This window comes from Streptomyces sp. GSL17-111 (assembly GCF_037911585.1).
Classification (GTDB): Bacteria; Actinomycetota; Actinomycetes; order Streptomycetales; family Streptomycetaceae; genus Streptomyces.
This window is the reverse complement of record NZ_JBAJNS010000001.1, coordinates 4,135,172-4,362,744: the sequence shown is the minus strand read 5'-3', so window position 1 is coordinate 4,362,744 and position 227,573 is coordinate 4,135,172. Positions and strand designations below refer to the sequence as shown.

Here is a 227,573-nt window from a genome sequence, read left to right as displayed (position 1 = left end):
CAGGACACGGTGTGGACGTTCGCGCCGACGCCGCGCATCTCGACCTACATCACCGCGCTGATCGTCGGCCCCTACCACAGCGTGCACAGCACCTGGGAGGGCGAGGGGCGCAGCGTGCCGCTGGGCCTGTACTGCCGGCCGTCGCTCGCTGAGCACCTGGACGCCGAGGCGATCTTCGAGGTCACGCGGCAGGGCTTCGACTGGTTCCAGGAGAAGTTCGACTACCCGTACCCGTTCGAGAAGTACGACCAGCTCTTCGTCCCGGAGTTCAACGCGGGCGCCATGGAGAACGCCGGTGCCGTCACCATCCGGGACCAGTACGTCTTCCGCTCGAAGGTGACGGACGCGGCGTACGAGACCCGCGCCGAGACCATCCTGCACGAGCTGGCGCACATGTGGTTCGGCGACCTGGTCACCATGGAGTGGTGGAACGACCTGTGGCTGAACGAGTCGTTCGCCACGTACACCTCCATCGCCTGCCAGGCGCACGCCCCGGGCAGCCGCTGGCCGCACGCCTGGACGTCGTTCGCCAACCAGATGAAGACCTGGGCCTACCGCCAGGACCAGCTGCCCTCCACGCACCCGATCATGGCCGAGATCCGGGACCTGGACGACGTCCTGGTCAACTTCGACGGCATCACCTACGCCAAGGGCGCCTCCGTGCTCAAGCAGCTGGTGGCGTACGTCGGCACGGACGCGTTCTTCCGCGGCGTGCAGACGTACTTCAAGCGGCACGAGTGGGGCAACACCCGGCTCTCGGACCTGCTGGGCGCGCTGGAGGAGACCTCCGGGCGCGACCTGACGGCCTGGTCGAAGGCGTGGCTCCAGACCGCCGGCATCAACGTCCTGCGGCCGGAGATCAACGTCGACGCCGACGGCACGATCCTCGACTTCGCCGTCCGACAGGAGGCGCCGGCGCTGCCGGAGGGCGCGGTGGGCGAGCCCACGCTGCGTCCGCACCGCATCGCCGTCGGCCTGTACGAGCTGGAGGACGGCGCCCTGGTGCGCAACGAGCGCATCGAGCTGGACGTCGACGGGGACGTCACCGAGGTCCCGGAGCTGGCCGGACGGGCGCGGCCCGCCGTCATCCTGCTCAACGACGACGACCTGTCCTACGCGAAGGTCCGCCTGGACGCGCAGTCCCTGGCCACCGTCACCGCGCACCTGGGCGACTTCACCGAGTCGCTGCCGCGCGCCCTGTGCTGGGCCTCGGCCTGGGACATGACCCGCGACGGCGAGCTGGCCGCGCGCGACTACCTGGAGCTGGTGCTGGCGGGCATCGGCAAGGAGTCGGACATCGGCGTCGTCCAGTCGCTGCACCGGCAGGTCAAGCTCGCGCTCGACCTGTACGCGGCGCCCGAGTGGCGCGAGGAGGGGCTGGGCCGCTGGTCGCAGGCGGCGCTGGAGCAGCTCCGGGCCGCCGAGCCGGGCAGCGACCACCAGCTCGCCTGGGCCCGCGCCCTGGCCGCCACCGCCCGCACCGACGAGCAGCTCGGCCTGCTCGCCGGGCTGCTGGACGGCAGTGAGAGCGTCGAGGGCCTCGCCGTCGACGCCGACCTGCGCTGGGCCCTGCTGCTGCGACTGGCCGCCACCGGCCGGGCGGACGAGGACGCCATCGCGGCGGAGCTGAAGCGGGACGCGACCTCGGCCGGCGAGCGGCACGCCGCGACCGCCCGCGCGGCCCGGCCCACGGCCGAGGCGAAGGCCGCCGCGTGGGCGGAGGTCGTGGAGTCGGACCGGCTGCCCAACGCGGTGCAGGAGGCCGTGATCGCCGGTTTCGTGCAGACCGACCAGCGCGAGCTGCTGGCGCCCTACACCGAGCGGTACTTCGCGGTACTCGCCGACGTGTGGCGCTCCCGCAGCCACGAGATGGCGCAGCAGATCGCGCTCGGGCTCTACCCGACGCTCCAGGTCTCGCAGGAGACGCTGGACGCGACGGACGCCTGGCTGGCCTCGGCCGGTGACGCCAGCGCGGCGCTGCGCCGGCTGGTGAACGAGAACCGGGCGGGTGTGGACCGCGCGCTGCGGGCGCAGGCCGCCGACCGCGCCACCGTCTGACGCCCCCGAGGGGCGGGGCCCGCAGGGCCCCGCCCCTCGGGCGCCCCCTGCCACCCGGGCCGTGGCGGGCACGGCCCGGGGCTCGGGGTGCGGACATGCGTGAGGGCGCCCCGGGCGGGTCGGCCCGGGGCGCCCTCGACGGGATCGGGAGGGTCAGCTCTCCTTGCGGGTCTTGTCGCCCACCATGACGAGACCGCAGATCAGCAGGAACAGCAGCAGCGGTGCGCCCACGTAGAGGCCCAGCGTCTCGGCGACGCTCAGCCCCTTCGTGCCGGGGTCGTCACCGTCGTCCCGCGTGAGCGCGAAGGCGGGGGACGACGTCAGCAGCATCAGCGTCGTGACGGCGCCGACGAGTCCGGCGCGCGCAGCATAGTTCTTGACCACGGTCTCAACGTAGCGAACGACTCCGCGCCGCGCTCACCCGGGGTCGGCTAGCGCGCCTCCCGAGCCACGGACCTGGGCGCTGCCATGGCGGCGTCCAGGTCCGTCAGGAGGGCGTGCAGGCGGGGGGAGGCCAGCAGCTCCTCCAGCGTGCTGGGACGCCCCGCACCGTCGGCCAGGGGCAGCCGCCAGTTGGGGTACTCCAGGGACGTCCCCGGGACGTTCTGCGGGCGCCGGTCGCCGACGCCGTCCGGCAGCCACACGCCCACCAGCCACGCCGGGGTGGCGGCGAGGAACCGGTAGACGGCCCGCACGCGGGCCTCCTCGTCGCCGTGGCCGCCCGGCAGCAGGCCGAGCCGGGCGAAGAGGGCGAGCCACTCGGCGCGCTCGGCGGCGTCCGCCCTGCGGGCGGTGCGCAGCGGCTCACCCAGCAGGCCGAGCCGGTGGTGCAGCTGGACGTGGTCGCCGCCGAGCCGGGCGGCGGTGCTGGGCAGGTCGTGTGTGGTGGCCGTCGCCAGGCAGGCGTCGCGCCAGCCGGCGGGCGGGAGCGGCTTCCCGTCCCCCGCGTAGTCGCGCTCGAACCACAGCACCGAGGTGCCGAGCACGCCGCGTCCGGCCAGCTCCTCGCGCACGCCGTCCTCGACGGTGCCCAGGTCCTCACCGATCACCATGGCGTCGGCGCGGTGGGCCTCCAGGGTGAGTACCCCGAGCATCGCCCCCGCGTCGTAGCGGACGTAGGTGCCGTGCGCGGGCGGCGCGCCCTCGGGCACCCACCACTGCCGGAACTGCCCCATGACGTGGTCCACCCGCAGGGCTCCGGCGTGCGCCAGGAGGCCGCGCAGCAGGTCGCGGTAGGGGCGGTATCCGGAGGCGGCCAGCGCGTCGGGCCGCCAGGGCGGCAGGCCCCAGCACTGCCCGGCGGCGTTGAAGGCGTCGGGCGGAGCGCCGATCGACATCCCGGCGGCCAGGGCGTCCTGCTGGGCCCAGGCGTCGGAGCCGGAGGGGTGCACGCCCACGGCCAGGTCGTGCACGAGGCCGACGGCCATGCCGGCGTCCGTGGCGGCCCGCTGGGCCCGGGCGAGCTGGCCGTCGGTGAGCCAGGCGAGCCAGCAGTGGAAGTCCACCCGGTCCAGGTGCTGGGTGCGGGCGCGGGCCGTGCGGGCGGAGCGGGGGTCCGTCAGGCCGGTGGGCCAGGAGCGCCAGTCGGGTCCGTGCAGCTCGGCGAGGGCGCACCACAGGGCGTGGTCCTCCAGGGCCTGGCCGCCCCGTGCCAGGTAGGCGCAGTAGTCGGCGCGGCGGCCGGGGCCGAGCGGGACAGCGCGGAGCAGTTCCAGCGCGTCGCGCTTCAGGGCCCACACGGCGTCCCGGTCGATGTGGGCGTCCTTGCGCAGGACACCGTCGCGCAGCCGGGCGGCCCGCTCGGTGAGCCGCTCCATGCGGCTGCGGGCGGGCCCGGTGAGGTAGGCGTACTCGGGGACGTCCTCGATGCGCAGGTGGACGGGGTCGGCGAAGCGCCGGGAGGAGGGCCGGTAGGGCGAGGGGTCGGTGGCCGCGTCACCGGTGGCGGGCACGGCCACGTGCAGGGGGTTGAGCTGGACGAACCCGGCGCCGGTGGTCCGGCCGGCCCAGGCGGCGAGTTCGGCGAGGTCCGCCAGGTCGCCCATGCCCCAGGAGCGGGAGGAGAGCAGGGAGTACAGCTGCACCATCAGGCCGTGCGAGCGGCCGTCGGGCAGGGCTAACCGCCGGGGGGCGACGATGAGGGCGGAGCGGGCGGAGCGGCCGTCGGGGGCGTGTGCCCGGAGGGTGTGCACGCCGAGCGGCAGGTCGGGGCCCGGGTCGCAGCGACCGCCGTCCTCCGTGTCGACCCGCAGTGCGGTCCCGGGAGGCAGCGGCGGCAGAGAGGCGGCCGGGTCGTCCTGGCCGGAACGCAGCACGACGGTGGGGGGCAGCAGGCGAGCGGAGGCCTGCTGCCCGTGTGCGTCGAGGGCCTGGCGGACGGCTTCGGGGGTGGAGGCGTCGACACCGAGCGCGGCGAGGACGGCGACGACCGTTTCCTGCGGCACGTCGACCGTCCGGCCGGGGCCGGGCGCGTAGGAGGTCGCGACGCCGTGTGCTGCGGCAAGCCGGGCCAGGCGGCCCATCAGATCTCCGAGTACTCCGCGCCGAAGCCGGCGCCGGTCGGCTCGCTGGTCAGCGGCAACTCGGCGGCGATGGGGGGCTCGCTCGTCAGCGGGGCGACGTCGGCGAGCGGGGGCTCACTGGTCAGCGGCGCCTCGAAGCAGCCGCAGGTGCAGGAGCCGTCGAGACCGGAGTCCGGGTGGGACAGCGCGGCCAGGATGCGTTTGGAAGGATCACCCTCGTCCGCCCGGTCCTGTTTGGGCAGGGGGATGAGGGTGGTGAGAAGTTCGGCGGACGCGGCCACAGGGGCCTCCGTTCGTGGACGACAAGCTGGACACCCGGTGCCATACCCACTGCGGGCGCGGGCATCCGCGTTCGTCACCGAAACGTGTCTTAGGTCACGTCGCGAGAGCACCGGTGATTTTGTCGGTGAGGCCGGGCTGTCAACGCACAGCACACGGCTCAGCGGTCAGGACACACCAGATTTTACGGCAGCGAACGCCCCTGGCGCGCGCCGGGCCCCTCCGCGCGTCCGCTCCGCCGGGGCCGCCGTCCGGCACCGGGTGCCGGACGGCGGCCCCGGCGGCCTGCCGCCGGATGCTCCCGTCACCGCCCTCAGGGGCGGAATCCGGCGTCCCCGCCGACGTTGTGGATCATGCGGTGGAGGAGCCGGACGACGGTGACGTACTCCGCGTCGGACATCCCCGCGCGGATCTGCGCGAGGGTGGGCGGCAGCACCTCCTGCCAGAGGTGGTCGACGAGCGTGTCGCCCGCCGCGGTGAGGTGGAGCCTGCCCCCGTCCCCAGTGGCGAGCAGGCCGCGCTCCACCAGCTCGTCGACGGCCGTCCCCAGGTCGGAGACGTCCACGTAGGGGCGGCTCGCGCCGACGACCTCGACCACCTCGTCGCGGGTGAGCCCCTGCGGGGCTTCGCGGACCCGGTTCAGCGTCCACCAGTGCGGCTGGCGGACCCCGCCGCGGGCGAGGTTGTCGTTGATGAACCCGACGATCGCCTCACTCGCGGCACCCGTCCAGTAGCCGAGCGGCTGCCGGAGGACCTCCTCGTCAGTGAACTCGGGCGGTGCGGCGGCCGGGGCCCTCCCCGGCGTCGGCGAGGTGAAGCGGGTGGCGTTCGGCGAGCGAGGGGCGGCGTCGGTGGTGGGTGCGCCGGAGGACCGTGCGGTGGAGTGCGTCATGCCCCGAACGGTAGAAGTTGAAGTCGACTTCAGGTCAAACGAGCGCGGGGACGAGTTGCCACAGGCCCTTGGCGAGGGTCACCAGACCGCCGCCGAGGGCCAGGGCGAGGATCACCCGGCGGGCCCGGCCCTCCGGCGTCCGGGCGGCGACGAGGTGCCCGGCCACGAGACCGGCCGCCAGGGTGGCGCCGGTCACCAGCCACGCTCCGCCGCTCAGCGCGGGCGGCCCCTTGGCGGCGATCGAGAAGACGTTCACCACCAGCCCGTAGAACTGGGCGTTCGGCACGAACTCGCGGGCCGACCACCCGGCGTTCACGGCGTACAGCGAGACGGCCGGGCCGCCCAGGCCGGCGGAGGAGTTCATGAACCCGCTGGCCGCCCCCGCCGTGACGGCCCCCGCCGTGCCGCGCAGCGCGGGCAGCCGCACACCGCGGACCATGAGCAGCACCAGCAGGCTGAGCAGGGCGCCCATGGCCGTCAGCAGCACCGGTTCCGGCAGCCCCCGGGCGACCAGCGCGCCGAGCGGCACGGTGACGGCGGCCGCCGCGACCAGCGGCACCATCGACCGCAGCCGGACGCCGCGCCAGGTCGCGAGGAGGCCCAGGCCGCTGATGGCGATGCCCGCGCAGTTCGCCGTCGACACTCCGTCCATCGGGCCGACGAGCAACACGAGGAAGGGGGCGGCGACCAGGCCGAACCCGATACCGGCAAGCCGCTGCACGGCGGCGCCGAAGAACACGACGCCGCCCATGAGCAGGAGGAACGCCCAGCCGGTCAGCACGGGGTGAGGCTATGCCCCGGCCCGGGCGCCCGGCTCAGCCGCCCCGGGTGTCGGCGAACCGCCGCCGCAGCGCGGCGTGGGCCTCCGGTGCGGCGCCGGCCGCGTCCAGCGCCAGCAGGGCCGCTCCGAGGACGGGCGGCACCGACAGCACCGTGACCGTCGCCTGCGGCGCCTCCCGGGCGAGCCGACGCAGCACGCGGCCGTGCAGCCGGGGGTGCCGGGCCGCCGCGACGCCGCCGCCGAGCAGGACGGGCGTCGGCTCCCCGAGCAGGCCGAGGCGGTCGAGCGTGACGCGGACCAGCGCGACGATCTCGTCCGCCTGACGGTCCACGAGCCGCCCCGCGACCTCGTCGCCGTCGCCCTCGCCGTCCCCGGCGACGGCGAAGAGGACCGGCGTCAGCTCGTGCCGTCGTTCGGGCGGCAGCTCCCCCAGGTGCAGGGCCTCGATCAGCTCGGGCATACCGGGGAGTCCGAAGTGCGCGGGCAGGGCCCGGGCGAGCAGGGTGGGGGCACCGCGTCCGTCCGCCGCCCGGGCGGCGTGCCACAGGGCGGCGTCGGCCAGTCCCCCGCCGCCGCCCCAGTCGCCGGAGAGCGCGCCGAGCGCCGGGAAGCGGTGCACCCGGCCGTCGGGGGCCCGGCCCACGCAGTTGATCCCGGCACCGCAGACGAGCGCGACGCCGTGCCGCAGGGAGCCGTCGTCGGGCAGGCCCGCCCGCAGCACGGCGAAGGTGTCGTTGACGACCTGCGAGGACGCCGCCCACCCCCGGCTCGCGACGGACGCGGCCAGGGCGCGCTCCTCACGCGGCAGATCGGCGTTCGCCAGGCAGGCGGCGAGGTGGTGGACGGCGGCGCCGGGACGCGCCGGGGGCGCGGCGGCCAGCGCCGCCCGGACCGTCCCGGCCAGCGTGTCGACGGCCCGCTCCGCCGCGTCCGCCGCGCCCGTCGCGGGCCGGAAGCCCGGGCCCCGCGCGGTGCCGAGCACCCGGCCGCCGGTGTCGGCGAGCAGCACGTCCGTCTTGCTGTTCCCGGCGTCCACCGCGAGGACGCGGCGCGTGGCGTCCTCGCCGCTCAGGCCCACGGCAGGTGGTCCCGGTTGTGCGCCAGCAGCCGGTCGGTGAGCGCCTCGGCCCGGTCGTACTGGCCGACCAGGGGGTGTGCCAGGAGGGCGGCGAAGACGCGGTCCCGCCCCCCGCGCAGGGCCGCGTCCAGAGCGAGCGTCTCGTAGCCGGTGACATGGGCGACCAGTCCGGCGAAGAGCGGGTCGAGGGTGGGGGCGGGCAGCGGTTCGGCGCCCCGCGCCGTCACGCGGGCGGGGACCTCCACCACCGCGTCGTCGGGCAGGAACGGCAGCGTCCCGGCGTTGCGCACGTTGACGGCCTGCACGGAGGGCCCCGGCGCGGTGCCCGGTGCGCCCCGGCCGAGCAGGGCGGCGGCCAGGGCGACGGCGGCCTCGGAGTAGAAGGCGCCGCCGCGCGAGGCGAGCAGCTCCGGCTTGGTGTCCAGGGCGGGGTCGGCGTACATCTCCAGGAGCCGCTCCTCCATCGCCGCGACCTCGGCGGCCCGGGCGGGCTGTTCCCGCAGTTCCGCCACCACCTCGTCGTGGGCGTAGAAGTAGCGCAGGTAGTAGGAGGGGACGGCGCCGAGACGGGCGAGCAGCGCGGGCGGCAGCTTCAGTCGCTCGGCGATGCGCGCACCGTGGTCGGCGACGAGCCGGGGCAGCAGGTCGGGCCCGTCGGGGCCGCCGTGCCGCACGGCGAGTTCCCAGGTCAGGTGGTTGAGCCCGTAGTGGTCGAGGTGGAGCGAGTCCGGGGGCAGGTCCAGCAGTTCGGCGAAGGTGCGCTGGAGGCCGATGGCGACGTTGCACAGGCCGACGGCGCGGTGGCCGGCGTCCAGCAGGGCGCGGGTGACGATGCCGACGGGGTTGGTGAAGTCGATGATCCACGCGTCGGGGGCGACCCGGCGCACGGTCTCGGCGATGTCCAGGACGACGGGCACGGTGCGCAGGGCCTTCGCCAGGCCGCCGGCTCCGGTCGTCTCCTGGCCGACGCAGCCGCACTCCAGCGGCCAGGTCTCGTCCCGCAGCCGCGCCGCCTGCCCGCCGACGCGGAGCTGGACGAGGACGGCGTCGGCGCCCTCGGCACCGGCCGCGAGGTCGTCGGTGAGCGTGACGCGGCCGGGGTGGCCCTGCCGGGCGAAGATGCGGCGGGCGAGTCCGCCGACGCGCTCCAGCCGTACCGCGTCCGGGTCGATGAGGACGAGTTCGCCGACCGGCAGGCTGTCCCGCAGCCGGGCGAATCCGTCGATGAGTTCCGGGGTGTAGGTGGAGCCACCGCCCACCACTGCGAGCTTCACCACTCGGACGATAGGACTAGACCACTCGCGGGGTCAACGGTGCGGCGGAGCGGAAGCGGAGCGGTGCGGTGGCCCCGCGCGGCACGGCGCCTCACCCCTGGTGGGGCACGCCCTTCTCCAGGGACAGCCCGGCGTCGTCGACGATGCGGATGCCCGCCGCGTCCAGGGCCTGCTTGACCCGCCAGCGCAGCTCCCGCGCGGCGGGCGGCGCCTCGCCCGGCATCGTGCGGACCGAGACCCGCACCGTCATGGACTCCATCGTCACCGCGTCCAGGCCCAGCACCTCCACCGGGCCCCAGAGCTTCTCGTCCCAGGGCGCGCTGCCCGCCATGGCCCGGCCCGCGTCGGTGATGACCCGCCGGACGGCGTCCAGATCCTCGTCCGACCGCACCTGTACGTCCACCGCCGCCGTGGCCCAGCCCTGGCTCAGGTTGCCGACGCGCTTGATCTCCCCGTTGCGCACGTACCAGATCTCCCCGTCGTCACCGCGCAGCTTGGTGACCCGCAGGCCGATCTCCAACACCGTGCCGACGGCCTCCCCGGCGTCGACGCGGTCACCGACGCCGTACTGGTCCTCCAGCAGGATGAACATGCCGGTCAGCACGTCGGTGACGAGGTTGCGCGCGCCGAAGCCGATCGCGACGCCCGCCACACCGGCGCTCGCGAGCAGCGGCCCGAGGTTGATGCTGAACACCGACAGCACGGTCAGCGCGGCGGTACCGAGGATGAGGAACGAGGCGACGCTGCGCAGCACCGACCCGATGGCCTCCGAGCGCTGCCGCCGCCGCTCGGCGTTGATGAGCAGGCTGCCGAGTCCGCCGCCCGCCCCGTCCCCCTCCTCACCCGGGCGGTTCATCCGGGCGACCAGGCGGGTGATGGTGCGGCGCACCACCGCCCGCAGGACGAGGGCGATGACCACGATGAGGACGATGCGCAGCCCCGCGCCGAGCCAGTTCTCCCAGTTGCTCTGCAGCCAGCCCGCCGCCTCGTCGGCGCGGCGGCCGGCGTCCTTCACGGTGTCGTCCACGGCGCACAGCCTAAGCGGCACCGGCGGCGGGAGGGCAGGCGCACATGTCGTCCTCGGCGCCGCCCGTCGCACCCCCACGCGCCCCCGCGCGCCCCCGCTGCGCCCGGGGCGCAGGCGCCGACGTGGGATGTGGCGCAGAACACGGGCACCGCGTTACGTGATCGTGGTGGCGCGCCGACCCCCCGCCGGGACACACTGAGGGGAGATCGTCCCGGCACGAGCCACGTGCCGCAGACGTAGAGGAGGCACCGTGCCGCATGTCCTGGTCCTCAACGCGTCGTACGAGCCACTCGGTGTCGTACCGCTCCGCCGCGCGCTCATCCTCGTCCTCAACGGCAAGGCCGTCAGCCTTGAGGACTCGGGCGCCCTGATGCACAGCGCGACCCAGGCCGTGCCCGCCCCCAGCGTGGTGCGGCTCAAGCGGTTCGTGCGGGTGCCCTACCGGGGCCCGGTGCCGCTGACCCGGCGCGCGCTGTTCGCCCGGGACGGCGGGCGCTGCGCCTACTGCGGACAGACGGCGACGAGCGTCGACCACGTCGTCCCGCGCAGCCGCGGCGGACAGCACGCGTGGGACAACGTCGTCGCGGCCTGCCGTCGCTGCAACCACGTCAAGGCGGACCGGCACATCACCGAGCTGGGTTGGCGGCTGCGCCACCAGCCGGCCCCGCCGACGGGCCTCGCGTGGCGCATCATCGGCACCGGGCACCGCGATCCGCGCTGGCTGCCGTACCTGCAACCGTACGGCGCGGACGACGCACTGGCCCGGATCGACGGCAGAGCCTCTGCCTGACGCCGGGCCTTCGCGTTCCCCGTCCACCGCTCCCCCGAGCGCCGTTACCCGGTAGGGGGCCGTGCAACCGTGTCGTCACGATCGGCGCCCGCAGCCCGGACGGGTCGTGCGGCACGGGCGGTCACGCGTCATACTGCACCGGGTAACCGGGGAGGGTTCGATGAGTGACCGAGGGGGAGGTCCCACACCGTGACGCAGCCGCCGACCGTGCAGCCGGCCCCGGCGGGCCCGGCTGCGCCGCCGGGCCCGCCGGGGCCGCCCGGCGCGGCGGTGCCGCCCGAGCCGTCCGGCCGCGCGCTGCGGGCCGAGGCCCTGCGCCGGGTGAAGGCCGCCGCGACGACCGAGCCGGGGCGCCTGCGGATCATCGGCGCCGTGCTCGTCGTCCTGCTGCTCGCCTTCGGCGCCGTGACCGCCTCCCAGGTGGCGACGCGCTCCTCGGCGGCGGACGACGTCATCGGCAGCAGCCAGCCGCTCAGCGCCGACGCCGCCGAGATCCACCGGCTGCTCGCCGACGCCAACACCACGGCGGCCAGCGGCTTCCTGGCGGGCGGCGAGGAGAGCCGGGAGGTCGGCGACCGCTACGACGACGACATCCGGCAGGCCGCCGAGCTGATCACCGAGGCGGCGGCCGGCGGGGAGGGCTCGCGGACGGCCCGCAGCCGGCTGAGCGTCCTCAACCGCCAACTACCCGTCTACACCGGTCTTGTGGAGGCGGCCCGGGCCAACAACCGGCAGGGGCTGCCGATCGGCGGCGCCTACCTGCGCTACGCCGACGAGCAGATGCGCGACGTGCTGCTGCCCGCGGCCCGCACCCTCTACGAGACCGAGGCGGCCCGCTACCAGCGCGACCACGAGGAGGCGACGTCCTGGCCCTGGCAGGCGCTCCTGCTCGGAGTGGTCTGTCTGGGAGTGCTGGGCTGGGCTCAGCGCCGTCACTTCCTGCGCACCAACCGGGTCTTCAACCGGGGGCTCCTCGCCGCGAGCGCGGCGACGCTCCTCCTGCTCGGCTGGCTCACCGTCGGGCACGCCCTCGCGTGGTCCGGACTGGACGACGCCCGGACGAACGGCGCCCGCTCCCTGGACGCCCTCAACGCGTCGCGGGTGGCCGCGCTGGAGGCCCGGGGCGACGAGGGCATGACGCTCGTCGCGCGCGGTGCGGGCGCGGAGTACGAGAAGACCTACCGGGAGAGCATGGAGGAGCTGCTCGGCTCCGGGAGCGAGCCCTCCGGTGCCGGGCTGTTGCGCGAGGCCGTGCGCCTCGCGGACGGCCCCGCAGGCCGCGCGGCCGTCGACGAGGCCTGGGAGCAGACCCGGGAGTGGGACGAACGCCACACCGAGGTACGCGAGTTGGACAACTCGGGCGAGTACGCTGCGGCGGTGGCCAAGGTGATCGGCCCCGAGGACAGCACCGGCGAGGCGTTCGACCGGGTGGACGCCGCGCTGCGCGAGGCCATCGCCCACGAGCAGGACCAGTTCGACGCCGCCGCCGGTGCGGGCCGCTCGGCGCTCACGGGGCTGGCGCTCGGGGCGGGCGTCCTGGCCCTGGCCGCCGGGGCCGGAGCCGTGGCGGGTATCGGACGTCGGCTGGCGGAGTACCGGTGAGCGGGGAGGACGGGACGATGAGCGCCAGGCGGACGGCGGCCGGGACCGCCGGGGAAGCGGAACCGGCGACGTCGCGCGCGGACGGCGGGGCGGCGCCCTCGGAGAGCGCCCGGCCAGCGGGGCGGCGCGGCGGGCGGCGCCGGACGCTGATCACCTTCGCCGCCCTCGCCCCCGTACTGGCCGCCGTGCTGACGGCGGCGCTGCTCTCCCCGGGCAACGCCCCGGACGACGCCCCGGCGGACGTCCCGGGGAACAGCGCGGGGAACAGCGCGGGGGACGGCACGGGGACCGCCGGGCGGGCGCACGTCCGCCCGCAGACGGTCGCGCCCACCGCTGCGGCGGCGCCGGAGCGGTGCGACGACGGCACCCCGGCGGCGGCGAGTCTGCGTCCGTCGGACGAGGCGGGCGCGGCGGTGGAACGCATCCGGGAGCGCGGTCAGCTCGTCGTCGGTGTCGACCAGAACAACTACCTGTGGGGCTACCGCAACCCGCACACCGGATCCATCGACGGCTTCGACATCGACCTGGTGCAGGCCGTCGGCCGCGATCTCCTCGGCGACGACCCGCATATCGTCTACCGCACCATCCCCACCGACCAGCGCATTCCGGCCATCCGGGAACGGGAGGTCGACATGGTGGTGCGCACCATGACCGTCAACTGCGAGCGCCGGGCCGAAGTGGCCTTCTCCACGGCGTACTTCACCGCCGGGCAGCAGATCCTCGCCCCTCGCTCCTCCGAGGTCACCGGGCACGACGACTCGCTCCGGGGCCTGCGCACCTGTTCGGCCAGGGGCTCGACGGCGGCAGCGGCCATGGAGCGGGAGGACTTCGGCTCCTCCCAACTGCTCGTGCCGAACCAACTCGACTGCCTGGTGCGGTTGCAGCTCGGAGAGGTGGACGCGGTCGTGACGGACAGCGCCCTGGCCGCCGGACTGGCCGCGCAGGACCCGACGGTGGAGCTGGTCGGCGAACCGTTCACCACGGAGCCGTACGGAATCGCGATGAACCTGGCGGACGAGGACCTGGTCCGCCGCGTCAACCAGGTGCTGGACGACTTCCGCTCCGGCGGTGACGACAGCGCGTGGCGGGCGTCCTACGACCGCTGGCTCGCCGACGTCATGCCGGACCGGACGCCCGAACCGCCGACCCCGCAGTACCGGGACTGAGCGCGTACGGCGGGCGACGGTGGCGGGTATGAGGATGGTGCAGTCCGGACGAGAGCAGCGAGGTGGTCGATGGGGTCCGCGGAATCCTCCGGAACGGTGCCGGACCGGGAAGAGGTGGACCGGACGCTGGCCCGGCTCGGCGCGGAGCACGAGGCGATCGAGTCCTCGCTGCTCGCCCTCCAGGACCACGCCGGGCGCAGGCTGCTGGAAGGCGCCGACCTGACGGGCACCACCAAGCACCGCTGGGCCGCGGCCGAGGCCGCCATCAGCGTGCTGTGGAACCAGTTCGAGCGCTACACCGACGCCCTCGCCACCGCCCGGGAGATCCGCGGCAGGCGCCGCTGGCCCGCGCGGGAGGACCTCGCCGCCCTGTCCGAGCTGCTGCGCGGGGAGGGCGTCACCCTGGGCGGGGAGACGGGCGCGCGCGGCGGACGGCTGGCCGAGCGGCTGAGCCTGTCGGAGCTGGTCGACCGGATGAACGCCGGGTACGCCCGCGCGCTGGACGTCGTGGTGGCCGCCGACGCCGTCTGGTCGGTGCTGCCCGCACGCATCGACCTCCTCGCAGCCGAGCTGAGCCGCATCCGCTCGCTGGCCCACTCCGTCGGCGTCCGCCAGGGCGAACACCCGGCCGGTGACGACCTGGAGGAGATCACGGCCGAACTGGCCGCGCTGCGGCGGGAGGTCATCACCGACCCGCTCGCCTTCTGGCAGGCGGAGGGCGGCAGCAGCGCGCCCGGCGGCGGACGTCCCGACACCGCCCGGTACGACCGGGCGGCACGGGCCCTGGAGGACGTGCGCCGGGAGATCGACGCCGTGCTCGGCGTGCGGCAGGACGCCGAGCAGCGGCTCATGCGGGTGCGCGACGTCCTCTCCCGCGCCGACCGGACGCTCGCCGAGGCGCGCACCGCGCGCGGCGAGGTGCTGGCGAAGATCGCGGCGTCCGAGGTACCGGCCGTGAGCGGCCCGGCGACGGCGCTGCACGAGCAGCTCGGCACCGCGGCCGAACACCGCAGGCAGGCCCGGTGGAACCGGCTGTCGCCCCTGCTGGACGGCCTGGAGCAGCGCGCGGACGAGGAGTTGGAGCGGGCGCGGGACCAGCTGGCGGCGGTGACGGCGCCGCTCGCCGTCCGGGCCGAGCTGCGCGGGCGGCTGGACGCGTACCGGGCCAAGGTCGCCCGGCACGGACTGGCCGAGGAGCCCCTGCTGACCGAACGGTACGACGCCGCCCGGCGTCTGCTGTGGAGCGCGCCCTGCGACCTGCGCACGGCCGAACGCGCGGTGCTGCGCTACCAGCGCTTCGCGGCGGAGCTGCTGGCCCCGCCCGCCACGGGCGCGGAGGAGAACGACGTGACGGGGGGAGGCGGACGATGAGCGCGCAGCGGCGGACGTGCCAGCAGCGGGGCTGCGAGGGGGTGTACGAGGACGTCGGCGGGGGCGAGCTGTACTGCGACACGTGCGGGCTCTCCCCCGTCGTGGCGCCCCCGCCGCCCCGGGCCGAGGCGCCCTCCGGATCGGTGCCGTCGGGCAGGGGAGCCCCGGGCTCGGCGGGTTCCGGCACGGGTGGTTCCGGCGCCGGGGGTGCGGTGCCGACGCCTCGGTCGGGGGCGTCCTCGGGGCGCTCGTCCGCGCGTTCGCAGTCCTCCCGCCGGTCGGTCTCCGGGCGGCTGTCCCGTTCGGTGACCGGAGCGCTGCGGGCCCGCTCGCTGTCGGTGCGCAGCTCACGGGCGTCGGGCTCGGCCGGGACCTCCCGGCACCGGCTCGGCGCCGGGCTGGTCACCGTGCCGGAGGTGCCGCGCGCGGACCCGGCGTCCGCCGTGCTGGAGAACGCCGAGGTCCCCGAGCGCAAGCGGTTCTGCGGCAACGCGGACTGCGGCGGCCCCGTCGGCCGGTCCCGGGCCGGACGGCCGGGCCGTACGGAGGGTTTCTGCACCACGTGCGGACAGCCGTACTCGTTCGTCCCCAAGCTGAACCCGGGGGACGTCGTGCACGGCCAGTACGAGGTGGCGGGCTGCCTGGCCCACGGCGGTCTCGGCTGGATCTACCTCGCGGTGGACCGCGCCGTCTCCGATCGCTGGGTCGTGCTGAAGGGCCTGCTGGACACCGGTGACCAGGACGCGATGGCCGCGGCGATCTCCGAGCGCCGCTTCCTCGCGGAGATCGAGCACGCCGGCATCGTGCGCATCTACAACTTCGTCGAGCACCTCGACCAGCGCACGGGCAGCCTCGACGGCTACATCGTGATGGAGTACGTGGGCGGCAAGTCGCTCAAGCAGCTCGCCGAGGAGCGGCGCGGTCCGGACGGCCGCCGCGACCCGATGCCCGTCGAGCAGGCGTGCGCGTTCGGCATCGAGGCGCTGGAGGCGATCGGCCACCTGCACGGCAGGAACCTGCTGTACTGCGACTTCAAGGTCGACAACGCCATCCAGCAGCACGACCAGCTCAAGCTCATCGACCTGGGCGCCGTGCGCCGCATGGACGACCACGAGAGCGCGGTGTACGGGACGGTCGGATACCAGGCGCCCGAAGTCGCCGAGCGGGGGCCCTCGGTGGCCTCCGACCTCTACACCGTGGCCCGCACGCTCGCCGTGCTGACGTTCGACTTCCGCGGCTACACGAACATGTACGTCGACAGCCTGCCCGACCCGGAGAGCGTCGAGGTCTTCACGCGGTACGAGTCGTTCTACCGCTTCCTGGTGCGCGCCACCGACCCGGACCCGGAACGGCGGTTCGGCTCGGCGGCCGAGATGGCGGAGCAGCTCACGGGAGTGCTGCGGGAGGTGGTGGCCGTCCGCAGCGGGCAGCCGCGACCGGCGGTCTCCACCCTCTTCGGACCGGAACTACGGGTGGTGAGCACCGAGTTGCTGCCCCGGAGCGACGAGGACGTGTCTCTGCTCGGGGCCCGTCCGACGGCGCGCGGCGGCGGACGGGCCCCGGTGCGGGCCGCCCCGGCGGGCGTCGGGCCGGTGACGGTCACTCCGCTGGAGCCGAGAGCGGCGGCGCTGGCCCTGCCGGTGCCCGCCGTGGACCCGGAGGACCCGAACGCCGGGTTCCTCGCCGGACTCACCGGCGCCACCCCGGCGGACCTGCACGTCGCCCTGCGCTCGGCGCCGGCCGACTCCGTGGAGCTGCGGCTGCGCTTCCTGCGGGCGCAGCTGGAGCTGGCACCGGTGGCGCCGGCGCAGCCGGTGGGAGCGGCCGACCTGGCCCACCTCTCCGAGCGGTACGCGGAGGACTGGCGGGTGGTCTGGTACCGGGGCGTGGCCGGTCTGGTCAACGGCGACCTGGAGACGGCCGCGCTCGCCTTCGACGCGGTCTACGACGCCTTCCCCGGCGAGTGCGCGCCGAAGCTGGCCCTAGCGGTGAGCGCCGAGCTGCTGGGCCAGTGGGACAACGCGGAGGAGTTCTACCGGCTGGTGTGGTCCACCGACCCGAACCACGTCAGCGCCGCCTTCGGCCTGGCCAGGGTGCGGCTGGCCGGCGGCGACCGGGCGGGTGCGGTGACGGCGCTGGAGTCGGTGCCCGAATCCTCCATCCACTACGTGGCGGCACGGGTCGCGGCGATCTCCGCCCGGCTGCGGCAACGCGGCCCCCACGAGCCCGTCCTGCCCGACGTGGAGGCCGCCGCGCGGGAGTTGGAACGGCTCCGGACGCTCGGGCTCGACGCCCGGCGCCGGGAACGGCTGGCCACCGAGGTGCTGGGCAGGGCCCTGGACTGGGTGCTGGCCGGACGTCCGACGGCCCCCGGCGCACCCGCCGGAGCCGGTCCGCTGCTCGGCAGCGAACCGACCGAGAGCGGACTGCGTCTGGGACTGGAGGGCTCCTGCCGACGGCTGGCGCGGCTGGCGCAGAGCGGGAGCGAGAGGATCTCATGGGTGGAGCGGGCCAACCGTCTCCGCCCCAGGACTTGGGTGTGAGGATGCCGCAGCTCGACCGATACTCCACCTGCCCCGGGTGTGCCGAACCGCTGGAGGAGGGCGACCTCTACTGCGGTGGCTGCGGCCGCAGCCTGACGGCCCCGGCCCCGCACGCCCCCGCCGCGCCGCCGACGGGCGCAGCCCCGGCCACGCCGCCACCACCCGCCGCGCCACCCGCCGCGCCACCACCGCCCGACAGGCCACCGCGTCCGGCCGTGCCGCCCGGCGCCCCGGCCCGGCGGCAGGCCGTGCCGGAACCCGCGCGGACCGCCGCGTCCGCCGTGCGCACCCCCACCGTCCCGGACTTCACGCTGGCGCCGCCCGACCCCGGCGCGGTGCCGACCGAGCCCGCGGCGGCCCCGGGACGCCCCCGGCCGGAGGGCGCCGACCCCGCGCCCGCGATCCCGCCGCCCGCCGGGCCGGCCCCCGGCGCACCCGATCCGCGCACCGGCGGCGCCGAACCGTCCGCCGGTGCCGCGCCGGGCGCGGGCCGCACGGGAACGTGCACCGGGTGCGGCACCGGCGGCTTCGACGCGGACGGCTACTGCGAGCTGTGCGGCCACGCGCGACCGCGCGGACGCGACCACCTCGAACAGGAGGTGCCCGGCGTGGCCGCCGCGAGCGACCGCGGTCTGCGGCACCACCGCAACGAGGACGCCTTCGCGATCACCACCGCCCCCCGGCCCGGCGCGGGCCCGGCGGTGGTGGCCATCGTCTGCGACGGCGTCTCGTCCTCCAGTCGCCCCGACGAGGCGTCGGCCGCCGCCGCGAGCGCGGCCCGCGACGCGATGCTCGACACCCTGCCGCGCGGCGTCCAGCCCCCGCACGCCCTGCACGAGGCCCTCGGCGTCGCGGCCCGGGCCGTGGCCGCGCTGGCGGACGCCCGGGTGGACGGCGGCCACAACGCCCCGGCCTGCACCATCGTCGGATCGGTCGTGGCCGAGGACGTCCTGACCGTCGGCTGGGTCGGCGACAGCCGCGCGTACTGGGTGCCCGAGGACCGCTCCGCCCCGGCCGCCCGGCTCACCGAGGACGACTCCTGGGCCGCGCAGATGGTGGCCGCCGGGCTGATGAGCGAGGCCGAGGCCTTCGCCGACCCGCGCGCCCACGCCATCACCGGCTGGCTGGGCGCGGACGCCGAGGAGGTCGAACCGCACACCGCGTCCTTCCGTCCGGAGCACCCCGGTGTGGTGGTGGTGTGCACCGACGGCCTGTGGAACTACGCCGAGTCGGCCCGGGACATGGCCGACGCCGTGCCCGGAGACGCCCGGTCCCGGCCGCTCCCGGCCGCCCGGCAGCTGGTCGATCACGCCCTCAAGGGCGGCGGGCACGACAACGTAACAGTGGCCGTCATCCCGTTCCCGGCGACGGCGCCGCGGGCAGGATCGGCCTGACGTGCAACTCCGGGGGGAGAAGCGATAGATGGCCAACTTCGCCAAGTCCAACGTGCCGCGGTTCTCGGTCGACGTGTACCAGAACCCCTACCTGCCCGAGCACGGGCAGGAGGTCAACGCGATCGTCACGGTGACGGCGACGGGCGGCGGCACGACGGGCGGGCTGCCGCTGCCGGGCCCCCCGCACGGCCCCGAGGGGGACGCGCCCCGCGACCGGTCGCCCGACGCGCCGCCGGCCGCCGTCGTCCTGATGGTGGACTGCTCCGGCTCGATGGACTACCCGCCCGCGAAGATGCGCAACGCCCGGGAGGCGACGCGTGCCGCCGTCGACGCCGTGCGCGACGGCGTGGCCTTCGCCGTCGTCGCCGGGACCCACACGGCGAAGGAGATCTACCCCGGCGGCGGCCGGCTCGCCGTCGCGGACGCCGCGACGCGCGCCTCCGCCAAGGAGGCGGTGCGGCGGCTGACGCCGGGCGGCGGCACCGCCATCGGGACCTGGCTGCGGCTCGCGGACGCTCTCCTCGCCTCCTCCGACGCGGCCGTCCGGCACGGCATCCTCCTCACCGACGGACGCAACGAGCACGAGGACCCCGAGACGCTCCGGGAGACCCTGAACGCCTGCGCCGGGCGGTTCACCTGTGACGCGCGCGGCGTGGGCACGGACTGGGAGGTGAAGGAGGTCACCGGCATCGCCACGGCCCTGCTGGGCACGGCGGACATCGTCGCCGACCCCGCCGGACTGGCCACCGACTTCACCGGCATGATGGCCGCCGCCATGGGCAAGGAGATCGGCGACGTGGCGCTGCGGCTGTGGACGCCGCAGGGCGCGGAGATCGCCTTCGTCAAGCAGGTGGCGCCGACGGTGGTGGACCTCACCGGCCGCCGGGCGCAGGCCGGTCCGCGCGCCGGGGACTATCCGACGGGTTCATGGGGCGACGAGTCCCGCGACTACCACGTGTGCGTGCGGGTACCGCCTGCGGCGGTGGGCCGGGAGATGCTGGCGGCGCGGGTCTCGCTGATCCGCCCCCGGCCCGGTGACGCTCCCGAGGTGCTGGGCCAGGGGCTGGTCCGGGCCCTGTGGACGGACGACAGCGCCGCGTCCACGGCCATCAACCCGCAGGTGGCCCACTACACCGGCCAGGCGGAACTGGCCCGCGTCATCCAGCAGGGCCTGGACGCGCGCAGGGCCGGGGACGAGGGTGGGGCGACGGCGAAACTGGGTCGGGCGGTGCAGCTCGCCGCCGCCTCCGGCAACGGTGAGACCGCCAAGCTCCTGGCGAAGGTGGTGGACGTCGTCGACGTGGCGGCGGGTACTGTTCGACTCAAGGCGAAGGTCGCCGAGGCCGACGAGATGACGCTCGAAACCCGCTCCACGAAGACGGTGCGCGTCAAGAAGGCCGCCAACTGACCGCGCTGCGGCGCCGCACGGAGGGGGAAGCCCGACATGCCGACTTGTCCGAACGGCCACCGGTCGGCGGCCGACGACTGGTGCGAGGTGTGCGGACACCGCATGACGGCACCCGGGGCGCCCGGCGCCGTTCCCCCGCCCCCGCCGGCGCCTCCGGCTCCCGCGCCGGACGGCTACGGGTACGGGTACCCGGCTCCCCCGCCGCCCCCGCCGTACGACGGACCCGGCGGTCACGACGGCCTCGCGGGCCACGGCGGCCACCCGGGCCACGGCGGGCAGGGCGGCAGCGGCGGCTACGGCTACCCCGGTGAGCAGGCGCCGCCGCCCGGCCCCGGTATGCCGCAGCAGCCCGGCGGCGGCATACCCGACCGGCCCGGACCGGCCGCGCCCATGCCGTCCGGACCGACCCAGCACACCGAGCTGTGCCCGCAGTGCCGCACGCCGCGTGAGCCGCACGCTCCGTTCTGCGAGGAGTGCCGCTACAACTTCCACACCCAGTCGCCGACGGCCTACGCGCCGCCCGCGCCACCGCCCGGCTTCCTCCAGCAGGGTCCGCCGCCGGTGTACGAGCGGTCCCGGCCCTCGCAGATGAACCGGCCGGCCGAGCCGCTGTCGCAGCAGCCCCGGCAGCCCGCGCACTCCGCCCCCGAACAGGGCGACTGGAACATCGCTCCGCCCTCGACGCCGTCCGGGGAGCCCCACGGGCAGGGTGGCTACGGCTACCCGGGCCCCGGAGCGGGGACGCAGGCGCGGGGGACGGGGTGGATGGTCACCGTCGGCCCCGACCGCGAGTACTTCACCGCGATGATGCAGCGCAGCGGCCCCGAGGGCGCGACGCTCAACCTCCCCGCCTACTCCCCCGAGCAGCAGGTGCCGCTCAGCGGGCAGCAGGTCTCGATCGGCCGCAGGCGGCAGTCGACCGGTGAGGCCCCCGACATCGACCTCTCCCGGCCGCCCGAGGACCCGGGCGTCTCGCACCAGCACGCGCTGCTCGTGCAACAGCCCGACGGTGGCTGGGCGGTCGTCGACCAGGACTCCACCAACGGCACGACGATCAACGGCGGCGAGGACCCGATCCAGCCGTTCGTGCCGGTGCCCCTGCACGAGGGCGACCGCGTCCACGTCGGCGCCTGGACGACCCTGACCGTGCGTCGGGCCTGACGGTTCCGGGCCCGGCCGGTTCCGGGACGCGAACGAGCTCGGGTGAGAAGGTGGCCGAGAGTGATCGACGCCCTATAGCGTCAGGAGCATGACCACTGACGCTGCGATCACAGTCGAAGGACTGCGCCAGCGGTACGGGGATGTTCAAGCGGTCGACGGGGTTTCCTTCGAGGTCTCCTACGGCGAGTTCTACGGCATTCTGGGACCGAACGGCGCGGGCAAGACGACCACACTCGAGATCGTCGAAGGGCTCCGCCGGCCCGACGAGGGGCGGGCGACCCTCCTCGGCGAGCCCTCCTGGCCGCGCAACAAGAAACTGCTCGCCCGGATCGGCGTCCAGCTCCAGGCGTCGTCCTTCTTCGAACGGCTCACCGCACGCGAGCAGATCCACACCTTCGGGGAGCTCTACGGCATCTCCCGCAAGCGGGCCGACGCCATGCTCGACCGCGTCGGGCTGACGGACAAGGCCGACGTGCGGCAGGACAAGCTCTCCGGCGGCCAGGAGCAGCGGCTGTCGATCGCCTGCGCGCTGGTGCACGATCCGGAGCTGGTCTTCCTCGACGAACCCACGACCGGGCTCGACCCGCAGGCCCGGCGCAACCTCTGGGACCTGCTGCGCGGCATCCAGGCCGAGGGGCGCACCGTGGTGCTCACCACGCACTACATGGACGAGGCCGAGACCCTGTGCGACCGCGTCGCCGTGATGGACCACGGCCGCGTCCTGCGCGTCGGGCCGCCCGCCGAGCTGATCGGTGAACTGGGCGTGGCCTCCCTGGAGGACGTCTTCCTCCAACTCACCGGACGGGAGTACCGCGAATGACGGCGCAGGACGGTCCGGACACCCGGGAGGTCGGCCGGGGCACGGCACACGGCGACGGGCCCGCGCCCACTGCCTCGGGCCGGCCCACCTCGCTGCGCACGCTCTCGCGGGCCATGGCCCTCGGCCTGCTGCGCGACCGGGCGGCCGTCTTCTTCATGCTCCTCTTCCCCCTGATGTTCCTCGTGCTCTTCGGGGCGCTGGTGAAGGACTCCGGCGCCTCCGAGTCGGAGATCGTGCAGGTCGGCGAGGTCGCCGTACTGGACGAGCTGCCCGACGAGCGGCGGGCCGAGCTGCGCGGGGTACTGGAGATCGAGAAGACCGACGGCTCCGAAGAGGCCCTGGACGAAGCGCTGGAGGACGTCCGCAAGGGCGACGTCGACGCGGTGGTGTTCCAGCGCGCCGACGAGGTGGAGCTGCGCTTCTCCGCCGCCGACTCCGTCCGGGCCGGTACCGTCCGCTCCCTGGTCAACTCCATCGTCCAGCAGGCCAACCAGGCGGCGACGGGCCAGCCACCCGCCCACACGCTCGCCGCGCAGCAGGTCGAGGACGAGTCGATCAAGCCGATCCAGTACCTCACGCCGGGCCTGCTGGGCTGGGCGGTGGCCATGGGGGCCGTCTTCGGGCCCGCGTTCAACCTGGTGTCGTGGCGCAAGAAGCGCATCCTGCGACGGCTGTGGCTGGCGCCGGTCGACGCCTCCTCGGTCATCGGCGCCCGCGTCGGCGTCAACGTCGTGCTGGCCCTGACCCAGTTGGCGATCTTCCTCGGCGTCGCGACGCTGCCCTACTACGGCCTTCGGCTGACGGGCGACTGGTGGTTGTCCGTCCCGCTCGTCCTCGCGGGGACCCTGGCGTTCATGTCCCTCGGTCTGCTGGCGGGTGCCTGGGCCAAGACGGAGGAGGCGGCCAACGGCCTGGCACAGATGATCGTGCTGCCGATGGCCTTCCTGTCCGGGGCGTTCTTCCCGCTGGACGGCGCGCCGCAGTGGCTCCGGACGGTCTCGGAGTTCCTGCCGCTCACCTATCTCAACGACTCCATGATGGGGGTGCTCTCGCGGGGGGAGAGCTGGGGCGACGTCCTGCCCGTGATCGGCGGCCTGCTGCTGTTCGGCGCCGTCTTCACGGCGATCTCCTGGCGGGTCTTCCGCTGGGACGACGCCTGACGTCCCAGCGCCGTGCGGTGATCGGAGCGGGCCGGCCGGGCCGGACCGCTCCGCGATCTGCGACCATGGGGGACGTGATGGAGATTCCGCGAGGCACCGTGCAGACGCAGACGTTCTTCGAGCAGGTCGGCGGCGAGGAGACGTTCCGACGGCTGGCGAAGCGCTTCTACGAAGGCGTCGCCGGTGACGAACTCCTCCGTCCCATGTACCCCGAGGAGGACCTGGGCCCGGCCGAGGAGCGCCTCGCGCTGTTCCTCATGCAGTACTGGGGCGGACCCCGCACCTACAGCGACCACCGCGGCCACCCGCGGCTGCGCATGCGACACGCTCCGTTCCGCGTCGACCAGGCCGCCCACGACGCGTGGCTGCGGCACATGCGGGACGCCGTGGACTCCCTGGAGTTGCCCGCCGACCTGGAGAAGCAGCTCTGGGACTACCTGGTCTACGCCGCCAACTCCATGATCAACACGCCTGGCTGATCGTCGGATCCACGCCGCCGGGGCCGCCACCGGCGGCCCCGGACGTCACGCCGGGCTGACGGACAGGCCCTCCGCGCGACCGGTGCGGACGGCGACCGAGCCCTGCGAGGTGGCCAGGCGCAACCACGGGCCCGCCGACAGCAGGCCCAGCGGCTCGGGGCCGCCGAGGAAGCCCAGCGCGTGCGCGGCGTGCGCGGCCCGCAGCGGAAGCCCGGTCCGGCCCAGCGGCCGGGACCAGATCTCGTCCGCCAGCCCGTCCAGCTCCGCGCGGGTGCGCTGCTGCGGCGTCAGCGCCTCGGCACGGCGGCGGAACTCCGCGACGGCCGCCGCGGCCACCGAGCGGACGGCGTCCGACGGCAGCTCCCCCAGCCGCTGCCAGCCGCTGCGGGGCGGCAGCACACCGGCCCAGGGCGGCCCGGTGACGGCGGCGGGCACGGCGAGGACGCGCGCGCGCTCGTCCAGCAGCTCCAGCAGTTCGCCCGCCGCGACCGTGGTGTCGAAGGTACGGGCCGGCTCGCCCAGCCGCGCCGTGCGGACGGCGAGGACCTCGAAGCGGGCCGGGCGCGCGAAGAGCGCGACGACACCGCCGCCCGCCTGGATGCGGACGGCGGCCGTCTTCTCCCAGCGCACCAACCGTTGCAGGAAGGCGGCCGTCGCGGCCGCCTCCCCGGCGTCAGCGAGCGTCAGGCGAGGCGGGGACATGGCAGGTGTCATCGAGGTAGGGCTCCAGGAAGGTCCGCTCCGCCGCACTGAGTCGGCGCGGCCTTCCGAGGTCCAGGTCGTAGGGCACGACGACGGTGGCGGCGCGTGCGTAGACCGTCGTCGTGTCCTTGATCTCGTAGCCGACCGTGATCGAGGCGGTGCTGATCTTCGTCAGCCAGGTCTCGATCTCCACCGGTTCGTGCCGGTGCACCAGCGGCCGGAGGTAGTCGATCTCGTGCCGGGCCACCACGGCGCCGCTGGTGAAGGCGTCGGGTGCCGCCTCCCGCGCGAGCCGGAACATGAAGTCGACGCGGGCCTCTTCCAGGTACCGCAGGAACACGACGTTGTTGACGTGCCCGAAGGAGTCCATGTCCGACCAGCGCAGGGGGCAGCTGTAGTGATGGCGCACGTGCGTCAGCCCCGGGTCAGCTTCTTGTAGGTGGCGCGGTGCGGACGGGCCGCCTCCGGGCCGAGCCGCTCGATCTTGTTCTTCTCGTACGACTCGAAGTTGCCCTCGAACCAGAACCACTTGCTCTCACCCTCGTAGGCGAGGATGTGCGTCGCGATGCGGTCGAGGAACCAGCGGTCGTGGGAGACGACCACGGCGCAGCCGGGGAAGTCGAGCAGGGCGTTCTCCAGGGAAGAGAGCGTCTCCACGTCGAGGTCGTTGGTCGGCTCGTCGAGGAGGAGGAGGTTGCCGCCCTGCTTGAGGGTGAGCGCGAGGTTGAGCCGGTTGCGCTCACCACCGGAGAGCACGCCCGCGGGCTTCTGCTGGTCCGGGCCCTTGAAGCCGAAGGCGCTCACGTAGGCACGCGAGGGCATCTCGACCTGGCCGACGTTGATGTAGTCGAGCTCGTCGGAGACGACGGCCCACAGCGTCTTCTTGGGGTCGATGTTCGCGCGCGACTGGTCGACGTAGGAGATCTTGACGGTGTCGCCGACCTTGATCGCGCCGGAGTCCGGCTCCTCCATGCCCTGGATCATCTTGAACAGGGTCGTCTTGCCCGCGCCGTTGGGGCCGATGACACCGACGATCCCGTTGCGCGGCAGGGTGAAGGACAGGTCGTCGATGAGGACCTTGTCACCGAAGGCCTTGGAGAGGTTCGCCACCTCGACGACGACGTTGCCCAGGCGCGGACCCGGCGGAATCTGGATCTCCTCGAAGTCCAGCTTGCGGGTCTTCTCCGCCTCGGCGGCCATCTCCTCGTAGCGGGCGAGCCTCGCCTTGGACTTGGCCTGCCGTCCCTTGGCGTTGGAGCGGACCCACTCCAGCTCCTCCTTGAGGCGCTTGGAGCGCTTGGCGTCCTTCTGCCCCTCGACCTTCAGCCGCGCCTGCTTGGTCTCCAGGTACTTGGAGTAGTTGCCCTCGTAGGGGTAGGCCCGGCCGCGGTCGAGCTCCAGGATCCACTCGGCGACGTTGTCCAGGAAGTACCGGTCGTGGGTGATGGCCACGACGGTGCCCGGGTACTTGGCCAGGTGCTGCTCCAGCCACTGCACCGACTCGGCGTCGAGGTGGTTGGTGGGCTCGTCCAGCAGCAGCAGGTCGGGCGCTTCGAGGAGCAGCTTGCACAGTGCGACGCGGCGCTTCTCACCACCGGAGAGGTTGGTGACGGGCCAGTCCCCGGGCGGGCAGCCGAGGGCGTCCATCGCCTGCTCGAGCTGGGCGTCGAGGTCCCAGGCGTTCGCGTGGTCGAGCTGCTCCTGGAGCTTGCCCATCTCCTCCATGAGCTCGTCGGTGTACTCGGTCGCCATCTGCTCGGCGATCTCGTTGAACCGGTCGAGCTTGCCCTTGGTGTCCGCGACACCGTCCTGGACGTTCTCCAGGACGGTCTTGGACTCGTCCAGCGGCGGTTCCTGCAGGAGGATGCCGACGCTGTAGCCCGGCGAGATGAAGGCGTCGCCGTTGGAGGGCTGCTCCAGACCGGCCATGATCTTCAGCACGGTCGACTTGCCGGCGCCGTTGGGGCCCACGACACCGATCTTCGCGCCGGGCAGGAAGTTCAGGGTGACGTCGTCGAGGATCACCTTGTCGCCGTGCGCCTTGCGCGCCTTGCGCATGGTGTAGATGAACTCAGCCAAGAGAAACCGTCCGGCAGTCTGGTAGGTGTGAAGATGCGGGCGTCCCGCGCAGGGGGTGGTTCTCCATCCTGCCGTACGGGACGCCCCGGGCGGAAACCGGCCGTCACCCCGGACGGGGCCCCGGCCGGGGGGTGACCTCCGGGTCACCCCGTGTGGCCGCGCCCGCCGCCGTCGCCGTCGGTGGCTTCGGCACCGTCCGGATCCGCGCCACCACCCTTGCCGCGCCGCACCATGAGGAAGGCGAGGCCGCCGAGGGTGAGGAAACCGACGGCCACGCCGATCAGCAGCGGCATGGCGGTGCTGCTGCCGGTCTCCGCCAGGTTCGGGTCGCCGTCACCACCGACGCCGCCGACGGTGACGGGCTCGCTGTGGGCGGTGAGCCCGTCCTCGTCCTCCTCCTCGGGCGCGGCGGCGATGGTCCGGCAGTCCAGCACCCCGGAGAACGTCTGCTCGAAGGTGCCGGGGCCGGGCACGGTGAGCCCGTACCGCTGGTCCTCCCCCACCGGCACGGTGATCGTCTCGCCGGAGTCCGCCGGTATCGCGTGGTCCTCCTCGCCGAGCGTGAAGGTGAACGGAGTGTCGCCCCGGTTGACGACGGTCACGCCCACGCCGCCCGCCGCGCAGTCCCGGCCGGCGAGGACGGCCGGGGCAGCGCCCTCGGCGGCCCAGACCGCCGTGGCCGTGGCGGTGACCGAGGCGTCACTGGAGCCGGCCACGACGAGGGCCTGGCTCGCGGCGTGCGTGCCCGTCCCGGCGAGCGTGCGGCCCACCGGCACCGAGGTCGTCGCCTGGACCGTGAGGGCGCCGCCCCCGTCCTCGGCGTCCTCCGGTACGTCGAACCACAGCCGCGTGCCGTCCCCGGCCGAGGTGATCTCCTCCCCCTCCTCGTCGACGACGCGCACGCCGTGCCGGGCCGCTTCCGGGCCGGGCGTGACGCTGACGTTCCGGGCGGGCGTGCGCACGGTCACCGGGCCGAGCAGCTCACCGGGCCGGCCGGCCGTGGCGGGCCGCTCCAGGTGCAGCGACGGCGCCGGCTCCCGCAGGGTGCGCGCCTCCCGCTCCAGGTGGTCGGCCAGCTTCTCGGCGTCCGGATCGACCGCCCTCACGTCGGGGCGCTCGCCGGAGGCGGAGCGCTCCGAGTAGCGCCAGATGGCCACCTGGGTACCGGCGGCGGCGCTCTGCGGGGTGAGCCGCTTCGCCCCCGCCGCCTCGGCCAGCGCCGCCAGGTCGTCCACCTGCGGGTAGGAGTGCTCCACGATCCAGCGGATGCGGCCCGCTTCCGGGTTCTCCCCCAACGAGGAGGACCGCCAGGGGACCTCCGCGTACTGGGCGTCCTGCTGGGTGGAGCCGTACATGTCGATGCCGTAGGTCAGCAGGCTTCCCCCGCCGGCGACGGACATCTCGAACAGACCGGCCCCCGTCTCGATCTCCGCGCCGTCGTACCGGATGACGGCTTCCCCGCGAACCTTCAGACCGTCCAGCGTGGCCGTCGCACCCTCGTACTGCGGGCCCTCGACGCCGGATTCCCCCGCCGCCGCCGTGCCGGCCCCCAGCAGCGTCGCCGCCGCAGCCAGCAGTCCCGTGAGCAGTGCGGCCGTCGCGCGACGGGTGGCAGCCCGTCCGCGTGTCGCTCTCATTGCCGTCCCCTCGTCAACCCCGTGGTCTGCGGCATCGTATGGATCAAGCCGAACACCATCCCCGATTTTCACAGTTGCTACGCGCAACGCAGCGGAATCGTTATCGCGGAATGCCGCGAACGCGGACACAACGCCGAACGGCCCCCGCCCCCGCCCCCGGGTACGTCGACCGACCGGCACCCACTCGCGCCCCTCCGCACCCCGACACGCAACCCGCCGTCATCCGGGCGGACTTGACCGATCACCACCGGCACCGTCGTCCCGTTCACGCCGACCCACCTCCCCGCTCCGTCCGGCCGGGCCCCTCCGCCGAACCCGACACCGCCCATGCTGCCGCGAAGGGCAAATCTCGCCAGCGAGGCCCCCGGACCTGTGGACTACTCCCCGGTTGTGGGCAACTCCGTCACCCTCCGGTGTCACCGACTCCCCGTCAGAACCGCCCGCACCTCCGGTTTCACGGTGGCCGGGCCCCCGGGCCCCTGGAGGCACGGCCCTGGCACCTGGGAGGGCCACCACCCGCCGTCGACGTGTGGTGGCCCTCCCGAACGGCGACCGGACCGGCCGCGTCAGTCCCCCGACGGCCCCCCGGCGGCGATGACGTACTGGCCGCGTACCTCGCGGTAGCGCATCAGTTCCGCGGCCACGGGTTCCAGGACCCTGGCCTGCCCGCACCCCGCCGCCAGCCGCCGGAGGCGCTGCTCCTGCGCCTGCCCGTACGCCTGCGCCGGCGCCCGCGCGGCCAGCCGGCACCCCCAGGCCAGCAGCGGGGAGAGAAGCGCACCCCCTGCCAGCAGCCCCGCCGGTACCCACGGGTGAACACCGAAGACGCCGAGCAGCGTGCCCAGCAGCCAGCCGAGGCCCACGCACTGGACGGCCAGCAGCGCCGCCTGTCCCGCCGAGGCGGCCGTCCACCAGCGCGGGCGGGGCGGCCGCTGCGGCAGCGAGGCGTTCGCCACCGCGTCGTCGAGCGCCGCGGGCAGCCCCTCGGCCCCGCGCCAGGCGGCCTCCCGCACCGTGCGGGCCCACGGCTCCGGCAGCCCGCGTGCGGCGTCGGCGGCCAGCGTCCGCACCGCCTGCGCGACGACGGGCCGGGCCGCCGGATGGCCGGGTTCGGTGGCCTCCTCGGCGGCCGGGCCGTCGAACGGTTCCCCACGGCGCTCCGCGCGGCGGACGGCGTACCAGTGCACAAGCCCGGCCCAGGGGGTGCCGCAGGTGCGGTCGGCGTGCCGCAGCCAGGTCCGTTCGGCGGTCCGGCCGACGGCCGCCGCTCCCGCCGCCGTGCCCAGCCGCTCCTCGAACTCCGCACGCACCCGGTCGGTCAGGCCCTGCGGCGGCAGTACGCCGTCCGTCACGTAGACGGGCCGCAACCCGCTCATGGCCAGGTCCACGTCGGCGGTCAGCCGGCGTGCCGCGGCCGACCGCGAGGCGACGAGTTCGGCCAGCACGGCGCGCAGTTCGGGGACGCCCTGGCCGGTGAGCGCGGAGAGCGCGAGCACGCCGGCGCCCGGTTCGCCGTGTTCGCCGAGCGCCATGCCGTCCTCGTCGAGCACGCGGCGGACGTCGCCGAGGACTTCGTCGGCGGCGTCACCGGCCAGCCGGTCCGTCTGGTTGAGCACCACGACGGTCACCTCGGCGTGGGCCGCGTACGCCTTCAGGTAGCGCTCGTGGAGCATCGCGTCGGCGTACTTCTCCGGGTCGACGACCCAGACCACGGCGTCGACCAGTCGCAGCAGCCGGTCGACCTGCTCGCGGTGCCCGGGCACGGCGGAGTCGTGGTCGGGGAGGTCGAGCAGGACCAGTCCGCGCAGCGCCAGGTGGGAGGCGTCGCGCAGGTGGGCGCGGCGGCGGGCCCGCGTGGGCACGCCGAGACGTTCCAGCAGACCCTCCGCACCGGTGCGGTCGGTGACGGTCTCCCATACGCAGGCCACGGGGGTCGACGTCGTCGGACGGCGCACCCCCGCCTCGGCGAGCTGAGCCCCCGCGAGGGCGTTGAACAGGGTGGACTTGCCGCTTCCGGTGGGTCCCGCGATGGCCACGGTGGTGTACTCGCGGGACAGCCGGCCCCGGGCGTCGGCCTCGTCCAGGATGCGGCCGGCCTCGGCGAGCGCGTCCGGTTCCAGCCGCGTCCGGGACAGGCCGACCAGTTCGCGCAGCGCGGTCAGCCGCTCGCCCAGGCCCGCCTCCCGGCCGCCGCGCCGGGCGGTCGCGGACGGGCTCTGCTCGGCCTGCGGTCGGCGGGCGGGGCCCGGGTCGTGCCCGACGAACCGGGACGCGCCGCCCTGGTCCGGGCCGGGGCCGTGTGGCGCGGGGCCGGTCCGGGTGAGGTGCGGCGGCAGCGGCTCCGGCCACCCGGTGTCCGGCTCGCCCTCCGGTGGTTCGGGTGCGGGCGACCGGGGCGCGACGGGCGTCACCGGTACCGGTTCCGGCGTCAGCGGGAGGGGGTCGTCCGTCGGCGGTGACGCCGCCGCGACCGGGGGCGGAACGGGGCCGTGCGCAAGTCCTTCCAGGGGGCCCTCCAGGGGTCCGTACGACGGCGCGGCGCCCTGCCCGGCGTCCGGGTCCGGCGGCCCGGCGGTCGGGGCGTGCGGCGGCTCCGCCTCCGATCCCGCCCGGGGCGGGGTCGGAGGCGGAGCGGCAGCGCCACCGGGCCCGGGTCCGGGGTCCGGTGGCGGTGTCGGATCGGACGGCGGCGCGGGACGGGCGCGCCGGTCGACGTAGCCACCCTCGTACCCCCCGTCGAGCACGGGCACGGGATGCGGCCGGGCGCGGCGGGCGATGAGGCCGTCGTCCCACCGTTGCGGCTCCGTCTCGGCCGGGGGCGTGCTCGTGCCGTCCTCGCGGGTCTCACCCGGCGATCCCGTCACGGGGCTCACCTCTCCTTCTGCTCCTTCTGGAGTACGGACAGTGCGGCGATCAGCTCGACCTGCTGCTCGGGCCCGGCGTCCAGTTCCTCCAGGGGAGCCAGCCGCCGTTCGCGCTCGCCGCGCAGCGCGCGGTGGACGGAGGTCTCCAGGAGCCGGGCGCCGCGCTCCCGGAGCCGGATGGTGCCGGGGACTCCGATGATCTTGTGCAACGCCTCCTCGGCGGCCTGGGCGCGGGCCCCGCCCAGCAGGGCGGCGGCGAGCAGGGCGGCGACCTCCTCCACCGTGCAGGAGCCGCCGCCCGCCGCCCGGAACGCCTCGTCGGCCAGTTCCTCCAGGCAGCGCCGCCAGTGCCGGACGACCAGCCCCGTGCGGTCGGCGGCGGTGGCGCCGCCCTCGGTGACGGCGACGGGGACGCCGCCGGCTCCCGGCTCGGCGCGCCAGGCGCGGGCGATCTGCTCCTCGGCCCCGCCGACCGCCCCGGCCAGCAGCGCGGACAGCCCCTCGGCACAGGCGTCGAGCAGTTCGTCACCGCTGCTGTCCGTGGGGAAGCCCCGCCAGTGGGCGACGGCGTCGCCCGCCAGCAGCTCGCCCCGCGTGAGCTGACGCCGTACCCGTTCCCCGGCCGCGTCGTAGGCGTCCTCGACGTGCTGGGCGAGCCGCACGGCGGCGGCGTGCTGGGCGGCGGAGGCGGCGGCCAGCTCGGGGACGCGGGTGCGCAGCGAGTCCAGGGCGCCCCAGGCCGTGCGGTAGGCCGCCCGGCCGCGCGCGGAGGCGTCCTGCGCACGGTGGGCCAGCCAGGCCCGGAGCGGCTCGACGGCGGTGGCCGGCAGCAGTCCGCGCCCGCCCCCGGCCGACTCGGGCAGCTCGGGGATCGTGAAGCGCGGGACGTCTCCGAGGCCGGCCCGCTCCAGGAGCGCCGCGTACTGCCGCGCGACGTCGACGGCGATCTGGTGCGGCACCCGGTCGAGCACGGTGGCGAGGGTGACGTCGTACTCCTTGGCCGCGCGCAGCAGGTGCCAGGGGACGGCGTCGGCGTAGCGGGTGGCCGTGGTGACCAGGATCCACACGTCGGCCGCGCAGAGGAGTTCGGCGGCGAGGTCGCGGTTGGCGGCGACGAGCGAGTCGACGTCCGGGGCGTCGAGCAGGGCCAGCCCGGCGGGCAGGGAGCGGCTGCACTCGAGCAGCAGCGTCCCGGCCTCGGCGGGCGGCTCGTCGCCGTCCTGGGGGGCCGCCGCCCGGGCCATCCCGGGCAGCACGCGCGCGTCGGCGAACCACGCGCGGTCGTCGGGGTGGCAGACGAGGACCGGGGTCCGGGTGGTCGGCCGCAGGACGCCCGCCTCGCTGACGCGGCGTCCGATGAGGGAGTTGACCAGCGTCGACTTGCCCACGCCGGTCGACCCGCCGACGACCGCGAGCAGCGGTGCCTCGGGCGCGCGCAGCCTCGGCACCAGGTAGTCGTCGAGCTGGGCCAGCAGTTCGGCCCGGGACTGACGCGCCCGCTCGGCCCCGGGCAGCGGCAGCGCCAGGCGTACGGCGGCCACCCGCTCGCGAAGCATCACGAGCGCGTCAAGCAGTTCGGTCCGTGCTTCCAAGATCGCCACAAGACGAAGAATGCCCAAATGCGACAGTTTTTTGAAGCCTATTTGAAGGGTAATGACCCATATTGACCCATGCGGAACGAGCCGGACGTCCGCCCCGAGGCATAACGAGTGCACAACACCCGCCGCACCCGCCGCACAAACCGATGCACGAATCGCACCCGCCTGCGATTATCGGAGCGCTTCACGGAACCTCCACACCGTGGCGCGCGCGTGAAGCATCCAGGAGCCGCCAAGGGCACCCCTATCCTTGTGCGAGCAAGGTCCCGGGGGCTCCACCCGACGCGTGACCATGACGAGCCCCCGTAGCTCAGTGGATAGAGCAGGTGCCTTCTAAGCACTTGGCCGTAGGTTCGAGTCCTACCGGGGGCACAAACACCTTTTGACCTGGCACTACTCGGTGTCGGCCCTGAGGGCCCAACGAGTACAGCGTTTATCGGCCACGTGCCTCCCGCCCCCCTCAGCGAGGCAACGCAACGGATCAACCGCTGGGCCGGTGGTCGGAGGGGGCGGGGCTGACGGAGACCGTCCGGCGGAGTGGCCCGTGGCAGCGGCGGGGGCTGGGGTTACGGCCTCTCAGGGCACACCACGCCCGCCCTCGGGCACGTCAGCAACGTCCGCACGACGAGCCGCCCGGGAGCCGCGTAGTACCCGACGTAGACGTCCGCCCGACGCTCCAGGCAGTCGCACGCGTGCGCCAGGTGCGCCGACACGGGCAGCCCGCCGGGCGTCTCCGTGAACGGCGTCACCTCGTCGGCGAGCCACCGGTAGGCCGTGTCGACGTCGACGAACACCCCGTGGTACAAGGACGCCGGCTTGCGGAACCAGTCGTTCAAGTCGTTCGGCATGACAGCGGCGTTGACGTCACGGGTCTCGCTGTCCGGGGGCCGCTCGTGTCCGGTCCACGCGTACGCGTGCCAGTGGATGTCTGCCATGGGTCCTCCACGAGAGAGCCCGGCACCCCTCGTCTCCAGGGTGCCGGGCACAGTGCTACTTACGGCACGCGGTCATTGACGGCCGCAACCGTCGCCCCCTCCGCAGTCAGGGTTCTCCGGGGGCGGCGTGGGAGCGTCGGTGTCGGGACTCGGGTCGGTGGGGTCATACTGCACGGGCATGCACTCGTCCTCTCTCCGTTGAGTGGCGGTGTGGTGCTCAGCCCGGGGAGGACGTGAGGGCCTAATCTCCAGTCCTCCCCGGGCCGCTGACGCGCGGCATCGGCCCGCGCCAGGTCATGCCCCTGCCCCGTCCTCACAGCGGTCGTCGGCGCCGTGCCGGGGCGGAGGGGCGGGAGGCAGGCCCGCTCCCCGTATGGGTTGCCGACCTCACAGCGGGAAGCGGGCGCTCAGTGGTGACGGCGACGCCGGGGGCGCCCGGATCTCCGCGTTGAGATCGGTCACGGCGCTGGGGTCTCCGCAGCATCGCGCGGTGTTCAGCCGGGGTGCGAGAGTCCGCACACGTCGCGGTCCTCGTCGGCCGGCTCCGGGGCGTCGCCGGGGAAAGCCAGGTGTGGCGGCGGGAACAGCACTCTCACGGCTGCTTCCCGTGGGTGCCGCAGATGGAGCACGGGAAGCGGCACGGTACGACCTCGTGGCAGAGGACGAGGTACGCGCCCAGGGGTGGCAGCCGTTCCGGGTCCGCTACCAACGCGGGCGGCGCGGCCGACTCGTCGAGCGGCGCGGGTGTCTGATCCATGCGGAGCCCTTCCCAGTGGGACGTCGTCCTATCGACTTCTCAGGACGGTAAGGAGGGCGGATACACATGGTCTACGAAATTCTATGGAATTCCACGCTGTCACCCGAGTGAGTCAATGGCACCGGTGATCAGCGCGCGGGCGGGCGGGCCGTAGACCGCCATGCGCGACAGCTCCGCGAACCCCTTCGCGTACTGACTGATCTCCGTCGGGGCCGTGATGGTCAGCGCGGCCGTCAGCAGCTCCACCCCGACTTGCCGGTCGTCGAACATGGTGAACGTCTCTTGCGGCCACATCGAGCGCGTTGTGCGGGCGGGGACGACACCGAGCGACACAGCGGGGAACGCCATCACGGCAAGCAAGTAGCCGAGCTGACCGGCCATGACGTCCGGGCCGCCCATGACGTGGTGGAGTACCGCCTCCTCCACCACGAAGGCGAACCGTCTGCCCGGGGCGCGGATGATCTGGTTACGCGATATTCGTGCCTCGACGGCGTCCGCCACGTCGTCAGGCGTGTCGTCAAACCGTCTGACGCTGCCGAGTAGGGCCGTCGCGTACTCGTGTGTCTGGAGAAACCCGGGGACCACGGAGGAGCAGTAGATCCGGAACTGCTGTGTCTGTTCGTAGAGCGGTACGCGGGACTGCTGGAGCTGTCGGAGCCCGCTCCGTTGACGGCGCCTCCACTCCACGTACAGGGACTCAGCGGTGCGGGACGCAGCGATCAGGTCCGGGGCCTGGTCCTCCGCGCCGCACGCCTGGCACCATACCCGGATGTCCTCGTCAGCCGGCGGCGTGCGGCCGTTCTCCAGCCGGGACACCTTCGACGGTTGCCACCCCGTCGACGCCGCCACCTGGCGTCCCGTCATCCCGGCGTCCAGCCGCAGATCCCGAAGGCGCGCGGCGACGGCGTCACGAGCGGCCTGAGCACTGGGAGACGGGACGAAGGACATGCGCCTACGGTGTGTAGTCCGCGTGCGGTACGGCGCGCTCCCAGACGGCGCGGAACGCCTCCGCGTGGCGCTTGACGACGTCAAGGTCGTCTACGAGGGATTGCCCTACCAGCTCCCCGTCGCCACTGAACCAGGCGAACCGAATCAGGCGGTCGTCGAAGATCCACAGGTCGTTACCCGGAAGCAGGAGGTCCGACGCGTTCGAACGGGGCAGCCACCGGACGTCTTCACCTGCCTCCACGTTCTGGTACGTGCACGCGTGCTCGTAGCGGATGTACTCGCTCAACGGTGCCGAGACGACTCGGGCCCGGCGAACGGCCACACCCCGGCTGACGGCGTCGGCAACCGCATCGTGGAAGGCGTTCCACCATGCGCCCCGAGGCACCCTACGCGGGTCTTCACCAGCCCTCCACGCGCGGAACTCCTCGCCCTCCCCCGGGATGGCGTACACGTCTCGCGTCTCCAGGTGGACGGCTGACCGCTCGCATGCCTTCAGCAGCTCAGCGAACGGCGGTACCGTCTGCGACGTCACACGCCCTCCTCAGTGCGTCGACCATGCGTGCGGGGAGCCGCACGACGCCCTCGGTGTCCGGGATGGAGCCGACCCGCTCGCACTCCTCCACGGTGGAGGCGTCGGGCCACCACCCTTGCACGACGATGTCGTTCGTCGACTCGTCCACCCACACCGACGGACACTGGTCCTCTCGGCTTTCCGGGTCCTTCGCGATGAACCGTAGCGCCATGGCCCCTCCCGGAGCTTGAGTTGCGCAATGTTCCACGACCATCCCGCCGATGAAGCACGGAGTCAAGGGGCGGGAAGACGGGGCGCTGAGGTGCTCCCCGCCTCAACCCGTGGGCGCAACGATGCGCGCCCGCGCCCACAGACCGTGTCCGATGTGAGGCCGCTCCCATGAAGGTGAGAGCGGGCGTCTTGGGGTCGGCTGCACGGGGAGACCGCCGCCGCGGGGTTCGCCGCAGTACGGAAGGCGGGCCAGCCGGTGCGGTGTCGGAAAGATCGGAGCACTCGGAGCACTCGGAGAACTTCGTCGCGATTTCTGTTATCCGTGCCTCCGGGGTGCGGTCTCCCCTGTGTCGGATGATTCAGTCGGCGAGCCGGCGAACGGACACGGGTTCAGGAAGCGGGTCGGGTGTGGGCAGGGAATGCGACGTCGCGGTGGTCAGGGCGGCTCAGAAGGGTGATCCGAAGGCGCAGGACGAACTCGTCGCCGCGTACCTGCCGCTCGTCTACAACATCGTGGGGCGTGCGCTGAACGGGCACGCGGACGTGGACGACGTGGTCCAGGAGACGTTCGTGCGCGCGTTGCAGGGCCTGGGTTCCCTGCGGGAGCCGGAGAGCTTCCGGTCGTGGCTCGTGGCCATAGCGACCAACCGGATCCGCGACCTGCGGCAGGTCCGCCGGAGCGCGCCCGACGAGGGCGGGCTGCGGGACGCGTGGGACGTCGCCGACCCCGGCGCGGACTTCGTCGACCTGACGATCATCCGGCTGGGCCTGTCCGGGCAGCGCCAGGAGGTGGCGGAGGCCACCCGGTGGCTGGACCCGGACGACCGCGCGCTGTTGGCCCTGTGGTGGCTGGAGGCCGCCGAGGAGCTGACGCGCGAGGAGGTGGCGCGGGCGATGGAGCTCACCCCGCAGCACACGGCCGTGCGGGTGCAGCGGATGAAGGCGCAACTGGAGACGGCCCGGGTGGTCGTGCGGGCGCTGGCGGCGGTGCCGCGCTGCGTCCTGCTCCAGGACGTGGTGGCCGGGTGGGACGGGCGGCCCTCGGCGCTGTGGCGGAAGCGGCTGGCCCGGCACGCCCGGGGGTGCACGGTGTGCTCCGGGCACCAGGCGGGGCTGGTGCCCGCCGAGCGGCTGCTCGTGGCGCTGGGTCTGGTGCCGGTGAGTGCGGGGCTGCTCGCGGTCGTCGGGCCGGACGCGACGGACTCCTTCGTGCTCGCCGCCCACGACGCGGAGGTCCCCGACGCGGGCTCCCTCGGCGCGGACGTTTCCGGCGGCGCGGGCTCCCCCGGCGCGGACGTGTCCGGCGGCGGGGGCGGGGCGCACCGGGTGGGCGGGACACGTCGGGCGGGCCGGCCGGGGGCGCGGCGGCGGCCGGGAGGACGCCGCAGGACGGTGGTGGCCTCGGCGGTGGCCGTCCTCGTGGCCGGGGGCACGATCGGCGTCGTCGTCCTGACGCCGGGGGGCGGGCCCGAGCCGTCCGGACCGAAGCCGCCGGTGGAGGCGGAGGGGCCGGTGCTGAAGGGGTCGCTCTCGTCCGCCCCCGCGTCACCGCCGCCGTCGGCGTCACCCTCCGGCAGCCCCAGCGCGTCCCCCTCCCCGAGCCGGACCGCGCCGAGCCCGCCGACCCCGCCGCCGACGCCCACCAAGACGCCGGAGCGGCCGGAGCCGCCGGCCACGCCGCAGCCGCCGGCTCCGGGCCCGCCGGGCGGCGGACAGGTGGTGGACCTGGTCAACGCCGAGCGGGCGCGGGCCGGTTGTGGTCCGGTGCGGCACAACGACCGGCTGGAGACGGCCGCCGCCCGGCACTCGGCCGACATGGCCGCCCGTGACTACTTCGACCACACCGACCCGGACGGCGGCGATCCGGGCGACCGCATGTCGGCGGCCGGCTACAGCTGGAGCACCTACGGCGAGAACATCGCGCGCGGCCAGCAGAGCGCGTCGGACGTCGTGGGGGCGTGGATGGACAGCCCGGGGCACCGTGCCAACATCCTCAACTGCTCCTTCGAGGAGATGGGCGTCGGCAAGCACACCGCGCCGGGCGGCCCCTGGTGGACCCAGGTCTTCGGAACCCAGCGCTGACCCTTGCCGTTTTCCATGGTCTGGACCAAGCTCCGGTCATGGAGCTGGAGCTGCGTCATCTGAGGACGATCCGGGCCATCGCGGAGGCGGGCAGCCTGACGAAGGCCGCCGCCGCACTGGGGCTGGCCCAGCCCGCGCTGAGCGCACAGCTCAAGCGCGTGGAACGGATGCTGGGCGGGCGGCTCTTCGAGCGCTCCCGGCACGGGGTGCGGCCGACGGCACTGGGCGAGCTCGTCCTGCACCGCACCCGCGTGGTGCTGCCGGCCGTCTCCGAACTCCAGGAGGAGGCCGTGCGGTTCGCGCACGGACGCCGGCCCGTGCCCGGCTTCCGGCTCGGCGGCACCCACGGCCCCCTGCTGGGTGGGCTCGTGGACCGGCTCGCGACCGCGCATCCCGGCGTGCCCGTCACCACGCAGGCGTCGTGGTCGGAGCGGGAGATCGCGGAGTGCGTCGGAAAGGGACGGCTGGACTTCGCGTTGATCGGCACCTGCGGCGAGAGTCAGCCGCCCGCCGCCGACCGGCTGGCCTGGCGGGAGGTGGGCACGGACCCGGTGTTCGTGATGCTCGTCCACGACCACCCCCTCGCGGCCCGGCAGGAGGTGGCGCTCGCCGACCTGGCGCACGCGTCCTGGGTGGACGTCCCCGGCGACGGCTGCTTCGCCGACTGCTTCGCCGCCGCCTGCGCCCGGGCCGGTTTCACCCCCGCGTCCGTGTACGAGACGGACACGGCGTCGTGCGTGCACCTCGTGCAGGTCGGCCGGGCGGTCGGGCTGTGCCGGGCGACGTTCCCGCCCACTCCCGGCATCGTGACGCGGCCCCTGGCGGGGGCGCCGCTGCGCTGGCGGCACCTCCTCGGGTGGCACCCGGACGCCCAGGACCAGGAGGCGGCCCAGGCCGTGCTCGGCCACGCCCGCGCCGCCTACGCCGAGGCGGCCGCCCGGGCCGCTTCGGCCGTCCCCTCGGCCGTCCCCTCGGCCGTCCCCTCGGCAGCCAACCCGGTCAAGGGAGCGGCCACGCCCCACCCATAACGCCGGGACAGGGGGTGAGCTGAGCTCTCCTTAGCTTGTCGTGCCCACGCCTACGGTTTCGGGCACCCCCCCGAAACCGAGGAGAGACTCATGCTCCACAGAACCCTCAAGGGCGTCTGCGCGGCCGTGTTCACGGCCGGCGCCCTTGTCGCGGCCGGGCAACCGGGCATAGCGGCGGCCGAACCCGCCCCGGTCAGGCCCCCGTCCGCCCCCGTCGCCGATCCCGGGCTGCTCAAGGCGCTCCAGCGCGACCTCGGGCTCAGCGAGGGCCAGGCCGAGCAGCGCCTGGCCGCCGAGAGCCGGGCCACCGCGGACGCGGCCGCCCTGCGCAGTGCGCTCGGTGACAGCTTCGCCGGTGCCTGGGTCAGCGGGAACGACGCCCGGCTGACCGTGGCCACCAGCGACGCGGCCGAGGCCGACCGGATCGCCGCCGAGGGCGCCCGGGCCGAGGTCGTCAGCCACACCCTGGCCGAGCTGGACGCCGTCAAGGCGCAGCTGGACCGGGCCGCCGTCAAGAAGGCACCCGAGGCGGCGCCCGTCTGGTTCGTCGACGTCACCTCCAACGCGGTCGTCGTCCACTCGCCGAAGCCCGCCCAGGCACGGGACTTCGTGGCCGCCAGCGGCGCCGACACCGACCTGGTCAAGGTCGTGCGGTCCGACGAGCAGCCCCGGGCGCTCTACGACCTGCGCGGCGGCGACGCCTACTACATGGGGGGCAGCGGGCGCTGCTCGGTCGGTTTCCCGGTGACGCGCGGCTCGCAGCAGGGCTTCGCCACGGCCGGCCACTGCGGCCGGACCGGCACGACCACCTCCGGCTACAACCAGGTCTCCCAGGGCACCTTCCAGGGCTCGTCCTTCCCCGGTAACGACTACGCCTGGGTCGCGACCAACTCCAACTGGACGGCCACCCCGTACGTGAAGGGCTCCGGCGGCGCGAACATCCAGGTGACCGGCTCCACGCAGGCCCCGGTCGGCGCCTCGATCTGCCGCTCCGGCTCCACCACCGGCTGGCACTGCGGCACGATCCAGCAGCACAACACCTCCGTCACCTACCCCGAGGGGACGATCACCGGCGTCACCCGCACCTCCGTGTGCGCCGAGCCCGGCGACTCCGGCGGCTCCTACATCTCGGGCAGCCAGGCCCAGGGCGTGACCTCCGGCGGCTCCGGCAACTGCCGTACGGGCGGGACGACCTACCACCAGCCCATCAACGAGATCCTGCAGGCCTACGGCCTCACCCTGAAGACGACCACCGACCCGGGCGACCCGGGTGACCCCGGAGACCCCGGTGACCCGGGCGGCACGTGGTCGGCCGGCACCAACTACACCGCCGGCGACACGGTCACCTACGGTTCCGCCACCTACCGGTGCCTCCAGGGCCACCGCTCGATGACCGGCTGGGAGCCCCCGAACGTCCCCGCCCTCTGGCAGCGCCTGTGACCCCTTCCGAAGGGGCGTGAACGGCCGGGTCGCATGTGGGGATGCGGCCCGGCCGTTCCGCGTTCTCCCGCGTCCGTCCCCCGGCTGCTCCGGCCGGGGGACGGACGCGCTGTTGGGCCGTTGTTCACGCACCCGTCGGCCGGGGCCGGTCCCGCGGTCACCCTGCGGACGGGGCGGCCCGGGCACGCTGACCGGTATGACGCTCAGCGAACGGGACGACGGCCCGGCGCGGCAGGTGGCCGACGCCGAGCGGGTGCTGCGCGACACGCCCCTCGGCGGGCCGACCGTGGGGCGGCTGGCGCGGGCGCTGCGCACGCTGGCCCACGCCGGCGAACCGCGACGCGCCGTGACGCGGTGCGCGGAGCTCCAGGACCTCGCCGCCCGGCGCGGCGTGCCCGGCTGGGTCGCCGTCTTCGGCACGCTCCACGCCGAACTCCTGCTCCGGCAGGGCGAGGTGCGCGACGCCGAGCGCCCGGCACTGGCGGCTCTGGCCTGCCTCCCCGGCGACGGGGACGACGCCTTCGTCCTCGCCCCGACGGCCGCCCTCGTGCTGGCCCGCACCGGGATGGGCCGGCACGCGGCCGCCGCGCGACTGCTGGCCCGGCCGGTGCGCCCGAACCTGCTGGGCTCCGTGCCGGGCACGGCCTACCTGCGGGCCCGGGGCCGGCACGCCCTCGCGACCGGTCAGCCGCACGCGGCGCTGACCGACTTCCTGGAGGCCGGACGGCTCGCCCGGCTGCGCGGCGCCGACCGCCCCTCGGTGCTGCCCTGGCGCTCGGACGCCGCGCTGGCGCTCGCGCGGATCGGGGAGCCGGTGCAGGCCGAGCAGTTGGCGCGGCAGCAGCTGGCGGGCCCGGAGGGGTGTCTGCCGTGGGTGCGTGGGGTGGCCCTGCGGGCGTGGGCGGGAAGTGTGGAGCCGCGCCGCCGCATCGGGCTCCTGGAGCAGTCCGCCGACGCCCTCGGGCGGTCCGGGGACCGGCTGGAGCTGGCCCGGACGCTGGTGGACCTCGCCGGCGCCCTCCGGGCGCAGGGGGTGTCGGGCCGCGCGGGCGCCCTGGCCCGGCGGGCCTGGGGCCTGGCCCAGGGGTGTGGCGCGGAGGCGCTGTGCGCGGAGATCGACCCGGGGGCGGCCGGCCACCGCGCGCCGCACCCGCGCGCGGTCGGCGTCCGCACCGGAACGCACCCGGACCCGGGCCGCACCGCGACGGGCAGCGGCACCGGCGGGACGGACGCGGGCGCGCGGGCGGCGGCCCTGCTGAGCGCGTCCGAGCGGCGGGTCGCGGCGCTGGCGGCGCACGGCTACACCAACCGGGAGATCGCCTCCCGGCTGTACGTCACCGTCAGCACGGTGGAGCAGCACCTGACCCGCGTGTACCGCAAGCTGGACATCTCCCGCCGCCAGGAGCTCCCGCTGGACCTGCGGCCGGAGTCAGACCTGGAGCTCACCGTCCGCTGACGCGGGCACGATCACCCGGGGCACGTTCCTCGGATGCCGGGGGCGCCGCCACTCGCGCGGGTAGCCGACGGACACCTCCTCGAACGGCACCCCGTCGTACCGCGTGCTGCGCGGGATGTGCAGGTGGCCGTAGACCATCGTGTGGGTGCGGAACCGTCGGTGCCAGTCGGCGGTCAGGTCGGTGCCGCACCACTGCGCGAACTGCGGGAAGTGCAGGATGTCCGTCGGCTGGCGCACGAGCGGCCAGTGGTTGACGAGCACGAGGGGCGTTTCGGGGTCGCACGCGGCCAGCCGCTCCTCCGTCGCGGCGACGCGGGCGCGGCACCAGGCGTCCCGCGTCGGATAGGGGTCGGGGTGCAGCAGGAACTCGTCACTGCACACCACGCCGACGTCGTACGCCTCCTTGAGCGCCTGCTCCTTGGTCCGCGCCGTGGGCGTGCGCCAGCTGTAGTCGTAGAGGAGGAACAGCGGGGCGACGACGACCGGGCCGCCCCGCCCCGTCCACACCGGGTAGGGGTCCTCCGGGGTGAGGATCCCCATGGAGCGGCACAGTGCGACCAGGTGCAGGTAGCGCGCCTCGCCGCGCAGTTGCACCGGATCCTGCTTGGGCGTCCACAGCTCGTGGTTGCCCGGCGCCCAGATCACCCGGGCCCAGTGGCGGCGCAGGAGGTCGAGCGCCCAGCTGATGTCGGCCATCATCTCCCCGACGTCCCCGGCCACGATCAGCCAGTCGTCGTCGGACTCCGGGCGCAGCCGCTCGACGATCCTGCGGTTGTCCTCGTAGGCGACGTGCAGGTCACTGATCGCCCAGAGCTTTCCGTCCGGCATGCCCCCGAACCTACGTGGTCGACACCGCCCGCGTCACCCCGGCCCCGCCTCGGCCCGGACGCCCAACCTCACACGCCCAGAACGAGGTTGGCGGTGACGAAGTAGATGACGAGCCCGGTGGCGTCGACGAGCGTGGTGACCATGGGGGCCGAGACGACGGCCGGGTCGATGCGCAGCCGTTTGGCGAGGAGGGGCATCGTCCCGCCGATCGTGGCGGCCCAGGCGCAGATCAGCACCAGCGTCACGCCGACGACGACGGCGACCTTGGCGCCGACGAAGGCGACCGCCACGCCCACGCCGAGGACGGCCAGCAGGGCCCCCAGCACCACCCCGACGCGGCACTCACGCCATATGACCTTCAGCAGGTCCGAGCCGCGCACCTCGCCCACGGCCATGGCGCGCACGCAGGCGGTGGCCGCCTGGGCGCCCGCGTTCCCCCCGGCACCGATGAGCATGGGGATGAACATGGCCAGCGCGGCGACCTGTTCGAGGGTGCCCTCGAAGGCGCGCGTCACGCTGACCGTGAGCGTGGCGGCGACCAGCAGCAGGGAGAGCCACAGGGCGCGGTAGCGGGCGAGCTGCCACACCCCGGCGGCCATGTAGTGGCCGGCCCAGGGCGCGGAGCCGGACTGCCGGGCCATGTCCTCGGTGTCGGCCGCCTCGATCAGCTCGTCGGCGTCGTCGAAGGTGAGGAGGCCGACGAGCCGGTCCTCGCTGTCGACGACGGGCAGGTTGAGGTCGTTGGTCTCCCGCATGAGACGGGCGGCCTGCTCGGCGGAGTCGGCGGCGCGGGCGAACGTCGGCCGGGTGACGACGAGGTCGGAGACCATCGCGTCCGGGGGGCTCAGCACCAGCTCCCGCAGTTCGACGATGCCGGTGAGGCGGCGGCTGCCGTCCACGACGGGGAGGGTGTACACCGTCTCCGCGTGCGCGCCCTTCTCCCGGACGGTGCGCAGGGCCTGCTCCACGGTGAGGTCCTGGGACAGGGCCACCACCTCGGGCGTCATGTAGCGGCCGACCGCGCCCTCGGGGTATCCGAGGAGGGCCGCCGTCATGCGCCGTTCGTGCGTGCTGAGCCCGGCCAGGACGCGCTTGGCCACCTTGGCGGGCGCCTCGCGCAGCATCCGCGCACGGTCGTCCGGGTCCATGCCCTCGACGAGGTCCCGGAAGGTGTGGTCCCGCAGCCCCTCCAGGATGGCCTGCTGGTCGACGGGCTCCAGCTCCTCGAAGACGGTGAGCGCCCGGTCCTTGTCCAGCAGCCGGAAGGCGATGCCGGCGGTCACGTTGTCCATGCGCGCCAGCTCGTCCGCGATGACGTGCGGCGGGTGGGTCTCCAGCCACTCCAGCGCGGTGTGCAGGTGCTGGTTCTCCACTATGTCCTGGAGCGATTCGGGCAGCTCCGGGTGGAGGTCGTCGGCGACGGGGCTCTGCGGCATGGGAACGTCCTCAGCACTGCGGTGTGGTCGGGGTCGGGCACCGGGGGCCTACCGCGGGCACCGCCCACTGTCGCACTGCCGTGCTAGAGGAGGTCGGCGCCGCGCGGTGACCGACTGGGAGGTTCGCCGCACTTCCGCATGATCATGGGCGCCATCTCCTTCTCGTGCACCGCGTACCACTCCGGGGACGCCGTTGCAGGATACCGCCGCATCCCGCACGCGGAGGCGAGGGGTCCGGTGGCCGGTACGGCGGGTCCGGTGGCCGGTGAGCGGGCGGCACGGGACGGTGCCGCGGCGGTGACGGCGCGGGCGGGTGGCGCGAAAATTTGCCACGGGCGGGACGCGTACGTCCTGTTCAGGCCAACCCTCAGAGGTCTGGACCACCGGGCGTTCCCGCAGCCTCTTTACGCCGGTCTACGCGCGTGCAGTAATCGTGGCGTGCTCATGGCGAAAGCCAACGGCGCGCGCGCTGAACGTCCGCACCATCCCGGCCCACCCCCACATCGCGCCAGGAGGCAGTCATGCCCGCGAACAGTTCACCCTCCCCCCACCGGCGCAGAGCCCGGTCGAGGGCCGCCGCCCGCGCGGCCGCGCTCGGCGGCACGCTCACCGCCGTCTTCGCGCTCGTCCTCACCCTCGCCGTCCCCGCCTCCGCCGCCCAGCCGCCCGGCCCCGGGGAGCGGATCGAGCCCGGCGACGCCTACATGGGCGTCGGCACCCGCATCGAACAGGGCTCCCCTCCCGGCGGCTCCGACCGGGACGGCGGCACCCTCACGCCCGCCGACACCAGCGGCGTCCAGGGCATCGACGTCTCCCACTGGCAGGGCTCCATCAACTGGAGCTCCGTGAAGGCCTCGGGCATCGACTTCGCCTACATCAAGGCCACCGAGGGGACGAGCTTCAAGGACTCGCGCTTCGGAGCCAACTACACCGGCGCGTACTACGCCGGCCTGATCCGCGGCGCCTACCACTTCGCGCGGCCCAACTACTCGAACGGTGCCACGCAGGCGAACTTCTTCGCGAGCAACGGCGGCGCCTGGTCCCGCGACAACCAGACGCTGCCCGGCGTCCTCGACATCGAGCACAACCCCTCCGGGTCGATGTGCTACGGCCTCTCCACCACGCAGATGCGCACCTGGATCAACGACTTCTACACCACCTACAAGGCGCGCACGGGCCGCGACATGGTCATCTACACGACGGCAAGCTGGTGGAACACCTGCACCGGGCGGTGGACCGGCATGTACAACAAGGCCCCGCTGTGGATCGCCCACTGGGGTGTCAGCAGCCCCACCATTCCCAGCGGCTTCCCCACCTGGACGATCTGGCAGTACACCGCGACGGGCCGGGTCGGCGGTGTCGCCGGCGACGTGGACCGCAACAAGTTCAACGGCTCGATGAGCCGCCTGCTCGCCCTGGCCAACAACACGGCCTGACCGCCGGACCGTTCAGCGCGCGCTCGGTGCGGGCCGGTACCGCCACGGCCCGCACCGGCGTGCGTCACCCGAGGGAGGCTCCATGCACCACCCGCACCTGAGCCGACGCGGCCTGCTGATCGCCGGGGCGACGGGGCTGGCCGCCGCCGGTCTGCCGGCCGCCGGGGCCGCCGCCGCGGCACCGGCCGTCGTCGAACCGGACATCGACGGGACGCAGGAGTGGAACGCCCGCCCGCCGAACGGGACGGTCCGCGTGCTCTCCAAGCGCCCCGACAAGATCATCGTCCACCACACCGTGAGCGCGAACACCTCCGACTTCTCCCGTGCCCAGGCGCACGCCCACGCCCGCTGGGTCCAGGACCTCCATCTGGACCGCAACGGCTGGCTCGACACCGGCTACCACTTCCTCAACAGCCGCGGCGGCTGGATCACCGAGGGACGGCACCGCAGCCTGAGCACCCTCCAGGCGGGCTGGGGCCTGGTCATGGCGGCACACACCTCCGGGCAGAACGACCGGGCCGTCGGCATCGCCAACGAGGGCTCCTACCACGACGGAGCCGTACCGCCCGCCGCGCAGTGGGAGGTCCTCGTCACCCTGTGCGCCTACGTGTGCGAGCAGTACGGCGTCGCGCCGCACCGCATCTACGGCCACCAGGACTTCGGCGACACGCTCTGCCCGGGCGTCCTCCAGGACATGCTGCCCCAGCTGCGGCAGGAGGTGGCCGACAAGCTCCCCTGACCCGCCGCCACCGCCCCCCGACGCACTCCCCACGCCCGGAAGGAACCCGTACATGCACGGCAGGCAGCAGCCAGCAGGCCACCGATTCCGCAGATCGCTCACGGCCGTGGCAGCCGCCGGCGCCCTGCTCCTCAGCGCAGCGCCCGCCCTCGCCGGTGACGAGGGCGGGCGGGGCGGGGGCACGGGCGGCGGCTGGGTCGACCAGCAGCTCGCCCGGATGTCGCTGGAGGAGAAGGTCGGCCAGCTCTTCGTCACCTACGCCTACGGGGAGACGGCGGACACCACCGACCCCGACGACGTGGCCCGCAACCGGCAGTGGCTCGGCGTCGACAACGGCCGCCAGGCCGTGGAGGAGTACCACCTCGGCGGCGTCATCTACTTCGCCTGGTCGGACAACCTGCGCGAGCCCGCCCAGGTCGCCGGGCTGTCCAACGGGCTGCAGGAGGCGGCCCTGGACGGTGACGGGGCACGGGTGCCGCTGCTGATCTCCACCGACCAGGAGCACGGCGTCGTGAGCCGGCTCGGGCCGCCCGCGACGCAGTTCCCCGGCAACATGGCGCTCGGCGCGTCCGGCCGCGCGGCCGACGCCCGGAAGGCGGCGAAGATCGCCGGCCGCGAACTGCGCGCCGTCGGGGTCAACCAGAACTACGCGCCCGTCGCCGACGTCAACGTCAACCCGGCGAACCCCGTCATCGGCGTGCGCTCCTTCAGCGGCGACCCGCACCTCGCGGCGCGGCTGACGGCGGCACAGGTCAGGGGTTACCAGTCCGGCCGCACCGGGGTCGTGGCGACGGCCAAGCACTTCCCCGGCCACGGCGACACGGACGTCGACAGCCACACGGACCTGCCCGTCATCCACCACACCCTGGAGGAGTGGCGCAGCGTGGACGCCCCGCCCTTCCGTGAGGCCGTGCGGGCGGACGTCGGCGCGATCATGACCGCCCACATCCAGTTCCCCGAGCTGGACCCGTCGGGCGCCCCGGCGACCCTGTCGGAGCCGATCATGACGGGGCTGCTGCGCGAGGAACTGGGCTACGACGGCGTCGTCGTCACCGACTCGCTGTCCATGGCCGGCGTCCGCGAGACCTACCCCGACGCCGAGGTTCCCGTCCGGGCCCTGCGCGCCGGCGTGGACCTGCTGCTCATGCCGCCGGACCTGCCGACGGCCTACGACGCGGTCCTGGACGCCGTCACCACCGGCGAACTCACCGAGGAGCGCATCGACCGCTCGGTACGGCGCGTCCTGGAGCTGAAGCACGAACAGGGCATCGTGGCACGGCCCTTCGCCGACGTCGACGAGGTGGCCGAACGCGTCGGGCCGCCCCGCCACCTGGCCGCCGCCCAGCGGATCAGCGACCGCACGACGACGCTGGTGAAGAACGACGACGGGCTGCTCCCCCTGGCCGACGACGGCGGCAGCGTCCTGGTCACCGGCTGGGGTGCCTCGACCACCGCGCAACTCGCCGAGCGCATCGACGCCCGGGCCGGATCGGCCACGGCGCACTGGGCCGGCAGCAACCCCACCCCGGAGGCCGTCGACCGGGCGGTGGCGGCGGCCGAGGGCCACGACGCCGTCGTCGTCACCACCAGCGGCGCGGCCACGGCGCCGGGCCAGGCGCGGCTCGTCCGCGCGCTGCTGGCCACGGGGAAGCCGGTGGTGACCGTCGCCGTCGGCAGGCCCTACGACATCGCCCACTACCCGCAGGCGACGACGCACCTGGCGACGTACTCCTACGGCGCCGTCGCCCTGGAGTCCGCGACACGCGTGCTCTTCGGGGAGGTCGCCCCGCGCGGCACCCTGCCGGTGATGATCCCCACGGCGGACGATCCCGGGGAGCCGCTGTTCCCCTTCGGCCACGGGCTCGGGTACCGGCGATGAGCGAGAAGGAGGACCGGGGGATGCGACGCAGGAGTCTGCTCACGGGGTCGGCGGTCCTGGCCGCCCCCGTGGTGGCGGCCGGTGCCATGGGGACACCGGCCGCCGCAACACCGTCCGCCGCCCCCGGCCAGCGTCCGCAGGGCCGGGTGCGGACCGGGTTCGACGCCCTGCGGCGCAGCGGGTACGCGTCGCTGGCCGGGCAGCGCGTCGGCGTCATCTCCAACCCCACGGGCGTGGACGCGGGGCTGCGGCACGTCGTGGACGTCATGACCGACGACGGCCAGGTCGACCTGATCGCCGTGCTCGGGCCCGAGCACGGCTTCCGCGGCACCTCGCAGGCCGGGCAGGGCGAGGACTTCTTCGTCGACGAGAAGACCGGCCTGCCCGTGTACAACGCCTACAACAGCGCCGCCACCCTCCGCGAGCTGTTCACCGAACTGCGGCTGGACACCGTGGTGTTCGACATCCAGGACGTCGGCGCCCGCTTCTACACCTACATCTGGACCATGTACCTGGCCATCGAGGCCGCGGCCGCACTCGGCCTGCGCTTCGTCGTGCTGGACCGGCCCAACCCGCTGTCCGGCCGTGCGGCGCACGGCCCCGTCCTGCACCCGGAGAACGCGTCGTTCGTCGGGCTGAAGCCCATCGCCCAGCAGCACGGCATGACGGTCGGGGAGCTCGCCGGGCTGTTCAACGACGTGTACGTGCCGGAGGCCACCGGCGGACGGCGGGCCGACCTGCACGTCGAACGGCTGACCGGGTGGCGGCGGCGCGACCGGTACGACGCCACCGGGCTGCCCTGGGTCGCCCCCTCCCCCAACATGCCCACCACCGCCACCGCCCAGCTCTACGTCGGCACCTGCTACCTGGAGGCGACGGCGCTCTCGGAGGGGCGCGGTACGACGCTGCCCTTCCACCTCCTCGGCGCCCCGGACCTCGACCACCGCTGGCAGGAGGCCCTGACGGCCCGCTCGCTGCCCGGCGCGGCGTTCCGCGAGGCGTACTTCAAGCCGACGTTCTCGAAGTGGGCGGGAAGGACCTGCGGCGGCGTCGAGGTACAGGTCACGGACCCGGACGTGTTCGACCCGATCCGCACCGCACTGGCCCTGATCATCGACCAACGGCGTCTCTTCCCCGCCTACGGCTGGCGCGACCAGGACGGCGGCGGCAGCTTCTGGCTGGACAGGCTGAGCGGCAACAGGGAGGTGCGGCTCGCCGTCGAGCAGGGCGCCGACGTGGACGACGTCACCGCCCTGTGGCAGGACGACCTGCGCGCGTTCCGCCGACTGCGCCGCTCCTACCTCCTCTACCGCTGACGCCACGCCCCGGCGCCCTTCGAAAGGCTCATCCGACCATGAAACGCAGGCAGTTCCTGTACGGCGTCGGTGCGGCGGGAGCCGCTGGCGCGCTCGGCGCGGTGCCCGCGCACGCCCGCCCGCCCGCCACGCCCCCGGCCGCGCGGCCACTCGGCTCCCCGCCCACCGTCACCCCCGCCGACATCCGGTTCCCGTCCGTCTCCCGGCCCCTGCGGTACGGCACGCCCCGGCAGGTCGGGCTCCTGCCCGAACACGTCGAACGCATCGCGGCGGAGGCCGAGTCGTTCCTGGCGCCCGGCCCGGGGCGGCCGACCCCGTCGTTCCCCGGCTGCACGCTCATCGCCGTGCGGGACGGCGTGATCGTCAGCCACGAGGCGCGGGGCCACGCCCTGCGCTACGCCGGCTGGGACGAGCAGCGCGGTGAGCCCGTCGAGCTGCCGCCCGACCAGTGGGTGCCCATGGCGAAGGACACGCTCTTCGACATGGCGTCCGTGACGAAGCTCTTCACCTCCACCGTCGCCGCGCAACTCGCCGAGCAGGGCGTCATCGACCTCGACGCCCCCGTCGCCCGCTACCTGCCCCCCTTCGCCGCGTCGGACCCGGCCAAGGCGGCCATCACCGTCCGTCAGCTCCTCATCCACCGCTCGGGCCTGGTGCCCTGGCTCAACCTCTACGAGCTGCCCGACGACCCCGACGAACCGGACAACGCAGCCCGCATGGCGGCCATCTACACCTCCGCCCTGCAACGCCCGCCGGGGACCGGCTACGCCTACTCGGACCTCAACATGATCACCCTCGCCGTGCTGATGGAGGAGGTGACGGGCTCCCCGCTGGACGCCCTCGTCGCCGACCGGATCACCGGCCCCCTCGGGCTGCGCGACACGCTGTTCAACCCGCCGCCCGCGCTGCACGACCGCGTTGCCGCCACCGAGGGCCAGCCCTGGACCGGTCGCGGCATGATCCGGGGCAGCGTCCACGATGAGAACGCCTGGGCGCTCGGTGGCGTCGCCGGGCACGCGGGCCTCTTCTCCACCGCCCGCGACATGGCCGTCTTCGCCCAGATGCTCGCCGACGGCGGACGCTACGGACGCACCCGCGTCCTGTCCGAGGACACCGTCCGCGCGGTGCTCACCGACTACAACGCCGACATCGGCGCCTCGCCGCGCGGCCTCGGATGGCAGGTGGACCAGCGCTTCTACATGGACGCCCTCACGACGCCCGTGACCGCCGGACACACCGGCTACACCGGCACCAGCGTCACCGTCGACCCGCTCCAGCGCATGGTGTTCGTGCTGCTGACGAACCGGGTCCACCCCACCCGTGAACGCGGTACCGACAGCGTCTACCGGCGCCGTCCCGTCCGCGCCTTCGCACGCGCCGTGCCCGTCCGCCCGACGACCGGCCGCACGGCCTGGCGCGCCCACCCCGCGAGCGGCGACGCGGCCCACCTGACCGCGCCCCTGCGCCCCCACTCCGGGCGGGCGAGCGCCACCTTCGACCTGTGGTACGACACCGAACCCCGCTACGACGTCGGCACCTTCGCCGCCTCGACGGACGACGGCACCTCCTGGGCGCCCGTCCCCCTCACCCTGCGGACCCGCGAGGCGGCGGACGTCCACCGCTGGAGTACCGACGGCACCTTCCACGGCTACTCCGGACGCCGCTGGCTCACCGCCTCCGCCGACCTGCCCCCGGGCACGACGCACGTCCGCTGGTCGTACGCGGTCGACGGCGGCTACGAGGGCCGGGGCGTCCACGTGGACCGGCTGCGCGTGACGTCCGGCGGCCGGCCCGTCTTCGACGACACCCGCCCCGCCGACGCCGCCCGCCTGCACGCCGACGCCTGGTCCCCCACCCGCACCTGACGGCCGCCTCGTCGCGGGCGCACCACGGTGCGGCGGGTGTCGGCGGCAGCGCTTAGCATCCGGTGCATAGCGTCCAGCTCGCCGGGGGGAACACGTTGTCCACTGCCGCCACGTCCGATCGGCCCGCCTGGCGGGTGCTGCTGGAGTACGTCCGCCCGCATCGCGGGGCCCTGCTGCTGGGTGCCCTGCTCTCGCTGATGACCGGGGCGACGGGCCTGGCGCTGCCGCTGGTCGCCAAGGGACTCATCGACGACCTCTCCGACGACCGCTCGATCGGCGGGGCGCTGCTCCTGATGTCGGTGCTGGTCGTCGCGAACGCGGGCATCGGGGCGCTGGGCGGCTACGTCCTCCAACGCACGGCGGAGTCGGTGGTGCTCGCGGCGCGGCGGGCGCTGACGTCGTACCTGCTGCGGCTGCGCATAGCGGCCCTGGACCGCACCGAGCCGGGCGACCTGATGGCCCGCGTCACCTCCGACACGACGCTGCTGCGGGAGGTGACGACGGACTCCCTGGTCGGGCTGGGGACCGGCGGCCTGACGCTCGTCGCCACGCTCGTGATGATGGGGCTGGTCGATCCGGCGCTGCTGGCCGTGACGTTGGCGGTGGTCGTCGGTGCGGGATGCGTCATCGGCCTGATCGTGCCGCGCATCAACCGGGCCAGCAAGCAGGCCCAGGAGTCGGTCGGGCTGATGGGGGCCGCCCTGGAACGGGTGCTGGGCGCGCTGCGCACGGTGAAGGCCTCGGGCGCGGAGGGCCGCGAGGAGCGGGCGGTGCACGCGGCGGCCGAGGAGTCGTGGCGGCAGAGCGTCCGTGCGGCGAAGTGGTCCGCGCTCGCCGGGAACACGGCCGGTCTGTCGATGCAGGTCGCGTTCATCACCGTGCTGGCGTTCGGCGGGGCCCGGGTGGCGACCGGGGCGATCGACGTGGGGACGCTCGTCGCGTTCCTGCTCTACGTGTTCTACCTGATGTCGCCGATCCAGCAGGTCGTGGGGGCGGTCACGCAGTACCAGGTGGGCGCGGCGGCCATCGCCCGGATCGAGGAGACGCGGGCGCTGCCCGCCGAACCGCGGGCGGACGTGCCGCTGCCGGTGCCGGCGGCCGGGCCGGCCTCCGTGACGTTCGAGGAGGTGCGGTTCGGCTACGCCGACGACCTGCCGCAGGTGCACCACGGGGTGAGTTTCACGGTGCCGCCGCAGGGGATGACGGCGTTCGTGGGCCCGTCCGGAGCGGGCAAGACGACCGTGTTCTCCCTCATCGAGCGGTTCTACGAACCGTCGAAGGGGCGCATCCTGCTGGACGGTGTGGACGTGCGGGAGTGGCCCCTGCCGGAGCTGCGCGCGGCGATCGGGTACGTGGAGCAGGACGCGCCGGTGCTGTCGGGCACGCTGCGGGAGAACCTGCTGTTCGGCGCGTCGGAGGCCACGGAGGCCGAGCTGCGGGACGTGCTGCGGACGACGCGGCTCGCCTCCCTCGTCGACCGGCTGCCGGAGGGGCTGGACACGCTGGTCGGCCACCGGGGGGCGAAGCTGTCCGGCGGCGAACGCCAACGCGTCGCCATCGCCCGCGCCCTCCTGCGTCGGCCCCGGCTGCTGCTGCTCGACGAGGCGACGTCGCAGCTCGACGCCGTCAACGAGGCCGCGCTGCGGGACACGGTGGCGGACGCGGCGCGCGGCACGACGGTGCTCGTGGTGGCGCACCGGCTCTCGACGGTCACCCGCGCCGAGCGGATCGTCGTCATGGACGCCGGGCGGGTGCGGGCGGTGGGCACGCACCGCGAGCTGCTGGCGGCGGACCCGCTCTACGCCGAGTTGGCCACCACGCAGTTCCTGACCTCGGCGGCCTGACGCCTTCAGTCCGTGAGCGGGGCGAGCAGGTGGCGGCCGCGGGTGGTGAGCAGAACGCGCACGTGCTGCCCGCGGCGCTCCCGCCGGACGAGGCCGGCCCGTTCGAGCAGTCCGCAGTGATGGGTGACGGCGCTGGGCGCGCACACGAGCAGGGCGCTGAGCCGTCCCATCGTGGGGTTGTGGCGGGCGTGCCGCAGGAGTTGGGCGCGCTTGGCCTCCACTCCGCTCACGGTTCGGCCGCCCGGTAAACGGATCGCCCTCCGCTCGCTGTTACCGGGGTGACGACGTACGTGACCGCGACGCGAGGACGCGACGGATCGGAGGGCTGGGTGATGCTGGAACAGCTGATGGTGACCGTGGGGGTGGGAGCCGGCGCGGCGGGGGTAAGAGTCCTGGTGCACTGGCTCGCCGTCCGGGAGCGGGAGCGTGTCTTCTCCCGCGCCCTGCGCTCGCGCGGACGCGAGGTGACCGTGGAGTACCGGGACGCCAGACTGGCGGTCCGTACCGGCCGAGGAGGGGACGGCGATGAGCGACGCGTTGAGCGCTGAGGGCACCTCCCGGTGCGGCCGGGCGGAGCCGTTCGAGGCGTTCTTCACCAGGACGTTCACCGGCATGTTCGCCCGGGCGCTGCTGTTGTGCGGGCACCGGCAGGACGCCGAGGACGCGGTGCAGGAGGCCTACGCGCAGGCGTACCGGCGGTGGGAACGGCTGAGCGGCTACGACGCCCCGGACGCCTGGGTGTACCGCGTGGTGCGGCAGCGCCTGTGGGCGACGCGGCGGCGCAACGCCCGTACCCACAGCGCGGGTGCGGGCCCGGCGGGATTGGAGTCACCCGCCGCGACCGGGGTGGAGGAGACGGCGGAGGCCCGCTCCGTGCTGGCGGCGCTGGCGCTGCTGCCGCGCAGGCAGCGCACGGTGCTGGTGCTGCACTGTCTGCACGGCCTGTCCCAGGAGGCCGTCGCCGAGGAGCTGGGGCTCAGCCGCGGCGGCGTCGCGGCGAGTCTGTTCAAGGCCCGCAGGAGGCTGGAGAAGATGCTGGACCTGCGGGAGCGGACCTCGGTCGGACCGCGCGGCGGCCGGGACGGGCTGGTGGCCTCCGGCACGCGGGGGCCACGAGTGGTGCTGGCGGGTCCGGCCACGCGGGCCGAGCCCTCCGGTCGCGGCCGGGTGGGTGCGGCCTTGGCGGTGGCGGAGGAGTGGCTGCGCCGGTGCGTGGCCGCCGAGCCCCGCGTCGCGGCGCGGGTGCGGGACGCCCTGGCGGCCGGGGCGGGGCAAGGCGGCGACGGGCGAGGCGGCCCGGAGTGACGGCGGCGTGGCGGGGCGCGCTGGCACTGGCCCTGGTGACGGGCTTCTACGCGCTGTCCTGGCTGCTGGTGCTCGGCTACGGCGCTCTCACGCTCGGGGTCGTGTGGTGGACGGTGGACGGTCCCGGTCCGCTGACGTCGCCGATGCCGCTGTTCGCGGTGGCGTTCGGGCTGCCGGGCGTGCTGGCGGTGGTGCGCGGGCTGCTGGCCGGGGGGCGGGCCCCGGAGCCGGAGCCGGGCACCGTGCGCCTGTCCCCCGCCCAGGCACCGGGGCTGTGGGATGCGGTGACCGAGCTCGCCGGGCGGGTGGGCGCGCCGGAGCCGACGGAGATCCGGCTGACGCCCGACGTGGGCGCCTCCGTCAGCGAGGACACGCGCTTCGGTCTGCGGGTGTCCGCACGGCGGCTGGAGATCGGGCTGCCGCTGCTGGCCGGGTTGCGCGCCGACGAGGTGCGGGCGGTGCTCTGCCACGAGCTCGGGCACTACGCGCGGCGGCACACACGGTTCGGGGCCACCGTCTACCGGGGTTCGGTGGCACTGCACACGGCCCGGTCGGGGATCGTGGCGGCGGCGGCCCGCAACCCGCTGGTCGCGATGTACTGCGGGCTTCAGTACCGCGTGCTGGGGGCCTACGGGTGGCTGTACGACGCCGTCTCGCTGGCCGTGCGGCGGCGGCAGGAGTTCGAGGCGGACGCGGCGGCCGCCGCCGTGGCGGGTCCGGCGGCGATGGCCTCGGCGCTGACCACCGTTCCCGTGCTGGAGGCGGCGTGGGCGGACTTCCGGCAGCGTTTTCTGGACCCGATGGCCGCGCGCGGGCGGGTTCCGGACGATCCCGTGCGGGCGTTCACGGCGATGCTCACGGACCCCGAGTACGGCGAGGCGCTGGAGGAGTGGCGGCGCGAGCAGCCGGAACGCGACCGGTCCCGGCTGGACTCGCACCCGCCCACCCAGGCCCGGCTGCGGGCCCTGCGGCTGCGGCCGGGGGCCGGGCCCGGCGCGGTGGCGGACCCGCGTCCGGGCCGGGTGCTGCTGGAGGGCGGTGCTCTGGAGGGCGGACTGTCGGACGCCGTCCGGCGTGCGCTGCCGACTCCGGCGGGCCGCCGTGCGGTGGTGCAGCCGTGGGAGGAGTGGCTGGACGACGCCGTGGAGGTGCAGGCCATCGGTGCCGTGGAGGACCTGCGCGGGGCGCTGGCACTCCTCGGCTCGGCACCGCTCCCGACGGTGGACGGCGTCCTCGGCCTGCTGGAGGCGGGGCGCGGGGAGGAGTTGGCCGGGGCGCTGTCGGCGACGGACTGGGGCACGGCCCGGTGGGGCGCACCGGGCTCCTCGCAGCGGGCGGTGGCCGTGCTGGTGGGGCAGGCGCTGGTGACGGCGGGCCGGGCGGCGTGGAGTGTGCGCTGGGCGTCGCCCGGCGTGCTGGTCCCCTTCGACGAGGAGGCCCGGGAGGCCCACGCGTTGGCGGCCGCGGCGGTCACCGACCGGGCGGCGGCGGCGCGCCTGCGCTTCCTGCTCGTGGTGTGCGGGGTCAACACCGGCGTGGCGCTGACCCGTACCGGTGAGGTCTCGCGGCTGCGGGTCCCGCGCCCGGCGCGGGAGCGCGGACGCCGTCCGGCGCGGGAGGTGAGGCGCCGGGTGAACGTGGGCGGCATCGTCGTCGCGCTCGCCCTGCTGGGGGTGTTCGGCTGGAGTCAGCTGGGGCCGGAGCGCGATCCCGTCCGGCCGCTGCCCGCCACCTCGGTGGACCCGTTCCGCCCCGAGCGCGGCACGTCGCCCCTGCCCGTGCCGAGCGGCCTCCGGCCGCACCCGACGGTCCCGGTGCCGGGCGTCTCGCGGGCCCCGGAGTGCGGGGTGCGGGAACTGCCGGTGGGCGGCCGGTGCCTGCCGTACGACGTGGTCCTCCCCTCCGCACAGGTCACGCCGATCGTCACGCCTCCGCCCGCGCCGTGAGCCGGCGGGCCTTGACCTCCTCCCAGCGGCGGCGCTGCTCGCCGGTCAGGCGGCCGCGGATCTCGGCGAGCTTGAGGAGGTTGGCCTCGGCGCCGGAGGTGAGGGTCTGCGCCTCGGCCTGGTAGTGGTCGTCGAGCAGCGCCTCCAGTTCGGCGGTGTTCATGACGGGTGCGAGGCGCTCGGCGAGCTTGTTCGTGTTGCGGTAGGAGCCCTGGAGGCGGAAGGGTGGTTCGGTGCGGGTGGCGTCGTCCTGTCCGGCGGAGGCGATGTAGGCGGCGTTGACGGCCAGGACCGTGCGCTGGACGTGCAGCAGGTTGCGCAGGACGCCGAGGATCTCCTCCAGTTCGCCCGGTGCGTAGGGGTGGCTCAGCCGGTCGGGCCGGGCACCGGCCTCGCCGGCGGCCAGCCGCACCAGGAGGTCGACGTCGGCGCGCTCGCGGCCCGCCAGGGGGGCCAGGACGGGGTGGGAGGTGAGGGCGTTCTCGGTGTGGCTGAGGGCGAACAGGTGCTCCCGGCCGCTGAGGACGTCGCCGAGGTTCCACACGTCGGCGCGGTTGGCCAGCATGTCGGGGACGCGGAAGCGGCTGCCGGACTCGGTGAACGGGTTCCCGGCCATGGCGACGGCGAAGCGCTTGCCGCGCAGGTCGTACGCGCGGGGCAGGCCGTCGGTCGTGGAGACGCCGTCGACGCGGCGCTGGGCGTCGCACAGCGGGATGAACTTCTGGAGCAGTTCGGCGGAGAGGTGCTGGATGTCGTCGAGGTAGAGGCAGACGTTGTTGCCCATGTCCAGCGCGAAGTTGATCTTCTCGACCTCGCGGCGGGCGGCGGCGTCGGGGGCCGCGGCCGGGTCCAGCGACGTCGTGCCGTGCCCCAGCGCCGGGCCGTCCACCTTGACGAACACCAGGCCCAGGCGGGCGGCGACGTACTCCATGAGCGTCGTCTTGCCGTAGCCGGGCGGGGAGAGGAGCAGCAGCACGCCCTGGCTGTCCGTGCGGCGCTCGGCCCCCGCCGCACCGAGCTGCTTGGCCAGGTTGTCGCCGATGAGCGGCAGGTAGACCTCGTCGATGAGCCGGTTGCGGACGAAGGACGCCATGACGCGCGGCCGCAGGTCGGCCAGGCGCAGCCGGTCGCGTTCGGCGGCCAGCAGGGCGTTGCGCCGCCGGGTGTACGCCCGGTGGGCGGGCACGTGCCGGGTGCGGAAGGCGGTGGTGCGGACGAGGAACTCATCGAGCCGCAGCGGCAGTTCTCCGTCCCGCAGCCGGGGGTGGGCGCCCAGCAGACCGGGCACCGTGGCCGTCAGCGCGGCCGTCACCTCGCGGCGCTCGACGGCGGAGCCGCACAGTTCGACGGCGACGGCTTCGGGCAGGTCGGCCGCGTCGAGTCGCCGGGCGGTGGTGAAGGCGGCGAGCCATGCCCCGGTGAGTTGGTGCCGGGCGGTGAGGTCGTCACCGAGGCTGCGCAGGTCCTCGGCGAACTCCTTGGCCTCCGTGGAGCCCTCGCCGCCCAGCGCCGCGCGGAAGCCGTCCAGCAGGGCCCGCGCGGCGGACCCGGTGGCGAAGCGGGGGCCGCCGAGGGCCAGTTCCTCGACGAGGTAGGCGCCCGCCGTGGCCGCGGCGGGTTCCGTGGGACCGTCGGCGTCGGCCGTCCCGGTGTCGGTGCGCAGCCCGTGCCGGTGGGTGAAGTCCCGCACAGCACGGTCCAGTTCGTCCGCGAGTTCCCGCACCGCCGGTCCCGGGCCGAAGGCGGCACGGGCGCGGGCGAGGGACTGCGCGCGCGTGGTCCACGCGGCGCGGGCACCCGCGTCGGTGCCGTACGCCCAGAACAGCTGGGCGGCGGCCCGGGCGGCGGGCGGGAAGCGCAGCAGGTCCGCCTCCGCGCGCAGGCCGAGGACGGCACCGAGGATCGCGGCGGCGTCGTGGTCGTGGACGCCCCGGTCGTAGCCCTCGTCGTAGGCCGTCTCCGCCACCGCCCGGACGGCGTCGAGCAGGCCGCTCTCCCGCCGCGCGGCCCGGTGCAGTTCCTCCACCCCGGTCTCCGTGAGCACCCGCGCGGCCAGGTGCTCCGCCCGGTACACCTCGGGTGACTCCGAGGGCAGCGGGAGGTCCCAGAACGCCCGCGTCGCGGCGAACTCCTCGTCGCGGACGGGGGCGCGGTAGTCGGTGCCGGTGACGGCGAAGACGAGGGCGCCGTCCTGCGGGACGAGCGTGAGGTCCACGGGCTGGGTGTTGACGCCGAAGCGGTGGCGGCCGAGGCGCACGGTGCCCTCGGCGTCGTAGAGGTCCGCGCGGTCGCGCAGGGACCTGGCGGCCTCCTGCCGGGTGGCCTTGAGACGTCCCTCCAGCTCCTCGGCCCGTACGGGGTCGCCGGCCCGCCGCAGCTCCTCGGCCGTGGTGCGCACCTTGGCGACGAGCGGGTCGGCGGCGAAGTACGCGGCCACCTCCTCCTGGGTGGCCAGGGCGGCGGAGCGGCGGGCGACGGTGGCCAGGACGCGCGTGGCGGAGTCGGCGAGGCGCTCGGCGTGCCGGGCCCGCTCGTCCAGGGCGGCCTGCTTGCGGGCGGAGAAGGTCTCGTAGACCTCCTCGCGGCGCTCGCCGAGCCGGGCCAGGAAGTCGTCGAAGACCCCGAAACGGGACTCCAGGTCCTCCAGCCGCAGCAGCAGGCGGCCCAGTTGCTCGTCGCACTCCTCGGGGGTTCCCGAGGCGGCCAGCCCGGCGGCCACGGCCTGCCCGAGCAGGGCGAACTCGGCGGCGAACTCGGCCCGTCCCTCCCGCTCCAGCAGCTCGCGGCGGCGGCCGGTGAGGACGGCGCGGGCCCGGTTGACGGCGCCGAGCACCTCCCCGATCCGCTCCATCAGCCCGGTCCGCACGGTGGCGTCGGCGATCTCCAGCGAACCGACCACGTCGGTGACGGCACCGAGCCGCTCCGCCTGTTCGGCGATCCGGTCGGCGAGGACGTCCGCGTCGGCGACGCTCGCCGCCCCGCCCGCCTCGTCCGCGAGCCGGTCGACGGCGGCTCGGGTCCCGTCGAAGGCGTCGGGGCGGGAGAGGTCGGCCACCGCGCGGCGGCCGGTGGCGGCCAGCGACGCGGCGAGCTCGTCGGCGAGCTCCGACACCCGGTCCTGGTCGGCGTGGCGCAGTTCGCGCAGCGGCTCCACGCCGCCCTGGGCGCGGCGCAGTTCGGTCAGCAGGGTCACCCAGCCGCTCGCCCCGTCGGGCATCTCGCCCCGGGCCCGGCGCACCAGCGCGGTGACGGCGGCGGCCTTCTCCGCGACGGCGGCGCGGGCCCGCTCCCGCAGCTCCTCGACGCGCTCGAACTCGGTGATGACCTGCGCCGCCGCTCCGCCCAGCTCGGCCAGCGGCTCGTGCAGCCCCTCCAGCCCCTCGGCGTCCAGCCAGAGGAAGGCGTCGGCGACGCGGGCGCAGGAGGCGGCGACGGCCTCGAAGACGGCGGCGGCCGGGTCCAGCTCGTCGGCCATGCGGGCGACGGACAGGGTCTCGGCGATGCCGCGCACCAGCTCCGCGTTGCCGATCCGGCCGAGCGGTCCCCCGACGGGGGGCGCGGCGGCGGCGTGCGCCTCGGAGACGTAGGGGGTGCGCCACACCTGTACGGGGTGCGCCTGGGACGGCTCGGCCTCGCGGGTGCGCAGCACCGTCAGGGTGCCGTCCTCGAACAGGGCGTACCCACGGGCCGGGATCGGTGCGACGACCTCCTTGCGGATGACGTGGTAGGGCAGCAGCAGGGAGCGGCCCTCGGCCCGGGCGTGGAAGACGTAGAGGACGTCCTCGCCACCGGGCGCGCGCAGGACGCTCTCGTACTCCAGGCCCGTGGTGTCGGTGTCGAAGGTGCGGGCGGCCGAGCCGGCCGGGGCGGTGGCGAGGTAGGAGCCGCCGGGGAAGACGATGCCGTCGTCGTCGGGCAGCCTGCGGCAGGAGAGTCCGATGGCGTCGAGCCGGACGGCCTCGCCCGTCCGCTCGTTGAAGACGAGGTAGCGGTCGGCGTCCTCGTTGTAGGGGCGGACGCGGAGCAGGAGCAGCGGGCCGACGCGGGCGTGGGCCACGTCGGCGTCGGCGAGCGCCTGGAGCGGTTCCTCCACGGGCTCGGAGTAGAACCCCTCGCCCGTCTCGGTGTCGTTCTCGGCCTTGAGGGTGAGGGCGCCCCCGACGGTCGAGACGTACAGGGCGCCGCCGTCGACGGCGAGGTGCGGGTGGCGGCCGGGGACGTGGTCCTCGCGCCGGGCCGGTACCCAGGTCACGTCGTGGGCGGGTGGAAGTACGTGGTCGCGCTCGCCCTTGGCGTCGACGTACTCGGGCGTGCCGCCCGGCTCCACGCGCCAGCGCAGGACGCGGATGTCGGCCGGCCGGTCCCCGGTGCGGAACACCGCGAGCAGCAGGTCGCCGGTGCGGCGCAGTTGGAGGAGGCGGGCCTGCCGGTAGTAGCGGTGCAGCTCGGCGAAGTCGCGCCGGAAGCGTTCGCCGTCCAGGAGGCCGGGCAGGGCGCCCGGGCCCGCCTCGGTGAAGTCGCCGTCCGCGACACGGTAGAGCGCGAAGACGTCGGCGACCTCGGTCTCCCGCACCTGGGCGGCGGGGGTGTGGAACCCGGCCAGGAGCAGCCCGCCGACCTGCGCGAGGTCGCAGGGCACGCGCGGCTGCCCGGTGCGCAGGGTGCTGTTGCGGCCCAGCTCCACCCCTCCGGCGCCGAAGGTCTCGGCACGGCGGGTGTTGAGGGCCTGCGCCCGCGTGCGGAGGTCCCGCGCCGCAGCGGTCATGCGGGCCCGCAGCACGTCGTAGGTGGCGGTGTCCAACGTCCGGGCTGCGCCGGTCATCTCGGTGCTCCTCGTCATGGGTGCGGCGTGGGGAGGGGGCGGGTGCTCCCCGCCCCCTCCCCGGCCCGGGGGCGTTCCCCGGGGGCTGCGGCCTCTCAGGCGGTGGGCCGGCCGTTGCCGGCGGCCAGCTTCGTCAGCAGTCCGGCTGCGGACAGGTCGCGCAGTCCGTCGGCGCCGAGGCCGTTCAGCATGGCCTTGACGTCCGCCGGGAACGTCGTGCCCTCCTTCGCCAGCCAGTCGCCGGCGAGCGTCTGCACGGTCTCGCTGCTGTCGACGAAGGCGTCGACACCGCGACCGGCCGAGATCGCCCCGACCAGCCGGTCGAAGAAGACGGACTCGCCGCCGACGATGTCGATCTTGGCGTTCTCCAACCCCGCGCCGACCAGCGTGGCCTGGGCCTCGGCGATCTTCCGGTGCACCTCGATCCCGGCGACCCGGATCTCCTTCTCGGCCTCCAGCCGCAGGCGGTACTCCTCGTGCTCGCGGCTCGCGTCGTCCAGCGCGGCCATCGCGGCGGCCTTGTCGGTGAGGCCCTCGGCCTCCGCCTTCAGCTTCTCCCGCAGGGCGTCGGCCTCCGCGAGGCCCATCTCCTTGGCGGCTTCGGCCTCGGCGCGACGGGTCTTGGCGAGGGCGTCGGCCATCCGCTCCTGGACCTCCGCCTCCGCGAGGCCGCCCGCGGCCTGGTCGGCGCGCTTGCCCTCGGCCAGCCGCAGGGTGGCCTCGGCGTCGAGGTCGGCGGCCTTGCGCCGGGCCTCGGCGAGGGTGACCTCCTCGGCAGCGCGGTGCAGGGCCGCCTGCTCGGCGGCCTCGGCCGCCTTGATGTCCGTGACCAGGCGCTCCTGCGCCTGGGCCTCCGCCGCGATGATGAGGGCCTGGCGCTCCCGCTCGGCCTCCTCGACGGTGCGGAGCTTCTTGATCTCCTCCTCCTGCTGGGCGACGGTCTTCTCGACGGCGATGCGCTCGCGGATGACGTCGGCGATGTCCCGCTTCTCCGCCTCGACCTCCTTGTTGGCGGCGATGCGGCGCAGCTCGGTCTCCCGGTCGCGGGCGATGACCTCCAGCAGCCGGTCCTTCTCGATCCGCTCCCGCTCGACGGCCTCGACCCGCTCGCGGTTGAGCTTGGCGACGGAGACCTCGCGCTCGCGGTTCTCGTTCTGGATGCCGAGGGCCTCCTCGGTCTTGAGGTGCGCGGAGTGGGAGCGCAGCCGCTCCTCGGCCTGGACGCGGGCGGTCTCGGCCTCCTCGCGGGCCCGCACGGTCTCGATCTCGCGCTGCTGGCGGATCTCGGCGTCGGCCTGGCGGCGCTCGAGTTCGAGCACCGCCTCACGGGCGTCGACGTTCTGCCGGGTGATCTCCTTCTCCTCGTTGCGCTCGTACTCGTTGGTGCGCACGTGCTCGGCGGCGGTCAGCTCGGTGATCTTGCGGATGCCCTGCGCGTCGAGGATGTTGTGCCGGTCGAGGCTGGCCAGCGGCGTCTGCTCGAGGTAGTCGATGGCGGCGTCCTCAAGGCTGTAGCCGTTGAGGTCGGTGCCGATGAGGGCGATGATGCGGTCGCGGAACTCGTCCCGCTTGGTGTAGAGGTCGGAGAAGTCGAGCTGCTTGCCGACGGTCTTGAGCGCCTCGGAGAACTTGGCGTTGAACAGCTCCTGGAGGGTCGCGCGGTCGCTGGCCCGCTCGGTGCCGATGGCCTGGGCGACCTTGACGACGTCCTCCCGCGTCTTGTTGACCCGTACGAAGAACGAGATGCGGATGTCGGCGCGGATGTTGTCCTGGCAGATGAGCCCCTCGTTGCCGGTGCGGCCGATCTCGATCGTCTTCACCGAGATGTCCATGACCTCGGCCTTGTGCAGCACCGGCAGCACCACCATGCCGGTGAAGGTCACGTCGACCGTGCGCATCTTGGAGACGATGAGGGCCTTGCCCTGGGGCACCTTGCGGAAGAGGCGGCCGACCATGAGGAGCAGGACGAGGGCGATGAGCAGGATCACGGCGATGAGCACGCCGAATCCCGTGGTGATGGCATCCATAGCGGTGGGTCCCTTGTGCGTGAGAGGCGGGAGCGGAACGGACGCGGCGTCAGTGGCCGGGTTCCGGCTCCGGTGCGAGGTCGAAGGGGGCGACGCGGAAGAACTCGCCCTCGGCGTCGTAGTCGTAGATCAGCGCCGTACTGCCGAGCATGAGCCGGGCGGCGTCGGTGGCCTCGGCCCGTACCTGGACGACGGCGGTGGCGCCGTCCTCGGCGGCCACCTCGGCCTGGCCGAAGCCCGGGGCCACGCGGCCGGTGCGGATGGTGCACACCCGGCCGACGAAGTCGCCGCGGTTCACGCCCTGTTCGCCGGGTGCGAGGTGGCGCAGCGGCACCACGAGCAGGCGGGTGCCGGCCCAGGCGGCGAGCAGGGCGACGGGGAGGACGAGGACGCGCTGCCAGCTCGCGGTGAAGAGCGCGGTACCGCTCAATGACACGAACCAGGCAATCGCGATGAGGAGGGAGAGCACCACGGTGACGGGCGCGCCGCCGAGTCCGAGGACGGCGAGGCCGCTCGCGAAGCCGGTGCCGTGACCGGTGTCCCCGGAGCCGACGCCCTCCCCTCCCTCAGCGGCATCGGCCCCGGGTACACCTGCTCCCCCGAGCAACACCGCAAGCCAGTAGCCGACTACGACGACGAGCGCGAAGCCGAACAGGACGGCGGGGAACGCCAGTGCGGCGTCCAGGAACCCTGCGGAACCAGCCATCGTCCTGCCCCCTCCCGGCTGCGGTGTGCCCTCATGGTGGCACTCGACGCGTCCACGCCGCATTGCCCGATCCCGGCAATGTTTCCGTGCGCACGTGTGCCGGAACGGAGTGCAACCGATCAGGGTGGCGCCCTGAGTGGGGCTCAGAACTCCTCGTCGGGCCAGCCGAGCAGGCGGGCGCCCATCGCGGCCGTCTCCAGGGTGTAGCGCTGCAACGCGTTCCCCGGGTCGTATCCGGTCAGGGCGTGGATGCGGGCCAGCCGGTAGGTGAGCGTGCGGACGCCGACGCCGAGCCGGCGGGCCGCCTCGGCGTTCACGTAACCGGACTGGGCACAGGCCAGCAGCGTCCGCACCAGGGGCTCGGCGCCGCCCCGTGCCTGGGTCAGCGGACCCAGCACGGTGGTCACCAGGTCGGCGATGGCGCTGCGGTCCCGCAGGAGGACGGGGAAGACCAGCAGCTCGGACGCGGTGAGCCGGACGGTCGTCAGCCCGAGCCTGTCGGCCACATGGAGGGCGTCCAGTGCCTCCTCGTAGCTCAGCACGACGCCGCCGGGCCCGGTGTGCTCGCGTCCCAGCGCCACCCGGCGGGCCGCGACGTAGCCGGGGCCGGGCCGTTCGGCCAGCACCGCGAAGGCGTCCAGCACCGCGCGGTCGTCGCCGCTGGCGGCGATGCACACCAGGCGGCCGTCCTTGGTCGTCAGCAGGGCGTCGCGGTCGCCGAAGCGGGCCACCAGTTCCCGCTCGATGCGGCGCACGGTCGGGTGGACGTCGTCGTACTGCTCGTGCCCCTCGCAGACGGCGACGGCGTGGGTGTGCGTCAGCCGGAGCCCGAACCTCTGGGCCCGCTCGGCCAGCCGGCCGAGGTCGCTGCGGCCGTGCAGGAGGTCGTCGATGAACTCGCGCCGCTCGGCCTCCTCCTGGCGCACGGCCAGGCGCCGGGCCTGCTCGTGCCCCTCGCCCAGCGCGCCGACGGCCGCCTCCAGGGCGGCGAGGATGGCGTCGCCGGTGCGGGCCCGCTCGGCCGGCCCGGCGGCACGCTTCACACCCGGAAGGGTGCCCCACAGCGCCCGCGTCTCGCCGACGATGAGGGAGACGACCTCGCGGAGCCGGTGGCCGTCCTCCGCGGCACGCTCCCCGAGGACGCGCAGGGCGTCCAGCTCCTCCCGGCGGGGCAGCCGGCCGGTCACGGAGACCTCGGCGAGCAGTTCCGGGTAGGCTCCCAGGTAGCTGCTGGACATCCCCGACCGCCGCACGGACACCTCCCCGAGGGCCGACCGTCGGCCCCTTCGCACGAAGGCCACCCTAGCCAGGACCGGACCAGCGCCCCATGACCGGGCGTGACCACCCCTTCCCCCGGCCCCGCCGTACTTACGGGTAGTGCGGCGGAGGTCACATCTCCGCTTGCGGTAAAGCCGTGACGTGCGGGTACGGTGAGGCCGTAGGAGCAGCGTCAACAGCGTTTCAAGGTGTGCCGGGAAGTCTGGTCGGCAGCGCGACATGTCGTGCTTTGTACTCTCAGTGACCACCTGTGCCCGGAGGCCGATCGATGACGTCCACGCAGCAGACACCGAACCGCCGCCTGTTCGCCCGACCAGGGCTCAAGGAACGACGGCTGCTCGCCGACGCGCTGCGGACGGAGACGGTCGGCGGCCTGATGCTGCTGGGTGCCGCGATCGTGGCGCTGGTCCTCGCGAACACCCCGCTCAGCGACTTCTACGAGCGCGTCAGCGACGCCCACTTCGGCATCGCGGCTCTCGACCTGGACCTGTCCGTGGCGCACTGGGCCTCGGACGGCCTGCTGACCATCTTCTTCTTCGTCGCCGGTATCGAGCTGAAGCGCGAGCTGGTCGTCGGCGAGCTGCGCAACCCGGCCGCCGCCGCGCTGCCGGTGGTGGCCGCGGTCTGCGGCATGGTGGTGCCCGCCCTGTTCTACGTCGCCGCGAACGCCGGTACCGGTGGCGACATGAACGGCTGGGCCGTGCCCATGGCCACCGACATCGCCTTCGCCCTCGGCGTGCTGGCGGTGATCGGGACCAACCTGCCCTCGGGCATCCGGGCCTTCCTGCTGACGCTCGCGATCGTGGACGACCTCGGCGCGATCATGGTCATCGCCCTCTTCTACACCTCCAAGCTCAACCTGTGGGCCCTGGCGGGCGCCATCGTCGGGTTGGCCGTGTTCTGGGCGCTGCACCAGAAGCTCAACGTGCGCGGCTGGTACATCTACGTGCCGCTCGCCCTGGTGATCTGGGGCCTGATGCACGGCAGCGGCATCCACGCGACGATCGCCGGTGTGGCGATGGGCATGCTGCTGCGCGTCAAGACGCGGCCGGGCGAGAAGGACTCCCCGGCGGAGCACATCGAGCACCAGGTGCGTCCCATCTCGGCCGGGTTCGCCGTGCCCGTCTTCGCCGTCTTCGCGGCGGGCGTCAGCGTCTCGCTGGGCGACCTGGGCGAGGCGGCCGGTGAGCCGGAGGCCGTGGGCGTGGTGCTCGGCCTGTTCCTCGGCAAGATCATCGGCATCACCGGCGGTACCTATCTCGCCGCCCGCTTCACCAAGGCCGAACTCAGCGACGACCTGTCGTGGTCGGACGTGGCGGGCATCTCGATGCTGGCCGGCATCGGCTTCACCGTCTCGCTGCTCGTGACCGAGCTGGCGTTCGACGACGCCGAGACCACGGAGCACGTCAAGGCCGCCGTGCTGATCGCCTCCTTCCTCTCGGCGATCGTCGCCGCCGTCCTGCTGAAGATCCGCGACAAGCACTACCGCCGGATCTGGGAGGAGGAGAACCGCGACGAGGACGGCGACGGGATCCCGGACATCGACCAGCGTGAGGAGGCCGAGCTCGCCGCCCGGGCCGCCCGCGAGGCCGCCGCGCGCGAGGGTTCCGCCGGCCCGGAGGACGACGGGGGTGTCAGCGGGAAGCGCTGAGCTCCAGCCGCACGAACCGCGGCCGGTACAGCTCCACGTCGCGCTGGACGGCCGCGGTCGACTGCGTCACGTTGACGTCGTAGCTGAGCAGCAGGTCCGCCCCGGCGGGCAGCGCCCGGCCGCCGCGCGGCCCGCCGCCGCTGAACGCCGGGTGGGCCTGCGGGTTGTACACCACCGCCCCGGCCTCCCGCCCGCCGTCCGGCAGCGGCGGCGTCAGGGCGTCCGACGGGCCGTGCCAGGGCCCCTGCGCTGAGCAGGCCCAGTACGACGTCACGGTCGTCATGCCCCGGCCGTCCGGACCGCCCGCGTCCGTGGTGAGCAGCAACCAGGTGCCGCCGCGCCGGGTGACGGTGTAGGTGTTGCTCGCGCCGCGCCCGGGGTCGTCGCCCGGCGCCGCGCCGACGGGCAGGGGCGCCGCCGCGCCGGGATCGGCGTTCCAGTCCCGGCCGTCCCAGTACCGCCAGGCGGTGCGGTCGGCCAGCGAGCCGTCGGGCACCCGCGCCACGTGGGCCCGGGACGAGCGGCCCTGCGCGGTGCGCTCGTCCGCGCCGAAGACGTACGTCCAGCCGTCCTCCCGCACCGCGGACGTCCCGTACAGCACGCGCCGCGCCGGGTCCGTCGCCGCCGGGACGTCGATCGGCTCGACGGACTCGACCGCCAGGTCCGGCAGGCTGAGGGTCGCCACCTCGGTCGCGCGCGGAACGCCGAAGAACCACGGGTCGCTGCCCTCCTCGCGCTGCCACAGCAGCACCCGCACCACCCGCTCCGTCGAGCCGGGGCGACGCGGCTCGACGACGCCCTGCGCGGGCCAGCGCCACACCTCACGGCCGTCCGCGGCGGCCAGGCCGGGGAAGAGGGCGCCGGGGCCGGGCCCCAGCAGCGTCCGCTCCAGGCGGCCGTCCGGCGCCATCACGACGCCCGCGTTGCGCACCCACACCGGCGACGGGTCGCGGGACGGGCCGCCCAGCGCGGTCTCGGCGTGCACCCGGTCGAGGAAGGTGTCGGCGGAGAGCCACAGCGTGCGTCCGTCGGGCAGCCGCACCGAGCGGCTGCCGTCGCCGCCGGTCCAGTCGTCGGTCCGCGTGTTGTCGTTGCCGTACCGGGCGAACTCACCGGTCATCCCAGCGTCGGGGCGCCAGCCGGTGACGGTGAGCGGCGCGCAGGCGTCGCGCGCCCGGTCCTCCCCCGCGTCGTCACCGCCCGGGCGGGCGAGCACGAGGACGGCGACCAGCGCGAGGAGCGGGCTCAGCAGCAGGCCGGTACGGACGAGGCGTCGTTTCCGGATGCGGTCCATAGGGCGGCCCAGGATAGGGCCCCGCGCGGGCCCCTCGCTGCGACGCCGGTCACCGCCGGCCCGGACGCACGGCGTCGGCCAGCTCCTCCAGCGCCTCCACCGTCAACTCGGCCGCGCGCAGGGCGACACCGTCGGGATGGACGGGGTGGCGCTGCCACGCGGCGAGCGCCTCCCGCACCGGCGTCCAGTCCGTGGCCGCGCCCGCCCTGAGCGCCGCGTCGGCCCGCTCCGCCGCGTCCCGCAACGCGCGGGCGAACGCGGCGGCCCCGGGGTCCGGCGCGGCCTGTGGCGGCGGAAGGTGCGCCTCCGCCAGCATCGCCGAACGTCCCACCGTCGTCAGGGCCTGCTGCGCGTCGGCCGCCCGGCGCCGGGGCAGGCCGCGGTGGCGTACGGGTTCGCTGTCGGCCCGCGCGACCGCCTGGTCCCACTCCAGCAGGGCGGCCCGGGTGTCCAGCAGGGCCTCCCGCACCTGGCGCCCACGCCGTCCGGGCCGCCCGAAGCCCTCCTGCACCGCCGCCGCGTAGCCGGTGACGGCCGTCAGCCAGTCCGCGAGGCGCTCGCGCAGCCGGGGCGTCTCCCAGGCGGGGAAGACCACGTAGGACAGCAGTGCCAGCACGCCGCCGAGCAGCGTGAGCACGATGCGTTCCGGCACGGTCTGCGCCCAGCCCTCACCCGCCACCCCGAGCAGGAAGACGACGTAGGCACCGATGCACAGGGAGATCACCATGTACCCGGTGCGCATGAGCGTGTAGAGCAGGAAGACGCTGCCGACGGCGTAGGCCGCGGCCAGGTTCGTCCCCGGGCCGGTGGCCGCGATGACGGCCCCGGCGATCGCCACACCCGTGACGGTGCCCACCAGCCGGGCCGCGCCGCGCGCCACCGTGCCGGAGAAGTCCGGGCGCAGGATCATCACGACGGTCAGCCCGACCCAGTAGCCGTGCCGGCTGGGCAGCACCTCGCCGACCGCGTACCCGACCGGGACCACGGCCGTCAGGCGCACGGCGTGCCGGAACACCGGTGAGGACGCGCGCAGCTCGCGGCGCAGCGCCCGCAGGAGGACCGGGAGCTGGCCGGGCACGCCGGGGCGCCGCAGGTAGGGGCGATGGCCGGGGCCGGTCACCTCGACCGGCTCCTGCGCGGCCTCCACCAGCTCCTCGCTCAGGGCGATGAGCCGCAGCGCCGCCTTGCGGGCCGGGCCGGGCGGCAGCACCGGGCCGTCCGCCGGCACCCGCAGCACGTCGAGGGCCTCGCCGGGCAGGCGCACCGGCTCCACGCGGCGGATCGAGCGGGCCACCGCGTCCAGGACCGTCGCGGCGGCGTCCAGCAGGTCGCGGACGCGTTCGCGGGGCGGCCCCTCGGGGGCGCCGCCGACCACCGGGTCGGCCAGCGAGGCCAGGACGGGCCGGAACCGGTCGGCGAGCAGCCGGTAGCCCTGCAACTGGCGCGGGCGGTGCCGGGCCTGCCGGGGCGTGACGGCCGCCGCCCGGCGGGCCTGCATCAGGGCCTCCGGCTCGAAGGGCGCCGTGGGGTCCTCGCGCAGCCGGCGGGCGTAGACGGCGACGGAGACGAGGGCGTCGGCCAGGGCCTCCCGGCGCTCGCCCCAGCGGCGGATCGGGAAGGCGACGATCAGCGCGGCCTGCACGACGCCCCCGAGCGCGATGATCGCGGCGTGCTGGGCCGCCTCCGGCACGCTCGCGGGCAGCGTCACGACGACGAGCATCATCGCCACGGTGAACGCGCTGACGACGCCCGAGACCGCCCCGGCCGCCCACGTCATGCCCGCCCCGAAGGACCACAGCCCCAGCATCAGCGCGAACGCCCAGGGCGTGCCGGCCAGGACGTAGCCGAGGAAGGCGCTCACCGACAGCCCGGCCGCGGCGGCGAGTGCCAGCTCGGGGCGCGGACGCCAGCTGCGTTGGAAGGTGGCGATACCGGAGGCGAACGCGCCGAAGGCCGAGGAGACCGCCAGTGCGGGCGAACCCAGCCAGAGCGTGAGGGCCAGGATCACGGCGACCCCGCACGTCCCGCGCAGCGCGAGCAGCGGCGTGAGCGCCGCCCGCTCGACCCGCAGCCCGGAGCGCGCGGTGATCCTCAGGGCTGCCGCCCACCGGGCCGTGGCCCTTCCACCCATGATCACGAGCATACGGCGCCCCGCCCGCCGGGGCCCGGGTGCACCGGTCGGCCCGCCACCACCCCGCCGGGCGCGGCGCGGATATCGCGTGGTGGGCCCGGAGGCGCCGGTTCTAGAGTCACGGGCATGTCTGTGCGTCTTCGTATGCGTGAAGCACTGCCGGAAGCCATACGCGCCCGTGACCGGGCGGCGGTGAGCGCCCTGCGGACGACGCTCGCGGCCCTGGACAACGCCGAGGCGGTGCCCATGGACGACGCCGGACCGTACGCCGCGGCCCTTGAGGACACGCCCGTGGGGGTCGGCTCCACCGAGGCGGTGCGGCACGCGCTGAGCGAGCGCGGTGTGGTGGAGATCGTCCGGGCCGAGGCCGGTGAGCGGCTGGCGGCAGCGGCGCGGCTGACCGCGCCCGCGCACGCCGAGCGCGCGGCGCGGCTACGCGCGGAGGCAGCGGTACTGCTCCGCTTCCTCGACGGCCCGGGCACGGCGGGGGACACGGCCGCGCAGCGCCCCTGAGCGGGCGCGGCGCAAACCCGTCGGGCGCGGAGGGCATCCGTACGGGTGACGGACGGTCGCGCTGTGCGGCGAGCAGTTCGTCACGGGTGTCACCGTTACGCGGGTGGGCGGTCACGAACAGCGCACAGGACGGTGTCGTGGTCACGGTGCGTCGCGCCTTCCGCACAGGGTGAAGCGCATCAGCCGTCACACCTGTGGAGGTCCCGAGACATGGCCGACCGTCGTCTGTGGTCGTACAAGGAGATCGCCGCGCACATCCGGGTGCAGCCCGACACCGTCCGGTCGTACCGCAAGCACGGGCTGCTGCCGACGCCCGACGTCGTGGAGGGCGGCCGACCGTTCTGGTACGCGGACACCATCCGCGACTGGGTCACCCGAAGGCCGGGGGCCGGAGGCCGCCGGGGGTAGTCCGGCCGGCCCGGAATGGATACGGGCGGGGGGTATAGGATGAAGCCGCACGACGTCACTGCGACAGCTGGAGGACTCCATGAGCGGGACCACGATCACGTACCGGGTCAGCGGGATGACCTGCGGGCACTGCGAGAAGGCCGTCACCGACGAGGTGTCGGCCCTGCACGGCGTGACGGAGGTGAAGGCGGTCGCGTCCACCGGCCTGGTCACCGTCACGGCCGCCGCCGAGCCCGACGACGCGGCCGTCCGGGCAGCGGTGGACGAGGCGGGCTACGAGCTCGTCGGCCGGAGCTGAAGACAGCCGGAAGACCGACGGAAGGCCGACGGAAGGCCGACGGCCGAAGGGCGGAGAAAAAGGAGAACGCCCCCTCGCGAGTCCCCCCACGGGCTCGCGATCGGGGCGTTCCCTCCTCCCGGTTCCGATTCCCCCCACGGGATCGGACCGGGCGTACTTGCGGGCTGCGCGTGGACCGGAGGGCCGCTCAAAGCTCCCGGACACGTCAGCCCGTGACCGCAACTCCGCCGGGTGTCGCAGTCACCCGGTTCGACCCGGGGGACCCCCGAAGGGTTGTAACCCCGTTGCTGTGATGTGGATCACAGCACGACGACGGCCCCGGCTCCGGGAAGGAGCCGGGGCCGTCGTGGGCCGTTCGGGGGTGTTCAGCGCTGCTCGACCGGGACGTAGTCGCGCTGGACCACGCCGGTGTAGATCTGCCGCGGACGGCCGATGCGGGAGCCCGGCTCCTTGATCATCTCGTGCCACTGGGCGATCCAGCCCGGCAGCCGGCCGAGCGCGAACAGCACGGTGAACATGCTGGTCGGGAAGCCCATGGCGCGGTAGATGAGGCCGGTGTAGAAGTCCACGTTCGGGTAGAGGTTGCGCGAGACGAAGTAGTCGTCGCTGAGCGCGTGCTCCTCCAGCTTGAGCGCGATGTCCAGCAGCTCGTCGGACTTGCCGAGGGCCGACAGCACGTCGTGCGCCGCCGCCTTGATGATCTTCGCGCGCGGGTCGAAGCTCTTGTAGACGCGGTGCCCGAAGCCCATGAGCCGGACGCCGTCCTCCTTGTTCTTCACCTTGCGGATGAAGGACTGGACGTCGCCGCCGTCGCGCTTGATCTTCTCCAGCATCTCCAGCACGGACTGGTTGGCGCCGCCGTGCAGCGGGCCCCACAGCGCGCTGATGCCCGCCGAGATGGAGGCGAACATGTTGGCCTGCGAGGAGCCGACCAGGCGCACGGTGGACGTCGAGCAGTTCTGCTCGTGGTCGGCGTGCAGGATCAGCAGCTTGTCGAGCGCGCTGACCACGACCGGGTTCAGCTCGTACTCCTCGGCCGGCACCGAGAACGTCATGCGCAGGAAGTTCTCGACGTAGCCCAGGTCGTTCAGGGGGTAGACCACCGGGTGGCCCACGGCCTTCTTGTACGCGTAGGCCGCGATCGTCGGCAGCTTGGCCAGCAGCCGGATCGTGGAGATGTGGCGCTGCTGCTCGTCGAACGGGTTGTGGCTGTCCTGGTAGAACGTGGACAGCGCGCTGACGACGGAGGACAGCATCGCCATCGGGTGCGCGTCGCGCGGGAAACCGTCGTAGAAGCGTTTGACGTCCTCGTGCAGCAGGGTGTGCTGCGTGATCTCGCCCCGGAAGGCGGCCAGCTCGTCGACGGTCGGCAGCTCGCCGTGGATCAGCAGGTACGCCGTCTCCAGGAACGTGCCGCGCTCGGCGAGCTGCTCGATCGGATATCCCCGGTAGCGCAGGATGCCCTGCTCACCGTCGAGGAACGTGATCGCGGACCGCACGCCCGCCGTGTTGCCGTAACCGGAGTCCAACGTGACCAGACCGGACTGGGCACGCAGCTTGCTGATGTCGAAGCCGGAGTCCCCGACGGTGCTCTCCACCACAGGGTAGCTGTACTCGCTGTCCCCGTGCCGCAGTACTACGGACTTCTCAACGTTGCCGCTGTCGCTCACGTCATCCCTCACCGACGTCGTGCCTCTTGTTGAATCGTCCCGAAGATCGTTCGGGACTCAGAGGTGGAACCGGAGTGCCCTGACCGGTCCACTGTGTCCACTGTCGCTCAATAACTGCCGGACGGTGCACTCGGGGTCGGCCGAAGGGCGCCTGAGTGGCACGGAGTGCCGCACGAACGCTACGCTTCGGCGCCCATCGCGCGCAATCGATGATCGAGCATCGTGTGGCGCCGCCCCGCCGAGACCGTGCGCACCGCCTGACCGAGCGCCCGACGGGAGCCGACCAGCACGACAAGCCTTTTCGCCCTGGTGACGGCCGTGTAGAGCAGATTGCGCTGGAGCATCATCCACGCGCCCATGGTGACGGGGATCACCACCGCCGGGTACTCGCTGCCCTGCGAGCGGTGGATCGTGACGGCGTAGGCGTGGGCCAGCTCGTCCAGCTCGTCGAAGTCGTAACCGACCTCCTCGTCCTCGTCCGTACGGACGGTGAGCGTCTGCTCCTCCTGGCTCAGCGCGGTGACGACGCCGACCGTGCCGTTGAAGACGCCCGCCACGCCCTTGTCGTAGTTGTTGCGGATCTGCGTCACCTTGTCCCCCACCCGGAACACCCGGCCGCCGAAGCGCTTCTCCGGCACGGAGGGGCGGCCGGGGGTGATCTCCTGCTGGAGGAGGCCGTTCAGCGCCCCGGCCCCGGCGGGCCCCCGGTGCATGGGGGCGAGCACCTGGACGTCCCGGCGGGGGTCCAGCCCGAACTTCGCGGGGACGCGCCGGGCCGCGACGTCGACCGTGAGCCAGCCCGCCGCCTCGGTGTCCTCCTCGGCGAAGAGGAAGAAGTCGGGCAGCCCCCGGGTGAGCGGCGGCGCTCCCGCGTTGATCCGGTGGGCGTTGGTGACGACGCCGGACTGCTGCGCCTGGCGGAAGATGCGGGTCAGCCGAACGGCCGGGACGGGCCCGCCCTCGGCCAGCAGGTCCCGCAGCACCTCCCCCGCGCCGACGGAGGGCAGCTGGTCCACGTCCCCCACCAGGAGCAGGTGTGCGCCGGGCGCGACGGCCTTGACCAGCTTGTTGGCCAGCAGCAGATCCAGCATGGACGCCTCGTCGACGACGACCAGGTCCGCGTCCAGAGGCCGCTCGCGGTCGTAGGCTGCGTCACCGCCGGGCTTGAGCTCCAGCAGCCGGTGCACGGTGGACGCCTCCGCACCCGTCAGCTCCGCCAGCCGCTTCGCCGCCCGGCCCGTGGGGGCGGCGAGCAGCACCGTGGCACCCTTGGCCCGGGCGAGCTCCACCACCGAGCGGACCGTGAAGGACTTGCCGCACCCCGGCCCGCCCGTGAGGACGGCGACCTTGCGGGTGAGGGCCAGGCGCACGGCGTCCCGCTGCTCGGGGGCGAGGTCGGCGCCGGTGCGCCGGGCCAGCCAGCCGAGCGCCTTCTCCCAGTCCACGTCGGCGAAGGCGGACAGCCGGTCCTCCCGGGTGTGCAGCAGGCGGCGCAGCTGCCCGGCCAGTGACTGCTCCGCGCGGTGGAAGGGCGGCAGGTAGACGGCGGTCAGCCGCTCCTCGTCGTCGTCCGGGTGCGGCACCCGCTCCCGGACGACGCCCTCCACCTCGGCCGCCAGCTCGTCCAGGCACGCGATGACGAGCCCGGTGTCCACCTGGAGGAGTTTGACGGCGTCCGCGATGAGCCGCTCCTCGGGCAGGAAGCAGTGCCCCTGGTCGGCCGACTGGGACAGCGCGTACCGCAGCCCCGCCTTCACCCGCTCCGGGCTGTCGTGCGGGATGCCCACGGCCTGCGCGATGCGGTCGGCGGTGAGGAAGCCGATCCCCCACACGTCGGCGGCGAGCCGGTAGGGGTGGTCCCGCACGACGCCGATCGAGCCGTCCCCGTACTTCTTGTAGATGCGCACGGCGATGGAGGTGGAGACGCCGACCCCCTGAAGGAAGATCATCACCTCCTTGATGGCCTTCTGCTCCTCCCAGGCCGCGACGATCCTGCGGGTGCGCTTCGGCCCGAGCCCGGGCACCTCGATCAGCCGGGCCGCGTCGGCCTCGATCACCTCCAGCGTCTCCGTGCCGAAGTGGTCGACGATGCGCTCGGCGATGCGCGGCCCGATGCCCTTGATCAGCCCGGAGCCGAGATACCGGCGGATGCCCTGCACGGTGGCCGGAAGGACCGTCGTGTAGTTCTCCACGGTGAACTGCCGGCCGTACTGCGGGTGCGAGCCCCAGCGGCCCTCCATCCGCAGCGACTCGCCCGGCTGCGCGCCCAGCAGCGACCCGACGACCGTGAGGAGGTCGCCGTCGTGCCCCGCGTCCCTGCGCCGCAGCGGGGCGACCCGGGCCACGGTGTAGCCGGTCTCCTCGTTGGCGAAGGTCACGCGCTCGAGGACGCCTTCGAGCACGGCGGGCTGAAACGACATGTGACCGACCGTAACGCCCACCGCCGACACCGGGCGAGGGGGCGGTCGCTTCCTCTCGCGCGCCGGGCGCCGCACGCCGGGCGCGCGGCACGGAGTGAGCGCCGGGTGACCGTACGGGACGACGCCGGCGGTGGGCCCGGGCCCACCGCTTCCCCGACTTGCCCCGCGGTGGCGTCATCGTCTTCAATCCTCCATGTAATCGTTTCCATGAACTCCCCACGACGAGAGGGTTGTTGACGTGGCGGGCACACCGGTCACACCCGGCACTCCGGGCAGCGGGGGCGTCGCGGGCATCAAGGACGTCGCGGCCAGGGCGCGGGTCTCCGTGGCGACGGTGTCACGCGTGCTGAACGGGAACCCGGCCGTGCGCCCCGACACGCGGGACCGCGTCCACCGGGCCATCGCCGCGCTCGGCTACCGGCCCAACGGCGTCGCCCGCTCCCTGCGGACGGACCAGACGCGCACGCTGGGTCTCGTCATCAGCGACGTGCTCAACCCGTTCTTCACCGCCCTGGCCCGTGCCGTCGAGGACGAGGCACGGGCCCACGGCTACAGCGTCGTGTTCGGCAACGCCGACGAGCAGCCGGCGCTGGAGGACCACCACGTGCGGACGCTGCTGGAGCGGCGCGTCGACGGCCTGCTGCTCAGCCCCACCGACGACAGCGCGTCCCAGGTCGCCGAAGTGGCCCGGTCCGGCGTGCCGATGGTGTTCGTGGACCGCTGGATACCGGGCTGCCCGGACGTGCCCGTGGTCCGCACCGACGGGCGGGCCGCCATCGCCACGCTCGTCGGCCACCTGCACGCGCTCGGCCACCGCAGACTCGCCATCATCACCGGTCCGTCGACCACCACCACCGGCAACGAGCGGCTCGACGCCTTCCTCGACGCCCTGCACGCCCACGGGCTGCCCACCCCCGGGCACTACCGGCAGGAGGGCGACTTCCGGGCCGAGAGCGGACGTCTCGCCACCGCCCGCTTCCTGGATCTCCCCGATCCGCCCGACGCCGTGTTCGCCACCGACAACCTCATGGCCCTCGGGGCGATGGACGAGATCCGCTCGCGGGGCCTGCGCGTGCCGGACGACATCGCGCTCGCCGCCTTCGACGACATCCCCTGGTTCCTCCACACCGACCCGCCGCTGACCGCCATCGCCCAGCCCACCGAGGAGCTCGGACACAGCGCGGTGCGCGCCCTCATCAGCCTCATCGAGGGGCGTCCGGCCCGGTCCGTCACCCTCACCGCCGACCTCGTCCCCCGCCGGTCATGCGGCGAGTAGCCGAGCGGCCCAGCACGCCACCGCAGGAAAGGGGTCAGCCGTTGACCAAGGACGCCGTCGCCGAAGCCGCCCCGCCGGGCCCGCCGCTGCTGCGCACCGAAGGCGTCTCCAAGGCCTTCCCGGGCGTCGTCGCGCTCGCCGGGGTCGACTTCGCGGTGCGCGCGGGCGAGGTGCACGTACTGCTCGGGGAGAACGGCGCGGGGAAGAGCACGCTCATCAAGGTGCTCTCCGGAGCCCAACGCCCGGACGGGGGCCGCGTCCTGATGGCGGGCCGCCCGGTGCGGCTGCACGGCGCGCAGGACGCCGAGCGCCTCGGCGTCGCCACGATCCACCAGGAGTTCAACCTGGTGCCGGACCTCACCGTGGCCGAGAACATCTTCCTGGGGCGCCAGCCCCGCCGCTTCGGCCTCGTCGACCGGGCCCGGATGGAGGCGGACGCCGCCGCGCTGCTGGCCCGGGTCGGCGTCGACGTCCCGCCCACGGCGCGGCTGCGCGACCTCGGCGTCGCCCGGATGCAGATGGTGGAGATCGCGAAGGCGCTGAGCATCGACGCGCGCGTGCTCATCATGGACGAACCCACCGCCGTGCTGACCAACGAGGAGGTGGACCGGCTCTTCCGCATCGTGCGGCGGCTGCGCGACGAGGGAGTCGCCGTCGTCTTCATCACGCACAAGCTGGAGGAGGTCGCGGCGCTGGGCGACCGGGTGACCGTCCTGCGGGACGGGCGCAGCGTGGCCGAGGTCCCGGCCGACACCGGTCGCGACGACCTGGTGCGGCTCATGGTCGGCCGCAGCATCGAGCAGCAGTACCCGAGGGAGCCGGGCCCGGTGCGGCCCGGCGGTGTGCCGCTGCTGCGGGTGTCCGGGCTGGGGCGGGCGGGTGCCTTCCGCGACGTGGGCTTCGAGGTGCGCGGCGGCGAAGTGGTCGGTCTGGCGGGTCTGGTGGGCGCCGGGCGGACGGAGGTCGCGCGGGCCGTCTTCGGTGCCGACGCCTACGACCACGGCGCCGTGGAGGTGGACGGCCGCCGGCTGGTCCGGCACGACGTGAACGCCGCGATGGCCGCCGGGATCGGCTTCGTCCCGGAGGACCGCAAGGGTCAGGGGCTGCTGCTGGACGCCTCCGTCGGGGAGAACCTGGGCCTGGTGACCCTGCGCCGGGCCACCCGGGCCGGCTTGGTGGACCGGGCGGGCCAGCGGCGGGCGGCCGCGTCGATGGCCGCCCGCCTCGGCGTGCGCATGGCCGGGCTCGACCAGCACGCGCGTACGCTCTCCGGCGGCAACCAGCAGAAGGTGGCCATCGGCAAGTGGCTGCTCGCCGACAGCAGGGTGCTGATCCTGGACGAGCCCACGCGCGGCGTCGACGTGGGGGCGAAGGTGGAGATCTACCGGCTGGTCAACGAACTCACCGCCGCCGGGCACGGCGTGCTGATGATCTCCAGCGACCTGCCGGAGGTGCTGGGCATGAGCGACCGCATCGTCGTCATGGCCCAGGGCCGCGTCGCCGGGGAGCTGGGTCGGGCGGAGGCGACGCAGGACGCCGTGATGGCCCTGGCCGTCGGCGCGCCCTGACCGGACCGTGCGCGAACACGATGTCAGCAGCACGTACCCGCTACGTACACACACCATGGACAGGGGAGGCACCTCGGTGACCACCGATGTGAAGAGAACCGGGCCGGACGGCGGTCCGGGCGGGCCGGCCGGCGGGAAGTCCTCCGGCGGCGTGCCGCCGGTGCTGCTGCGGGTGTTCCGGGACAACGGCGCGCTGACGGCCCTGATCGCCCTGGTCGCCGTCATGTCGCTGATGTCCCCGGACTTCCTCAACACCGGCAACCTGCTCAACGTCGGCGGGCAGGCCGCGGTGACGGCCGTCCTGGCGTTCGGCGTCACCTTCGTCATCGTCTCGGCGGGCATCGACCTGTCGGTGGGCTCGGTGGCGGCCCTGTCCGCCATGGTGCTGGCCTGGACGGCGACGACGCAGGGCCTGCCGGTGTGGCTGGCCGTGCTGTTCGCGCTGGGCACCGGGTTGGCGTGCGGGCTGGTGAACGGGCTGATGGTGGCCTACGGACGGCTGCCGTCGTTCATCGCGACCCTCGCCATGCTCTCGGTCGCCCGGGGGCTCGCCCTCGTCGTCTCCCAGGGCAGCCCGATCGCCTTCCCCGACCCGGTCTCGACGCTGGGGCGGACGCTCGGCGGCTGGCTCCCGGTGCCCGTTCTGGTGATGGCGGGCATGGCCGTCGTCGCCGCCGTCGTCCTCAACCTCACCTACAGCGGCCGGTCGATGTACGCGATCGGCGGGAACGAGGAGGCCGCCCGGCTGTCGGGCATCCGGGTGCCCCGGCAGAAGCTGGTGATCTACGGGCTGTCCGGCACGTTCGCCGCCGTCGCGGGCATCGTGCTGGCCTCCCGGCTGGCGTCCGCCCAGCCGCAGGCGGCGGCCGGGTACGAACTGGACGCCATCGCGGCGTGCGTCATCGGCGGCGCGAGCCTGTCCGGCGGGGTGGGGCGCGCGTCGGGGACGCTGATCGGCGCGCTCATCCTCGCGGTGCTGCGCAACGGCCTCAACCTCCTCAGCGTGTCGGCGTTTTGGCAACAGGTTGTCATCGGGGCGGTTATTGCGCTGGCAGCACTAGTCGATACACTCCGTCGCCGTACATGATCGATCCGTACCGACAGCACGTGCACTACCTCCCTTTGTTAGCCGCCGATAGCAAGGAAACTGAGGCAAGTAGCCATGCGTACCACCAGACTCCCCCTCGCCGCCGTCGCCGCCGTCCTGGCCCTGACGGCCACCGCGTGCGGTGACGGCTCCGCAGCCGACGACGGGAGCGCCCCGATCGAGATCGGGATGTCGATATCGACGCTCAACAACCCGTTCTTCGTGGAGTTGCAGAAGGGTGCCGAGGCCCAGGCCAAGGACTCCGAGATCGACCTGACCATCACGGACGCCCAGAACGACTCGGCCACGCAGGCCAACCAGATCCAGAACTTCACCAGTCAGAACATGAGCACCATCATCATCAACCCGGTGGACTCCGACGCCGCCGGTCCCTCCGTGAAGGCCGCCGGGAACGCCGACATCCCCGTCGTCGCGGCCGACCGCGCCGTCAACGGCGCCGAGGTGAACACGACGGTGGCCTCCGACAACGTGCAGGGCGGTGAACTGGCCGCGGAGAAGCTCGCCGAGGAGATGGGCGAGGAGGGCAAGGTCGTCGTCCTGCGCGGCATCGCCGGCACCTCCGCCTCGCGCGAGCGCGGCGAGGGCTTCGAGAAGGGCATCGCGCGGTTCCCGGACATCGAGGTCGTCGCGCAGCAGCCGGCCGACTTCGACCGGGCCAAGGGCCTGGACGTCATGACCAACCTCCTCCAGGCGAACCCGGACGTGACCGGCGTCTTCGCGGAGAACGACGAGATGGCGCTCGGCGCCGTGAAGGCCCTGGGCGAGCGGGCCGGCTCCACCGTGACCGTGGTCGGGTTCGACGGCACGGCCGACGGGCTGAAGGCCGTCAAGGCCGGCACGATGGCGGCGACGGTCGCCCAGCAGCCGGACGAGCTGGGCCGGATGGCCGTCCGCAACGCCGCGCGGCTGGCCCGCGACGAGGACGTGGACGAGGAGATCAAGGTGCCGGTGAAGATCGTCACCGAGGAGAACGTGGAGTCGTTCCTCTGACCGGCACGGCGCACACGACGGACGCCCCGCGCCGCCCGCTCGACGTCCTGGTCGTCGGCTCGGCCAACGCCGATCTGGTCACCGTCGTCGAGCGGCATCCGGCACCCGGTGAGACCGTGCTCGGCTCCGACCTCGCCGTCCACCCGGGCGGCAAGGGGGCCAACCAGGCGGTCGCCGCCGCCAGGTTGGGCGCGCGGGCGGGGCTGCTGGCCCGGGTCGGCGACGACGCGCACGGGCGGCTGCTCACCGCGTCCCTGGCGGACGCCGGGGTCGAGACCGGCGCTGTGCTGACGGGCGGGGCGCCCACCGGCGTCGCGCTCATCGCGGTGGACGGGCGGGGCGACAACACCATCGTCGTCTCCCCCGGTGCGAACGGCCGGCTCACGCCCGCCGACGTGGCCGCCGCCCACGAGGTGCTGTCCGCCGCCGCCGTCGTCTCGCTCCAGCTGGAGATCCCGCCCGAGTCGGTGGCCGCCGCCGTCCGGGCGGCCGTGGCCGCCGGCACACGGGTGGTGCTGAACCCCTCACCGCCCGCTCCGCTGCCGCCGGACGTGCTGGCCGCGTGCGATCCGCTGGTCGTCAACGAGCACGAGGCGCGGGCGCTGTTGCGCTCCCCGACCGGGGACGCACCGGCCGCCGACCCGTCCGACGCGGCCGGCCGGGCGGAGGCGCTGCGGCGACGCGGCCCGCGCGGCGTCGTCGTGACGCTCGGGGCGGCGGGCGCCCTGGTCTGCGACCCGCAGGGAACCGAGCACGTCCCGGCCCCCGCCGTCGAGGCGGTGGACGCCACGGGTGCGGGTGACGCGTTCACCGGTGCCCTCGCCTGGCGCCTCGCGCTCGGCGAGGACCTGGCGACGGCCGTGCGGTTCGCCGTGCGGGTCGGGGCCGCGTCCGTCACCCGCCGCGGGGCGCAGACCTCCTACCCGGCGGCCGACGCCCTCCCGTGAGCCCGGCTCCGGACACACGCCGGCCCCGGCGCGCTGCTCGCGTGCCGGGGCCGGGGTGTGGTGCGGGCGGGGCGCACGCCGTGCGACCCGCCCGCCGGGGTCACGGCAGGCCGATCGGCGTCCGCTCCACCATCGGACGGTCGAGCTTCGCGTCGTAGGGGGCCAGCGGTGCGGCGTCGCCGCCCGCCGAACGGGCCGACGGACGGCTTTCGTCCGCCACTCCGGCCCAGCGCAGCACGGCCTCGGTGGCCACGGCGCGCTCGTCCTCGGTCAGCGCGGCGATGTTGGCGCCGTGGTTGGCGCCCGGGGCGGTGAAGACGTAGGAGTCGTCGGCGCGCGGGCCGACGCGGAACGGCTCCGCGCCCCACGGGTCGTTCTCACCGTTGACGAACAGCATCTCCGAGGACCGCCAGCGGACCCAGCGGTCGATGTCCTTCATCGCGTGCCGGTCGAACCGGGGCATGGGGATGTCGTCGGGCACCGCGTTGCTCGGGTGGTAGACGTCCGGGTAGCGCAGCAGGCCCCGCAGGTGCGAGGGGGTGCGCAGCGTCGGATAGCCCAGCTCGGTGGCCGCCTGGTAGTAGTACGGCGTGTACGGCAGCATCCCCTGGTCGGTGTAGAACGCGAAGCCGGAGATCTGGTCGATGTAGTCGTACAGCTCGTCCGTCGTGGCGTCCGTCGTCGGGGCGTCCAGGCAGTCGGCCGCGTCCTGGTACTGGAAGTAGGCCCACACGAAGTCGAGCACGACGACCTCGAAGGCCCGGTCCGTCGTCTCGTACAGCTCGAAGGTGTAGCCCCCCTCCTCGGCCCACTTCTCGTAGCGGTTGACCATCTCGTCGCGCCGCAGGAACGCCTCGCGCTGGATGCCGTTCAGCCGCTCGCGGCACTCCTCGGTGGCGACGTTGCGGAAGAACCGGTCGTAGGCGGTGTTGTTGCGGACGTTGGTGTTGTTGGGCGCGACGTAGGCGACCGTGCCGTCCATGTCCTGCGGGTAGAAACGGCGGTAGTAGGTGGCCGTCATGCCGCCCTTGCTGCCGCCGGTGGAGATCCAGTTCCGGTCGTAGATGTCGTCCAGCGCGTTGTGTATGCGGTGCTGGTCGGTGGCCGCCTGCCAGATGTCGAGCTTGGACCAGTCGGCCGGCTCGGGGCGGGAGGGCGTGAAGAACCGGTACTCCATGGAGACCTGGTTCGCGTCCGCGATCCGCGTCGGCTCGCTGCGGGCCGGGTTGGTGTTCAGGCCGTAGCCGGAGGTGAAGAAGACGGTGGGGCGGTCCTCGGACTTGTGCAGGAGCGAGATCCGCTGCTCGAACGTCCCCTTCCAGGGCCGACGGTGGTCCACCGGCTGCTGGTACCCGAGGACGAAGAACCGGTACCCGCTGACCGGCTTCTCCTCGATGAGCCGCATCCCGTCGATGTCGAGGATGCGGTCCTTGACGTCGGGAACGCCGGGTTCTGCCGTGGTGACGGCCCCCGCCGACGCGGTACCGGTACTCACCGTGCCGATCAGCACGGCGAGAGCCAGCACCCATCTGAGCGCTGCGCGCATGTACAACTCCCCATGGGGTGTGGGTAGGTAGGGTCGCCGCGAACCTATCCGCCGATCGGCGCGATCACCACCCCCCGCCGGGCGGCGCCGTCGTTGGTGTCGGCGGCGGTGTCGGCGGCCGGGCATAGGGTCACGGCATGAATGACATGGGTGACGTGGAGGACGCGCTGGCCACCGGGCCGCGGAACATGCGGCTGCTCCGGTTCGACCCGCTGGAGGAGGGTGCGCGGGACGCGGACTACGTCCTGGTGGCGCTGTGGCACGGGGAGGCACTGCTGCTGGTGAAGGTACGGGAGCGGGCGTGCTGGGAGCTGCCCGGCGGCAAGGTCGAATCGGGCGAGAGCGCCCGTCAGGCGGCGGTGCGCGAGCTGCTGGAGGAGACGGGGCAGCGACCTCCGGCCCGGACACTGCGGTTCGCCGGGTACGCGACGACGGCGATCGGCCCGGCCCAGACCGTGCTGTGCGGTGCGGTGTTCACCGCGCGCACCGAGCGCCCGGAGGCGTTCACCCCGACCGACGAGATCGCCGCGACGCACTGGTGGGACGGTGTGGCGGAGCTGCCCGACGGCGCGTTGCAGACCGTGGACACGTACCTGGCCGAGCTGGTGCGGCCGGGTACGTGATCCGGGCGCCTCAGCCCTCGTAGGTGAGGTTGTCCCCGGAGTTCGGGTCGAAGAGGACGAGGCGGTCCGGGTCGAACCACACGTTCAGCTCGGCGTTCTCCCGGGCGTCGGAGGTGGCCGAGAGCCGGGTGACGAGCTGTGCGGTGCCGCCGGTGGCCAGGTCGGCGGAGCCGGTGACGTCGGCGAGGTCCTGGAGCTGCTGGGCGCGCACCCCTTCCGTCTCCAGGGCGAAGTGCGCGTACTTCTCCGAGCCGAGGGACTCCAGCACGTCGACGGTCGCGGTGAAGGTGCGGCCCTCCTCGCGGGCGTGCTCCTCCACCAGCGCCGCGTCCTCGAAGTGCTCGGGACGCAGGCCCACGATGAGTTCGCGCGGCGCGTCCGCGGCCTCCAGGTGCCGCCGCACCCGGTCGGTGAGGGGCACGTCCCCGAGCGGCGTCGAGAGGTGCCCGTCCTCGACGACGGCGGTCAGGAAGTTCATCGACGGCGAGCCGATGAACCCGGCGACGAACAGGTTCGAGGGCTGGTCGTAGAGGTGCTGCGGTGAGCCGATCTGCTGGACGTGCCCGGCCTGGAGGACGACGATGCGGTCGCCGAGCGTCATCGCCTCCGTCTGGTCGTGGGTGACGTAGACGGTCGTGGTGCCCAGCTGCTTCTGCAACCGGGAGAGGGAGGTGCGCATCTGGCCGCGCAGCTTGGCGTCGAGGTTGGACAGCGGCTCGTCCATGAGGAACGCCTTGGGCTCGCGGACGATCGCGCGTCCCATGGCGACGCGCTGCCGCTGGCCGCCGGAGAGGTTGGCGGGGCGACGGTCCAGGTGCTCGGTCAGGTCGAGGATGCGGGCGGCCTCCTCGACCCGGCGCCGGACCTCCTCCTGCGGCGCCCTGGCCAGCCGCAGCGGGAAGGCCATGTTCTCCCGCACGCTCATGTGCGGGTACAGGGCGTAGGACTGGAAGACCATCGCGATGTCCCGGTCCTTCGGCGCGCGCTCGTTCATCCGCTCGCCGTCGATGCGCAGTTCGCCCGTGGTGATGTCCTCCAGACCCGCCACCATGTTGAGCGTGGTCGACTTGCCGCAGCCCGAGGGCCCGACGAGGATCACGAACTCGCCGTCGCCGACCGTCAGATCGATGTCGGACACCGCGAGCGCGCCGTCCGGGTACCGCTTGGAAACCTTGTCGAGAACGATCTCAGCCATGTTGCTACCCCTTGACGGCGCCGGAGGTCAGCCCAGCGACGATGCGGCGCTGGAAGAAGAGCACGAACAGGACGATCGGCACGGTGATCACCACGGCCGCGGCCGAGATGGTGCCCGTCGGGTCCTCGAACTGGGAGGAGCCGGTGAAGAACGACAGGGCCGCCGGGACCGTACGGGACGCCTCCGACGAGGTCAGCGAGATCGCGAACAGGAAGTCGTTCCAGCAGAAGATGAACACCAGGATCGCGCTGGTGAACACCCCCGGCGCGGCCAGCGGCGCGATCACCCGACGGAAGGCCTGGGCGGGCGTGGCGCCGTCCATCTTCGCCGCCTTCTCCAGCTCCCAGGGGATCTCCCGGAAGAAGGCCGACAGCGTGTAGATGGCCAGCGGCAGCGAGAAGGTGATGTAGGGCAGGATCAGGCCGGGCCAGGTGTCGAACAGGCCCAGTTCCCGCTCGATGTTGAACAGCGGGGTGACGAGCGAGATCTGCGGGAACATCGCGATGAGCAGCGACACCCCGACCAGCGCCCGCTTGCCCGGGAACTCCAGCCGGGCGACGGCGTAGGCCGCCATCGTCGCCAGGGCGACGGCGATGAACGTGGCGATGAGCGCGATCCCGATGGAGTTGATCAGCGCCCGCACGAACTCGTCCGTTTGGAAGATGTCCCCGTAGTTGGCGAGCGTCCAGTCGCGGGGAAAGAGGTTCCCGTCGGTGACCGTCTCCTTGGTCTTGAAGGAGAGCGAGGCGATCCACAGCACCGGCAGCAGCGCGTAGACGATCACCACCACGTTGACGAAGGTCCACCAGGTCTTGCGCCGACCGGGCGACGCGGTCTCCACGGGCATCAGCGCCCACCTCCCTGTGCGCTGCTCCCGGGCGCCGCCGTGCCGAACAGCTTGACGAAGACGAACGCGATGATCGCCACCGCGATGAAGATGAGCACCGACATCGTCGAGCCGATGCCCAGGTTCAGCCCCTGGATGAGATTGCTGTAGGTGATCATCGAGACGGACGAGGTGTCGTTGGCGCCGGACGTCAGGATGAAGATGTTGTCGAAGACGCGGAACGCGTCGAGTGTGCGGAAGAGCAGCGCCACCAGGATGGCCGGCTTCATGACCGGCAGCGTCACCTTCACGAACCGCTGCCACACCCCGGCGCCGTCCATGGCCGCCGCGCGCAGCAGGTCGTCGGGGACGAGGGCGAGCCCGGCCAGCAGCAGCAGCGCCATGAACGGCGTCGTCTTCCACACCTCGGCGAGGATGATGATGGCCAGCGACGCCGCCCGTTCGGTCAGCGGTGCCGAGCCCGGGGTGACGGCCTCGGCGAGATAGCCGGTGTTCGGCGTCCAGGCGTAGAACCAGGAGAACGCGGCGACGACGGTGACGATGCCGTACGGGATCAGGGTCACCGTCCGCACCAGACCGCGCGCGAGCAGGGTGCGGTGCATCGTGATGGCCAGGGCCATGCCCAGCACGAGCTCGATCGTCACCGAGACGACGGTGATGAACAGCGTCACGCCGAACGCCGTCCACCAGTAGGAGTTGGTGAGGACGACGGCGTAGTTCTCCAGGCCGATGAACTCCTGCTGCCCGGGGAAGCGCAGGTCGTAGCGGTGCAGGGAGAGGTAGACCGAGTACACGATGGGCCAGCCGGTGACGGCGACCATGACCAGGGCGGCCGGCGCGCACAGCATCCAGGCCAGGCGCCGCTCGGACTTCTTCCCCTCGCTGTGGGCGCCGCGCAGGACGCGGGTGGACGTCACGGGAGCACCCCCTGCGACTTCAGCGCGGCGTCGAGCTCCTCGCGCAGCGTGTCGGCCGTCTGCTCGGGATCGATGGCCGAGGGCGGGGAGAGGATCTTGGCCGTCACGATGGAGAGGTTCTGGTAGACGGGGGTGAGCGGTCGCACGGCGGCGTCCTCCAGGGCGGCACGGATGGTGTCCTTGGGCGGGTACGCCATGTCCATGGTCGGGTTCGTCTCCGGGTCGGCCGGCTCCGAGGGATCGAGCGGCGTCTCGTCCTCGTACACGCTCTCCAGACTCGGCGGGAGCCCGGAGCGCAGGGCCTGGAACTTCTGGCTCCGGGCGCTGCGCAGGCAGAGCGTGGCGTCGAAGGCCTCGTCCCGGTGGCGCGAGTAGGTGCTCACCGCCAGGTTGTAGCCGCCGACGGTGACGCGGCTCTCCCCGCCCTCCTCGAAGGACGGGTAGCGGGCCCATTGGAAGTGCTCCACCTCCTCCGGCTTCTCGGCCGCGTAGGAGGCGTAGACGAACGGCCAGTTGAACTCGAAGGCGCCCTGCCCGGCTTGGAAGGCCAGCCGCACCTGGTCCTCCTGCATGTTCGTCAGGGACGGGCTGGTGACGCCGGAGGTGGTGATCTCCTTCAGCAGGCGCAGCGCCTCCACCACGCCCTCGTCGACGACGGCCTCCGTGCCCTCCTCGTTGAGCAGCTGCCCGCCAGCGGAGGCGACGAGGCTGTTGAAGAACACCACCAGGCCCTCGTACTGGGCGCCGGTGAACAGCAGGCGGTAGGGCTCCCCCTCGTCCTTGAGCCGCTGCGCCGTCGCGAGCGTCTCCTCCCACGTCCGCGGCGGCTCGGGAGTGATGCGGTCGTCGTACCAGAGGAGCTGGACGTTGGTGTTCTTCGGCGCGGCGTAGACCGCGTCCTGCCAGAGCACCGTGCGCAGCGGCCCCGGGAGCACCCCCTCGGTCGCCTGCTCGCGGCGCTCCCCCGTCCACTCCACGATCCAGCCCGCCTCGGCGAACTCCGGCACCCAGGTGACGTCGAGCCCGAGGATGTCCAGGCCCTTGTCCTCGGCCGCCAGCCGCCGGACCATCTGCTCACGCTGCCCGTCCGCCTCGCGCGGGAGCTGGTTGTAGACGATGCGGTAGCGGCCGTCCGCCTCCTCGTTGCACCGGTCCACGACCTGCTGGAGGTTCTCCTCGGGCGCGGTGTAGAAGTTCAGCACCGTTCCGCCGTCCTCCGAGCCGCAGCCGGCGAGCAGGCTCGCCGCGAGCAGCGCCGCTCCCCCTACGCGGCCGACGCGCCCCGGCGGGCGGGGCCCCACCCGTCCCCGGGCCGCCGGACCGTTCGGGGGCGGGTGAAGCTGCGCCCTCCCGGTCGCTCCCCACGCCTTCACCATCCCGGGCCTCCTCGCCCGCGCCAGCAGACGCGACACGCTCGCGGTGTGCCGGCCGGATGCGCGGCACGCTGCCCCTGTCTGTGCCACGTGTCACGGGACCTACACCCTGAGTAGGGCTCATTCGGCCCGTATGCGCCGTGCGGTCACCGGGCGCCGGTGCGGGAGGCGTCAGACGCGGGAGGGCGCCGGGGCGCCGGTGAACGTGCGCCACAGCGCCGCGTAGCGCCCGTCCGCGGCGAGGAGCTCCGCGTGCGTGCCGTCCTCGACGACCCGTCCGTGGTCCAGGACGATCACCCGGTCGGCCCGCTGCGCGGTGGTGAGCCGGTGGGCGACGACGAGGGTGGTGCGACGCCCGGCGAGCCGGTCGGTGGCCTGGTTGACCAGCGCCTCGGTGGCCAGGTCCAGCGCGGCCGTCGCCTCGTCGAGCAGCAGGATCGCCGGGTCGACCAGCTCGGCGCGGGCGAGCGCGATGAGCTGGCGCTGGCCGGCCGACAGGTTGCGGCCGCGCTCCCCCACGGCGTGGAGGTAGCCGCCGGGCAGGGAGGCGATCATGTCGTGCGCGCCGACCGCCCGGGCGGCGGCCTCCACCTCGGCGTCGGTGGCCTCCGGCCGGCCGTAGGCGATGGCGTCCCGCACGGTGCCGGGGAAGAGGAACGGCTCCTGCGGGACGACCCCCAGGTGGCTGCGGTAGGCCGTCAGGTCCAGGTCCCGGACGTCGGCGCCGTCGACGAGGACCCGGCCCCCGGTCACGTCGTAGTACCGGGCCACCAGCTTGACCAGGGTGGACTTCCCGGCGCCCGTCTCGCCGACGAAGGCCACCGTCTGGCCCGCCGGGATGGTGAGGTCGAGCCCTTCCAGGGCCGCCTCGGCCAGCGGGGTGCCGTCGGCCGAGCGGTAGTGGAAGCGGACGTCGTCGAAGGTGATCTCCCCGCGCGGCCGACCGGGCTCCACCGGCTCGGCGGCGGCCGGGGTGCTCGTGCGCTCGCGGAGCAGCTCACGGATGCGGCCCAGCGAGACGACGGCCTGCTGGTAGCCGTCGAAGACCTGGGAGAGCTGCTGCACCGGGGCGAAGAACAGCTCGATGTAGAGCAGGTAGGCGACGAGCGCGCCCGCCGTGAGGGTGCCGGCCGCGACGCGGTCGGCACCCACGATGAGGACGGCCGCCGTGGCCAGCGCCGCGAGGAGCTGGACGAAGGGGAAGTACACCGAGACCAGCCACTGCCCGCGCACCCGGGCCCGGCGGTAGCCGTCGCTGCGGCGGGCGAAGCGGTCGGTGCCCAGGTGCTCGCGGCGGAACGCCTGCACCATGCGCAGCCCGGCCACCGACTCCTGGAGGTCGGCGTTGACGACGCTGACCCGCTCCCGGGCCAGCTCGTACGCCTTGACCGACTGCCGCCGGAAGAACACCGTGCCCACCACGAGCGGCGGCAGCGTCGCGAAGACGACCAGGGCGAGCTGCAGGTCGATGACGAGCAGGACGCCCAGGATGCCGAAGAAGCTGATGATCGAGACGAAGGCGGTGACCAGGCCCGTCTGGAGGAACGTGGACAGGGCGTCGACGTCGGTCGTCATCCGGGTCATGACCGCGCCGCCGAGGTGACGCTCGTAGTAGTCGAGGCCGAGGCGCTGCAACTGGGCGAAGATCTTCAGCCGCAGGGCGTAGAGCACCCGCTCGCCGGTGCGGCCGGTGAAGCGGATGGCGGCGTACTGCGAGGCCCACTGCCCGACGACGACCAGGAGCGCGAAGACCGCCGCCGTCCACACGGCCGCCAGGGCCGAGCGGTTCACGCCCTCGTCGATGCCGTGCCGGATCAGGACGGGGAGCGCCAGCATGGCCACGGCGTCCAGGGCGACGAAGACCAGCGCGAAGGCGAGCGGGCGGCCGAAACCGGCCAGCAGGTGGCGCAGCCCGTAGCCGCCCTCGCCCTGCGGTCCGCTCCGCTCGGCGCCCTCCTCGTCGACCTCGGGGACGTCCGTGGCGGGCGGCAGGGCGGCGACCTTGGCCAGCAGCTCGGGGCTGCCGGGTGAGGCCGCCAGCTCGGCGCCCCAGGAGCCGGGCCGCCCGCTCTGCGCGGCCAGGGTGCCCGTGCCCGCCGCCCCGGCCGCGTCCGCGTCGCCGGACCCCTCCGGGCGCGCCCACAGCTCGGGCGTGATGCCGTCCACCGTGCGGTGGCCGTCGTGCGCCGCCTGCCCGGCCGGGTCGCGCGCGATGTCGCCCAGCTCGTCGGGGTCGGTGAGGAGCCGACGGTAGAGCGGGCAGCGCGCGGTCAGCTCCTGGTGGGTGCCGGCGTCCACGAGCCGACCCCGGTCGAGCACCGCGATCCGGTCGGCGAGCGCGAGGGTGGACTGCCGGTGGGCGATGAGCAGGGTCGTCCGGCCGCGCATGACGCTGCGCAGGGCCTCGTGGATCTCGTGCTCGATGCGGGCGTCCACGGCGGAGGTGGCGTCGTCGAGGATCAGCAGCCGGGGGTCGGTGAGGATCGCCCGGGCCAGGGCGATGCGCTGGCGCTGCCCGCCGGAGAGGGTCAGGCCCTGCTCGCCGACGACGGTGTCGTAGCCCTCGGCCAGCTCCTCGATGAAGCCGTCGGCCTGGGCGGCGCGGGCGGCGGCGCGTATCTGCGCGTCCGTGGCGTCGGGAGCGCCGAAGGCGATGTTCTCCCGGACGGAGGAGGAGAACAGGAAGCTGTTCTCGGGCACCAGGCCGATCGCCGAGCGCAGGGAGGCCAGCGTCAGGTCCCGCACGTCGTGCCCGCCGACGCGGACGGCGCCGCCGGTGACGTCGTAGTAGCGCGGCAGCAGCATCGACACCGTCGACTTGCCGCTGCCGCTGGTGCCCACCACGGCGAGGGTCTCGCCCGGCCGCACCCGGAGGCTGACGCCGTCCAGCACGGGGTGGTCCGGGTCGTAGCCGAAGGTGACGCGGTCGAACTCGACGGACGCCGGGGCGTCGGCGGGCAGCTCGTGGGCGTCGGGCCGCTCGGTCATCTGCGGCTCGGTGTCGATGAGGTCGTAGACGCGCTCCACGCCGGCGCGGGCCTGCTGCCCGATCGTCAGCATGGCCGCGAGCATCCGGACGGGGCCGACCAGCTGCGCGAGGTAGGTGGAGAACGCGACGAAGGTGCCCAGCGTGATCGAGCCGTTCACCGCCATCCAGCCGCCCAGCGCCAGCATGGCGACCTGGCCCAGGGAGGGCAGGGACTGCAGGGCCGGGGTGTAGCGGGCGTGGAAGCGCAGGGTGCGCAGCCGCGCCGCGTACAGCACCCGGCTGACGGCGCGCAGCTTGGCCTTCTCCTGGCCCTCCTGCCCGAAACCCTTCACGACACGGACGCCGGTGATCGCGCCGTCCACCACCGAGGCCACCGCACCGGCCTGCTGCTGCGCGTACCAGGTCGCCGGGAAGAGCCGGGCCCGGCTGAGGGAGGCGATCCACCACAGCAGCGGGAAGACGGCGAGGGAGACGAGGGTGAGCAGCGGGGAGAGGGCCACCATGACGACGAGCGCGACGGCGAACAGCAGCACGTTGCCGATCATCATGGGGACCATGAAGAGCAGGCTCTGCACGAGCTGGAGGTCGCTGGTGCCCCGGCCGACGACCTGCCCGGTGGACAGCTCGTCCTGACGGCGGCCGTCGAGCCGCACGAGGGCCCGGTACATGTCCGTGCGCAGGTCGTGCTGGACGTCCAGGGCGAGCCGGCCGCCGTAGTAGCGGCGCACGAAGGTCAGCGCGTAGACGACGACGGCGGCGCCGATCAGCAGGGTGATCCACCGCGGCATGTCCGCCGTACGACCTGCGGCGACGTCGTCGATGACGGCCTTGGTGATCAGGGGGACGAGAGCCAAGACGCCCATGCCGGCGAGCGAGGCGCCGAGGGCCAGCAGGACGTTGCGCCGGTAGTGCCAGCACTGCCGCGTCAGCCGCCGCGCCCAGCCGGGTGCCGCCGCCCCGGTCCCGGCCGCGCGCCCGTGCTCGGCCCCGGTTCCGGCCTCTTCGCCGGTTCCGGTCTCCGATGGTGCCGTCCCCGTCGTCACGTGGCCCCGCCCTTCCGGTCGTCCTGTCCCGCCGGAAAGCCCCAACGTCCCGGGGCCCGGTTTCATTCCACCTGGTCAGGTCGGTGGTGTCGGGACGGGCGGGTCCGATCGGGTGGTGGCGGGGCGGGCGGCGACGCGGACCGGTCAGAAGCGCGGACGGCCGTCGCTCGGCCGCAGGCCCATGGTGTCCAGCCAGGTGGGGCGGCCACCGCAGAGGATCTCGGACAGGAGGAGGAGCCGGGTCAGCCCGTCCCACTCGGCCTCGTCCTGGAGGTCGGCGACGCACTCGATGCCGTCGGGGGCGATGACGGCGGCGGTGTGGTCGGCGGGCTCGACGGTGTCGGTGTCGGCGGGGGCCGAGAAACGGGCCCACACGGCCTTGCCGCTGGCGCCGGGGGTCGTCCACCCCCAGTCGTCGGAGAGGTGGTCGACGATCTGGAGGCCGCGCCCGCCCTCGGCGAGGTCGTCCGCGTCGCGCACGGCCGGCGCGGTGGTGCCGGGGTCGATGACGGCGCACAGGACGGTGCCGCCCTGCCGGAGCAGGCTCAGCATCACGGGCTGGGCCGTGGGCGGGTCCCACGGCTCGGCGCTGTGGCACAGCGCGTTCGTGACCATCTCCGACACGGATATCGCTATGTCGTCGGTCAGCTCCTCCAGGCCCCAGCCGCGCAGCGCGGCGCGGGCGTAGGCGCGGGCCTGGCCGGGCGAGCGGGGCCCGCACTCCAGCGTCCAGGCGGCGAAGGCCGATGTGTCGACGGGCGCGACGGGCGCGACAGGGGCGGCGGGGGGCGCGGGCCGGACGGAGGGCTTCGTCAGGGACCAGGGGCCGGGCCCGGCCGGGCTGTCGGCGCCGCCTGGTCCGCAGGGGTTCCGGGAACTGTACGAGAGGCCGCCGGACGTGTCGGGGGCAGCGGTAGCCGCCCACCTAGCCGGTTGAGTCATCGTCCAACCCCGCAGCCGTTGTCTCCGTGGCGCTCACGTCGCTGGGAACACTCTTGCGTGTTCCATCCTGTGGCAACTGTACTTACGGCTGCAAGTGCGGATGCAAGTACAGATGCAATTACGGGGGTTCCTGAGGCAGTATTCAGCCAGAGATCATGGTGGTACTGAAGTGACAAAAGAGGCAGAAGTGGCAGGTATGACAGGCACGGCACTCCCCACGACGGCGGCGTACGGCACCGACACCCCCGAGGACGGCACCGGCGCCAACGGCGTGCCGGCCGACCGGCTGCTCGGCGTCAGATGGCGCAAGAGCCGACGCAGCAACCCCAGCGGCAACTGCGTGGAGGTGGCCGAACTGCCGGGCGGCCGCGTCGCCGTACGCAACTCCCGGTTCCCCACCGGGCCGGCGCTGATCTACACCGAGGCGGAGATCACCGCCTTCATCCTGGGCGCCAAGGACGGCGAGTTCGACGACCTCGTGACCGGCCGCTGACCCGTTGTACAGTCCGCTCCCGTAATGGGAGACTTGGCGGCCGTCCCCTTACCACCAGCACCACAGAGCCCGCAGGAGCAGGCGTGATGTCAGCCCAACCCGAGTACGACTCCTCGGTCCGTCGGCTCCTGGCCCAGCCGCGCGGCGGGCCGACGGTGCTGCGCATCGTGCTCGGCACCCACCTGCGGCGGATGCGGGAGGCCAGCGGCATCACCCGGGAGGCCGCCGGGGACGCGATCCGCGGCTCGCACGCCAAGATCAGCCGGCTCGAGCTCGGCCGCGTCGGCTACAAGGAGCGGGACGTCGCGGACCTGCTCACGCTCTACGGCGTGCACGACCCCGAGCAGCGCGAGGAGTTCCTCACCCTCGCCCGGCACGCGAACAACCCGGGATGGTGGCACCAGTACGGGGACGTGCTGCCCGGGTGGCTGGAAACGCTCCTCGGTCTGGAGGAGGCCGCCTCCCTGATCCGGACGTACGAGGTCCAGTTCGTGCCCGGCCTCCTCCAGACGGCCGCGTACGCCAGGGCCGTCACCCTGCTCGGCCACGGCCGGGCCGGGGACGCCGAGATCGAACGCCGGGTACGGCTGCGGATGCGCCGCCAGGAGTGCCTGACGCGGGAGCACGGCCCCCGGCTGTGGGCGGTCATCGACGAGGCCGCCCTGCGGCGCCCGCTCGGCGGCCCCGAGGTGATGCGCGGGCAGATCAGGCACCTGCTCGACGTCGCCGAACGGCCGAACGTCACCCTCCAGGTGGCGCCCTTCAGCATCGGCGGCCTGGCGGCGGCCGGAGGCCCGGTGACGCTGCTGCGGTTCACCGAGCCGGACCTCCCCGACATCGTCTACCTGGAGCAGCTCACCAGCGCCCTCTACCTCGACAAGCGGGCCGAGGTGGAGACGTACATGGTCGTGATGGACCGCCTGTGCGCGGCCGCCGACACCCACGCGCGCACGACGGAGTTCCTGCGCCGGCTGCTCACGGAGCTGTGAGGCCCGTGCGCAGCCGGGCCCGGCTCAGATGAGGCCCTGGGCGAGCATCGCGTCGGCCACCCGCTCGAAGCCGGCGGCGTTGGCGCCGAGCACGTAGTCGCCCGGCGCCCCGTACCGTTCGGCGGTCTCGTGGCAGGTGGCGTGGATGTCGCGCATGATGCCCGTCAGCGCCTCCTCCACCTCCTCGTGCGTCCACGGCGTTCGGGCGGCGTTCTGGCGCATCTCCAGAGCGCTGGTGGCCACCCCGCCCGCGTTGGCGGCCTTGCCGGGGCCGAAGGCCACGCCCGCCTCCGTGAACGCCGTGACGGCCTCGGGCGTGCAGGGCATGTTGGCGCCTTCCGAGACGGCCTTCACGCCCGCCTGGACGAGCGCGGCGGCGGCCCGGCCGTCCAGTTCGTTCTGCGTGGCGCAGGGCAGGGCCACGTCCGCCGGGACGTCCCAGACGCTGCCGCCGGACACGTGGCGGGCCGAGGAGCCGCGCCGCTCGACGTAGTCGCTGAGCCGGCCCCGCTCGACCTCCTTGACCTGCCGCAGCAGCTCGACGTCGACACCCTTCTCGTCCACCACGTAACCGCCCGAGTCGGAGCAGGTCAGGACGTGGGCGCCGAGGGCCTGGGCCTTCTCGACGGCGTAGATCGCGACGTTCCCGGAGCCGGAGACGGTGACCTGCTGGCCGTCCAGCTCCTCGCCGCGCACCCGCAGCATCTCGGCGGCGAAGAGCACGGCGCCGTAGCCGGTGGCCTCCTTACGGGCCAGGGAGCCGCCCCAGCCGGGCGCCTTGCCGGTGAGCGCGCCGGCCTCCCAGCGGTTGGTGACGCGGCGGTACTGGCCGAAGAGGTAGCCGATCTCGCGACTGCCGACGCCGATGTCGCCGGCCGGGACGTCCGTGTGCTCGCCCAGGTGGCGGTACAGCTCGGTCATGAAGGACTGGCAGAAGCGCATGACCTCGGCGTCGGACCGGCCGCGCGGGTCGAAGTCGCTGCCGCCCTTGCCGCCGCCGATGCCGAGCCCGGTGAGCGCGTTCTTGAAGATCTGCTCGAAGCCGAGGAACTTCACGATGCCGAGGTTGACGGAGGGGTGGAAGCGCAGCCCGCCCTTGTACGGGCCGAGCGCGCTGTTGAACTCGACGCGGAAGCCCCGGTGGACCTGGATCCGACCGGCGTCGTCCTGCCACGGCACGCGGAACATCAGCTGCCGCTCCGGCTCGCAGATCCGCTCGACGATCCGCGCCTCCACCAGTTCGGGACGGGCCCGCAGCACCGGGCCGAGGGTGTCCAGCACCTCGTGGACCGCCTGGTGGAACTCGGGCTCACCCGGGTTGCGCCGCAGGATCTCGTCGTACAGCTCGTCGCGCATCGCGTGGCATCCTCTCCCTCGGCCTCCGTCTCCGCCGACCGTAGAGGCCTCGGAGGGACGTCGGGCCAAACTGTCGCACACCCCACAAGGGCGTCGGGAGGGCGGGCACCGGGTCGGGGGACGGGCGGGGCGGCCGGGACGTCGCGGCGGAAAAGGGAACGGCCCCGGAGAGTCAGGCCTCTCTCCAGGACCGTTCCGGCGGGGCGTCGCGCTGGTGGCACTTGACGGGCCAGCACCCCCCACAGGGCCAGCACCGCCGCCTAGCGTCTTCGACACCCCGTCCCGCGGGATTACGTGAGGGAGTCTGGTCGATAATCACCACGGTTTGCACATCGACCGAACAGAATCAGTAACGTTGTGTGTTAAATGAGTGGCAGGAAGTAATACACCTACCAGTTGGTAACCGAACGCTCGCAAGCTCCCTACCAGCGGTAATGTGCCAGACGCTGGGCACGATGCCCAACAGGACCTGTCAACGGCGGCTTACAGGCCGCCGGGAACACGGCCGAAACACGTCGGTCACCCTGCCGAAATCATGGCCTTCCAGTGCACCGTGCACATGCGCGCGGCCCATGCGGCCGTCCGACGGCCTCAGCACCGGACGGCGTCACCGTCGGAGCCCTCCGTCAGCGGCCCGCCGCGATCTGCCGGGACATGATCGTCGTCAGCTCGTACGCCGTGTGGGACGCCGCGACGGAGGTGATCTCGGCGTGGTCGTACGCCGGCGCCACCTCCACCAGGTCGGCGGAGACCAGATGGCACCCGGCGAGGCCGCGCAGGATCTCCAGCAGCTCGCGCGAGGTGAGGCCGCCCGCCTCGGGCGTGCCCGTACCCGGCGCGTGGGCGGGGTCCAGCACGTCGATGTCGATCGAGATGTACAGCGGGCGGTCCCCGATGCGCTGGCGCAGCTGGTCGGTGACCTCGTCGACGCCGCGCCGCATGACGTCGGCGGAGGTGACGATGCCGAAGCCCATCTTCTCGTCGTCGTCCAGGTCCTTCTTCCCGTACAGCGGGCCCCGGGTGCCCACGTGGGACAGCGCCGAGGTGTCGAGGACGCCCTCCTCCACCGCGCGGCGGAACGGCGTGCCGTGGGTGTACTCGGCGCCGAAGTAGGTGTCCCAGGTGTCCAGGTGGGCGTCGAAGTGCAGCAGGGCCACCGGCCCGTGCCTGCGGGCCACCGAGCGCAGCAGCGGCAGCGCGATGGTGTGGTCGCCGCCCAGTGTCATCATGCGGGCGCCGCTGTCCAGGATCTCGTCGGCGGCGGCCTGCACCGTCTCGACGGCCTCGTCGATGTTGAACGGGTTCACCGCGATGTCGCCGGCGTCCGCCACCTGGGCCAGGGCGAAGGGGGAGGCGTCCTGGGCCGGGTTGTAGGGGCGGAGCAACCGGGAGGCCTCGCGGATCGCGTTGCCGCCGAAGCGGGCGCCGGGCCGGTAGGACACGCCCGAGTCGAAGGGGACGCCGACCACCGCGACGTCCGCGCCGCCGACCTCGTCCAGCCGCGGCAGCCGGGCGAAGGTGGCCGGGCCGGCGTAGCGCGGGACGCGGGAGGAGTCGACGGGACCGACGGGACGGCCGGAGGGGTGGGGGCTCGTCTCACTGCTCATACGCGCGAGGGTAGGTGGCGCGCGGGCGTCCCTGACATGGACGTTTCTGAGCGGAGAGGTGCCGGGTTTTGGACACATGGTCCATCGACCGCACGTACGGGCGACAATGGCGGCATGCCCGCACCCATGGAACCGCCCGTCGGCCCCCCGCCCCCGCAGCCCCCCGTGCCCACCCGCGCGGAGCTGGTCGAGCACCTGCGGCACACCCGCATCGCCGGGGACGTCGCGACACCGCGCGAGAACAACCTGGCGCACTTCCGGGCGCTGGCCAACGGGGACCGCTACTACTGGTTCGGGCTCGAACTGGGCGACCGCTGGACCGACGAGCAGGACGTGCTGGCCGTCATGGCGGAGCGGGTGGGGGTCGTCGACGACCCGGAGCACCGCGCCGGACAGGACACCATCGACCCGGACCTCACCGTGGACGCCCTGGAGCGGGCCGCCGTGCGGCTGCGCAAGGCCGCCGACGCGGGTGAGCGGGTCCTCTTCGCCACCGGCCACCCGGGCGGGCTGCTCGACGTGCACCGCAGCGTGGCCGCCGCGCTCCGCGTCGCCGGGTGCCACGTCGTCCGGGTGCCGCTGGGCCTGGTGGCCGACGAGGGCGTCGTCGTCCAGCTCGCCGACGTCGCCATGCACGAGCGCGGGGCGACCCTGTGGCACACCCACTCCCCCGAGCCGATGCGGGCCATCCTCGACGCCCTGCCCCGGCACGGCGAGCCGCTGCCCGACCTCGTCCTCGCCGACCACGGATGGGCCGGGTACGCCGGGCAGCAGGGGCTCGACACGGTCGGCTTCGCCGACTGCAACGACCCGGCGCTCTTCCTCGCCGAGGCCGAGGGCACCCTCGCGGTGGCGGTACCGCTCGACGACCACGTGGTGAACCCGCGCTTCTACGAGCCCATGACCGCCTACCTGCTGGCCGCCGCCGGGCTCGCGCTCTGACGTCCGCCGGGCCGACAAGGGGTCCAGGGGGGCCAGGGGTCCAGGAGGGTGTCAGCGCGAGCGGGGGACGCGGACGGCGCCCTCCTGGATGACGGAGGCCACCAGGCGCCCGTCCGCCGTGTAGATGCTGCCCTTGCCGAGCCCCCGGCCGCCCTGCGCGGTGGGGCTCTCCTGGTCGTACAGCAGCCACTCGTCGGCCCGGAAGGGGCGGTGGAACCACATCGCGTGGTCGAGGCTGGCCCCGACGACGTCCCCGACCGTCCAGCCGCCCCGGCCGTGCGCGAGCAGGACCGAGTCCAGCAGCGTCATGTCCGAGACGTAGGTGGCCAGGCAGATGTGCAGCATCGGCTGGTCACGCTCGCCGTCCAGCTTGCCGTTGGTGCGGAACCACACCTGTGAGCGCGGCTCGGCCGGGCCCCTCCCGGCGGCGGCGTACGGCGGCTCGTTGACGTAGCGCAGGTCGACGGCCGCGCGGGCCTCCGCCAGCCGCTCGGCGACGCTGGGGTCGGAGAACAGGTGCGCGTGCCGGGGCAGCAGCTCGGCGGCCGTCGGCAGCGACTCCGGGTCGGGCGCGTCGGGCATCGGCGCCTGGTGCTCCAGCCCCTCCTCGCGCACCTGGAAGGACGCGGAGAGGTGGAAGATCGGCTGCCCGTGCTGGACGGCGACCACCCGCCGCGTGGTGTAGGAACGCCCGTCGCGGATGCGGTCGACGTTGTAGACGATGGGCGCGCCGGGATCCCCCATCCGCAGGAAGTAGGCGTGCAGCGAGTGCGCGGGGCGCTCGGCGGGCACGGTGCGCCCTGCGGCCACCAGGGCCTGCGCGGCCACCTGCCCGCCGAACACCCGCGGGATGATCGCGGAGCGGCTGGCGCCTCGGAAGATGTCCTGCTCGATCCGCTCCAGGTCGAGCAGATCGAGCAGGGACGCCAGAGCCTCGCTCACCGCTGGTTCACAGCCCCATCGACTTCGCGACGATCGAGCGCATGACCTCGCTCGTCCCGCCGTAGATGCGCGTCACGCGGGTGTCCGCGTACAGCCGGGCGATCGGGTACTCGCGCATGTAGCCGTAACCGCCGTGCAGCTGGAGGCAGCGGTCGATGACCTTGGCGGCCAGCTCGGTGGTGAACAGCTTGGCGGAGGCGGCGTCGGCGGCGGTCAGCTCACCGGCGTCGTGCGCGTCCAGCGCCCGGTCGACGACGGCCTGCATGGCGTCGACGTCGGCCTTGCAGTCGGCCAGGACGAACTTGGTGTTCTGGAAGGACGCGACGGTCTTACCGAAGACGGTCCGGTCGGTGACGTAAGCCTGCGCGAAGCGCACGGCCGCGTCGGCCTGGGCGTAGGCACCGACGGCGATGCCCAGCCGCTCCTGCGGCAGGTTGTGGGCCAGGTAGGAGAAGCCCTTGCCCTCCTCGCCGAGCAGGTCCTCCACCGGCACCTTGACGTCGGTGAAGCTCAGCTCGGCGGTGTCGGAGGTCTTCAGGCCCAGCTTGTCGAGCGTGCGGCCCACCTCGTAGCCCTCGCTGTGCGCGTCGACGACGAGGATGGAGATGCCGCTGCGCCGGTCCTCCGGCGTGGGCGGGGCGGTGCGGGCGCACACCAGCACGCGGTCGGCCTGGACGCCGCCGGTGATGAAGGTCTTGGCACCGTTGAGGACGTAGTGCGTGCCGTCCTCGGAGAGCTTGGCGGTGGTCTTCATGCCCGCGAGGTCCGAGCCGGTGCCCGGCTCCGTCATCGCGATCGCGGTCATCATCCCGCCCGAGACGAAGCCCGGCATCCAGCGGCGCAGCTGCTCCTCGGTGCCGTACTTGAGCAGGTAGGGCAGGCAGAGGGCGGTGTGGACGCTGGAGCCGCCGAAGCTGACCCCGGCGCGCGCGCACTCCTCGCTGATGACGGCGCTGAACTTGAAGCTGCTCTCGCCGGCGCCGCCGTACTCCTCGGGCACCTCGATGCCGAAGACGCCCAGCTCGCCGAGCTTCTTGTAGAGGTCGCGGGGCACCATGCCGTCCTGTTCCCACTGGGGGTAGTACGGGGCGACCTCGTTGGCGACGAACTCCCGGACGGTCTGCCGGAACGCCTCATGGTCCTCGTTGAACACCGTGCGACGCATGGACGCGCCTCCCTCGGGTAGCTGTCGAACGCCTGTCTAAGCGCTTGCTCAGTCGAAGTTACCCAGCGGTCCCACCCGCTGTCCAGAGTCGCACGCCCCCGGCCCGCCCGGTGCTGCGCCCGGCCGTCGGCACCGCCGCCCGGCCCCCCTGCTACCGTCCGCCGACATGGACGACGACGGGGTGTACGTGGGCAGCGCGGGCCGGGACGCCGCACTGGACCGGGGCTGGCTTCTGGGCCACTTCAAGGAGGCCGGCGACCCGCGCCACAGCGAGGCCGTGGAGATCAAGTGGGGGGTGCACCCCGTGGGCGACCGGCGGACGCAGTGGGTGACCGGCGAGACCCGCACCGCCCTCCTCGTCCTCATCAGCGGGCGGTTCCGGCTGGAGTTCCCGGGCCGCAGCGTGACCCTGGCCGAGCAGGGCGACTACGTCGTCTGGGCGAAGGGGGTGGACCACTCCTGGTACGCGGAGGAGGAGTCCGTGGTGCTGACCGTCCGCTGGCCCTCCGTCCCCGGCTACCGCGCTGCGGGCTGACCGCCTGCGGCAGACCGCCCGCAGCGGAACACCCCCCGGCCGGACCCGAGCTGACGGCGCCTCGGCACCGGCCGGTCGGCACCGGCCGTCCGGCGCTGCGTCCGGCCCCGGACACGACGAAGGCCCCTGCCTGGTCTCCCAGCACAGGGGCCTCGCCCTCAAGGGTGAACGACGGGACTTGAACCCGCGACATCCTGGACCACAACCAGGTGCTCTACCAGCTGAGCTACGCCCACCACGTCCGGTCATGCGACCGGCTTCCGCCGACCGCCTGCTGCGGGGCTTCCCGCACCGGCCGGATACGAGTGTACAGGGTCGGGGCGGGTGCTCGCGCACGCCTTTTCGGGGGCGCCCCCGGTGGCTCAGGCCCCGCCCGCGTGGCGGGCGGCGATGGCCTTGGCGGCGTCGGAGTCCGGGCCGGGGGGCGGCACGAAGACCGCCTCCCGGTAGTAGCGCAGCTCGGCGATGGACTCGCGGATGTCCGTGAGCGCCCGGTGGGTGCCGCCCTTCTCGGGGCTGTTGAAGTACGCCTTCGGGTACCAGCGGCGGGCCAGCTCCTTGATCGACGAGACGTCGACGAGCCGGTAGTGCAGGTGGGCGTCGAGCGCCGGCATGTCCCGACTGAGGAAGCCGCGGTCGGTCGCGATGGAGTTGCCGCACAGCGGCGCCCTCCCCGCCTCCGGCACGTGCTCCTGCACATACGCCAGGACCCGGGCCTCGGCGTCGGCGAGTGTGGTGCCGCCGTCGAGGGCGTCCAGGAGCCCCGAGCTCGTGTGCATCGTCCGCACGACGTCCGGCATGGACGCCAGTGCCTCGGCGGGGGGACGGATCACGATGTCCACCCCCTCGCCGAGGATGTTGAGCTCGGCGTCGGTGACCAGCGCGGCCACCTCGATGAGCGCGTCGTCGGTCAGCGAGAGGCCGGTCATCTCGCAGTCGATCCACACCATCCGATCGTTCATGCGGGTAACCCTACGTTGACGGACGCGACGCGCGCCCTCAGCCCGCCCCGTGGCCCCGCTGGCCCGGCACTCTGGCCGCGTACGCCTCGGCGCGCGGCCTGCCGTGCGCCCCTCCCCCGGCCCCCGCGGCGACCAGCGCGGCGTCCGGGAAGCCGGGCGCCCCATGGGCTTCGGAGCGGGCGGGCGGCATCCGGAAGGGGACCGAGGATGGTCCCCCCTCCGGACCGTCCAGCCCGCCCGCGTCGGGGGCCGCCGGGCGGCGGGCCCGGTAGGCGGCGCGGTACGTCGCCGGCGAGGCGCCGAGCTGCCGCCGGAAGTGCCCGCGCAGGGCGACGGGTGAACGGAAGCCGCAGCGCGCCGCGACCTCGTCCACGGAGAACTCGGAGTTCTCCAACAGCCGCTGTGCCTGGAGCACCCGCTGGGTGATCAGCCACTGCAGCGGCGCGCTGCCGGTGAGCGCGCGGAACCGCCGGTCGAAGGTGCGCCTGCTCATGTACGCGCGGGCGGCCAGCGCCTCCACGTCGAACTGCTCGTGGAGGTGCTCCAGCGCCCAGGCGACGACCTCGGCCAGCGGGTCGGTCCCGATCTCCTCGGGTAAAGACCTGTCCAGCCGGTGCAGCTGGCCCACTTCGGCGGCGTTGCCCCGGCGGGGCGGCACGACGAGCCGTCGGGCGAGCGCGCCGGCGGCCTCGGCCCCGTGGTCGCTGCGCACCACGTGCAGGCACAGGTCGATGCCGGCGGCGGTGCCGGCCGAGGTGAGGATGTCGCCGTCGTCCACGAAGAGTTCCCGTGGATCGACGTGGACGGCCGGGTAGCGCTTGGCGAGCGTCGGCGCGTACATCCAGTGCGTCGTCGCCGGACGGCCGTCCAGCAGGCCCGCGGCGGCGAGGACGAACGCGCCCGTGCACAGGCCCATGACGCGGGCGCCCTCCTGGTGGGCGCGGCGCAGCGCCTCCAGAGCGGCCGCCGGTGGTGGTTGGGTGATCGAGCGCCAGGCCGGGACAACGACGGTCCCCGCCCGCGCGATGGCGTCTATGCCATGAGGAGCTGTCAGTTCGAGGCCGCCCGTGGTGCGTAGGGGGCCTTCTTCACCGGCGCATACCAGCAACCGGTACCTGGGTACTCCCGCATCCTGCCGGTCGACGCCGAATACGGAGAGCGGGATCGAGCTCTCGAATATCGGCCCACCGCCGAACAGCAGCACCGCCACGATCTCGCGACGCCGCCGGGCGGTCAGTTTCCGGACGGGCGCGGGGCCGTGCGATGGGTCCTGGCTCATGTGGTCAAGCCCCCCTCAGTGGTCGCTTTCCTCTCGGTGTTGCACGGTTTCCCCCGCCGTGGTTCTCCAAGATCGAATCTACTGTGTCGTAGGCATCCGCAGTGACAAGTTCATCACTCAGTGCTTTGTCGACAACACAACGTGGCGTGAAGCATTCGATCACGTTGCGTTGCATCCGTCGACGCCCCGTGGGGGAGCGGGAGGCGCCCCGGCGGTGCTGCGTATGGTGCGTTCACGGGTTGCACTCCTTTCACTCCTGGTAGGGCGGCCAGCGTCCACGATTCTGCCAAGGTGTGTACCACGTTCGGAAGTTGGCCGAAAAGAGCGCCTGACAGGGGCTTCCGGCTCCGTGAACGAGCGTACGGCCGGTGCACGGGGCGGCCCGGTGGCGCACGACGGCACGACACCCGCCCGGCACCGCCGCGCAGGCGCTCCCAGGCGTTCCCGCACCGGCCCCCGACGCTGCGAGGCACCCGGACCCGCGCCGGATCCGCCGCCGGTGACCAGCGACGACGCACCCGTGGCGCACGGTCGACGGCCCGGCGCGACACCCCTCTCGCCGAGGCCCGACACCCCCACCACGCCGCGACGACGACTCGACCCGCCCTCCGCCGCCCTTCAGCCACCCCACCGGCGGCGCACCAGGGGCGCACGGAGGCACGGATCGGCAATCCGGCGGCGCATCCCTGCCGTTCCACGATGCGGACGGCGGCCACGAGGGAGGGCCGGCCCGCCCCGCACGGCCGCCGAGGAGGCCGCGCAGGGCCCCCGGGACGCCGTCACCGCGCGCGAGACGGCATTGCGCGGGGGCGCGCACTCGGGCATGCTTCGGCCTCGATCCCCGGACCGATCGAGACCCTGGGCACGGCGCGTGTAGGGCCGTACCCTGGGGGTAGGGGGATGAAAAGGCAGTTCCCAGACTTTATTGAGCCCGCAACCATCCGTTAGCCCCTCATCCCGAGGACTTCTTCGCCGAGACAGCCATGGCCGGACACGAGATCCCCGAACCTGCGGACCGCAAGCCGGTCGCCGACGCTCCGGCGCTGCCCGACGCGGTGCCGGACGGCACACCGGCCCCTCACCCGTGTGACCCGGCGTTCCAGCACGGCGTGGTCGTCGGCTTCGACGGCTCGTTGTCCAGCGAGCGGGCCCTCGCGTACGGCATCGGCATGGCCCGCCGCTCCGCCTCCGGGCTGATCATCGTCCACGTCGCCAACCGGCTGCCGACCACGGTGTGGGCCGGGTGCGAGCCCCCCGTCTTCGTCGACGTCCCCGACCACCGCACCGAGGTGCTGGGGCTGGAACTGGCCTGCGCGGACCACCTCGCCGAGGTGCCGTGGATCCTCGTCGAGCGCGGCGGCGACATCTGCCACGAACTGGAGGAGGTCGGCCGCGAGTACGAGGCCGACGCGATCGTGGTCGGCTCCACGCACGGGATCGTGGGGCGCATCTTCGGCTCCGTCGCCGGCCGGCTCGCCCGCCGTGCGCAGCGCCCCGTCGTCGTCATCCCCTGACGGCTCCCCCCGCGCGGCTCTCCGTACGTCCCTCCCGCCGCCGTGCAGCACGTCGAAGGGCGGCTCCGGGAGCGTGCCACCATACGCACCCGGAGCCGCCCTGCCGGCTCGGCGTCGCCCATTACGCCGAGCCCAGCCGCCGTACCGGAGACCGTCACTTCCCCGTCGGCGGCACGTTGCGGTGTGTATGCCCGTCACCGGCACCACCTGCACGTGCTACGGACGAGTAGTTTGTCCCAACTCCGTTGCCCGCCCCCCACGTACAACCGCCACCGTCCCCGCGCAGAGGGCCTCCCTCCTGGTCGGCCGTGGCTTCCTGATCCCTGCGGAAGGCGTCAGGGGAAGGGGGAAGGAGCCGGCGCGGTGGGGGACGTCGCGGCGAACTCCTCGCGGGAGACGAAGCGGTCCGGGCCCCGGCGTGGGGTCACTCGACGGTGACGGACTTGGCGAGGTTGCGGGGCTTGTCGATGTCCCGGCCCAGGGCCAGCGCCGTGTGGTAGGCGAGGAGCTGGAGCGGGATGCCCATGAGGATCGGGTCCAGCTCCGGCTCGTTGCGCGGGACGACGACCGTGTGGTCGGCCTTCTCCTGCTCGGCGTGGGCTACGGCGAGGATGCGCCCGCTGCGGGCCTTGATCTCCTCCAGCGTCGCGCGGTTCTTGTCCACCAGGTCGTCGTCGGGGACGATCGCGACCGTCGGGACGGCGGGCTCGATCAGCGCCAGCGGGCCGTGCTTCAGCTCGGAGGCCGGGTACGCCTCGGCGTGGATGTAGGAGATCTCCTTGAGCTTCAGCGACGCCTCCAGCGCCACCGGGTAACCCCGCACGCGGCCCACGAACATCATCGACTTGGCCTGGGCGTAGTCCGCCGCGAGCGCGGCGATCCGGTCCTCGTTCGCGACGATCTCGGCGATCTGCGCGGGGAGTGCGCGCAGGCCCTCGATGACGCGCTTGCCGTCGGCGACGGACAGGTCGCGGATGCGTCCCAGGTGCAGCGCCAGCAGCGCGAACGCCACGGCGGTGTTGGTGAAGCACTTGGTCGAGACGACGCAGACCTCCGGCCCGGCGTGCACGTAGACGCCGCCGTCCGTCTCGCGGGCGATGGCCGAGCCGACGACGTTGACGACGCCGAGGACGCGGGCGCCCTTGCGCTTGAGCTCCTGCACGGCGGCGAGGGTGTCGTACGTCTCGCCGGACTGGCTGACGGCGATGTAGAGCGTGTCCGGGTCCACGACGGCGTTGCGGTACCGGAACTCGCTGGCCGGTTCGGCGTCGGCGGGGATGCGGGCCAGCTCCTCGATGAGCTGGGCTCCGATGAGACCGGCGTGGTACGCCGAACCGCAGCCGAGGATCTTGACGCGGCGCACGGCGCGGGCCTCGCGGGCGTCCATGTTGAGGCCGCCGAGCCGGACGGTGGCGAACCGGTCGTCGATCCGGCCGCGCAGGACGCGGTCGACGGCGTCGGCCTGCTCGGCGATCTCCTTGTGCATGAACGTGTCGTGGCCGCCCATGTCGTAGGACTCGGCGGCCCACTCCACCGTCTCCGGCGTGGCGGACGTCCGCGAGCCCTCGGTGGTGTAGGTACGGTAGTCGTCGGCCTTGAGGGTGGCCATCTCGCCGTCGTCCAGGGTGACGACCTGGCGGGTGTGGGAGACGAGCGCCGCGACGTCGGAGGCGACGAGCATCTCGTGCTCGCCGATGCCGAGCAGGACGGGGGAGCCGTTGCGGGCGACGACGATGCGGTCGGGGAAGTCGGCGTGCAGGACGGCGATGCCGTAGGTGCCCTCGATGACGGCCACCGCCTCGCGGACCTTCTCCTCCAGCGTGGCGCCCTGCGCGCGGCCCACGAGGTGGGAGATGACCTCGGTGTCGGTCTCGGAGACGAAGGTGACGCCGTCGGCGGTGAGCTTGGCACGCAGCTCGGCGGCGTTGTCGACAATGCCGTTGTGGACGACGGCGACCTTGCCCTCGGCGTCCAGGTGCGGGTGGGCGTTCTCGTCGCTGGGCGCGCCGTGGGTGGCCCAGCGGGTGTGCGCGATGCCGGTGGAGCCCGCGAACCGCTTGGGCAGCCGGGCCTCCAGCTCACGGACGCGGCCCTTGGCCTTGGCGGTCTTCAGGCCCGCACTCCTGCCCGTACCGCTGCTGTGGATGGCGATGCCGGCCGAGTCGTAGCCCCGGTACTCCAGCCGCTGCAGACCTTCCAGCAGCAGGGGCGTGGCGTCCCGCTTGCCGATGTACCCCACGATTCCGCACATGGGCCTCTCCTCGTCCGTCGTCGCACTCGTCGCTCAGCCGTAGACGATGCGGCGCAGCTGCCGGAGGCTGAGCTCGGGCGGCGCGACCGCCCGGTACGGCAGTTCCGCTTGGATGCGCTCGAAGATCGCCGGGTTCCGCAGCCCAGAGGACTGCAGCTCCCGGTGCCGGCGGCGCACGTAGTCCTCGGCGGTCTCGTCGAAGTACGCGAGCACGTCGAGGACGACCCGCGCGGCCTCCCCGCGCGGCAGCGCGGTGGTGCGGGTCAGGTGGTCCACGAGGTCGTCGTGGACCGGCGTCCGGCGTTCGAGCACGGACCGATACTGGGGCCCCGGAGGCGTCCACGCAAATTTCCTGCCCGATTCCGGGCACGTTCTCACCCTTCCAGCCCCGGAACCCGGCCGTCCACGTCGTCCAGGGCCTCGGCCGCCCTGCCCAGCAGGTGGCCGCCAACGGCGTCTCCCCCGCCGGTGAACAGTGGAAACCCTCTCGGTCGATCACGCGGATCGGTTGGTCGGGCGAGGGGGTGAGTGCGGTCCCAGGCCATCGTGCGGGCACTCGGAAGCACCTCGCGACCCACCCGCACGTCCCTCGTGGTGGTCGTTAGCCTGTATGACCATGATGCGCGCCTGGATCCTGCCGATGCTGTTCGTGCTCAGCGGCTCAGCCATCGCGACGGGGCAGATCCTCAAGGGGAGCCCCGGCACGGCCGCAGGGCTCCTGCTGGCGTTCCTGGCGCTCGCCGGCGTGAACTCACCCCTGATCTTCCCGAGGACGATCAGTGCGGAGGAGGCGCAACGCCGCAGCGCGGTCGACGGGCGACCGGTCGTCCTCTGGCGGCCGGGCTGCACGTACTGCATGCGGCTACGCATCCGACTCGGCCGCAGCGCGCGCCTGCTGCATTGGGTCAACATCTGGCGCGACCCGGCAGGAGCCGCAGCGGTGAGAGCAGCCAACGACGGCAACGAGACCGTGCCCACCGTCGTCGTGGCGGGCCGGCCACACACCAATCCCGATCCCGAGTGGGTGCGCGAACAGCTCTCCCCTTCCGCGTGACCGGGCGCCACACGGGGGACTTTCGGCGAGGTGGCGGCGTGACTGCGTGGGTCGTGACGGGGCAGGGACGACCATGAGGACGTAGCGCGGCGCCGACCCCCTGGAGGAACACGTGAGAAGTGAGGACGGCACTCCGGTGGCCAGCGGGGTCACCCCTGAACGCCTCGCCGGGCTCCGGGCATGGAACCTGGGGCTGACGCTGCTGCACCTGGCCCAGGCCGTGGCGATCGTGCTCCTCGCCGGGAGCTTCTCGATCACCGTCACCTCCTCCGTACCGGAGGGCCCCCCGGGGACGGAGGCGCCCACTCCCGAGGCGCTGTTCGACGTACCGATCGGCTGGGCCGTCGCCGTCTTCCTCGGCCTCGCGGCGCTGGACCACCTGCTGACGGCGACGGTGTTCCGTTCCACCTACGAACACGACCTCAGGCGGGGCATCAATCGGTTCCGGTGGGTGGAGTACGCGCTGAGCGCGACGCTGATGGTGCTGCTCATCGGCTTCTACTCGGGCATCACCGGCATCAACGCCGTCATCGCTGTGGTCGGAGCCAACGTCGGAATGATTCTCTTCGGCTGGCTCGAAGAGCTGATGAACCCGCCGGGGCGGGCGAGGACGACGATGCTGCCGTTCTGGTTCGGCACCCTGGTGGGCCTGGCGCCGTGGGCGGCGATCGTCTACAACGTCGTCGCGGCCGAGACGGTCCCGGGCTTCGTGTACGGAATCGTGGTCGTGCAAGCCGTCCTCTTCTTCAGCTTCGGCCTCAACCAGTGGCTTCAGTACCGGGGGGTCGGCCGGTGGTCGGACTACGCGTACGGGGAGAAGGGCTACCTGGTCCTCAGCCTGGTGGCGAAATCCCTGCTGGCCTGGCAGATCTTCGGCGGCTCCCTGGCCGACTGAGGCGTCACACCGCCCGTGTGCCGTGCAGCGTGCGCGACCGCTCGTGGAGCTCCCGGGCACCGGGGTGGCCCAGATGCGGCCGGAGCAGCGCCCGCATGTCCCGCACCCGGTCGTCGCACCGGCCGGACTGGACGAGGGGGTAGTCGTCCAACGCGCGGTGCCAGGTCACACATGCCTCCTCCAGCCTGCCCACCCGCAGCTGGCGCTCGGCGCACAGGGCGACCTGCCGGACCCGCGTCCGCCGTTCGATCGGCGAACGGAGCCGCTCGGCCTCCGTCAGGGCGATGATCGATGCCTCGACCTCCCCCAGCTCGTAACGCACCTGGCCGAAGTGATAGTTCAGCGCGGCCGGGTCGTAGGCACCGAACGTCTTCTCCCGTGCTTCGGCCCGGTCCATCGCCCGCTCGGCCTCGTTCATGAAGCGCAGAGCGCCGCCCCGGTCACCGATTTGGGCGTAGGCGTGGGCCTGCTGCCCGGCCAGGAAGGCCCGCATACGCGGCCCGGCCTGCGGGGAGGCGGCAGCGGCGGCGTCCGCGAGGCGCTGGGCCTGCGGGCCATGCCCGAGGTCCACCGCCTGCACGCTCATGCCGCGAAGGGTCGTGCAGTACGTGAGGTGGTCCTCGGCCTGCCCCGCCAGTTCCAGGGCTCGGAGGTAGTACTTCTGCGCCAGTCCGTGCGCCCCCTCGTCAGCCGCCATGTAGCCGGCGAGGTAGCAGAGGTCGGAGGCGGCGGAGAGCATGCCCTTCCGGACGTCCTCCGGGGCGTCGGCCGCCAGGTAGGGAGCCACGGTGTTGACCAGGAAGGACGCGGCCATGGGACGCGCGTGACGCCCGCCGAACTGATCGTCCAGGTCGCTGATGCGCTCGGTCATGGCGGTGACCATCTCGACGTCGTTCCACCCGATCCGGGCCGCCCGCCCCGTCTGGACGGCCTCGACCCGCCCGACGAGGTCCTGCCAGTCCGGGATCGTCAGGGCGACGGAGAACAGACCCGCCCCCAGCACGCCCCGCCGCGAAGGGTCCATGTCCAACCTCTCCAGGTCGACCAGGTTTTCCACGGTACTCGCGTGGGAGGCTGATGTATCCACGGCAAAACCGATCTCGGCGAACGTGACCGGCCTGCGGCAGCGCCTGGCCAGAGCTTCTCGCACCAGGGGCCGGACGGGCTCCCTGGGCATGGTGCCGTCCAGCCAGTGACTCACTGCCGAATTGTCATACCGCAGTTGCATGCCGCACTCACGCCCCAGGCGATTGACCGCCTGGGCGAGTTGGGTCTGCGACCAGTCGGCCTCGCCCAGAACCCGGCGCAGCCCCTCGTTCGGACACTTGGCCCCCATGGCACCAAATCCTCTTTTCCAAAAGCCCTTTCAGGGCTTTCAGATCCGCCCCGCTCTTCCACCGTACCGCCGCCTGTAATCACGCGGTTACGTTTGCGACAACGCAGGTGACCGACCTCAACCCGCGAGGAGAATGCATGCCCGCGACGGCGGCTTGCGGTTCCGCAGACGAATCGGACCCGGTGTTCCCACGGAAAAGGCCCTGTGCGAGCACGGCCGGACGGACTCCCTCACACTCCGTCGACATCCCGGCCTACAGCGCGACATGGCCCTGCGAGCCACGGACCGCCGGGCTGGCGCGCGGCCTCGTCAGAGCCGCCCTGCACACCTGGGAGCTCGACGGTCTGGTGGACCGGGCGACCCTCATCACGTCCGAACTGGTGAGCAACTCCGTGCAGCACAGCGGAGGCCGCCTGCTCCGCGTCGGCATCGCCCTCCCGGAGCGGGAGGTCGTGCGCCTCTCCGTCTCCGACAGGTCGACCGCGCACCCGGTGCCGTGCCCGCCGGACCTCCGCTCGGAGCACGGCCGCGGTCTCCTCCTGGTGGAGGCGTTGGCCGACTCCTGGGAGACCGACATCCGCGCCTGGGGGAAAGTCATCCGGGCCGAACTGCGCACGAGGAACACGCGTGCATGACCGTCGGCGCTTTCCCCTGCCCGGCGCGGTGCTCTGCACGGAGGATTCCCGGCCACGCCCCGCGCGGGCCGAGCCCGGCGACGACCGCTGGACCATCGGATGGTGCTGGCTCTACTGCCGCCGGGCCGACGTACCGGTCATCTGGATCGGCCCGGCGGCCTTCAACGGCATGCACGCGCCGATGCACGCCTGCGAAAGATGCCTTTCCGAACTCGAATACCTGATCTGGCACCGCGCCACCGGATAGCAACGACCCTCAAGGAGGACATGAGGTTCGACCACTCGGAGCGCACGGAGACCGTCGCAGAAACCCCGTGGGCGCTGCGCCGCTTGGCTCCGCTGCGCAACGGCTCCCCCTCATCGTGGCGGTACGACGGTGCCATGACGCCGACCGAACTCGGCAAGCACGGTACGAGCGTGAACATGGTGGTTTCTGGAGTGCAACCCCAACGGCCAGTGGGCCTGGCTCGAAGAGGCGGCCGGACTGCCGATCACCGCCGCGCTCGCCGACCTGTTGGAGAACGGAGCTGGTGAGCATGAGTGACACGCAGCAGTCGGAGCGGCTACGGGCGGATCTGGTGCGGCGCCTGCGTGCCAGTGGCACTCTGTGCGGCCCGGCGTGGGAACGAGCCGTCATGTCGGTGCCCCGTGAAGCGTTCCTCGCGCGTGGGTGGTTCGAGTACGAGGAGGGCGGCTGGTTCCGGCCCACGACCGCGGACTCCGCGGAAGGGCTCGCGCGGATCTACGAGGACGACAGTCTCGTGACGCAGGTGGCCGGGAGCGTCTTCCCAGAGCAGGTCGAGGGACGCATCGCCGCCGCCCCCTCGTCGTCGTCCACCCTGCCCGGCCTGGTCGTGCGGATGCTGGAGGAGCTGCGGGTGACCGAGGGGGTGCGCGTTCTGGAGATCGGCACGGGAACGGGCTACTCCACAGCGCTGCTGTGCCATGTCGTCGGTGAGGACGACGTGACCACGGTCGAGGTCGACGCCGAGGTGTCCGCCCGCGCCGGAATGGCCCTGGCGGGGGCCGGATACCGGCCCGCCCGCGTGGTCGGTGACGGACTGGCTGGCTACGCGGAGGGCGGCCCGTACGACCGTGTGATCGCCACGTGCGGCGTGCACACCGTGCCGGCCGAATGGCTCGCGCAGACCAGGCCCGGCGGTGACATCCTGGTCACGGTCGGCGGGTGGTTGCACGCGTCCGAGCTCGTCCGCCTCACGGTCGCCGACGACGGCACGGCCAGTGGCCCGGTTCTCGGCGGTCAGGTCTCGTTCATGCTGGCCCGGCCCCACCTTCCGCCTCCGCTGGGCGTCCTGCCGAACCTCGGCGAGGGGGATGCCGTCCCCACGGAGCTGGGGGCGGACGCGCTCGACGAGTGGACCGCCCGGTTCGTCGCGGGGTTCGCCGCGCCGCGCGCACAGCGGCTCACCCTGGATCGGGACGGCCGGACGGAACACGTCGTGGTCGACGTGGCGTCCGGGTCATGGGCCGCCGTCTTCCACGAGGACGGACGGTGGATGGTCCGGCAGGGTGGCACGGCGCGGCTGTGGGACGGGATCACCGAACGTGTCACCCGGTGGCAGGCCGACGGGCGCCCGCCCACTACCCGTATGCGGCTGCACGTCGGCCGCGACGGACAGCGCCTCACCTGGACGTGACCGGCGGGCCACCGTCCCACCGGCCGTGCGCACGACGGGCCGTCAGCGGGGGGACGGCGGAAGCCTCCGCGGCCGGCGTCTGGGCTGCGGAGGCTTCCGGCGGGGGGCGGAGGGGGAGGCGGGTCAGGCGGCCTCGACGCCGAGTTCGCGGGCGATCAGCATGCGCTGGACCTCGCTCGTGCCCTCGCCGATCTCCAGGATCTTGGAGTCGCGCCACATGCGGGCGACCGGGTACTCGTTCATGAAGCCGTAGCCGCCGTGGATCTGGGTGGCCTCGCGGGCGTTGGTGACGGCGATCTCGGACGAGTACAGCTTCGCGATGGCGGCCTCCTTCTTGAACGTCTCCCCCGCGACCATCCGGGAGGCGGCGTCGCGCCAGGCGAGGCGGGCGGTGTGGGCGCGCATCTCCATGTCGGCCAGCTTGAACTGGATGGCCTGGTTGGTGCCGATCGGACGGCCGAACGCCTCCCGCTCGCGGGCGTAGCGCACGGACTCGTCGACGCAGCCCTGGGCGAGGCCGGTGGCGAGGGCGGCGATGGCGATGCGGCCCTCGTCGAGGATGCGCAGGAACTGGGCGTAGCCCCGGCCCTCCTCGCCGATCAGGTTGGCGACGGGGACGCGGACGTCGGCGAACGACAGCTCCCGGGTGTCGGAGGCGTTCCAGCCGACCTTGGAGTACGGCGCGGCCACGGTGAAGCCGGGGGTGCCGGAGGGCACGAGGATCGAGGAGATCAGCGGCGAGCCGTCGTCCTTGCGGCCGGTGACGGCGGTGACGGTGACCAGGCCCGTGATGTCGGTGCCGGAGTTGGTGATGAAGGACTTGGTGCCGTTGATGACCCACTCGTCGCCGTCCCGGACCGCCGTGGTGCGGGTGCCCCCGGCGTCCGAGCCGCACTCGGGTTCGGTGAGGCCGAAGGCGCCGAGCATCTCCCCGGAGCAGAGCCGGGGCAGCCACTCGCGCTTCTGCTCCTCGGTGCCGAAGCGGTAGACGGGCATCGCGCCGAGGGAGACCCCGGCCTCCAGCGTGATGGCCACCGAGGAGTCGACGCGGGCCAGCTCCTCCAGGGCGATGCCGAGGGCCAGGTAGTCCCCGCCCATGCCGCCGTACTCCTCGGGGAACGGCAGCCCGAACAGGCCCATGCGGCCCATCTCGCGGACGATCTCGTAGGGGAACTCGTGCCGCTCGTAGAAGTCGCCGATCTTCGGCGCGACCACGTCATGGGCGAACGCCTCGACGGTCCGGCGCAGTTCCTCGTGTTCGGGGGTGAGGCGGTGGTCCAGGGACATGGGGTCACTGCTCCTTGTGGGAGAGGGCACGAACGGTGCGGGAGGGGCTGGGGCGGCCCAGCCGGTCGGCCATCCACGCGCTTGTGGCGGTGAGGCGGCCGAGGTCGACGCCGGTCTCGATGCCCAGGCCGTGCAGCATCCAGACGAGGTCTTCGGTGGCGAGGTTGCCCGTGGCGCTCTTGGCGTAGGGGCAGCCTCCGAGCCCGCCGGCGGAGGCGTCGACGGTGGTGACGCCGTGCTGGAGGGCGGCCAGGGTGTTGGACAGCGCCTGGCCGTAGGTGTCGTGGAAGTGGACGCCCAGCCGGTCGACGGGGAGCCCGCCGTCGGTGAGCGCGGTGAGGAGGGCGGCGACGTGGCCGGGGGTGGCGACGCCGATGGTGTCGCCGAGGCTCAGCTCGTCGCAGCCCAGGTCGGCCAGGGCGCGGCAGACGCGGACGACGTCGTCCAGGGCGACGGGCCCCTCCCAGGGGTCGCCGAAGCACATGGACAGGTAGCCGCGCACGTGCGCGCCGGCGTCCTTGGCCCGGCCGACGACGGGTTCGAACATGGCCAGCGCCTCGGCGACCGTCCGGTTGAGGTTGGCCTTGGCGAAGGACTCGGTGGCGCTGGCGAACACCGCGACGTCGCGGGCGCCCAGGGCCAGGGCGCGGTCGAGGCCGCGCTCGTTGGGCACGAGGACCGGTAGGCGCACCTCCGGGGCGAGGCCGCTGACCTCGGGGAACAGCTGCTCGGCGTCGGCGAGCTGCGGCACCCACCTCGGGTGGACGAAGCTGGTCGCCTCCACCGTGCCGAGCCCGGCGGCCGCCAGGCGGCGGATGAACTCGGCCTTCACGTCCACGGGGACGACGGCCTGCTCGTTCTGCAGCCCGTCGCGCGGCCCGACCTCGTGGATGCGGACGCGGGCCGGGAGCCCGGTCGCCGGTACGCGCATGGGCAGCCCGTCGGTCATGCGTCCTCACCTCCCGTCTCGTGCGGGTCCACCACAGCCAGGATCTGGTCCATGGCGACGGTGCTGCCCGCTGTGACGTCCAGTTCGGTGACGGTCCCGGCGTGCGGGGCGGAGATGACGTGCTCCATCTTCATGGCCTCGACGATGACCAGGGCCTGGCCCGCCTCGACGACATCGCCCACGGCCGCCTTCACGACGGTGACCGTGCCGGGCATGGGGGCCGTCAGGGCGTCGGCGCCCGCCGCCCCGGCGCCACCGCGCAGGGCCGCCGCGACCGGGTCGTGGGCGTGCACGGCCCAGCCGGCGCCGTCGCGGCCGAGCCAGTGCCGGCCGCCGTCCCCGGCGTGGTGGAAGCGGTGCGTGACGCCCGCCCAGGCGAGCTGGACGCGGCCGGACTCCACCGCGGCGAGGCGGGCGTCGACGGGTTCGGCGTCCCCGACGCGCACCCGCGCCGCGTCTCCCGCCGCCCGCACGCGGACGGTCACCGGGTCGTGGCCGGGCGCCTTGAGGTGGTGGACGGTCCAGGCGGGCTCGCCGCCCAGCCGGAAGCCGGAGGGCACGGCGAACGGGTCCGTCCAGCCGCCGGCGTCGGGGCGCGGGACGAGGGCCGCCTGCCGCAGCAGGGCCGCCGCCGCGTAGACCTCGTCGGGCACACCGGCGGGCACGAGGGAGGCGGCGTCCCGGTCGACGAGGCCGGTGTCGAGGTCACCGGCGACGACGGCGGGGTGGGCCAGCAGCGCGCGCAGGAAGGCGGTGTTGGTGTCGACGCCGAGGACGGTGGTGTCGGCCAGGGCGGAGCGCAGGCGGCGCAGCGCGGTGGCCCGGTCCGGACCGTGCGCGATGACCTTGGCGAGCATCGGGTCGTAGGTGGTGCCGACCTCGGTGCCCTCGGTGAGCCCGGAGTCGGTGCGCACCCCGTCCCCCGCCGGCTCGCGCAGCAGCCGCACGGTACCGGCCGAGGGTAGGAAGTCCACCCGCTCGCCGGTGACGCGGGCGGTCTCGGCGCAGATGCGGGCCTCGACGGCGTGCCCGGTGAGGGTGACGTCGTCCTGGGCGAGGGGCAGCGCCTCCCCGGCGGCGACGCGCACCTGCCACTCCACCAGGTCCAGCCCGGTGATCAGCTCGGTGACGGGGTGCTCGACCTGGAGGCGGGTGTTCATCTCCATGAAGCAGTACGCGCCCGGGTCCCCGCCCGGCACGATGAACTCCACCGTGCCCGCGCCCCGGTAGCCGCAGGCCCGCGCGGCGTCCGCCGCCGCGGCGCCCATCGCGGCGCGGGTGGCCGCGTCCAGCAGCGGGCTGGGGGCCTCCTCGATGATCTTCTGGTGGCGGCGCTGGAGGGAGCACTCGCGCTCGCCGAGGTGCAGGACGGTGCCGTGGCCGTCGGCGAGGACCTGGATCTCGATGTGCCGGGGGCCGTCGATGAAGCGCTCCACGAGGAGCGTGTCGTCGCCGAAGGAGGCGCGGGCCTCGCGGCGGGCGGCGGCGATCTCGTCCTCCAGTACGGCGGCGTCCCGCACGAGCCGCATGCCCTTGCCGCCGCCGCCCGCCGAGGGCTTGAGCAGCACGGGCATGCCGATGCCGCGCGCGGCCTCGGCGAGCTGGGCGTCGGTGAGGCCGGAGCCGGAGGAGCCGGGGACGACGGGCACCCCGGCGGCCTGCACCGTCTCCTTGGCCCGGATCTTGTCGCCCATGAGCTCGATGGCGTCGGCGGGCGGCCCGATGAACACCAGCCCGGCGTCGGTGACGGCGCGGGCGAAGGCGGCGTTCTCGGCGAGGAAGCCGTAGCCGGGGTGGACGGCCTGGGCGCCGGTGGCGCGGGCGGCGTCGAGCAGCCGCTCCACGTGCAGGTAGCTCTCGCTCGCGGCGGCCGGGCCGATGCGCACGGCGGTGTCGGCCTCGCGGACGTGCCGGGCGTCGGCGTCGGCGTCGCTGTGCACGGCCACCGAGCGGATGCCCATGGCACGCAGGGAGCGGATCACGCGGACGGCGATCTCGCCCCGGTTGGCGATCAGGACGGTGTCGAACATGCGCGGGGCCGCGCCGGAAGTCGTCCTCGGTGTCATCTGTGCTCCCCTCACATCCGGAAGACGCCGAAGCCGCCGTCGCCCAGGGGCGCGTTGGCACAGGCGGTCAGGGCCAGGCCGAGGACCGTGCGGGTCTCCAGCGGGTCGATCACGCCGTCGTCCCACAGGCGGGCGGTGGCGTAGTAGGCGTTGCCCTGCGTCTCGTACTGGGCGCGGACGGGGGCCTTGAATGCCTCCTCGTCCTCGGCGCTCCACTCCTCGCCGCGCCCCTCCAGCTGGTCCCGCTTGACGGTGGCCAGGACGGAGGCGGCCTGCTCGCCGCCCATGACGGAGATCTTGGCGTTGGGCCACATCCACAGGAAGCGGGGGCCGTAGGCGCGGCCGCACATCGAGTAGTTGCCCGCGCCGTAGGAGCCGCCGACGACGACGGTCAGCTTGGGCACCCGCGTGGTGGCCACGGCGGTGACCATCTTCGCGCCGTGCTTGGCGATGCCGCCCGCCTCGTAGCTGCGGCCGACCATGAAGCCGGAGATGTTCTGGAGGAACAGCAGCGGGATGCCGCGCTGGTCGCACAGCTCGATGAAGTGCGCGCCCTTCTGGGCGGACTCGGAGAACAGGATGCCGTTGTTGGCGACGATGCCCACGGGGTGGCCGTGGATGCGCGCGAAGCCGGTGACCAGCGTCGTCCCGTACTCGGCCTTGAACTCCTGGAAGCGCGAGCCGTCCGTGACGCGGGCGATGACCTCCCGGACGTCGTAGGGCGTGCGGGAGTCGACGGGGACGGCGCCGTACAGCCCGGCGGGGTCGACGGCGGGCTCCTCGACGGGCTCGACCGTCCACGGCGGCGCGCCGCGCGCGGGCAGGGTGGCGACGATGTTGCGGACGATGCGCAGGGCGTGCGCGTCGTCCTCCGCGAGGTGGTCGGTGACGCCGGAGGTGCGCGAGTGCACCTCGCCGCCGCCCAGCTCCTCGGCCGTGACGACCTCGCCGGTGGCGGCCTTCACCAGCGGCGGACCGCCGAGGAAGATCGTGCCCTGGTTCCGCACGATCACGGCCTCGTCGCTCATCGCCGGGACGTAGGCGCCACCGGCCGTGCAGGAGCCCAGGACGGCGGCGATCTGCGGGATGCCCCGGGCGGACATGCGGGCCTGGTTGTAGAAGATGCGCCCGAAGTGCTCGCGGTCGGGGAAGACGTCGTCCTGCATCGGCAGGAAGGCGCCCCCGGAGTCCACGAGGTAGAGGCAGGGCAGCTCGTTCTCCAGCGCCACCTCCTGCGCCCGCAGGTGCTTCTTCACCGTCATCGGGTAGTACGTGCCGCCCTTGACGGTGGCGTCGTTCGCGACGATGACGGCCTCGCGCCCGCTGACGCGGCCGATCCCGGCGATGACGCCCGCCGCCGGGGCCTGCCCGTCGTACATCCCGTCGGCGGCCAGCGGGGCCAGCTCCAGGAAGGGGGAGCCGGGGTCGAGCAGTCCGTCGACCCGGTCCCGGGGCAGCAGCTTGCCGCGCGCGGTGTGCCGGGCGCGGGCCCGCTCCCCTCCGCCCAGCCGGGCGGCGGCCAGCTTCTCGCGAAGCTCTGCGGCCAGCTCCCGGTGGGCGGCCTCGTTCGTACGCCAGGCCGGCGACGCCGGGTCCACGGCGCCGGCCAGCGGCGGTGCCTGCTGCATGCCCTGAGCCCCCTTGCTCACGGTTGCGGTCCTGCGGTTAATGTTCGTTAACCTCGCTCCTCAGGTTAACGTCCGCTAACCGGGCTGTCTAGAATTGCCTCCATGAGCACCGAGACCCCCGCGGAGCCCCACGGCGCGGCCTCCCCCGCGCCGAGCCCCTCCGGGGCGCTCAGCCGACGTGACCAGATCCTGCGCGAAGCGGCTCGACTCTTCGCCGAGCGCGGCTTCCACGGCGTGGGGGTGGACGAGATAGGGGCGGCGGTCGGCATCAGCGGCCCCGGGCTCTACCGGCACTTCGCCGGGAAGGACGCCATGCTCGCCGAACTGCTCGTCGGCATCAGCGAGCGCCTGCACGAGGGCGGCCGGATGCGGCTCGCCGAGGCCGTCGCCGCCGACGCCCCGGCCGCCGAGGCACTGGACGCCCTGATCGCCGGGCACATCGACTTCGCCCTCAACGACCGCGCGCTGATCACCCTGCACGACCGCGAGCTGGACCGGCTGCGCGACGCCGACCGCAAGCGCGTCCGGCGCCTCCAGCGCGAGTACGTGGAGCTGTGGGTGTCGGTCGTCCGTGAGGTCCACCCGGAGCTCGACGAGGCCGAGGCCCGCACCGCCGTGCACGCCGTCTTCGGCCTCCTCAACTCCACCCCCCGCCTCAGCCGTCCCGCCGCCCTGCCCGACCAGGCCGTGACGGCCGCCCTGCTCCACCGCCTCGCCCGGGGCGCCTTCGCGGCGGGCGCCACCCGGAACGGCACCCGCCCGGACGACTCTCACGCGGGCTGAGGTGGGCGCCGGCCGGACGCCCCGGCCGGGACGGGCGCTCGGCGGCGACGGTCACTCGGCCGGGACGGGGTCGGACGCGGGGACTACGCCTCGGCGCCGTACGTCCCGTACTCGGGGCGGCCGGTCGTCTCGTAGACGTGGATCGCCAGGTCGCCGGGCGTCGTGGAGTTGCTCAGGAGCCGCAGACCGGCCGGGGTGCCGCCGTCCGGGAAGAGGCGGCGCCCGCTACCCACGACCACCGGGGCGGTGACGAGCCGCAGCTCGTCGATGAGGCCGGCGGCCAGCAGGGACTGGGCCAGCCGTCCGCAGCCGTGGATCTGCAGCTCGCGGCCGGGCTGCCGCTTCACCTCGGCGACCTGGGCGGGGACGTCGCCGGACAGGATCGTGGTCGGGTCCCAGTCGGCCCGCGTCAGGCTGTGGGAGGCGACGTACTTGGGCAGGCCGTTCAAGAGGTGGGCGAACGGGTGCTCGGTCATCTTCGGCCAGTCCCGCGCGAAGTTCTCGTAGGTGCGGCGGCCGAAGAGGAAGGCGTCGGCAGTGCCGAGCCAGGTCCCGACCTGCCGTTCGAACTCCTCGTCCATGTGCGGCACCAGCCAGCCGCCCCGGGTGAATCCGTCGCTGGTGTCCTCGTCCGGCGAGCCCGGTCCCTGGTAGACGCCGTCCAGGGACAGGAAGGTCTGGAGTACGAGCCTCATCGCGCACCACTCTCTCTTCGGCGGGTTGTGTCCGTCTCTCTAGGGTTGGACGGTGGGCGGAGCGAGAACTCATCGCCGAGCGCCGCAGATCGACCCCAGCACGTGACTCACATCATGCCGTCGTCGCCTCAGTAGTAGGGGGTGGACGCGACGAACGTGCTCATGGCATCCGCGAGGTGCGGTCCGTTCGGGAACGCCTCAGCGGGGTGGCCCCCCTGCCGACGTCGGTGGCGGCCGGCGGTGTCGGCCTCCGGGGGCCCCGTGGCGTGCAGGGACAACCGGCCCTCGGCGGCGAGCGTCTGGACCCGCCCGAGCAGTGCCCGGAGGTCCAGGCCCAGCTCCCCGGCGACGAACTGCAGGTCGACCCCCGACTGCCAGCTCCACACCAGTACGGAATCCATGGACGACGACCACGCCTCCGCGTCCTGCGCCGCCTCCGAACGCCCCGGCCCGAACGTGGGTGACGTGACGTGCTGCGCCTCGGGTACGGCGAAACCCGCCGTGGCCCCGTGCGCGGCCCCGGAGCCGCTCCCCGGCGACGCGACGGCCTCCGCCACCCCCGGAACCGGAGGCGGCACGCTTCCCCTGCGCTGATGCGGCAACTGGATCTCGTCGGCGGCCGCTGCTCCCTGCGGCGTGTTGCCGACATCGGCCTGCCACGCAGCGGGCGGCGGCGCCTCCTCCTCCCCGGGCCGTCGTGTCGACTCCAGAGGCGGCGCCAACAGCCCGGCGGCCATGGTCCGCGCGTCGTCCTTGCCGACGGTGCGACGCGCGACGCGTACCTCGCGCTCGTGCAGCCCCATCAGATGAGCCACGGACGAGTCGTTGCCCAGGGTCACGGCGAACGCGGCCAGCGTCCTGGTCCGTTCCGCCTGCGCCTCGTCCAGGACGGACTGCGCCTCACGTACCCGGTCGTTGCTGGCGCAGAAGGCCTCGGCCAGCACGGTGTTCCTGTCCCACAGTTCACGCGGCTCCACGCAGCCAAGAACGCTCCTCATGCGCGGAGGAGACGCACTTGCCCCTACAACCACCCGGAGGGCCCCATATGCAGTAAACCGGTCAGTCATCCCGACCACCCGACTGGTTCAGCGCGGTGGGCGCACCCGAGCGGGATCGGCGCGCGCCGGGCGGCAGGGCGGCGCTTGCCGTGCCTACAGGATGTTGACGCCGTGGTCCGCGAGGTACGCGACGGGGTCGACGTCACTGCCGTACTCGCGGGTGGTGCGCACCTCGAAGTGCAGGTGCGGGCCGGTGACGCGGCCGGTGGCGCCGCTCCGGGCGATGAGGTCGCCGCCCGAGACCCGTTCGCCGGGGCGCACGTCCAACCGGGAGAGGTGCGCGTACAGGGCGAAATGACCGTCCGCCATCCGCAGGACGATCATGTCGCCGTAGTCACCGCCGTCCCCGGCGACGTCGACGGTGCCGGTGCCCACCGAGTACACCGGCGTTCCGCTGCCGACGGCGTAGTCGATGCCGGTGTGGTGGCCGGCCGCCCAGTCGCCGGGGATGCCGTAGTGCGCGGAGACCCGGTGGCGGCCGTTCAGTGGCCGGGAGTAGCGGGCGCCCGCCGCGCGGGGGCGCGCGCGTGCGCCGTCCTCCCCGGCGGAGGCCAGGTGTGCGACGCCCAGCACCGGTACGCACCCCAGCGCCGTGAGCGTGCCGCCGCGCAGCAGCCCCCGCCGGGAGAGGGGTTCGGGGACCTGCGTGCTACGGGTGTGCGACATGGAATCGCCTCCTCGCCTCGACGTCTGTCACTGCGAGGATGACCAGGGCGACCCCCGCACGCACCTTCTGCCGCGCCGGGACCGACCGAACGGCGTAGTGACGCGGCCGCCAGCCCGGGACGTCGTCCGTCGGGCCGTCAGACGGCGACACTGCCGTCGACGTTCAGCGTGCCGCCGTGACGCACCGCCTCTCCGGGCCCGCCGGGTGGACGACGGTCGCGGCCACGTCCTCGCCTCGGGCGCGACGGCTCCTCGGCGCCCGCACGGCACGGCGGAGGCGGCCGTGACGGGCGGGTCGTCGGGGGAGCGGAGGGCACAGTCACGTCACATGCCTTGACACGTTCGCCGTCCTCCGGAAATCTCTTCGGCACATCACTCTTGAGAGCGCTCTCAAGCAAGCAGCACCCCTCTTCACCTTCACGTCCCGTACGTTCGGGAGAAAGCGACGGCGCGCATGGCCACGAACGGCACAGCCCGCAGAACCACCAGACGTCCTACCCGGCTCGCCGCGATCGGCGTGTCCGCCCTGGTGACCGGTTCGCTCCTGGCCGGGTGCGCCGACGACGGCAGCTCGGACTCGGACGGCGGCCGGGCCTCGGACGGCGACATCACGCTCAACGTCGGCCTGTTCGGCACTTTCGGGTTCCAGGAGGCCGGGCTCTACGAGGAGTACGAGAAGCTCAACCCCGGCATCAGGATCGAGCAGAGCGTCGTCGAGCGCAACGAGAACTACTACCCGCAGCTCCTCACCCGGCTCGCGAGCAACAGCGGCCTCGCGGACGTCCAGGCCGTGGAGGTGGCGAACATCGCGGAGGTGACCGCCACCCAGGCCGACAAGTTCGTCGACCTCGGCGGGCAGGACGGCGTCAACCAGGACGACTGGTTCGACTGGAAGTGGCAGCAGGGCACCACGGCCGACGGCAAGACGATCGCGCTCGGCACCGACATCGGCCCCATGGCCATCTGCTACCGCAAGGACCACTTCGAGGCCGCCGGGCTGCCCACCGAGCGCGAGGAGGTGTCGAAGCTGTGGGCCGGTGACTGGGAGAAGTACCTGGAGACCGGTGAGGCGTTCATGGCCGACGGGCCCGACGACGTGGCCTGGGTGGACTCCGCATCCGGCCTCTACAGCGCCGCGATCTCCTCCTCCGAGAGCCGGTACTACAACGAGGACGGCGAGGTCATCTACAAGGACAACCCCGACGTGCGGGCCGCGTGGGACGTGGCCACGGCCGCCGCCGAGGCGGGGATGACCGACAAGCACGAGCAGTTCACCCCGCCGTGGGACAAGGCGATGAACAACGGCACGTTCGCCACGCTGTCGTGCCCGGCCTGGATGCTCGGCTACATCCAGGACAAGGGCGGCGACAAGAGCGCGGACCTGTGGGACGTCGCCGACGCCCCGCGCCCCGGCAACTGGGGCGGCTCCTTCCTCGGCGTGCCGGAGACGGCGAAGAACAAGGAGGAGGCCGCCAAGTTCGTGGCCTGGCTGACGGCCCCCGAGCAGCAGGCCAAGCTCTTCGAGGAGCGCGGCAGCTTCCCGAGCGCCCCCGCCTCCTACGAGACGTCCGCGGTCGCCGACGCCACGCACGAGTACTTCGGCGACGCCCCCATCGGTGAGATCTTCGCCCGCGCCGCGCAGGACATCCCGACGCAGATCATCGGCCCGAAGGACCAGATCATCGCCGAGAACATCGGCCGCAGCGGCGTCCGCCAGGTCGAGCAGAAGGGCCTCTCCCCCGAGGACGCCTGGCAGGAGGCGGTCAAGGCCGTCGACAACGCGCTCGACGAGTGAGGAACGGCATGACCACCACCGGTACCCCGGCCGCGCCGCCCCGCTCCGGCGGCGGCGCGGCCCCGCCGGAGGAACGGCCCACGGCCCAGGAGCGGCGGCGGGCCCGCCGCAGCCGCCGCTACCAGCGTGACGTGCGGTGGAGCCCGTACGCGTTCGTGGCGCCGTTCTTCCTCTTCTTCGGTGCCTTCGGCCTCTTCCCGCTGCTCTACACCGGCTGGGCGTCGCTGCACCGGGTGTCCCTGACGGCGCCCACCGAGATGGAGTGGGCCGGCCTGCACAACTTCACCCGGCTGCTGGAGGACGAGTTCTTCTGGAACGCCCTGCGCAACACCTTCACCATCGGGGTGCTGTCCACCGTCCCGCAGCTCCTCATGGCGCTGGGGCTGGCCCACGTCCTCAACTACCGGCTGCGCGGCAGCACGTTCTTCCGGGTCGTCATGCTCGCGCCGTACGCGACGTCCGTGGCGGCGGCGACGCTGGTCTTCGTCATGCTCTACGGGCGCGACTACGGCATGATCAACTGGGCGCTGAGCTTCGTCGGGATCGACGCGGTCGACTGGCAGAACGGCACCTGGACCTCGCAGTTCGCCATCTCCACCATCGTGATCTGGCGCTGGACGGGGTACAACACGCTGATCTACCTCGCCGCGATGCAGGCCGTGCCCAAGGACCTGTACGAGTCGGCGGCGCTGGACGGCGCCTCGCGCTGGCAGCAGTTCCTGCACGTGACGGTGCCGTCGCTGCGTCCGACGATCCTGTTCACCGTCGTCGTCTCGACGATCGGGGCGACGCAGCTCTTCGGCGAGGTGCTGCTGTTCAGCTCCGGCGGCGGAGCGGCGGGCGGTATCAACAACCAGTACCAGACGCTCGGGCTGTACCTGTACGAACAGGGCTGGGTGAACCTGCACCTGGGGCGGGCCTCCGCCATCGCCTGGATGATGTTCCTGATCCTGCTGCTCATCGCGCTGGTCAACCTGCTGGTCGCGCGACGGCTGCGGAAGAGCCAGTGAGGAGCCGGTCATGACGTTGCTCAAGGACGCCCCGTCGCGCCCGGCACCGGCCGGTGACCGACCGAAGGCCGGGCGTCGTCCCCGGGCGAAGGGGGCGGGCGGCCAGTTCCACGCGGGCCGGCTCGCCTACGCGCTGATCGCCCTCGTCACGGCGGTGTCGCTGTTCCCGCTGGTGTGGACGGCGATCGCCGCCTCCCGCGACAACACGCGGCTGGCGGAGTCGCCGCCGCCGTTCTGGTTCGGCTCCAACCTGCCGAAGAACCTGGACATCGCCTGGCACGACGCCAACCTGGGCCTCGCGCTGCTCAACACGGCCTTCGTGGCCGGGTCGATCGCGCTGGGCACGGTGCTGTTCGGCACGATCGCCGGGTTCGCCTTCGCCCGGCTGCGGTTCCGGTTCCGCACCGGGCTGCTCATGCTGACGATCGGCACGATGATGGTGCCGCCTCAGCTCAGCGTCGTGCCGCTGTTCATGGCCATCGCCGAGCTGGAGTGGACCAACCAGCTCCAGGCCGTCATCCTGCCGACCTTCGTCAGCGCGTTCGGGGTGTTCTTCATGCGCCAGTACCTGGCGCAGGCCCTACCGGGCGAGCTGGTGGAGGCGGCCCGGGTGGACGGGGCGCACAGTCTGCGCATCGTCTGGCACGTGGTCTTCCCCGTGGCCCGCCCGGCGATGGCCGTCCTCGGCATGCTGACGTTCGTCATGGCGTGGAACGACTTCTTCTGGCCGATCATCGCCCTCACCCAGCAGAACCCGACCGTGCAGGTCGCACTGACCGGGCTGGGGCGCGGCTACATCCCCGACCAGTCGGTGATCATGGCCGGTGCGCTGCTGGGGACCCTGCCCCTGCTGCTCGTGCTGGCCCTGTTCGGCAAGCAGATCGTCGGCGGCATCATGCAGGGGGCCGTGAAGGGCTGAGGGCGGGACCGTCCCGCCCCCGGCCCGCCCCCCCCCCCCCCCCCCCCCCCCCCCCCCCCGACCCGCGCCGATCCCCCGAGACCGACACCCCGACCTCCTCACACCTAGCTTTGGGAGCGCTCTCAGTTGACCACCCATCCCGCCCCCGCCCCCCGTGGCTTCCCCGGCGGCTTCCTCTTCGGGTCCGCCACCTCCGCCTACCAGATCGAGGGTGCCGCCGCGACCGACGGCCGGACGCCGTCCATCTGGGACACCTTCGCCCACACGCCCGGCCGGGTGCTCGGCGGCGACACCGGTGACGTCGCCGTCGACCACTACCACCGCTGGAGCGACGACCTGGACCTGATGGCCGGGCTCGGCCTCCAGGCCTACCGGTTCTCCGTCTCCTGGTCCCGCGTGCAGCCGCACGGCACCGGACCCGCCGACCAGCGCGGCCTGGACTTCTACCGCGCGCTGGTCGACGGCCTCCTGGAGCGCGGCATCACCCCCTGGATCACCCTCTACCACTGGGACCTGCCGCAGGAGCTGGAGGACGCCGGCGGCTGGCCCGAACGCGACACGGCCGAGCGGTTCGCCGCGTACGCGGAGCTCATGGCCGACGCGCTCGGCGACCGCGTCGAGCACTGGACCACGCTCAACGAGCCGTGGTGCAGCGCCTTCCTGGGCTACGCCTCGGGCGTCCACGCGCCGGGCCGGACGGAACCGGCCGCCGCACTGCGCGCCGCCCACCACCTCAACCTGGGCCACGGCCTGGCCGTCCAGGCACTGCGCCGTGCCCTCCCGGAGGGCACGAAGGTCGGGGTGAGCCTCAACCCGGCCGTGCCGCGTGCCCGCACCGACCGGGAGGCGGACGTCGCCGCGCGGGACCGCATCATGGCCCTGGCCAACGGCGTCTTCGAGGGGCCGATGCTGCACGGCGCCTACCCGCAGGTGCTGCTGGACACGACGGCCGGCATCACGGACTGGTCCTTCGTCCGCGACGGCGACCTGAGCACCGCGCACCAGCCGCTGGACGCGCTGGGCGTCAACTACTACTCCCCGCTGCTGGTGTCGGCCGCCGACGGGCCCGGGGACGTCGAGCGGCGCGACGGGCACGGGGCGAGCGCGCACACGCCCTGGCCCGGTGCGGACGACGTCGCCTTCCACCGGCCGGAGGGGCTGCCCGTCACCCAGATGGGCTGGCCCGTCGACCCGAGCGGGCTGTCCGACCTGCTGCTGCGGCTCAGCCGTGAGGCGCCGGGGCTGCCGCTCTACATCACCGAGAACGGCATGGCCGCCGACGACAAGCCCGCCGACGACGGCACGGTCGACGACCCGGAACGCGTCGCCTACCTGCACGGCCACCTGTCGGCCGTGCTGCGGTCGATGGAGCAGGGGGCCGACGTGCGCGGCTACTTCCTGTGGTCGCTGCTGGACAACTTCGAGTGGGCCTACGGCTACAGCAAGCGGTTCGGCGCGGTGTACGTCGACTTCGACACCCTGCGCCGCACGCCGAAGTCCAGCGCCGCCTGGTACGCCGAGCTGGCCCGCACCCGGACGCTGCCGCCGGCGTCCTGAGCCCGGGTGGGGCCGCGCGCCGGGGGACGCGGCCCCACCTCCCGGCGTCCGCCCGCCGGTCGGTGGGGACCGGCGGGCGGACGCACCCTCAGCCGGCGGGATCGGACGGGACGGGTGGACGCGACGACCCGGGCCCGGCGCCCCGACGGCGGGCCCGTCCGCCCCGGGCCCGGGCGCCCGACCGGCCGTGCGGGCCGTGCGGGGCGAGCCAGATCCGCACCTCCGTCCCGCCGAGGACCGAGTGGCCGATGCGGACGTCGCCGCCGGTGGACTCCGCGAGGCGGCGCACGATGTCCAGCCCGAGCCCCGTCGATCCGGGGCCGCCGTCGCCGTGGCCACGGCGCAGCGCGGCGGCCGGGTCGGGGATGCCGGGGCCCGCGTCGGAGACGAGCACGATGACGGCGTCGTCGCCGTTGTGGACGTCCACGGAGAAGGCGGTGCCCTGCGGGGTGTGCCGGAAGACGTTGCCGAGCATGGCGTCGAGGGCGGCGGCCAGGTCGGCGCGCGCGACGGGCACCCGCACCGGCCGCTCCACCCCGGCGACGCGGACGCGGCGGTCCTCGTCCTCCGCGAGGGCGGACCAGAACGCCATCCGCTCGCGCACGACCTCGGCCGCGTCGCAGGCGGCACTCGCCCCGTTGCCCGGCGACTGCGGCTTCTGCTCACGCGCCGTGCGGATGATGCGGTCGACCTCGCCCTCCAGCTGGGCGACGGCGTGCCGGGTCTGCTCGGCGGCGTCCCCCCGGCCGAGCGAGGCGGCGTTCAGGCGCAGCACGGTGAGCGGGGTGCGCAGCCGGTGCGAGAGGTCGGCGGCCAGCTCGCGTTCGTTGGCGAGGAGCCGCACGACCTGGTCGGCCATGGAGTTGAACGCGACCGCCGCGTCCCGCAGTTCCGCCGGGCCCTGTTCGGGCACCCGGGTGCCCAGCCGCCCCTCGCCCAGGTCCCTCGCGGCGGCGGCGAGGTGCTCGGCGGGGCGGACCAGCCGGGTGCCGAGCCGGTCGGCGATGGCCACGGAGCCGACGACCAGGGCGAGCCCGACGCCGCCGAGCAGCAGCCAGGCCGTCGTCACGCCCCGGCCGACCTCGCCGTGCGGCACGAAGACCTCCACGACGGCGATCCGGCCCGCGTCCACGGCCGTCGGCCGCAGCAGGGCGTAGCCGCCGTCGACCCCGACGATCGTCGCCCGGTTCCCGCTCAGGGCGTCGGCCGAGGCGCGCATCGTCCCGATCTCCGTCGGGGCCCCGCCGTCGGCTGCGGGGACGCGCACGGCGAGCCGGCCGTCCGCCCCGGCCTGGGTGCTCGCCACGGCCCGCTGGAGCTGCTCGCGTTCGGCGGTGATGGCCAGCGCCGGGGAGACGGCGGCGGCCTGGCGTTCCGCGTCGACGAAGGCGCGGTCGCGGGCCAGCTCGCGGACGACCAGGCCCAGCGGGACGGCGAAGGCGATGACCACCATCACGGTCACCGCCAGCGACACCTTCACCAGCGCCCATCTCACCGGGCGGCCTCCGCCGGTGCCTCCAGCTTGACGCCGACGCCGCGCAGGGTGTGCAGATAGCGCGGCCGGGCGGCCGTCTCGCCCAGCTTGCGACGCAACCAGGAGAGGTGGACGTCGATCGTCTGGTCGTCGCCGTAGGACTGCCGCCACACCTCCGCGAGCAGCTCCCGGCGCGGGACGACGACACCGGGGCGGGCCGCGAGGAAGGCGAGCAGGTCGAACTCGCGCCGGGTGAGGTCGAGCGGCGTGCCGTCGAGGTGGGCCTGACGGCGCAACGGGTCGACGGCCAGCCCGCCGACGCGCAGGACGGCCTCGGCCGCCGCGCCGCCGGTGCCGCCGCCGGCCCGGCGCAGCACGGCCGCCATGCGGGCCGAGAGGTGCTCCACGGAGAAGGGCTTGACGAGGTAGTCGTCCGCGCCGTCGTTGAGGAGCCGGACGATCTCGGCCTCGTCGTCCCGCGCGGTCGCGATGATGACGGGCGTCTGGGTGACGCCCCGGAGCATCTTCAGCGCCTCGGCACCGTCCAGGTCCGGCAGCCCGAGGTCGAGGACGACGACGTCGAAGCCGATCTGCGCGACCTCGCGCAGCGCCGCGAGGGCCGTGCCGACGCTGCGGACGCTGTGCCCGGCCTCGCCCAGGTGCCGGATCAGGGCGGACCGTACGAACGGGTCGTCTTCGACGACGAGGACGCGTGCCATGCGCGGCACGCTACGCACCCACCTGCGCGCTCCGCCATTAGGGTGTTCCGATGCGACAAGGATGGCTCCAGGGCGGGGCCTGGCTCCTGGCCACCGGAGCGGCGGTGACGCTGTCGTGGTTCGGCGTGCACACCGTCATCACCGGCACGGCCTACGACCCGCCGGTGGCGACGCCCGTCGCGCGGGCGAAGGCCGCCGAGTCGGCCTCCGGGACGCCGCCCGAGTCCTCCGCCACGCACCGGCCGCCCGGCTCCCCCGCACCGCAGGAGCCCGCCGCGTCGCCCGTCGTCCCCGGGGACGACGGCGAGAGGGACGACGGGGAGGACGGCGGAGGCGAGGAGCCCGCCGAGCCCACGCCACCGCAGGAGACACCGGCCGAGGAGCCGCCCACCGGGGAGGCGCCCGAGGACGCCCCCGCACACGCGCCCGGCGAGGGTCAGGGCGAGGTGCGCAGCTACACCGCCGACGGCGGGCGCGTCGCCTTCGACCTGCGCGCCGACTCGGCGTCGCTGGTCTCGGCGACCCCGCACTCCGGCTGGGAGGTGCAGGTGTGGACGCAGGAGCAGTGGGTGCGGGTGACGTTCAGCCAGGGTGACCGGTCCTCGTCCGTCTTCTGCACCTGGCACGACGGCCCGCCCCGGGTGCAGGTCGACGAGCGCTGACCGCGCCCGGCGGTGTGCCCGGCGGCGTCCCTCGGACGGGCGGCCTCAGGCGAAGGTGCCCGGGGGCGGCGGCGGGGAGGGGCGCGCGGTCGCGTCGGTGACCGGGCGGGCCCCGCCGGTGAAGTCGGCCAGCGCGCGGCCGTGTTCGAGCCGGGCCGGGTGGGGGTCGGCGGCGGCCCGTCGGGTCAGCTCGGCCACGGGCAGCGGCCGGGCGGCCGCCAGCAGGACGGCGTTGCCGAAGCGACGGCCCCGCAGCACGGCGGGATCGGCCGTCACGCACACCTCGGGGAAGACGGCCAGCACGGTGGCGATCTGGGCGCGCAGGTGGGCCAGCGGAGGCCCGTCGGTCACGTTGACGACGTACAGCCCGTCGGGGTCCAGGGCCCTGCGCACGTCCGTCAGGAACTCGACGGTGCCCAGGTGCGCGGGCGTGCGGGCGCCGTCGAAGACGTCCGCGACGACGAGGTCCGCCCACCCGTCGGGCACCTTGGCGAGCCCGGCGCGGGCGTCGGCGCCGCGTACCCGGATGCGCTGGCCGGCGTCCCACGGCAGGGCCCGCCGCACGAACGCGGTCAGCTCCCGGTCCACCTCGACGACCTGCTGGGTCGAGCGGGGACGGGTGGCGGCGACGTAGCGGGGCAGGCTGAGCGCGCCGCCGCCCAGGTGCACGGCGCGCAGCGGACTCCCCGGCGCGGGCGCCACGGCGACGTCGGCGGCGTGCCCGATGCGGCGCTGGTAGGCGAAGCCGAGGTGGGTGGGGTCGGCGAGGTCGACGGAGGACTGCGGGGCCCCGTCGAGCGTCAGCGTCCAGCCCCGCGGCCGGTCCGGGTCGGGCTCCAGCCGGGCCAGGCCGCCGGCCACCCGCTCGGTGACCGCCTCGCGGCCGCCCCGCTGCCGCTGTCCGGCCCTGCTCGCCATGGGCCCAGTATCCCGGCCGCCGCGCGCCGGGCGCACGGCGGGCCCGTCCCGGCCGACGCGCTGTCGGCGCGCGAGCCGCCGGCGGACGTCAGCGGCAGCGGTCGGCCACCTCGATGACGCGGGCCGCCTCGCGCAGGGCCGCGCGCAGCAGCGCGGGCTCGGTGGCCGGGGCGCAGGCGCCTTCCGGGGGAAGGAGCCAGCACGCGCCGGTGACGGGCGGCGGGGTCGCACCGCTGCTCCCGGCGGCCGGGACGCGGGTGGGGGCGCAGGCGCTGCCCGGCAAGTCCCAGCCGTCGGCGGTCCCGGGCGGTACGAGGAAGCCGAGGGTGGCTCCGGAGCCGTCGTGCAGCACGGGTCCGGCGCTGTCCCACAGACGCAGGATGTCGGCGGCCTCCAGTCCCTCCCGGGCCGGGACGGTCACCAGGTCGCACGGCTCCCCGGCGACGGGCCGCAGGGGCCTCGGCCGGACGACGTCCGTCCGTGGGACGCCCGTCCGTGCGGTGTCCGCCGGTCCGGTGCCGGGGCCCGGGGGCGGGCCTGACCGTGCCGTGGTTCGCGGTCCGTCGGTGTCCAGCAAGGGGACCACTCCTCCGCATCACGCAGCTGTGCTTCGTGCTGAGTCCAACGGGCGGACCCCGCCCGGGGCTACGGCGCGAGCGGCGGCGGAGCATGGCGTTTCATGGCAGAACACGGCAGATCGCGGCCGGTACCACGGCACAAGCCCCTGAGAAGCGGCCGGTTCCTGCACGGTGCGGACGAATTGGTGTGGCGCACGTCTCATACCGTGTACCTTCCGGGGCATGGCGTCGTCACCTTCTACGTCATCGGGTTCCGGACCGGTTCCGCCGTCCCACACCCCGGCACCGCGGCCCAACACCGTGTTCCGGGAGCTGCGCGGGCCGCGCTCCCCGGGGGAGTTCGCGGCCGCCGTCCGGCGGGCGGCGCGCGAGATCGGGGAGCGGGTATCGTGCGACGCCCGGTACGTCGGGCGGGTGGAGGCCGGGGAGATCCGGTGCCCCAACTACGCCTATGAACGCGTGTTCCTGCACATGTTCCCGGGGCGCACCCTGACCGATCTGGGGTTCGCGCCACGGGAGTCCGTCCGGGGGCGGAGGGCGCGCGGGCGGGGCGCGCACGGCGACGGGACGGCAGTCGCACGGCCCCGTGCTCCCCAGGCACCGGGGCAGCCGGAGGTGACGGACGAACCGCTCACCCCCGGCCCCACCCAGACCCTTCTGCACAGTGACGAGGAGAGCGACGTGCTGCGTCGCGCGTTCATGACGGGCGGCCCCGCCGCCCTGGCCGCGACCCTGGGGCTGACCCCGGGGCAGGCCGAAGCCTGGGCCGCGCCAGGCATGCCCGGCAAGGCCGGTGAGAGTGAGGCCGAGGCCGTCGAGCAAGCGGTGCGCCGCATCCGGCTCATCGACGACCAGCACGGGGCGGGCGCCCTGTACCGGCAGGCGGGTACCGCGCTGCGCGGCGCCTACCGGCTGCTCGACGCCGGTGTCCGCCGCCAGTCGGTCGCCGACCGCCTGCACCGCGGAGCCGGTGAACTGGCGCTGTCGGTGGGCTGGTTGGCTCACGACTCAGGCCGCATCGAGGACGCCCGCTCCCACTACGCCGAAGCACTGGCCACCGCCAGGGTCGCCGGGGACGCCGGCCTGGAGGCGCACGCCTTCAGCAACACCGCGTTCCTCGCCCGCGACGCCGGCCGCCCCCGCGAGGCGGTACGCGCGGCGCAGGCGGGCCAGCGTGCCGCCGCCGGGCTGGGCTCCCCCCGGCTGCTGGCCCTGCTGACGCTGCGTGAGGCGGGCGGGCGCAGCGGGCTCGGCGACCGCAGCGGCTGCCAGGAGGCCCTGGGCCGGGCGCACGATCTCTTCGCCCAGGGCGCCGCCGAGGCCGACCCCGAGTGGATGAGCTTCTTCGGCGAGGCGGAGATCGCCGGTCTGGAGGCGCAGTGCTGGGCGGCCCTCGGCGACTACGGCAGAGCCGGGGTGTGCGCGCGCCGCGCGGTGGCCCTCCAGTCGCCGCACTTCGTGCGCAACACCGCCCTGTTCACGGCCGAGCTGGCCGACGACCTGGCGGCGGCGCACGCCCCCGACGAGGCCGCCGCGCACGGCGGACGGGCGCTGGACCTGCTGACGTCCGTGCGCTCCTCCCGCATCCAGGCCATGCTGCGACGCACCGCGGGGCGGCTGCTGCCGCACCAGCGCGAGCCGGACGTCGCCCTGTTCCTCGACCGCGTGCGGGAGGCGCAGGCACCGGCCGCGCTCTCCCCGCAGGAGGGGTTCAGGGACGAGGGTCCAGGTGGCCGGTGTCGTTCCAGCGGCTGAGGGCCGGTTCGCCGTAGGCCCAGCCGAGGACGGAGAAGCCGCAGGCGGCGAGCCCGATGCGGGCCCCGAAGCCGATGTCCTGGCCGAGCCAGCGGGCACCGAGCGCCCGCAGGATGTGACCGTGGGCGAAGACCAGGACGTCCCGGTCGGCCGAGCGCGCCCAGCCGACCACCTCGTCGGCCCGGGCCGTGACCTCGGCGAGCGTCTCGCCGCCCGGCACGCCGTCCCGCCAGATCACCCAGTCCGGCCCGGCCTCCTCCTTGATCCGCTCGCTGGTCAGCCCCTCGTAGCGGCCGTAGTCCCACTCCATGAGAACGGTCCAGGGCCGCGCGCGGTCGCCGAATCCGGCCAGCTCGCAGGTCTGGGCCGCCCGGCTGAGGGGGCTGGTACGGACCTCGACGTCCGGCAGCCCGTCCCACGGGGAGCGGTGCAGCCGCTCCCCGAGCAGCTTCGCCGTCCGGCGGCCCTCGTCGAGCAGCGGGAGATCGGTGCGCCCGGTGTGCCGGCCGAGCCGCGACCACTCCGTCTGACCGTGCCGGACGAGCAGAATGCGCGGAGCCATGGGCCGGAACCTCCCGGTCGTACGGGTTGTCAGCCGAGGATGCCAGACTGCCCCGGGTGACGCACGTGAACCACTTGCCACGTCCGGACGGCGCCCGGCCCGCCGTGCCCGCGCAGGGCGCGGGCGGTCTGCGGCGGCGCCTGGCGCAGCTGCGCGGTGCCGGGCACCCGCCCCGGCCGCTGGACGCCCGGGCCCTGTCCGCGCTGGCCGCCAACCCCGGCTGCCGACGCCGGGCCCTGCTGGACGGCGCCGGGGTGGACAAGACGGCCCTGGCCCGCGCCCTGGGCGCGCCCGCGCCGTTCGGCCAGTCCCAGTTCGCCTTCTCGCGCGGCCACGCCTTCGAGGCCCGGGTACACGCCGACGGCTGCGCCGAGCTGGTGCGGATGCTGCGGGCCGCGACCGGGGACCGCTCGCCCGAGCCCGCCGCCGTCGAGCAGCCCGAGCTGACGGCGGACGGCCCCGCCGGCCGCGCGGCCCGCACCGCGCTCGCCCTGGCGGAGGCCGACGCGGCGGGCGCGGGGGTGTGGACGGTGCTGGTGCACCCGATCCTGGAGCTGCGCGTCGCCGGTTCGCCCGTCCATCTGGAACCGGACGCCCTCGTCGTCGCGCCGGACGGCACCCGCACGGTGGTGGAGGTCAAGTCCTTCCCCATCCTGGACGGCACCGCCGACCCGGCGAAGGTCGGCGGCGCGGTGCGGCAGGCGGCCGTCTACGCGCTGGCCCTCGAGGAGCGCGGGGACGCCGACCGGCTCGCGGACGTCGTCCTGCTGGTGTGCCCCAAGGACTTCTCCAACCTGCCCACGGCCGCCGCCGTCGACCTGCGCCGCCAGCTCGCCGCCGTCCGCCGCCAGCTCGCGCGGCTGACCCGGCTGGCGGACATCGCCGCCGCCCTGCCGCCGGACGTCACCTTCGACCCCGACCGGCCGGGCGAGGAGCTGGCCGAGGCCGTGGCCCGGGTGCCCGCCGCCTACGCCCCCGAGTGCCTGGCCACCTGCGAGTTGGCCTTCCACTGCCGGGCGCGGGCGCGGCAGGCCGGTGACGTCACGGTGCTGGGGCGGGCCGTCCGGGGCGAGCTGGGGTCGCTGACGACGATCGAGGCCGTGCTGGCCGCCGCCCACGCGGACACCCCCGCGCCGGACGGAACGCCGGACGGAGCCCCGGACGGCGGGGCCGACCCGGCGGTCGCCGCGCTGCGCCGCGCCGCCCGGCTGCGCGCCGAGGCGCTGGCCGACGCCGCGCCCCGGGCGGGTGAAGCGCGATGACGCTGCTCGCCACCCTCGCCCGCATGGAGGCCGCGGCGGCGGGACGGGCCCGGCCGCTGGCCACCGTCCGGCACCGCCATCTGACCGACCGGCCGCTGGTCCTCGTCCCGCTGACGACGGCCGGTGAGGCCGGAGCCCCGCTCGGCGCCATGCTCGGCACCGACCCCGAGCAGCCGGTACTGCTCACCGTCGCCCAGCCGCGCGACCGTGACCTGCGGTTCCGCTTCCTCGCCGAGCTCGCCGACGTCATGCTGCCGCACCTGGAGTCGGCGCAGGACGAGGTGGAGGCCGTCGCCCGGCGCTCCGGGGAGGAGGCCGAGCTGTGCCGGGACGCCCCGCAGCTCCTGGTGCCCAACTCCGGCGGCGTCGCCTTCGTCCGGCTGCTGGGCCGCTCGATGCGCTTCCGCCGCACCGCCGAGGAGGATCCGGACACGCCGTATCCCGCGCCCTCCCGGGTGCCGCTGCTCGGGCGGTGGCTCACGCACTACGGCGAGCGGTCCCGGGTGCCCGGCTCCTCGCTGCTGCTGGCCGTCACCGACCTGCTGACCCGGCACTGGGCCACCGGCCAGAGCCCGCTGGAGGACCAGCACCTGGGCGCCCTGCTCGGCTGGCTCCGCGCGGACGGGCCGAGCGGCGCCGAGGCCGCGCTGCGGGCCGAGACGGCACGGGACGAGGCGGGGCGGCTGCTGGTGCCCCCGGCCGGTCCCGCCACCGATCCGGCGTTCGACAACAGGGTCCTCGCCCCCGCCGTGGCCCGCTACGACGCCGGGGTCTTCGGGGCGGACGCCGAGATCCGGAACGTCCTGGCCGGGCAGCTCCGCCCCACGTGGGACGCGATGTGGGAGGCGCTCGCGCTGCTGCGGGAGCTGCCGCCGGGGGAACGCGTCACCGGGCGCTGGGAGGGGGACCGCTGGTCCTACACCGCCCACCGCGACCGGCTGCGGGCCGGCGAGCCGCCGCAGCCCCGGCGCGACGACGCGGTGACGGCCGCCCGCAAGCTCGCCGCCCGCGAGCGGGACCAGGCCCGGCTGGCCGCGCAGGAGGCGCTGGACGATCCGCTGGTCATGGCCGCCCGGCGGCTGGCCGGTGAGGCGTTCAGCGGCACGGTGACCGAGGTGCGCCCGGCGTACTCGACGGGCAAGCGGCCGATGCCGCGCCCCCTGGTGACGCTCCGCACCGACGACACCCCGCAGCTCGGCGAGGGCACGAAGGTGTGGCGGGCGCTGGCCGACGGCCGGGCCCAGCCGGGCGAGTGCGCCGAGCTCCCCGGCCCCGGCCTGGTCACCGTCCGGCTCACCGGGGGCATGGGGCGCGGGAAGGAGCCGGCGCCGGGCACCGTCCCGGAGCCGGGCGAGGCGGTGTGCTGGACGCTGTTCGAGCACCATCCGCGCGGCGGCCCCGACCTGCCGGACCCGGAGGACACCCCCTGGACGCACGGCGGCCCGCCCGGCGAGGCGCGGCCCGAGCCCCCCGACCCCGCCACCGAGGAGGACCTGCTGTGACGGTCTCCGCATCCGTGACCGGCGCGCGGACGGCCGGGGACGACCCGGGCGCCGCCGCGTCCGCCGCCACCGCCGCCATCCTCGCCGACACCCTGCACGGGCGGGAGCGCGGCGTCGTCGTCGACTCGCCGCCCGGCGCGGGCAAGTCGACGCTCGTGGTGCGCGCCGCCCGCGAGCTGGCCGCCGCGGGCCGTCCGCTGATGATCGTGGCCCAGACGAACGCCCAGGTGGACGACCTGGTGGACCGGCTGGCCGTCGCCGATCCCGACCTCCCCGTCGGGCGGCTGCACAGCAGCGACCCGGCCGCCTACGACCCGGCGCTGGACCGGCACCCGGCCGTCCGCGCCTCGGCGAGGATCGCCGACCTGGCGGAGCAGGCCGTCGTCGTCTCCACCGCCGCGAAGTGGGCCCACGTGCGGGGCGACGCCGTCGCCGAGCCGTGGCGGCACGCCATCGTCGACGAGGCGTACCAGATGCGCTCCGACGCGCTGCTGGCTGTGGCCCGGCTGTTCGAGCGGGCCCTGTTCGTCGGCGATCCGGGGCAGCTCGACCCGTTCAGCCAGGTCGGCACGGAGCAGTGGGCGGGCCTGTCCTACGACCCGTCGGCGAGCGCCGTCTCGGCCCTGCTGGCCCATCACCCGGGGCTGCCGCAGCACCGGCTGCCGGTGTCGTGGCGGCTGCCCGCGTCGGCGGCTCCGCTGGTGTCGTCGGCGTTCTACCCCTACACCCCGTTCCGCAGCGGCACCGGGCCCGGGGACCGGCGGCTGGCCTTCGGCGTGCGCCCCGACGGCTCGGCCGTCGACCGGGTGCTGGAACGGGCCGCCGACGCGGGCTGGGGGCTGCTGGAGCTGCCCGCCCGCCACACGCCGCGCACGGACCCGGAGGCCGTCGCCGCCGTCGCCGCCGTCGTGCACCGGCTACTGGAGCGCGCGGGGCTGACGACGGACGAGCGGGGCACCGGTCCGACCCCCCTGACGGCCGACCGGATCGCCGTGGGCACCGCGCACCGGGACCAGGCGGCGGCCGTCCGCACGGCCCTGGCCGGGCGCGGTGTGGAGGGCGTCACGGTGGACACCGCCAACCGGCTCCAGGGCCGCGAGTACGACGTCACCGTGGTGCTGCACCCGCTGTCCGGCCGGCCGGACGCCACGGCCTTCCACCTGGAGACCGGCCGGCTGTGCGTGCTGGCATCCCGGCACCGGCACGCGTGCGTCGTGGTGTGCCGGGCGGGCGTCGCGGAGCTGCTCGACGAGCACCCCTCGGCGGAGCCGGTGCAGCTCGGGGTGGACGTCCGTTTCCCCGACGGCTGGGCCGCCCAGCAGGCCGTTCTCGCGGAGCTGTCCGCGCACCGGGTCCCGGCCTGAGCCACGGGCGGGCCCCGGGGGCAGACAGTTCGCGGGGGTTCGCGGGACAATGGTCGTCGGTCTACGACGTGGAGGTACGTTCATGCCCGAGCCGGACTCGGCTCCTTCCTTCCGGCGGCCCGCCCCGCTGATCTTCGAGCCCGCCGCGAGCGCGGAGGAGGCGGAGCACTTCTTCGACCTGGAGTCGATCGCCGATCCACGGGAGCTGCTGTCGCGTGCGACGGAACTGGCGGTCGCCTTCCAGGCGGCGGCGGACCGGGCCATGGAGTACCAGGCGATGGCGGCGGCCCAGCTGGCGGACCCGCGCCGCTTCGACCGGCTGCCGGACGCCGCCATCGCGGACCGCGCCGAGTGGACGGAGGACTACGCGCGCCGCATGGTCGCCTTCGGCAAGCAGCTGCTGCGTGACGCCACCCCCGACGGCAGCCCCTGAGCGACACGCGCCGGGGCGGGGCCGGTCGCCCCGACCGGGACGGAGGCGTGGGGGCGCGCGGAGCGGCGTACGGTAGCGCAGATGGGGGCCGTGTGTCCGGCCTTTGCTCATCTTCCGTGATGACGTGAGCACTCCGGGTACATGTATATGTCATGAGCATCTCCTTCTGTGCGGACGGTCTCCCGCTCGACGGCGCCGCCTGGCTCGCCTCGGCCAGCCCCTTCCCGCGCAGCGTCCGGGCGCTGTGGGCGGCGTTCCCGGACCGGACGCAGCCGCTGCCGTGCGGCACGGTGTTCGACGTCGTGAGCGTCCCGGCGGTGTTCGGCCGCCGGATGGTCGGGCACCTGGCGTCGACGGGGGACGCGACGGCGGGGCCGGGGCCGGTGGCCGTGGACCGGGGGCGGGCGCTGTTCTTCGCCCTGCCCGGTACGGCGCGGCGGCTGCCCGCACTGCTGCGCTGGGAGGAGTGGCACGGCCAGCCGGACGCGGAGGCCGTCCCTCCGCTCCTCGGCTACGGGCTCGGGGACGTCGTGGGCGTTCCGGCGCCGCCGCTCCCCGGCGGGCCGGGCGCGCGCTGGCTCGTCCCCCCGGACGCGGCGGCGGCCCGTCCGACGGGCGCCCGGGAGCTGCTCTGGGCGGCGGTGCGGGCGGTCCGTGCAGGTCGGGGGCACGGGCGGGACCTATCGATTTCCGCTCCCGCCGATGCTGGTGCTAAGGTCTACGACGTCAGCAGGCGCCGCTAGCTCAGTTGGTTAGAGCAGCTGACTCTTAATCAGCGGGTCCGGGGTTCGAGTCCCTGGCGGCGCACAGACAGCCGAAGGCCCTCCGCAGCAGCGGAGGGCCTTCGCGCGTGTGCGGCGCGGGCGCGCTCCCGTCGGCCGGCGGTCAGGTCCGGGTGATCCGCACCGTCCACTCCCCCGTCGGGGAGCGGTCCAGGGCGGTGATCCGCACGGCGCCGTCGTCCACGGACAGGCTCTCCCCCACCCCGAGCGGCGCGTCCGCGAGCGGGGCGTGGACGGAGGTGCTGCGGCAGGCCGCCGTGCCCGGGTGGCCGTCGAGCACCTCGACGGGACCGCCCGCCGACGCGGTGTCGCTGCGCACCCGGTAGACCAGCACCCCGGACCGGCACAGCCGCTCGTCGTTGCCGACGGGCTCACGCACCTCGGCGACGACGACCTCGCTCGGTCCGGTGCGCGCGACGGCCAGCCGGGTCCCACCGCCCGGGCCGGGGCCGCCCGGCGCGCGGCCCAGCGGCTGGAGGGCGTGGATCGAGGTGCCGGGGCCGCCGACACAGTCCACCTGCTCGTCGTCCAGCCAGCCGAGCTTCCACTTGTGCCACCCGAAGGGATCGGGGGCCAGTCCGAACTGGCTGCCCATCAGGTCCCAGTCGCCGACGTAGGTGTCCCAGTCGCCCTTGCCGTCCTGCGGCCGGTTGTAGAGGTCGGGCAGGTCGAAGACGTGCCCGGTCTCGTGGGCCAGGACGTTGCGGTCGGCGGGGAACCGCTCGAAGACGGTCACGATGCGGCGCAGCTCGGTGCCGTCCACGGAGACGGGCTCGCGGAAGTTGACGACCTTCGTCGCGTCGGAGTCCACGCCCGGCGCGTCGGGGTCGGCCACGAAGTAGACGACGTCGTAGTCGCCGAAGTCGAGCTGCGGGTCGACGACGTCGATGGCGTCGCGGAGGTAGGCGGCCCGGTCCTCGGCGTCCCAGTCACGCGCTATGCCGTAGCGCTCGGAGGGGGAGGGCATCTCGGTCCAGTGGAAGGCCGCGTGCAGGCGCAGGTCGAAGCGGCCGTAGGAGGCGCGCTCGAAGAAGGTGCCGGTGGCGGGGAAGTGGTCGGCGGCGAGCCGGCCCGGCGTGATCAGCGGGACGGAGTCGGGGAAGGAGAGGAACACCATCATCGCGTCGACGGTGCGCTCGGGGCGCACGTAGGCGTCGTTCCAGGTGTCGAGCCCCAGCGAGTGGTGGGCGTCGGTCCGCTGGAGCGCACAGGGCGGCGTGCGGTCGGCGTCGGTGGCGGGGCCCGCGAAGGAGGAGGTGCCGGCCACGGCGGCGAGGACGGTGAGGACCGACCCCGAACGGCGCAGCCGTCCCCGCCCCGCGCGCCGAGGTGACCGGTGGCGCGGCGGCCCGCCCGCCGGTATCCGGAACAGCCGGTGCACAGGGGGTGCGAGGCGCGTCGATCGCACGGGAACCTCCGAGAAACAGGCCCGGTCGGGATGCCGATTCCTCGTCCACTCTGTGACGATATGCACCGTTTCGTCGCGTTGGACTAGGCCGGGCGGGCCATGGCCGCAACATCACCCAACGTCATCACCCCGTGCGCCGTCCGCACGCCCCGAGAGGGTCGTACTGACGTGCGCTCCCGTCCCCTTGACGGGTGCCCCGGCGGTGGGCGCTGCTGGCCCGCTCCACCCGAAAGCCCCTATGATCGGCTGACTTTCCAGTGACCAGACCCTCCGGGAGCGATCGGTGAACGCAACCCTGGACGCGCCGGGCGACGGCCCGCACGCCACCGGAGCCCCACCGCACCCCACCACGGAGAGTCACCATGACCCGTGCTTCCGTGCCGCCTTCGACAGCGCCCGGCTGGCGATGGCCCTCGTCGACCGGGCGGGCCGGATCGTCGCCGCCAACCCGGCGTTCACCCGGCTCCTGGACACCCCCGCCCGGACGCTCGACGGGCTGCCGCTGACCGAGCTGACGCACCTGGGGCTGGACCGCCGCACCCGCGCCGCCTGCGCGGCCGTCCTGAGGGGCGAGCGGACCGAGGTGCGCTGCACCCGGCGACTCAAGCACCCCGACGGAACCCTGCTGTGGGCGGAGGTCAGCCTGGTCGCCGCCGGGCCGCCCGGCTCCGCCGCCCTGCTGTCCGTCACCGACGTGAGCGAGCACCGCGAACTGCGCGAGCGGCTGCGCCACCTGGAGATGCACGACCCGGTGACGAAGCTGCCCAACCGCGTGCTCTTCTTCGAGCGGCTGGCCGCCGCCCTGACCGACAGCGCCACCGGCCGGATCGGCCTGTGCTACCTCGACCTGGACGGCTTCAAGGCGGTCAACGACACCCTCGGGCACCGCGCGGGCGACGAGCTGCTCGACCTCGTCGCGCAGCGGCTGGTGCACTGCGCGACCGGGCCGCGCGGCGGACACCTCGTCGCCCGGCTCGGCGGGGACGAGTTCGCTCTGCTGGTGGAGGGCTCCACCGGCACGCGGCAGCTGACGGACCTCGCCGACGCCGTCCTCGCCGAGCTCCAGACGCGCCCCTTCCGGCTGGCCGGGCAGCGGCACACCGTCTCCGCCAGCATCGGTGTCGTCGAGCGCCCCACCACGGGGACGAGCGCCACCGAGCTGATGCAGGCCGCCGACACCACGCTCTACTGGGCGAAGGCCGACGGCAAGGCGCGCTGGACGCTCTTCGACCCCGAGCGCAACGCCCACCGCATGACCCGGCAGGCCCTGTCCAGCACCCTGCGGCCCGCCGTGGACCGGGGCGAGTTCGCGTTGGAGTTCCAGCCCATCGTCGGTCTGGCCGACGAGACGCTGCGCGGCGTCGAGGCGCTGGTCCGCTGGCGGCACCCCCAGTTCGGGATGATCGGTCCGAAGGACTTCATCGGGCTCGCCGAGGAGAACGGCGCCATCGTGCCGCTCGGCCGGTGGGCGCTGGCCGAGTCGTGCCGCCAGGCCCGGCGCTGGCAGCTGGAGCACGCGGGCGTGCCGCTGTACGTCTCGGTGAACGTCGCCGTGCGTCAGGTGTGGGACTCCGACCTCGTCGCCGACGTCGCTGACGTCCTGCGCGAGACCGGGCTGCCGCCGGGCCTGCTGCAACTGGAACTGACCGAGAACGAGGTGATGGGCTCGGCGGGCCGCCCGCTGCGGGCCCTCCAGGCCCTGTCCGAGATGGGCGTGCGCATCGCCATCGACGACTTCGGCACCGGCTACTCGAACCTCGCCTACCTGAGCCGGCTGCCGGTGCGGGCCCTGAAGCTGGACGGCACGTTCGTGCGCGGCTTCCAGCACGGCAGCGCACGGCGCACCAACCAGGCCGACGAGACGATCGTGACGTCCCTGGTCGACCTCGCGCACAAGCTGGGGCTGACGGTCACCGCCGAGTGCGTGGAGGGCCCGGCGCAGGCGGAGCGCCTGCGCCGGATCGGGTGCGACACCGGACAGGGCTGGCACTACTCCAAGCCCGTCGCCGCCGACCGCATCTCGGCCCTCCTCAGCTCCACGCGCTGACCGTCCGGGAGGCGCCCGGGGGCGTCAGCGGAAGAGGGCGCCCAGCCGCTCGGCGCGCACCGCAACCTCCGCCAGTCGCAGCCCCTCCCAGACGGTGACCTGGTTGGCGGTCAGCACCGGCTTGCCGAGCGCCGCCTCCAGCTCGGTGAGGTGGTCGGCGCTGTGGAGCGCGGTGTCCGGCAGCAGCACGGCCTCCGCCGCGTCGTGGTCCCCGGCGGTGGCCATCGCGAGCACCTCCGCGCGGCCCCAGGTACCGACCTCCGCCGCCGTGATGATGCCGCTCCCCCGCAGCGAGACGACCTCGATCCCGGCGGCCTTGAGGAACGCCCCGAAGTGCTCGGCGACGTCCGTCGGGTAGGTGGCGGCGACGGCGACCCGCCCGACGCCCAGGGCCCGCACCGCGTGCGCGAAGGCGAAGGACGTGCTCGACGCGGGCAGCCCGGCCACGGCGGACAGGGCGCGCACCTGCTCGTGCGCGCCCTCCCAGCCGAAGACGAAGCTGGCGCTCGTGCACGACCACACCACGGCGTGCGCGCCCCGGCCGGCCAGGGCCGTCATGCCGTCGGCGAGCCGGGGCGCGGAGCCCATTTCGAGCAGCGCGTCGACGCGGTGCGCGTCCTCTCCGATGTCGGTGTGGACCAGCGGCAGCGAGACGTCGGCCCCCGCCTCGCGGAGGAGGGCCTCCAGCCTCGGGTAGTCGTCCTCGGCCGAGTACCCGGGGTAGAGGAACCCCACGGTGTGCCGGGCCGGGTGCCGGGCGGCGTGCTGCATGAACCACTCCTGTCGCAGGTGGGGGCTGGTACGGGCTCGGACGGGCCCGTGCTCAGAGCGGCGGCTGGCCGCCCGTCAGGTCGTCGGGGAAGGGCGGCTCGCCCAGGGGGTCGGCCAGCTCCGGCTCCGGTCCGGGCAGGGCCGAGCCCGCGAGGGCCACCTCCGGGGGCGCGTGGGGCACCTCCCGCGCGTCCTCCTCGGGCGCGCCCGGTGACGGCAGGCCGGACATCGCGGCCGGGCCGCGTCTGGCGACCGGGTCCAGCAACGCCTGGTAGGGGCCGACGGCCTGCTTGCCGATGCTGCGCAGCGCGGACCAGACGGTCACCTGGTTGGCGGAGAGCACCGGCATCCGCAGCTCGGCCTCCAGCTGCGGAATGACGTCGTAGGTGGGGAGGTTGGTGCAGCTGATGAACAGGGCGTCCGGCTCGCCCTCCGCCGTCGCCTCCCGGGCCATGCCCGTGACGTCCCGGTAGGGGACGCGCCAGATCTCCCGCGTGAGCCCCAGGTAGCAGCGGCCGGTGACCTCGATGCCCGCCTCGCCCAGGTAGTCCTCCAGGGCGTCGGTGACGGACTTGGTGTACGGCGTGACGAGGGCGACGCGCCGGGCGTCGATCTCGCGCAGCGCGTGCAGCAGCGCGCCGGAGGTGGTCAGCGCCGGGGTCTCGCCCGCGAGGTTCATGGCCGTGCACATCGCCAGTTCCCCGGCCTGCCCGCCGACGAACGACCCCGAGGTGCAGGCGTAGGCGACGACCTCCGGGGAGACGGCCGTCAGGGCCTGGACGGCCTCGCGCAGCGTGGCGTGCTCGCTGACCAGCCGCGCGAGGTCGAGACTCACCTCCACGGGCACGAACGGGGTCCGGGTGAGGTGGAGCGAGACGTCGTCGGGGACCCAGCGCCACAGCTCGCGATCCAGCGCGAAATCGAAAGGGGCCACGATCCCCACACCACGCTGTGGACCGGGACCGCCGAGAAACGAGACATCCATTGCGAGCCCCTCAAACAGACGCAGGGATGGCCAATAGCCGCAACAAGAGGAGAAGCAGAGAGAAAACGCAGACCGGCGGAAAGCCGGAGACGCAGGATCAGATGCCTTCATTGACGAAGGTAGTTTCCGATCCCTACCGTGGTCAATCCTTCACCCGACGCCGTACTCCGGCCGTGCCACCGAGTATCCCGCTCCTCCATCACCGCTCCATCACCGCTCCGTTTCCGAGAGGTTTCCCACCCATGGCAGAACCCCGCGTCCTGGTGCTCGACGACGACCCGCCACCGGATCTCCGGCGGTTGGCGGGGCGGGCGCGGGTGCTCCGCACCGACGAGGAGGGGCTCGCCGCCGCACTGCCCGAGGCCGACGTCCTGCTGGTGTGGAACTTCCTCTCCGACGCGGTGAAACGCGCCTGGCCCGGGGACGGTCCGCGGCCGTCCTGGGTGCACACCGCGAGCGCGGGCGTGGACCGGCTGCTGCCGGAGCTGGCGGGGTCGGACGCGGTGATCACCAATGCCCGGGGCGTCTTCGACCAGCCCATCGCCGAATACGTCACCGGATGGGTCCTGGCAATGGCCAAGGATTTTGCCGGTTCATGGGAATTGCAGCGTTCCCACCGGTGGCAGCATCGGGAGACCATGCGGGTCGGGGGAACCCGCGCGGTCGTGGTCGGGTCGGGCCCGATCGGAAGGGCCATCGGCCGCACGTTGCTGGCCCTGGGCGTCTCGGTGGAACTCGTCGGCCGCACGGCACGGGAAGGGGACGCGGAATTCGGTCACGTGAACGGCTTCGAGGCTTTGGACGGCCTTCTCCCGGAAGCCGACTGGGTGGTCTGCGCCGCCCCGCTCACCCCCGCCACGGACGGCCTCTTCGACGCGAAGGCCTTCGCCCGGATGAAGGACGGGGCGGCGTTCGTCAACATCGGCCGGGGCGCGCACGTCGTCACCGCCGACCTCGTCGACGCGCTGGGCACCGGACGGCTGCGCGGGGCCGCCGTGGACGTCCTCCGGGAGGAGCCCCTGGGCCCCGACAGTCCCCTGTGGGACGTGCCGGGCCTGTGGATCTCCCCGCACATGAGCGGCGACACGCTGGGCTGGCGGCGCGACCTCGCCGAGCAGTTCTGCGACAACTTCGACCACTGGGTGGCGGGCAGGCCGCTGCTCAACATCGTCGACAAGCAGCTGGGCTACGTCCCGGCGCACTGACGGGAGGACGCGTTGACCGATCTCACCGCCCTGACGGCGGGCCGGCTCGTCGCGGGATACGCCGCGGGTGACTTCTCGCCCGTGGAGGTCACGCGGGCGGCGCTGGAGCGCGCCGAGGGCGTCGACCCCCGGGTGAACGCCTTCGTGCGCATCGACGGGGACACCGCACTGGAACAGGCGCGCGCCTCCGCGGAGCGCTGGCGGCGCGGTGCGCCCGCCGGGCTGGTGGACGGCGTCCCGGTGACGGTCAAGGACATCCTGCTGCAACGCGGCGCGCCCACCTACAAGGGGTCGTGGACGATCTCCGACGCCGGACCCTGGGAGGAGGACGCCCCGTCCGTGGCGCGGCTGCGCGAGCACGGCGCGGTGTTCCTCGGGAAGACGACCACCCCGGAGTTCGGCTGGAAGGGCGTCACCGACAGCCCCCGGCACGGCGCCACCGGCAATCCCTACGACCCGGCCCGGACGGCGGGCGGCTCCAGCGGCGGCGGGGCGGCGGCCGTCGCGCTCGGGGCCGGGCCGCTGGCCCTGGGCACCGACGGCGGCGGCTCGGTGCGCATCCCGGCGGCGTTCAGCGGGATCTTCGCGCTCAAGCCCACCTACGGCCGGGTGCCGCTGTACCCCGCGAGCGCCTTCGGGACGCTCGCGCACGTCGGCCCGATGACGCGGGACGCGGCCGACGCGGCACTGCTGCTCGACGTCATCGGGGCGAGCGACCCCCGGGACTGGTCGGCGCTCGCGCCGTTCCCCGGCAGCTTCCGGGACCAGCTGGCGGGCGGGGTGGCCGGGCTGCGGGTGGCCTACTCCCCCGACTTCGACGGCCGGGTGGCGGTGCGGCCGCAGGTCGCCGCCGCCGTGCGGCGGGCCGTGGAGACGCTGGAGGAGCTCGGCGCCCACGTCGAGGAGGCCGACCCGGGCTTCGAGGACCCGGTCGACGCCTTCCACGTGCTGTGGTTCAGCGGGGCCGCCCGCGTCACCCAGCACCTCGGCCCGGAGCAGCGCGCCCGGCTCGACCCCGGTCTGCGGGAGGTGATCGAGGAGGGCGCCCGGTACTCGGCGCTGGACTACCTGGCGGCTGTCGACGTCCGGATGGCGCTCGGGGCCCGGCTCGGCGCGTTCCACCAGCGCTACGACCTCCTCGTGACGCCGACGACGCCGGGCACGGCGTTCGAGATCGGCGTGGAGGTCCCGAAGGGCTCGCCGCACCGGCGGTGGACGGAGTGGACGCCCTTCAGCTACCCCTTCAACCTCACCCAGCAGCCCGCCGCCAGCGTGCCGTGCGGGCTGGACGACGCGGGGCTGCCGATCGGCGTCCAGCTCGTCGGGGCCCGGCACTCCGACGCGCTGGTGCTGCGCGCGGCGCACGCCCTCTACGGCACGGAGCTCCCCCGGCTGCCCGCGCCCCCGCTGCTGGCCGAGCGCGCGGCCCACCCCTGATCGCGGCCGTTCCCGCTGTCCGGCCGTTCCGCCGACCCGCCCGACCCGCCCGACCCGCCAAGGAGAGACGATGGCCGACCGCTTCATCGAGGTGTCGCTCGACAAGCGAGGGGTGCGCTGCACCGCCAAGCTGCTGGACGACCGCGCGCCCGTCACCTGTGCCGCGGTGTGGGACGCGCTTCCGCTCGGCGGGGACGTCTACCACGCCAAGTACGCGCGCAACGAGATCTACGCGCTGGTGCCGCCCTTCGCCCCGGAGGAGCCGCCGCTGGAGAACCCCACGATCACCCCGATCCCGGGCGACCTGTGCTACTTCACGTTCACCGACGTCCAGCTCGGCACCGCCTCCTACGGCTACGAGACGGACGCCCGGCACCAGGGGCGGGCGACGGTGGTGGACCTGGCGCTGTTCTACGAGCGGAACAACCTGCTGATCAACGGCGACGCCGGCTGGGTGCCCGGCATCGTGTGGGGCGGCGTGGTGGAGGGGCTGGACCGGATGGCCGAGGCCTGCCAGGACCTGTGGCGGTCCGGCGCGATCGGCGAGACGCTCTCGTTCCGCCGGGCCTCCTGAGGCAGCCGCCCGGCCCACGGCGCGACCACGCGCCGGGCAACGCCGAGGGCCCCCGCCGGAGCGGGGGCCCTCGATCATGTGCGCCGCCAGGGACTCGAACCCCGGACCCGCTGATTAAGAGTCAGCTGCTCTAACCAACTGAGCTAGCGGCGCGGACGCCGGTGCGGTGACCGGCAGGAAAATCCTACCCGATGTCCTGGGGTGCCCGTGACCAGGCGGCGTCCCGGTCCCGCAGCTCGGCCAGCACGCGGCGCAGGTACGGCCGGGGCACGGCCGGGAGCAGGAGGGACACGGCGTGCACCAGCTTGCCGAGGACGAAGGTGGTGTCCGGAGTGGCCCGCACCAGGTCCTGGACGGCCTCGGTGTCGCTCTGCTCGACGGCCTCGATGAGGACGGCGACGTGCGGGGCGGCGTCCTCGTCCGTCTCCACCCACCGCTCCCCCGGCGGGGCGGCGGCGGACGCGGCCAGCCGGCGCAGGACGCGGTCGCCCGCCTCGGGCGCGGGGTGGGCGCGGCGGACGGCGTCTCCGGCGACCCGGCACAGCGCGGCGACGAGGTCGCGCGTGCGCTCGTCGCAGTCCAGCTCCGCGAGGCCGGTGTCGAAGGCGAGCTGGTTGCCGTGCCGGAGGGCGAGCAGGAGCCGGCCCGCCGCCGTGTCGGCCGTGGGGCCCGCCGCTCCCCCGGGGTCGGATGCCGCGCACTCGTCGGCCTGCCAGGACGTCCGCATGGGCCAAATCATGACATAGCCGTTGTTTCGCCTTCGGTACGGCGCGCGCCGACGTGCCGCGTGACGGCGGACGCGGCCCGCTCCCCGCGTCCGCGCCGTGGGGCCCACGGCCCACAACACCCCCTGGGCGCACGCCCGTACCCCGAACGGGGCACGACAGGGTTACCACCTGATCACGGCTGAAAGAGATGGGCATATCTTCAACGCGTCTGGGTAGCCGCGCGCCCATGGCTCCACCACCGAGGAAGTTCCAGACATTGAGCGAATCCAGTGGCATCGGGAGACCCATCAGCCGCCGCACGCTGCTCGGCGGAGCGGCGGCGCTGGGCCTTCTGGGTGCAGCCGGGTGCAGCAAGGCACCCGCCGAGGGGGAAGTGGAGGGTGGCGATCTCCTGGAGAGGCTCCGGGATCGCGGGAACGTCCGGATCGGCATCGCGAACGAGCCGCCGTTCGGTTACATCAACTCAGAGGGGGAGGCGGCGGGCGAGGCCCCGGCCATCGCCAAGGTGATCTTCGAGCGGCTGGGCGTGCCGCGGATCGAACCGGTGCCCACCGAGTTCAGCGCCCTGATCCCCGGTCTCAAGGCCCAGCAGTTCGACGTGGTGTCGGCGGGCATGTACATCAATCCCGTCCGGTGCGAGCAGGTGCTCTTCTCCGACCCGGACTACCTGATGCTCGACGCGTTCATCGTCCCGGCGGGCAACCCCAACAACATCCAGAGCTACCAGGACATCGCCGACCAGGGCCTAAAGCTGGCCAGCGGCGAGGCGTACGCACAGGTCTCCTACGCCGAGGCGGCCGGGATCTCGAACGTCCTCATCCTCCCCGACCAGGTCGCCGGGCTCGACGCCGTCGTCCAGGGCCGGGTGGACGCCTTCGCCGGAACGAACGTCACCGTCCAGGGAGTGGTGGAGAACAGCACCCGTGCGGAGTCCACGGAGCCCTTCCAGCCGGTCGTCGACGGTGAACCCGCCTACGGCGCGGGGGGCACCGCCTTCCGGCTGTCGGAGAAGAACCTGCGCGACGCCTTCAACGAGGAACTGCACAAGCTCAAGGAGAACGACTACGAGGAGCTGCTCGAGATCGTCAGGCCCTACGGCTTCACCAAGGCCGAGATGACCGACCTGACCGCCGAGGAGCTGTGCTCATGAGTTCAGGCATCTTCACCGAGTGGTTCCTGCCCGGCGTGTGGATCACCATCCAGGTGACCGTCTACAGCGCCGCCCTGGCAGCCCTGGTGGCGTTCAGCGTCGGCATCGCGCGCACGCACCGCCTGTGGATCGTGCGGTTCGTCGCCGGCACCTACTTCGAGATCTTCCGCGGCACCTCCGCGCTGATCTTCATGCTCTGGATGGCCTTCGCCTTCCCGCTCATGTTCGGCTGGCAGTTCGTGCCGATGGCGGCGGGCGTCCTGGCCCTGGGCCTGACCTACGGCGCCTACGGCTCGGAGATCGTGCGCGGCGCGCTCCAGGCCGTCACGGCCGCCCAGCGGGAGGCGGGCATCGCCCTCAGCTTCACCCGGGGCCAGCGGCTGCGCCGCATCGAGCTGCCGCAGGCGTGGCCGGAGATGATCCCGCCGTTCAACAATCTGCTGATCGAGCTGCTCAAGGGCACCGCGCTCGTCTCGGTCATCTCGGTGGCGGACATGACGTTCGCCGGGAACCTCTCCCGGCTCGCCACGAGCGAGAGCGCCCCGGCCTACACCCTGCTCCTCGTCTGCTACTTCGTGATCGCGTTCGCCCTGACGCGGGGCATGCGCGCGCTGGAGCGCAAGGCGAAGGCCGGGCTGGGTCAGACCCCGAAGAAGGGACCGTTCTCCGGCCTGCTGAGCCGGAAGCTGAGCCCCGAGGGTGAAATGTCACAGGCGCGGGCCGGCACGGCGGGAGGCCAGGGATGAACTGGAACTGGGACGTCGTCAGCGACTTCATGCCCTACTTCTGGGACGGTGTGGTCGTCACCTTCCAGGCGCTCGCCATCGGCAGCCTCCTGGCCTTCACCCTCGGCCTCGTCTGGGCCATCCTGCAGCGCTCGCACCGCAAGTGGATCAGCTGGCCGGTGCTCTCGATCACCGAGTTCATCCGCAACACGCCGCTGCTGGTGCAGCTGTTCTTCCTGTACTACGTGGTGCCCGAGCTGGGCATCTCGATGTCCGCGCTCGCCACCGGCATCATCGGCCTGGGCCTGCACTACTCCACGTACACCGCCGAGGTGTACCGGGCCGGCATCGACGGCGTTCCCGCCGGTCAGTGGGAGGCCGCGACCGCGCTGAGTCTGCCGCGGCGCCGCACGTGGACGTCGGTGATCCTGCCGCAGGCGTTCCGCCGGGTGGTCCCGGCCCTCGGCAACTACGTCGTGGCCATGCTGAAGGACTCGCCGATGATCGCGGTCATCGGCGCCTTCGAGATGCTGGGCGAGGCCCGCGCCTTCAGCAACGCCACCTTCACCTTCGAGGCCTACACGGTGGTGGGCATCGCCTTCATCGTCATCGCCTACCCGGCCTCACTTCTGATCCGAGCCCTGGAGCGTCGTCTTGTCCAGTGACTTCACCCCTTCCCAGAAGGACGCAGCACAGCCCGAGTCCAGAGCGACGGGCAGCGAGCTGATCCGCTTCGACAACGTCACCAAGCGCTTCGGTGACAACGTCGTGCTGGACAGCCTGGAGTTCAGCGTCTCGGCCGGCAAGCACGTCACGCTCATCGGGCCCTCGGGCTCCGGCAAGACGACGATCCTGCGGCTGCTCATGACGCTGCTCACGCCCGACGAGGGCACGATCACCGTCGACGGCGACTACCTCACGCACGAGGAGCGGGGCGGCAAGCTCGTCCCGGCGGGTGAGAAGCACGTCCGCGAGGTGCGCAAGAAGATCGGCATGGTCTTCCAGCAGTTCAACCTCTTCCCCAACATGAAGGTGCTGCGCAACATCACCGAGGCGCCGGTGCACGTGCTCGGCATGTCGAAGGACGAGGCCGAGGAGCGGGCCCGGGACCTGCTGGAGCTGGTGGGCCTGACCGAGCACATCGACAAGTACCCGCTCCAGCTCTCCGGCGGCCAGCAGCAGCGCGTGGCCATCGCCCGCGCGCTGGCGATGCGCCCGCAGGTGCTGCTGCTGGACGAGGTGACGTCGGCGCTCGACCCGGAGCTGGTCGCGGGTGTGCTGGACGTGCTGCGCGACATCGCCCACAGCACGGACATCACGATGCTCTGCGTCACCCACGAGATGGGCTTCGCGCGGGACATCTCCGACGACGTGCTGATGTTCAACGAGGGCAAGGTCATCGAGTCCGGCCCGCCGGAGAAGATGTTCAACGACCCGGAGCACGAGCGCACCCGGGAGTTCCTGAGCGCCATCCTCTGACCGACGCACGGACGGCATGCTGAGCGCGCGACCCCGGCGGGGCCGCGCGCTCAGCCGTCCCCTGGGACCGGCGCGCGCTCCGGGGCGCGGAACGTCGTCCGGTAGGCGCTCGGCGAGACGCCGAGCGCGGCCTGGAGGTGCTGCCGCAGGGAGACGGCCGTGCCGAACCCGGCCTCGGCGGCCACCCGGTCCACCGGCAGATCGCTCTCCTCCAGCAGGTGCCGGGCCCGCTGCACGCGCTGCTGGGCCAGCCACCGGCCCGGCGAGACACCGACCTCCTCCCGGAAGCGCCGGGTGAACGTCCGCACGCTCATGCCCTCCCGCGCGGCCAGCTGCCGCAGCGTCAGCGGCTCGTGCAGCCGCTCGACGGCCCAGGCCCGGGCCCGCACGGTCGACCCGGCGCCCACCTCACGCGGCACCGGGCGCTGGATGAACTGCGCCTGGCCGCCCTCCCGGTGCGGCGGGACGACGGAGCGCCGGGCGACGGCGCCGGCCACGGCCGTCCCGTGATCGCACCGGATCATGTGCAGGCACAGGTCGATGCCGGCGGCGACCCCGGCGGAGGTGAGCACCCCGGCGTCGTCGGTGTAGAGGACGTCCGGGTCGAGGCGGACGGCCGGGAAGAGGCCGCGGAACTGGTCGGCGGAGCTCCAGTGCGTGGTGGCCCGCCGTCCGTCGAGCAGCCCGGCGGCGGCCAGCACGAAGGCGCCGGTGCAGATCGAGGCGACGCGCGCGCCGGGCCGGATCCGGGCCAGGGCCGCGCGGAGGGCGGGGGCCAGCGCGGTGTCGTCGCGCACGTAGTCCTCGTCGGCGGCCGGGATGACGACCGTGTCGGCCTCCGCCAGGATCTCCGGGCCGTGCGCCACGCCGACGGTGACGTCGGTGTCGGTCCGGACCTGCCCCGGCTCCGCCGCACACGTGACCACCTCGTAGAGCGGGCTGCTGTCCGGCGCCTCCGCGGTGCCGAACAGCCGGTGCACGAGGCCCAGTTCGATCGGCAGGAGGCCGTCCCGGACGAGGACGGCCACCCGGTGCCGGGGACGGTGGGGGTGGTTCGGCAGCGCTGCGCTCACTGGAGCCATGGCCCGATTCTTTCACATCATGGCCATCAGGCCACTCGAACCGGCGGAGCCCGGACCCGAGGATCGATCGCATGACCTCGCTCACGACGCCGGCCCCGGCGCCGGCCACCCCGCCGCAGTGCCCCTCCGGCCCGGGACGCCCCCGTCTCCACCGCGCGTGGTGGGTGGCCGCCGTCGCCGCGCTCGCGATCACCGTCACCGGCGCGCTGTCCGGGCTCCCCGGGCTCCTGGTCGACCCGCTGCACGAGGAGTACGACTGGTCGCGGGGCTCGATCGGCTTCGCCGTCTCCGTCAACATGGTGCTGTACGGGCTGACCGCGCCCTTCGCCGCCGCGCTCATGGACCGGTTCGGCATGCGGCGCGTCGTGGGCGGTGCCCTGGTCCTCATGGCCGCCGGCGCCGCCCTCACCCCGACGATGACGGCCGCCTGGCAGCTGACCCTCTACTGGGGACTGCTCGTCGGCCTCGGCACCGGCTCGCTGGCCATGGCCTTCGCCGCGACGGTCACCCTGCGCTGGTTCGTCCGTCGCCGGGGGCTCGTCACCGGGGCGCTGGCGTCGGCGAGCGTCGTGGGGCAGACCGTCTTCCTGCCCGGCCTCGCCTGGATCACGGCGAACCTCGGCTGGCGGCCGTCGGTCGTGACGGTGGGACTGGCCGCCCTGGCCGTCGCCCCGCTCGCCGCGCTGCTGCTGCGGGACCACCCGGCGGACGTCGGCCTGCCCCCCTACGGCGCGCCGACGGTGGCGCCGAAGCCGCCGCCCACCCCCGGCGCCGCACGACGCACCCTGCGGGTGCTGCGCCGGGCGTCCCGCACCGGCACCTTCTGGCTGCTGGCGGGCGCCTTCGCGATCTGCGGCGCCTCGACCAACGGCATCCTGTGGACGCACTTCACCCCCGCCGCGCACGACCACGGCATGCCCACGACCGTCGCCGCGTCCCTGCTCGCGGCCCTCGGGCTCTGCAACGTGGGCGGAACCCTGCTGTCGGGCTGGCTGACCGACCGCTACGACGCGCGGCGGCTGCTGGCGGCGTACTTCGCCGGGCGCGGCGTCCTGCTGCTCGCCCTGCCGACCCTGCTCGCGCCGACGGTCCAGCCGCCGCTGCTCGTCTTCGTCGTGCTCTTCGGGCTGCTCGACCTCGCCACCGTGCCGCCGGTGATCGCGCTGTGCCGGGAGCACTACGGTGCGGACAGCGCGATCGTCTTCGGCTGGGTCAGCACGGGCCACCAGGTCGGGGCCGCGGCGATCGCCGTGCTGGGCGGCGTGGCCCGCGACGTCTTCGGCAGCTACGACCTCGTGTGGGTGGCCGTCGGCGCCCTGTGCGCGCCCGCCGTCCTGCTCTCCCTCGTGGTGCGGCGGACGGCCGCCGCGTGAGTCTCGGCCACGCTTCCGGCCCGATTCCGAGCCCTCCCAGGTCAGTGGCATATGCCGATCGTCGTAACGACCGGTTCCGGGTCGGTGGTTGGCGGTTATCGTGAAAGCCACGCCCGTGACGTGACGCGACAGCAACGGCGCTGACGGTCACAGCTCCAGCGGTCACAACCTCCAAGGGGGCCACCGTGGTGATGCCGAAGCCCGTACCCGCCGTGCCCTTCCGCTCGGTCCAGTACGCCCTGCGGCTGCTGGAGGCCGTCTCCCGGACGGGCGGTGGCATAACGCGCGAGGCGCTGGCCCGACGTGCGGGCCTGCCGCCCGCCGAGCTGGGCCAACTGCTCGAGATGCTCCGCGCCGAGCAGTACGTGGAGCGGCTGCCGGACGGCGCCTACGTCTGCGGCGAGGCGCTGAGCCGGCTGAGCTCCTCCAGTGACCACCGGCGCGAGCTGCGGCAGCAGTTGCAGTCCAAGCTGGCCGAGCTGCGCGACGACATCGGCGCCGCCGTCTACATCAGCCGCTACGAGGACGGGGAGGTCCGGATCACCCAGTTCGCGGCGGGCGCGCACGCGCCCCCGGTCGCCGAGTGGGTGGACTTCCGGGCGGCGGCGCACGCCAGTGCCGTCGGCAAGGCGCTGCTCACCCAGCTCGACCACGACGGGCGCCGCGACCACCTCTCCCGGCACAAGACCATCCGGCTGACCTCCCGCACGACGACGAACGAGCGGGCGCTGTTCTCGGAGCTCGACAGCCGGCCGCCGACGGTACCGGTGCTCGACCTCCAGGAGTACGCGGTCGGCACGGTGTGCGCGGCGGTGCCACTGACGGCGGGCGCCTCGGTGGGTTGTCTCGCGCTGTCCATGCCCATCCAGCACGCCCACCGACTGCGTTCGGCCGCGCGGAAGCTGAACGAGCAGGCGGCGCCCGTCCTGCTGTCGCTGTGCATCTAGGTATTTTCGTCTGAATCAGTCGGTCGTTGGTCCGGGTACGCCGTTGACTGAAGCGTGTTCCGGCGGTGGCGCGTGCCTGGAGGTCTGCGACGACTTCGCCGCCGTCGCCCCCGTCCGGGACAGCAAGCTGCCGCACGGCCCGGTACTCGTGTTCCCGGCGGGCGGTCGGGCCTCCTTCGTGGCGGCGGTTCAGGCCGGGCGGCTGGCCGCCTGAACCCGGCCCCGCTCCCCGCCCGCGAGCCCGGCGCGGGCGGGGACACCTCGATGGCCATACGTCCGTATTTGCGCCGAACATGGTAAATCTTGCCGTCCCTGTGTGTCTCCGTGCGTCTCCACGGCACGGAGACCCGTGCGCCACCAGAGGAGGCATCAGTGAAAGCGGTCGTCTACAAGGAACCCTTCAGCGTGGCCGTGGAGGAGGTCGAGGATGCCCGGATCGAGGACCCCACCGACGTGGTCATCAAGGTCACGACGGCAGCCATCTGCGGATCCGACCTGCACATGTACGAGGGCCGTACGGACGCGGAGTCAGGCATCGTGTTCGGCCACGAGAACATGGGGATCGTCCAGGAGACCGGCACCGGAGTCGCCACCGTACGCAAGGGCGACCGGGTCGTCCTGCCCTTCAACGTCGCCTGCGGCTTCTGCCGGAACTGCCTGGCCGGACAGACCGGCTTCTGCCTGACCGTCAACGAGGGCTTCGCCGGCGGCGCGTACGGCTATGTGTCGATGGGCCCCTACCGCGGCGGCCAGGCGGAGTACCTGCGCGTGCCGTTCGCCGACTTCAACTGCCTGCAACTGCCCCAGGGCGAGGAGCACGAGGACGACTTCGCGCTGCTGGCCGACATCTTCCCCACCGGCTACCACGCCGCCGAACTGGCCCGGGTCTCACCGGGCGAGTCGGTGTGCGTCTTCGGCGCCGGACCGGTCGGGCTGATGGCGGCCTACTCCTCGATCCTCCGCGGCGCCTCCGAGGTCTTCGTCGTCGACAAGCAGCCGGACCGGCTGCGGCTGGCCGAGCGCATCGGCGCGATCCCCGTCGACTTCGGCCAGGGCGACCCCGTCGAGCAGATCAAGGAGGGGACCGGCGGCGCGGGCACGGACAAGGGCATCGACGCCGTCGGCTATCAGGCGACCGCGGCCGAGGGGGAGGAGCAGCCGGCGCTGGTGCTCAACAGCCTGGTCGAGGCGGTGCGCCCGACCGGGATGCTCGGAGTCGTCGGACTGTACGTACCGGCGGACCCGGGGGGTCCCACCGAGTCCGCGCAGAAGGGTGAACTGCTTTTCAGGATCGGCAAGTTCTTCGAAAAGGGCCTGCGGATGGGCACCGGCCAGGCCAACGTCAAGAGCTACAACCGGCAACTGCGGGACATGATCGTCGCCGGTCGGGCCACCCCCAGCTTCCTGGTCTCCCAACGGCTTCCGCTGGCCGAGGCCCCGGACGCCTACCGGCGCTTCGACCGCAGGGAGGACGGCTGGACCAAGGTCCTGCTCAAGCCCTGACGGCGACGCGGCCACCGCCCTGGCCGGTCCTGGTCGGTCCTGGCCCGTTCCAGCCCGCTCCGCCCCGGCGCGCTCGCCGAAGCGGGCATGGCTCGACACCGGCCAACCGTGACGAAGCACACGGCGATGAAGCCCCCACCCGTTCGGACGGGTGCTCCGTCACAGGTCGGAGGCACCGTTCGGAGCGCGGTAGGATGACGGACGTCCGCGCCGCTAGCTCAGTTGGTTAGAGCAGCTGACTCTTAATCAGCGGGTCCGGGGTTCGAGTCCCTGGCGGCGCACCGGTGAGGCCCCCGCCGTAGGTGGGGGCCTCTCGCGTTGCCCGGCCTCGTCGCCCGCCGGCGCGCCGGTCAGGCGGCCAGCGCGCCCGCGAAGGGACCCGCCTCCAGGGCGGAGAGGACGCCGGCGAGGTCCACGGCGTTGGTCCGCGGCCCCCGGCAGACCGGCAGGCACGCCGGGCCCTCGGCGCCGGCAAGCCGTCGCAGGAAGGGCAGCAGCACGGGCCGGGGACCGATCTCGACCAGGTGCGTCGGGCGCTGCTCGGCCACCAGGTGCCGGACGGCGTCGGAGAACCGCACCGGCTCGGTGATCTGCCGCGTCCAGTACGCGGCGTCCAGCGGCCCGTCGGCCGCCGCACCCGTCACCGTCGAGTAGAACGGCAGCCGGGGCGGCCCGCCCGGCACCCGGCGGGCGACGGCCGCGAAGCGCGGCACGACGGGCTCCATCAACGGGGACTGGAACGCGTGCGCCACCCGCAGGTACCGGCAGGCGACGCCGTCGGCGGCGAGCCGTCCGGCGACGCGCTCCAGCCCGGGCAGGCCGCCGGACAGGACGGTGGCCCGGTTCGCGTTGTACGCGCTGACGCTCACGTCCTCCTCGCCCGCCGCCGCCTCGGTGGCCCGCTCGGCCGTGGCGCCGGTGGCCAGCATGCCGCCGCCGGCCGGCAGGTGCTGCATGAAGGCGCCGCGCAACGCCACGAGACGGGCGGCGTCATGGAGCGGGAGCGCCCCGCCGACGACGGCGGCGGCGTACTCGCCGACCCCGTGGCCCGCCACCGCGACGGGCTGCGCCCCGGACTCCTCCAGCATGCGCGCGAGGGCGTAGCCGATGGCGAAGAGGACGGGCTGGGTGAACGCCGTCTGGTGCACGCCCGGGTCGCCGCTGAGAATCAGCTCGACCACCGAGCGTCCGCCCAGGAAGGGGACGAGCGCGTCGGCGGCCTCCTCCAGGTGCCCCCGGTAGCCGGTCGAGTGCAGGTACAGCCCCGAGGTGAGGTGCGGGTGCTGGCAGCCCTGCCCGGTGAAGACGAAGGCGGCCCGTACCCGGCTGCGGCGGTTCAGCGGGCGCGGCGTCCGCAGGGCGAGGAAGCGGGCCAGCTCACGGGCGGTGGGGTAGAGCTGGATGTCGGTGGGGTCGATGAGGGGGCCGTACTTCTCCTCGATGTCGCCGTACAGGCCGAGCGCGGCGACGGAGTCCAGCCCGGCCTCGGCGAAGGGAGTGTCGGGACCGATCGAACGGCCCAGGTAGGCGGCGAGCCGTTCCAGCAGCCAGGCGCCGAACGCCTCGGCGCCCGGCTCCTCGTCCGGGGCCGCGCCTGCGGCACCGACCGGGGTTCTGGTCATCTCCTGCTCCTCGTCGAGTCAGCGGGTCCGTTCCGGTCACGCTCCGGCGCGGGCGGCTTCCGCGTACTGCTTGGCGTGGCTGAGCGTGGCGCCGCTGTTGGTACTCAGGGTCGCGCGCAGGTGCTGCCGGGCCTCGGCGGTGGTCGCCTCGACCCCGTAGGTGCTGCGGACGCCCTCGGGGTCGAGGGTGATGGTGTGCCACGAGGTGGCCCGCACCCGTGGTTCGCCCGAGGCGGCGCGGATCTCGGCGAGCTGCCAGCGGCCGGTGTGGGCGCTCATGACCACGGGAAGACGCCGCTGCTTGAAGACGATGGTGTGCCGGTCGGGGAAGCAGACGCGGACGGAGACGGTGTGGTGGAGGGAACCGTCGGGCGTGCGGGAGTCCATGTCGAGGTGGGCGAGGCCCGGCCCGGCCCCGGTGAGGCGGGTGCGCACGATGTGCGGTAGCCGCTCCGGCCAGCGCTCGGCGTGCTGGAGGTAGGCGTACACGTCCTCCGTGCTGCCGGCGATGTCCACGGCGGTGCGGAAGGCGAACTGGAGGGCGTCGTGCCGCTCGCCCAGCTCGGCGTGGTTGCGCAGGGCGGCCAGGCTGGTCCTGCTGTTGTCCTCCACGGCCTCGGCGACACGTTTGGCCGCGGCCGCGCCCCCGGGGACGGTCCGGTAGCGGTGGCGCAGGACGAGCCGGGTGGCGCCGTCGTCGGTCGGCTCGATCCGCCAGACGCCGCCCATGCGGAGCACCGGCTCGGTCGTGACGACCTGCTCGAAGCTGACCTCCCCGGCGGCCGGGTCGAGGATGCGGCGGGACGTCCAGCTCTCGACGCGCTCCCCCGCCAGGGCCCAGACCCGGACGGTCTGCTCGCGCACGGCCCGGCCCACGAGCCGGTCCTCGACGACCTCGGCGTGCACGATGGAGCTGAGGATCTGCGGCCAGCCGGTGATGTCGGCGATGAGCCGGTAGACGACTCCGGGGGGTGCGTCGATCGCGACCGTCCGGTCGACCGTCACGTCCGCCGTGCTGCCGGGTTCTGGTCGTGTCACGTCGGCCTCCCCTTCGCCTCGCCCGCGGGTCCTGAGGGCACCAGCGTCTCCGCAGGCGATGGAACTCCACTCGAACCCGATCGCCCGTCCGGGTGATCCGCGACCGGCTGCCGCGCCGGGTGTTCCGTCGGGCCCCGGCCCGTTCGCGACCGGCGTGCCCCACCCTTCGAGCCGGGTGGACCTGCTGCTCGGCATCCCGGGCCGCGATGCCCGGCACTGCGTGCCACCTGCGGTTTTTCTCGCGAGTCCGGTCGCGGCGGGCGCGCCGCTCGCGCACACTGAGTCGTGCTGCCCGACCGTATGTCCGAGGGAGTTGACGCGCAGTGACGTTGATGGACGTGACCACGAGGCCGTCCGGGCCCGAGCCCGGCCCCACGCCGCTCGGCACGTACGCGGCCGGGGGTGAGTCGGCCCGGGGAATCGAGGCCACACCGGTGGTCCTGGCCCTGCTCGCGGGCGAGGACGAGGAGAACAGCCGCGAGCCGCACATCTGGCGCGGCATCGACTGACGGGCCCGGGTCCTGCCCCGGGGTACCGCACCCGGCCACCCGGCTCCGGGCGGTGGCGTCCGGGGCAGGACCCGGGGCGTACCGCGTGCGGGGCCGGCACGGGGGCGGCGGGGGCGGGCGGCAGGGGGCGCCACACATCACTTTGATCACATTCATCCGGGCATTCGTACGCCAAAGCCCGCAATCAGGTCATCACACTCTTGCGATCATGTGAGGGTTTCGCAAAGCTGACGCGCCGGTCACCGGTCGAAACTCATACGCGGTGGGGGTCCGTCCACATTCTGGGGGTTTCCGGGAACCGGCGTGCCCCGCTCCATGTCTTCGTACGGGCGGGGAGGCAAGACCCGAACGACGTCACGCACACCCTGCGTGCGGGGGGATGGACACATGACGGCAGCAGGCGATTCCCGGCCGCCCGCGGACGACGACCCGTCACGGACGACGAAGCTGCGCGTCCTGCGGGAACCACGTGGCTCCCGCACCGGCGAGCACTCCCTCGGCCGCGGGCTGCGTTGGCCGCGCAAGGCGCCGCCGCGCTACGACTACGAGCACTACAGCCGGCTCGCCGGACCGCTCACCCGGCCCGACCCGGACGTGCCCTACCGCGTGCGCTACCGCAGCCTGCTGGGTGACGAGCCGCACCGCGTCCGGGCCGGACTGCTGCTGGCGGCCGCGCCGTTGCTCTCCCTCGGCCTCTTCCTGTGGCTCATGCAGCCGCAGCACTGGACCCAGCGCGACGAGGGCTCCGTCTCGGACCTGGTCCTGGTCCTCGACGTCGTCATGCTCGTCGCGATCGGTCTCATCGAGCTGTTCCGCACGCTCAACGTGCTCTCCAACTCCCACGCGACGCTCGTCGCCCGCGACCCGGTGCCCGTCGTGCCCGAGGCGGGCACGCGCGTGGCGTTCCTGACCTCGTTCGTGCCCGGCAAGGAACCGCTCTCCATGGTCACCAAGACCCTGGAGGCGGCCGTGAAGATCCGCCACCGGGGCACGGTGCACGTGTGGCTGCTCGACGAGGGCGACGACCCCGAGGTGAAGGCCGTCTGCGCGAAGCTGGGCGTGCGCCACTTCAGCCGCAAGGGAGTGGACCGCTGGAACACCCCGAAGGGTGCCTTCCGGGCCAAGACCAAGCACGGCAACTACAACGCCTGGCTCGACGCCCACGGGGACGACTACGACTTCTTCGCCGGCGTCGACACCGACCACGTCCCCCTGGCGAACTACCTGGAGCGGATGCTCGGCTACTTCCGGGACCCCGACGTCGGCTTCGTCATCGGGCCGCAGGTCTACGGCAACTACGACAACTTCGTCACCAAGGCCGCCGAGAGCCAGCAGTTCCTCTTCCACGCGCTGATCCAGCGGGCGGGCAACCGCTACGGCGCCCCGATGTTCGTCGGCACGAGCAACGCCGTACGGATCAAGGCGATCAAGCAGATCGGGGGTCTGTACGACTCGATCACCGAGGACATGGCCACCGGCTTCGAGATGCACCGGCACCGCAACCCCGTGACCGGCCGGAAGTGGCGCTCGGTCTACACCCCGGACGTGCTGGCCGTCGGCGAGGGCCCCAACGCCTGGACCGACTTCTTCACCCAGCAGCTCCGGTGGTCGCGCGGCACCTACGAGACGATCCTCGGCCAGTACTGGAAGGGCTTCTTCTCGCTGCCCGCCGGGAAGCTCTTCAACTACACGATGATGATCATCTTCTACCCGATCTCAGCGCTGAACTGGATCCTGGCGGCTCTCAGTTGCGCCCTCTTCCTCGGCCTCGGCGCCTCCGGCGTGCAGATCGACCCGGTCATCTGGATGATGCTCTACGGCAACGCCTCGGCCCTCCAGGTGGGCCTGTACATCTGGAACCGGCGGCACAACGTCTCCCCGCACGAGCCGGAGGGCTCGGGCGGTCTCGCGGGCATGCTCATGTCGGCACTCTCCGCGCCCATCTACGCCCGTTCGCTGCTGGACGCCGTGCTGCGCCGCAAGAGCAAGTTCGTCGTGACGCCGAAGGGCGACTCAGCCAGCCCCGACACCCTGCTGGGCACCTTCCGCGTCCACCTGTTCTTCATCGCCGTCTTCGGCGGCTCCCTCGTGGGGTCGTTCTTCCTCGGGCACGACCACCCCGCGATGATCACCTGGGCCGCGCTGGCCCTGCTGATCACGGCGGCGCCGATCATCGGCTGGCAGGTCACCGTCCGCAAGGAGCTGAAGCGGCGCCGACAGCAGGGCCGAACGCCGGACGGCCCGTCCGGCCGGGACGGCAGGAGCACAGCAGCGCCGGACGGTGCCGCGGCCTCCGTACCCGGCCCGCGCACCGAGGACGCCTCGGTGGGCGGCCCCGTCCCTCCCGCCGTGAGCCCCGAGGACACGATCCAGATCGCCGTGCGTCGCCCCCGGCACCCGGCTCCGCGCGCCTGACCCGGCGCGCCCGCCACGAGCCCGCGCCGGGCGCGCCCCCGTGGCCCGCACGCCCCGCCGGGCCCCGCAGCATCCCGTCCGCACGCCACCGCACGTCCGCCAGGAGTCCGAACCGTGAAATACCGTCCGAGCCGCCGTACCAAGCGGATAGCGATCTCGACGGCCGCGCTGCTCGCCATCGCCGGGATGAACGCGCCCTGGCTGATCCGCTACGGCTCGGAGCAGTACCACGAGTACAAGATCAACCAGCCCGAGTACAAGGCCGACAACGGCAAGTGGCACGTGCTGGACGTGCCCGACGAGTACCGCATCAACACCATCCACGCGGCGCTGCTGTACACCGGCAAGGTGCTGCTCATCGCCGGTTCGGGCAACGACGCCGAGCAGTTCGACGCGCAGACCTTCCGCAGCGTGCTGTGGGACCCCGAGGACAACTCCTTCGCCAACATCCCCACCCCGGCCGACATGTTCTGTGCCGGGCACACCCAGCTCCCGGACGGCAACCTGCTCGTCGCCGGGGGCACGAAGCGGTACGAGACGCTGGAGGGGGACGTCGAGAAGGCCGGCGGTCTGATGATCGTCAGCAACGAGAACCCCGACGAGCCGATGACGCTGCCCAAGGGCACCAAGTTCCGGGGGAAGGACAGCGGGAAGGTCTTCCTCAGCCAGGACTCCCTGCTCGTGCCCCGGGCCGAGAAGACGGAGGACCCGGAGACCGGCGAGGTCACCGTCACCGCCAGTCAGGCGCGGATCTACGTGGAGGCCGAGCGGAAGGGTGAGAAGTACTCCACCGGCGCCACGGAGCAGTACGTCGTCGTGGGCCTGGAGGGCGAGGACCGGCGCAACGTCTACGGGATCGCCAACAAGCTGTCCTTCGACAAGAAGGACTTCCAGGGCATCCGCGACTCCTACGAGTTCGACCCGATCGCCGAGGAGTACGTCAAGGTCGACCCGATGGAGGACGCCCGCTGGTACCCGACGCTGACCACGCTGGAGGACGGCCGCGTCATCTCCGTCTCCGGCCTGGACGACATCGGCGAGGTCTCCAAGAAGGTCGAGGTCTACGACCCGGAGACGAAGGAGTGGGAGACCCTCCCCTACGAGCGCTACTTCCCCACCTATCCGGGTCTCTTCCTCGCCCAGGGCGGCGAACTGTTCTACACCGGCACCAGCTCCGGCTACGGCCCGGCCGACGAGGGCCGCACGCCGGGCCTGTGGGACTGGCGGACGGACGAGTTCGAGGCCGTCCCCGGCCTGAGCGACCCCGACGCGCTGGAGACCGCCATGGGGGTGCTTCTGCCGCCCGCGCAGGACCAGCGCTACATGGTCCTCGGCGGTGGGGGCATCGGCGAGAGCGAGACCGTCACCGACAAGACGCGCATCGTGGACCTGAAGGAGGACCTGCCCCGCTTCGAGGACGGCCCCGACCTGTACGAGCCCGTCCGCTACCCCAGCAGCGTCATCCTGCCCGACGACACCGTGCTGACGACGAACGGTTCGGGGGGCTACCGGGGCCTGAGCGACAGCAACGTCCTCAAGGCCGAGCTCTACGACGTGGAGACCAACAGCTCCCGTCCGGTCGCCGACCCGCTGGTGGGCCGCAACTACCACTCCGGCGCCCTGCTGCTGCCCGACGGCCGGGTCATGACCTTCGGTTCCGACTCGCTCTTCGCCGACGAGGCCAACACCAAGCCCGGCGAGTTCGAGCAGCAGATCGACGTGTACGAGCCGCCCTACCTCTTCCAGGGCGGGCGCCCCGAGCTGGTCGACGACGCCGAGGAGACGCAGGTCGTCGAGTTGGGCGGAAGCGCGGAGTTCCGTTCGAAGGACGCGGGGGCCGTGGCGGAGGCGCGGCTGATCCGGCCCAGCTCCTTCACGCACGTCACGAACGTCGAGCAGCGCTCGGTGGAGCTGGAGTTCACGACGACGGCGGACGGCGTCACCGTCACCCTCCCGGAGGACCCCACCCTCGTGCCGCCGGGCTACTACATGGTCAACGTCATCGACGCCGAGGGCGTCCCCTCGGAGTCGGTCTGGGTCCACGTGCCCGGCCCCGGGGAGGACGCGGGCGAGGACGGCTGAGCGGGCGGCGGACGGTCCGGCCCCCGAGACCGGTCCGTCCGCCGTCGCCGTGGCCCGGCCGGCGCGGTGGCTCAGCCGGCGCGCGGCGGGCCGAACCGCACCCACTGCGCGGTACTGGGCACGCCGTCCTCGTTCAGGAGGAACAGCATGTAGAAGCCCGGGATCGCGTCCTCGGGCGAGGGCGGCGCCTTCAGCTCCAGGGTGCCCTGGCCGCGCCGGACGATCTCCAGTTCCAGGTGGCGCTGGCTGGTGTTGACGGAGTGCGTGGCCGTCGACGGGGACAGGATCACCGCCCGTTCGACCTCACCCGCCGTGCGGGAACCGACCGTGAAGTGCTGCTGGTAGCGGAGCATCTTCTTCGGCGCCCGGCCCAGGTGGGGACGCTCGCCACGATGCAGGTAGGCGGGTTCGTAGATCTCGACCGTGCCGTGCATGTCGTCGGTGATGTCGGGGTCGTTGGCGATCTGCTGGAGCTCGTCACCGGTGATCATGACGCGGCCGTCCGGCATGACGACCGCGTTGGAGTGGTAGCCGCGCGGCAGGCGCTGGACGGGCCCGAGCCGCCAGCCGCCGCCCGGCTCGCGCAGTTCGGTGCTGCGGTACTTCTGGTCGGCGTTGGGGTTGTACGGGCCGTTGCCGTAGTCCCGGATGTCGGGGGCGCCGTTGACGGTGAAGAGGCTGCCGTCGGGCAGGATGAGCGTGTTGTCCTGGGTACGGCCGAAGGCCCTGGCGCCGGTCTTGGTCCAGGTGTCGTCCTTGAGCAGGTAGGTGGTCGGGTCGTTCGCGTCGCCGCCCATGTACAGGACGGAGTCCGGGCCGAGCTTGCCGTTGGGCAGCGGGACGGCCGAGCCGTACCAGCGCTCCTGCTGCTTGCGGCCCTGCGGGTCGTCCGGCAGGTTCGGCAGGGTCCGGCGCGTCTGACGGACCGGGTCGAAGGCCCACTGCTGGTCGGAGTCGCGGCCCAGGGCGTGGATGAGGCCGTCGCGCAGCGCGAAGGTGTGCGGGTAGTCGTGGCGGAAGGGTGCCTCGACGGTGAGCCGCTCGACCGGGTCGCCGAGCATCCTGGCCCCGGTGCTCATGGGCACGGGACGCCCCTGGGCCGGGAAGCGTTCCACGACCTCGGTCGGCGTCCCCCAGCCGCGTTCGGACTGGCCGGAGAAGATGTACTGGCGCCCGTCGGCCGCCGTCACGACCGTGGGGTACCAGCGGCCGACGGCCATGTCGTCCTGGCGCAGCCACTCCTCCTTCCACGGGTCGTAGAGGAGTGAGAGTTTGGCGCCGGATCCCCCGTTGCCGCCGAGGTTCCCGCCGAAGACCCCGAGCATGCTGTTGGGCAGGAAGGAGTGACCGGCGCAGAAGAACGGCGCTCTGCGCTCCTCGCCCCGGCCGTCCGGCATGTCGATGACCGGGGGGTGGGCGGCGGTGAAGGCGTCCGGGCCGGTGCCCCGGCGCGGATCCCACAGGAAGGCCCGCCCGGCGTTGCGCGCGCCGATGATCTGGGTGGGGGCCGTCTCCCGGTTCGGGTTGTCCTCCACCGGCTCGAAGGAGAAGAGCAGGACCTTGCCCGTGGGGAGTTGGGCGATGTGCACGCCGTAGTCGGGCGAGGGGAAGAACTCGGTGAAGCGGCCGAACTCCTTCGGGGCGAAGGCGGCGTTCTTCTTCCGCTGGTCCTCGGTGAGCCACCGCAGGCTGTTCGTCCGCGTCGTCTGCGGGTAGTCGGACGTGTTCTCGGCGGCGGCACGGGTGCGGGCGTGGGCCTCGGCGTGCTCGCGTCCGATGGCGGCGGCCTCGGCGGGGTCGTACTCGGCCGCCACCTCCTCCGCGCTGACCTCCGGCACCTGGACGCCGCGCGGTGCCGGCTCGTGGTGGTGGTCGCCGTCGCCGTGGGCCGCGACGGGTCCGGCGGTGAGGGCCGTGAGCACCGTGGCGGCGGACAGCAGGGAACAGGCGGTGGCGGTGCCCGGGATCGTGCGATGGGCCATGAACTCCTCCTCGGGAGAGCGACGAAGCGCGCCGCGCCACGCAGAGTAACGCAATGGCGACATAAAGCTGCAGAGAAAAAGTGCAGAAAGCATTTATCAAGGGCATATGTCGCTCAGTCGGCGACCTCGGGGCCGGATGGTGTCGGCCCGCTCGCCGCCCGCCCGCCGCCCCGGTCGGGGTGGGAGCGGCGAACGGACGGCCGTGCGGATCAGCCGCGCGCGTCGCGCAGGAAGCTACGGCTGGGGACGAAGAAGTACTCGGCGCCGCGCAGCGTCACCGACTCCGCCAGGGAGACCGTGACCTTCTCCCCGGCGACGCCGTGCTTCTTCGGCCAGTACGTCGGGGTCTGCGCGCTGCCGACCCCGACCACCGGGTCCTGCCCGGTGGAGGGCTTGCCGTCCGCGCCGCCCGCGACGAAGTCGACGTTGTTGCACCAGCGGTCCTGCATGAACTCGAACTGCTCGGCGATGTCCGCCTGGGCGCAGAGGAACAGCAGCCCGACGGTGCCGTCGCTCTCGTAGGAGATGCCACGGCGGGCGATGCGGCGCGTCCGCTCCTCCTCAAGGGTGCCGCCGAACCGCCAGACGGTGTCACCCCGGGGGTTCGTCTTGCGGGTGTGGGCCTGGTAGGGGCACTTCAGGCCGTCCTGGTCGCCGGAGAAGTCGAAGTCGTTCGGGATCGAGCCGTCCAGGGAGGCGGTGGCCGGCAGGTTGACGGGCATGCCGTTGCGGAAACGGCCGACCATGTAGGCGCCGGCGAGCTCCTTGTCGCCCTCGTGCGGCTCCGCCCGGCCGTCGGCCTCGGCCAGCGCGCGGGCGAGCTTCAGCCGCTGCGCGTCGAAGTGCGGCACGTCCTGCTCCAGCTTGCGGTAGACGACGTACGAGCCGTACCCCGTCTCCGCGTCACCACCCGGGTCCTTGGCGAGGACCAGGCTGAGCGGTCCGCCGGGGTGCCACACGCTGTGCCCTTCCTCCTTCTTCGCCTTCTCGACGTCCTTGGCCAGGAAGTGCGGCTCGCTGACGCCGTCGGCGAAGCCGAAGTGCTCACGCGCGGGCCCGTTCGGGCGCAGCCGCAGCACCTTGCCCGCCTCCTCGTGCACGACGTGCCCGGCGCCGGCGGCGAGCAGGTCGGCCCGGATCCCGTCCGCCGTCCGCTGCACCCGCTCCGGGTCGTCGTCGGCGACGATCACCACCGCGTGCAGGCTCTCCCGGAATCCCCGGTGCCACTGCTCCACCGGGGGTCGCAGAGCCTGGCCAGCGTCGCGGAGTCCCGGCTGCCGCGGGCGAACGCCTCGTCCGCCGGGAGCCGGGTGAAGCCGAGCGCCCGGTAACCGGAGGCGGAGAGCATGAGGTTGACGAAGACGTCGCTGGGGTTCCGGGCCAACTCCGCGCTCAGGAAGGCCTCCGGGTCCACGAGACGGCCGTCGCCGTCGCCGCCGTGACCGCCGTCGGAGTCGGGCCGGGCACCGCCGCGGTCGGTCCGCGCTCCGGCCGAGGCGCCGAACAGGCCGCCGTCCCCGAGCCCGGCGCCGAGGGAACCGCCGAGCGGGCCCGCCGTCCCGTCGAGCGTGAGCCGTGGGCCGTCGGCGAGTCGGAGGCCGACGGAGACGCCCAGCGGCCCGAAGCCGGCGGCGGCGAACAGGGCGGCCCGCCTGCGGGAGTCGTCCCACTGCTTCATCGCGGTGGTGATCCGGTCGGCCATGCCGGCCAGCCAGGCCCGGCCCCGGTCCCGGCTCGCGGGGTCGAACCGGATGAAGAGGTGGCGGCTGTGCCCCCGACCGTGGCTTTTGAGGATGTTGCCCTGCAGGTCCTCCATGAGGCGGCGTTCGGCCGGGTCGAACGGACCCTCCCGGTCGACCGGGCCGATCCCGGTCTCCTTGTCGAAGTCGATCCTGACGGCTTCCATCGTCATGTGGGGCTCCCGTGGGGGTGGGCGGACACTGCCACCCGTTTACCCTCCGTCACCGCCCCGCGTGGCCCGTTCCGGGGGAAACCGCCCCGCGCACATGCCGTTCCGCCCGCATGGCGGGCGCGCGCCGCGTCGAGCACGCGCCGACGTGCTGCGGCACGCCCGGCGGAGCGCCGGATCGCGCGCGGACGGTGCCCGCCCCCACGCGCCCCCGCACGGGCCGGTGCGTCACTGCGCGTTGCGTGCGAGCTCCAGGGCGTACGCGTGGTGCCACTCGCCCGCCTGCGGGCCGCCCCGGCAGGTGCCGTCGGACTCCCCGGGACGCTTCACCCACAGGAAGGCGTCGATCCGCTCGTCGCCCGTCTCCGTCGTCGGCGGCTCACCGAGCGCACGACCCGGCGGGTTGCACCACGCCTCCTCCGCCTCGTCCCCCGGCACCGGCCCGTTGCCGTTGCGGCTGGTGTCGATGACGAAGGGCTTGTCCCCGACCATCGACGACAGCCGCTTCCCGTACTCCGCGTTGGCCTCGGTCGTCTGGTAGTTGGACACGTTGAGCGAGAAGCCGTCGGCCTGCTCGATGCCCGCCCGCCGCAGCGGCTCGACCATGCCGCCGGGGTCGCGCACCCACTGCGGGTTCCCCGCGTCGATGTAGACGCGGGTCTGCGGCAGCGCGCTCAGCTTCGTCACGGCCTCGGACAGCAGGGAGTAGTGCTCGTCGTGCATCTCGGCGGGGACGCAGCCGGGGACGAGGATGTGCGGCAGGGCGTCGGGCTCCAGCACGACCCACGCCGCACGGTCGCCGATACCCGACACCACGCGGTCGATCCAGGCGCGGTAGGCGTCCGCGCTCTCGGCCCCGCCCTTGGAGTACTGGCCGCAGTCGCGGTGGGGGATGTTGTAGAGGACGAGCAGCGGCGTGCGGTCCGCCTCGGCCGCGGCCTCGGTGAGCCGGCGGGCCTCCCCCTCCGGGTCGTCGGTGCCGATCCACTGCCCCGCGGGACGCCCGGCGATCGCCTCGACGAGCTCCGCCTCCCCGGGCGCGTCCTGGCGGGCCTCGGCCAACGCCTGTGCGGCCTTGCTCTCGGGGTTGACCCAGAAGGGACCCGGGTTCTCCGCCGCCCCGGAGGCGGGCGACTCCTTCCGGGGCGGGCCGTCCCCGTCCCCGTCCGAGGAGGAGCAGGCGCCCAGCAGCGCCATGGCCGCCAGCGCGGCCGTTCCGGCGAGCGCCCGGGCGCGCGTCCTGCGGGCGACGTCCGTGCCGTACATCCACTCCCCCTCGCCACACGCGGGGCGGTGCGCCCCACGCCTCTCGATTCTCGCAAGGCCGTCCGGAACGTCCCGGCGCGGGCCCCACTTCACCCGGGCCGGACGAGGGTGCCTTCTCCCGTCCGGCCGCTCCCGAGCCTAGGGTGTGCCCACGCGGGTCCGCACCGGCGGCCGGAGACCCGTTCGGCCGCGCTGGGGGTGCCACCGCCGGGGCGGCGGGGCACGGTCGAAGGGCATCGACCCGGAGGTTCCCCATGAGTACCGCATGCCCCACCAGGGTGACGTTCCGTACCGCGCTGCTGACGGTGGGCGCCGCCGCCCTCGCCCTGTCCGGAACCGTGCCCGCCGCGGCCGAGCGGACGGGACCGGTGGACCCGGAGTACTCCGGGTCGGTCGTCGTGAGCCCGGCGAAGGTCCGGGCCGGTGGGCAGGTGGCGCTGCGGGTGGACTCCTGCGACGGGGACAAGGCGCTGGCCCGGTCCCGCGCCTTCGTCGCCACCGTGACGCTCACGCAGACCGCCGACCAGGTCCTGAGCGGCCACGCGGGCATCCGCGCCGCCGCCGAGCCGGGCCGCTACGGCATCACCGTCGACTGCTACGACAAGACGGGCAACCTCAAGCGCGGGATCGCCGAGGGCTCGGTCTTCGTCGTCGGCGGCCGGCCGCACCCGGAGCCGACGCACCACGACGGGGGCCACGACGGCCGCCACGACCGGCACGACGACGGGCACCACGAGCGGCCGGTGGCCCCCGTCCGCGCGGGCGGCGGCGGCACGGCGGGCGACGACGACGACGCGTCGGCGTCCGTCGCCCTCGGGCTCGCCGGGGCCGGGGCCGTGGGCCTGGCCGGCTTCGCCGTCGTGCGGCGGCGCCGGGTGGCACGGCGCGGCGCCGACGGCTGACGCCGTGTCCGGCGAGGAGCGCTCCTCGGGCACCGGGCGGGTGATGACGGGCACGGCCTGGGCGGTGCTGCTGCTGGCCCTGTGGCTGTGGGGCAAGGACATCACCGACACGCCGCCACCCGGCGCCACACGGGACGTCGCGACCTCCGAGCGGGTCGGGGAGGAGGGACGCGTCGCCCTGCCCCCGGCCACCGAGCCCCTCCGGGAGCGGGCGGCGCCGCAGCGGGTCGTCATCGACGAACTGGGGGTGGACGCCGTCGTCGTCCCCCGGGGGCTCGACCGGGACGGCGCCGTCGACCCGCCGCCGCTCCAGGAGGCCGGGACCGTCGGCTGGTACGCGGGCGGCCCGGCGCCGGGCGAGGACGGCGCCGCCCTGCTCGTCGGCCATGTGGACACCGAGACCGACCGGGCCGTCTTCTACGAGCTGAGCACCCTGGAACCGGGCGTGGCGGTGCGGGTGGCACGGGCCGACGGGACGGCCGCCGAGTTCACCGTGGAGAACGTCGAGGTCGTGCAGCGCGACGGGTTCGACGCGGAGCGGGTCTACGGGGAACGGCACGAGGGGCGCGCGGAGTTGCGCCTCATCACCTGCGGGGGCACGTTCGACGAGAAGGCCGGGGCCTACACGGCGAACGTCGTCGTCTCCGCCTACCTCACCGGCTCGACGGCCGCCTGACCGGCTCCGCCCCGGGCGGCCGGGCCCGTCGCGCGGGCCCGCGCGGGGCGGTGACCGTCTCGGCATGTGTCCCGGGCATGTCGGGGGGCGGGGACGGTGCATAGCATGGGCCGCATGAGCGAACGCAAGCCGATCGAATCGTGGCTGACCGACATGGACGGCGTCCTGATGCACGAGGGCGTGCCGGTGCCCGGGGCCGACGTCTTCATCACGAAGCTGCGCGAGTCCGGCAAGCCGTTCCTGGTGCTGACCAACAACTCGATGTACACCGCGCGCGACCTGCACGCCCGGCTGAACCGGATCGGTCTGGAGGTGCCCGCCGAGAACATCTGGACCTCGGCGCTCGCCACCGCGAAGTTCCTCGACCAGCAGCACCCCGGCGGCACCGCGTACGTCATCGGCGAGGCGGGCCTGACGACCGCGCTGCACGACGTCGGCTACGTCCTGAGCGACGCGGACCCCGAGTTCGTCATCCTGGGCGAGACGCGGACGTACTCCTTCGAAGCCCTCACCAAGGCCATCCGCCTCATCAACGACGGGGCCCGGTTCATCGCGACGAACCCCGACAACACCGGCCCCTCCCCCCAGGGGGCGCTGCCGGCGACGGGTTCCGTCGCGGCCCTGATCACCAAGGCCACCGGCAAGGAGCCCTACTTCGTCGGGAAGCCGAACCCCCTGATGATGCGCACCGGGCTGAACGCCATCGGGGCGCACTCGGAGACGTCGGCCATGATCGGCGACCGGATGGACACCGACGTCCTGGCCGGGCTGGAGGCCGGGATGGAGACGTTCCTCGTCCTCACCGGACTGACGGCCAAGGAGGACATCGACCGCTACCCGTTCCGTCCGACGACCGTGGTGGACTCCATCGCCGACCTCGTCGACCTCGCCTGATCCGCCCCCGGGCGCACCGGTCGCGGGCCGGGCGGTGCGCCCTACCATGGGCCCGATGAACGCATCTCCCCTGCGCGTCGGGCTCATCGGGTACGGACTGGCCGGTTCCGTCTTCCACGCGCCGCTGATCGCGGCCTCCCGGGACCTGACCCTCCACACCGTCGTCACCTCCCGCCCCGAACGGGCCCGGCAGGCCCGCGAGGACCACCCCGGCGTCCGGACGGTGGCCGACGCCGACGCGTTCTTCGCGGACACCGGCGCACTCGACCTCGTCGTCGTCGCCTCCCCGAACCGCACCCATGTGGCGCTGGCCGAACGGGCGTTGCGGGCAGGGCTGCCCGTCGTCGTGGACAAGCCGCTGGCCGCCACGGCCTCCGAGGCGGAGAGCCTGGCGGCACTCGCCCAGGAACGCGGGCTGCTGCTCTCCGTCTTCCAGAACCGCCGCTGGGACGCCGACTTCCGCACCCTGCGGGCCGTGCTCGACCGGGGTGACCTGGGCACCGTGCACCGGTTCGAGTCCCGCTTCGAGCGCTGGCGGCCGAAGCCGAAGGGCGGCTGGCGCGAGTCCGGCGACCCGGCCGACGTCGGCGGCCTCCTCTACGACCTGGGCAGCCACGTGGTGGACCAGGCGCTGGCGCTCTTCGGCCCGGCCGCGACCGTCTACGCCGAGTCGGACGTGCTGCGCCCGGGGGCGGAGGCCGACGACGACACGTTCATCGCGATCACCCACACCGGCGGCGTCCGCTCCCACCTGTGGGTCAGCGCCCTGGCGGCCCAGCACGGGCCACGGCTGCGGGTGCTGGGCGACCGGGCGGCGTTCGTCACCCACGGGCTCGACCCGCAGGAGGACGCCCTGCGGGCCGGGGAGCGGCCGGGCGGGTCGGAGTGGGGCGTGGAGCCGCAGGCCGCGTGGGGCACGCTCGGCACCGTCGCCGAGGCGGCGCCCGTCCCCTCGCTGCCGGGTGACTACCCGGCCTACTACGCCGCCGTCGCCGAGGCGCTGCGCTCGGGCGGGCCGCCGCCGGTGACCGCGCTGGAGGCGGCGGACACCCTGCGGGTCCTGGAGGCGGCCCGGCGCTCGGCGGCCCGCCGGGTGACGGTCACGCTGGCCTGACGCCCCCGCCCGCCGCCGCCCCGGGTTCCGGAGGGGCGGCGGGCGCGGCCTCACGCCGGTTTCAGCTCGGTGCGCTGCCGTCCCAGGCCGTCGATCTCCAACTCGACCACGTCGCCGGCCCGCAGGAACGGCTTGGGCTCCGGCTGTCCGTTCGCCACCCCGGCCGGCGTCCCGGTGTTGACGACGTCGCCGGGGCGCAGCGTCATGAACTGACTGAGGTGGCGCACGACCTCGGCCACGGAGAAGATCTGGTCGGCCGTCGTGCCGTCCTGCCGCAGCGTGCCGTTGACCCACGTGCGCAGGCCGAGCGCCTGCGGGTCGGGGATCTCGTCGGCCGTCACCAGGTAGGGGCCGAGCGGGTTGAACGTCTCGCAGTTCTTGCCCTTGTCCCACTGGCCGCCGCGTTCGAGCATGAACGCCCGCTCGGAGACGTCGTGGGTGATCGTGTAGCCCGCGATCACGGCGCGCGCCTGCTCGTCGGTCTCCAGGTAGCGGGCGGTCCGGCCGATGACGACGGCGAGTTCGACCTCCCAGTCCGTCTTCTCGCTGCCGCGCGGCACGAGGACGGTGTCCCGCGGGCCGACGACGGTGTCCGGGGCCTTGAGGAAGACCAGCGGTTCCGCCGGGACGGGCTGGCCCGTCTCCTCGGCGTGGTCGCGGTAGTTGAGGCCGATGCAGACGATCTTTCCGATGGCGCCCACCGGGGGGCCGACGCGCAGCCGGGTGGGTTCCAGGGCGGGCAGGGCCCGGCCGGCCAGGGCCGCCCGGACGCGGGCGAGCGCGGCGGCGTCGGCGAGCACCGTGCCGTCGATGTCCGCGACGAGGCCCGACAGGTCCCGCAGGGTTCCGGCCTCGTCCAGGGCCGCCGGACGTTCCGCCCCCGTGGGCCCGACACGCAGCAGCTTCACAGTCACACTCCGAAGTGGTGAGGGGTCGCGATGGGGACGGCCATCAGAGGAATTGGGCGATCCTCCAAGAAACGCTCACAAGAGCGCAACCACTATCCACGTACTGGACCGTAACTTCCACGAAATCCGTCGCCGCCCGTCGTCAGCCGGTGTCGTCGGCCGACGGCGTGAGCCGGTGTCGTCAGCCCCCCAGCGCACGCGTGGCGGTGTGGATCGCCAGACCGGCCAGCGCGCCGACGACCGTGCCGTTGATCCGGATGAACTGCAGGTCACGACCGATGTTGGCCTCGATCTTGCGGGCCGTCTGGTCCGCGTCCCAGCCCGCGACGGTCTCGGTGATCAGCGACGTGATCTCGTGCCGGTAGGTGGTGACGACGTAGGCCGCCGCACCCTCGACCCAGTCGTCCACCTTGTTCTGGAGCCGCCCGTCCGCCGCCAGCCGCCGCCCCAACGACAGCAGCGACGACCGCGCCCGCAGCCGCAGCGCGCTCCGCTCGTCCTCCGCAGCCGCCACGATCATCGCCCGCACCGACGACCACGCCGAGGCGATCAGCTCCTGCACCTCGTCCCGCGCCAGCACCTCGGACTTCAGCCGCTCCACCCGCGCCCGGGTCTCCGGGTCGTCCTGGAGGTCGCGGGCGAAGTCCCCGAGGAAACGGTCCACGGCGACCCGCGCCGGATGGTCGGGCACGTCGCGGATCTCCGCCGCGAAGCGCAACAGCTCCTTGTAGACGCGCTCGCCGATCTTGTGGTCCACGAACCGGGGCGTCCAGCCGGGCGCGCCGCCCGCGACCGCCTCCATGACCTGCTCCCGGTGGCGCACCAGCCAGTCGTGGGCCCGCAGGCACACCAGGTCCAGGGCGCGCCGGTGCCCGTGGTCCTCGACGACACGCTCCAACAGACGGCCCAGCCCCGGCGCGATCTCCCGCGCGTCGGCCCGCCGGTTGATGGCCTCGCCGACGACGGCCTGGACGTCCGCGTCCCGCAGTACGGTGAGCGCGCCGCGCACGGCGGCCGCCAGTTCGGCCGTCACCCGGTCCGCGTGCTCGGGTTCGGCCAGCCACCCGCCGAGCCGGGAGCCGATCCCCACGGCACGCAGCCGCGAGCGCACCACGTCGTCGGAGAGGAAGTTGTCCCCGACGAAGTCCCCGAGGTTCTGCCCGAGCTGGTCCTTCTTGGTGCGGATGATCGCCGTGTGCGGAATGGGCAGCCCCATCGGCCGTTTGAACAGGGCCGTGACCGCGAACCAGTCCGCCAGCGCCCCGACCATGCCGGCCTCGGCGGCGGCCGCGACGTAGCCGGCCCACGGCCCCGCCCCGGCGTGCTCGGCCCACGTCGCCAGGCCGTACACGACGGCCGCCAGGACGAGCGCACCCGTCGCGATGGCCTTCATCTGCCGTACGCCGCGCTGCTTCTCCACGTCGGCCGCCGTGAATGCGCCGAGGTCCCGGGTGATCCCGCCCGGCCCGCCCCCGCCGCGTCCGCCGCCGTGCGCCCCGTCCACCGCATCCTGCTCTGTACGTGTCATCACTCCACCCGTTCCGCGCCTGGCACCGATTGTGCGGGGTGATGGCCCCGAACGGGGAACGCGCCCGGCGTGACGTGCGTCCGGCAGGACCACCGAGCCCGGCGCACCGCCGCCCGCGCTGTGGCGAAGGACGCCCCCGGGCACGTGCCGGACGGCGTGCGGGCGCGTGGGACCATGGCACCCGCGAACGACCGGTGCGGAGGGGCAGACCGAGCATGACCACTGGCACACCGCCCGCGCGACGCGGCCCGGGCTACCTCCTGCTGGCCGGGCTCGCCGCGCTCGTGATCGCCGTCTCGGGCGTCATATACGTGGGGTTCGGTGGCGGACCGGCCGGTGCCGGGAGCCGGACGGGCGGGCCCGGCACGGGCGCGGCGGCCTCCTCGGGCAGCTGGGTCGGCACCTGGGCCACCGCTCCCGCCGCCGCCGAACCCCGGAACCCCTACGGCCACCCGGACCGCTCGGTGCGCAACGTCGTCCACACCACCGTGGGCGGGACGGCGGCCCGCGTCCACCTGTCCAACCTCTTCGGGACCGCCCCGCTGACCGTCACGCACGCCACCGTCGCCGTGGCCGCCGCCCCCAGCACGCCCACCGCCAAGGCGGGCACGATGCGGCGGCTGACGTTCGGGACCGAGACGTCGGTGACCCTGCCGCCCGGCGGCCGCGTCGTCTCCGACCCGGTGCGGCTCCGTGTCCCGCAGGCCACCGACCTGCTGGTGACCGTCCACACCCCCGGCGTCTCCGGCCCCGCGACCTACCACCCCTTCGCACGGCAGACCAGCTACCTCGCGCACGGCGACCGGGCCGGCGCGGTCGAGGGCACCGCCTACACCGAACCCACCCCGTACTGGCGGTACGTGACCGGTGTGGACGTCTGGACCACCGAGACCACCGGCGCGATCGTCGCCCTCGGCGACTCGATCACCGACGGCATCGCCTCCAGCACCGGCGCCAACCGCCGCTGGACGGACTTCCTCGCCGAGCGGCTGCGCACCGAGCCGGGCGCGCCCGCCCACAGCGTCCTCAACGCCGGCATCAGCGGGAACCGGGCCCTGGCGGACGCGCCCGCCGGCTCCCCCGCGAACGGCGAGAGCGGGTTCCACCGGCTGGAGCGGGACGTCCTCTCCCGCACCGGCGTGCGCACCGTCGTCCTCCAGCTGGGCCTCAACGACCTGATGCGCTCGCCCCGGCGGATGGACGCGGAGACCCTCGTGAGCGGCCTGGAACAGCTGGCCGCCCGGGCGCAGCAGCGCGGCCTGCGCGTCATCGGCACCACGCTGACCCCGTTCGGCGGCCACGACGAGCACTCCCCGAGGCTGGAGGCCGTCCGGCTCGCCGTCAACGAACGCATCCGCACGAGCACGGTCTTCGACGCCGTCGCCGACTTCGACGCCGCCGTGCGCGATCCGCAGGCCCCGCAGCGGCTGCGCGCCGCCTACGACTCAGGGGACCACCTCCACCCGAGTGACAACGGCAACCGCGCCCTGGCCGCCGCCATCGACCTCGCCGACCTCCACCACGTTCCCGGGACGGACCCGACCGAGCTGTGACGCCGAGCGCACCGGTCACACCCGGCCGGGCTCCCGGCCGGAGTCCCGACCGGGTGTGGGCGCTCCGCGTTCCCGGCCCTCCGTGTACAGCCGCGCGATGACCTGCTCGATGTCCGGCTCGCGCACCGACAGATCGGCCAGCGGATACCGTTCGGCGATGGCCGCGACCACGGGGGCCGCACTGGCCGACGCGGGGAACGCGAGCCACTGGCGCGGGCCGTCGGCACGCACGAACCGGGCGCCCGGCACGGCGATGGGCGCCGTCGGACGCTCCAGGTCGACGACGAGGACGCGTTCGCTCTCCCCCGCCGCGTGCAGGGCGTCGAGCCCGCCGTCGTGGACCAGCCGCCCGTGGTCGATCACCATGACCCGGTCGCAGAGCTGCTCGATGTCGCTGAGGTCGTGCGTGGTGAGCAGCACCGTCGTGCCCCGCTCGGCGTTGACCTCCCGCAGGAAGCCGCGCACCTTCGCCTTGCTGACGACGTCCAGCCCGATCGTCGGCTCGTCGAGGTAGAGCACCTCCGGGTCGTGCAGCAGCGCCGCGGCGATGTCCCCGCGCATCCGCTGGCCCAGGGAGAGCTGCCGTACCGGCACGTCCAGCAGCGGAGCCAGGTCGAGCAGCTCCACGCAGCGCTCCAGGTTCGCCCGGTAGCGCGCCTCCGGGACGCGGTACAGGCGCCGCACCAGCGCGTAGGAGTCGCGCAGCGGCAGGTCCCACCACAGCGTCGTGCGCTGCCCGAAGACGACGCCGATCCGGCCGGCCAACTTCGTGCGCTCCCGGGCGGGATCGATCCCGGCGACCCGCAGCCGTCCGCCGCTGGGCGTCAGGATGCCGGTGAGCATCTTGATCGTCGTGGACTTCCCGGCGCCGTTCGGCCCGATGTAGCCGACCATCTCACCGCGCCGGACGGTGCAGCTGATGCCGTCGACCGCCCGCACCTCGTGCCGGGTGCGGCGCAGCCGCCCCGCCGAGCGGCGCACGGTGAAGACCTTCTCCAGGCCGTCCAGTTCGATCAGTTCCACGTCGCTCCCCACGCTGGTCCGGACACCGGTCAACTCCCCGTGCTGCGGTAGCCGCGCAGCCCCCGCCGCCACGCCACGGCCGCCACCGCGCAGCACAGCGCGGCGACGGCCGGCGAGGCGAAGTCCACCCACCCCGGCAGGCCGAGCGGATCGTCGCGCCCCAGGACGCGCAGCGCGGGAAGCCAGTTGACGAAGGCCAGCGGCACGACGAACGTCACGCCCTTGACCAGCTCCGTCGCGAAGACCGTCGGCGGGTACTGCAACAGCGTGTTGCCGCCGTAGGTGAAGGAGTTCTGCACCTCCGACGCGTCCTGCGCCCAGAACTGGAACGCCGCGCCGCAGGCGAAGACCGCCCCGAAGATCGCGGTGCCGCTCAGCACCATGACGGGGACCAGGGCCACCTGCACGACCGACCAGTCGGCCGTCTCCAGCTGCGTGAGCGACCAGCCCAGCACCAGCAGGCTCTGGCTGACGCGGCCGAGGCGGCGCAGCGCGAAACGGTCGGCCGCCACCTGGAAGAAGACCGGCACGGGGCGGACGAGCAGGGTGTCCAGGGTGCCGTCCCGCAGCCGGGCGCCCAGCTTGTCCATCGAGCCCAGCAGGAGGTCGGCCAGGCCGAGCGCCATACCGGTCGTGCCGTAGAGGAACGCCACCTCCGCCACGGTGAAGCCGCCCAGCGCGTCCACGTGCGTGAACATGATCATGATGGCGGCGAAGTCGAGCCCGGTGACGGCGAAGTTGACCGCCACCGCCATGAGGAACGACGCCCGGTAGGCGACGGTCGAACGCACCCACATCGCCACGATCAGCCCGTAGGCCCGCGCCCCGTCAACCACCCTGCACCACCACCCGGCGGATCGCCGCGCGCTGGACGAGCCGCCCGGCGCCCAGCAGCGCGAGCGCCCACAGCGCCTGGAAACCCAGCCCCCGCGCCGCGTCCGCGCCCTGCCGCACCCCCAGCAGGACGTCGGCGGGGACCTGGAGCATCGACGACCACGGCAGCAGGCGCACCGTCTCCCCGAACGCGCCGGGGAAGAGCGTCAGCGGCAGCAGCATGCCGGAGAAGAAGACACCGAGCAGCCCGCTCATCGCGCTCACCCCGCTGCCGTCCAACAGCCAGAACGAGGTGAGCACCACCAGGTACCGCAGCGCGAAGCCGACCACCACGCCGAGCGCCACCGACGTCAGGAACAGCAGCCACGGCAGCGGTGTCGTCGGCAGTGCCAGCGGGAACGCCAGCGCCCCGACGGCCAGGGGGACCGCGCCCCGGCCCAGCAGCTGGAACGCCGCCCGCCCGAGGTCGGCCGCGAGCCACCACAGCTGGAGGTCGGCCGGCCGGTAGAGGTCCACCGCCACGTCACCGCTGCGGATGCGCCCCTGCAACTCGTTCTCGGCCCCGCCGCCCATCAGCGCGGTGGCGGCGAGCAGGGCCTGCCCGATCCACACGAAGGCGAGGGCCTGCGGCAGTTCGTAGCCGCCCAGCCGGGGGCGCTCGCTCCACAGGGCGGTGAAGGTGTAGGCGAGGATGAAGCCGAAGACCGTGTTGGTGACGACCCCGGCGACGGTGGCGACGCGGTAGGTGGCGTACCGGCGGAAGCTGCCGACGGCCACCACGAGAGCGAGCCGCGCGGCATGCATCGTCCGGGTCCCCTTCGGCGTCGGTCGGCCACCGGCCGAGGGAGCTCCGTCGGCGGTGGTGGCGGTGGCGGTGGCGGTGGTGGACGCGCCGGATCGGTGGCGCGCGGCTGGGGGAGCCTAGCGACGGACCAGGCGGCGGGCCACCGGTTTTCCGCCGGACGCCGCCCCGGCCGGGGCCGGTTCGCCGGGATGCTGGAGTGTCCTGGGGGCGATGGCGTTTGATGCGTGTTTGAGTGATATGGGAAGAACGTTCCCGACCAGTCGGGCAGCCTGCCCTGCGGAACGAGACGCCGGACGAGGAGTCTGCGGACAGATGAGTGACGAGCCGACACGCGGCGACGACGCGACGCCCGGCGCCGACGCCCCGCGCCCCGGCGCGGGCCCGGCGGACGAGGCCGGCGCCCCCACGCCGTCCCGGGAGCGCGGCACCCGCAGGCGCACCGGGTGGCGGCGCCTCTTCCCCACCTGGCGCATGCTGGTGGGCGCCTTCCTGGTGTCCGTGGTGCTCGTCGCGGGCGCCCTCGTCCTCGGGTACCTGCTCGTGCCGATCCCCGAGCCCAACCGCGCCGCCACCACGCAGAGCAACGTCTACCTTTACTCCGACGGCACACTGCTCGCCAAGGACGGCGACGTGAACCGGGAGAACGTGACGCTCGCCCAGGTGCCGAAGGACACCCAGCACGCCATGCTGGCCGCCGAGGACCGCGACTTCTACCACGAGTCGGGCGTCGACCCCACGGCCATGGTCCGGGCCGGCTGGAACATGCTGCGCGGCGAGGGCACCCAGTCCGGCTCCACGATCACGCAGCAGTACGTCAAGAACTACTACCTCTCGCAGGAGCGGACCCTCACCCGCAAGGCGGAGGAGTTCATCATCGCGATGAAGCTGGATCAGGAGGTCGGCAAGAGCGAGATCCTCGCCGGATACCTCAACACCAGCTACTTCGGCCGCAACGCCTACGGCATCCAGGCCGCCGCCCACGCCTACTACGACAAGGACGCGAGCGACCTCACCACGGCCGAGGGCGCCTACCTCGCGGCACTCGTCAACTCCCCCAGCCGCTACGACGTCATCGCCAACCCCGACAACGAGCCGCGGGCCGTCGCCCGCTGGAACTACGTGCTCGACGGCATGGTCGGCGAGGGCTGGCTGACCGAGTCCCGGCGGGCGGCCATGGAGTTCCCCACACCGCGCGCGATCGAACCGCCCATGGCCCTCTCCGGCCAGCGCGGCTACCTGCTCGAAGCCGTGCGGGACTACCTCGACAGCCACGGCATCGTCAGCACCTCGCGGCTCGCCGGCGGCGGCTTCCGCATCACCACCACCCTCGACAAGGACCGGCAGGAGGCTCTCGTGCAGGCCGTCGACGAGCAGTTGCAGAGCAACCTCAGCGAGGAACGCGAGGTGGACGGCTACGTGCGTGCGGGCGGCACGTCCATCGAGGTGGCCACCGGTGACGTCGTCGCCATGTACGGCGGCGTGGACTACACCGAGCAGTACACCAACAACGCCACCCGCACCGACTACCAGGCCGCCTCCACCTTCAAGCCGTTCGTCTACGCCTCCGCCATCGCCAACCGGTCCCGGACGCAGGACGGCGAGGCCATCGGGCCGAGCAGCGTCTACGACGGCACGAGCAAGCGCGAGGTCGTCAACGACGGCCGCGCCATCGGCTACAACCCGCAGAACGAGGGCGACCGGTCCTTCGACGACATCCCCGTCAGCGAGGCCATGGACCAGTCCGTCAACGCCGTCTTCGCCCAGATGGGGGTGGACGTCGGGCCCGACAACGTCCGCGAGACGCTGGTCAACGCGGGCATCCCCGAGGACACCCCCGCCCTGCGCGACGCCGGCGCGTCCATCTCGCTCGGCACGGCCACCCCGAGCACCCTGCACCTCGCGCAGGCCTACGCCACTCTCGCCCACCACGGCGAGCGCGTCGACCACCGGCTGGTGACGGAGGTCACCCGGGGCAAGGAGGAGATCAAGGTCCCCGAGGTCGAGGGCGTACAGGCAGTCCCCCGGGTGGCCGCCGACGCCGCGACCGCGCTGCTCCGGGGCGTCGTCGAGGGCGGCACCGGCACCGCCGCGCAGAGCGCGGGCCGACCGGCCGCCGGGAAGACCGGCACCGCCGAGAAGGACCGCGCCGCCTGGTTCGCCGGCTACACACCCGAGCTCGCCACCGTCGTCGCCGTCATGGGGCAGGACCCCGAGACCGGCGCCCAGAAGGCCCTGCACGGCGCGGCCGGACTGGCCAAGATCAGCGGCAGCGGCTTCCCGGCCCGCATCTGGGGCCAGTACACCGCGGCCGCCCTGGCCGGAGAACCGGTCCGCGCCTTCGAGCTGTCACCGAAGGTGCCCAAGCCCTCCCCGCTGCCCAGCGACGGCGCCTCCGGCAGCCCCGAGGAGGACGGCGGCGAGGACGGCGGTGAGGACGGGGACGGGCCGTCGGACACGGGCCCCACGGCGGTGCGGGGCGACGGTTCACCCGACACCCCGGGCGACGACACGGGCAGCGAGGACGGCGACGGCGACGGTTCGGGCGACGCGGCCGACGGACCGGAGTCCGACGGCAAGCCCGAGGGCGACGGCAGGGAGGGGCCGACGCCCCGCTAGCGGGCACCGGCCCCTTCGGCCTCAGTGGCCCGACGTCGCCTTGAGGCCGACCACGGCGACGAGCAGCAGGGAGATGAAGAAGATCCGGGCCGCCGTCACCGGCTCCCCCAGCACGGCCATCCCGACGATCGCCGCACCGGCGGCGCCGATGCCGACCCAGACGCCGTAGGCCGTACCGATCGGCAGTGTCCTGGCCGCCTGCGCGAGGAGCAGCATGCTCGCCGCGAAACCCAGGACCGTGAAGACACTCGGCCACAGCCGCGTGAAACCCTCGGTGTAGGGAAGCCCGACCGCCCAGCCGACCTCCAGCAGACCGGCCACCACCAGCAGAACCCACGCCATGACGCGCACACCTTCCATGAGGGATCACTCATCAGGTGCGTCGTCTTTGCCTTCGCCCGGGCGGTTCTGCCTTCGCCCGGGGCGTTCCGGTACGGCGCGTCTCGTCGGAACTCGGGACATCCTACCCGAAGACGGACATCACAGGTAGAGCCCCGTGGAGTCCTCGGATCCGGCCAGCCGCTCGGCCGCCACCGCGTGCAGGTCCCGCTCCCGCATCAGCAGGTAGGCGACACCGCGCACCTCCACCTCGGCGCGCTCCTCCGGGTCGTACAGCACCCGGTCACCCGGCTCGACCGTGCGCACGTTCTGGCCCACGGCCACGACCTCCGCCCAGGCCAGCCGACGGCCCACCGCCGCCGTCGCCGGGATCACGATGCCCCCGGAGGAACGGCGCTCCCCCTCGGGCACGTCGGTACGGACCAGCACCCGGTCGTGCAGCATCCGGATGGGCAGCTTGTCGTCGGTCGTGTGCGTGCTCACGGGCCGACCGTATCCCAGGCCGCCGCGCCACCGCGCCCGGGCTCCGTCAGCGGTGCCTGCGCCGCGCGGAGGAGAAGTACAGACCGGCCACGGCGACCGTGACCAGCGCCAACGGCACCACCCGCTCCAGGCGGGGCGCGCCGTCCTCCGTCACCAACTGGTCCCGCACCGAGCCGACGGCGCGGTTCGCCGCGAGGTAGGCGCGCCCCGCCGTACGGTCCACCGCGGCGGCGGCCCGGGCCTTGGCGCCGTCCGCGATGGTCTTCGGGTGCACCCGCACCGCGATCTCGTCCAGCGTCGCGGCAAGCTGCTCCCGTCGGCGGACGATGTCCGCCTCGATCTGCGCGGGGGTCCTGTCGGGCACCGCAACTCCTCCGTCGAGCCGTCGCTTACGTCATGACTGCTGGACAGTCTGTCAGCTCACACCCGCCCACGCCCCACCACACCCCCGTTTCCGGCGCGGCTACGCTCGGGGGTACGCATCACGACAAGGAGAGCCACCATGAGCGAGCGCCTGCAGCCCGGCGACACCGCCCCCGCCTTCACGCTCCCGGACGCCGACGGCCGGCAGATCTCCCTCGCCGACTTCGCGGGCCGCAAGGTCATCGTCTACTTCTACCCGGCCGCGCTCACCCCCGGCTGCACCAAGCAGGCCTGCGACTTCACCGACAACCTGAACGTCCTCGCGGACGCCGGCTACGAGGTGATCGGCGTCTCCCCGGACAAGCCGGAGAAGCTCGCGAAGTTCCGCGACCAGGAGGACCTCAAGGTCACGCTCGTCGGCGACCCGTCGAAGGAGACGCTCACCGCGTACGGCGCCTTCGGGGAGAAGCAGATGTACGGCAGGACGGTGACCGGTGTCATCCGCTCGACGATCGTCGTCGACGAGGGGGGTGCCGTGGAGCGTGCGCTGTACAACGTGCGGGCCACCGGCCACGTCGCCAAGCTCCTCAAGGACCTCAGGATCCCCACCTCCTGACCCCACGAGGCCCCCGAAGCCCACCCCCGTCCGGCGTAACCGGTCGCCCAGACGTTCGTTGAACGAACAGAGGGGCGGCCGGCCTGTTCGAGCCGCACTTCGGGACACGGGGTGGCTAGCGCAGGGGGTTGAGTGTGCCGATGACCGAGCACGGCGTCGACGTCGGGACGGCTGCGGCGTCCACCGGGACTCGGTGTACACCGCCGGGCGGACCGCCCCACGCGCGCCGGGCCCTGGCCGACGCGGTCGCCCGGTCGTCGAACTGGGCGGAGGTCATGCGAGCGCTGGGCATGACCCCCGACCGGGCCGGGCGGACCGCTCTCCGGCGCGAGGCGGCCGAGTACGGCCTCGACACGACACACTTCACACGGCGCAGCCCCTGGCGGAAGTACCCGGACGCGGCGATCGCCGAAGCCGTGACCAGGTCGCGTTCCCTGCGCGAAGTGGCGTGCGCCCTGGGCGCTCGACCCGCCACCGGGACGCTCTCGCACCTCAGTCGCCGCATCGCCTCGGCGGGGATCGACGTCGGCCACTTCCCCGGGCTGAACCGCCCGGAGCTCCATGTACAGATCCCCGAGCCGGAGCTGCGTCGGGAGGCCGCCCGCTGCACGAGCACCAGAGCCTTGGCGCGTGCCCTCGGACTCTCCGACGACGCGGCGACACGTGCCGCGCTGCGCCGCACCCTGGACCGGTGCGGCGTCGACGTCCGGCACTTCAGCCACTCGCCCACCGCGCTGCCCGAGGAACGGGTACGGGCCGCCGTGGCGGAGCACACGAGCGTGGCGGCCGTCGTCCGTGCCCTGGGGCTTCCGGAGACGGACGCGAACTGGCGCAGGGTGCGGCGTCTCATCACGCGTGCCGGGTGGGACACCTCCCATTTCCGCCGTCGAACGCGCGCCCGCGCGTCGGCTTCCCCGGCCGCACGAGCGAGGCCCGAAGACGTTCTGCGGGTCACCCCGGCGACCAGCTCACGCACCCACCGGAGCAGGCTGCGCCGGGCGCTCGACGCCCTGGGCGTCGCGTACGCCTGCGGCCGATGCGGCAACGGCGGTTTCTGGCTGGGTGAACCACTGACCCTGCACATCGACCACGTCAACGGTGACTGGCACGACAACCGGCGCGAGAACCTGCGGTACCTGTGCCCCAACTGCCATGCCCTCACCGCTACGTGGTGCGGCAAGAACCGGAGCACGGGACGTCTGGCCGTCGTGCGCCCCCGGGCACCCGAGCCGGGCGTCGCCGCCGCAGGCGATACGATGCCGGTGACCGGCGGCGGTGGCGCAACGGCGACGCAGCAGGTTTAGGTCCTGCGGCCCGACAGGGCTTGAGGGTTCGAATCCCTTCCGCCGCACTCCAGCACGCAGGGGCCCCTGACACGCACGGTGTCCGGGGCCCGCTGGCGTCTCAGTGCAGGAGGTCGCGGAGCACGGGGACGAGGGCGCGGAACGCCCGGCCGCGGTGGCTGATGGCGTTCTTCTCGTCGGGCGCCAGCTCGGCGCAGGTGCGCGTCTCCCCGTCCGGCTGAAGGATCGGGTCGTAGCCGAAGCCGCCCGTGCCGGCCGGGGTGTGGCGCAGCGTGCCGCGCAGCCGCCCCTCGACGACCCGCTCCGTGCCGTCGGGGAGGGCGAGCGCGGCGGCGCAGGCGAAGTGCGCGCCGCGGTGCGCGTCGTCGATGTCGGAGAGCTGGGCGAGCAGCAGGTCGAGGTTGGCCCGGTCGTCGCCGTGCCGGCCCGCCCAGCGGGCGGAGAAGATGCCGGGTGCGCCGCCGAGGACGTCCACGCAGAGGCCGGAGTCGTCGGCGATGGCGGGGAGGCCGGTGGCGTCGGCCAGGGCGTGCGCCTTCAGTAGGGCGTTCTCGGCGAAGGTGACGCCGGTCTCCTTGACGTCGGGGATGTCGGGGTAGGCGTCGGCGCCCGTGAGGTCGGCGGCGAGGCCGGCCGCGCCGAGGATGGCGCGCAGCTCGGTGACCTTGTGGGCGTTGCGGGTGGCCAGGATCAGGCGGGGGGTGTCGGTCATGGTGGTCAGCCCGGGGTGCAGACGTTGGTCAGCTCGCCCGTGGCGTCACCGATGGGGGTGAGGTCGGGCGTCTGGCCGTCGTCGAGGGAGGTGCGGACGTTGTCGACGGCTGCGCGGAGGTCTCCGACGGCCTGGTTGACGTCGGCGTCGCCGGTGTTCTTCTCGATCTCGTCCAGGTCGTTGTCGATGGCGTTCAGCGCCTCGGCGGCGGCTGCGGGGTCCTCCCCGGCGTTGCCGACGGCGTCCTGGAGATCGTTGACGCTCTGAGCCACGGCGGCGGCGGTGTTGGCGCAGCTGATCGCCTTCTCGACGGCGCTGCAGCCGATGAGTGCGGTGGCCGCGATGGTGGCTGCGGCGACGGTGAGCAGGGTGCGACGCACGTCGGGTCCTCTTTCCCTTTGACGAATGCGCTCCGGTGCGGGCTTGGCGGCGGGCCGTACGCGGCGAAGCCCCGGGGGGCAGCGTACGGCCCGTACCGGTTGAGACGTGCGGCGGGTCCGGGCGGTTGCCGGGCGCTAGGAGGCGGCGAGGGCCTGGCGCTGGGCGCCGTCGAGCTGGGTGCAGCCGGCGACGGCGAGGTCGAGGAGGGCGTTGAGTTCGTCGCGGGAGAAGGGCTCGCCCTCGGCGGTGCCCTGGACCTCGACGAAGCGGCCGTCGCCGGTGCACACGACGTTCATGTCGGTCTCGGCGCGGACGTCCTCCTCGTAGCAGAGGTCGGTGAGGGGGACGCCGTCGACGATGCCGACGCTGATGGCGGCGACGGTGCCGGTCAGGGGCTGGGCCTTGGCGCGGATGAGCTTGCGCTCGTGGCACCAGGCGACGGCGTCGGCCAGGGCGACGTAGGCGCCGGTGATGGCGGCGGTGCGGGTGCCGCCGTCGGCCTGGAGGACGTCGCAGTCGAGGACGATGGTGTTCTCGCCGAGCGCCTTGAAGTCGACGACGGAGCGCAGGGAGCGGCCGATGAGGCGGGAGATCTCGTGGGTGCGGCCGCCGATCTTGCCCCGGACGGCCTCGCGGTCGCCGCGGGTGTTGGTGGCGCGCGGCAGCATCGCGTACTCGGCGGTGACCCAGCCCTCTCCGCTGCCCCGGCGCCAGCGCGGCACGCCCTCGGTGACGCTGGCGGTGCAGAAGACCTTGGTGTCGCCGAAGGAGACGAGGACGGACCCCTCGGCGTGTTTGCTCCAGTTGCGCTGGATGGTGACGGGGCGGAGCTGTTCGGCTGTGCGGCCGTCGATACGAGACATGGGGGCGAGCCTAGTAGGAGCAGCGGAAGGCCCGTTCCGCAGGGGAGCCCGGGGGTCCGGGCACGGCCGGGGCCCTGCGGCTACATCATGTCCTCGATCTCCGCCGCGATGGGGTCGGCGTCGGTGCCGATGACGACCTGGATCGCGGTGCCCATCTTGACGACGCCGTGGGCGCCGGCGCTCTTGAGGGCGGTGTCGTCCACCAGCGAGGAGTCGATGACCTCGGTGCGGAGGCGGGTGATGCAGCCCTCGACCTCTTCGATGTTCTTGATGCCGCCGAGCCCGGCGACGATCTTCTCAGCCTTGGTGGCCATGAGGCTCTCTCCTGTGTCTCGGCGGGTACCCATGCGTCAGATTGCCACAGTGGCCCACGGTTGGCCCAGGTTGGCGGGCGCTGGGGTGATGTGTGCCGAAAGATGACGTGCAGCGGCTCCGTGTCCGGACGCCTGCCGCCCGAGGGACGCGTCCGGGCTCCACCCATCGTCGCCGCCAGGTCGAACCGGGAGAGCGCCCATGAGCTCCGAGCCCACCACCCGGAAGGACGCGAAGCCGCGGCGCGGCTGGCGGCAGGCGACCCTGGGGTCGTTGCAGAAGCTGGGGCGCAGCCTGCAGCTGCCGGTGGCCGCGCTCCCGGCGGCGGGGCTCATTCTGCGCATCGGCCAGCCGGACGTCCTGGGTGACGAGGGGCTGGGCTGGGATCGGCTGGCGGCGGTGTTCAGCGGGGCGGGCGGCGGGATCATCGACAACATCGCGATCCTGTTCTGCGTGGGCGTGGCGATCGGGTTCGCCCGCAAGGCGGACGGTTCGACGGCGTTCGCGGCCGTGGTGGCGTACCTGGTGTTCAGCAGCACCCTGGTGAGCGCGTTCACCGACGAGGTCACCGGCGACCCGGTGAACCCGGGGGTGCTCGGTGGTGTGGTGCTGGGGGTGATCACCGCGAAGGTGTGGGAGCGCTACCACCGCACGCGGCTGCCGGAGTGGCTGGGCTTCTTCAGCGGACGGCGTTTCGTGCCGGTGCTGATGTCGTTCATCGCCCTGGTCCTCGCGGTGGTGTTCGGCTACGGCTGGGCGCCTATCGGGAACGGGCTGAACGGTGCGGCGGAGAGCCTGTCGGATCTGGGCGCGTGGGGGTCGGGCATCTTCGGGGTGATGAACCGGCTGCTCATCCCGTTCGGGATGCACATGTTGATCAACACCTTCGCCTGGTACCAGTTCGGCGAGTACACCGACGATGAGGGCGAGACCGCCAGCGGCGACTTCTTCCGCTTCCTGGCCGGGGACCCGGACGCGGGGATGTTCATGACGGGGTTCTATCCGATCATGATGTTCGCCCTTCCGGCCGCCGCGCTGGCCATGGCGCACTGCGCGCGGCCGGAGCGTCGCAAGGCGGTGTCGGGGATGATGTTCTCGCTGGGGTTGACCTCGTTCGTGACGGGCGTGACGGAGCCGATCGAGTTCTCCTTCGTCTACCTGGCGCCCGCGCTCTACGGCATCCACGCGTTGCTGACGGGTGTCTCGATGGCGGTCACCTGGGCGCTGGGCATCCGGGAGGGCTTCACGTTCTCGGCCGGTCTCTTCGACTACCTGCTGAACTACGGGGAGGCGACGAAGCCGTGGCTGCTCATCCCGGTCGGGCTGGTCTTCGCGGTGGTCTACTACGTGCTCTTCCGGGTGGTGATCACCAAGTTCGACCTGAAGACGCCGGGCCGGGAGTCGGACGAGGAGATCGCCGCGATGGAGCGGGAGAACCTCACCTGACCGGCGCCGCGCGGGGCCGCAGCGGACCGGGGCGGGTGGCGTCGGTGCGCCGAGTGCTCAGACCTCGTAGACGGCGCCGGGGCGGGCCAGTTCGACGGGACCGTCGAAGGCGGCCTTCGCGTCGCGGAGGTTGACCTGGGCGTCCGTCCAGGGCGGCACGTGGGTGAGGACCAGCCGGGACGCTCCGGCCCGCCGGGCCGTCTCGCCGGCTTCGCGGCCGTTGAGGTGCAGGCCGGGGATGTCCTCCTTGCCGTGCGTGAACGAGGCCTCGCACAGGAAGAGGCCGGCGTCGCGGGCCAGGTCGTCCAGGGCCGGTGTCCGGCCGGTGTCGCCGGAGTAGGTGAGCACCGAGTCGCCGTGTTCGATCCGGAAGCCGTACGCCTCGACGGGGTGGTCCACCAGGGCGGAGCGGACGCGCAGGGGGCCCAGCTCGAGCACGCCGCCGTCGGTGAGCGTCCGGAAGTCGAAGACCTCGCGCATCGCGCCCTCCGACGGGACGTCCGCGTGGGCGGCCGTCAGCCGCTCCTCGGTCCCGGCGGGGCCGTAGACGGGCAGCGCGGCGCAGCGTCCGCCCTCGAAGCGGAAGTAGCGCACGACGAAGTAGGCGCACATGTCGATGCAGTGGTCGGCGTGCAGGTGGCTGAGGACGATCGCGTCGAGGTCGTAGAGCCCGCAGTGGCGCTGGAGCTCGCCCAGGGCGCCGTTGCCCATGTCGAGCAACAGGCGGTAGCCGTCGGCCTCCACCAGGTAGCTGGAGCAGGCGGAGTCCGCGGACGGGAACGAGCCCGAGCAGCCGACGACGGTGAGCTTCATAGGGGTGGGAACCTCCGCGCAGCCCGGTAGAGGGGGTTTTCCGAGCGTAAGGGCCGTCGGCCCCGGCGGCTCCCCGGGGACACTATGTGTGCGCGGAATCACCAGTCAGTGTTACTCCCGTGCCCGGTGTCCGGCACGGGGTTCGACCGGCGCGAACGCGGACGCCGGCGCCACGGCCCTGCGCGCCGGCGGGCGGCAGGGCGCGCGGCGGCGTCGTCAGGCCCAGAGCTGGCCCTGGAGCCGGGCGACGGCCTCCTCCGTGGAGGCGGCGGTGTAGATGCCGGTGGAGAGGTACTTCCATCCGCCGTCGGCGACGATGAAGACGATGTCGGCCGACTCCCCGGCGCGGACGGCCTTGCGGCCCACGCCGATGGCCGCGTGCAGGGCGGCCCCGGTCGAGACGCCGGCGAAGATGCCCTCCTGGGCCAGCAGCTCCCGGGTGCGGGTGACGGCGTCCTCGGAGCCGACGGAGAAGCGGGAGGTGAGGACGGAGGCGTCGTACAGCTCGGGGACGAAGCCCTCGTCCAGGTTCCGCAGGCCGTAGACGAGGTCGTCGTAGCGCGGCTCGGCGGCGACGATCTGGACGTCCGGGCGGTGCTCGCGCAGGTAGCGTCCGGCGCCCATGAGGGTGCCGGTGGTGCCGAGCCCGGCGACGAAGTGCGTGATCGAGGGGAGGTCGGTGAGGATCTCCGGGCCGGTGGTGGCGTAGTGGGCGCCCGCGTTGCCGGGGTTGCCGTACTGGTAGAGCATCACCCAGTCGGGGTGTTCACCGGCGAGCTCCTTGGCGACACGCACGGCGGTGTTCGATCCGCCGGCGGCGGGGGACGAGATGATCTCGGCGCCCCACATGGCCAGCAGCTCGCGACGCTCCTCGCTGGTGTTCTCCGGCATCACGCAGACGATGCGGTAGCCCTTGAGCTTGGCCGCCATGGCCAGGGAGATCCCGGTGTTGCCGGAGGTGGGCTCCAGGATGGTGCAGCCCGGGGTGAGGCGGCCGTCCTTCTCCGCCTCCTCGATCATGTGGAGGGCGGGGCGGTCCTTGATGGAGCCCGTCGGGTTGCGGTCCTCCAGCTTGGCCCAGATCCGGACGTCCTCGGACGGCGAGAGCCGCGGCAGGCGCACCAGCGGGGTGTTGCCCACCGCGGCGAGCGGCGCGTCGTAGCGCATCAGCGCATGCCCCCGGCGACGGCGGGGAGGATGGTGACGCTGTCCCCGTCGCCGAGCCGGGTGTTGATCCCGTCCAGGAAGCGCACGTCCTCGTCGTTGAGGTAGACGTTCACGAAGCGGCGCAGCTCACCGCCGTCCACCAGGCGTTCCTGGATGCCGTTGTACCGCGACTCCAGGTCGGTGAAGAGCTCGGCGAGGGTGCCGCCGTTGCCCTCGACGGCCTTCTGGCCGTCGGTGTAGGTGCGGAGGATGGTCGGGATGCGGACCTCGATGGCCATGGGTGTGCTCCTGGTCGGTGAAGAGTGCGGGGGCGCGAGGGCGTACGGAGGTGTCACGTCGGCGGTGCGGGCACGCGTCCGACGGGCCTCAACACATGGCGCTGGAGAGGCGGCACAGGTCGACGTGCAGGCGCGCGACGAGCAGGCAGCCCGGGGCCTCGGTGTTCACGTCGTGGATAACCATGGGCACATCGTAGCGATTCCCGATCCCGGGATCGGACGGGCGTTTCATGATGCGGACGTTGGCGTCTCAGAACCGCTCAGGACGCCGTGGCCTGGGCCGTCGGGGCGTAGGCGTCGACGATCCGGACGTCCTCCTCGGTCACCACACCGTCCACGATGCGGAACGAGCGGAAGGAGAAGGGGCCCTCGTCGTTGCCGCACTCGGCGGTGGAGACGAGCACGTAGTGCGCGCCGGGCTCGTTCGCGTAGCTGATGTCGGTGCGGGAGGGGTACGCCTCGGTCGCCGTGTGCGAGTGGTAGATGACCACCGGCTCCTCGTCGCGGTCGTCCATCTCCCGGTAGAGCTTCAGCAGGTCGGTCGAGTCGAACTCGTAGAAGGTGGGCGAGCGGGCCGCGTTGAGCATGGGGACGAAGCGCTCGGGGCGCCCCTGGCCCACCGGCCCGGCGACGACGCCGCACGCCTCGTCGGGGTGGTCCTCGCGGGCGTGGGCCACGATCCGGTCGTGCAGCTCTCGGGTGATGGTCAGCATGGGAACGAGCATACGCACGGGCGCTCGCCGGGCTTCCAGGCACCGGTGGCGGTCCTCGGTGGCGGTCCTCGGTCCGGCGAAATGGACCCGTGGGGCCATATATCACCCGGCGGAAACACGGCGCTGTCCGGAAATTCTCCACCTCCCGCCCGCAGCGACCGGATATACATGCTTACTGCAATCAATAATGCGGGGCCCGGGCACGCCACACCGGAAAACGCCGTGTGCCCCCGCCCGAGAGGGCAGGGGCACACGGGACACACGGAACACACGGATCACACGGCCTCACGACCAGTGGGACACGCGCGTGGGTTTCGCGTCACGCCTTGCGGAGGGAAGCCTCCTGGGCCTCCTCGGCGGCCTCGGCGGCCTCGATCTCCTCCTCGGACTCGCCCGCGTCGCGGCGACGGACGTAGTTGAGGACCTTGCGCAGCTCCTTCCGCACCACGGGGGCGAGGAAGTAGAGACCCAGGATGTTGAACAGGGCCGCCATGAAGAGCGTGGAGTCGGCCAGCGACACCAGCGTGCCCAGGCTGAGCAGCGCACCGGTGACGATGATGATCGAGAACAGGACCTTGTAGATCAGCTCACCGGTCTTGCTGTAACCGAACAGGTAGCCCCAGCACTTGAGGCCGTAGTAGCCCCAGGTGATGACCGTGGAGAAGGCGAACAGCACCACGGCGACCGTCAGCAGGTAGGGGAACCAGGGCAGCGCGGTGTCGAAGGCGTCGGAGGTGATGGAGATACCGGCGCCGGTGCCCGTGTCGAACTCCTCGCCCTTGATGGCCGCGTCGCGGGTCTCCTGGTAGAGCGGGCCGCCCGCGATGACGATGGTCAGGGCGGTCATGGTGCAGATGACCACCGTGTCGATGAACGGCTCCAGCATCGCGACGAGACCCTCGGTGGCGGGGCGCTTCGTCTTCACCGCTGAGTGGGCGATCGGCGCGGAGCCGATACCGGCCTCGTTGGAGAACGCGGCCCGCTGGAAGCCGACGATCAGGGCGCCGATCACACCGCCGGCCACGCCCTCGGGCTGGAACGCCTCGGAGACGATCGTGCCGAGCGCGCTGGGCACCTCGGTGATGTTGAAGGTGATGACCAGCAGACAGGCGATGACGTAGAGGATCGCCATGGACGGCACCAGGCGGCTGGTGACCGCGCCGATGCTCTTCATGCCGCCGATGAGGACCAGGGCGACCAGGCCGGCGAGGACGAGGCCGAAGAAGATCGCGCCGCCGCTGGTGGCGAAGATGCTGTCGTCCTGACCGCCGGTGACGGAGACGACCTGCTCCAGGGACTGGTTGACCTGGAAGAGGTTGCCGCCGAAGAAGGTGAAGAACAGGAGGCTGGCGGCGGCGCCGATGGCGAGCACCTTGCCCAGTCCGGCCTTGCCCCGCTCCGCGAGCCCCTTGCGGAGGTAGAGCATCGGGCCGCCGTTGACGGTGCCGTCCGCGTTGAACTCGCGGTACTTCACCCCGAGCGTGCACTCGACGAACTTGGTGGCCATGCCGAGCAGGCCGCAGAGGATCATCCAGAACGTGGCGCCGGGGCCGCCGATGGAGATCGCGATGGCGACACCGGCGATGTTGCCGAGGCCGACCGTTCCGGACACCGCCGAGGTCAGCGCCTGGAAGTGGTTCACCTCGCCGGGCGCGTCCTTCTGGTCGTACTTCCCGCGCACCAGGCGGTAGGCGACCTTCAGGTGCCGGACCTGGGCGAGGCCGAAGTACGCCGAGAAGACGAGGCCGGCGACGACGAGCCAGCCGACGATGAGCGGGAAATCCGTCCCGAAGATGTTGACGGTGTAGAAGACGATGTCGCCCAGGAAGCTGGCGACCGGCTCAAATACGTTGTTTACCGCTTCGTCGACCGAGTCGGTCCACGTCGTTTCGCTGCTTGCCATGAAAAACCTCTGCCTAGTGCGGCGGACGGTAGTGGGGGGCCACCGGCGGGGTTACCGGTGCTGCGACGCAAGGGTTCAACCGCATGTACGAAAGCGGATCGTCACGCAGTCTCCTCCGAAATTCACCCAGGTGTCAGCCCCGCGGAAATATCGGATTGGCTGTTCCTACCACGGAGAGCTACGGATTTCGTGTGACACAAATCACACGCCCACATAACGGCCGCATCACAGTCTGGATGAAGTGGCTCAAATCATCCTTTTACAACGCTGAGTGACGCGGCGGACGCCGATTATCGACCGGAATTCGTGACGTTACGTGATCGTAGTAAGCCGCACGGCTGCGGGCGGTGAAGCTCACACAGCCGACCGGGAACAAAGCGACACGGCGCACCACGGTGACCGGCTCGGGGTCAACCGGGCGCAGGAGCAGGGCTGTTCGGGACGGCGACGGCGACGGCGGCGGTTCAGGGCAGCAGGGTCTCGATCAGGGACTCCTGGAGCGCGCCGAGCCAGAGGTAGGCCATCACCAACGGTTTCCGCGGGTCGCTGTCGGGCAGCCGGTAGAGGTCGTCGGTGTCCTCGTCGACCTCCAGCCGCGCCCCGATCGTCAGGCGCAGGTCGTTGAGGGCGCCGAGCCAGCGCCGGGACTCCGCCGGGGCGAGCGTCAGCACCGCGGCGCCCGACCCCTCCGCCGGCTCCAGCGCGTCGAGCGCGTGGACGACGGCCAGCCCGTCGCCGCGCTTGCGCGCGCGCAGCTCGGTCTCCGTGAAGCGCCGGAACTCGGCGCCCGCCTCGCGGGCCGCCCGGTCCTGGCGCTCCCCCGGGCCGGTGTAGGCGTCCGGGAAGAGGCGGGCGAGCGCGGGATCGCTGGGCGGCTCACTGGGCCCGTCGGCGAACAGCTCCGCCAGCGGGTCGTCGTCCGCGGCGGGCTCGTCGCCCGGGCCGATGAGCTCCAGCAGCTGCACGGTGAGGCTGCGCAGGATGGAGATCTCCAGCTCGTCCAGCGCGATCACCGCGCCCCCGCGCACACTGGCCGAGGGCTCGAACTGGGCCGCCATCAGCGCTCCTGCTGCAGGGTCGCCCACAGGCCGTAGCCGTGCATCGCCTGCACGTCGCGCTCCATCTCCTCGCGGGTGCCGCTGGAGACGATCGCGCGGCCCTTGTGGTGGACGTCGAGCATGAGCCGGTGGGCCTTGTCCTTCGGGTAGCCGAAGTACGCCTGGAAGACGTAGGTCACGTAGCTCATGAGGTTGACCGGGTCGTTGTGCACGACCGTCACCCAGGGGACGTCGGGCTCGGGCACCGCCTCGGCGGCCTCGCTCGCCTCGGTCCGTTCGATCTCCAGGGGTACGGTCACGGGTTCCATGCTGCCACCGCCCGGGGGTGGGTGCGCAAACGCCCCGCGCCAACGGGGCGACAGGCGCCGGGAAACGGACTGCGGACCCCTATATCGTCACACTGACGAAATCTGCGGTAGCATCGCCGCATGGACGTTGCTGGAGAGCTGGGTCTGCCGGTCGCCGTGCCCTCGACCGCGCTGTTCACCGACCACTACGAGCTGACGATGGTGCAGGCGGCCCTGCGCGGGGGTACGGCGCACCGCCGCTCGGTGTTCGAGGTCTTCACCCGCAGGCTGCCCGAGGGGCGCCGCTACGGCGTCGTCGCGGGCACCGGGCGGGTGCTCGACGCCGTCGAGAACTTCCGCTTCGAGGACGCCGTGCTGGACTACCTGCGCGCCCAGCGCGTCGTGGACGAGCCCACCCTGCGCTGGCTCGCCGACTACCGGTTCCGGGGGGACATCCACGGCTACCCCGAGGGAGAGGTGTACTTCCCCGGCTCGCCGGTCCTGCGGGTGGAGGGGAGCTTCGCCGAGTGCGTGCTGCTGGAGACCGTGATCCTGTCGATCCTCAACCACGACTCGGCCGTGGCCGCCGCCGCGTCCCGGATGGCCGTCGCCGCCGGTGACCGGCCGCTGGTGGAGATGGGCGCGCGCCGCACGCACGAGCTCTCGGCGGTCGCGGCGGCCCGGGCCGCCTACGTCGGCGGTTTCTCCTCCACCTCCGACCTCGCCGCCGGGTTCCGCTACGGCATCCCCACGGTGGGCACCAGCGCGCACGCGTTCACCCTGCTGCACGACACCGAGCGGGACGCCTTCGTCGCCCAGGTCGACTCGATGGGTCGCGGGACGACGCTGCTGGTCGACACGTACGACGTCGCCACCGCCGTCCGCACCGCCGTCGAGGTGGCCGGCCCGGAGCTGGGCGCCGTCCGCATCGACTCCGGGGACCTGCTGCTGCTGGCCCACCGCGTGCGCCAGCAGCTGGACGAGCTGGGGGCGGACAAGACACGCATCATCGTCACCTCCGACCTGGACGAGTACGCCATCGCCTCGCTCGCCGCCGCCCCCGTGGACGCCTACGGCGTGGGCACCCGGCTCGTGACCGGCAGCGGCCACCCCACGTGCTCGATGGTCTACAAGCTGGTCGCCCGCGCCGACGGCGACCGGCCGGACGCGCCGCTGCGCCCGGTGGCCAAGAAGTCGATGGGCGGCAAGCTGTCGGTCGGCGGCGCCAAGTGGGCCGCCCGACGGCCGGACGCCGACGGGATCGCCGAGGCGGAGGTGGTCGGCACCGGCCCGGTGCCCCCGGAGCTGGCCGGGCACCGGGTCGGCGTCGAGCTGGTGCGCGGAGGCCGCGTCCTCGCGCGCGAGCCGCTGGACGTCCCCCGGGACCGGCACCGCAGGGCCCGCGCCGCGCTGCCGCTGTCGGCCACCCAGCTCTCGGCGGGCGACCCGGTGCTCGCCACGGAGTACGTCACGCCCTGAGGAGCGGCGGTGCGCCGGGACGGCACCCCGTCGACCGTGCCGCCCGCCCTCCCCAGGCCGGCCCCGGCTGTCTAGGCTCGGGAGTACCGGCCGTCACCGGTCCGCAACTCCACCGCACACCGTTCGAAGGGTCCGCATCATGCACCGGGCACTGATCGTCGTCGACGTGCAGAACGACTTCTGCGAGGGCGGAAGCCTCGCGGTGACCGGCGGTGCCGCCGTCGCCGCCGCCATCACGGACCTGGTCGGGGACGCGGCGGCCGGGTACCGGCACGTCGTCGCCACGCGGGACCACCACATCGACCCGGGGGACCACTTCTCGGAGCGACCCGACTACGCGCGGTCCTGGCCGGCCCACTGTGTCGCCGGGACGGAGGGTGTCGGGTTCCACCCCAACTTCGCCCCGGTGGTCGCCTCGGGCGCCATCGACGCCGTCTTCGACAAGGGGCACCACACGGCCGCGTACAGCGGTTTCGAGGGCGCGGACGAGCACCGCGTCCCGCTGGCCCGCTGGCTGCGGGAGCGCGACGTGACGGAGGTCGACGTCGTCGGCATCGCCACGGACCACTGCGTACGGGCCACGGCCCTGGACGCGGCCCGCGAGGGCTTCCGCACCCGGGTGCTCCTGAACCTGACGGCCGCGGTCTCCCCCGCGACGGCCGCCACGGCGGCGGACGAGCTCCGCGCGGCGGGCGTCGAGCTGACCGGCGCGCCCGTCGGCTGACGGCCCTCCCGCGCGGCGGGCCGGCGCGCCCGTGGGGGCACCGGCCCGGCCCGTACGCCGTCAGCCTCCCGCCGGGGCGGCGGCACGCGGCCTCGGCAGCATGGTCGCCGGCTGCCAGAACCCGGGCTCGGCCGCCACGGCCTCCCGCCAGACCAGCCCGTCCGGGTGGTGCAGGACGGCGGTCACCTCGTCGGGCGTCGGCGGCTCGGCGTTGCCGCGCAGGTAGACGGCGCGCAGCCCCAGGTTGCGTAGCCGCGTCAGCGCGCGGGCGCGGTTCCCGGCGCGCACCAGGACGCGGATGCGTCCCGCCTGCGCACCGCCCGGCCCCGCCAGGCTCAGCGCCACGACGACGCTCCCGTCCGGCTGACGAGCGTACCCGCCTCCTGTCATGATCAAGTTCCCCGTTCGGTCGTGTCCGGTGGTCACCACGCATTGAAACGCGAACGGCCGCCGCCCGCTAGAGGGCGACGGCCGTTCCTGTGCTGACCTGCGGCCATGACCGTACGCGTACGATCACGGACGCTCAGATCATGATCACCACCACGTGGAGGGGCCGACCATGATCTTCATGTGCTTCCCGCTCCACGGCTGGTTCAGGATCGTGATGCGGGTGTTGGTGTCGGGCACCTTCACGCTGTGCGTGGGGTTCTCCTCGGACCAGTAGGACCCGGTGCGGTCGTCGAAGACCGGCTTGGGCAGGTGGCTCTTGATCTTCGTCGGCTCACCGCCCTTGTGGAGCGTGAAGCCCCACGTCGGGTACCAGCTGAACGTCGAGTCGAAGCCCTGGATGCGGTTGCGCATGAGCGAACCGTCCGACCACTTCAGGGGCTTGGCGTGGGCGTCGACGGGGAGGATCAGACCCTCACCGGGGTGGACACCGACGTTGTTGTCCGCCTGCGAGGTGTCCCACAGCCAGACCAGCAGGCCGCGCTGGTACTTGAAGTGCTCGACCCAGTTGGGACGGTCCGGGAAGCCGAAGTTGTACGGGCCGGTCTGCAGGGTCTCGTCGTAGCCCGTGTACTGGCGGCTCTCGGCGATGTAGTACTGCGGGTAGGACTTGGTGAAGGACTCACCGATGCGGGTGAAGCCCTTCGCGGTCCAGCCGGCGTCGCCGTCCTCGGCGCCGTCCTCCAGGACGAGCTCGCCGTCGACCACGAGGGAGATCTCGTCGGCCGCGAAGCCCATCTCGGCCACGCCGCCGTCCGTGCGGTAGAAGAACCGCAGGTCGAACTCCTGGCCGACGTAGTCGTCGAGGTTGTAGACGAGGTCGACGTAGCCGCCGGACTCGCCGTCCAGCGCCGGGGTGTCACTGCCGTCCCGGCCGATCGGCTCGCCGTTCACGGTGCCGTCCAGCGCGTTCCAGGTGGTGCCGCCGTCGGTGGAGACCTGGGTGTAGAGGTAGTCGTACCCGGCCTCGATCTCCCACCAGCCCTTGAGCGACAGGGCCGCGTCACCGGTCTTGCCGGTCAGGTCGACGCTGCGGGTCAGGGAGTTGGTGAGGTCGTCACCGCTGCCGCTCCACCACTGCGTCTCACCGGCCGCCGGCTTGACGACGGTCGTGGTGAGCTCCTTCTCCGGGAGCTCCACGAGCACCGCCTGGGCGCCCTTGCGCTTCGTCGCGTCGGGCTCGTCGCCCTGCGGCGCGAGGGTGTGGAAGGACGTCGTCGCGGCCTTGGCCGTGTCGTAGTCGAGCCAGCCCAGCATCAGCTTGTCCCAGGCCGTCATCTCGCCGGCCCAGTCACCGATGGCGTCCTCGCCCTTGCCCAGCCAGGAACCGGAGGACATCAGCGACCAGTAGGCGACGGCGGACTCGCCGGTGCCCGAGGTGTCGTAGAGGTCCGGCAGGCCCAGGTCGTGGGCGTACTCGTGCGCGAAGACGCCGAGGCCGCCGTTCTCCGGCTGGACGGTGTAGTCGCCGACCCACACGCCCGTGTCACCGATCTCGGTGCCACCGGCCTTGTTGAACTCCGGGCCGGTCTTGCCGTAGTCGGTGCCGTAGGCGTACCAGCGGTGCGCCCAGATGGCGTCCTCGCCCTGCGCGCCGCCACCGGCCGACTCGTCCTCACCGGCGTGGACGAACTGGAAGTGGTCCAGGTAGCCGTCCGGCTCGTTGAAGTCGCCGTCGCCGTCGTGGTCGTAACGGTCCCAGACGTCGTACTCGGCGAGCTGCGCCTTGATGTCCTCGGTGGACTTGCCGGCGGCCTTCTGGTCCTCGGTCCACTGGTTGACGCCGTCCCGGACGGCGTCCCACACGGTGGGGCAGTTGCTCTGGCCACAGGCGTTGTTGCCGTAACGGGCCTCGTTGTACTCGACCTTGACCCAGTCGGAGACGGTGCCGTCGACCGAGTACTTCCCCGAGGACTGCGTCTCGAAGTAGGTCTTCACGCTGCCCGGGCCGTCACCGAAGTAGATGTCGGTGAAGTGCTCGCGGTCGAAGTCCTCCTGCCACAGCGTGGTGTTGTCCTCGTCGCGGTCCGGCTCGGCGATCTCGTTGTGCAGCGGACCGGGGGTACCGCCGTACTGCGGGTCGATCTTGTCGCCGAACTCGATCAGGATCGTGAAGATCTTGTCGGTCTTGACCTGCTCCATCTCGACGTACTTCTCGTCGTCGAGCTTCATGACCTTGGAGCCGTTGCGCTCCACCGGCTTCTCACCGGACGCCAGCCGCTGGAGCGCCGCCTGCTTCTGGGCGTTCTGCTGGTGGGTGAGCGGACCTTCGAGGTTGTGGTCCACATGCGAGGCGTGGCCGTCGGCCGCCTGCGGGTGCGTCGTGTGGTCGTTCGCCGGTTCCTGGGCCTGCGCTCCGGTACCGGGCAGCATGACGACCGCTGCGCCCATCGCGGCGACGGCGGTGGCCAGCGCCGTTGTCCTCGATCTTATGGATCGATTTGATCTGATCACGGGTGTGATGTCCTCCCCTGCAAGCACGGTGACTTGACGGGAGGCATTGGACAGGAGCGAAACAAGAAAAGACAGATCTTGTTTTAGACACGTCAAACCGGTACGTTGCTGATCTCGTCTGCGTCGTGACCACAACTGTCAGCCGTGTGAGGATTTTTGATCGGATCTCGACCGTAAGACGTCCTCCGTCCGACGCGGGTACGACTCCGTGCGCCCCCCGTGCACCGGCGCCGTGGGTCAGGTCACGCTTACTCACCGTTCCTCGCGGGCATCTCGCATCGTAGAGTCGTTCGACGGCCGCGCCTGACCTGACCGACCACCGCAGCTGACCCCCCGAGGACGGATTCCGCCATGCCGCGCCCGAGCCCCGCCCAGATCGCCTACGGTTTCGCGACCGTCATGCTGACAGCCGTCGTCCTCCTCCTGCTCACCCGGACGGAGTCGGGCACCGGAGCCGTCCTCATCGCGAGCGGTTCGCTCGTCCTCGGGCTGATCGTCTCCCTCACCGTCCCGGCCAGGACCCGTGCCGCACAGACCGGTCCGGCGCTGCCCCGGGCGGCGGTGCACACCTCGGCCGCCCGACCCGCCGTCGAGCGGCCGCTGCCGGAGCCCTCGCTGCGCCGCTGAGCCGCCCCTCCCCCGGGCGCCCGGTGCCTCAGGTGCCCGGGCCCGGGCGGTAGCTGAGCAGGTCGCCGGGCTGGCAGTCCAGCTCCCGGCAGATCGCACTCAGCGTGCTGAACCGGATCGCCCTGGCCCGGTCGTTCTTCAGCACCGACAGGTTGGCGACCGTGACGCCGACCCTGGTCGCCAGTTCGGCCAGGGTGATGCCCTCCTGCTCCAGCAGGCGGTCCAGGTGCACCCGGATCTGCGGCTCGTCGACCGTGGGCATCAGACGAGCCCCTCGGTGTCGGCCCGGAGCCCCGCTCCCCGCCGGAACACCTCCGCCAGGGCGGCGACGAGGAAGGACAGCAGCAGGTAGGCGAAGGAGAACTCGTAGGAGAACGGAACCAGTTCAGCGGCCGACGTCCCCCGCAGCAGCAGAGCCGTCGTCCCGGCCTGGAGCAGCGGGCCGAACGCGCCGGCCACGATGACGGCCACGGCGATGACGACCAGCCGCCGCGCGTTCTCCGGCACGAAGACGTCGCCGTCGCGCAGCCCGCGCGCCACCCGGAGCAGGAGCACGAGGACCAGGGCGAGCAGGAGACCGCCGGCGATCTCGGGCAGCGCGAGCCACAGACGTTGTTGCAGGTCCGGGTCGGCGATCGTGATCTCCGCCTGCCGGGTCCCGTCGAGGCGCACCGCTCCGTCCGCGCCGGTGTCGGGCAGCCGTGCGGCGCCGTCGATCGTGACGCCCCGGGTGTCCCTCGGGGCGACGACCCCGGCCACCCCGAGGGCCGGAAGGAGCACCCCGAACGACCCGACCAGCAGCAGCGCGAGCCCCAGACCCCATACGAGCAGCCGGTCATCGGCCCGGGTCCACCATCTCCTCGTTTCCACAACCCTCTCCCTATCGTTTATCGATACTATCGATTAACGATAGGTTCGGCGTCAAGGACGCCCGTGTGGGTCGCGAACTCGTGCGCTCGGCGTCAGGCCCGGACCACGACCGTCTTCGCCGCCTTGTCGTGCAGGCACTGGTGGTACGGCTGGTCCCACGTGCACCACAGGACGTTGACGAGCCAGAAGAGGAACCCCAGGCACGGTACGACGGTCGGCAGTGAGTACACCGCCGCGCGGAACCAGCCGGGGTTCCCGGCCGGCAGCGCACCGTCGTCGAGCATGGCGACCCGGATGCGCATGGCCATCTTGCCGAGCGTCTGCCCCCGGGTGGTCAGCATCAGCCCCTCGTAGAGGAAGTAGACGAGGGTGTAGATGATCGTCTGCGCGAAGTCCGACCCGTCGTAGGCGGTTTCCGAACCGTCCGTGTCGATCACCCAGGTGTTGAACAGCAGCCCGGTGACGATGAGCACGGGGACGGCCACGACCAGCCAGTCGATGATGCGGGCGAGCAGCCGCTTGCCGCGCGACGCGAGCGGCGGCATCCCGGCGAGCGGGCTCGGCGGCCCGTAGCCGTACTCGCCGTACCCGCCCGGCCCGCCCTGGCCGCCGTACTGGCCCTGGCCGCCCTGGCCGCCGTACGGCCCCTGGGCGGGCGGTTCCTGGCCGGAGGGCCCCTGGCCGTACGGGCCGCCGGGAGGCGGGCCCTGGTCGTGGGGGACGCCGGAGCCGGGGGGCGGCGGCGCCTGCGGCGGCTTGCGGAACGGGTCCTCCTCCGGGGGCTCCCCACCGGGGCGCGGCTGGTCGGTGCTCATGGCCCGAGTGCATCGTGCCGTTCCGCGCCCCGCATCCCGCACGGGCCGTCCGGGGGAACGCCCCGGACCGGCAGCCCCGTCAAGGCCCGTCAGACCCGTCAGCCCAGCCGCACGCCCCCGGCCGTCGGACGTCCGACGAACGTGCCGGCGGCCTTGTCGTGCCAGCACTGCCGCCACGGCCGGTCGAACAGGCACCAGGCGACGTTCAGCAGGCCGAGCACCACGAGCGCCAGCGCGCCGTGCACCAGCCAGCGCACCGCCGCCGCGCCGAAGCCGGGCGGGGTCTGCTCCGCCATCCGCAGGACCTGCACGCCGCACACCTTCTTCCCGAGCGTGCGACCCCAACGCGCCGTGGGGAGGGCTTCGTACAGCAGGCCGAAGAGCAGGAAGGCACCCACCACGACGGCGAGGTAGCCGCCGGTGGTGCCGTCGATCAGCCAGATCTCCCGCGTGACGCCGGCCTGTTCGGCCGCGTCCACCTGGGCGCGCCAGTGGTCGAGTGCCTTGGGGACGAACGGCGCGGCCACGGCCCCGGCGACGGCCCCCTGCACGAGTGAGTCGATGAGCCGGGCCGCCAGCCGACGGCCGAGGGGAGCGGGTCGGGCCTGCTCCTGCGCGGCCTGGAGGAACGGGTCGCTGACCGGCGGCCGCCAGGGCGTGACCGGACCGGCGCCGCCCTCCGCCTCCTCGGGCCGGGCGAGCTCGCGGACCTGCTGCGCCCAGCCGCCGGGCTGCTCCCGCCCGGCGGGCGGCTGCCGCACCGGTTCCGGCGCTACGGGGGCCGGGGCGGGCGCGGGGGCCGGGGCGGGCGCGGGAGCGGCGGGCGGCCGGGCCTCCGCACCGGTCTGCGACGGGCCGGCCGGCCGGGCCGCCCGCAGGGTGAACGTGGCGTCCGACCGCGAGGTCGGCGCCGGACGCGCCTCCTGCGGCGCCGTGGACGGCGGGGCCTCCCGCACCGGGGCGGCCGGTTCCGGCCGCAGCCAGCCGCCCCGGGGGTCCGGGACGGGCGGGCCGGCGGAGGAGCCGGCGGGCGGACCACCGGCCGGGCGGTCGTCGGCCGGTGCCTCCGGACGCCCGGTCGGCCCGGGGCGCTCGGCGGACGCGGCGGGCTCTGCGGGCTCTGCGGACGCGGCGGTGTCGGAGGGCGTGGCCCCCCAGGAGACCCGCTCGGGCTCGGCGCCGAAGCCGGACTGCCGGGAGGCGTCCGCCCGCCAGGCCGAGACCGGCCCGGGCGCCGGTTCGGCTGCCGGTTCGGGCGCCTCGTCCAGGAAGACGGGCCCGGTCTCCTCACGCGGACCCGGAACGGCGTCCTGCGACTCCGCACCGGGCGCGGCGTCCCGCGGAACGACATCCTGCCGCGCGGCGGGCCCCGCGGGTGCGGGCCCCGCGGGTGCGGGGGGCGCGGGGGGCGGCGCGGTCGGCACCCCGCCGGGGAGCGGCGCGGCCTCGCGGGCCCCGGCGGGCGGCGGCGGGGACGGCTCCCCGGCGCGCGGAGCGGGGCGGCTGGTGCCCGGTACCCACGCGACGCCGTCCCAGTAGCGGACGTACCCCGGGATGGACGGGTCGGGGTAATAGCCTGCGGGGGTGCTGCCGTTGGCGGATGCCGAGGGTGGCGCGCTCATCTGTCCGGTCCCGTATCTGCTTGGCCGAAGGTGGGTTGCAGCGTCCACATCTACCAGAGTCGGCCAGGGGGTTGCCGGGGCGTCGGCCGACCCCATCACTTCGGGCGCAAAAACACCTCCGGCCGTCACCCGCCGAACCTCTTCGGACAGACGTGCGCCGATTCACTCCCGAAGTCGCGTAATGATCCGCCGGGTACGCGCTCTAACCGGGTGCAGTCCTGCGTCACCGCAGCATCCGAGGAAGGGTCTACGCGCATGCACACCACCGTCGAACGAGAGCTGGAGATGGTCCTGGTGCTGTCTCCGGAGCGCAGTGTCGCGGTTCCGGCGAAGCTCCTGTACCGCACCGACGACCCCTACGCCGTGCACGTCTCCTTCCACATCGGCTCCGACAGCCCCGTGCACTGGACGTTCGCCCGGGAGCTGCTGGTGGAGGGCGTCTTCCGGCCGAGCGGCCACGGGGACGTGCGGGTGTGGCCGCTCTCCGGCGGGCACGGCGGACGGCCGCAGCGGCGCAACGAGGTGTGCGTGGCGCTCAGCTCGCCGGAGGGGGAGGCGCTGCTCCAGGCGCCCGCCGGTCCGGTGGCGGCCTGGGTGGAGCGGACGCTGCGGCTGGTGCCACCGGGACGCGAGTCGGCGGAGCTGGGGCTGGACGAGGCCCTGTGCGCCCTGCTGGGCGAGGAGTCGGGCGGCTGAGCCCCCGTCGGCCCGGAACTCCGGTGCGCCGTCAGAAGAGCTTGCCCGGGTTGAGGAGGCCGAGGGGGTCGAAGACCTGCTTGACGCCGCGCTGGAGCTCCAGGCCGACGGGGCCCAGCTCGCGGGCCAGCCACTCCTTCTTCAGCAGCCCGACGCCGTGCTCGCCGGTGATCGTGCCGCCCAGTTCCAGCCCGAGGGCCATGATCTCGTCGAACGAGGCGCGGGCGCGGGCGGCTTCGCCGGGGTCGGAGGCGTCGAAGCAGACGGTGGGGTGGCTGTTGCCGTCGCCCGCGTGGGCCAGGACGCCGATGGTGAGGCCGTTGCGGTCGGCGACGGCGGCCACGCCCTTCAGCAGGTCCGCCAGTCGGCTGCGGGGCACGCAGACGTCGTCGATCATGGTGGTGCCCTTCACCCGGTCCAGCGCGACGAGCGCGGAGCGGCGGGCGGCCAGCAGCAGTTCGGACTCGGCGGCGTCCTCGGCGGGGACGACCTCGGTGGCGCCTGCGGCCTTGCACAGTCCGGCGACGGCGGCGAGGTCGGCGGCGGCGTCCGGGGTGTCGAACCCGGCGAGGAGCAGCGCCTCGGTGGTCTCGGGCAGCCCCATGCGGGTGAGGTCGTTGACGGCCCGCAGCGTGGTGCGGTCCATCAGCTCCAGCAGCGCGGGCGTGTGCGCCGGGACACCGCCGTCGCCGCCGCCGTCATCGCCGCCCATGATGCGGCAGACGGCGTCGCAGGCGGCCTCCACCGTGGGGAACTCGGCGGCCAGGGCGAGGGAGCGCGGCGGCTCGGGCCGCAGGGCCAGCACCGCGCGCACGACGACGCCGAGGCTGCCCTCGGAGCCGACGAACAGCCGGGTCAGGTCGTAGCCGGCGACGCCCTTGGCGGTGCGGCGCCCGGTGGACAGCAGCCGCCCGTCGGCGAGGACGACGTCCAGTCCGAGGACGTACTCGGCGGTGACCCCGTACTTGACGCAGCACAGCCCTCCGGAGGCCGTGCCGATGTTGCCGCCGATCGTGCACTCCTCCCAGCTGGAGGGGTCCGGCGGGTAGCTGAGGCCGTGGGCGGCCACGGCCCGCGAGAGGTCCGCGTTGACGACGCCGGGCTCGACGACCGCGAGCCGGTCGACGGGGCTGATCTCCAGGATGCGGTCCATCTTCACCAGCGACAGCACGATGCAGCCGTCGGAGGCGTTCGCGCCGCCCGAGAGGCCCGTGCGGGCCCCCTGCGGCACGACGGGGGTGCGGGTGGCCGTCGCCGTCCGCAGCACGTGCTGCACCTGCTCCACGGTGCGGGGCAGCACGACGACGCCGGGGGTGCCGGCGGGGCAGAACCCGGCCTGGTCCCGGGCGTAGCCGGCCATCACGTCGGGGTCGGTGAGGACGGCCTCGGCGGGCAGTCCCTGCCGGAGTTGCTCGATCACCACGCCTGCGCCTGCGCCCATGGGTCTCAGCCTGCCAGCCGCGCGGTGCCCCGGCAACGGCCGTGCGCCGGACGGGAGCTGGTGGCGTCCGTCGGGCGCACGGCCGGGCCGTGCGGCGGCTCAGAGGTTGCCGCGGCGGTCCTGCTCGCGCTCGATCGCCTCGAACAGGGCCTTGAAGTTGCCCTTGCCGAAGCCCATGGACCCGTGCCGCTCGATCATCTCGAAGAAGACGGTCGGGCGGTCCTGGACGGGCTTGGTGAAGATCTGGAGCAGGTAGCCGTCCTCGTCGCGGTCGGCCAGGATCTTCAGCTCGCGCAGCTCGTCGATGGGCACGCGGGTGTCGCCGACCCACTCGCCGAGCGTGTCGTAGTACGTGTCCGGCACGTTGAGGAACTCCACGCCCGCCGCGCGCATCGTGCGCACGGTGGAGACGATGTCGTTGGTGGCGAGGGCGATGTGCTGGACGCCGGGGCCGCCGTAGAACTCCAGGTACTCGTCGATCTGCGACTTCTTCTTCGCGATCGCCGGCTCGTTGATGGGGAACTTCACCTTCTTGGTGCCGTCCGCGACGACCTTGGACATGAGCGCCGAGTACTCGGTCGCGATGTCGTCGCCGACGAACTCCTTCATGTTGGTGAAGCCCATGACCTTGTTGTAGAAGGTCACCCACTCGTTCATCTTGCCGAGCTCGACGTTGCCGACGCAGTGGTCGACGGCCTGGAAGGTGCGCTTCGCGGGGGGCTCGACGATCGGCTGCGCGGCGGTGAAGCCGGGCAGGTAGGGGCCGTCGTAGCCGGAACGGTCCACCAGGGTGTGGCGGGTCTGGCCGTAGGTGGCGATGGCGGCGAGGACGACGGTGCCGTGCTCGTCCTTCACCTCGTACGGCTCGGTGAGCCCGGTGGCGCCGTGCTCGACGGCGTACGCGTACGCCGCGCGGGCGTCCGGCACCTCGATGGCCAGGTCCACCACACCGTCGCCGTGTTCGGCCACGTGCTCGGCGAGGAACCGGCCGTGCTCGGTGACCGGCTTGATGACCGAGGTCAGCACGAACCGCGCCGCACCGGACTCCAGCACGTAACTGGCCGTCTCGCGGCTGCCGTTCTCCGGACCGGAGTAGGCGACCAGGCGCATGCCGAAGGCCGTGGAGTAGTAGTGGGCCGCCTGCTTGGCGTTGCCGACGGCGAACACGACCGCGTCCATTCCCTTGACCGGGAAGGGGTCGTCCTGCCGGGAGGTCTGGGCGTTCTGAAGGGTCTCAGTCATGTGCGCAGGGTCTCGCCGTTCCACAGGATGCGCAATAGTTCGACCTGATGCTGAACAATGTGTGCAGCGGCATGGCGGAAGCACCGGGCGATCTGTACACAATGACCACGGAGGTGCGCGCATGAGCGTGGACGAGCTGGACGGCAGGCTGCTGGAACTCCTCGCGGCGGAGCCCCGCATCGGGGTGCTGGAGGCGTCCCGCAGGCTCGGCGTGGCCCGCGGCACGGTGCAGGCCCGCCTGGACCGGCTGCAGAGCTCCGGCGTCATCCGGGGGTTCGGCCCCGACGTGGACCCGGCCGCCCTCGGCTACCCCGTGACGGCGTTCGCCACCCTGGAGATCAAGCAGGGCCAGGGGGCGGACGTGCGCGCCCATCTGGCCACCGTGCCGGAGGTGCTGGAGCTGCACACCATCACCGGCCACGGGGACATGCTCTGCCGCCTGGTGGCCCGCTCCAACGCCGACCTCCAGCGGGTCATCGACCGCGTGGTCGGGTTCGCGGGCATCGTGCGCGCCTCGACGGCGATCGTCATGGAGAACCCCGTGCCGCTGCGGATCGTGCCCCTCGTGCGCAAGGCGTCCGGCCTCGCGGACCGCAGCGGTACCTGACGGGCGTGGGACTCGGGGCGCGGAACGGCCCGCAGGTCGGCGGCGGAGCGGCTCAGCAGGTGGGTGTCGGGCGGTCCGCCCGGAGGTCGGCCAGCGCGTCCAGGGCGTCGTCGAGCGTGCCGACCGGGATCAGCCGCAGCCCCGGCGGGGCCTCGGCGGCCGCGGCCGCGCACTCGGCGCGCGGTACGAGGAAGACGGTCGCCCCGTCACGCCGGGCGGCCTGCGTCTTGAGCGGAACGCCGCCGACCGGGCCGACACGTCCGGAGGCGGCGATCGTCCCGGTGCCCGCGACGGTACGGCCGCCGGTCAGGCTGCCGTCGCCGTCGAGCGTGTCCACGATGCCGAGGGCGAAGAGCAGTCCCGCGCTCGGCCCGCCGATCTCGTCGAGCCGCACGGTGACCCGCACGTCCTCGCCGTCGAGCCCGAGTTCGTCCAGTGCCGCCCGCACGGCGGCCTGCTGGGAGTCGGCCATCCGCTCGTCGTTGTAGTCGCGGATCTCCTCGGGCGAGTCGCCGACGGGGTAGACCACCTCGCGCGGCATGACCGCCCGGTCGTGCGCGAACCACCCGGAGAGCACGTCGCCGATCCGCACGGTGGCGTCCGGGCCGGTGGCCGCGATGGTGGTCATCAGCAGCTCGCCCTCCGGGTCCTCGTCCGCGTCGCCACCGCGCACGGTGATCACCCGCTCGCCCCGGTACTCCCCGAGGACGTCGGCGGTGACGCCCGGCTGGACGAGGGTGTACGGCAGGGGGACGAGGGCGGCGGCGACGACGAGAGCGGCCAGCACGAGGCCGCAGGCGGCCAGCACCGGACGACGGCGGGCGGCGAGAGCAGACATCACCCGTGCAATCTATGCGGTGCGTCGGGCGGCGGCCGAACCGCCCGGGCGGCCCCCGGGTGCGGCCCCCGGGTGCGGCCCCACAGGCGCGGGGCGCCGTGCTCAGCGCAGGGCGTCCGCGACCTCCTGGGCGGCGGCCACGACGCGGTCGCCGACCTTCTCCGGCACCGAGTCGGACAGCATCACCACGCCGACGCTGCCCTCGATCCCCGCCACCCCGAGCAGCGGCGCGGCGGCCCCGCTCGCACCGGCCTCCAACTCCCCGTGCGTCAGCACGTAGGAGGCCGCCGGGTCCGCGTCGGGGTGACGGCCGGCGAGGATGGCACGCCCGGCGGCGCCCCGGTCGAGCGGATGCCGGAAGCCCGGCCGGTAGGCGACGTGGTAGTCGGTCCAGCTCGGTTCGACGACGGCGACGGCGAGCGCGTCGCTGCCGTCGACCAGCGTGAGGTGGGCGGTGGCGCCGACCTCCTCGGCCAGGGAGCGCAGCGACGGCAGGGCCGCCTCCCGCACCAGGGGGTGCACTTGACGGCCGAGGCCCAGGACGCCGAGCCCGACCCGGGCCCGGCCACCGAGGTCCCGGCGGATGAGGGAGTGCTGCTCCAGCGTGGCGAGCAGCCGGTAGATCACGGTCCGGTTGACGCCGAGCTTGTGGGACAGCTCGGTCACGGTCAGCCCGTGATCGGTGTCGGCGAGAAGTTTCAGGACTCTGAGTCCCCGGTCGAGCGTCTGAGAGGTCTCCGCGGTCACGACGCCCCCTTTTCGGGTCAGTGCCGGCGGCGTCCACCCTGCGCACGGATGCGTTGTGCGTCACTGCCCAGGTCCCGTGGGCAGCGAAGAGGGGAGGCCACCGGTCGCGCTGGCAAGGGCCGCACCGGCTGCGCTCCGAGGCGGCGCTGCCACGGGGCGTGTGCGTGTCCGAAACTTAGCGACCCGATCCGCTCACCGGAAGACTTCGTCCAGAATCCGGGCACCAGGGGGTCGAGAGTGGCCCCCTTTTTACGCTCCATGTCCGAAAGGTGTCGTCGGCTGTTCATCCGTGTCCGGATGCCGTCGTGGGCGGTCACCGCCGAGACGGTCACCGCATCCGCGTGGCCCACTCCCGCACCTTGGTGATGCGCTGGGTCAGCTGCCCCGCCGTCGCCTCGGCGGTCGGCGGCCCGCCGCACAGCCGCCGCAGCTCCGTGTGGATCACGCCGTGCGGCTTGCCGCTCTGGTGGGAGTAGGCGCCGACGAGGGAGTTGAGCTGCTTGCGCAGCTCCAGCAGCTCCTTGTGCGTGACGACGGGACGGCGCTCGGCGGGCACCTCCAGCAGGTCCGCCTCCTCGTCGGGACGCCTGCGGCTGTGCGCGATCTGCCGCGCCTGCCGCTTCTGCAGGAGCATCTGCACCTGGTCCGGCTCCAGCAGGCCGGGGATGCCCAGGTAGTCCTGCTCCTCCTCGCTGCCGGGGTGGGCCTGCATGCCGAACTCGGCGCCGTCGTACATGACCCGGTCGAAGACGGCGTCCGACTCCAGCGCCTCGAAGGGCAGCAGGTCCTGCTCGCCGGTCTCTTCGTCCTGCTCCCGCTCGGCCTCCTTCAGCAGGTCGGCCTCCTCCGCGTACGGGTCCTCGTCCCCGCCCTTCTTCGGCTTGTCCAGGACGTGGTCGCGCTCGACCTCCATCTCGTGCGCGAAACCGAGCAGCATGGGGATCGTCGGGAGGAACACGGACGCGGTCTCACCGCGCCGCCGGGACCGCACGAAACGCCCCACGGCCTGTGCGAAGAACAGCGGCGTGGAGATCGTCGTCGCGTACACCCCGACCGCCAGCCGGGGGACGTCCACGCCCTCGGACACCATGCGGACGGCGACCATCCAGCGGTCGTCGGAGTGGCTGAAGTCCTCGATGCGCTGCGACGCCCCGGAGTCGTCGGAGAGCACGAGCGTCGCGGAGGTGCCGGTGATCTCCCGGATGAGCTTGGCGTAGGCGCGGGCGGAGTCCTGGTCGCTGGCGATCACCAGCCCGCCGGCGTCCGGGATGGCCTTGCGCACTTCGCTCAGCCGCCGGTCGGCGGCGCCGAGCACGCTCGGCATCCACTCCCCGCGTGGGTCCAGCGCCGTGCGCCACGCCTGGGAGACGGCGTCCTTCGTCATCGGCTCGCCCAGCCGCGCGGCGACCTCGTCCCCGGCCTTGGTGCGCCAGCGCATGTTGCCGCTGTAGGAGAGGAAGATGACGGGCCGCACGACGCCGTCGGCCAGCGCGTTGCCGTAGCCGTAGGTGTAGTCGGCCACGGAGCGGCGGATGCCCGCGTTGTCCTCCGCGTACTCCACGAACGGGATCGGGTTCGTGTCGGAGCGGAACGGCGTACCGGTCAGCGCCAGCCGCTTCGTCGCCGGCTCGAAGGCCTCGAAGACGGCCTCGCCCCAGGACTTGCTGTCGCCCGCGTGGTGGATCTCGTCCAGGATCACCAGGGTCTTGCGCTGCTCGCAGCGGTTGCGGTGCAGCATGGGCCGCACGCCGACGCCCGCGTACGTCACCGCGACGCCGTGGTACTCCCTGCCGACCGGACCCGCGCTGTACTCCGGGTCCAGCTTGATGCCTACCCGGGCGGCGGCCTCCGCCCACTGCTTCTTCAGGTGCTCGGTCGGCGCGACGACGGTCACCTGCTGCACGACGTGGTGGTGCAGCAGCCAGGACGCCAGCGTCAGCGCGAACGTCGTCTTACCGGCGCCCGGTGTGGCGACGGCCAGGAAGTCCCGGGGCTGCGCGGTGAGATAGCGGTCCATCGCACCCTGCTGCCAGGCGCGCAGCTTGCCCGCGGTGCCCCACGGGGCCCGACCGGGGAAGGCCGGGGAGAGGTGGTGTGAGGTGGTAGTCACGGTCTCCGTGCGGTGGGGTCGACGCCAGGACCGCGCCAGCCTACCTGGACCCGCACCCCACCCGACCGCCACCCGGCGGTCGGCCACGGGTGTCCACCGGGCCCCCTACTCCGTCACCACGGCGGAGGGGCGGATGGGGAGGCGGTTGACGGGACGCCCGGTGGCGGCGCGGACGGCGGAGGCGATGGCGGCGGGCGCCACGACCAGGGGCACCGCGCTGACGGACTTCGCCCCGAAGGGCGCCACCACGTCGCGCTCCTCGACGAGTTCGACGATCCGCAGGTCCGGCGCGTCGAGTGCCGTGGGCAGGGCGTACCCGGTGAAGTCGGGGTGGCGGACGACGCCACGGGCGACCCGCAGGTGCTCGGTGAGGGCCGCGCCGACGCCCTGGGTGAGGCCCGCCTCGATGCGGGCGCGGCACTGCGCCGGGTTGAGCACCCGGCCGACGTCCTGGGCGATCGCCAGCTCCACGACGCGGACGGAGCCCAGCTCGACGTCCACGTCGACGACGGCCCGGACGGCGGCGAAGGCCAGGCCGACGAAGGCGTCGCCCTGCCCGGTGTCGTCCAGCGGCTCCGTCGGGTGCGGGCGGCACTGGGCCGTGGCCCACAGCTCCTTGCCCTCCAGCGCCTCGGCGACCGTCGTGGACAGGACGCCGTCGTAGGAGGTGATCTTGCCGTCCGCGATGGACAGCAGCTCCGTGGACATGCCGAAGTTCGCGGCCAGCGGCTGGAGCAGCTGGGTGCGGACCATCTTGGCCGCCCGTTCCACCGCACCGGCCGACACCCAGGTGTGCCGGCCCCGGGCGCCGGGCCCGGCCGGGGGCTGGTCGGTGTCGACGGGGGCGACGTGGACCTCCTCGACGCCCAGCACCTCCTGGACGACCTGCCGGGCCAGCGTCGTGAAGCCCTGCCCGGTCTCGACGGCGGCGCACAGCACGGTCGCGACGGGGCCGTCCACCTTCACCGTCGCCGTGGCGACCTCGTCCGTGCCCTCGGCGCCGAGCAGGTGGACCATGCCGACGGCGTGCCCGACACCGCGCCGGACGGCGCCGGGCTCCCCCGCGCCCTCGGGGCCGCCGGGCAGGAGCCACTGGTCCTCGGGGCAGTCCTCGGGGAGCGCGGGCAGCGGCGCCTCGCGGACGCCGCGCAGCAGCTCGGCGACGGGCGCGGGGCAGGTGACGGCCTGCCCGGTCGGCAGGAGGTCGCCGGTGGCCATGACGTTGCGGGCGCGCAGCTCCGCCGGGTCCATGCCGAGCGCCTTGGCGAGCTTGTCCATCTGGCCCTCGTAGGCCGCGCAGACCTGGAGGGCGCCCTCCCCGCGCACGTGCCCGGAGGGCGGGTTGTTGGTGCGCACGGCCCAGCCGTCGATCGTCGCGTGCGGGACGACGTAGGGGCCGGCGGCGAAGGAGACGGCGGCGGCCAGCGCCTCGTGGGAGCCGTCGGCGTAGGCGCCGGCGTCCATGAGGATCTGCGCCTCGACCTTGACGAGCTTGCCCGCGCCGTCCGCGTGGTGCCGGTAGCGCAGCAGCGTGGGGTGCCGGTGGGGGTGACCGAGGAAGGACTCCTCGCGCCCGGCGGCGAGCTTGACGGGGCAGCCGGTGCGGATGGCCAGCAGCCCCAGCGGGATCTGGACGCTCAGGTCCTCGCGGTCGGCCATCGCCCCGGGCACGCCGGTGACGACGACTTTGACCTGCTCGGGCGGGAGCCCGCAGCAGGCGGCGACGCGGTCGCGGTCGGTGTGCGGGTCGGTGGAGGCGGTGTAGAGCTCCACGCCGCCGTCCACGCGCGGCACGGCGAGCCCGGCCTCGGCACCGATGGGCGCCGGGTCCTGGCGGCCGACGCGGTAGAGCCCCTCCACGACGACGTCGCCGGTGGCATCGGCGTCGCCGTAGCGCAGCGGCAGGTGGCGCACCACGTTGCCGTCGGGGTGCAGCGGTTCGGCCTCGAAGGCCTTCTCCGGATCGGTGACGGGCTCCAGGACCTCGTACTCGACGGCGATGGCCGCGACGGCCAGCCGCGCGGTGTCCGGATGGTCGGCGGCGACGGCGGCGACGGCCTCGCCGTAGTGCCGCACCAGGTCGCGGGCGAAGGCGGGACGGTCGGCGACGCCGCGTCCGTGGTTGGCGTCGCCGGGCACGTCGGCGTGGGTGACGACGGCCCGCACACCGGGCATGGCCTCGGCCTGCCCGGTGTCGATGGAGACGATCCGGGCGTGCGGGTGCGGGGCCCGCAGGACGGCCGCCCACAGCAGGCCCTCGGCCCACAGGTCGGCCGCGTAGGCGTAGGTGCCCTGCGCCTTGGCGAGCGCGTCGGTGGGCAGGACGGACGCGCCGATGCCGTGCGGTGCCGGTTCGGCGTGCGGGCGGGCGGACGGCAGCGGAGTGCCCCCGGCCGGGGTCGCCGTCACCGCGTCGCTGGACGTCACTGCGGGTCTCCCTCGTCACTGGGCCCGGCCTGCTGCGGGATGCGGGGGGCACCGCCGGTGTCCTCGACGGACCCGCCCCGGTCCTCGGGCTGCGGACGGGAGCGGGCCGCACGCTCGGCGGCGACCTCGCGGACGGCGTCGACGACGCCCCGGTAGCCGGTGCAGCGGCACAGGTTGCCGCACAGGGCGGTGCGGATCTGCAGGTCGGTGGGGGCGTGGTTGCCCTCCAGCAGGTCGTGCGCCGTCATGGCCATGCCGGGCACGCAGAACCCGCACTGCACGCCGGACCGCTCGGCGAGGGCGCGCTGCACGTCGGAGGGGACGCCGTCGCGGCTCAGCCCCTCGACGGTGCGGATCTCGCATCCGGCGGCGGTCGCGGCGGGCACCAGGCAGGAGGCGACGAGCCGTCCGTCGACCTGCACGGAGCAGGCGCCGCACTCGCCCTGGGAGCAGCCGTCCTTGGCCCCGGCCAGGCCGAGGCGTTCCCGCAGGACGTAGAGCAGGGACTCACCGAGCCACACGTCGGCGACGTGCCGCTCCGTGCCGTTGACGTGCAGCGTGTACGAGACGAGCGGGTGCTCGTCGTCCTCGGCCGGGGGTGCGGCGGCGGGCGGCTCCTCGGCGGGCTCCGGCGGGGGCGCCGCCGTGGCCCCGGAGGGCCGACCCGGCTCGGACGCCGCGTCGGGGGCGGCCGGCGCGGCCGCGTCCGGGGCCGGTGACGGGTGGGGGACGAAGGCGGGCGGCTCGGCGGCGGGGAACGGTTCCGTGGCGTGGGGTCCGGCGGGGAACGCCGTGGTGTCCCACGTCTCGGTGCCGTACGGCTCGGCTCCGCCCGGTGCCGGGGCGGCCCACGGCTGCTCGGGGGGCTCGGCGGCGCCGGTGTCGGCGTGCATTCGGCCCTCGTGGGAACCGGCCAGCGCGGCGGCGGCGCCCTGACCGAGCGCGGCCGAGGCGGCGGCCGGGCCGTCGCCGGGCCCGCCCTCGGCGGACGGGTCGGCGACGGCCGGGGCGAACGGCAGGGTCCAGGTACCGGTGTCCGTCGGGTCCGTGGTGGCCGCGGGGGTGGGCGGCGGGATGACCGGCGGCTCCCAGCCCTGCCCGGTGCCGGGGGCGGCCAGCGGCGTGCGGCCGTCGTGGCCGGGGCCGGGCGGGCCGTCCTCCGTCACCTGCGGCGGGAGCTGGATGAACGCGGTGGCGTCGGCGTCGTACTCGCCCCCCCAGCCGCCCTGCGGAGGCGCGGACGCGTCGGGGTGGGCGGACGGCGCGTGCGGGTCGTTGGTCATGCGAGCGCCCTCCCGAGTGCTCGGCGGGCCAGCGCGGCCACGGTGCGGCGCAGTTGGAGGACGGCCGGCGGCAGGGCGGGCGTCTCCCCGTCGTCCGGGCCGGGGGCGGGGTCGGGGATGCAGGCCATCGCCACGTAGTCGCCGAAGGCCCGCAGGGCCTCGGGGGCGAGGGCGACTTCGCCCCGGACCCGGACCATGGACCAGTCGATGAGCGAGGCCACCCACTGCTCGGCCTCCAGTGGGCGCAGCGGCATGGGGGCGACGGCACCGACGGCGCAGCGCACGCCCCGCCGGGCGGGGTCGAGGACGACGGCGGCGGAGGCGAGGGCGCGGCTCGGGCCGGTGCGGCCGGTGGCCTTGAGGAACGTCTGCGGGGCGTGCAGCAGCGGCACCCGGATGTGGCCGACGACCTCGCCGGGGTTGAGCAGCTCGCGGCCGCTCAGGAGGTGGCTGACCGGCGTCTCGCGCCGGGCACCGCCGGGGCCGGCGACCACGAGGACGGCCTCCAGGGCGGCCAGGACGGGGAGGGTGTCGCCGGTGGGGGCCGCGCTGACGATGTTGCCGCCGAGGGTTCCGGCGTTGCGGGTCTGCGGCGGACCGGCGGCACGGGCGGCGGCGGCGAGGGCGGGGAAGAGGGCGGCGAAGTCGGGGCGGCCCATGCGGGCGTGGGTGAGTCCGGCGCCGAGGAGGCCGTGCCCGTCCTGGTACTCCCAGCTGCGGATCTCGCTGATCCGGCCGAGGCCGACGAGGGCCGCGGGGCGCAGCCGCCCGGCGTTGACGTCCACCATCAGGTCGGTGCCGCCGGCGACGGGCACGGCCGCGGGCATGGCGGTGAGTGCCGCCACGGCCTCGTCCAGCGTCGTCGGCAGGGTGACGGACCGCGTCACCCCGGGATCGTGTGGCGCATGCGGTGCGTGCGTGCTCAACCCAGCTGCCCCTTCCCCGGTCTCCCGGATGCCCAGCCGTACCGTACGTGCTCACGGGGCGGACGTGGCAACTCTGGCACATGTCTTGACGCCGGAGGAGTGCAGGTCCATGACGGAATGGTGTCTTCCGCTCGGCGCGGACGGGAGGGCCGGGGCTCGACGACCCGAGGCCGGTGAATCGTTCCTGCGAGGACGCGCACGGATCGGGGCTGCACGTCCCCACGCTCGCACGGACGGCGCGCCCCGGCGCCGGGCGCTGCGCGACTCTCACACGATCGGGGACCCGGCGTCGCTCACGCGTGCGAACGCCGCCGCCCGCAGCGTGCGCCCCGGGGGGCGAGGCGGAGCCCGGACCGGCCGCGCGGCGGCCGGTCCGGGCCGCAGGTCACTTCCGGCCGGCGTCCTTGCCGTCCTTGCCGCCCTTGCCGTTCTTGTCGCCGCCGCTGGTCATGGACTCGTAGATCTCCTTGCACAGCGGGCAGACCGGGTACTTCTTCGGATCGCGTCCGGGCACCCACACCTTGCCGCACAGCGCGACGACGGGCGTGCCGTCCATCGCGCTCGCCATGATCTTGTCCTTCTGGACATAGTGGGCGTAGCGCTCGTGGTCGCCATCACCGTGGGACACCTGGGGCGTCGGCTCGACCAGCGTTCCGGTACCCGTGCCGCGCTCGGGCCCGGGCTCAAGAGGAGTGCTCATGGCTCCCAAGGGTACCGACCCGTCCGGGGTGCGGAACGGCTCTCAGTTGAGCGACGGGTCGTCCGGATATGTGGCGACGAAGGCCAACTCGCCGCGCTGCCGCCGGAGCACCGCGCGCCACAGGCGCTCCGGGTCGGGCGAGGAGACGTCGCCGGGCTCGGAGTCCACGACGTACCAGGCGCCCTCCTCCACCTCGTCCTCCAGCTGACCCGGGCCCCAGCCCGCGTACCCGGCGAAGATGCGCAGGAAGCCCAGCTCGGCGGCGAGGACCTCCGGCGGCGCGTCCAGGTCCACCAGACCGATCGCCCCGTGCACGCGCCGCCAGCCGAGTGGTCCCTCGCCGCCGGGGATGAGCGCGACGCCCAGCGCGGCGTCCAGCGAGACCGGACCGCCCTGGAAGACGACCCCGGGGGCGCCCGCGAGCTCCGCCCACGCCTGAAGGATGTCGCCCACGCCGACGGGTGTGGGGCGGTTGAGCACGACACCCAGGGAGCCGCCCCGGTCGTGGTCGAGGAGGAGCACGACGGCACGCTCGAAGTTCGGATCGGTCAGTGCCGGAGTGGCGACCAGCAGCCGTCCGGTGAGCGAGGACACCTCGGAGGACATGGGCCCATGATTCCGTACGCGGCGCACCGCGGTCCACGCGCTCCGGCGGGTACGCGACCGGTGGTGTTTCTCCAGGTGACGGCGCACGGGCGCGCGGGCGGGCCGCGCGTCGGCGCCCGGCCCGCCCGGGGCGGGGCACGCGGCGCCCGGCCCGGCCCGGGCGCGCGGGGCCGCGCGGGACCTCCGTGGCCCGGCCGACCGGCGGCTACCATTCCCCCTGTCTCCCGCCCACTTGTTCGTCCCCCGCCCAGTTTGTAGAGATCGCGAGTTACATGACCGGCAACGAAGACGTCCTGCTCGTCCACGGCGGCACCCCGCTGGAGGGTGAGATCCGGGTCCGCGGCGCGAAGAACCTCGTGCCCAAGGCGATGGTCGCGGCCCTCCTCGGCGGCGAACCGAGCCGTCTGCGCAACGTCCCCGACATTCGTGACGTGCGGGTCGTCCGGGGACTGCTGGAACTGCACGGGGTGACGGTGCGCACCGGCTCGGAGGCCGGTGAGCTGGTGCTCGACCCGTCGAACGTGGAGAGCGCCGACGTCGCCGACATCGACGCCCACGCCGGTTCCTCGCGCATCCCCATCCTGTTCTGCGGTCCGCTGCTGCACCGGCTGGGCCACGCGTTCATCCCGGGCCTGGGCGGCTGCGACATCGGCGGTCGGCCGATCGACTTCCACTTCGACGTGCTGCGCCAGTTCGGCGCCACGATCGAGAAGCGCCCCGAGGGCCAGTACCTGGAGGCCCCGCAGCGGCTGCGCGGCACGAAGATCAAACTGCCGTACCCCTCGGTGGGCACCACCGAGCAGGTCCTGCTCACGGCCGTCCTCGCCGAGGGCGTGACGGAGCTGTCGAACGCCGCCGTCGAGCCGGAGATCGAGGACCTCATCTGCGTCCTGCAGAAGATGGGCGCGATCATCTCGCTCGACACCGACCGCACGATCCGCATCACCGGTGTGGACCGGCTCGGCGGCTACCAGCACCGGGCCCTGCCCGACCGGCTGGAGGCCGCGTCCTGGGCCTGCGCCGCGCTGGCGACCGAGGGCAGCGTGTACGTGCACGGCGCGAGCCAGCGCGAGATGCTGACGTTCCTCAACACCTACCGGAGGGTGGGCGGGGCCTTCGCCGTGGAGGACGACGGCATCCGGTTCTGGCACCCCGGCGGCCCGCTGAAGGCGATCGCGCTGGAGACGGACGTCCACCCGGGGTTCCAGACGGACTGGCAGCAGCCGCTCGTCGTGGCCCTCACCCAGGCGTCGGGGCTGTCGATCGTGCACGAGACGGTGTACGAGTCGCGGCTCGGCTTCACCGAGGCCCTGAACCAGATGGGCGCGCACATCCAGCTCTACCGGGAGTGCCTGGGCGGCACGCCGTGCCGCTTCGGGCAGCGCAACTTCCTGCACTCGGCCGTGGTGTCGGGCCCGACGAAACTCCAGGCCGCGGAGCTGGTGATCCCGGACCTGCGGGGCGGGTTCTCCTACCTCATCGCGGCCCTGGCGGCCCAGGGGACGTCCCGGGTGCACGGTATCGAGCTCATCAACCGGGGCTACGAGAACTTCATGGAGAAGCTGCCCGGCCTCGGCGCGAAGGTCGAGACGGCGTAGCGCGGCCGCGCACACGGCGAGGGGCGGCCGCCCCGGCCTCGCAGGCCGGGGCGGCCGCCCCTGGTTGCCGTGGGTTACTTGCCCTTGGCGGCTTCCTTCAGCTTCGAGCCCGCGGACACCTTGACGCTGTAGCCGGCCGGGATCTGGATGGGGTCACCGGTCTGCGGGTTGCGGGCGGTGCGAGCGGCACGGTGGGTGCGCTCAAAGGTGAGGAAACCCGGGATGGTGACCTTCTCGTCGCCCTTCGCGACGACCTCGCCGACGGTCTCGGCGAAGGCGGCCAGAACGGCGTCGGCGTCCTTGCGGGTCACCTCGGCGCGGTCGGCCAGGGCGGCCACCAGCTCAGTGCGGTTCATGTGTGTTACTCCCGTGTTCTTCTTGCCGTTGAGGCGTGAGACGAAGCCGATGCTGCCAGGGCCCTCGGACAGTGCCGCGACCCGGGGTCTGCTCCCAGACCCTCGCGCCCGGCACGCATCCTGCCCGCACCAGTGGCGGGAAAGCCAATCCGGGGCCGTCGCGTCACACGAAAAGCTCCGCCGTCCCGTCGCGCTGACGTTCCGCAGGCTTTGTCCGCCCGCAACCCTACGGGTGCGGTACCGCCCGTCATCCCGCGACGCGCCGTTCCCCCGCGCCGCAGGGCGCCCCGACGCCCCGGGGTGAACCCCGTGCGGGGTTCACCCGGACGCGGGGCACCGCCCCCCCCCGGACGGCCCGCGGCCGTCCGGGCCAGCCCGCCGGCCCGCGGCCGTCCGGGTCAGATCGCCGGCGCCGCCTTCGCGGCCTCCCGGACGGCGTCCGCCACCGCGCCGGAGACCTTCTCGTTGAAGACGCTCGGAATGATGTAGTTCGCGTTCAGCTCGTCCTCGCCCACGACGTCGGCCAGGGCGCGGGCCGCCGCCAGCATCATCCCGTCGGTCACGGTGTGGGACTGGGCGTCCAGCAGACCCCGGAAGACGCCGGGGAAGACGAGGACGTTGTTGATCTGGTTGGGGAAGTCGGAGCGGCCGGTGGCCACGACGGCGGCGGTCCGGCGCGCCACGGCCGGGTCGATCTCCGGGTCCGGGTTGGCGAGCGCGAAGACGATGGCGCCCTCGGCCATCGCCGCGACGTCCTCGGCGGAGAGCACGTCGGGGGCCGAGACGCCGATGAAGACGTCCGCGCCCGCCACGGCCTCCTTGAGCGTGCCGGTGACGCCCTCGGGGTTGGTGTTGTCGGCGATCCAGCGCAGCGCGGTGCCGCCGTCGGCCCCCTTGAGGTCGTCGCGCTCGCAGTGCACGACGCCGTTGATGTCGCACACGACGGCGTGCTTGACGCCGGCCGCCATGAGCAGCTTCAGGATGGCGGTGCCGGCGGCCCCGGCGCCGGACATGACCACCCGCACGTCGCCGATCGCCTTGCCGACGACGCGCAGCGCGTTGTGCAGTGAGGCGAGCACGACGATGGCGGTGCCGTGCTGGTCGTCGTGGAAGACGGGGATGTCCAGGGCCTCGCGCAGCCGGGCCTCGATCTCGAAGCAGCGGGGGGCCGAGATGTCCTCCAGGTTGATGCCCGCGAAGCCGGGGGCGATGGCCTTGACGATCGCGACGATGGCGTCGGTGTCCTGGGTGTCCAGGCACAGCGGCCAGGCGTCGATCCCGGCGAACCGCTTGAAGAGGGCGGCCTTGCCCTCCATGACGGGCAGCGCCGCCTGCGGGCCGATGTTGCCCAGACCCAGGACGGCCGAGCCGTCGGTGACGACGGCGACGCTGTTGCGCTTGATCGTCAGCCGCCGGGCGTCCTCGGGGTTCTCCGCGATCTGCGTGCAGACGCGGGCGACACCGGGGGTGTAGATCATCGAGAGGTCGTCGCGATTGCGAATGGGGTGCTTGGACGACATCTCGATCTTGCCGCCGAGGTGCATGAGGAACGTGCGGTCGGAGACCTTGCCGAGCGTGACGCCGTCGATCTCACCGAGCTTGTCCACGATGCGTGCGGCGTGGTCGGTCGAGGTCGCGGCGACCGTGACGTCGATGCGCAGCCGCTCGTGGCCGGACGCGGTGACGTCAAGGGCGGTGACGTGACCTCCGGACGACTCCACGACGGTGGTGATCTGACTGACCGCCGAGCCGCCGACCGGAACCTCCAGCCGGACGGTCATCGAGTAGGAGACGCTGGGCGCCGTTGCCATGCCGACTTCCTCTGCTTTCCCTCATACGCTTCGCGGGTGCGCGTTTGCCTCCGAATCGTCGCACCTACCTCCGGGTATGCGGTAAGCGGACCTTGATTCGGAAATATTATTCCACGATACGAGAGGAAGTGTGCCGACGGAAGCCCCTCCCCCGCACCGCTTCCGTTCGGGGCCTTCCGTGACCGGGTGCACAACCGGCCTTGCCCACAAGGGAATCCCGTTTGTTAGCCTGGACGTGGCGTCGGCCCGATCCATGCCCCCGGGCCCAACCATCGTCGCTACGAGCGACCACTTGCCGCGAGGCGAGCTGGCGGGTCGGCGCCACCTGACCGCGCACGTGAGGCGGGCCCCCACGGGGCCCGCCTCACGTCGTTCCGCGCCTCCCGGACCGAAGCCGCCGCTACTCCCGCAGCAGGTCCGGCACCCCGTCCGCGTCCGGCAGGTCACGCTCGCCGGAGAGGATCGTCAGCCGCTGCGTGGCCCGGGTGAGGGCGACGTAGAGCACCCGCAGCCCGGCCGGGGACTCGTCGGCGATCTCGGCCGGCGTCACGACGAGCGTCGCGTCGTACTCCAGCCCCTTCGCCTCCAGGCTGCCGAGCGCGACGACCCGGTCGCCGAGGCCGGCCAGCCAGCGGCCCGCCCGCTCCCGCGCGGCCATGGGGACGACCACGCCGACCGTGCCCTCCACCTCGTCGAGCAGCCGCCCCGCCTCCCGGCGCACCGCGTCGCCGAGGCCGCCGGGACGACCGCCGGAGCCGCCGGAGCCGCCGACGACGGCGAAGCGGGGCACGAGGCCGGTGGAGCGCACCGCCTTCGGCGGTTGCGTGCCCGGCATGGCCAGGGCCAGGACGCGCGAGGCCAGCTCGGCGATCTCCGACGGGTTGCGGTAGTTGACGGTCAGCTCGAACCGCCGCCGGGGGCGCGTGCCGAGGGCCTCCCGCCGCGCCTCGGCCGCGTCGTCCTGGTCCGACCAGGAGGACTGCGCCGGATCGCCGACGACCGTCCACGTCGCCTGCCGTCCGCGCCGGCCCACCATGCGCCACTGCATGGGGGTGAGGTCCTGCGCCTCGTCCACGATGACGTGGGCGTAGTCGCGGCGGTCCTCCCCCGCCCGCTCGGCGCGGGCCGCCCGGCGTGTGGGGTCGCGGTCGGCGGCCGTGGTCAGCTCGGCCAGGCCGGTGAACTGGTCCAGCGGGTCCATCTCCCGCTTCTTCGGCCGCGCCGGGGCGCCGAGGACCTGCTGGAGCTCGTCCAGCAGCGCGACGTCGTGCACGGAGAGCGGCCCCCGCCCGGCGGCGTCCAGCCGGGACAGCGAGCGGGCGAGCCTGCGCACCTCGCGGGGCTGGAGCACCCGGCGCGCCCAGCGGCCGAGCCGCCGCTCGTCACGCAGGGCGGCGAGCACAAGCCGGGGCGTCAGCTCCGGCCACCAGGCGGCCAGGAACTCCTGGAAGGGCTCCTCCTCCGTGACGTCCTCGTCGAACGCCTGCCGCGCCTCGGCGGCCAGCTCCGGGTCGCTGCCCGGCGGGTGACGCACGGGCCCGCCCGCCTTCTCCCACAGCGCGTCGAGCAGCAGCTTGCGGGCGCGGGGGCGCAGCAGGTTCACCGGCGCGGTGCCGCCGAGTGCGGCCGTGCGGACGGCGCGCAGCTCCTCGGCGTCCAGCTCGACGCGGGCGCCGAAGACGACGACCCGCAGTCCGGCCGCCGCCCCGGGCCCGCCGGCCCGCTCCAGCGTGCCCCGCGCGGCGCGGCGCAGCACCTTCGTCATCCGGCCGGAGCCCTTGATCCGTGCGACGTCCATGGGGTCGTGGGCCTCGGCCTCCGCGCCGTCGACGAGGGAGCCGAGCGCCCGGATCGCCACCTGCCCCTCCTCCCCGAGCGAGGGCAGCACGCCCTCGGTGTAGGAGACGAGCAGCGGGGTGGGGCTGACGACGAGGATGCCTCCCGCGTACCGGCGCCGGTCCTGGTAGAGCAGGTAAGCCGCCCGGTGCAGGGCGACGGCCGTCTTGCCCGTGCCCGGTCCGCCCTCCACCTCGGTGACGGACGCGGCCGGGGCCCGGATGACCTCGTCCTGCTCGGCCTGGATGGAGGCGACGATGTCCCGCATGGTGTGGCCGCGGGCGCGGCCGAGCGCGGCCATGAGCGCGCCGTCGCCGACGGCGGGCAGTTCCTCGCCGTCGAGTCGGGCGGTCAGTTCCGGCCGCAGCAGGTCGTCCTCGACGCCGAGGACCCGGCGGCCCCGGGACCGGATGACCCGGCGGCGGACGACGCGGCCCGGGGCGACGGGGGTGGCCCGGTAGAAGGGGGCGGCGGCGGGGGCGCGCCAGTCGATGACGAGCGGGGCGTAGTCGGCGTCGAGCACGCCGATCCGGCCGATGTGCAGCGTCTCGGCGATGTCGGCGGTCAGGTCCGGACGCACGGCCCCCTCGGCGGGCTCGACGGAGGTGTAGGCGCCGTCGGGGCCCCGCTCCCCGTCCTTGCCGTCCAGGAGGTCGATGCGGCCGAAGAGGAAGTCCTCGAACTCGCTGTTGAGCCGGTTCAGGTGGACGCCGGCGCGGAACACCTGGGCGTCCCGTTCGGCGAGCGCGCCGGGCGTGCCGACCTGGGCGCGCCGGCCCGCGTCGGCCATCAGGAACTCGGCGTCGTGGATCTTCTCCTCCAGACGGCGGTAGACCGCGTCCAGGTGGTTCTGCTCGGCGTGGATCTCGCGTTCCCGCACGCCGGTGTCCTGCGCCTCCAACGCAAGGGCCCCCTTCCGCTGTGTCCAGGGCAGCCGTCCACCGTACGCGACCCGGGCCCCCCTGCGCACGCACGACGACCCGGGGTGAGCTGCGGCGACGGGCGGGACGCCGCTCAGCCGGGGACGGTGACGAGGTGCTCCCCGTCCAGGGTGCGCACCTCGAAGCGGGCGATCTCGGACCGGTCGTAGGCGGCGCCGCCCACGTACAGGTGCGGTTCCTCCCAGCCGTAGCCACCGGCGGGCACGGACCACGTGGTGACCGTCTGCTCGGTCCCGTCCTTGCCGACGGCCACGAGGCCGCAGGTCTGCGGCCCGGTGACGCCGGCGAGCCGCACGGCGATCTCGGTGCCCCAGGCGCGCGGCACGGTGGAGACGGTGGCGGCGACGCGGGTGCCGGGGTCGGTGGCGGTCAGCTTGTCGCCGTCGGCGAAGACGACCTCGGCCGCACCGCGCGCCTGCGCCGGGGTGCCGTCCCGCTCGCTCCAGGCGGCGCCGGCGACCGGACCGGCGACGAGCAGGACGACGGCCGCCGCGACCAGCGCGAGCCGCCGTCCGCGCCGCCGCCGCGCGGTGGCCGCGACGTCGCGGAGCAGCCCCTCCAGCAGCCCCGGACCGGGGCGGGCGGTGAGCGTGTCGGTGTCCGGGGCGTCCTGTGCGTACTCGGCGAGCACGGGACCGAGGCCCAGCAGCTCCTCCAGCTCACGCCCGCAGGCGCTGCACACGGCCAGGTGCTCCTCGAAGCGCGCCGCGTCGGCGGGGTCCAGCACACCGATGGCGTAGGCACCGACGTCCGAGTGGTGCGCGTGCGGGTCCGCGGCGGTCATGCCGTCACCCCCTTCTCCTCCAGCGAGAGCTTCATCGAGCGCAGCGCGTAGAAGACCCGGGACCGGACGGTACCGGGCGGCACCCGGAGCACCTCGGCCGCCTCGTTCACGGTGCGGCCCTTGAAATACGTCTCCACCAGCGCCTCGCGATGGGCGTCGGTGAGGTCGGCCATGGCCTCGGAGATCGTCATGAGCCGCAGCGCGCGGTCGATCTCGTCGGCGGCCGGGATCGCCTCGAGGGGGGTGGCGTCCACCTCCTGCGGCCGGGCCTTCCGGTTGCGGTGACCGTCGATGACGATGCGGCGGGCGACCGTCACCAGCCACGGCCGCACCGACCCGGTGGCCCGCTGGAGCTGTTCGGCGTTGCGCCAGGCGCGCAGCAGCGTCTCCTGCACGACGTCCTCGGCACGGTGGCGGTCGCCGCCGACCAGGCGCAGCACGAACGCCAGCAGCGGTCCGGCGTGTTCGTCGTAGAGGGCTCGCATGAGGGCGTCGTCCTGCGACGTTCGGTCGGCCACGACGGCATCCTCACTCACAGTGCGCCCCCGGTCGATACGACGTGTGCTTTCTTGGCGCGTTCCGCGCCCACCCTTGCATACGGGCGGCGCACGCCCTCCGTTCAGCCGGTGGGCCGCGGATCGGTCACCCGGGGGCGTCGACGGCCAGGCGGTAGCCGCGCTTGACGACGGTCTGGATCAGCTTGGGCGCGCCCAGCGCGGTGCGCAGCCGGGCCATGGCCGTCTCGACGGCGTGCTCGTCGCGGCCCGCGCCCGGCAGCGCCCGCAGGAGGTCGGCGCGCGGCACCACCCAGCCGGGCCGGGCGGCCAGCGCGCCCAGCAGCGCCATCCCGGCGGGCGGGACGGGGCGCAGCTCGCCGTCGACGACGACGGCGTGGCCGCGGATCTCCAGCCACCGCCCGCCCACGGGCAACGGCCGCACCGAGCCGGGCAGTTCCGCGCACAGCAGCTGCACGAGCGGTCCGAGGCGGAAGCGTTCGGGCTGGGAGGTCGGGACGTCGTGCCGTTCCAGGACCGCCGCCGTCACGGGGCCGACGCAGGCGGGGAGCACGTCCTCGCGCAGCGCCTCCAGCACCTCCTCACGCAGTCCGCGCTCCTCCGACCGCCGCAGCAGGGACAGGGCGGCGGGGGCACTGGTGAAGGTGACGGCGTCCAGGGCCCGGGCGCGGAGGGCGTCGATCAGCCGGTCGAGCGTGGTCGGGTCCTCCGGCGGCAGCCACCGGTAGACGGGGACGGGCACGACCTCGGCGCCCGCCGAGCGCAGCGCCTCGCTGAACCCCGGCAGGGGCTCGCCGTGCAGCTGGACCGCGATGCGGCGGCCTTCCACCCCCTGGGCCAGCAGCCGTGCCCGGACCTCGGCCATCGACTCCGACTCCGGGTACCACGTCTCGGTCAGCCCGGCGGCGCGGATCGCGCCGCGCACCTTGGGCCCCCGGGCCAGCAGCTCGACGCCGTCGAGGCGGGCGAGCAGCTCCTCGCCCAGGCCCCATCCGTGGGCCGCCTCGATCCAGCCGCGGAAGCCGATGGCGGTGGTGGCGATGACGGTGTCGGGGGCGGCGGCCAGGAGCCGCTCGGTGGTGCTGAGCAGTTCGGAGTCGTCGGTGAGCGGCACGATGCGCAGGGCGGGGGCGTGCTGCACCACGGCGCCCCGGCGTTCGAGGAGCGCGATCAGCTCCTCGGCCCGGCGGGCCGCCGTGACGCCGATCGTGAAGCCCGCGAGGGGCTTGATGTCGTGCGTGGGTTCTTGCATGGGAAGTGGTCCTCGTCCCCTGGGGTCGCACACCGTGGAACCGAGCCTGCCCGTGCCGCGTGACAGGCTCGGTTCCACCGCGTTTCCCGCCTGTTACGCGGGGGTTCCGCCGTTCGTCGGGTCGTGGTCGGCGGCACCGCCGGAGTGACGGCCCCTCCCGGCGGTCCCGGTGCGGCGCCGGTGCGGCGCCGGTGTGGCGCCGGTGTGGCCGGACCGGTCAGACCCGTGCGTAGGTGGGACGCTCGTCGGCCGCGTCCGCTCGGTCGGCCGTTACCGTGCCCAAGGCCGCCGGACGTCGGCCGGTGGCGCCCGGACGGCGGAGGTAGACGGTCCAGGTGACGGCGAAGCACAGGCCGTAGAAGATCAGGAAGGCGGTGAAGGCGCTGATGCCCGTGCCGGTGGAGA

At 73.5% G+C, this 227,573-nt stretch carries 197 protein-coding genes, 6 tRNA genes and 2 pseudogenes (2 of these 205 running past the window's edge); 91 read left to right on the top strand and 114 right to left on the bottom strand.

Features of this window, described 5'->3' with window-relative positions:
* Positions 1-2,058 carry the 3' portion of an aminopeptidase N gene (gene pepN / locus V6D49_RS19465; protein ID WP_340561503.1) on the top strand. The gene continues 519 nt to the left of window position 1, outside the view, so only the last 2,058 of its 2,577 coding nucleotides appear in the window; the start codon falls outside the window, past its left edge; the stop codon is at positions 2,056-2,058.
* 153 nt (positions 2,059-2,211) lie between these two features.
* Here the strand turns inward: pepN and V6D49_RS19460 are convergent, their stop codons facing one another.
* The 8 genes from V6D49_RS19460 to V6D49_RS19425 all read right to left on the bottom strand — a co-directional run bounded on the left by V6D49_RS19460 (position 2,212) and on the right by V6D49_RS19425 (position 9,920).
* Positions 2,212-2,442, bottom strand: coding sequence for a hypothetical protein (locus V6D49_RS19460; RefSeq protein WP_340561502.1), 231 nt, complete (start codon positions 2,440-2,442; stop codon positions 2,212-2,214).
* Between the two features lie 47 nt (positions 2,443-2,489).
* Positions 2,490-4,580 (bottom strand): 4-alpha-glucanotransferase, encoded by a 2,091-nt coding sequence (gene malQ / locus V6D49_RS19455; RefSeq protein ID WP_340561500.1) that lies wholly within the window; start codon positions 4,578-4,580, stop codon positions 2,490-2,492.
* Positions 4,580-4,861, bottom strand: a complete 282-nt coding sequence (locus tag V6D49_RS19450; RefSeq protein ID WP_191207988.1) for a hypothetical protein — start codon at positions 4,859-4,861, stop codon at positions 4,580-4,582. Before V6D49_RS19450 ends, malQ begins: the two co-directional genes overlap by 1 nt.
* Before the next feature lie 311 nt (positions 4,862-5,172).
* On the bottom strand, positions 5,173-5,751 hold the full coding sequence (locus tag V6D49_RS19445; RefSeq protein ID WP_340561498.1) for a MarR family winged helix-turn-helix transcriptional regulator: 579 nt from the start codon (positions 5,749-5,751) through the stop codon (positions 5,173-5,175).
* A gap of 34 nt (positions 5,752-5,785) precedes the next feature.
* On the bottom strand, positions 5,786-6,532 hold the full coding sequence (locus tag V6D49_RS19440) for a TSUP family transporter (protein ID WP_445330553.1): 747 nt from the start codon (positions 6,530-6,532) through the stop codon (positions 5,786-5,788).
* Between the two features lie 34 nt (positions 6,533-6,566).
* Positions 6,567-7,610, bottom strand: coding sequence for an N-acetylglucosamine kinase (locus tag V6D49_RS19435; protein ID WP_445330552.1), 1,044 nt, complete (start codon positions 7,608-7,610; stop codon positions 6,567-6,569).
* Entirely contained in the window at positions 7,601-8,884 is a 1,284-nt protein-coding gene (locus V6D49_RS19430) for a 6-phospho-beta-glucosidase (RefSeq protein WP_340561496.1), read from the bottom strand. The genes V6D49_RS19435 and V6D49_RS19430 overlap by 10 nt, the downstream gene beginning before the upstream one ends.
* Positions 8,885-8,975: 91 nt before the next feature.
* A complete protein-coding gene (locus V6D49_RS19425) occupies positions 8,976-9,920 on the bottom strand; it encodes a mechanosensitive ion channel family protein (protein ID WP_445330654.1) in 945 nt (314 codons plus the stop codon).
* Positions 9,921-10,161: 241 nt separating this feature from the next.
* On the opposite strand from V6D49_RS19425, the gene V6D49_RS19420 reads away from it, so the two are divergent.
* The 11 genes from V6D49_RS19420 (at position 10,162) to V6D49_RS19370 (ending at position 23,805) form a co-directional block, all read left to right on the top strand.
* Entirely contained in the window at positions 10,162-10,701 is a 540-nt protein-coding gene (locus V6D49_RS19420; protein ID WP_191207992.1) for an HNH endonuclease, read from the top strand.
* A 189-nt stretch (positions 10,702-10,890) separates the two neighbouring features.
* Positions 10,891-12,303 (top strand): hypothetical protein, encoded by a 1,413-nt coding sequence (locus tag V6D49_RS19415; RefSeq protein ID WP_340561494.1) that lies wholly within the window; start codon positions 10,891-10,893, stop codon positions 12,301-12,303.
* Between the two features lie 17 nt (positions 12,304-12,320).
* Entirely contained in the window at positions 12,321-13,469 is a 1,149-nt protein-coding gene (locus V6D49_RS19410; protein WP_340561492.1) for a glutamate ABC transporter substrate-binding protein, read from the top strand.
* A 69-nt stretch (positions 13,470-13,538) separates the two neighbouring features.
* A complete protein-coding gene (locus V6D49_RS19405) occupies positions 13,539-14,840 on the top strand; it encodes a hypothetical protein (RefSeq protein ID WP_340561490.1) in 1,302 nt (433 codons plus the stop codon).
* Positions 14,837-17,383, top strand: coding sequence for a serine/threonine-protein kinase (locus V6D49_RS19400; protein WP_340561488.1), 2,547 nt, complete (start codon positions 14,837-14,839; stop codon positions 17,381-17,383). The genes V6D49_RS19405 and V6D49_RS19400 overlap by 4 nt, the downstream gene beginning before the upstream one ends.
* A gap of 2 nt (positions 17,384-17,385) precedes the next feature.
* Positions 17,386-18,777 (top strand): PP2C family protein-serine/threonine phosphatase, encoded by a 1,392-nt coding sequence (locus tag V6D49_RS19395; protein ID WP_340564141.1) that lies wholly within the window; start codon positions 17,386-17,388, stop codon positions 18,775-18,777.
* Positions 18,778-18,805: 28 nt separating this feature from the next.
* Positions 18,806-20,185 carry a VWA domain-containing protein gene (locus V6D49_RS19390; protein ID WP_340561486.1) on the top strand — a complete coding sequence of 460 codons (1,380 nt, stop codon included), beginning with the start codon at positions 18,806-18,808 and terminating at the stop codon, positions 20,183-20,185.
* 36 nt (positions 20,186-20,221) lie between these two features.
* On the top strand, positions 20,222-21,346 hold the full coding sequence (locus V6D49_RS19385) for an FHA domain-containing protein (RefSeq protein ID WP_340561485.1): 1,125 nt from the start codon (positions 20,222-20,224) through the stop codon (positions 21,344-21,346).
* 88 nt (positions 21,347-21,434) lie between these two features.
* A complete protein-coding gene (locus V6D49_RS19380) occupies positions 21,435-22,166 on the top strand; it encodes an ABC transporter ATP-binding protein (RefSeq protein ID WP_340561483.1) in 732 nt (243 codons plus the stop codon).
* Entirely contained in the window at positions 22,163-23,326 is a 1,164-nt protein-coding gene (locus V6D49_RS19375) for an ABC transporter permease (RefSeq protein ID WP_340561481.1), read from the top strand. Before V6D49_RS19380 ends, V6D49_RS19375 begins: the two co-directional genes overlap by 4 nt.
* A 74-nt stretch (positions 23,327-23,400) precedes the next feature.
* Positions 23,401-23,805, top strand: a complete 405-nt coding sequence (locus V6D49_RS19370; protein WP_340561479.1) for a globin — start codon at positions 23,401-23,403, stop codon at positions 23,803-23,805.
* Positions 23,806-23,850: 45 nt separating this feature from the next.
* On the opposite strand, the gene V6D49_RS19365 is transcribed toward V6D49_RS19370, so the two are convergent.
* From V6D49_RS19365 to V6D49_RS19340, 6 genes are all read right to left on the bottom strand, one after another.
* Positions 23,851-24,507, bottom strand: coding sequence for a hypothetical protein (locus V6D49_RS19365; protein WP_340561477.1), 657 nt, complete (start codon positions 24,505-24,507; stop codon positions 23,851-23,853).
* Positions 24,479-24,916, bottom strand: coding sequence for an acyl-CoA thioesterase (locus tag V6D49_RS19360; protein ID WP_340561476.1), 438 nt, complete (start codon positions 24,914-24,916; stop codon positions 24,479-24,481). The genes V6D49_RS19365 and V6D49_RS19360 overlap by 29 nt, the downstream gene beginning before the upstream one ends.
* Positions 24,917-24,921: 5 nt before the next feature.
* Positions 24,922-26,586 carry an energy-dependent translational throttle protein EttA gene (gene ettA, locus V6D49_RS19355; RefSeq protein ID WP_340561474.1) on the bottom strand — a complete coding sequence of 555 codons (1,665 nt, stop codon included), beginning with the start codon at positions 26,584-26,586 and terminating at the stop codon, positions 24,922-24,924.
* 143 nt (positions 26,587-26,729) lie between these two features.
* Positions 26,730-28,223, bottom strand: a complete 1,494-nt coding sequence (locus tag V6D49_RS19350; RefSeq protein ID WP_340561472.1) for a thioester domain-containing protein — start codon at positions 28,221-28,223, stop codon at positions 26,730-26,732.
* A 566-nt stretch (positions 28,224-28,789) separates the two neighbouring features.
* A complete protein-coding gene (locus V6D49_RS19345) occupies positions 28,790-31,087 on the bottom strand; it encodes a GTP-binding protein (RefSeq protein ID WP_340561470.1) in 2,298 nt (765 codons plus the stop codon).
* Positions 31,088-31,092: 5 nt separating this feature from the next.
* Entirely contained in the window at positions 31,093-32,679 is a 1,587-nt protein-coding gene (locus V6D49_RS19340) for an ATP-binding protein (protein ID WP_340564140.1), read from the bottom strand.
* A 305-nt stretch (positions 32,680-32,984) separates the two neighbouring features.
* Between V6D49_RS19340 and V6D49_RS19335 the strand changes: the two genes are divergently transcribed.
* Positions 32,985-33,057: transfer RNA gene (locus V6D49_RS19335), tRNA-Arg, on the top strand.
* 194 nt (positions 33,058-33,251) lie between these two features.
* Here the strand turns inward: V6D49_RS19335 and V6D49_RS19330 are convergent.
* The 5 genes from V6D49_RS19330 to V6D49_RS19310 form a co-directional block, all read right to left on the bottom strand.
* Positions 33,252-33,620: a hypothetical protein gene (locus V6D49_RS19330; RefSeq protein WP_340561468.1), complete on the bottom strand. Its 369-nt coding sequence runs from the start codon at positions 33,618-33,620 to the stop codon at positions 33,252-33,254.
* A 592-nt stretch (positions 33,621-34,212) separates the two neighbouring features.
* Positions 34,213-34,377 carry a hypothetical protein gene (locus V6D49_RS19325; protein ID WP_340561467.1) on the bottom strand — a complete coding sequence of 55 codons (165 nt, stop codon included), beginning with the start codon at positions 34,375-34,377 and terminating at the stop codon, positions 34,213-34,215.
* 99 nt (positions 34,378-34,476) lie between these two features.
* Positions 34,477-35,325, bottom strand: coding sequence for a helix-turn-helix domain-containing protein (locus tag V6D49_RS19320; RefSeq protein WP_340561466.1), 849 nt, complete (start codon positions 35,323-35,325; stop codon positions 34,477-34,479).
* A 4-nt stretch (positions 35,326-35,329) separates the two neighbouring features.
* Complete coding sequence (locus V6D49_RS19315) at positions 35,330-35,857, bottom strand: DUF6879 family protein (RefSeq protein WP_340561465.1); 528 nt, start codon at positions 35,855-35,857, stop codon at positions 35,330-35,332.
* Positions 35,826-36,068, bottom strand: coding sequence for a hypothetical protein (locus tag V6D49_RS19310; RefSeq protein WP_340561463.1), 243 nt, complete (start codon positions 36,066-36,068; stop codon positions 35,826-35,828). The genes V6D49_RS19315 and V6D49_RS19310 overlap by 32 nt, the downstream gene beginning before the upstream one ends.
* A 407-nt stretch (positions 36,069-36,475) precedes the next feature.
* Here V6D49_RS19310 and V6D49_RS19305 point away from each other — a divergent pair, with 407 nt between their 5' ends.
* From V6D49_RS19305 to V6D49_RS19290, 4 genes are all read left to right on the top strand, one after another.
* Positions 36,476-38,149 (top strand): sigma-70 family RNA polymerase sigma factor, encoded by a 1,674-nt coding sequence (locus V6D49_RS19305; RefSeq protein ID WP_340561461.1) that lies wholly within the window; start codon positions 36,476-36,478, stop codon positions 38,147-38,149.
* Positions 38,150-38,187: 38 nt separating this feature from the next.
* The gene (locus V6D49_RS19300; RefSeq protein ID WP_340561459.1) at positions 38,188-39,177 is read left to right on the top strand and encodes a LysR family transcriptional regulator; all 990 of its coding nucleotides are present in this window, start codon (positions 38,188-38,190) and stop codon (positions 39,175-39,177) included.
* 90 nt (positions 39,178-39,267) lie between these two features.
* Entirely contained in the window at positions 39,268-40,617 is a 1,350-nt protein-coding gene (locus tag V6D49_RS19295) for a carbohydrate-binding protein (RefSeq protein WP_340561458.1), read from the top strand.
* A gap of 196 nt (positions 40,618-40,813) precedes the next feature.
* Positions 40,814-42,073: a helix-turn-helix transcriptional regulator gene (locus V6D49_RS19290; RefSeq protein WP_340561456.1), complete on the top strand. Its 1,260-nt coding sequence runs from the start codon at positions 40,814-40,816 to the stop codon at positions 42,071-42,073.
* On the opposite strand, the gene V6D49_RS19285 is transcribed toward V6D49_RS19290, so the two are convergent.
* Together V6D49_RS19285 and mgtE are read right to left on the bottom strand one after the other, a co-directional pair.
* Positions 42,047-42,901 carry a metallophosphoesterase family protein gene (locus V6D49_RS19285; RefSeq protein ID WP_340561455.1) on the bottom strand — a complete coding sequence of 285 codons (855 nt, stop codon included), beginning with the start codon at positions 42,899-42,901 and terminating at the stop codon, positions 42,047-42,049. The genes V6D49_RS19290 and V6D49_RS19285 overlap by 27 nt on opposite strands.
* A 68-nt stretch (positions 42,902-42,969) precedes the next feature.
* Positions 42,970-44,337, bottom strand: a complete 1,368-nt coding sequence (gene mgtE, locus V6D49_RS19280; RefSeq protein WP_340561453.1) for a magnesium transporter — start codon at positions 44,335-44,337, stop codon at positions 42,970-42,972.
* 521 nt (positions 44,338-44,858) lie between these two features.
* Here mgtE and V6D49_RS19275 point away from each other — a divergent pair.
* The 6 genes from V6D49_RS19275 (at position 44,859) to V6D49_RS19250 (ending at position 53,416) form a co-directional block, all read left to right on the top strand.
* Positions 44,859-45,773: a lysozyme gene (locus V6D49_RS19275; protein WP_340561451.1), complete on the top strand. Its 915-nt coding sequence runs from the start codon at positions 44,859-44,861 to the stop codon at positions 45,771-45,773.
* Between the two features lie 82 nt (positions 45,774-45,855).
* The gene (locus V6D49_RS19270; RefSeq protein WP_340561449.1) at positions 45,856-46,512 is read left to right on the top strand and encodes a peptidoglycan recognition protein family protein; all 657 of its coding nucleotides are present in this window, start codon (positions 45,856-45,858) and stop codon (positions 46,510-46,512) included.
* 52 nt (positions 46,513-46,564) lie between these two features.
* Positions 46,565-48,391, top strand: a complete 1,827-nt coding sequence (locus V6D49_RS19265; RefSeq protein ID WP_445330551.1) for a glycoside hydrolase family 3 protein — start codon at positions 46,565-46,567, stop codon at positions 48,389-48,391.
* A gap of 20 nt (positions 48,392-48,411) precedes the next feature.
* On the top strand, positions 48,412-49,707 hold the full coding sequence (locus V6D49_RS19260; RefSeq protein ID WP_340561445.1) for an exo-beta-N-acetylmuramidase NamZ family protein: 1,296 nt from the start codon (positions 48,412-48,414) through the stop codon (positions 49,705-49,707).
* A gap of 38 nt (positions 49,708-49,745) precedes the next feature.
* Positions 49,746-51,572, top strand: a complete 1,827-nt coding sequence (locus V6D49_RS19255; protein WP_340561443.1) for a serine hydrolase — start codon at positions 49,746-49,748, stop codon at positions 51,570-51,572.
* Between the two features lie 95 nt (positions 51,573-51,667).
* Positions 51,668-53,416: an ABC transporter ATP-binding protein gene (locus V6D49_RS19250; protein ID WP_340561441.1), complete on the top strand. Its 1,749-nt coding sequence runs from the start codon at positions 51,668-51,670 to the stop codon at positions 53,414-53,416.
* A 5-nt stretch (positions 53,417-53,421) separates the two neighbouring features.
* Here V6D49_RS19250 and V6D49_RS19245 read toward each other — a convergent pair whose 3' ends face one another.
* Positions 53,422-53,637: a hypothetical protein gene (locus tag V6D49_RS19245; protein WP_340561439.1), complete on the bottom strand. Its 216-nt coding sequence runs from the start codon at positions 53,635-53,637 to the stop codon at positions 53,422-53,424.
* A gap of 69 nt (positions 53,638-53,706) precedes the next feature.
* Here V6D49_RS19245 and V6D49_RS19240 point away from each other — a divergent pair, with 69 nt between their 5' ends.
* From V6D49_RS19240 to V6D49_RS19230, 3 genes are read left to right on the top strand one after another with little or no spacing between them, the layout of a single operon-like run.
* Positions 53,707-53,964, top strand: coding sequence for a hypothetical protein (locus V6D49_RS19240; RefSeq protein ID WP_340561437.1), 258 nt, complete (start codon positions 53,707-53,709; stop codon positions 53,962-53,964).
* Positions 53,942-54,721, top strand: coding sequence for an RNA polymerase sigma factor (locus V6D49_RS19235; RefSeq protein WP_340561435.1), 780 nt, complete (start codon positions 53,942-53,944; stop codon positions 54,719-54,721). Before V6D49_RS19240 ends, V6D49_RS19235 begins: the two co-directional genes overlap by 23 nt.
* Positions 54,718-56,667, top strand: coding sequence for a M48 family metalloprotease (locus V6D49_RS19230; RefSeq protein ID WP_340561433.1), 1,950 nt, complete (start codon positions 54,718-54,720; stop codon positions 56,665-56,667). Before V6D49_RS19235 ends, V6D49_RS19230 begins: the two co-directional genes overlap by 4 nt.
* Here V6D49_RS19230 and V6D49_RS19225 read toward each other — a convergent pair.
* The 4 genes from V6D49_RS19225 to V6D49_RS19210 form a co-directional block, all read right to left on the bottom strand.
* The gene (locus V6D49_RS19225) at positions 56,645-61,489 is read right to left on the bottom strand and encodes a DNA repair ATPase (RefSeq protein ID WP_340561431.1); all 4,845 of its coding nucleotides are present in this window, start codon (positions 61,487-61,489) and stop codon (positions 56,645-56,647) included. The two genes, V6D49_RS19230 and V6D49_RS19225, sit on opposite strands and share 23 nt — an antisense overlap.
* A 95-nt stretch (positions 61,490-61,584) precedes the next feature.
* Positions 61,585-63,516 carry an SPFH domain-containing protein gene (locus V6D49_RS19220; RefSeq protein WP_340561429.1) on the bottom strand — a complete coding sequence of 644 codons (1,932 nt, stop codon included), beginning with the start codon at positions 63,514-63,516 and terminating at the stop codon, positions 61,585-61,587.
* Positions 63,517-63,565: 49 nt separating this feature from the next.
* Complete coding sequence (locus tag V6D49_RS19215; RefSeq protein ID WP_340561427.1) at positions 63,566-64,222, bottom strand: DUF1449 domain-containing protein; 657 nt, start codon at positions 64,220-64,222, stop codon at positions 63,566-63,568.
* A gap of 143 nt (positions 64,223-64,365) precedes the next feature.
* Positions 64,366-65,460 (bottom strand): PucR family transcriptional regulator, encoded by a 1,095-nt coding sequence (locus V6D49_RS19210; RefSeq protein ID WP_340561425.1) that lies wholly within the window; start codon positions 65,458-65,460, stop codon positions 64,366-64,368.
* Positions 65,461-65,768: 308 nt separating this feature from the next.
* Here V6D49_RS19210 and nhaA point away from each other — a divergent pair, with 308 nt between their 5' ends.
* Positions 65,769-67,151, top strand: coding sequence for a Na+/H+ antiporter NhaA (gene nhaA, locus V6D49_RS19205; RefSeq protein WP_340561423.1), 1,383 nt, complete (start codon positions 65,769-65,771; stop codon positions 67,149-67,151).
* On the opposite strand, the gene V6D49_RS19200 is transcribed toward nhaA, so the two are convergent.
* Entirely contained in the window at positions 67,135-68,445 is a 1,311-nt protein-coding gene (locus V6D49_RS19200; protein ID WP_340561421.1) for a DUF4185 domain-containing protein, read from the bottom strand. The two genes, nhaA and V6D49_RS19200, sit on opposite strands and share 17 nt — an antisense overlap.
* Positions 68,446-68,494: 49 nt before the next feature.
* Positions 68,495-70,576 carry an FUSC family protein gene (locus V6D49_RS19195; protein ID WP_340561419.1) on the bottom strand — a complete coding sequence of 694 codons (2,082 nt, stop codon included), beginning with the start codon at positions 70,574-70,576 and terminating at the stop codon, positions 68,495-68,497.
* 168 nt (positions 70,577-70,744) lie between these two features.
* On the opposite strand from V6D49_RS19195, the gene V6D49_RS19190 reads away from it, so the two are divergent.
* The 3 genes from V6D49_RS19190 to V6D49_RS19180 all read left to right on the top strand — a co-directional run bounded on the left by V6D49_RS19190 (position 70,745) and on the right by V6D49_RS19180 (position 71,795).
* Entirely contained in the window at positions 70,745-71,089 is a 345-nt protein-coding gene (locus V6D49_RS19190; RefSeq protein WP_340564139.1) for a hypothetical protein, read from the top strand.
* Positions 71,090-71,299: 210 nt separating this feature from the next.
* A complete protein-coding gene (locus tag V6D49_RS19185) occupies positions 71,300-71,497 on the top strand; it encodes a helix-turn-helix transcriptional regulator (RefSeq protein ID WP_340561417.1) in 198 nt (65 codons plus the stop codon).
* Positions 71,498-71,576: 79 nt separating this feature from the next.
* Positions 71,577-71,795 (top strand): heavy-metal-associated domain-containing protein, encoded by a 219-nt coding sequence (locus tag V6D49_RS19180; protein ID WP_340561415.1) that lies wholly within the window; start codon positions 71,577-71,579, stop codon positions 71,793-71,795.
* Between the two features lie 365 nt (positions 71,796-72,160).
* Here the strand turns inward: V6D49_RS19180 and V6D49_RS19175 are convergent, their stop codons facing one another.
* On the bottom strand, positions 72,161-73,477 hold the full coding sequence (locus tag V6D49_RS19175; protein WP_340561413.1) for a citrate synthase: 1,317 nt from the start codon (positions 73,475-73,477) through the stop codon (positions 72,161-72,163).
* A gap of 167 nt (positions 73,478-73,644) precedes the next feature.
* Entirely contained in the window at positions 73,645-75,885 is a 2,241-nt protein-coding gene (recD2, locus tag V6D49_RS19170) for an SF1B family DNA helicase RecD2 (protein WP_340561411.1), read from the bottom strand.
* Positions 75,886-76,123: 238 nt separating this feature from the next.
* Between recD2 and V6D49_RS19165 the strand changes: the two genes are divergently transcribed.
* From V6D49_RS19165 to rbsK, 4 genes and pseudogenes are all read left to right on the top strand, one after another.
* Entirely contained in the window at positions 76,124-77,161 is a 1,038-nt protein-coding gene (locus V6D49_RS19165; protein WP_340561409.1) for a LacI family DNA-binding transcriptional regulator, read from the top strand.
* Entirely contained in the window at positions 77,149-78,729 is a 1,581-nt protein-coding gene (locus tag V6D49_RS19160; RefSeq protein WP_445330550.1) for a sugar ABC transporter ATP-binding protein, read from the top strand. The genes V6D49_RS19165 and V6D49_RS19160 overlap by 13 nt, the downstream gene beginning before the upstream one ends.
* Before the next feature lie 76 nt (positions 78,730-78,805).
* Positions 78,806-80,827: pseudogene (locus V6D49_RS19155) on the top strand (ABC transporter permease/substrate-binding protein).
* On the top strand, positions 80,824-81,774 hold the full coding sequence (rbsK, locus tag V6D49_RS19150; RefSeq protein ID WP_340564137.1) for a ribokinase: 951 nt from the start codon (positions 80,824-80,826) through the stop codon (positions 81,772-81,774). Before V6D49_RS19155 ends, rbsK begins: the two are co-directional and overlap by 4 nt.
* A gap of 100 nt (positions 81,775-81,874) precedes the next feature.
* Here the strand turns inward: rbsK and V6D49_RS19145 are convergent, their stop codons facing one another.
* Positions 81,875-83,320 (bottom strand): S28 family serine protease, encoded by a 1,446-nt coding sequence (locus V6D49_RS19145; protein WP_340561405.1) that lies wholly within the window; start codon positions 83,318-83,320, stop codon positions 81,875-81,877.
* Between the two features lie 137 nt (positions 83,321-83,457).
* Between V6D49_RS19145 and V6D49_RS19140 the strand changes: the two genes are divergently transcribed.
* Positions 83,458-83,943, top strand: coding sequence for an NUDIX domain-containing protein (locus V6D49_RS19140; protein WP_340561403.1), 486 nt, complete (start codon positions 83,458-83,460; stop codon positions 83,941-83,943).
* A gap of 10 nt (positions 83,944-83,953) precedes the next feature.
* On the opposite strand, the gene V6D49_RS19135 is transcribed toward V6D49_RS19140, so the two are convergent.
* The 6 genes from V6D49_RS19135 to V6D49_RS19110 form a co-directional block, all read right to left on the bottom strand.
* Positions 83,954-85,138 (bottom strand): ABC transporter ATP-binding protein, encoded by a 1,185-nt coding sequence (locus V6D49_RS19135; RefSeq protein ID WP_340561402.1) that lies wholly within the window; start codon positions 85,136-85,138, stop codon positions 83,954-83,956.
* 4 nt (positions 85,139-85,142) lie between these two features.
* Complete coding sequence (locus tag V6D49_RS19130) at positions 85,143-85,985, bottom strand: carbohydrate ABC transporter permease (protein WP_340561400.1); 843 nt, start codon at positions 85,983-85,985, stop codon at positions 85,143-85,145.
* Positions 85,985-86,833, bottom strand: coding sequence for a carbohydrate ABC transporter permease (locus V6D49_RS19125; protein WP_340564135.1), 849 nt, complete (start codon positions 86,831-86,833; stop codon positions 85,985-85,987). Before V6D49_RS19125 ends, V6D49_RS19130 begins: the two co-directional genes overlap by 1 nt.
* A 65-nt stretch (positions 86,834-86,898) precedes the next feature.
* Complete coding sequence (locus V6D49_RS19120) at positions 86,899-88,278, bottom strand: ABC transporter substrate-binding protein (protein ID WP_340561398.1); 1,380 nt, start codon at positions 88,276-88,278, stop codon at positions 86,899-86,901.
* A gap of 168 nt (positions 88,279-88,446) precedes the next feature.
* Positions 88,447-92,373: an ABC transporter ATP-binding protein gene (locus V6D49_RS19115; RefSeq protein ID WP_445330549.1), complete on the bottom strand. Its 3,927-nt coding sequence runs from the start codon at positions 92,371-92,373 to the stop codon at positions 88,447-88,449.
* A 78-nt stretch (positions 92,374-92,451) separates the two neighbouring features.
* A complete protein-coding gene (locus V6D49_RS19110) occupies positions 92,452-93,249 on the bottom strand; it encodes an ATP-binding protein (RefSeq protein ID WP_340561396.1) in 798 nt (265 codons plus the stop codon).
* 196 nt (positions 93,250-93,445) lie between these two features.
* On the opposite strand from V6D49_RS19110, the gene V6D49_RS19105 reads away from it, so the two are divergent.
* Together V6D49_RS19105 and V6D49_RS19100 are read left to right on the top strand one after the other, a co-directional pair.
* On the top strand, positions 93,446-93,742 hold the full coding sequence (locus V6D49_RS19105; RefSeq protein WP_340561394.1) for a DUF397 domain-containing protein: 297 nt from the start codon (positions 93,446-93,448) through the stop codon (positions 93,740-93,742).
* 86 nt (positions 93,743-93,828) lie between these two features.
* On the top strand, positions 93,829-94,731 hold the full coding sequence (locus tag V6D49_RS19100) for a helix-turn-helix domain-containing protein (protein WP_340561392.1): 903 nt from the start codon (positions 93,829-93,831) through the stop codon (positions 94,729-94,731).
* 24 nt (positions 94,732-94,755) lie between these two features.
* Here the strand turns inward: V6D49_RS19100 and gdhA are convergent, their stop codons facing one another.
* Positions 94,756-96,087, bottom strand: coding sequence for an NADP-specific glutamate dehydrogenase (gene gdhA, locus V6D49_RS19095; RefSeq protein ID WP_340561390.1), 1,332 nt, complete (start codon positions 96,085-96,087; stop codon positions 94,756-94,758).
* Between the two features lie 626 nt (positions 96,088-96,713).
* Positions 96,714-97,694: an agmatinase gene (gene speB / locus V6D49_RS19090; RefSeq protein WP_340561388.1), complete on the bottom strand. Its 981-nt coding sequence runs from the start codon at positions 97,692-97,694 to the stop codon at positions 96,714-96,716.
* A gap of 114 nt (positions 97,695-97,808) precedes the next feature.
* On the opposite strand from speB, the gene V6D49_RS19085 reads away from it, so the two are divergent.
* Entirely contained in the window at positions 97,809-98,636 is an 828-nt protein-coding gene (locus V6D49_RS19085) for a phosphatase (protein WP_340561386.1), read from the top strand.
* Positions 98,637-98,687: 51 nt separating this feature from the next.
* On the opposite strand, the gene V6D49_RS19080 is transcribed toward V6D49_RS19085, so the two are convergent.
* Both V6D49_RS19080 and V6D49_RS19075 read right to left on the bottom strand, forming a co-directional pair.
* Positions 98,688-99,578, bottom strand: coding sequence for an acyl-CoA thioesterase (locus tag V6D49_RS19080; RefSeq protein WP_340561384.1), 891 nt, complete (start codon positions 99,576-99,578; stop codon positions 98,688-98,690).
* A 7-nt stretch (positions 99,579-99,585) separates the two neighbouring features.
* On the bottom strand, positions 99,586-100,743 hold the full coding sequence (locus V6D49_RS19075) for an acyl-CoA dehydrogenase family protein (protein ID WP_340561382.1): 1,158 nt from the start codon (positions 100,741-100,743) through the stop codon (positions 99,586-99,588).
* 166 nt (positions 100,744-100,909) lie between these two features.
* Between V6D49_RS19075 and V6D49_RS19070 the strand changes: the two genes are divergently transcribed.
* Positions 100,910-101,278, top strand: coding sequence for a signal peptidase I (locus tag V6D49_RS19070; RefSeq protein ID WP_340561380.1), 369 nt, complete (start codon positions 100,910-100,912; stop codon positions 101,276-101,278).
* 163 nt (positions 101,279-101,441) lie between these two features.
* Here the strand turns inward: V6D49_RS19070 and V6D49_RS19065 are convergent.
* The 3 genes from V6D49_RS19065 to V6D49_RS19055 all read right to left on the bottom strand — a co-directional run bounded on the left by V6D49_RS19065 (position 101,442) and on the right by V6D49_RS19055 (position 103,519).
* Positions 101,442-101,514: transfer RNA gene (locus V6D49_RS19065), tRNA-His, on the bottom strand.
* Between the two features lie 126 nt (positions 101,515-101,640).
* A complete protein-coding gene (orn, locus tag V6D49_RS19060) occupies positions 101,641-102,240 on the bottom strand; it encodes an oligoribonuclease (protein ID WP_340561378.1) in 600 nt (199 codons plus the stop codon).
* Between the two features lie 37 nt (positions 102,241-102,277).
* Positions 102,278-103,519: a helix-turn-helix domain-containing protein gene (locus tag V6D49_RS19055; protein WP_340561376.1), complete on the bottom strand. Its 1,242-nt coding sequence runs from the start codon at positions 103,517-103,519 to the stop codon at positions 102,278-102,280.
* 983 nt (positions 103,520-104,502) lie between these two features.
* Between V6D49_RS19055 and V6D49_RS19050 the strand changes: the two genes are divergently transcribed.
* Positions 104,503-105,033 carry a universal stress protein gene (locus V6D49_RS19050; protein ID WP_340561374.1) on the top strand — a complete coding sequence of 177 codons (531 nt, stop codon included), beginning with the start codon at positions 104,503-104,505 and terminating at the stop codon, positions 105,031-105,033.
* Positions 105,034-105,457: 424 nt separating this feature from the next.
* Here V6D49_RS19050 and glmS read toward each other — a convergent pair whose 3' ends face one another.
* Positions 105,458-107,284 carry a glutamine--fructose-6-phosphate transaminase (isomerizing) gene (gene glmS, locus V6D49_RS19045; protein WP_340561372.1) on the bottom strand — a complete coding sequence of 609 codons (1,827 nt, stop codon included), beginning with the start codon at positions 107,282-107,284 and terminating at the stop codon, positions 105,458-105,460.
* Between the two features lie 33 nt (positions 107,285-107,317).
* Positions 107,318-107,596, bottom strand: a complete 279-nt coding sequence (locus tag V6D49_RS19040; protein WP_340561370.1) for a hypothetical protein — start codon at positions 107,594-107,596, stop codon at positions 107,318-107,320.
* Between the two features lie 304 nt (positions 107,597-107,900).
* On the opposite strand from V6D49_RS19040, the gene V6D49_RS19035 reads away from it, so the two are divergent.
* Together V6D49_RS19035 and heR are read left to right on the top strand one after the other, a co-directional pair.
* The gene (locus V6D49_RS19035; RefSeq protein ID WP_340561368.1) at positions 107,901-108,338 is read left to right on the top strand and encodes a glutaredoxin domain-containing protein; all 438 of its coding nucleotides are present in this window, start codon (positions 107,901-107,903) and stop codon (positions 108,336-108,338) included.
* Between the two features lie 112 nt (positions 108,339-108,450).
* Positions 108,451-109,233: a heliorhodopsin HeR gene (heR, locus tag V6D49_RS19030; protein ID WP_340561366.1), complete on the top strand. Its 783-nt coding sequence runs from the start codon at positions 108,451-108,453 to the stop codon at positions 109,231-109,233.
* A 4-nt stretch (positions 109,234-109,237) separates the two neighbouring features.
* Here heR and V6D49_RS19025 read toward each other — a convergent pair whose 3' ends face one another.
* Positions 109,238-110,569: a tetratricopeptide repeat protein gene (locus V6D49_RS19025; RefSeq protein ID WP_340561364.1), complete on the bottom strand. Its 1,332-nt coding sequence runs from the start codon at positions 110,567-110,569 to the stop codon at positions 109,238-109,240.
* A 137-nt stretch (positions 110,570-110,706) separates the two neighbouring features.
* Between V6D49_RS19025 and V6D49_RS19020 the strand changes: the two genes are divergently transcribed.
* The 4 genes and pseudogenes from V6D49_RS19020 to tgmC all read left to right on the top strand — a co-directional run bounded on the left by V6D49_RS19020 (position 110,707) and on the right by tgmC (position 112,862).
* Positions 110,707-111,204 (top strand): ATP-binding protein, encoded by a 498-nt coding sequence (locus V6D49_RS19020; RefSeq protein WP_340561362.1) that lies wholly within the window; start codon positions 110,707-110,709, stop codon positions 111,202-111,204.
* Positions 111,197-111,451: a hypothetical protein gene (locus V6D49_RS19015; protein ID WP_340561360.1), complete on the top strand. Its 255-nt coding sequence runs from the start codon at positions 111,197-111,199 to the stop codon at positions 111,449-111,451. Before V6D49_RS19020 ends, V6D49_RS19015 begins: the two co-directional genes overlap by 8 nt.
* Before the next feature lie 177 nt (positions 111,452-111,628).
* A pseudogene (locus tag V6D49_RS19010) lies at positions 111,629-111,748 on the top strand (ATP-grasp ribosomal peptide maturase); the annotation flags it as partial.
* The gene (gene tgmC / locus V6D49_RS19005; RefSeq protein ID WP_340561358.1) at positions 111,741-112,862 is read left to right on the top strand and encodes an ATP-grasp peptide maturase system methyltransferase; all 1,122 of its coding nucleotides are present in this window, start codon (positions 111,741-111,743) and stop codon (positions 112,860-112,862) included. The pseudogene V6D49_RS19010 and the gene tgmC, both read left to right, overlap by 8 nt.
* Before the next feature lie 123 nt (positions 112,863-112,985).
* Here the strand turns inward: tgmC and V6D49_RS19000 are convergent, their stop codons facing one another.
* From V6D49_RS19000 to V6D49_RS18985, 4 genes are read right to left on the bottom strand one after another with little or no spacing between them, the layout of a single operon-like run.
* The gene (locus V6D49_RS19000; protein ID WP_340561356.1) at positions 112,986-114,149 is read right to left on the bottom strand and encodes an acyl-CoA dehydrogenase family protein; all 1,164 of its coding nucleotides are present in this window, start codon (positions 114,147-114,149) and stop codon (positions 112,986-112,988) included.
* A gap of 4 nt (positions 114,150-114,153) precedes the next feature.
* Positions 114,154-115,098, bottom strand: coding sequence for a hydroxymethylglutaryl-CoA lyase (locus tag V6D49_RS18995; protein WP_340561354.1), 945 nt, complete (start codon positions 115,096-115,098; stop codon positions 114,154-114,156).
* Positions 115,095-117,128: an acetyl/propionyl/methylcrotonyl-CoA carboxylase subunit alpha gene (locus tag V6D49_RS18990; RefSeq protein ID WP_340564130.1), complete on the bottom strand. Its 2,034-nt coding sequence runs from the start codon at positions 117,126-117,128 to the stop codon at positions 115,095-115,097. The genes V6D49_RS18995 and V6D49_RS18990 overlap by 4 nt, the downstream gene beginning before the upstream one ends.
* A gap of 47 nt (positions 117,129-117,175) precedes the next feature.
* Positions 117,176-118,792: a carboxyl transferase domain-containing protein gene (locus V6D49_RS18985; protein ID WP_340564129.1), complete on the bottom strand. Its 1,617-nt coding sequence runs from the start codon at positions 118,790-118,792 to the stop codon at positions 117,176-117,178.
* A gap of 102 nt (positions 118,793-118,894) precedes the next feature.
* Between V6D49_RS18985 and V6D49_RS18980 the strand changes: the two genes are divergently transcribed.
* Positions 118,895-119,575 carry an SACE_7040 family transcriptional regulator gene (locus V6D49_RS18980; RefSeq protein ID WP_340561352.1) on the top strand — a complete coding sequence of 227 codons (681 nt, stop codon included), beginning with the start codon at positions 118,895-118,897 and terminating at the stop codon, positions 119,573-119,575.
* A gap of 83 nt (positions 119,576-119,658) precedes the next feature.
* On the opposite strand, the gene V6D49_RS18975 is transcribed toward V6D49_RS18980, so the two are convergent.
* From V6D49_RS18975 to V6D49_RS18965, 3 genes are all read right to left on the bottom strand, one after another.
* Positions 119,659-120,270, bottom strand: coding sequence for a dihydrofolate reductase family protein (locus V6D49_RS18975; protein WP_340561350.1), 612 nt, complete (start codon positions 120,268-120,270; stop codon positions 119,659-119,661).
* Positions 120,271-120,398: 128 nt separating this feature from the next.
* The gene (locus V6D49_RS18970) at positions 120,399-121,268 is read right to left on the bottom strand and encodes a hypothetical protein (RefSeq protein ID WP_340561348.1); all 870 of its coding nucleotides are present in this window, start codon (positions 121,266-121,268) and stop codon (positions 120,399-120,401) included.
* A 153-nt stretch (positions 121,269-121,421) separates the two neighbouring features.
* Entirely contained in the window at positions 121,422-121,994 is a 573-nt protein-coding gene (locus V6D49_RS18965) for a M23 family metallopeptidase (protein ID WP_340561347.1), read from the bottom strand.
* Positions 121,995-122,448: 454 nt separating this feature from the next.
* On the opposite strand from V6D49_RS18965, the gene V6D49_RS18960 reads away from it, so the two are divergent.
* The 4 genes from V6D49_RS18960 (at position 122,449) to V6D49_RS18945 (ending at position 127,275) form a co-directional block, all read left to right on the top strand.
* Positions 122,449-123,789: an ABC transporter substrate-binding protein gene (locus V6D49_RS18960; protein ID WP_340561345.1), complete on the top strand. Its 1,341-nt coding sequence runs from the start codon at positions 122,449-122,451 to the stop codon at positions 123,787-123,789.
* A gap of 8 nt (positions 123,790-123,797) precedes the next feature.
* Positions 123,798-124,799 carry a carbohydrate ABC transporter permease gene (locus tag V6D49_RS18955; protein WP_340561343.1) on the top strand — a complete coding sequence of 334 codons (1,002 nt, stop codon included), beginning with the start codon at positions 123,798-123,800 and terminating at the stop codon, positions 124,797-124,799.
* Between the two features lie 10 nt (positions 124,800-124,809).
* Complete coding sequence (locus tag V6D49_RS18950; RefSeq protein ID WP_340561341.1) at positions 124,810-125,718, top strand: carbohydrate ABC transporter permease; 909 nt, start codon at positions 124,810-124,812, stop codon at positions 125,716-125,718.
* A 126-nt stretch (positions 125,719-125,844) separates the two neighbouring features.
* Positions 125,845-127,275: a GH1 family beta-glucosidase gene (locus V6D49_RS18945; RefSeq protein ID WP_340561339.1), complete on the top strand. Its 1,431-nt coding sequence runs from the start codon at positions 125,845-125,847 to the stop codon at positions 127,273-127,275.
* A gap of 88 nt (positions 127,276-127,363) precedes the next feature.
* Here V6D49_RS18945 and V6D49_RS18940 read toward each other — a convergent pair whose 3' ends face one another.
* Together V6D49_RS18940 and V6D49_RS18935 are read right to left on the bottom strand one after the other, a co-directional pair.
* Positions 127,364-128,770 (bottom strand): sensor histidine kinase, encoded by a 1,407-nt coding sequence (locus V6D49_RS18940; RefSeq protein ID WP_340561337.1) that lies wholly within the window; start codon positions 128,768-128,770, stop codon positions 127,364-127,366.
* A complete protein-coding gene (locus tag V6D49_RS18935; protein WP_340561335.1) occupies positions 128,767-129,468 on the bottom strand; it encodes a response regulator transcription factor in 702 nt (233 codons plus the stop codon). The genes V6D49_RS18940 and V6D49_RS18935 overlap by 4 nt, the downstream gene beginning before the upstream one ends.
* 50 nt (positions 129,469-129,518) lie before the next feature.
* Here V6D49_RS18935 and V6D49_RS18930 point away from each other — a divergent pair, with 50 nt between their 5' ends.
* Positions 129,519-130,130 carry a hypothetical protein gene (locus tag V6D49_RS18930; protein WP_340561333.1) on the top strand — a complete coding sequence of 204 codons (612 nt, stop codon included), beginning with the start codon at positions 129,519-129,521 and terminating at the stop codon, positions 130,128-130,130.
* Between the two features lie 45 nt (positions 130,131-130,175).
* Here V6D49_RS18930 and V6D49_RS18925 read toward each other — a convergent pair whose 3' ends face one another.
* Together V6D49_RS18925 and V6D49_RS18920 are read right to left on the bottom strand one after the other, a co-directional pair.
* Positions 130,176-131,048 (bottom strand): spermidine synthase, encoded by an 873-nt coding sequence (locus V6D49_RS18925; protein WP_340561331.1) that lies wholly within the window; start codon positions 131,046-131,048, stop codon positions 130,176-130,178.
* 88 nt (positions 131,049-131,136) lie between these two features.
* Positions 131,137-131,625 (bottom strand): hypothetical protein, encoded by a 489-nt coding sequence (locus tag V6D49_RS18920; protein WP_445330548.1) that lies wholly within the window; start codon positions 131,623-131,625, stop codon positions 131,137-131,139.
* Between the two features lie 223 nt (positions 131,626-131,848).
* Between V6D49_RS18920 and V6D49_RS18915 the strand changes: the two genes are divergently transcribed.
* Positions 131,849-133,381, top strand: a complete 1,533-nt coding sequence (locus V6D49_RS18915; RefSeq protein ID WP_340561329.1) for a hypothetical protein — start codon at positions 131,849-131,851, stop codon at positions 133,379-133,381.
* Here the strand turns inward: V6D49_RS18915 and V6D49_RS18910 are convergent.
* Positions 133,338-133,943 carry a histidine phosphatase family protein gene (locus tag V6D49_RS18910; protein ID WP_340561327.1) on the bottom strand — a complete coding sequence of 202 codons (606 nt, stop codon included), beginning with the start codon at positions 133,941-133,943 and terminating at the stop codon, positions 133,338-133,340. The genes V6D49_RS18915 and V6D49_RS18910 overlap by 44 nt on opposite strands.
* Positions 133,944-134,017: 74 nt before the next feature.
* On the opposite strand from V6D49_RS18910, the gene V6D49_RS18905 reads away from it, so the two are divergent.
* The 6 genes from V6D49_RS18905 (at position 134,018) to V6D49_RS18880 (ending at position 139,311) form a co-directional block, all read left to right on the top strand.
* The gene (locus V6D49_RS18905) at positions 134,018-135,205 is read left to right on the top strand and encodes a hypothetical protein (protein WP_340564125.1); all 1,188 of its coding nucleotides are present in this window, start codon (positions 134,018-134,020) and stop codon (positions 135,203-135,205) included.
* Entirely contained in the window at positions 135,202-136,707 is a 1,506-nt protein-coding gene (locus tag V6D49_RS18900) for a hypothetical protein (RefSeq protein ID WP_340561325.1), read from the top strand. Before V6D49_RS18905 ends, V6D49_RS18900 begins: the two co-directional genes overlap by 4 nt.
* On the top strand, positions 136,704-138,071 hold the full coding sequence (locus V6D49_RS18895; protein ID WP_340561323.1) for an AAA domain-containing protein: 1,368 nt from the start codon (positions 136,704-136,706) through the stop codon (positions 138,069-138,071). The genes V6D49_RS18900 and V6D49_RS18895 overlap by 4 nt, the downstream gene beginning before the upstream one ends.
* An 82-nt stretch (positions 138,072-138,153) precedes the next feature.
* The gene (locus tag V6D49_RS18890; protein WP_340561321.1) at positions 138,154-138,504 is read left to right on the top strand and encodes a hypothetical protein; all 351 of its coding nucleotides are present in this window, start codon (positions 138,154-138,156) and stop codon (positions 138,502-138,504) included.
* 152 nt (positions 138,505-138,656) lie between these two features.
* A complete protein-coding gene (locus tag V6D49_RS18885; RefSeq protein WP_340561319.1) occupies positions 138,657-139,247 on the top strand; it encodes a hypothetical protein in 591 nt (196 codons plus the stop codon).
* Positions 139,238-139,311 (top strand) — tRNA-Lys (locus tag V6D49_RS18880). Before V6D49_RS18885 ends, V6D49_RS18880 begins: the two co-directional genes overlap by 10 nt.
* Positions 139,312-139,389: 78 nt before the next feature.
* Here V6D49_RS18880 and V6D49_RS18875 read toward each other — a convergent pair.
* Positions 139,390-140,649, bottom strand: a complete 1,260-nt coding sequence (locus tag V6D49_RS18875; RefSeq protein WP_445330653.1) for a M6 family metalloprotease domain-containing protein — start codon at positions 140,647-140,649, stop codon at positions 139,390-139,392.
* Between the two features lie 328 nt (positions 140,650-140,977).
* Here V6D49_RS18875 and V6D49_RS18870 point away from each other — a divergent pair, with 328 nt between their 5' ends.
* Entirely contained in the window at positions 140,978-142,741 is a 1,764-nt protein-coding gene (locus V6D49_RS18870) for a putative bifunctional diguanylate cyclase/phosphodiesterase (RefSeq protein ID WP_340561317.1), read from the top strand.
* Between the two features lie 24 nt (positions 142,742-142,765).
* Here V6D49_RS18870 and V6D49_RS18865 read toward each other — a convergent pair whose 3' ends face one another.
* Positions 142,766-143,512 carry a maleate cis-trans isomerase family protein gene (locus tag V6D49_RS18865; protein ID WP_340561315.1) on the bottom strand — a complete coding sequence of 249 codons (747 nt, stop codon included), beginning with the start codon at positions 143,510-143,512 and terminating at the stop codon, positions 142,766-142,768.
* A 52-nt stretch (positions 143,513-143,564) separates the two neighbouring features.
* Positions 143,565-144,497, bottom strand: a complete 933-nt coding sequence (locus tag V6D49_RS18860) for a maleate cis-trans isomerase family protein (protein ID WP_340561313.1) — start codon at positions 144,495-144,497, stop codon at positions 143,565-143,567.
* A gap of 242 nt (positions 144,498-144,739) precedes the next feature.
* Here V6D49_RS18860 and V6D49_RS18855 point away from each other — a divergent pair, with 242 nt between their 5' ends.
* The 3 genes from V6D49_RS18855 to V6D49_RS18845 all read left to right on the top strand — a co-directional run bounded on the left by V6D49_RS18855 (position 144,740) and on the right by V6D49_RS18845 (position 147,713).
* Positions 144,740-145,702, top strand: a complete 963-nt coding sequence (locus V6D49_RS18855; protein ID WP_340561312.1) for a D-2-hydroxyacid dehydrogenase — start codon at positions 144,740-144,742, stop codon at positions 145,700-145,702.
* 12 nt (positions 145,703-145,714) lie between these two features.
* Entirely contained in the window at positions 145,715-147,139 is a 1,425-nt protein-coding gene (locus V6D49_RS18850; protein WP_340561311.1) for an amidase, read from the top strand.
* 70 nt (positions 147,140-147,209) lie between these two features.
* A complete protein-coding gene (locus tag V6D49_RS18845) occupies positions 147,210-147,713 on the top strand; it encodes a DUF3830 family protein (RefSeq protein WP_340561310.1) in 504 nt (167 codons plus the stop codon).
* Between the two features lie 79 nt (positions 147,714-147,792).
* Here V6D49_RS18845 and V6D49_RS18840 read toward each other — a convergent pair.
* Positions 147,793-147,866 (bottom strand) — tRNA-Lys (locus V6D49_RS18840).
* 31 nt (positions 147,867-147,897) lie between these two features.
* On the bottom strand, positions 147,898-148,440 hold the full coding sequence (locus tag V6D49_RS18835) for a hypothetical protein (protein ID WP_340561308.1): 543 nt from the start codon (positions 148,438-148,440) through the stop codon (positions 147,898-147,900).
* A 227-nt stretch (positions 148,441-148,667) separates the two neighbouring features.
* Here V6D49_RS18835 and ehuB point away from each other — a divergent pair, with 227 nt between their 5' ends.
* Genes ehuB through ehuA form a run of 4 tightly spaced genes read left to right on the top strand, consistent with a single transcriptional unit; the run spans position 148,668 to position 151,795 of the window.
* Positions 148,668-149,591 carry an ectoine/hydroxyectoine ABC transporter substrate-binding protein EhuB gene (ehuB, locus tag V6D49_RS18830; RefSeq protein ID WP_340561306.1) on the top strand — a complete coding sequence of 308 codons (924 nt, stop codon included), beginning with the start codon at positions 148,668-148,670 and terminating at the stop codon, positions 149,589-149,591.
* Positions 149,588-150,337, top strand: coding sequence for an ectoine/hydroxyectoine ABC transporter permease subunit EhuC (gene ehuC, locus V6D49_RS18825; RefSeq protein WP_340561304.1), 750 nt, complete (start codon positions 149,588-149,590; stop codon positions 150,335-150,337). The genes ehuB and ehuC overlap by 4 nt, the downstream gene beginning before the upstream one ends.
* Complete coding sequence (gene ehuD, locus V6D49_RS18820; RefSeq protein ID WP_340561302.1) at positions 150,334-150,981, top strand: ectoine/hydroxyectoine ABC transporter permease subunit EhuD; 648 nt, start codon at positions 150,334-150,336, stop codon at positions 150,979-150,981. The genes ehuC and ehuD overlap by 4 nt, the downstream gene beginning before the upstream one ends.
* A complete protein-coding gene (ehuA, locus tag V6D49_RS18815) occupies positions 150,971-151,795 on the top strand; it encodes an ectoine/hydroxyectoine ABC transporter ATP-binding protein EhuA (protein ID WP_340561301.1) in 825 nt (274 codons plus the stop codon). The genes ehuD and ehuA overlap by 11 nt, the downstream gene beginning before the upstream one ends.
* 50 nt (positions 151,796-151,845) lie before the next feature.
* Here the strand turns inward: ehuA and V6D49_RS18810 are convergent, their stop codons facing one another.
* On the bottom strand, positions 151,846-152,877 hold the full coding sequence (locus V6D49_RS18810; RefSeq protein ID WP_340561300.1) for a GlxA family transcriptional regulator: 1,032 nt from the start codon (positions 152,875-152,877) through the stop codon (positions 151,846-151,848).
* A 71-nt stretch (positions 152,878-152,948) separates the two neighbouring features.
* On the opposite strand from V6D49_RS18810, the gene V6D49_RS18805 reads away from it, so the two are divergent.
* From V6D49_RS18805 to V6D49_RS18785, 5 genes are all read left to right on the top strand, one after another.
* A complete protein-coding gene (locus V6D49_RS18805) occupies positions 152,949-154,250 on the top strand; it encodes an MFS transporter (protein ID WP_340561298.1) in 1,302 nt (433 codons plus the stop codon).
* 188 nt (positions 154,251-154,438) lie between these two features.
* The gene (locus V6D49_RS18800; RefSeq protein ID WP_340564122.1) at positions 154,439-155,197 is read left to right on the top strand and encodes an IclR family transcriptional regulator; all 759 of its coding nucleotides are present in this window, start codon (positions 154,439-154,441) and stop codon (positions 155,195-155,197) included.
* A 43-nt stretch (positions 155,198-155,240) separates the two neighbouring features.
* Positions 155,241-155,411 carry a DUF397 domain-containing protein gene (locus tag V6D49_RS18795; RefSeq protein WP_340561297.1) on the top strand — a complete coding sequence of 57 codons (171 nt, stop codon included), beginning with the start codon at positions 155,241-155,243 and terminating at the stop codon, positions 155,409-155,411.
* A 158-nt stretch (positions 155,412-155,569) separates the two neighbouring features.
* Complete coding sequence (locus V6D49_RS18790; protein WP_340561296.1) at positions 155,570-156,700, top strand: glutathione-independent formaldehyde dehydrogenase; 1,131 nt, start codon at positions 155,570-155,572, stop codon at positions 156,698-156,700.
* A gap of 207 nt (positions 156,701-156,907) precedes the next feature.
* Positions 156,908-156,981 (top strand) — tRNA-Lys (locus V6D49_RS18785).
* 69 nt (positions 156,982-157,050) lie between these two features.
* On the opposite strand, the gene V6D49_RS18780 is transcribed toward V6D49_RS18785, so the two are convergent.
* Positions 157,051-158,322, bottom strand: a complete 1,272-nt coding sequence (locus tag V6D49_RS18780; RefSeq protein WP_340561294.1) for an acyltransferase domain-containing protein — start codon at positions 158,320-158,322, stop codon at positions 157,051-157,053.
* A gap of 36 nt (positions 158,323-158,358) precedes the next feature.
* On the bottom strand, positions 158,359-159,360 hold the full coding sequence (locus V6D49_RS18775) for an aromatase/cyclase (protein ID WP_340561292.1): 1,002 nt from the start codon (positions 159,358-159,360) through the stop codon (positions 158,359-158,361).
* 338 nt (positions 159,361-159,698) lie between these two features.
* Here V6D49_RS18775 and V6D49_RS18770 point away from each other — a divergent pair, with 338 nt between their 5' ends.
* The 3 genes from V6D49_RS18770 to V6D49_RS18760 all read left to right on the top strand — a co-directional run bounded on the left by V6D49_RS18770 (position 159,699) and on the right by V6D49_RS18760 (position 164,366).
* Positions 159,699-159,869: a hypothetical protein gene (locus V6D49_RS18770; protein ID WP_340561290.1), complete on the top strand. Its 171-nt coding sequence runs from the start codon at positions 159,699-159,701 to the stop codon at positions 159,867-159,869.
* A gap of 387 nt (positions 159,870-160,256) precedes the next feature.
* Positions 160,257-162,284, top strand: coding sequence for a glycosyltransferase family 2 protein (locus V6D49_RS18765; protein WP_340561288.1), 2,028 nt, complete (start codon positions 160,257-160,259; stop codon positions 162,282-162,284).
* Between the two features lie 114 nt (positions 162,285-162,398).
* Positions 162,399-164,366, top strand: a complete 1,968-nt coding sequence (locus tag V6D49_RS18760) for a kelch motif-containing protein (protein WP_340561286.1) — start codon at positions 162,399-162,401, stop codon at positions 164,364-164,366.
* A 71-nt stretch (positions 164,367-164,437) separates the two neighbouring features.
* Here V6D49_RS18760 and V6D49_RS18755 read toward each other — a convergent pair whose 3' ends face one another.
* The 4 genes from V6D49_RS18755 to V6D49_RS18740 all read right to left on the bottom strand — a co-directional run bounded on the left by V6D49_RS18755 (position 164,438) and on the right by V6D49_RS18740 (position 169,523).
* Positions 164,438-166,348: a galactose oxidase early set domain-containing protein gene (locus V6D49_RS18755; protein WP_340561284.1), complete on the bottom strand. Its 1,911-nt coding sequence runs from the start codon at positions 166,346-166,348 to the stop codon at positions 164,438-164,440.
* A 209-nt stretch (positions 166,349-166,557) separates the two neighbouring features.
* Positions 166,558-167,541, bottom strand: coding sequence for a Dyp-type peroxidase (locus tag V6D49_RS18750; RefSeq protein WP_340561282.1), 984 nt, complete (start codon positions 167,539-167,541; stop codon positions 166,558-166,560).
* Positions 167,535-168,260 carry a hypothetical protein gene (locus tag V6D49_RS18745; protein WP_340561280.1) on the bottom strand — a complete coding sequence of 242 codons (726 nt, stop codon included), beginning with the start codon at positions 168,258-168,260 and terminating at the stop codon, positions 167,535-167,537. The genes V6D49_RS18750 and V6D49_RS18745 overlap by 7 nt, the downstream gene beginning before the upstream one ends.
* Positions 168,261-168,485: 225 nt before the next feature.
* Positions 168,486-169,523, bottom strand: coding sequence for a glycoside hydrolase family 6 protein (locus tag V6D49_RS18740; RefSeq protein ID WP_340561278.1), 1,038 nt, complete (start codon positions 169,521-169,523; stop codon positions 168,486-168,488).
* Between the two features lie 254 nt (positions 169,524-169,777).
* Here V6D49_RS18740 and V6D49_RS18735 point away from each other — a divergent pair, with 254 nt between their 5' ends.
* From V6D49_RS18735 to V6D49_RS18720, 4 genes are all read left to right on the top strand, one after another.
* The gene (locus V6D49_RS18735; protein WP_340561276.1) at positions 169,778-170,425 is read left to right on the top strand and encodes a hypothetical protein; all 648 of its coding nucleotides are present in this window, start codon (positions 169,778-169,780) and stop codon (positions 170,423-170,425) included.
* A 4-nt stretch (positions 170,426-170,429) separates the two neighbouring features.
* Entirely contained in the window at positions 170,430-171,101 is a 672-nt protein-coding gene (locus tag V6D49_RS18730; protein ID WP_340561274.1) for a class F sortase, read from the top strand.
* Positions 171,102-171,215: 114 nt separating this feature from the next.
* Positions 171,216-171,995, top strand: coding sequence for an HAD-IIA family hydrolase (locus tag V6D49_RS18725; RefSeq protein ID WP_340561272.1), 780 nt, complete (start codon positions 171,216-171,218; stop codon positions 171,993-171,995).
* Positions 171,996-172,050: 55 nt separating this feature from the next.
* On the top strand, positions 172,051-173,109 hold the full coding sequence (locus tag V6D49_RS18720) for a Gfo/Idh/MocA family oxidoreductase (RefSeq protein WP_340561270.1): 1,059 nt from the start codon (positions 172,051-172,053) through the stop codon (positions 173,107-173,109).
* Positions 173,110-173,159: 50 nt separating this feature from the next.
* On the opposite strand, the gene V6D49_RS18715 is transcribed toward V6D49_RS18720, so the two are convergent.
* Together V6D49_RS18715 and V6D49_RS18710 are read right to left on the bottom strand one after the other, a co-directional pair.
* Positions 173,160-174,017, bottom strand: coding sequence for a fumarylacetoacetate hydrolase family protein (locus V6D49_RS18715; protein WP_340561268.1), 858 nt, complete (start codon positions 174,015-174,017; stop codon positions 173,160-173,162).
* A 181-nt stretch (positions 174,018-174,198) separates the two neighbouring features.
* Positions 174,199-175,545: a DUF445 domain-containing protein gene (locus V6D49_RS18710; protein WP_340561266.1), complete on the bottom strand. Its 1,347-nt coding sequence runs from the start codon at positions 175,543-175,545 to the stop codon at positions 174,199-174,201.
* A gap of 215 nt (positions 175,546-175,760) precedes the next feature.
* On the opposite strand from V6D49_RS18710, the gene V6D49_RS18705 reads away from it, so the two are divergent.
* Positions 175,761-177,098, top strand: a complete 1,338-nt coding sequence (locus tag V6D49_RS18705) for an SGNH/GDSL hydrolase family protein (RefSeq protein WP_340561264.1) — start codon at positions 175,761-175,763, stop codon at positions 177,096-177,098.
* Between the two features lie 15 nt (positions 177,099-177,113).
* Here V6D49_RS18705 and V6D49_RS18700 read toward each other — a convergent pair whose 3' ends face one another.
* The 3 genes from V6D49_RS18700 to V6D49_RS18690 are packed head-to-tail and all read right to left on the bottom strand — an operon-like array spanning position 177,114 to position 179,759.
* Positions 177,114-178,121 carry an ABC transporter ATP-binding protein gene (locus tag V6D49_RS18700; RefSeq protein ID WP_340561262.1) on the bottom strand — a complete coding sequence of 336 codons (1,008 nt, stop codon included), beginning with the start codon at positions 178,119-178,121 and terminating at the stop codon, positions 177,114-177,116.
* A gap of 29 nt (positions 178,122-178,150) precedes the next feature.
* Entirely contained in the window at positions 178,151-178,918 is a 768-nt protein-coding gene (locus V6D49_RS18695; protein ID WP_340564120.1) for an ABC transporter permease, read from the bottom strand.
* A gap of 31 nt (positions 178,919-178,949) precedes the next feature.
* The gene (locus V6D49_RS18690; RefSeq protein ID WP_340561260.1) at positions 178,950-179,759 is read right to left on the bottom strand and encodes an ABC transporter permease; all 810 of its coding nucleotides are present in this window, start codon (positions 179,757-179,759) and stop codon (positions 178,950-178,952) included.
* 313 nt (positions 179,760-180,072) lie between these two features.
* Here V6D49_RS18690 and V6D49_RS18685 point away from each other — a divergent pair, with 313 nt between their 5' ends.
* On the top strand, positions 180,073-182,376 hold the full coding sequence (locus tag V6D49_RS18685) for a transglycosylase domain-containing protein (protein WP_340561258.1): 2,304 nt from the start codon (positions 180,073-180,075) through the stop codon (positions 182,374-182,376).
* A gap of 21 nt (positions 182,377-182,397) precedes the next feature.
* On the opposite strand, the gene V6D49_RS18680 is transcribed toward V6D49_RS18685, so the two are convergent.
* The 3 genes from V6D49_RS18680 to V6D49_RS18670 all read right to left on the bottom strand — a co-directional run bounded on the left by V6D49_RS18680 (position 182,398) and on the right by V6D49_RS18670 (position 183,562).
* Positions 182,398-182,718: a DMT family transporter gene (locus tag V6D49_RS18680; protein ID WP_191208113.1), complete on the bottom strand. Its 321-nt coding sequence runs from the start codon at positions 182,716-182,718 to the stop codon at positions 182,398-182,400.
* Positions 182,719-182,856: 138 nt separating this feature from the next.
* A complete protein-coding gene (locus V6D49_RS18675) occupies positions 182,857-183,159 on the bottom strand; it encodes a GroES family chaperonin (RefSeq protein WP_191208294.1) in 303 nt (100 codons plus the stop codon).
* 85 nt (positions 183,160-183,244) lie between these two features.
* Positions 183,245-183,562 carry a DUF3618 domain-containing protein gene (locus V6D49_RS18670; RefSeq protein ID WP_340561256.1) on the bottom strand — a complete coding sequence of 106 codons (318 nt, stop codon included), beginning with the start codon at positions 183,560-183,562 and terminating at the stop codon, positions 183,245-183,247.
* A gap of 138 nt (positions 183,563-183,700) precedes the next feature.
* Between V6D49_RS18670 and bcp the strand changes: the two genes are divergently transcribed.
* The 3 genes from bcp to V6D49_RS18655 all read left to right on the top strand — a co-directional run bounded on the left by bcp (position 183,701) and on the right by V6D49_RS18655 (position 185,528).
* Positions 183,701-184,177, top strand: coding sequence for a thioredoxin-dependent thiol peroxidase (bcp, locus tag V6D49_RS18665; protein ID WP_340561254.1), 477 nt, complete (start codon positions 183,701-183,703; stop codon positions 184,175-184,177).
* Between the two features lie 140 nt (positions 184,178-184,317).
* Positions 184,318-185,481, top strand: coding sequence for an HNH endonuclease signature motif containing protein (locus V6D49_RS18660; protein ID WP_340561252.1), 1,164 nt, complete (start codon positions 184,318-184,320; stop codon positions 185,479-185,481).
* Positions 185,447-185,528, top strand: a tRNA-Leu gene (locus V6D49_RS18655). Before V6D49_RS18660 ends, V6D49_RS18655 begins: the two co-directional genes overlap by 35 nt.
* Positions 185,529-185,581: 53 nt before the next feature.
* On the opposite strand, the gene rdgB is transcribed toward V6D49_RS18655, so the two are convergent.
* The 4 genes from rdgB to V6D49_RS18635 all read right to left on the bottom strand — a co-directional run bounded on the left by rdgB (position 185,582) and on the right by V6D49_RS18635 (position 187,751).
* Positions 185,582-186,193, bottom strand: coding sequence for an RdgB/HAM1 family non-canonical purine NTP pyrophosphatase (gene rdgB, locus V6D49_RS18650; RefSeq protein ID WP_340561250.1), 612 nt, complete (start codon positions 186,191-186,193; stop codon positions 185,582-185,584).
* A gap of 5 nt (positions 186,194-186,198) precedes the next feature.
* Complete coding sequence (locus V6D49_RS18645; RefSeq protein ID WP_340561248.1) at positions 186,199-186,573, bottom strand: hypothetical protein; 375 nt, start codon at positions 186,571-186,573, stop codon at positions 186,199-186,201.
* Positions 186,574-186,708: 135 nt separating this feature from the next.
* Positions 186,709-187,437, bottom strand: a complete 729-nt coding sequence (gene rph / locus V6D49_RS18640) for a ribonuclease PH (protein WP_340561246.1) — start codon at positions 187,435-187,437, stop codon at positions 186,709-186,711.
* 80 nt (positions 187,438-187,517) lie between these two features.
* Positions 187,518-187,751, bottom strand: coding sequence for a PTS glucose/sucrose transporter subunit IIB (locus tag V6D49_RS18635; protein WP_340561244.1), 234 nt, complete (start codon positions 187,749-187,751; stop codon positions 187,518-187,520).
* 199 nt (positions 187,752-187,950) lie between these two features.
* Here V6D49_RS18635 and V6D49_RS18630 point away from each other — a divergent pair, with 199 nt between their 5' ends.
* Positions 187,951-189,195 (top strand): PTS transporter subunit EIIC, encoded by a 1,245-nt coding sequence (locus V6D49_RS18630; protein ID WP_340561242.1) that lies wholly within the window; start codon positions 187,951-187,953, stop codon positions 189,193-189,195.
* 57 nt (positions 189,196-189,252) lie between these two features.
* Here the strand turns inward: V6D49_RS18630 and V6D49_RS18625 are convergent, their stop codons facing one another.
* The 8 genes from V6D49_RS18625 to clpS form a co-directional block, all read right to left on the bottom strand.
* A complete protein-coding gene (locus V6D49_RS18625; protein WP_340561240.1) occupies positions 189,253-190,008 on the bottom strand; it encodes an MBL fold metallo-hydrolase in 756 nt (251 codons plus the stop codon).
* A gap of 216 nt (positions 190,009-190,224) precedes the next feature.
* Positions 190,225-191,175 carry a PLP-dependent cysteine synthase family protein gene (locus V6D49_RS18620; RefSeq protein ID WP_191208122.1) on the bottom strand — a complete coding sequence of 317 codons (951 nt, stop codon included), beginning with the start codon at positions 191,173-191,175 and terminating at the stop codon, positions 190,225-190,227.
* On the bottom strand, positions 191,175-191,453 hold the full coding sequence (locus tag V6D49_RS18615) for a MoaD/ThiS family protein (RefSeq protein WP_340561238.1): 279 nt from the start codon (positions 191,451-191,453) through the stop codon (positions 191,175-191,177). Before V6D49_RS18615 ends, V6D49_RS18620 begins: the two co-directional genes overlap by 1 nt.
* A gap of 88 nt (positions 191,454-191,541) precedes the next feature.
* Positions 191,542-191,637 (bottom strand): putative leader peptide, encoded by a 96-nt coding sequence (locus V6D49_RS18610; protein ID WP_318153546.1) that lies wholly within the window; start codon positions 191,635-191,637, stop codon positions 191,542-191,544.
* Positions 191,638-191,713: 76 nt separating this feature from the next.
* Positions 191,714-192,166, bottom strand: a complete 453-nt coding sequence (locus tag V6D49_RS18605) for a M67 family metallopeptidase (protein ID WP_340561236.1) — start codon at positions 192,164-192,166, stop codon at positions 191,714-191,716.
* 319 nt (positions 192,167-192,485) lie between these two features.
* Positions 192,486-194,069: an alanine/glycine:cation symporter family protein gene (locus tag V6D49_RS18600; protein ID WP_340561234.1), complete on the bottom strand. Its 1,584-nt coding sequence runs from the start codon at positions 194,067-194,069 to the stop codon at positions 192,486-192,488.
* 464 nt (positions 194,070-194,533) lie between these two features.
* Positions 194,534-195,127: a DUF2017 domain-containing protein gene (locus V6D49_RS18595; RefSeq protein WP_340561232.1), complete on the bottom strand. Its 594-nt coding sequence runs from the start codon at positions 195,125-195,127 to the stop codon at positions 194,534-194,536.
* On the bottom strand, positions 195,127-195,435 hold the full coding sequence (gene clpS / locus V6D49_RS18590; protein ID WP_340561230.1) for an ATP-dependent Clp protease adapter ClpS: 309 nt from the start codon (positions 195,433-195,435) through the stop codon (positions 195,127-195,129). Before clpS ends, V6D49_RS18595 begins: the two co-directional genes overlap by 1 nt.
* A gap of 120 nt (positions 195,436-195,555) precedes the next feature.
* Between clpS and V6D49_RS18585 the strand changes: the two genes are divergently transcribed.
* Both V6D49_RS18585 and V6D49_RS18580 read left to right on the top strand, forming a co-directional pair.
* Positions 195,556-196,893, top strand: a complete 1,338-nt coding sequence (locus V6D49_RS18585) for a nicotinate phosphoribosyltransferase (RefSeq protein ID WP_340561228.1) — start codon at positions 195,556-195,558, stop codon at positions 196,891-196,893.
* A gap of 139 nt (positions 196,894-197,032) precedes the next feature.
* Positions 197,033-197,617, top strand: a complete 585-nt coding sequence (locus V6D49_RS18580; protein WP_340561226.1) for an isochorismatase family protein — start codon at positions 197,033-197,035, stop codon at positions 197,615-197,617.
* A 60-nt stretch (positions 197,618-197,677) separates the two neighbouring features.
* On the opposite strand, the gene V6D49_RS18575 is transcribed toward V6D49_RS18580, so the two are convergent.
* Together V6D49_RS18575 and V6D49_RS18570 are read right to left on the bottom strand one after the other, a co-directional pair.
* Entirely contained in the window at positions 197,678-198,007 is a 330-nt protein-coding gene (locus V6D49_RS18575; RefSeq protein WP_340561224.1) for a hypothetical protein, read from the bottom strand.
* Positions 198,008-198,151: 144 nt separating this feature from the next.
* Entirely contained in the window at positions 198,152-200,455 is a 2,304-nt protein-coding gene (locus V6D49_RS18570; protein ID WP_340561223.1) for an immune inhibitor A domain-containing protein, read from the bottom strand.
* 414 nt (positions 200,456-200,869) lie between these two features.
* Here V6D49_RS18570 and V6D49_RS18565 point away from each other — a divergent pair, with 414 nt between their 5' ends.
* Complete coding sequence (locus V6D49_RS18565) at positions 200,870-201,145, top strand: hypothetical protein (protein WP_340561222.1); 276 nt, start codon at positions 200,870-200,872, stop codon at positions 201,143-201,145.
* 28 nt (positions 201,146-201,173) lie between these two features.
* Here the strand turns inward: V6D49_RS18565 and V6D49_RS18560 are convergent, their stop codons facing one another.
* The 4 genes from V6D49_RS18560 to V6D49_RS18545 form a co-directional block, all read right to left on the bottom strand.
* On the bottom strand, positions 201,174-201,407 hold the full coding sequence (locus V6D49_RS18560; RefSeq protein ID WP_340561221.1) for a helix-turn-helix domain-containing protein: 234 nt from the start codon (positions 201,405-201,407) through the stop codon (positions 201,174-201,176).
* On the bottom strand, positions 201,407-202,015 hold the full coding sequence (locus V6D49_RS18555; RefSeq protein ID WP_340561219.1) for a DUF2975 domain-containing protein: 609 nt from the start codon (positions 202,013-202,015) through the stop codon (positions 201,407-201,409). Before V6D49_RS18555 ends, V6D49_RS18560 begins: the two co-directional genes overlap by 1 nt.
* A gap of 92 nt (positions 202,016-202,107) precedes the next feature.
* Positions 202,108-202,830, bottom strand: a complete 723-nt coding sequence (locus V6D49_RS18550) for an RDD family protein (protein WP_340561217.1) — start codon at positions 202,828-202,830, stop codon at positions 202,108-202,110.
* 98 nt (positions 202,831-202,928) lie between these two features.
* Positions 202,929-204,452: an RDD family protein gene (locus tag V6D49_RS18545; RefSeq protein ID WP_340561215.1), complete on the bottom strand. Its 1,524-nt coding sequence runs from the start codon at positions 204,450-204,452 to the stop codon at positions 202,929-202,931.
* A gap of 255 nt (positions 204,453-204,707) precedes the next feature.
* On the opposite strand from V6D49_RS18545, the gene V6D49_RS18540 reads away from it, so the two are divergent.
* Positions 204,708-205,148: an SsgA family sporulation/cell division regulator gene (locus tag V6D49_RS18540; RefSeq protein WP_340561214.1), complete on the top strand. Its 441-nt coding sequence runs from the start codon at positions 204,708-204,710 to the stop codon at positions 205,146-205,148.
* Between the two features lie 31 nt (positions 205,149-205,179).
* On the opposite strand, the gene V6D49_RS18535 is transcribed toward V6D49_RS18540, so the two are convergent.
* Together V6D49_RS18535 and hppD are read right to left on the bottom strand one after the other, a co-directional pair.
* Positions 205,180-206,589 carry an FAD-binding oxidoreductase gene (locus tag V6D49_RS18535; RefSeq protein WP_340561212.1) on the bottom strand — a complete coding sequence of 470 codons (1,410 nt, stop codon included), beginning with the start codon at positions 206,587-206,589 and terminating at the stop codon, positions 205,180-205,182.
* 99 nt (positions 206,590-206,688) lie between these two features.
* A complete protein-coding gene (hppD, locus tag V6D49_RS18530) occupies positions 206,689-207,831 on the bottom strand; it encodes a 4-hydroxyphenylpyruvate dioxygenase (RefSeq protein WP_340561210.1) in 1,143 nt (380 codons plus the stop codon).
* A 121-nt stretch (positions 207,832-207,952) separates the two neighbouring features.
* Here hppD and V6D49_RS18525 point away from each other — a divergent pair, with 121 nt between their 5' ends.
* On the top strand, positions 207,953-208,438 hold the full coding sequence (locus tag V6D49_RS18525; protein WP_340561208.1) for an Lrp/AsnC family transcriptional regulator: 486 nt from the start codon (positions 207,953-207,955) through the stop codon (positions 208,436-208,438).
* Positions 208,439-208,490: 52 nt separating this feature from the next.
* Here V6D49_RS18525 and V6D49_RS18520 read toward each other — a convergent pair whose 3' ends face one another.
* The 8 genes from V6D49_RS18520 to V6D49_RS18485 form a co-directional block, all read right to left on the bottom strand.
* Positions 208,491-209,276 (bottom strand): S16 family serine protease, encoded by a 786-nt coding sequence (locus tag V6D49_RS18520; protein WP_340564119.1) that lies wholly within the window; start codon positions 209,274-209,276, stop codon positions 208,491-208,493.
* Between the two features lie 102 nt (positions 209,277-209,378).
* A complete protein-coding gene (locus V6D49_RS18515; protein ID WP_340561206.1) occupies positions 209,379-210,023 on the bottom strand; it encodes an IclR family transcriptional regulator in 645 nt (214 codons plus the stop codon).
* Positions 210,024-210,351: 328 nt separating this feature from the next.
* Entirely contained in the window at positions 210,352-212,133 is a 1,782-nt protein-coding gene (locus tag V6D49_RS18510) for a DEAD/DEAH box helicase (protein WP_340561204.1), read from the bottom strand.
* Positions 212,134-212,238: 105 nt separating this feature from the next.
* Positions 212,239-214,560 carry a xanthine dehydrogenase family protein molybdopterin-binding subunit gene (locus tag V6D49_RS18505; protein ID WP_445330547.1) on the bottom strand — a complete coding sequence of 774 codons (2,322 nt, stop codon included), beginning with the start codon at positions 214,558-214,560 and terminating at the stop codon, positions 212,239-212,241.
* Entirely contained in the window at positions 214,557-215,843 is a 1,287-nt protein-coding gene (locus V6D49_RS18500; protein WP_340561202.1) for a 2Fe-2S iron-sulfur cluster-binding protein, read from the bottom strand. The genes V6D49_RS18505 and V6D49_RS18500 overlap by 4 nt, the downstream gene beginning before the upstream one ends.
* A complete protein-coding gene (locus tag V6D49_RS18495) occupies positions 215,840-216,769 on the bottom strand; it encodes an FAD binding domain-containing protein (RefSeq protein WP_340561200.1) in 930 nt (309 codons plus the stop codon). Before V6D49_RS18495 ends, V6D49_RS18500 begins: the two co-directional genes overlap by 4 nt.
* Before the next feature lie 385 nt (positions 216,770-217,154).
* Complete coding sequence (locus V6D49_RS18490; RefSeq protein ID WP_340561198.1) at positions 217,155-217,469, bottom strand: DUF3039 domain-containing protein; 315 nt, start codon at positions 217,467-217,469, stop codon at positions 217,155-217,157.
* 42 nt (positions 217,470-217,511) lie between these two features.
* Positions 217,512-218,075, bottom strand: coding sequence for a YqgE/AlgH family protein (locus tag V6D49_RS18485; protein ID WP_340561196.1), 564 nt, complete (start codon positions 218,073-218,075; stop codon positions 217,512-217,514).
* Positions 218,076-218,347: 272 nt separating this feature from the next.
* Here V6D49_RS18485 and murA point away from each other — a divergent pair, with 272 nt between their 5' ends.
* Positions 218,348-219,673 (top strand): UDP-N-acetylglucosamine 1-carboxyvinyltransferase, encoded by a 1,326-nt coding sequence (murA, locus tag V6D49_RS18480; protein ID WP_340561194.1) that lies wholly within the window; start codon positions 218,348-218,350, stop codon positions 219,671-219,673.
* A gap of 74 nt (positions 219,674-219,747) precedes the next feature.
* Here murA and V6D49_RS18475 read toward each other — a convergent pair whose 3' ends face one another.
* From V6D49_RS18475 to V6D49_RS18445, 7 genes are all read right to left on the bottom strand, one after another.
* Positions 219,748-220,029 carry an HU family DNA-binding protein gene (locus V6D49_RS18475; protein WP_191208147.1) on the bottom strand — a complete coding sequence of 94 codons (282 nt, stop codon included), beginning with the start codon at positions 220,027-220,029 and terminating at the stop codon, positions 219,748-219,750.
* 398 nt (positions 220,030-220,427) lie between these two features.
* Entirely contained in the window at positions 220,428-221,840 is a 1,413-nt protein-coding gene (locus V6D49_RS18470) for an NAD-dependent malic enzyme (RefSeq protein WP_340561192.1), read from the bottom strand.
* Between the two features lie 400 nt (positions 221,841-222,240).
* Positions 222,241-224,610 carry a HelD family protein gene (locus V6D49_RS18465; RefSeq protein ID WP_445330652.1) on the bottom strand — a complete coding sequence of 790 codons (2,370 nt, stop codon included), beginning with the start codon at positions 224,608-224,610 and terminating at the stop codon, positions 222,241-222,243.
* Between the two features lie 80 nt (positions 224,611-224,690).
* Positions 224,691-225,401 (bottom strand): zf-HC2 domain-containing protein, encoded by a 711-nt coding sequence (locus V6D49_RS18460; RefSeq protein WP_340561188.1) that lies wholly within the window; start codon positions 225,399-225,401, stop codon positions 224,691-224,693.
* Positions 225,398-225,937 (bottom strand): sigma-70 family RNA polymerase sigma factor, encoded by a 540-nt coding sequence (locus V6D49_RS18455; protein WP_445330546.1) that lies wholly within the window; start codon positions 225,935-225,937, stop codon positions 225,398-225,400. Before V6D49_RS18455 ends, V6D49_RS18460 begins: the two co-directional genes overlap by 4 nt.
* A 106-nt stretch (positions 225,938-226,043) precedes the next feature.
* Entirely contained in the window at positions 226,044-227,168 is a 1,125-nt protein-coding gene (locus V6D49_RS18450; RefSeq protein WP_340561184.1) for a uroporphyrinogen-III synthase, read from the bottom strand.
* A gap of 217 nt (positions 227,169-227,385) precedes the next feature.
* Positions 227,386-227,573, bottom strand: partial view of a nitrate/nitrite transporter gene (locus V6D49_RS18445; protein ID WP_340561182.1) — the final stretch only. Its footprint extends 1,216 nt past the window's final position; the window shows 188 of its 1,404 coding nt (coding positions 1,217-1,404); its start codon lies beyond the right edge, outside the window; the stop codon is at positions 227,386-227,388.

Bases quoted from the DNA above. Each gene is read 5' to 3' on its own strand.
- malQ (WP_340561500.1), bottom strand. From the start codon at position 4,580: ATGGGCCGCCTGGCCCGGCTTGCCGCAGCACACGGCGTCGCGACCTCC.
- V6D49_RS19445 (WP_340561498.1), bottom strand. From the start codon at position 5,751: ATGACGCACTCCACCGCACGGTCCTCCGGCGCACCCACCACCGACGCC.
- V6D49_RS19410 (WP_340561492.1), top strand. From the start codon at position 12,321: ATGAGCGCCAGGCGGACGGCGGCCGGGACCGCCGGGGAAGCGGAACCG.
- V6D49_RS19405 (WP_340561490.1), top strand. From the start codon at position 13,539: ATGGGGTCCGCGGAATCCTCCGGAACGGTGCCGGACCGGGAAGAGGTG.
- V6D49_RS19400 (WP_340561488.1), top strand. From the start codon at position 14,837: ATGAGCGCGCAGCGGCGGACGTGCCAGCAGCGGGGCTGCGAGGGGGTG.
- V6D49_RS19395 (WP_340564141.1), top strand. From the start codon at position 17,386: ATGCCGCAGCTCGACCGATACTCCACCTGCCCCGGGTGTGCCGAACCG.
- V6D49_RS19390 (WP_340561486.1), top strand. From the start codon at position 18,806: ATGGCCAACTTCGCCAAGTCCAACGTGCCGCGGTTCTCGGTCGACGTG.
- V6D49_RS19385 (WP_340561485.1), top strand. From the start codon at position 20,222: ATGCCGACTTGTCCGAACGGCCACCGGTCGGCGGCCGACGACTGGTGC.
- V6D49_RS19380 (WP_340561483.1), top strand. From the start codon at position 21,435: ATGACCACTGACGCTGCGATCACAGTCGAAGGACTGCGCCAGCGGTAC.
- V6D49_RS19375 (WP_340561481.1), top strand. From the start codon at position 22,163: ATGACGGCGCAGGACGGTCCGGACACCCGGGAGGTCGGCCGGGGCACG.
- V6D49_RS19365 (WP_340561477.1), bottom strand. From the start codon at position 24,507: ATGTCCCCGCCTCGCCTGACGCTCGCTGACGCCGGGGAGGCGGCCGCG.
- V6D49_RS19350 (WP_340561472.1), bottom strand. From the start codon at position 28,223: ATGAGAGCGACACGCGGACGGGCTGCCACCCGTCGCGCGACGGCCGCA.
- V6D49_RS19330 (WP_340561468.1), bottom strand. From the start codon at position 33,620: ATGGCAGACATCCACTGGCACGCGTACGCGTGGACCGGACACGAGCGG.
- V6D49_RS19325 (WP_340561467.1), bottom strand. From the start codon at position 34,377: ATGGATCAGACACCCGCGCCGCTCGACGAGTCGGCCGCGCCGCCCGCG.
- V6D49_RS19320 (WP_340561466.1), bottom strand. From the start codon at position 35,325: ATGTCCTTCGTCCCGTCTCCCAGTGCTCAGGCCGCTCGTGACGCCGTC.
- V6D49_RS19310 (WP_340561463.1), bottom strand. From the start codon at position 36,068: ATGGCGCTACGGTTCATCGCGAAGGACCCGGAAAGCCGAGAGGACCAG.
- V6D49_RS19300 (WP_340561459.1), top strand. From the start codon at position 38,188: ATGGAGCTGGAGCTGCGTCATCTGAGGACGATCCGGGCCATCGCGGAG.
- V6D49_RS19295 (WP_340561458.1), top strand. From the start codon at position 39,268: ATGCTCCACAGAACCCTCAAGGGCGTCTGCGCGGCCGTGTTCACGGCC.
- V6D49_RS19290 (WP_340561456.1), top strand. From the start codon at position 40,814: ATGACGCTCAGCGAACGGGACGACGGCCCGGCGCGGCAGGTGGCCGAC.
- V6D49_RS19285 (WP_340561455.1), bottom strand. From the start codon at position 42,901: ATGCCGGACGGAAAGCTCTGGGCGATCAGTGACCTGCACGTCGCCTAC.
- mgtE (WP_340561453.1), bottom strand. From the start codon at position 44,337: ATGCCGCAGAGCCCCGTCGCCGACGACCTCCACCCGGAGCTGCCCGAA.
- V6D49_RS19275 (WP_340561451.1), top strand. From the start codon at position 44,859: ATGCCCGCGAACAGTTCACCCTCCCCCCACCGGCGCAGAGCCCGGTCG.
- V6D49_RS19270 (WP_340561449.1), top strand. From the start codon at position 45,856: ATGCACCACCCGCACCTGAGCCGACGCGGCCTGCTGATCGCCGGGGCG.
- V6D49_RS19265 (WP_445330551.1), top strand. From the start codon at position 46,565: ATGCACGGCAGGCAGCAGCCAGCAGGCCACCGATTCCGCAGATCGCTC.
- V6D49_RS19260 (WP_340561445.1), top strand. From the start codon at position 48,412: ATGCGACGCAGGAGTCTGCTCACGGGGTCGGCGGTCCTGGCCGCCCCC.
- V6D49_RS19255 (WP_340561443.1), top strand. From the start codon at position 49,746: ATGAAACGCAGGCAGTTCCTGTACGGCGTCGGTGCGGCGGGAGCCGCT.
- V6D49_RS19235 (WP_340561435.1), top strand. From the start codon at position 53,942: ATGAGCGACGCGTTGAGCGCTGAGGGCACCTCCCGGTGCGGCCGGGCG.
- V6D49_RS19225 (WP_340561431.1), bottom strand. From the start codon at position 61,489: ATGACCGGCGCAGCCCGGACGTTGGACACCGCCACCTACGACGTGCTG.
- V6D49_RS19220 (WP_340561429.1), bottom strand. From the start codon at position 63,516: ATGGATGCCATCACCACGGGATTCGGCGTGCTCATCGCCGTGATCCTG.
- V6D49_RS19215 (WP_340561427.1), bottom strand. From the start codon at position 64,222: ATGGCTGGTTCCGCAGGGTTCCTGGACGCCGCACTGGCGTTCCCCGCC.
- V6D49_RS19210 (WP_340561425.1), bottom strand. From the start codon at position 65,460: ATGTCCAGCAGCTACCTGGGAGCCTACCCGGAACTGCTCGCCGAGGTC.
- nhaA (WP_340561423.1), top strand. From the start codon at position 65,769: ATGACGTCCACGCAGCAGACACCGAACCGCCGCCTGTTCGCCCGACCA.
- V6D49_RS19200 (WP_340561421.1), bottom strand. From the start codon at position 68,445: ATGGACCGCATCCGGAAACGACGCCTCGTCCGTACCGGCCTGCTGCTG.
- V6D49_RS19195 (WP_340561419.1), bottom strand. From the start codon at position 70,576: ATGGGTGGAAGGGCCACGGCCCGGTGGGCGGCAGCCCTGAGGATCACC.
- V6D49_RS19185 (WP_340561417.1), top strand. From the start codon at position 71,300: ATGGCCGACCGTCGTCTGTGGTCGTACAAGGAGATCGCCGCGCACATC.
- V6D49_RS19180 (WP_340561415.1), top strand. From the start codon at position 71,577: ATGAGCGGGACCACGATCACGTACCGGGTCAGCGGGATGACCTGCGGG.
- recD2 (WP_340561411.1), bottom strand. From the start codon at position 75,885: ATGTCGTTTCAGCCCGCCGTGCTCGAAGGCGTCCTCGAGCGCGTGACC.
- V6D49_RS19160 (WP_445330550.1), top strand. From the start codon at position 77,149: ATGCGGCGAGTAGCCGAGCGGCCCAGCACGCCACCGCAGGAAAGGGGT.
- V6D49_RS19145 (WP_340561405.1), bottom strand. From the start codon at position 83,320: ATGCGCGCAGCGCTCAGATGGGTGCTGGCTCTCGCCGTGCTGATCGGC.
- V6D49_RS19140 (WP_340561403.1), top strand. From the start codon at position 83,458: ATGAATGACATGGGTGACGTGGAGGACGCGCTGGCCACCGGGCCGCGG.
- V6D49_RS19135 (WP_340561402.1), bottom strand. From the start codon at position 85,138: ATGGCTGAGATCGTTCTCGACAAGGTTTCCAAGCGGTACCCGGACGGC.
- V6D49_RS19130 (WP_340561400.1), bottom strand. From the start codon at position 85,985: ATGCCCGTGGAGACCGCGTCGCCCGGTCGGCGCAAGACCTGGTGGACC.
- V6D49_RS19125 (WP_340564135.1), bottom strand. From the start codon at position 86,833: ATGCTGTGCGCGCCGGCCGCCCTGGTCATGGTCGCCGTCACCGGCTGG.
- V6D49_RS19120 (WP_340561398.1), bottom strand. From the start codon at position 88,278: ATGGTGAAGGCGTGGGGAGCGACCGGGAGGGCGCAGCTTCACCCGCCC.
- V6D49_RS19115 (WP_445330549.1), bottom strand. From the start codon at position 92,373: ATGAAACCGGGCCCCGGGACGTTGGGGCTTTCCGGCGGGACAGGACGA.
- V6D49_RS19110 (WP_340561396.1), bottom strand. From the start codon at position 93,249: ATGACTCAACCGGCTAGGTGGGCGGCTACCGCTGCCCCCGACACGTCC.
- V6D49_RS19105 (WP_340561394.1), top strand. From the start codon at position 93,446: ATGACAGGCACGGCACTCCCCACGACGGCGGCGTACGGCACCGACACC.
- V6D49_RS19100 (WP_340561392.1), top strand. From the start codon at position 93,829: ATGTCAGCCCAACCCGAGTACGACTCCTCGGTCCGTCGGCTCCTGGCC.
- gdhA (WP_340561390.1), bottom strand. From the start codon at position 96,087: ATGCGCGACGAGCTGTACGACGAGATCCTGCGGCGCAACCCGGGTGAG.
- speB (WP_340561388.1), bottom strand. From the start codon at position 97,694: ATGAGCAGTGAGACGAGCCCCCACCCCTCCGGCCGTCCCGTCGGTCCC.
- V6D49_RS19085 (WP_340561386.1), top strand. From the start codon at position 97,809: ATGCCCGCACCCATGGAACCGCCCGTCGGCCCCCCGCCCCCGCAGCCC.
- V6D49_RS19075 (WP_340561382.1), bottom strand. From the start codon at position 100,743: ATGCGTCGCACGGTGTTCAACGAGGACCATGAGGCGTTCCGGCAGACC.
- V6D49_RS19070 (WP_340561380.1), top strand. From the start codon at position 100,910: ATGGACGACGACGGGGTGTACGTGGGCAGCGCGGGCCGGGACGCCGCA.
- orn (WP_340561378.1), bottom strand. From the start codon at position 102,240: ATGAACGATCGGATGGTGTGGATCGACTGCGAGATGACCGGCCTCTCG.
- V6D49_RS19055 (WP_340561376.1), bottom strand. From the start codon at position 103,519: ATGAGCCAGGACCCATCGCACGGCCCCGCGCCCGTCCGGAAACTGACC.
- V6D49_RS19050 (WP_340561374.1), top strand. From the start codon at position 104,503: ATGGCCGGACACGAGATCCCCGAACCTGCGGACCGCAAGCCGGTCGCC.
- glmS (WP_340561372.1), bottom strand. From the start codon at position 107,284: ATGTGCGGAATCGTGGGGTACATCGGCAAGCGGGACGCCACGCCCCTG.
- V6D49_RS19035 (WP_340561368.1), top strand. From the start codon at position 107,901: ATGATGCGCGCCTGGATCCTGCCGATGCTGTTCGTGCTCAGCGGCTCA.
- V6D49_RS19025 (WP_340561364.1), bottom strand. From the start codon at position 110,569: ATGGGGGCCAAGTGTCCGAACGAGGGGCTGCGCCGGGTTCTGGGCGAG.
- V6D49_RS19020 (WP_340561362.1), top strand. From the start codon at position 110,707: ATGCCCGCGACGGCGGCTTGCGGTTCCGCAGACGAATCGGACCCGGTG.
- tgmC (WP_340561358.1), top strand. From the start codon at position 111,741: ATGAGTGACACGCAGCAGTCGGAGCGGCTACGGGCGGATCTGGTGCGG.
- V6D49_RS19000 (WP_340561356.1), bottom strand. From the start codon at position 114,149: ATGTCCCTGGACCACCGCCTCACCCCCGAACACGAGGAACTGCGCCGG.
- V6D49_RS18995 (WP_340561354.1), bottom strand. From the start codon at position 115,098: ATGACCGACGGGCTGCCCATGCGCGTACCGGCGACCGGGCTCCCGGCC.
- V6D49_RS18990 (WP_340564130.1), bottom strand. From the start codon at position 117,128: ATGTTCGACACCGTCCTGATCGCCAACCGGGGCGAGATCGCCGTCCGC.
- V6D49_RS18985 (WP_340564129.1), bottom strand. From the start codon at position 118,792: ATGCAGCAGGCACCGCCGCTGGCCGGCGCCGTGGACCCGGCGTCGCCG.
- V6D49_RS18980 (WP_340561352.1), top strand. From the start codon at position 118,895: ATGAGCACCGAGACCCCCGCGGAGCCCCACGGCGCGGCCTCCCCCGCG.
- V6D49_RS18975 (WP_340561350.1), bottom strand. From the start codon at position 120,270: ATGAGGCTCGTACTCCAGACCTTCCTGTCCCTGGACGGCGTCTACCAG.
- V6D49_RS18970 (WP_340561348.1), bottom strand. From the start codon at position 121,268: ATGAGGAGCGTTCTTGGCTGCGTGGAGCCGCGTGAACTGTGGGACAGG.
- V6D49_RS18965 (WP_340561347.1), bottom strand. From the start codon at position 121,994: ATGTCGCACACCCGTAGCACGCAGGTCCCCGAACCCCTCTCCCGGCGG.
- V6D49_RS18960 (WP_340561345.1), top strand. From the start codon at position 122,449: ATGGCCACGAACGGCACAGCCCGCAGAACCACCAGACGTCCTACCCGG.
- V6D49_RS18955 (WP_340561343.1), top strand. From the start codon at position 123,798: ATGACCACCACCGGTACCCCGGCCGCGCCGCCCCGCTCCGGCGGCGGC.
- V6D49_RS18950 (WP_340561341.1), top strand. From the start codon at position 124,810: ATGACGTTGCTCAAGGACGCCCCGTCGCGCCCGGCACCGGCCGGTGAC.
- V6D49_RS18935 (WP_340561335.1), bottom strand. From the start codon at position 129,468: ATGGCACGCGTCCTCGTCGTCGAAGACGACCCGTTCGTACGGTCCGCC.
- V6D49_RS18930 (WP_340561333.1), top strand. From the start codon at position 129,519: ATGCGACAAGGATGGCTCCAGGGCGGGGCCTGGCTCCTGGCCACCGGA.
- V6D49_RS18925 (WP_340561331.1), bottom strand. From the start codon at position 131,048: ATGGCGAGCAGGGCCGGACAGCGGCAGCGGGGCGGCCGCGAGGCGGTC.
- V6D49_RS18915 (WP_340561329.1), top strand. From the start codon at position 131,849: ATGGCGTCGTCACCTTCTACGTCATCGGGTTCCGGACCGGTTCCGCCG.
- V6D49_RS18910 (WP_340561327.1), bottom strand. From the start codon at position 133,943: ATGGCTCCGCGCATTCTGCTCGTCCGGCACGGTCAGACGGAGTGGTCG.
- V6D49_RS18900 (WP_340561325.1), top strand. From the start codon at position 135,202: ATGACGCTGCTCGCCACCCTCGCCCGCATGGAGGCCGCGGCGGCGGGA.
- V6D49_RS18890 (WP_340561321.1), top strand. From the start codon at position 138,154: ATGCCCGAGCCGGACTCGGCTCCTTCCTTCCGGCGGCCCGCCCCGCTG.
- V6D49_RS18885 (WP_340561319.1), top strand. From the start codon at position 138,657: ATGAGCATCTCCTTCTGTGCGGACGGTCTCCCGCTCGACGGCGCCGCC.
- V6D49_RS18865 (WP_340561315.1), bottom strand. From the start codon at position 143,512: ATGCAGCACGCCGCCCGGCACCCGGCCCGGCACACCGTGGGGTTCCTC.
- V6D49_RS18860 (WP_340561313.1), bottom strand. From the start codon at position 144,497: ATGGATGTCTCGTTTCTCGGCGGTCCCGGTCCACAGCGTGGTGTGGGG.
- V6D49_RS18855 (WP_340561312.1), top strand. From the start codon at position 144,740: ATGGCAGAACCCCGCGTCCTGGTGCTCGACGACGACCCGCCACCGGAT.
- V6D49_RS18845 (WP_340561310.1), top strand. From the start codon at position 147,210: ATGGCCGACCGCTTCATCGAGGTGTCGCTCGACAAGCGAGGGGTGCGC.
- V6D49_RS18835 (WP_340561308.1), bottom strand. From the start codon at position 148,440: ATGCGGACGTCCTGGCAGGCCGACGAGTGCGCGGCATCCGACCCCGGG.
- ehuB (WP_340561306.1), top strand. From the start codon at position 148,668: ATGGCTCCACCACCGAGGAAGTTCCAGACATTGAGCGAATCCAGTGGC.
- ehuC (WP_340561304.1), top strand. From the start codon at position 149,588: ATGAGTTCAGGCATCTTCACCGAGTGGTTCCTGCCCGGCGTGTGGATC.
- ehuD (WP_340561302.1), top strand. From the start codon at position 150,334: ATGAACTGGAACTGGGACGTCGTCAGCGACTTCATGCCCTACTTCTGG.
- V6D49_RS18810 (WP_340561300.1), bottom strand. From the start codon at position 152,877: ATGGCTCCAGTGAGCGCAGCGCTGCCGAACCACCCCCACCGTCCCCGG.
- V6D49_RS18805 (WP_340561298.1), top strand. From the start codon at position 152,949: ATGACCTCGCTCACGACGCCGGCCCCGGCGCCGGCCACCCCGCCGCAG.
- V6D49_RS18780 (WP_340561294.1), bottom strand. From the start codon at position 158,322: ATGACCAGAACCCCGGTCGGTGCCGCAGGCGCGGCCCCGGACGAGGAG.
- V6D49_RS18765 (WP_340561288.1), top strand. From the start codon at position 160,257: ATGACGGCAGCAGGCGATTCCCGGCCGCCCGCGGACGACGACCCGTCA.
- V6D49_RS18755 (WP_340561284.1), bottom strand. From the start codon at position 166,348: ATGGCCCATCGCACGATCCCGGGCACCGCCACCGCCTGTTCCCTGCTG.
- V6D49_RS18745 (WP_340561280.1), bottom strand. From the start codon at position 168,260: ATGACGATGGAAGCCGTCAGGATCGACTTCGACAAGGAGACCGGGATC.
- V6D49_RS18740 (WP_340561278.1), bottom strand. From the start codon at position 169,523: ATGTACGGCACGGACGTCGCCCGCAGGACGCGCGCCCGGGCGCTCGCC.
- V6D49_RS18735 (WP_340561276.1), top strand. From the start codon at position 169,778: ATGAGTACCGCATGCCCCACCAGGGTGACGTTCCGTACCGCGCTGCTG.
- V6D49_RS18725 (WP_340561272.1), top strand. From the start codon at position 171,216: ATGAGCGAACGCAAGCCGATCGAATCGTGGCTGACCGACATGGACGGC.
- V6D49_RS18720 (WP_340561270.1), top strand. From the start codon at position 172,051: ATGAACGCATCTCCCCTGCGCGTCGGGCTCATCGGGTACGGACTGGCC.
- V6D49_RS18710 (WP_340561266.1), bottom strand. From the start codon at position 175,545: ATGACACGTACAGAGCAGGATGCGGTGGACGGGGCGCACGGCGGCGGA.
- V6D49_RS18705 (WP_340561264.1), top strand. From the start codon at position 175,761: ATGACCACTGGCACACCGCCCGCGCGACGCGGCCCGGGCTACCTCCTG.
- V6D49_RS18695 (WP_340564120.1), bottom strand. From the start codon at position 178,918: ATGTGGGTGCGTTCGACCGTCGCCTACCGGGCGTCGTTCCTCATGGCG.
- V6D49_RS18690 (WP_340561260.1), bottom strand. From the start codon at position 179,759: ATGCATGCCGCGCGGCTCGCTCTCGTGGTGGCCGTCGGCAGCTTCCGC.
- V6D49_RS18685 (WP_340561258.1), top strand. From the start codon at position 180,073: ATGAGTGACGAGCCGACACGCGGCGACGACGCGACGCCCGGCGCCGAC.
- V6D49_RS18680 (WP_191208113.1), bottom strand. From the start codon at position 182,718: ATGGCGTGGGTTCTGCTGGTGGTGGCCGGTCTGCTGGAGGTCGGCTGG.
- V6D49_RS18675 (WP_191208294.1), bottom strand. From the start codon at position 183,159: ATGCTGCACGACCGGGTGCTGGTCCGTACCGACGTGCCCGAGGGGGAG.
- bcp (WP_340561254.1), top strand. From the start codon at position 183,701: ATGAGCGAGCGCCTGCAGCCCGGCGACACCGCCCCCGCCTTCACGCTC.
- V6D49_RS18660 (WP_340561252.1), top strand. From the start codon at position 184,318: ATGACCGAGCACGGCGTCGACGTCGGGACGGCTGCGGCGTCCACCGGG.
- rdgB (WP_340561250.1), bottom strand. From the start codon at position 186,193: ATGACCGACACCCCCCGCCTGATCCTGGCCACCCGCAACGCCCACAAG.
- rph (WP_340561246.1), bottom strand. From the start codon at position 187,437: ATGTCTCGTATCGACGGCCGCACAGCCGAACAGCTCCGCCCCGTCACC.
- V6D49_RS18635 (WP_340561244.1), bottom strand. From the start codon at position 187,751: ATGGCCACCAAGGCTGAGAAGATCGTCGCCGGGCTCGGCGGCATCAAG.
- V6D49_RS18630 (WP_340561242.1), top strand. From the start codon at position 187,951: ATGAGCTCCGAGCCCACCACCCGGAAGGACGCGAAGCCGCGGCGCGGC.
- V6D49_RS18625 (WP_340561240.1), bottom strand. From the start codon at position 190,008: ATGAAGCTCACCGTCGTCGGCTGCTCGGGCTCGTTCCCGTCCGCGGAC.
- V6D49_RS18620 (WP_191208122.1), bottom strand. From the start codon at position 191,175: ATGCGCTACGACGCGCCGCTCGCCGCGGTGGGCAACACCCCGCTGGTG.
- V6D49_RS18615 (WP_340561238.1), bottom strand. From the start codon at position 191,453: ATGGCCATCGAGGTCCGCATCCCGACCATCCTCCGCACCTACACCGAC.
- V6D49_RS18610 (WP_318153546.1), bottom strand. From the start codon at position 191,637: ATGGTTATCCACGACGTGAACACCGAGGCCCCGGGCTGCCTGCTCGTC.
- V6D49_RS18605 (WP_340561236.1), bottom strand. From the start codon at position 192,166: ATGCTGACCATCACCCGAGAGCTGCACGACCGGATCGTGGCCCACGCC.
- V6D49_RS18600 (WP_340561234.1), bottom strand. From the start codon at position 194,069: ATGGCAAGCAGCGAAACGACGTGGACCGACTCGGTCGACGAAGCGGTA.
- V6D49_RS18595 (WP_340561232.1), bottom strand. From the start codon at position 195,127: ATGGCGGCCCAGTTCGAGCCCTCGGCCAGTGTGCGCGGGGGCGCGGTG.
- clpS (WP_340561230.1), bottom strand. From the start codon at position 195,435: ATGGAACCCGTGACCGTACCCCTGGAGATCGAACGGACCGAGGCGAGC.
- V6D49_RS18585 (WP_340561228.1), top strand. From the start codon at position 195,556: ATGGACGTTGCTGGAGAGCTGGGTCTGCCGGTCGCCGTGCCCTCGACC.
- V6D49_RS18580 (WP_340561226.1), top strand. From the start codon at position 197,033: ATGCACCGGGCACTGATCGTCGTCGACGTGCAGAACGACTTCTGCGAG.
- V6D49_RS18575 (WP_340561224.1), bottom strand. From the start codon at position 198,007: ATGACAGGAGGCGGGTACGCTCGTCAGCCGGACGGGAGCGTCGTCGTG.
- V6D49_RS18570 (WP_340561223.1), bottom strand. From the start codon at position 200,455: ATGGGCGCAGCGGTCGTCATGCTGCCCGGTACCGGAGCGCAGGCCCAG.
- V6D49_RS18565 (WP_340561222.1), top strand. From the start codon at position 200,870: ATGCCGCGCCCGAGCCCCGCCCAGATCGCCTACGGTTTCGCGACCGTC.
- V6D49_RS18560 (WP_340561221.1), bottom strand. From the start codon at position 201,407: ATGCCCACGGTCGACGAGCCGCAGATCCGGGTGCACCTGGACCGCCTG.
- V6D49_RS18550 (WP_340561217.1), bottom strand. From the start codon at position 202,830: ATGAGCACCGACCAGCCGCGCCCCGGTGGGGAGCCCCCGGAGGAGGAC.
- V6D49_RS18545 (WP_340561215.1), bottom strand. From the start codon at position 204,452: ATGAGCGCGCCACCCTCGGCATCCGCCAACGGCAGCACCCCCGCAGGC.
- V6D49_RS18540 (WP_340561214.1), top strand. From the start codon at position 204,708: ATGCACACCACCGTCGAACGAGAGCTGGAGATGGTCCTGGTGCTGTCT.
- V6D49_RS18535 (WP_340561212.1), bottom strand. From the start codon at position 206,589: ATGGGCGCAGGCGCAGGCGTGGTGATCGAGCAACTCCGGCAGGGACTG.
- hppD (WP_340561210.1), bottom strand. From the start codon at position 207,831: ATGACTGAGACCCTTCAGAACGCCCAGACCTCCCGGCAGGACGACCCC.
- V6D49_RS18525 (WP_340561208.1), top strand. From the start codon at position 207,953: ATGAGCGTGGACGAGCTGGACGGCAGGCTGCTGGAACTCCTCGCGGCG.
- V6D49_RS18520 (WP_340564119.1), bottom strand. From the start codon at position 209,276: ATGTCTGCTCTCGCCGCCCGCCGTCGTCCGGTGCTGGCCGCCTGCGGC.
- V6D49_RS18500 (WP_340561202.1), bottom strand. From the start codon at position 215,843: ATGACCAACGACCCGCACGCGCCGTCCGCCCACCCCGACGCGTCCGCG.
- V6D49_RS18490 (WP_340561198.1), bottom strand. From the start codon at position 217,469: ATGAGCACTCCTCTTGAGCCCGGGCCCGAGCGCGGCACGGGTACCGGA.
- V6D49_RS18485 (WP_340561196.1), bottom strand. From the start codon at position 218,075: ATGTCCTCCGAGGTGTCCTCGCTCACCGGACGGCTGCTGGTCGCCACT.
- murA (WP_340561194.1), top strand. From the start codon at position 218,348: ATGACCGGCAACGAAGACGTCCTGCTCGTCCACGGCGGCACCCCGCTG.
- V6D49_RS18475 (WP_191208147.1), bottom strand. From the start codon at position 220,029: ATGAACCGCACTGAGCTGGTGGCCGCCCTGGCCGACCGCGCCGAGGTG.
- V6D49_RS18470 (WP_340561192.1), bottom strand. From the start codon at position 221,840: ATGGCAACGGCGCCCAGCGTCTCCTACTCGATGACCGTCCGGCTGGAG.
- V6D49_RS18460 (WP_340561188.1), bottom strand. From the start codon at position 225,401: ATGACCGCCGCGGACCCGCACGCGCACCACTCGGACGTCGGTGCCTAC.
- V6D49_RS18450 (WP_340561184.1), bottom strand. From the start codon at position 227,168: ATGCAAGAACCCACGCACGACATCAAGCCCCTCGCGGGCTTCACGATC.